Raw genomic sequence first — 225,137 nt, 5'->3', positions numbered from 1 at the left:
CCCACCACCGTGCCTTCGGCGTTCTCGGCGACCAGGATGGGGTAGCCCTGGGTGGCGCGCAGGTCGAACCAGGCCTGGCGGTTGGCCAGGTCCACCGGGGTCTCGTTCCAGATCGCCGTGGTGTTGCTGACGGCGTCGTTGTAGATGTGCAGCACGGCCGGCAGGTCGGCAGGCGTGGCGTCGCGGACGATCAGACTCATGGCGGCCTCCCTAGGCGATCGGCTGGTGGACGGTGACCAGCTTGGTGCCATCGGGGAAGGTGGCTTCCACCTGGATCTCCGGGATCATCTCCGGGACGCCTTCCATCACCTGGTCGCGGGTCAGCAGGGTGGTGCCGTAGTGCATCAGCTCTGCCACGGTGCGACCGTCACGAGCGCCTTCGAGCAGGGCGGCGGAGATCAGCGCCATGGCTTCCGGGTAGTTGAGCTTCACCCCACGCGCCAGGCGGCGTTCGGCCACCAGGCCGGCGGTGAAGATGAGCAGTTTGTCTTTCTCGCGGGGCGTCAGGTCCATGGGTGTTCCGGTTGGCAGGTTCGGTCAGGGAAGGTCGATCATCGCGGCCGTGGGCCGCGCCTACAATTCTGCGCTTCCATGTAGGAGCGGCCCATGGCCGCGATCACGAAGATATCAGGTACTCCAGATTCGCGGCGGTACGGCAGCGCGGCCGAGCAGCGCCGGACGCAGCAGGCGCCAGACCGCGATCAGCCAGGCGCGGGCCTGCAGCGATTCGGCGGCCAGGCAGCGAGCGACCACCAGGCCGGGCAACTGGGTCAGGTCGCCGCGCACCGGTAGGCCCAGTTCGCGGCAGCGTTCGAGGGTATCGGCGTCCAGGGTGCCGGTGAGCAGCAGGGTGGCGAACACCGGCTGACCGGCGAGGCCGATGGGCGAGTCCAGCAGGCGATCCGCGCCGACCAGGCGCTGGCGCTCGTGCCACAGCGGGGTGCCGTCGCGACGGATGTCCAGATGGGCCTGAAACAGGCCGTCGGTGAAGCGCTCGGCGCTGGCCGGACGACCCAGGGCGACGATGTCCCAGTAGCAGAGGCGGGCATCGCCCTCCAGCTCGATGCGGGTAGCGAGGTGGGCCCGGGCACCGGCGAAGACGATGGTCTCCTGGGGTAGCCATTCCAGGGTGGCACCGGCGGCGACGCGCAGCTCGACCTGCTGGTGGGCGGCGCTGTCGGCGCGATACCACTTGGCTGCGCCGGGGCTGGTGAGCTGGGCCCAGGCGTTTTCGCCGACGCTGACGTCGATGTCCAGCCGATCACCCCCGGCGATGCCACCCGGTGGATGCACGACGATGTGCTGGCAGACCTCGGGACCTTCGGCGTGCAGGTGTTTCTGCACCCGCAAGGGGCCGAGGTGGCGGCGGGTGGTCGGCCGGGTCCAGTCGCCCTGGCGGGCATAGGCCAGCTCCAGGCGCGCCAGCCAGGCGGGGGTGAAAAGGGCAGGGGGCAGGGCAGAGGTCATCGGGTGGTCGTTGTTCTGGTTAGGCTGTTTGGGGAGGGCCTTGCAAGAATCTGACCGAGTGGGCAGAGGTTGGCTTTCGGCTAGGTATGGTGGGGGTGTTTGGCTGATTACCGAGTGCTTTGATGGTTTTTGTTTCGCCCGCTCGGGCGCATCACCTTCACCGCTTCGGTAGGTTGGCGCTGAGTGGAGCGAAGCCCAACGTTGCGGAGGTTGGCCGTGATGCCTCGGTTTACCAGTGCTCTAGCTGCTTATCGAGGTCTGTTGATGGTTTTGTTTCGCCCACCCGGGCGAGTTACTTTTTGCAGTCGCCAAAAAAGTAACCAAAAACGCTTGCCCCACGTTTCGGCCCTCCGCTTCGCTCCAGGTCCCCTCACTCCGGTGCCGCTCCGGGGGCACGGCACGAAGGGGCCTCCTGCCCCTCGCGCCTTGCTCGGCGTCCTGCCTCGCATCCCCCTCCGCGACACCTGCACTCGGCCTCACTGACGGGGCGGGGCGCCAGCCTGATGCCTGGGTGTTCACAGGATCTGTAGCGTGGAAAACCGCATAGCGTTTTCCACTGGTGGGCACCTAAGCCATCAGTGGACAAGGCTTCGCCGTTGTCCACGCTACGGGCTACGGGCTACGGGCTACGGGCTACGAGCTTTTGTGGCTGTTCAACCAATATTTTCAGGCTGGCGAATCGCCCCGTTCAGGAGGGCGAACGCCAGTGTCGTGGAGTGGGTCGAGCCGCAGGGATGCGGCGAGAGGCCTAACGGGCCATGGACGGCCCGTGTAGGCCGACCCCGGAGCGGCGCTGGCGTGAGCGGACCTGGAGCGAAGCGAAAGGCCGGATGGTGGGGCAAGCGTTTTTGGTTACTTTTGCGGCGATTGGCAAAAGTGACTCGCCCGAGGGGGCGAAACAAGAAGTACCAGCAAAGCTAGATAAACAGCTATGGCACCCATAACACAGAGCCGCAACCCCACCTTGTTGGGCTTCGCTACGCTCAGCGCCAACCTACGTCAGCCGGCGTTCGTGGCTCTTTTCCCCACCCCATTTTAAGAAAGCTGCCGCCACTGCCGCGGACTCACCTGAAACCACCGCCGAAACGCCCGCGAAAAGGCGCTCGTCTCCGAATAGCCCAGCAGCGGCGCCAGGTCGGTGACCGGCAGGCGCTGCCGCAGGTAGTGCTGCGCCAGGTCGCGGCGGACGCCCTCGACCAGCGCCGAGAAGCTCGCGCCCTGGTCGCGCAGGCGGCGTTGCAGCTGGCTGGTGGAAAGGTCCAGGCGCTGGGCGATGGACTCCAGGCTGGGCTCGCCCAGGGGCAGCGCCAGGCGCACCGAGGCGCGGACCTCTTCGAGCAGTTCCATCTGTGGCAGCCGCTGGCCGAGCTGGCGGATGGCGTCCTGCACCACCAAGAGGAGCAGCGGATCGTGGTCGGGCATGGCGCGGCCGCGCAGGTCGGCCTTGGGCACCAGCATGGCATTGCAGGGCTGGCCGAAGCTGACTGGCGCGTCGAACAGCCGGCGGTGCTCGTGCCAACCCTCGGGGCGCGGGTGTTCGAACTGCACCGCGCGCGGCGCCCAGGTGGGCCCGAGCACATGGCGCAAGAGGTTGAGCAGCATGCCCAGGGTCAGCTCGGCGTCCTGGCGGCGGGCGACGATGGCGCCGTGGCGCACCTGGTAGTCGAAGCGCCAGCAGTCACCGGCGTCCACCAGCTGGATCAGGGTGCTGTGCTGGTGGAAGGGAAAGGCGGCGGCGAAATTCTGCAGGGCCGCTTCGGCGGTGGGCGAGCAGAGCCCCACGTAGCCCAGCAGGCCGAGCATCTGCGGTTTGAATTGGCCGCCGTAGTGCAGGCCGAAATTGTCGCAGCCGGACTGGGCGGCGGCTTCCTCCAGGACCCGGCAGTAGTTGCCCAACCCCAGGCTCAGGGTGGGGTGCTGCAGCTGTTCGGGGTCGATGCCGGCAGTGCCGAAGATGCGATCGACATCGCCACCATGGCTGGTGATGACGGCGTCCAGTCCGCTGGCGGCGGCGGAGAGCACGCCAAGGTTGCGCGACGGTGAGGTCAGGGCGGCGAAGCCGGAGGCGGCCAGGGGCATGGTGCGGGTCCAGGGAGGGGATCGGCATGAATGAAGCAAAGGCTGTGCCCCGGGGCGGAAAGCGGTCCTCCATCGGGGCGGGAACGCCGAGGGCTTCACGCTATTAGGCGTCTTGGCGTGCCTCATCGCGGGGCGGGTGGTCAGGCATCGCACCAGGCTGGTGCGGTCTCGGGTAGCACCCTGGGAAGAGGGGTAACGCCGACTTGACCCGGGGTCACAGCGACCGTGCCGAGCGGTCAAGTCGCCACGGCCCCGAGCTGTTTAAGCTCGAAAAAGCCGGGCATCGCGGGATCGCGGTGACCCATTCGGATCACGTCGCTACAAGGGGAGTGGCCTGTCATGACCAACGAGAAACTCAAGCCGACCCTCGGCACCCTGCACCTCTGGGGCATCGCCGTGGGGCTGGTGATCTCCGGGGAATACTTCGGCTGGAGCTACGGCTGGGGCGTCGCCGGGACCCTGGGCTTTCTGATCACCGCGCTGGTGGTTGCGGTGATGTATACCTGCTTCATCTTCAGCTTCACCGAGCTCACCACCGCCATTCCCCACGCCGGCGGGCCCTTCGCCTACAGCCGGCGCGCCTTCGGCCCCATGGGCGGCACCATCGCCGGCATCGCCACCCTGATCGAATTCGTCTTCGCCCCACCGGCCATCGCCATGGCCATCGGCGCCTACCTCAACGTTCAGTTTCCCACCCTCGATCCCAAGCTCTGCGCGGTGGCGGCCTACTTCATCTTCATGACCCTGAACATCCTCGGGGTAAGCATCGCCGCCACCTTCGAACTGGTGGTCACGGTGCTGGCGGTGATCGAGCTGCTGATCTTCATGGGGGTGGTGGCGCCGGGCTTCAGCCTGACCAACTTCACCAGCGGCGGCTGGGCCGGGCAGGACCAGTTCTCCCTGGCCGCGGTGGGCGGCATGTTCGCCGCCATTCCCTTCGCCATCTGGTTCTTTCTCGCCATCGAGGGCGCGGCCATGGCCGCCGAGGAAGCCAAGGACCCCAAGCGGACCATTCCCAAGGCCTACATCGCCGGTATCCTCACCCTGGTGACCCTGGCCATCGGCGTGATGATCTTTGCCGGCGGCGTGGGTGACTGGCGCGCCCTGTCCAACATCAACGATCCGCTGCCCCAGGCGATGAAGGGCGTGGTGGGCGAGGGCTCGATGTGGCTGCACCTGCTGGTGGGCATCGGCCTGTTCGGCCTGGTGGCCAGCTTCCACGGCATCATCCTCGGCTATTCCCGGCAGTTCTTCGCCCTGGCCCGCGCCGGCTTCCTGCCCCATGGCCTGGCCAAGCTGTCGCGCTTCCAGACCCCGCACCGCGCGGTGCTGGCCGGTGGCGTGGTGGGCATCGCCGCCATCTTCAGCGACGGTGTGATCAGCCTGCAGGGCCTGACCCTGACCGCCGCCATGATCACCATGAGCGTGTTCGGCGCCATCGTCATGTACATCATGAGCATGCTCAGCCTGTTCAAACTGCGGCGCAGCGAGCCCAACCTGGAGCGCACCTTCCGCGCCCCCGGCTATCCGGTGGTGCCGGCCATCGCCCTGGTGCTGGCGGTGGTCTGCCTGATCGCCATGGTCTGGTACAACCCCGTGATCGCCAGCGTCTTCGTGGTGCTGATGGTGATAGGCGCGTTGGTCTGCGGTCTCAGCCGTAGACAGAGCGACATCGCCCCTGACGCTGCCTTTGGCGAGGCCTGAGCAGCGCAACCCGAGGAGGTAGCATGAGCGGTTTCCAGCACAGCGTGGGTGGCCAGACCTGGCGCTTCGCCGATCTCAAGGAGCTGCTGGCCAAGGCCACCCCGGCGCGATCCGGGGATGTCCTGGCCGGGGTTGCCGCCAGCAGCGACGTGGAGCGGGTGGCGGCGCAGATGGCGCTGGCCGAGGTGCCGCTCAAGCACTTTCTCAGCGAGGCGGTGATCCCCTACGAAGCCGACGAGGTCACCCGGCTGATCCTGGATAGCCACGATGCCCAGGCCTTCGCGCCGGTCGCCCACCTCACCGTGGGCGGCTTCCGCGACTGGCTGCTGGGTCCGGCGGCCGACGAGACGAGTCTTGCCGCCCTGGCCCCGGGGCTGACCCCGGAGATGGTCGCCGCGGTGTCCAAGATCATGCGCATCCAGGACCTGATCCTGGTGGCGCAGAAGGTCCGGGTGGTGACCCGCTTTCGCAACACCATCGGCCTGCGTGGACGGCTGTCGACCCGGCTGCAGCCCAATCACCCCACCGACGATCCGGCCGGCATCGCCGCCAGCGTCCTCGACGGCCTGCTCTATGGCAACGGCGATGCGGTGATCGGCATCAATCCGGCCACCGACAGCACCAGCGGCATCTGCGAACTGCTGAAGATGCTCGACGCCGTGATCCAGCGCTACGAGATACCCACCCAGTCCTGCGTGCTGACCCACGTCACCACCAGCATCGCCGCCATCGAGCGGGGTGCGCCGGTGGACCTGGTGTTCCAGTCCATCGCCGGCACCCAGGGCGCCAACGAAAGCTTCGGCATCAGCCTGGCGCTGTTGCAGGAAGGCTTTGATGCCGGACTGTCGCAACGCCGCGGTACCCTGGGCGACAACCTCATGTATTTCGAGACGGGGCAGGGCAGCGCCCTCTCCGCCGGCGCCCACCACGGCGTCGACCAGCAGACCTGCGAGGTGCGTGCCTACGCCGTGGCGCGGAAATTCAAGCCGCTGCTGGTCAACACCGTGGTCGGCTTCATCGGCCCCGAGTACCTCTACAACGGCAAGCAGATCATCCGCGCCGGGCTCGAAGATCACTTCTGCGGCAAGCTGCTCGGCGTGCCCATGGGCTGCGACATCTGCTACACCAATCATGCCGAGGCCGACCAGGACGACATGGACATGCTGCTGACCCTGCTGGGCGCGGCGGGCATCAACTTCATCATGGGCATCCCCGGGTCGGACGACGTGATGCTCAACTACCAGACCACCTCCTTCCACGACGCCCTCTACGCCCGCCAGGTGCTGGGCCTGCAGCCGGCCCCGGAATTCGCCGCCTGGCTCGACCGCCTGGGCATCCTGCGGCTGGAGGACGGCCGCTTCCGTCTCGGAGAAGGCTTGCCGGCGCCATTCCAACGGGCGCTGGCGCAGTTGTAGGGAGGATCGCGGCCATGGGCCGCTCCTACAAACTCCCTCTGTACCCGTAGGAGCGGCCCATGGCCGCGATAGCTTAGATACCGAATCGTTCAGGAGTCGCTCATGAACCCCAACGGCACCGCCCGCCCCGACCCCTGGGCCGAATTGCGTCGCCTCACCCCGGCGCGCATCGCCCTGGGCCGCGCCGGCACCAGCCTGCCGACGTCGGCCCAGCTGGACTTCCAGGCCGCCCATGCCCAGGCCCGCGATGCGGTGCACCTGGCTTTCGATCATCAGGCCTTGCGCGAAGGCCTGACCGCCCAGGGTCGCGAGACCCTGGTGCTCAAGAGCGCCGCGCCGGATCGCCTCACCTATCTGCAACGTCCCGACCTGGGCCGCAGGCTGTCCGCGGAGTCCGCCCACGAACTCCAGGCCTATGCCGCCGAGCATCCCGAGGGCTTCGACGTCGCCGTGGTCATCGCCGATGGCCTCTCTGCCCTGGCGGTGCATCGCCATGCGCTGCCGTTCCTGGAGCGCCTGGCCGACCAGGCCGGGGCCGAGGGCTGGCGCTGGGCGCCGGTGACCCTGGTGGAGCAGGGGCGGGTAGCGGTGGGCGACGAGATCGGCGGGCTGCTCAAGGCGCGTCTGCTGGTGATGCTGATCGGCGAGCGCCCCGGTCTGAGTTCGCCCGACAGCCTCGGCCTCTACTTCACCTACGGCCCGCGCCCGGGCCTCAACGACGCCTATCGCAACTGCATCTCCAACGTGCGCCTGGAAGGCCTGGCCTATGGCCTGGCGGCGCACAAGCTGCTCTACCTGATGCGCGAAGCGGATCGCCGCAAGCTCTCCGGCGTGCAACTCAAGGACGAAGCCGAGGTGCCGCTGCTGGAAGGTGGGCAGGACAACGCCCGGATCGGCAACTTCCTCACCGCGGGCTGATTGCCCGCCGTTCATCGGCGGTATCCCGCGCGGGGGTATCGCTTCGCTCAATTGACCGCCGTCCCGGCCGTAATACTGGCCATTCCCCCTGGCAACCTTCTGGAGCCGCCGTATGACTCTGATACCCACCCGCATCGCCGGGCGCATGACCCTGGGCGTGCTTTGCCTGCTGGGGCTCACCGCCATCGGCGTCTACGCCGTGATGGCCTTTGGTGGTAAACCGCAACTGGTGGCCGCCGGGACGGCCGCGGCCGAACAGTCGGCCACCGCCATCGCACGGCAACTCGCCCTGCAGCTGGCGCGTATCGAAGGGACCAGCGTGGCCCTGGCGGATCTGGGCGAGACGCTGCCCCATGACGAAGGGCTGGTGAAGGCCGTCCTGCCAAGGCTCATCGACAGCCACGGCGACCAGGCTATCGCCGGCGGCGGCCTCTGGCCGGAACCCGCCGCCTTCACCCCGGGGGTCGACCGCCGCAGCTTCTTCTGGGCTCGCAACGGCGCCGGCGGTCTGGAGTACTCGGACGACTACAATGCGCCCCAGACCTCGGCCTATCGCGACGAATCCTGGTATCGCGATGCCAAGGCGGCCACCGCGGGACGGTGCGTCTGGTCCGACGCCTACCAGGACCCGGTCAGCCAGGTCGCCATGACCACCTGCAGCGTGCCCTATCGCCAACAGAACGCCTTCGCCGGCGTGGCGACGCTGGACCTCAAGCTCGATGGTCTTGCCGCCTTCCTCGAACGCCAGGGTGGCGTGACCGGTGGCTATGCCTTCGCCGTCGATCGCAGTGGCAATCTGCTCTATTTCCCTGGGATCAAGGGTGCCAAGGGCCTGCCGACGCTGAACGACGTGATCGCGGGTGAGGCCTCGTTCAAGGCGGTGGCGGATGCCCTCGGCCAAACGGGCAACCGCACCCTGTACCTCCCTCACGACCGCCAGCTCGATGGCGCCGCTTACGTCACCCTGGTGCCGATGGATGCGACCGGCTGGCAGGTCGGTCTGGTCACGCCCGAAGCTCAGGTCACCGGCCTGGCCACGCGCCTGACCAGCCAGATGCTGCTCTTGCTGTTGCCGCTCCTGGCACTGCTGCTGGGCATAGCCTGGCTCGCCGGCCGGCGCCTGCTGGCCCAGCTGGAAGAGACCACCCTGCAGATCGAGCGCCTGGGCCAGGACGGTGCCAACGCGAGCGAACTGGACATCCGGCGTGCCGACGAAATCGGCCGCTTGCGCGGCGCGGTCAATCGCTACGCTGGCTCGCTGCGCGAGATGCTCCGCCGGATCGCCGCTGACGCCTCGCTGCTGCAGGGCCAGGCGACCGAGCTGGCGCAACTCTCCCATGGCCTGGCCGATCGGGCGGAAAAGCAGCGCGAAGACAACACCCTGCTGGCGACGGCCATCACCGAGATGTCGGCCAGCGCCGGCGAGGTGGCGCGCAACACCACCGACTGCTCGGACGTGGCCCGCGCTTCGCTCGGCACGGTGCACACCGGCCAGAGCCAGATGGCGCGCAACACCGACTCCATGCAGGGGCTGGCCCAGGAGATCGGTGGCGCTGCCACCGCCATCACCCGTCTGGGCGAGGACATCGAGCGGGTCGGCGGCGTGCTGGACGTGATCAAGTCGATCTCCGAACAGACCAACCTGCTGGCCCTCAACGCGGCCATCGAGGCGGCCCGGGCAGGTGAACAGGGACGCGGCTTCGCCGTGGTCGCCGACGAGGTGCGCACGCTGGCCGGGCGGACCCAGGCGTCCGCCAACGAAATCCAGGGGATGATCGCCAGCCTGCGCCAGGCGTCGAGCGCCGCCGTGGCCACCATGCAGGCCGGGGTGCAGCGTACCGAAGTCGCCGTCCGAGAGGCGACCGTCGTGGCCGGCACCCTGAGCGGGACCGTCGACAGCTTCGATGGCATCGTCGAGCGCGCTCAGCAGATCGCCGTGGCCGCCCAGGAGCAGAGCCACGTGACCCAGGAAATCAATGAACTGGCGGTGCGTATCCATGCGGCGAGCGAGGAGGGCGCCCGCGACGCCGGTGCGCTGCGTCAGCTCGGCCAGGAGATGCAGGGACTCTCGACCCGCCTCAGCGTCCTCAGTCAGGGCCAGCGCTAGTGCCGACGGCGGGCGTCGGGCACAGCGCCTTGCGCAGGAAATACCGCGCAAAGCCCGGCGGATAGTCCGCCAGCTCGCCGAATACTTCGTAGCCCAGGCGTTCGTAGAAGCCGCGAGCCTGGAATTCGTGGGTGTCGAGCCAGGCGCCGTGGCAACCGCGGGCCAGGGCTTCGGCCTCGGCGCGCCGCAGCAATTCGCGGCCGGCGCCCTGGCCGCGGGCGGCTTCCTCCACCGCCAGCAACTGCACATAGAGCCAGCCATAGCTGGTGTAGCCCCAGAGGCCGCCGAGGGCTTCGCCGCCGCGGGTCAGGCTGATGACCAGGGCCCGGTAACCGCTCGGGCCCGCCTGGCTGTCGTTGTAGCGCCTCAGTGGCGCCGCGATCGCCTGGCGCAGGTCTTCGCGTGCCTCGTCGGTCAGGTGGTAAACCAGGGGCGCTGCGGACATGGCGAAGGTCTCTGGAAGAGGTCTGTCCGAGCATAGCGCAGCAGCGCCGCGTGACCGCCCGGTTCTGCCGCTTTTGCGGGTACGACCTTGGGGTAGCATGGCCCTTTAGCCATTTCGCGAGGGAGCCATGGACATACGTGAAGGTCGCGCCCGGGTCGGCGCCCTCGAGCTGGCCTATGAGGACTGGGGCGATCCCGCCGATCCGGCGCTGCTGCTGATCATGGGCTTTGGCGCCCAGTTGCTGCTCTGGCCGGAAGGCTTCTGCGAGGCCCTGGTGCGCCGGGGCCTGCGGGTGATTCGTTTCGACAATCGCGACGTCGGCCAGTCCTCGCGGCTGAGCTGGCCGGGTGGACGGCCGCCTTCACTGTGGCCGGTGCTGGGGCGGGCGCAACTGGGCAAGCCCAGCGCGGTGCCCTATCGCCTGGAAGCCATGGCCGCCGATGCGGTCGGGCTGCTCGATCACCTGGGGCTGGAACGCGCCTTCGTACTGGGCGGCTCCATGGGCGGCATGATCGCCCAGATCCTCGCCGCTCAATGGCCTCAGCGGGTCGCGCGGCTGGGCATCCTGTTCTCGTCGACCAATCAGCCGCTGTTGCCGCCACCCTCGTTCAAGCTGCTGGGCAGCCTGCTGCTGCGGCCGCCGGCCGATCTGCCGGCGGAGGCGGCGCTCGCCCGGCAGAAGGCCCTGCTGCGCGGTATCGAGAGTCCGAGGTATCGCCAGAGCGAGGCCGATCTGGAACGACTGGTGCAGCGTATCCTGGCGCGCGGGGTGGATGTGGAGGGGGTGCAGCGGCAGTTGTTCGCCCTGCTCGGCAGCGGCGATCTGCGGCCCTTCGCCCGCCGCATCCAGGCGCCGACCCTGGTGGTGCACGGCGCGCGGGATCCCTTGCTGCGTCCGGCCTGTGGTCGCGCCGTGGCGCGGGCCATTCCCGGCGCCCGCTTCGAGCTGATACCGGACATGGCCCATGACCTGCCGGCACCGCTCTGGCCGAGGCTGAGCGAGTTGTTCGCCGAGTTCTTCCTGGCGGCCTAGGCCGGGCCGCCGGCGCGGGGCCTGAGCCCGTCGATGATCAGCGTCTCCAGGCCCTGCAGGACCTCGTCGAAGAACAGCGGATCCTTCAGCGAGCGGCCGCACAGGGTCTGCACCTGCACCCGGAAGTCTGCATAGTGCTGGGTGATGGCCCAGATGCTGAAGATCAGGTGGTGCGGATCCACCGGGGCCAGCTTGCCGGCGGCGATCCAGGTGCGGATCACCCGGGTCTTCTCGTCCATCAGGTCGTGCAGGCTGCCCTGCAATTCGGGCAGCAGCAGCGGTGCGCCCTGGACCATCTCCAGGCAGAACAGCCGGGACTCGGCGGGATAGTCGCGGGACATCTCCAGCTTCTGGCGCAAATAGCCGCGCAGGGCGTCGAGGGGTTCTTGCTCTTCGCTGAAGGTGCGCAGGGGATTCAGCCAGGTCGCCAGCAGCTGACGCAGCACGGCGACATAGAGCTCTTCCTTGTTGCTGAAATAGTAGAGCAGGTTGGTCTTGGAGACGTCCGCCTGCAGCGCCACCTGATCCAGACTGGCGCCGTGCAGACCGAAGCGGGAAAAGATATCGAGCGCCGCGCTGAGGATCTGGGCGCGCTTGGCTTCTATCTGGCGCTGCCGGCGTTGCTGGGCGGCAGGGCTGGGTTGGCGGGACTTGCGTGGCGGAAGATCACTGGCCTGACTCACGAACTGCTCCTTGGGCCTTCTTGGACATCTGACGCGGGCCGGCTGCAGGCGCGGTCGTTGAGCTTCGCACCGTCCTGGTGACGAATCATCGGCGGACCCCGAAGGGTAGCGCGCCGGTCTCCGAACTCTAGCATGACGCGCCAGCCTGCATGCCCCGGATTCGGGCGTCTTGCACAAACTAGGTGCTCTAATCTGGACCAAATGGTCAAGTTTTATTCTCGAATAGATCCCAAGTGTTTGATTGGCTTGAACTTTCAAGACTTGGCAAGCTTTCTGCTCCGATCCTGCAGCAACGGCGCATCTGGATGCGCTTCGATTCCTGACTGCGGGAGAGTGCGAGCGATGAACATCGGTGTCTTCATTCCCATCGGCAACAACGGCTGGCTGCTGTCGGAAAACGCGCCCCAGTACCGGCCCACCTTCGAGCTGAATCGCGAGATCGTGCAGCGTGCCGAGCACTACGGCTTCGACTTCGCCCTGTCGATGATCAAGTTGCGCGGCTTCGGCGGTAAGACCGAATTCTGGGACCACAACCTGGAGTCCTTCACCCTCATGGCCGGGCTGGCGGCGGTGACCTCGCGCATCAAGCTGTTCGCCACCGCCGCGACCCTGACCCTGCCGCCGGCCATCGTCGCGCGCATGGCCGCCACCATCGACTGCATTTCCGGTGGCCGCTTCGGCGTCAACCTGGTCACCGGCTGGCAGAAGCCCGAATACAGCCAGATGGGGCTCTGGCCGGGCGATGAATTCTTTGCCAGTCGCTATCAATACCTCGGTGAATACGCCCAGGTGCTGCGCGATCTCTGGGGCACCGGCCAGTCGGACTTCCAGGGCGCGCACTTCCGCATGGAAGACTGCCGGGTCAGTCCGCAACCCCAGGCACCCATGGAGATCGTCTGCGCCGGGGCGAGCGATGCCGGCCTGGCCTTCGCCGCCGAACACGCCGACTACAGCTTCGTCTTCGGCAAGGGCGTCAACACGCCCAAGGCCTTCGCCCCGGCGGTGGAGCGGCTGCAGGCCGCCACCGCCAAGACCGGGCGCGAGGTCTCCTCCATCGCCCTGTTCATGATCATCGCCGCCGAGACCGACGAGGCCGCTCGCGCCAAGTGGGAGCACTACAAGGCCGGGGCCGACGAGGAGGCCATCGCCTGGCTGGGCGCCCAGGCGGCCGCCGACACCAAGTCCGGCAGCGACACCAACGTGCGGCAGATGGCTGATCCGACCTCGGCGGTGAACATCAACATGGGCACCCTGGTGGGCTCCTTCGCCAGCGTGGCGCGGATGCTCGACGAGATCGCCGAGGTACCCGGGGCCAGCGGGGTGCTGCTGACCTTCGATGACTTCGTCCAGGGCGTGACCGACTTCGGCGAGCGCATCCAGCCGCTGATGCAGAGCCGCCGTCACGTCGATCTGCTCAAGGAGAGTGCCTGATGAACGCTGTGGAAACCCTGGCGGGCTATGCCCTGCCTGCCGACGACGCCGAAGCCGTGACGCTGCCGGCGCGTCCCGAACCGCTGCGGCTCAAGGCCAGCGAGACCGCCCTGATCGTGGTGGACATGCAGAACGCCTATGCCAGCCAGGGCGGCTATCTGGATCTGGCTGGCTTCGACGTCTCGGCCACCGGCCCGGTGATCGAGAACGTCGCCGCCGTGGTGGAGACCGCTCGCGGCGCGGGCATTCAGGTGGTCTGGTTCCAGAATGGCTGGGATCCGGAGTATCGCGAGGCGGGCGGGCCGGGTTCGCCCAACTGGCACAAGTCCAATGCCCTCAAGACCATGCGCAAGCGACCCGAATTGCAGGGGCAGCTGCTGGCCAAGGGTGGCTGGGACTATGCCCTGGTGGATCGGCTGCAGCCGGCGGCCGCCGACCTGGTGGTGCCCAAGACCCGCTACAGCGGCTTCTACAACACCCACCTGGACAGCCTGCTGCGCGCCCGTGGCATCCGCAACCTGGTGTTCGTCGGCGTCGCCACCAACGTCTGCGTGGAGTCGACCCTGAGGGATGGCTTCTTCCTCGAATACTTCGGCGTCTGCCTGCACGACGCCTGCCACCAGGCCGGGCCCCGTTCGGCCCACGAGGCCGCGCTGTTCAACATCGAGACCTTCTTCGGCTGGGTCGCCAGCTGCGCCGATTTCCACACCACCTTCGCCAAGGACTGAGCCACCATGCCCAAGCAAGCCGTGATCCCCGCCGGTACCGGTACCCCCATCGCCCCCTTCGTGCCTGGCAGCCTGGCCGATGGGGTGCTCTATGTCTCCGGCACTCTGCCGTTCGATGCCCAGAACAACGTGGTCCACGTCGGCGACGCCGCGGCCCAGGCACGCCATGTGCTCACCACCATCCAGGGCGTGGTGGAGGCGGCCGGCGGCACCATGGCCGACGTCACCTTCAACATGATCATGCTCACCGACTGGGCGAACTACGCCGCCATCAATGCGGTGTACGCCGAATTCTTTCCCGGCGAGAAGCCGGCGCGCTACTGCATCCAGTGCGGCCTGGTGAAGCCCGACGCCCTGATCGAGATCGCCAGCATCGCCCATGTCGGCTAGGCCGCGCTCCGTCTAGCCCCTCTCCCCTGGGAGAGGGCTGGGGTGAGGGAAGCCTCAACCACCTAACCTTCAAGGACCGCCCATGCACTTCGAACTCCATGGCCGCCAGGATCCGGCGGCCGAGACCCTGCTGCTCAGCTCCGGGCTGGGTGGCGCCGGGGCCTTCTGGGCGCCGCAACTGGCGGCCCTCGGCGAAAGATTCCGGGTGGTGGTCTATGACCAGACCGGCACCGGCAGGAGCCCGGCCGAATTGCCGGCGGACTACCGCATCCAGCATATGGCGGAGGACCTGCTGGCGCTGGCCGATCGCCTGGAACTCGACCGCTGCCTGTTCATGGGCCATGCCCTGGGCGGCCTGGTGGGACTGCAGGCCAGTCTGCTGCGGCCGGGCCTGATCCGTCGCCAGGTGCTGGTCAATGCCTGGAGTCGGCCCAATCCGCACACCGGGCGCTGCTTCGCCCTGCGTCAACGGCTGCTGCGCGACAGCGGCGCCGCGGCCTATGTCCAGGCCCAGGCGATCTTTCTCTATCCGGCCACCTGGATCGCCGAACACGGCGAGCGCCTGGCCGCCGACGAAGCCCATGCCCTGGCGCACTTCCCCGGTGAGGCCAATGTCCTGCGGCGCATCGGCGCCCTGCTGGCCTTCGACGTGGACGCCGAGCTGGGGCGGATCCAGGTACCGACCCTGGTACTGGCCAATCGCGACGATGTGCTGGTGCCCTGGACCTCGTCCCAGCGCCTGGCCTCGGGTCTGCCCCAGGCCAGCTTCGAATTGCTGGAGTGGGGCGGCCATGCCTCCAGCGTCACCGACCCCGCCACCTTCGACCGGGTGGTGCTCGACTATCTCAGCCAACCTTCCGAGGAATAGCGCCATGTCCGTTGCCCATGCCTTGCCGCCTGCCACGACGCCCGCCGCCCCGGTCGAACGCGACCTCTTCCGTGGGGCCATGGCGCGCCTGGGCGCCGCGGTCAATCTGGTCACCACCGATGGTCCGGCCGGCCCGGCTGGCTTTACCGCGACCGCCGTATGCAGCGTCAGCGACAGCCCGGCGACCCTGCTGGTCTGCCTCAACCGCGGCGCCTCGGTGCATCCGGCCTTCAGCGCCAACGGCGTGCTCTGCGTCAACGTCCTGGCCGCCAGCCAGCAGGCGCTGGCCAATCTCTTCGGCGGCAAGACCGCCATGGCCGAACGCTTCGCCGCGGCGCGCTGGACCCGCCTGGCCACCGGTGCGCCGGTGCTGGACGGCGCCCTGGTGGCCTGCGATTGCCGCATCGCCGGGGTGCAGTCGGTGGGCAGCCACGACCTGTTGCTCTGCGAGGTGCTGGGGGTGGCCGAGCCGGGTGGCGAAGGCGGACTGCTGTACTTCGACCGGCGTTATCACGAGCTGGCCTAGCGGGGGCTGTCGGGCTTCGACGAGGGAGCCGTCTCAACCCAACCCATGACCGCCGTAGGTTGGGTTGAGCGCAGCGAAGCCCAACACCGCCACGCCGATCCGACACCCCAAAGCCTTCCCTGTCAGCCCTGACCGCACCCCCAGGCGCCACCCCGGTGCACGCTGACCGTTCGAGGTGCAGCGCACCAGCAGCGGATCCTGACTTTCTCCGTTAAACCGCTGTTTTTATTGGCTTTTATAGTTTTTACCAAATGGTCCAAAGATGGCACAACGGTTGCACTTTCCCTGCTGCCGTCCTGCCCGGTGAACGTGCGTCGCGCTGTCTCCTTCCGTCCCACTCGTGAGGTCCGTCATGTCGCTGTCCAGTGTTCCCATCATCGATCTGGCTCCCTACTTCGAAGGTTCTGCCGCCGGCAAGCAGGCGGTGGCCAAGGCCGTCGACCAGGCCTGCCGCGACATCGGCTTTCTGGTCATCACCCACCACCAGGTGTCCGACGAATTGGTCGAGCGCGTCTCGCGCCTGTCGCGGGCCTTCTTTGACCTGCCGCTGGCCGAGAAACGCAAGGCCGATCGACCGCGCCCGGATCAGGTGCGCGGCTACAGCGCGGTGGCCGAGGAAAGCCTGTCCTACAGCCTGGAGGAGGCGGCGCCGGGGGATCTCAAGGAGTCCTTTTCGATCGGACCGCTGGATGTCCCGGAGACGGCCTACTACCGCGGTCCCGAAGCCGGACCGCACTTCGCGCCCAATGTCTGGCCCGCGGCCATTCCCGGCTTTCGCCAGGCCTATGCCGAGTATTTCGCCGCCATGAGCGATCTGGCGCGCACCCTGATGCGGCTCTTCGCCCTGGGGCTGGACTTGCCGGAGACCTACTTCGACAGCCGCATCGATCGCCACATCAGCATGTTCCGCACCCTCTGCTATCCCCACCAGAAGGAGGCGGCGCTGCCTGGCCAGCTGCGCGCCGGGGCCCATACCGACTACGGCAGCCTGACCATCGTCCGTCCCGACGACGCCCCCGGCGGCCTGCAGGTGCGCAATGCCGACGGCGAGTGGGTGGACGTGCCCAAGGTGCCGGGCAGCTTCGTGGTCAACATCGGCGACCTGATGATGCAGTGGACCAACGACCGCTGGGTCTCGACCCTGCACCGGGTGGTGAATCCACCGGCGGATGCCGGTTGCGACACCCGCCGCCAGTCCCTGGTGTTCTTCCATCAGCCCAACTACGACACCCTCATCGAATGCCTGCCCGGTTGCGCCACGCCCGGCACGCCGCCGCGCCATGCGCCCATCACCTCGGGCGACCACCTGAGATCCAAGTTCGTCAAGCAGACGACCTTTGGCGGTACCCAGACCGGCGTGCGGGTGGCCTGATGCCGAGTCTTTCCTACGTCAACGTCTTCGCCCAGGACGTGGTGGCCCTGAGCGGCTTCTACCAGCGGGTGTTCGGCTTCCCGGAGATCGAGGCGATCCGCTCGCCGATCTTTCGCGGCCTGGACACCGGCAAGACCGCCATCGGCTTCAATGCGCCGGAAGCCTATGAACTGCTGGGGCTGGGCGAATTCGCCGGCAGTGAAGGCTGCCGCTTCCTGCTCAACCTGGAGGTGGACAGCCGCGCCGAGGTGGACCGGCTGGTGCCGGTGGCCGAGGCCGCTGGCGCCCGGCTGCTGAAGGCGCCCTACGAAACCTACTACCACTGGTACCAGGCGGTGCTGCTGGACCCGGAAGGCAACGTGTTCCGTATCAACCACATGTTGTAGACCAGACTAAGGACGAGACGATGCTGAGCAGATGGCTGGGAAGAGTGGCGTGCGCGCTGGCGCTGGTAGGGCTGGGCAGCGTGGCACGGGCGGACGACGAGGGCTTCACCCTCAAGGGCGAGCCGAAGATCGCCATGCTGTATTTCACCGCCAAGAACGACGGCGGCTGGACCCAGGCCATGGACGAGGCGCGGGTCAAGATCGAGAAGGAACTGGGCCTGAAGATCCAGTTCGTGGAAAACGTGCCGGAGACCGCCTCGGCCATCCGCCCGGCGGCCGAGCGCTTCATCAAGCGCGGCGCCAACATCGTCATCGGCACCGCCTTCGGCTATTCCGACACCTTCAAGCAACTGGCCGAGCAGTATCCCGAGGTGGCCTTCCTCAACGCCTCGGGCACCACCAACGGGCGCAACCTGGAATCCTTCTACGGTCGTACCTACGAGAGTCAGTACCTCTGCGGCATGGCCGCGGGCGCGGCCTCCAAGACCGGCAAGCTGGGCTTCGTCGCGGCCAATCCCTTCGGCGTGGTGAACTGGACCATCAACGCCTACGAGCTGGGCGCCCGGCAGATGAATCCCAACGCCACCCTCACGGTGATCTATACCGGCAGCTGGAACGATCCGGTCAAGGAGCGCGCCGCGGCCGCTGCCCTGATCGACCAGGGCGCCGACGTCATCGGCCAGCACGTGGACACCCCCACGCCGCAGATCGTCGCCCAGGAGCGCGGCGTGTATGGCACCGGCCACCACCGCGACATGCGCCAGTTCGCGCCCAAGGCCACCCTCTGTTCCTCGGTGTGGGTCTGGGATCGCTTCCTGGTGCCCGAGCTCAAGAAGGTCATCGCCGGCCACTGGAAACCCGCGCCCAACGGTGCCCTGGTGTCCATGGCCGACGGCGGCACCGACATCGCCGGCTTCGGCGATGCCGTGCCCAAGGCGGCCCAGGAGAAGATCCTGGCCGAGCGCGAGGCCCTGCTCAAGGGCAAGCAGATCTACGCCGGTCCCCTGAATGATCGCGACGGCAAGGAGCGCGTCCCCGCCGGCCAGGTGTTGTCCGACCCGGCGCTGTGGCAGATGGACTGGTTCGTCCAGGGCGTGACGACGCAGAAGTAGCGGTTCACCCCTGGGTGCCGGGCCTCTCGAGGTCCGGCACCGGAGCTGACGCCTGAGTAGGGTGGAAAACCGCGCAGCGTTTTCCACGGAGGCGATCCCTGGATAAAGGCCGACCAGCATGAAAAGACACAACGCCCTGCAACTGCGCGGCGTCGGCAAGACCTTCGATGGCTTCCAGGCGCTGCAGCAGGCGGATTTCCTGGTGCGCTGGGGCGAGGTGCATGCGCTGCTCGGCGAGAACGGCGCGGGCAAGTCGACGCTGATGAACATCGCCGCCGGCCTCTATGCGCCGGAGACCGGTGAGCTCCTGGTGGACGACAACCTGGTGCGGCTACGCGGTCCGGCGGACGCCGCCCGCTTGCACATCGGCATGGTCCACCAGCACTTCAAGCTGGTGCGACCCTTCAGTGTGGCGGAGAACGTCCTGCTCGGCCTGCCGGCGGGGGAGGGTAGCCATCGCCGGCGCCTGGCCGAGATCAGCGAGCGTATTCGCCAGCAGGCCGCCGCCCTGGGCTTCGCCATCCGCCCGGAGCAGCGGGTGGCGGAGCTGTCCATCGCCGAGCAGCAGCGGGTGGAAATCCTCAAGGTGCTACTGGCCGGGGCGCGCATCCTCATCCTCGACGAACCCACCGCGGTGCTTACCGATGGCGAAGGCGAGCGGCTGTTGCAGACCCTGCGCGCCCTGGCGGCGGAGGGCGCGGCGGTGGTGCTGGTGACCCATCGCATGCAGGACGCCCTGACCTACGCCGACCGCCTCACGGTGATGCGCGGCGGTCGCACCCTGCGCAGCCTGGACCCCGCCGAGGTGTCGGTGGACGAACTGGTACGCCTTGCCGTGGGGGACGCCCAGCCGCTGGCCGATACCCCGCGCCGTGCTGCCGGGGCACCGCTGCTCAGGGTGCGCGGCCTGCGCACCCCGGAGCAGGGTGGCCGGCGCGCCCTGGATGGCATCGATCTGGAACTGCGCGCTGGCGAGATCTATGGCATCGCCGGCGTCGGCGGCAACGGCCAGGGTGAACTGGCCGATGTGCTGATGGGCCTGCCGCAGCCCTACGAAGGCGAGGTGCGGCTGGAGGGCTTCGGCGAGCTGGGCACGACAGCCAGCGCCCGGCGCCGCGACCTGCGCATCGCCGCCATTCCCGCCGACCGCTATGGCAGTGCCCTGGCCGGCTCCCTGTCGGTGGCCGACAACTTCGCCATCGGCGCGGTGCACAGCGGTCGCTTCGGTGGTTTCGCCCGCCTGGATAGACGCGCCCAGGAAGCGGCGACCCAGGCGGCAGTGGCGCAATTCGATGTCCAGGGCGTGCGCTCGGTGCGGCAGAAGGCGGCGCTGCTCTCCGGTGGCAACGCCCAGAAGCTGGTGATCGCCCGGGAGTTCGGCCGCGAACCGCGGCTGGTGCTGGCCCACAGCCCCAGCCGTGGCCTCGACGTGCGTGCCGGTGCCGAGGTGCAGGCACGGCTGCTGGCTGCCCGCGAGGCCGGCGCCGCGGTGTTGCTGATCAGCGAAGACCTGGACGAGGTGCTGGCCCTCGCCGATCGCATCGGGGTGATGAGCGCCGGACGCCTCGTCGCCGAATTCCAGCGACCCGCCGATCGCCAGGCGATCGGCCATGCCATGGTGAATCATGCTTGAACCCCTGAGTGCTCCGCTTTCCCCGGTCGATGGCCCGCGACCACGGCAACCGCTGTTCAGCCGGCGCTACACCCTGGAGATCCGCCAGCAGCTGGCCTGGCCCTGGCAGGCGCTGATCCTCGGCCTGGCGCTGCTCTTGGGCCTGGGCCTGTCGGCTGCGATCCTGGTCCTGGCCGGGGTGCCGGCCGGCGAGTTGCTCAACGAATTCGTGGTCGCCACCCTGTTCGATGCCCAGAGTCTGCAGGCCACCCTGTTCCAGGCCGCGCCGGTGATCCTGGTCGGCCTGGCCGGCTGCCTGGCCTTTCGCGCGCGCTTCTGGAACCTGGGCCTGGAAGGCCAGATGATCTGGGGGGCCATCGGCGCCACGGCGGTGTCGCTGTTCGAGATCGGTCCGGAGGCCCTGCGCCTGCCGCTGATGCTGGTGGCGGCGCTGCTCGGCGGTCTGCTCTGGGCACTGGCGCCCTTGCTGCTCAAGCTGCGCCTGGGGGTGAACGAGATCATCGCCTCGCTGATGCTCAACTACATCGCCGCCAACTTCCTGCTGCACCTGGTGTTCGGTCCCTGGAAGGACCCGCGCGACGCCTTTCCCTATTCGCCGCTGTTCCGCCCCTTCGAGCGGCTGCCGGAGTTGCTGCCCGGGCTGAGCCTGGCGGTGCCCCTGGCGCTCTTGGTGGCGGTGCTGGCCTGGTGGTTCGTCGCCCTGAGCCGGGCCGGGCTCTACCTGAGATTCGTCGACGCCAATCCGCGGGTGGCCGGCGCCGTGGGGGTGCCGGTGCGCACCACCATCCTCGCCACGGTGCTGGCCTCCGGCGCCCTGGCCGGGTTGGCCGGCTTCGTGGTGGCGGCCGGGCAGGAGGGGCGGCTGACCCAGTCCTTCTACCAGGGCTATGGCTTCTCCGGGATCCTCATCGCCTTCCTGGCGCGCAACAACCCCCTGGCCGCCGCCGTGGTGGCCTTCCTGGTGGCGACCCTGTTCGTCGCCGGGCGCAATCTGCAGGTGTTCTACCAGATCCCCTTCGCCATGGTGCAGCTGATCCAGGCGCTGATCGTCATCTGTGTGGCGTCCTCGGATTTCTTCATCCGCCATCGGCTCAGACGCAGCCAGGGAGGTGCCGCTTGAACCTGCTCGCCAGCTGGCTGGGTAACGTCCCCGACTTCGCCATACCCTACGCCCTGGCGGCGCTGGGGCTGATCCTCACGGAAAGATCCGGGGTGCTGGCCCTGCATGCCGAGGGCCTGATGCTGGTCGGCGCCCTGTTCGGCATCGGCGCGCAACTGGCCCTGGGCAATGCCGGCCTGGCGCTGCTGGCGGCCATGGGCGCGGCGGCGCTGGTCTCGCTGCTGTTCGCGGTCATGGTGATCTGGCTGCGCATCAACCAGGTGATCGCCGGCCTGACCCTGGTGTTCTTCTGCCAGGGCCTCACCGGCCTGCTCGGTACCCTCTGGGGCTGGACCAACCAGCCGGTGGCCGGCCTGCCGGCGCTGGCGCTCTGGCCGCTGTCCGAGCTGCCGCTGGTGGGGCGTCTATTCCAGCAGAACCTGCTGGTCTACCTGACTCCGTTGATCTTTCTCGCCGTCATCGCCTGGCTCGAACGCACCACCCCCGGCCTGCGCCTGCGGGCGGTGGGCGAGAATCCCCAGGCGGCCGATGCCGCCGGTCTCTCGGTGGCCGGCTATCGACTGCTGGCGATCCTCGCCGGCGCGGCGCTGGTGGGTCTCGCCGGCGGCTACATCGCCGTGCTCAGCACCAAGCTGTGGATCGCCGAGATGACCGGCGGCCGTGGCTGGATCGCCGTGGCCCTGGTGATCTTCGCCCGCTGGTCGCCCTGGCGCGCCCTGGCCGGGGCATTGCTGTTCGGCTGCATCGAGGCGCTGATTCCGCAATTGGCCGCCGCCGGGGTGCGGCTGTCGCAATACTTCATCCTGATGGCGCCCTATGCCGTCACCCTGGGCGTGATGATCTGGGTCGCCCTGGCTGGGCGTGACCGCCTGAGCCAACCCGGCGCCCTGGGCGAAGCCTATGTCCGTGAGGAGCGTCGATGAACCTGCGTGTTTTCGTCTATGAGGAACCCCGGCTGCTGGCGCGGACGGACTTCGCCGATTACCTGGACCCGAGCACCACGGCGGTGCTGTCCATCGACCTGCATCGCGGCCACCTGGACGCCTCGCCGGACTGCCCCTGCCCGGCGCCCCGCGCCCGCGATCTGGTGGCGCCGGTGGATGCCTTCCATCGCCAGGCCCGCGCCCTGGGCGTGCGCATCGTCCATGTGAAGTCGGTACTGCGCGCCAATGGCGCCGATGACCTGGGCGGCATTCCCGCGGCCTGGCGACGGACCTTTCCGCTGCACGTCGGGCCGATTCCCAATGCCGACGCCCATGCCCTGGAAGGCTCGCCTTGGACCGAGTTGCTCACCGAGGTGCTGCCCGAGGATCTGCGGGTGGAAAACAAGCGGCGGCTGTCGGCCTTCTATCCCACCGACCTGGACTTCCTGCTGCGCAACCAGCGCATCACCACCGTGGTGCTGGATGGCGGCTTCACCGACTGCTGCGTGCTCAACACCGCCTTCGATGCCAGCAACCGCACCTATCGCGTCATCGTCCTGCGCGACCTGGTACGAGGGACCAATGAAAGCCTGGAGCGAGCGGCGCTGAGCATGGTCTCCCTGCATCTGGGGCTGGTGATGGAATCCCAGGATCTGCTCGCGGCCTGGGGCGATGGCAGCGACTCCTGATCGCGGTCCGTTGGGCTTCGACGATGGAGCCGTCTCGACCCAACCTGCGTGGGGAGCCGCCGTAGGTTGGCTTGAGCATCCAACACCTCAGGGCACCCTCGGCGACACCATGAAGGCGCGGAAGCGCTCCTTGAGATTGCCGGGGCGGGCGCCCTGCCAGAGCAGCTGCCAGCCCGGCGGTACCGCCACGGCTTCGTGCCATTCGTCCTGCACCACCAGCACCTGGCAGGGCACCTGTCGCAGCGCGGTCAGCTCCAATGGGGGGTAGCCGCCGTAGACATGCAGCATGGAGCGTTCCGACTCGCCCAGGCCATAGCTGGCCACGCAATCCGTCCGTGGCAGCACCCGCTGCAACTCGGTGAACGGCCGGGCATAGCTGTTGCCCAGGTCGACCCAGGGCAGCCAGAGGCTGTTGGCCAGACTCCAGCTCACGGTGAGGCCGACGAACCAGAGACTGCCGGGGGCCAGGCGTCTGTGCAGCCCTAGCGCCAGGCCCCAGCCGAGTAGCGCCAGCGCGGCGAGGGTCCAGGCCAGCAGGCCTACCGGCAGTCGTTCAGCGAGCGGCAGGTGGTCCCGGACCAGCGCTGGCCAGGGCAGCGGCCAGCCCAGCGCCAGGCCGAAACCGCCTAGCGCCAGCAAGGCGATGATCGGCGTCCAGAAGGCCAGGCCGAGGGTGCGCCCGAGGGCGGCGAGCGCGGGCGGTGGCTGCAGTCGCGCCGCCAGCAGCGCCAGGGCCGGAAACAGCGGCAGCAGATAGAGGCTGCGGAACACCGCCGACTTGAGCAGGACCGCCAGGCAGACGATGGCATAGAGCACTACCGTGGCCAGTCCCGGATGCCGACCCAGACGCTTCAGCGGGCTACCGCCGCGGCGATACAGCTGCCAGAGCGTGGCGCCCAGCAGGATCAGCCCGGTGGGAAAGGACAGCGCCAGCAGATCCGCCAGGCTGGAAGCGAGGCCATCGGTATCGCTGTTGCGCGCCTCCAGGCCAAAGAAGCGGCCGATGTTGTTGGTCCACAGCCAGGTATGGAACAGCTCCGGCGCCCGGTGCCAGAGCAGCGCCGGCCAGACCAGCAGCCAGGGCAGGGCGGCCAGGCTGGCGGCGAGCAGCCAGTGCCGTCCTTCCGGCTCGACCAGCCGCCGCGGCCAGCAGAACGCACAAAGCAGTCCGGTGAGGCCCAGCACCCCGGGGACCAGCAGGCCCTTGCTCATGAAGGCGATGCCCAGGCCGCTGCCAAACAGTAGGCCACGGCGCCAGGGATGGCGGTTGTCGTGCAACTGCGCGGCCAGCCCGGCAAGGCCCAGGGTGGCGCCGGCCAGCTGGGGCACGTCGGCGATCAGCAGATGACTGTGCTGCACCACCCCGAGCATGCCCAGCAGGGCGAGCACGGCCTCGCGCCGGCGGCCGGGCAGCAGCCGCTCGGTCAGCCAGGCGAGGGCGGCCAGGGTCACCAGCATCCAGCCCAGCACCGCCAGCCGCGCGCCGTCGGGCGCACTCAGCCAGGGCGCGGCCAGTCGCGCGGTCAAGGCGCCGGTCCAGTACATCAGCGGCGGCTTTTCCATGAAGGGCGCGGTGCCGACTCGGGGCACCAGCCAGTCCGGGGTGGTGAGGAAATTCCACACCATGCCGAAGGAATAGGGTTCGTCGGCCTTCCACAGACCACGACCGAACAGGCTGGCGAGCAGGTAGGCGGCCAGGCAGCCGAGCAGCAGGGCCCGCTCCAGCTGTGCGGCTCTGGGGGAGGCGGTGGAAGAGGAGGGGAGCACGGCAGGGACTCTTGGCGGAATCCTGCCGGTATACGGGAGTTGGCTTAGAGGGGGCTTAAGAGGTTAGCGGGGGATGATTGCCATGGGGCCAATCGCGGCCGCTCCTGCAGGCTCGGATTGGGTCTGTAGGAGCGGCCCATGGCCGCGATGGCTTTTGGTGTCTTGGCTGGTTATTGAGGTCTGTTGATAGCTCTTGTTTCGCTTGGCCGGCGACTCACTTTTCTTTGCTTGCGGATCGTCGCCCGGTGCAAAGAAAAGTAAGCAAAAGAAAGCACACCTCGATAGTTCGGCCCTCCGCTGCGCTCCGGGTCCCCTCGCTCCGGCGCCGCTCCGGGGGGCACGGCACGAAGGGGCTTCCTGCCCCTTGCGCCTCGCTCGGCGTCCTGCCTCGCAACCCCTGCACTCGGCCTCACTGGCGGGGACGGGGCGCAAGCGTGAATCTTGGGTGTTCACAGGATCTGTAACGTGTAAAGCCGCAGAGCGTTTTCCCCTGGCAGCCCTTAACTGCCGAAGCAACTGTCTTTATCGCGGCCATGGGCCGCTCCTACAGTAGCCGTATATCTCGTAGGAGCGGTCGCTACGGCGCACCGGCATGGCCGCGATTCCAGTAGAGTCAAGGCGTAGCGTGTAAAACCGCGTAGCATTTTCCAATGGCGAGTACTGACACCATCAGTGGACAAGGCTCCGCCGTTGTCCACGCTACGAAAGCGCTTGGGCTCCTCAACCAAAACTTTCAGGCTGGCGAATCGCCCCGTTCAGGAGGGCGAGCGCCAGTGTTGTGGAGTGGGTCGAGCCGCATGGATGCGGCGAGAGGTCCAGTGGGCCATGGACGGCCCATCTGGACCGACCCCGGAACGGCGCTGGCGTGAGCGAAACGTAGCGTAGCGGAGTAACAGCCGTAGGCTGGCCCGAAGGGCGAGCAACGCGAGTCACCCGCAGCGCAGCGAGGGCCGGATGTCCGGGGCAAGCGTTTTTGGTTACTTTTGTCCGGGGCGCGCAGCCGCGATTGGCAAAAGTGACTCGCCCGGGTGGGCGAAACAAGAGCCATCAGAGCACTCAATAAGCAGCCGGGCACCTATAAAGCCAAGATTGCAGCTCCGTAATGTTGGGCTTCGCTCCGCTCAACCCAACCTACGAAGCCGTCTGCCAAGCCTCAGGCCAGGTGCTGCAACCGCTCCACCAACAGCGCATGCAACTTCGGATCACCGCAGGCGAGGATGGCGCCGCCCTGCTGGGCATCGCCGCCGTCCCAGGCGGTCATGCGGCCGCCGGCGCCTTCGATGATGGGGATCAGTGCCTGGACGTCGTAGGGCTGCAGGCCCGCCTCGATGATGATGTCGACGAAGCCCGAGGCCAGCATGCAGTAGGCGTAGCAGTCGCCGCCGAAGCGCGCCAGCTGTACCTCGGCCGCCACGGCGTCGAAGGCGGCCAGGCGCTCGGGGGTGTCGAAGATATCGCGGCTGGTGCACATCAGCCGGGCCTGGGCCAGGCTGGCGCAGGGACGGGTGCGCAGGGCCGCGCCGTTGCGCCAGGCGCCGGCCGGGGTGCCCAGGTAGCGTTCGCCGGTGAAGGGCTGGTTCATCACCCCGATCACCGGACGGCTGCCGTCGTTGAGCGCCACCAGGGTGCCCCACAGCGGCAGGCCGGTGATGAAGGCGCGGGTGCCGTCGATGGGGTCGAGCACCCAGCTCAGGGGGCTGCTGCCGGCGACGTTTTCCTCTTCCTCGCCCAGGATACCGTGATCCGGGTGCTCGGCCTGGATGAGTTCACGCATGGCCCGTTCGGCGGCCTTGTCGGCGATGGTCACCGGGTCGTAGCGACGCCCGGCGACGGCCGCGTCGCCCTTGTCGTCCACCGCCAGCTGGGCGCGGAAGTAGGGCTGGATGGCCACGGCGGCGGCATCGGCCAGGCGCTCGGCGAAGCGTTCGTAGTAGGAAATCTCGGCAGCGGTCAGGCTCATGCTCATTTCACCAGGCGGGCGTCGAGGCTGTTCTGCGCCAGGCGCCGGGCCTGTTCCTGGGTCATGCCCAGGCCTTCGTGCAGGGCCATGAAGTTCTCGGTGACGTAGCCGCCGAAGTAGGCCGGGTCATCCGAGTTGACGGTGACCTTGAGGCCGCGGTCGAGCATCTTGAGGATGGTGTGCTGGCTCATGTCGTCGAACACGCAGAGCTTGGTGTTGGACAGCGGGCAGACGGTGAGCGGGATCTGCTGGTCGGCCAGGCGAGCCATCAGGCGCTCGTCCTCGAAGGCGCGCACGCCGTGGTCGATCCGCACCACGCCGAGCTGGTCGAGTGCTTCCCAGATGTACTCCGGCGGACCTTCCTCGCCGGCATGGGCGACGGCCGGAAAGCCTTCGGCACGGGCTCGGGCGAAGACGCGCTTGAACTTGCTCGGCGGATGACCCTTTTCCGAACTGTCCAGGCCGACGGCGACGAAGTGGTCGCGGAACGGCAGCGCCTGATCCAGGGTGGCCTGGGCGGCGTCCTCGGACAGGTGCCGCAGAAAGCTCAGGATCAGCCCGCTGGTCACGCCCAGCTGCTTTTCCCCATCGGCCAGCGCCTGGGTGATACCGCGCACCACCACCTCGAAGGGAATGCCGCGATCGGTGTGGGTCTGGGGATCGAAGAAGGGTTCGGTGTGGATGACGTTCTGTTCCTTGCACTTGAGCAGATAGGCCCAGGTCAGGTCGTAGAAGTCCTGCTCGGTGCGCAGCACGTCGGCACCGGCGTAATAGAGGTCGAGGAATTCCTGCAGATTGCCGAAGTTGTAGGCGGCGCGCAGGGCTTCGACATCACCCCAGGGCAGGGCGACGCCATGGCGCTCGGCCAGCTTGAACAGCAACTCGGGCTCCAGGGTGCCTTCCAGGTGCAGGTGCAGTTCGGCCTTGGGCAGGGCGTTGAGCCAGTCGTACATGGGATCCTCGGGATAGCTTGAATCAGGAAAAGATGGACGATTGTCGCACGCTTTGCCCGGTTTTCCGCAGCCGTCCGGGTTCCCGCTGACCGATGTACGGTGGCTTCGTCGGTCAGAAATTCCCAGCATTCCACGCTTTGGGCCAGCAAAAGGCCATAACGCCTGCATCGGGTCTGGATCTGACTACAATCGGGACGCATGGCTCCAAACACCACGCGTGAGGTATCCGTGCAGACCGTTCAGGATCATGTTGGCGGCAAGAACAACAATCTCAATCTGATTCGCATGATCGCGGCGCTCGCCGTGGTCTTCAGCCACAGCTTCGCCATCTCCAGTGGCACCCCCACGGCGGAGCCCGGACGCGAGAGCCTTGGCATGACCCTGGGCGACATCGCGGTCGACATCTTCTTCATCACCAGCGGTTTCCTGGTCACCAAGAGCCTGCTCAGCCGGGCCGACATCATCGATTTCGTCTGGGGTCGCGCGCTGCGCGTGGTACCGGGGCTACTGGTGATGCTGGTGCTGACGGTGCTCGGCCTCGGCGCCTGGCTGACCCGGGCGCCCCTGCAGGATTATCTGAGCGATCCCCAGACCTGGTTCTATCTGTTCAAGAACACCGGCCTGATCGCCGGCGCCGAGTTCGACCTGCCCGGGCTGTTCGAAGGCAATCCACTGCAGGCCATCGTCAATGGCTCGCTGTGGACGCTGCCCTTCGAGGTAGGCATGTACGGCGCCCTGGCGCTGCTCTGGCTGGCCGTGCTCTGGCTGCGCCTGGACAGTCGCCACTTCCAGCGCGCCATCCTGCTGTTCGCCGTGGGCGCCGCCCTGTTCAAGCTGTTCGCCCACTACTTCTTCGCCAGCGAATCCCATCTGCTGCGGCTGTTCCAGATGTTCTTTCTCGGTGGCGCCTTCTATGTGCTGCGCGCCTACATCCCGCTGTCGCGCGCGCTCTTCGTCGCCGCCGTGGCGCTGCTGGCGGTGGCCACGCCCGACCGTGACAGCTTCTTTCTGGTCTATAACCTGGTGCTGGGCTACGTACTGCTCTATCTCGCCTTCGTGCCGGCCGGGCGCATCCGCGCCTTCAACGAGGTGGGCGACTATTCCTATGGCCTCTACATCTACTCCTTTCCGGTGCAGCAGACCCTGGCGGCGGTGATCCCCGGCATCGAGGCCTGGACCATGGTGATCCTTTCCATCGGCATCACCCTCCCACTGGCGGTGGTGTCCTGGTACCTGGTCGAGCGTCACGCCCTGGGCTATCGCCAGGTCTGCGCCACCGGCACTAGGGCGGTGTGGAAGCGTCTGGCGCCGCGCGCTCGGGTTGGCTGAGGGGCCGCCGCGCGGGCGATCAGGGCAGGGCGTATCGCGGTGCGAGCGTTTTGCCGTCTATGGCGGTCGTAACAAGGCATTGCTCAACCAAGGACGCCTTTTCCATGCTCGCCGCCCTCAAAGACGAAACCCTGCTGCTGGTCGCCATCGGTGCCACGGTGCTGGCCTATGTGTTCGAACACGCGCTGCTCGGCGGTGGCCAGACCCTGGCGCTGGTCGCCGCCGGCGGCCTGATCGCCGCCATCATCTGCGCGGCCATGCGCGTCGCCCACCACGCCGAATTGCTGGCGGAAAAGGTCGGCGATCCCTACGGCACCATGATCCTGACCCTTTCCGCCGTGCTGGTGGAGGTGATCATCCTGGCGATCATGATGAGCCACGACCACTCGCCGACCCTGGCCCGCGACACCATCTACGCCGCGGTGATGCTGGACATGAACGGCATCATCGGTCTCGCGGCGCTGCTCGGCGGCCTCAAGCACGGCGAGCAGCCCTACAACGACGATTCCAGCCGCAGCTACGGCGTGATGATCATGACTGCGGTGAGCATCTCCATGCTGGTGCCGGAATTCATCCCCACGGCTCAGTGGCACGTCTATTCCTTCTTCACCATCGGCGCCATGGCGCTGCTCTATGCGCTGTTCCTGCGCATGCAGACCGGTCCACACAGCTACTTCTTCAGCTACAGCTACCCAGAGAAGAAGCGCAAGCGCCCGGCCGTGGAAGGGCAGGGCGAGGCAGGCGGCCATGGCGAGAGCAGCTCGGCGCTGTCCATCGGCCTCTTGATCGTCGGCATCGTCGCCACCGGGGCCCTGGCCGAGGTGATGTCCAAGTCGCTGGATACCGGTCTGGAAGGCCTGGCCGTGCCGGCCCTGGTGCCTGCCCTGGTGGTGGCGGTGATCTCCGCCAGTCCGGAGATCCTCACGGCCCTGCGCGCGGCCATGGCCAATCGCATGCAGTCGGTGATCAACATCGCCCTGGGCGCCAGCCTGTCCACCGTCATCCTCACCGTACCGGTGGTGGAAGCCATCGCCCTGTTCAATGGCCAGCCCATCCAGATGGCCATGACCCCGGTGCAGACGGTGATGATGGCCGTGACCTTGATCGTCGCCGCCATCAACCTCAACGACGGCGAGACCAACGCCATCGAGGGCATGACCCACTTCGTGCTGTTCGGCACCTTCATCATGCTGACCATCCTCGGTCTCTAGGGACGCGCCATGATCGACAGCGAGGTCATCAGCAACTACGGCTACGGCGCCGCCGTGCTGGGCGCCCTGATCGAGGGCGATGGCGTGGCCATCCTGGCCGGCATCGCCGCCCGCCACGGCTATCTGCTGTTTCCGCTCACGGCCGTCTGCGTGGCCCTGGGCGGCTTCATCGGTGACCAGACGCTGTTCTTTCTGGGGCGTCGCTACGGCGACAGCATCCTTGGTCGTTTCAAGCGCCAGCAGGCACGCATCGACTGGCTGCGCAGCCGTATCCATCGCCACGAGGCGCTGTGGATCATCGGCATCCGTTTCGCCTACGGCTTCCGCCTGATCGGCCCGCTGCTGATCGGCGCCAGCGGCGTACGCCCACGGCGCTTCCTGTTCTACAACATCATCGGCGCGCTGCTCTGGGGCTTCGTCATGACCGGCATCGGCTATGCGGTGGGCGAGATCCTGCGCGACTTCTTCGCCGAGCATCATGTGTCGAAGCGCTGGCTGATCGCCGCGGCGATCTGCGTGGCGGTGCTGTTCATCGGCGCCCGCGCCATCCTGCGGCGGCGGGAGGGGGTGTAGGGGAGGGTGGTTGTGTAGGTTGTGTTGAGCGCAGGCGAAGCCCAAGGCTTTGGGTTTGAGCTGTTGTACTGGCTTATTATCGTGGTTTGCTGATGGTTGCTGTTTCGCCCACCCGGGCGAGTCACTTTTTTCAAACGCCAAAAAGTAACCAAAAACGCTTGTCCCCACGTTTCGGCCCTTCGCTGCGCTCCGGGTCCCCGCGCTCCGGCGCCGCTCCGGGGGCACGGCACGAAGGGGCCTCCTGCCCCTCGCGCCTTGCTCGGCGTCCTGCCTCGCATCCCCCTGCGCAACGCCTGCACTCGGCCTCACTGACGGGGACGGGACGCAAGCCTGATACTTGGGTGTTCACAGGTTGTAGCGTGGAAAACCGCGCAGCGTTTTCCACTGAGGGAGTAACGCTTAACGCGTGGACAAGGCTGCGCCGTTGTCCACCCTACCGGTTTGCACCCAAAGCATCAGGCACGTGGATCGCCCCGTTCAGGAGGGCGAACGCCAGTGTCGTGGAGTGGGTCGAGCCGCATGGATGCGGCGAGAGGCCTAACGGGCCATGGACGGCCCGTGTAGGCCGACCCCGGAGCGGCGCTGGCGTGAGCGGACCCGGAGCGCAGCGGAGGGCCGGATGTCCGGGGCAAGCGTTTTTGGTTACTTTTGCCGCGATTGGCAAAAGTGACTCGCCCGGGTGGGCGAAATCAAAACCGTCAACGCACTCGATAAGCAGCCAAGGCACCGACAAAGCCAAGCCTGTAGCACCGTAGCGTTGGGCTTCGCTTGCGCTCAACCCAACCTACCGCCAACCCCTTGTCCAATGAAAAAGGCGCCCTGAGGCGCCTTCTTCAAACCAAACCAACCGCGAGTCAGACCTTGACGATCCAACCCTCCGGCGCCGGCTTGTCGCCGGTCTGGATGCCGGTCAGTTCTTCGTACAGCTTGCGCGTCACCGGGCCGACTTCGGTCAGGCTGTGGAAGACGTGCAGCTTCTCGCCGTACTGGATGCCGCCGATGGGGGTGATGACCGCCGCGGTGCCGCAGGCGCCGGCTTCGACGAACTGGTCGAGCTGGTCGATATGGACGTCGCCCTCGACCACCTCCAGGTTCAGCCGCTCGCGCGCCAGGTCCATCAGCGACATGCGGGTCACGCCCGGCAGCACCGACTCGGAGCGCGGGGTGACGAACTTGCCGTCGCCGGTGATGGCGAAGAAGTTGGCCGAGCCGACTTCCTCGATCTTGCGATGGGTCAGGGGGTCCAGGTAGATGCAGTCGGCGAAGCCTTCGGCCTTGGCCTGGGCGCCGGGCATCAGGCTGGCGGCGTAGTTGCCACCGACCTTGGCGGCGCCGGTGCCCTGGGGCGCGGCGCGGTCGTAGCTGGAGATGACGAAGTTGTGCGGGGTCATGCCGCCCTTGAAGTAGGCGCCGACCGGGATGCCGAACACCACGAAGTGGAATTCGGGGGCGGTGCGTACGCCGATGTTGTCACCCACGCCGATGACGAAGGGGCGCAGGTAGAAGGCGCCACCGGTGCCGTAGGGCGGGATCCAGGCCTCGTTGGCCTTGACCACCTGCTGGCAGGCGTCGATGAACATCTCGGTGGGGACCGGCGGCATCAGCAGGCGGGCGCAGCTCTTGTGCATGCGCGCGGCGTTGCGGTCGGGGCGGAACAGGTTGATGGAGCCGTCCTGGCAGCGATAGGCCTTGAGGCCTTCGAAGCACTGCTGGCCGTAGTGGATGGCCGTGGAGCCTTCGCTGATGTGCAGCTGGTTGTCGCGAGTCAGCTCGCCGGGTCCCCAGCTGCCGTTGCGATAGGTGGCGATATAGCGGAAGTCGGTCTTGATGTAGTCGAAACCGAGGGTCTTCCAATCGATGTCCGCAGCGCTCATAGATCCTCGCAGTGCTCTCCGGCGGCTTGGCCGGTCGTTTCGTTGTCGGGCCGTACGCCTCGCCGGCGACGGTTCAAGGGGGTGGACGAGGCGGGCTCGTCGCTAGACTGTGAAAGATACCGCTTATCCGGACCGGCGGGGGCACCTTTCAGCCAATCGGGTCTCCAAAGTCTGAAGCTGGCCCTTTGCCGCCTCGGCCTGCTGCCTCAGGCTAGACGCCGGGGTCATCACCAGGAGCTCGTTTTGAAAACAATGATGGCGTTGCTGGGTGCCTTGACCCTGCCAACGCTCACGGCGCAGGCCGCCGGTATCTTCACCGATGGATTCGACACGGCGCTCAATCGCCGGGTCATCGAATGGCGGGGCGCGCCCTCGCCGGAAGGTATCGTCTTCAGCGTCATCGCCAGCCAGTTCAAGACCAGTGCCGGCAATGCCACCACCGATTTTCGCACCCAGCTGTCCACCTTTGGCGACAAGGTGCGCTTCCATGGCTGCAGCGCCAGTCGCTGGGAGATGAACAACCAGATCTATCTGCCGCTCAAGGGCCAGTACCGCATGGCCGGGCTGGACGAGCGCTATGGCGAATACTTCGTCGCTCAGCCCACCCGCCAGGACCTGGAGTGGGTGGCCATGAACACTCGCGTTCACTATCGCCTCTGCCGCCTGCGCGAGACCCTGTCCGCCGAGGACCTGCAGGGCCTGCGCTGGGTGTTGCAGGCGGCGGAGGCCGACTAGCCCGGCTAGTCGAAGCGGGTGATGACGGTCACCCCGGTGCCTTCGAACCTGTCCATGTGCATCAGCGCCGCGCCGGATTCGGCCAGGCTGATCTCGCGGCCGATCAGTTTCTCCGGCGCCAGGGTGCCCTGGCGCAGCATGGCCATCAGCACGTCGTAGCGATGGGCCTGCATGCCGTGGCTGCCGAGGATCTCCAGTTCCCGGGCGATCACCAGGTTCATCGGCAGCGCCGGGGTCGCCTGGTCACCCAGCAGCAGTCCGACCTGGACGTGCCTGCCGCGCTTGCGCAGGCAGGCGATGGAATTGCAGCAGGTGGTGGGATGGCCGAGGGCGTCGAGGGAGAGGTGCGCACCGCCGCCGGTCAGTTCTTGCACCGCCTCGGGCACGCTGGCCACCTGGGTGGCATCGATCGTCGCCACCGCGCCGAGGCGACGCGCCAGGGCCAGCTTGTCGGCGGTGATGTCGATGGCCACCACCTGGGCGCCCAGGGCGCGGGCGATCATGATCGCCGAGAGGCCGACGCCACCGCAGCCGTGCACCGCGACCCACTGGCCGGCGCTGACCCGGCCCTGATCGACCACCGCGCGAAAGGCCGTCACGAAACGGCAGCCCAGGCTGGCCGCGGTGGCGAAGTCCAGTTGCTCGGGCAGGGCGACCAGATTGAGATCGGCCTGGTGGATGCCGACGTACTGGGCAAAGGATCCCCAGTGAGTGAAGCCGGGCTGGAACTGGTGATCGCAGACCTGCTGGTGGCCGGCATGGCACTGCGGACAGGCGCCGCAGCCACCGACGAAGGGCACCGTCACCCGGTCGCCGACGCGCCAGAGGGTCACGTCCCTGCCCACCGCCTCGACCACCCCGGCCAGTTCGTGGCCCGGCACATGGGGCAATTCGATGTCGCTGTCATGGCCGACCCAGCCGTGCCAGTCGCTGCGGCAGACGCCAGTGGCCATGACCCTGAGCACCACACCGTGGGCTTCGGGGGTGGGGTCCGGCACCGTGCACAGGCGGGGTGGCGCGGAAAAGGCTTCGTAGACGACGGCTTTCATGGCGGGGCCTCGGGCGGGATGACGACTCCAGTATGGCAAGTCGCGCAGCGTTAGCCTGTCTGCCAGCCGGTACCTTGCCGCTCGGCTAGCCCGCCAGCGCCTGCAGACCCTGCCAGGTGGCCGGTGCCTCCCCGGCCAGCGCCTGCACCAGGGCGGCCTTGAGTCGGCAATCGGGCAGGGCGCGATGGGTTTCCTGCACCACGACGCCCTGCTGACGGGCGGCCATGGCCAGGGACTTGCGGCGCCAGCCGTCCTGGCTGCGGCTGTCCAGACTGGGCTCCTGCCAGAAGTGCGCATAGAGCTGCATCAGGCAGTGCAGGCGGGTGCCATCCACCAGTTGCACCGGCGGCGTCTCGCGCTCCAGTTCCGGCGGCAGGGCCTGGCCGTGGAGGCGGGCATTGTGCGCCAGCAGGCGATAGTCGAAGGCCATGCCATAGGCCAGCACGGTGCGGCCCCGCAGCAGCGGCCAGAGGGTGGCGAACACCTCGGGAAAGCGCGGCGCCTGGGCCAGGTGGGCGTCGGTCAGACCATGGATCAGGGTCGCCTCGCGCGGTACGGCGATGCCTGGGCGGACCAGGGTATCAAGCAGCACCCGGCCACTGAGGGTCATGACCGCCACCTCGATCAGCTGGGCATCCTCGCCCAGGCCGGTCGCCTCGGTATCCAGCACCAGGACGTCCTGTTCCAGCCAGCGACGCGCCTGCTCGCGCACGCGCGCTTGCTGGGCGTTGTAGCGGGGTGCGGCAGCGGTGGGAAACGACGACGACAACGGATTCATGACACGGCCTGACAACTGAAAGCTAGGGTGCGCCCAGGCGCCGAATAGTCGGCTCTACGACGGGTGTGGGCATTCGATGCAAGATCATCGCCACAGGACACAGGCCATTCGGCGGGGGCGACGAGCGGACCACCGGGCGCGCCGAGGTCGCCTGTATCGGCTGGCCTTGCGAGAATGGGTCTTTCATCCATGTCGAGGAGCGCCACCGCTTTGGCCGCCGTCCAGGGTTTCTTGCTGACACGCCTCTGGCGCGAGACTTCCACCGGGATGGAGCTGGTGTTCTGGTTCGCCACCGACAGCGGTCCGCACCAGCTGCGGGTGCCGGGGCAACAGGCGGTGGCCTTTGCCCCGGCCGCACGACGGGCGGATATCGAGCGCCTGCTGCCGGCCGGGGTGGAGATCCGCGAGCTGGCGCTGCAGGACTTCCAGCGGCGCCCCGTCCTGGGGCTCTATGCGCCGCGCTATCGCACCCTGCGCGAACTGGAACAGCGCCTCCCCGCCGCCGGCATCGACGTCTACGAGACGGACATCGCCCCGGCGGATCGCTTTCTCATGGAGCGCTTCATCACCGCGCCGGTGACGCTGCCCACCGCCGACGGCGCGCCCTTGCGGCCGGATCCCGACTACCGCCCCACGCTGCGCACCCTGTCGCTGGATATCGAGACCAGCGAGCGCGGCGAGCTCTACAGCATCGGCCTGCACGGCTGCGGCCAGCGCCAGGTGTACATGCTCGGCCCGCCTACCGGGGAAGATGCCGCGGTGGACTTCGACCTGGAATATGTCGCCGACCGCGCTACCCTGCTCGAACGCCTCAATGCCTGGATGGCGCGCCACGATCCCGACGTCATCATCGGCTGGAGCGTGCTGCAATTCGACATCCGCGTGCTCCACGAGCACGCGCGCAAACTGGGCGTGACCCTGCACCTGGGCCGCGGCGCCGTCGAGGACGATCGCTACGAACCCGGCGGCCAGGGCCGGCCCTTCCACGCCCTGCTGGCCGGGCGGCCGATCATCGACGGGGTGGAGGCGCTCAAGTCGGCGACCTGGGTGTTTCCCTCCTACAGCCTGGAGAACGTCAGCCGCACCCTGCTGGGCGAGGGCAAGGCCATCGACAATCCCCACGACCGCATGGCCTCGATCAATCGCATGTTCGCCGGCGAGAAGAGCGCCCTGGCGCGCTACAACCTGGTGGACTGCGAGCTGGTTACCCGCATCTTCGAGAAGACCGGCCTGCTGCGCTTCCTGCTGGAGCGGGCCAGCGTCACCGGCTTGCCGCTGGAGCGTCATGGCGCCTCCATCGCCGCCTTCTACCACCTCTATCTGCCGCTGATGCACCGCCAGGGTTTTGTCGCGCCCAATCTCGGCGCCCAGCCGCCCGAGGCCAGCCCCGGCGGCTTCGTCATGGATTCGCGGCCCGGGCTCTACGACTCGGTGCTGGTGCTGGATTACAAGAGTCTCTATCCCTCGCTGATCCGCACCTTTCTCATCGATCCGGTGGGCCTGGTGGAGGGCCTGGCGCTGCCCGAGGCGGAGACGGTACCGGGCTTTCGCGGCGCGCGCTTCCATCGCACCCGGCACTGCCTGCCGGAGATGGTGGCGCGGGTCTGGGAGGGGCGCGATGCGGCCAAGCGCGCCGGCAATGCGCCCCTGGCCCAGGCGCTGAAGATCATCATGAACAGCTTCTATGGCGTGCTGGGCACCCCGCACTGCCGCTTCTTCGATCACCGCCTGGCCTCGTCCATCACCCTGCGCGGCCATGCGGTGATGCACCAGACCCGCGAGCTGATCGAGGCGCGTGGCCATCGGGTGATCTATGGCGACACCGATTCCACCTTCGTCTGGCTCGGCCGCGCTCACGAAGAGGCCGAGGCCGAGCGCATCGGTCGCGACCTGGTGGCGGCGGTCAACGCCCATTGGCGCGCGCAGCTGCAGACCGAGCTGGGACTGGAAAGCCACCTGGAGCTGCAATACGAGACCCACTTCAGCCGCTTTCTCATGCCCACCATCCGCGGCGCGGAGGAAGGCAGCAAGAAGAGATACGCCGGGTTGCGCCCCGCTGCCGATGGCCAGCCGGAGCTGGTGTTCAAGGGGCTGGAGACGGTGCGCAGCGACTGGTCGCCGCTGGCCCAGCGCTTCCAGCGCGAGCTCTACCTGCGCATCTTCACCGGCGAGCCCCATGAGGACTATGTGCGCGACTTCGTCGCCCGTACCCGCGCCGGCGACTTCGACGACCTGCTGGTCTATCGCAAGCGCCTGCGCCGGCCGCTGGAGGAATACCAGAGCAACCTCTCGCCCCAGGTCCGCGCGGCGCGCCTGCTGGAGGCGGAAGGCGCCCGCCTGGGCCGCCGCAGCCGCTTTCGCCGCGGCGGCTGGATCAGCTACCTGATCACCACCGCCGGCGCCGAACCGGTCGAGTTGCCCCATGCGCCGCCGGACTACGACCACTATGTGCAGCGCCAGCTGGCCCCGGTGGCCGACGCCATCCTGCCCTTCGTCGGGGACCGCTTCGACCGGCTGTTGGATCAGCAGATGGGGTTGTTCTAGGGGGCTGGAGTGATGTTGCCGCGTAGGGCGGATAACGGCGCAACTCATCCACGCGTAGTTTCCGGTGTGGCCACTCGCGTAGCCTGGAACACCCTCCCTCACCCCAGCCCTCTTTCGCAGGCGGGAGAGGGGGCGGATCGGCGTGGGTGGTGGGTCCTGCGTAGGGTGGATGACGGCGCAGCCTCATCCACGCGTAGTTTCCGGCGGGGCCAATCGCGTAGCTTGGAGCACTCTCACCCCAGCCCTCTCCCGCAGGCGGGAGAGGGGGCGAATCAGCGTGGATGGTGAGTTCGGCGTAGGGTGGATAACGGCGCAGCCTTATCCACGCGGGCATCCAGGCGGGACCACTCGCGCTGCCTGGAGCACCCTCACCCCAGCCTTCTCCCGCAGGCGGGAGAAGGGGCGGATCGGCATGGGTGGTGGGTCCTGCGTAGGGTGGATGACGGCGCAGCCTCATCCACGCGTAGTTTCCGGTGTGGCCACTCACGTAGCCAGGAACACCCTCACCCCAGCCCTCTCCCGCAGGCGGGAGAGGGGGCGGATCGGCGTGGGGGGTGAGTTCGGCGTAGGGCGGATAACGGCGCAGCCTCATCCACGCGTGCTTCCTGACGTGGCCACTCGCGCCGCCTGAAGCACCCTCACCCCCGCCCTCTCCCGCAGGCGGGAGAGGGGGCGAATCGGCGTGGGGGGTGGGTCCTGCGTAGGGTGGATGACGGCGCAGCCTCATCCACGCGTAGTTTCCGGTGTAGCCAATGGCCGAGCGTGGGACACCCTCACCCCGCCCCTTTCCCGCGTTTCGCTCGCACTTGCCCGACGCTCGTCAGTCCCATTCAGGCGGTACACCCCGATCTACGCCTTCTTGCGGCAGGATGAGGGCCGCCCCTTTGGCGTGCGCTCGTTATACTCAGGCCGGCGGCAGGCCTTTTCCGGGTGAAAGGGAGGAAGGCCTGGCTGGATCGGTGCAGGTGCGGCGATCACGATTTCTTGCGGATTTTCTGACGGCGGATAGATGAGCAAACAGGCAGATGTGGCCAAACCCAACAGTCCCAAGCACCTGACTCCCAGTGATCTGCCGTTTCCGGTGGTGGGGATCGGGGCTTCCGCCGGGGGGATCCAGGCCCTGCTGCGCTTCTTCGAAGCCCTGCCGGCCGACTGCGGCATGGCCTTCGTGGTGGTGATGCACCTGTCGCGGGAACACCAGAGCAACCTTGACCAGATCCTGCAGCGCGCTACCCGCCTGCCGGTGCATCAGGTCACCCAGCCGGTGCCCATCCAGGCCGAGCATGTCTATGTGATTCCGCCAGGCCATGACCTGACCATGAACGATGGCTATCTGCGCCTGAGTCCAGCGGAACGCCCCCAGGGCGATCATGTGGCGGTGGATCTGTTCTTTCGCACCCTGGCCGATGTGCACCGGACCCATGCCGTGGCCATCGTCCTCTCGGGCAACGGCGCCGATGGTGCCGTGGGCCTGGGGCGGATCAAGGAGCAGGGCGGGGTGACCCTGGCCCAGGCGCCGGAAGATGCCGAATTCGACTCCATGCCCAGCAGCGCCATCGCCGCGGGCGCCGTGGATTTCATCCTGCCCGTGGTGGAGATGCCGCAGAAGCTGCTGGAACTGGCCACCACCATCAGCAGCCTGAGCCAGAGCGAATTGCGCCAGCTGGACTATGAGTCCCGGGTGCCCGGTCCGTCCAGCAAGGCCATGCAGCTGGCGCTACGCGACATCCTCACCCTGCTGCGCACCCGCACCGGACACAATTTCAAGCAGTACAAGACCGCCACGGTGCTGCGCCGGGTGGAGCGGCGCATGCAGGTCAACGCCATCGCCGACATGCCGGCCTATGCCGGCTTTCTCCATGAGCATCCGGAAGAGACGCCGGCGCTGCTCAAGGACATGCTCATCGGCGTGACCAACTTCTTTCGCGATCGCGAGGCCTTCGAGGCCCTGGAACGCGATGTCATTCCGGAGTTGTTCGAGCACCTGCCGGTCAACGAAGACGACCAGGAATTGCGCGTCTGGAGCGCCGCCTGTTCCAGTGGCGAGGAAGCCTATTCGCTGGCCATGCTGCTGACCGAACAGGCCGAGTTGCGCCAGTCCGGCGCCCGGCTGCAGGTGTTCGCCACCGATCTCGACGAGCATGCCCTGGCGGTGGCCCGGCATGGCGTCTATCCGGGCTCCATCGTCACCGACGTCGCCCCCGCGCGCCTGCGCCAGCACCTGCTCAAGGAGCAGAATCAGTACCGGGTGAAAAAGGAGCTGCGCGAGAAGGTGCTGTTCGCCCAGCACAACCTGCTCAGCGATCCGCCGTTTTCCCGCCTGGATCTCATCAGCTGCCGCAACCTGCTGATTTATCTGGATCGCGAGGTGCAGGCCGAGATCCTGCACACCTTCCATTTCGCCCTCAAGCCGGGTGGCTATCTGTTCCTCGGCAGCTCCGAGTCGGCCGACGTGCAGAGCAGCCTGTTCGCCACGGTGGACAAGAAGAACCGCATCTACCGCGCCAAGCACACCACCAGCGTGGTGCGGCCCACGCCGCTGCTCAATCTCAATCCGGGCATGCACAGCGTGCGCCTGCCGCCGCACCAGGTCGGCCGGCGCAAGAAGGTCTCCTTCGCCGAGGTGCATCAGCGGGTGCTGGAGCAGTACGCGCCGCCGAGCATCATCGTCGACCGCGAATCCAATATCGTGCACATGTCCGAGCGGGCCGGGCGCTTTCTGCGCTACGTCGGCGGCGAGCCCAGCTACAGCCTGCCAGCGCTGGTGCTGGAGGAACTGCGCCTGGAGCTGCGTACGGCACTGTTCCAGGCGTTGCAGAGCAACAAGAGCGTCGAGGCGCGTCGCGTGCATATCCAGCGCGACGACCGCAGCTACTACATCAACATGGTGGTGCGCCCCTTCCGCGACAGCGACACCAGTACCGACTACATGCTGGTGCTCTTCGACGAAGTCGAAGACGTCATGAGCACCGACGCCGGCGGCGATCACACCGAGGCCAAGGACAGCGTGCTCACCCAGCTGGAGGCCGAGCTGCAGCGAACCAAGGAACAGCTGCAGCTGACCATCGAGCAGTCCGAGACCTCTACCGAGGAGCTCAAGGCGTCCAACGAGGAGCTGCAGGCGATCAACGAGGAGTTGCGGTCGGCCACCGAGGAACTGGAGACCAGCAAGGAAGAACTGCAATCGATCAACGAGGAACTGATCACCGTCAACTACGAGCTCAAGTCCAAGATCGAGGAAACCGGCAAGATCAACGACGATCTGCAGAACCTCATCACCTCCACCGACATCGCCACGGTGTTCGTCGATCGTGGCATGCGCATCAAGAGATTCACCCCGCGCGCGGTGAGCATCTTCAACATGATTGTCAGCGATACAGGGCGTTCGCTGCTCGACATCACCCATCGGCTGGACTATCCCGAGCTGGCCGCCGACGCCAACCAGGTATTCGAATCGCTCCGGCTGATCGAGCGCGAGGTGCGCAGCCAGGACGAGCGCTGGTACCTGGCGCGACTGCTGCCCTATCGCACCGCCGAGGATCGCATCGAGGGTGCGGTGCTGACCTTCATCGACATCACCGACCGGCGCCTGGCCCAGGATCGCGCCCGCGCCGGCGAGGAAAACATGCGCCTGGTGGCGCAGAACATCCAGGACTACGCCATCGTCACCCTGGATGCCGCCGGCATCATCAACAGCTGGAACGGCGGGGCCACCCGGCTGTTCGGCTACAGCGAGCGCGAGGCCCTGGGCCAGCCAATGGGCCTGATCTTCACCCCGGAAGACGTCGCCGCCCAGGTACCGGACGCCGAGATGCGCCAGGCCCGGGAAGCGGGCGTCGCCCACGACGAACGCTGGCTGAGACGCAAGGACGGCAGCCGGCTGTACTGCACCGGGGTGCTCAGCCGTATGAGCAACGCCTCTGGCGGTGAGGGCTACGCCAAGATCGCCCGGGATGCCACCGCCGATCACGTACGCGCCAGTGAAACGGCCAACCACCTGGCCCAGAGTCAGGCGCTGGGCAAGCTCAAGGACGAGTTCTTCGCGGTGATGTCCCATGAACTCAAGCACCCGCTCAATCTCATCCAGCTCAACAGCGAGCTGCTGATCCGTTCGCCGGTGCTGCGCGAGGTACCCCTGGCGCGCCGTGCTACCGAGGCCATTCAGCGCGCGGTGCGCAGCCAGGCGCAGATCATCGACGACCTGCTCGACCTGTCGCGCATCCGTACTGGCAAGCTCAAGCTGGAGCGCCGGAGTCTGGACCTGGCCCAGCAGCTGCGCGAGATCGCCGACGTGATTCGTCCGCTCGCAGGCGAGGTGCAGGTGAGTTGCACCCGGCTGCCGGAGACGCCGTTGCATGTCCAGGCGGATGCCACCCGCATTGGCCAGATCGTCTGGAATCTGCTCAACAACGCCATCACGTTCACCCCGGCCGGCGGCCAGGTGGAGATCAGCCTGGGGGTGGACGGCGACGAGGCGCGGCTGGACGTCACCGACACCGGGCACGGCATAGCAGCGGATTTCCTGCCGCGGGTGTTCGACATGTTCGGCCAGGCGGAAATGAAATACACCGCTCGCGCCCAGCATGGCCTGGGCATCGGCCTGGCGCTGGTCAAGCAGCTGGTGGAGGCCCATGGCGGGCGCATCGAAGCCCATTCCGAGGGCCTTGGCCTGGGCGCGCGCTTCAGCGTCTGGCTGCCGCTGTGCCAGGACGACGAACGCCAGCTGGACGAGGCGCAGGCGGAAGGCCAGTCCGTTGTCGGGCTGCGGGTGCTGCTGGTGGACGATTCCCCCGATATCGTCGAGACCCTGCAACTGCTGCTCGAAGAGGAGGGCATCCTGGTCACCGCCGCGACCGACTCCCAGAGCGGCCTGGCGCTGGCCCAGGCGCAGGATTTCGACGTCATCCTCTCCGACATCGGCATGCCGGAGATGGACGGCCACGAATTCCTGCGCCAGATACGGGCGGGCGATCGCAATGTCGGCACGCCGGCGGTGGCGCTGTCCGGCTACGGCACCCGGCTGGACATCGACAAGGCGCGGGCGGCGGGTTTCGCCCGGCATCTGAACAAGCCGGTCAGTTTCGAGGCGCTGATCGCCATCCTGCAGGAGCTGCAGGCGTCCGGTTGAGGGCGCGCGGACGGTAGCTTAGTCAGACGATTCGCGGCACACTCGGGAGCCATCGGGGCGCCCGCCCAACCGGGCCGGCGGCCCCGTTTCCCGCCAGAGGAGCGCCGCGATGACCCGTCTCACCGCCAAGGATTTCTCGCCCGAACTGCTCGAGCTCTACGACTTCTATGTGCACGGTCGCATCAGCCGCCGCGACTTCCTCGACCGCGCCGGCGCCTGCGCCGCGGTGCTGGGGCTGTCGGCCACCGGGGTGCTGGCGGCCCTGACGCCCAACTATGCCCTGGCCACCCAGGTCGAGTTCACCGATCCGGACATCGTCGCCGAATACGTCTACTACCCCTCGCCCAAGGGCCATGGCCGCGTCCGTGGCTATCTGGTGCGCCCGGCCAAGGCCAGCGGCAAGGTGCCGGCGGTGGTGGTGGTCCACGAGAATCGCGGCCTCAATCCCTATATCGAAGACGTCGCCCGGCGCCTGGCCAAGGCCGGCTACCTGGCCCTGGCGCCGGATGGCCTGACCGCCATGGGCGGCTATCCCGGGAACGACGACAAGGGTCGCGAACTGCAGCAGCAGGTCGATCCGGAAAAGCTGATGAACGACTTCTTCGCCGCCGTGGAAACCCTGATGGGCCACGAATTCAGCACCGGCAAGGTCGGCATCACCGGCTTCTGCTATGGCGGGGGGGTGGCCAACGCGGCCGCCGTGGCCTACCCGGAACTGGCTGCGGCGGTGCCTTTCTATGGACGTCAGCCACGCGCCGAGGAGGTGGCCGCGATCAAGGCGCCGCTGCTGATCCACTACGCCGAGAACGATCCGCGCATCAACGAGGGCGCCGCCGCCTACGAAGCGGCGCTCCAGGCGGCCGGCAAGACCTACGAGGTGCATCGCTATGCCGGCACCAACCATGGCTTCCACAACGATTCCACCCCGCGCTACGACGAAGCCGCCGCGCGCCTGGCCTGGGACCGCACCCTGGGCTGGTTCGGCCGCTATCTCGCCTAGGCACCTGACGGAGACCTCTGATGCCGCAACTGCGTATCCCCGCCGTCTACATGCGTGGCGGTTCCAGCAAGGGCGTGTTCTTTCATGCCCGCGACCTGCCGCCGGCCGGTCCGGCGCGCGATGCGCTGCTGCTGCGGGTGATCGGCAGCCCCGATCCCTACGGCAAGCAGATCGACGGCCTGGGCGGAGCCACCTCCAGCACCAGCAAGGTGGTGGTGATCGCGCCCTCCTGCCGCCCGGACTGTGACGTCGATTATCTGTTCGGCGCCCCGGCCATCGAGGTCCCGGTGATCGACTGGTCGGGCAACTGCGGCAATCTCAGCGCCGCCGTAGGCCCCTTCGCCATCAGCGAGGGCCTGGTCCAGGCGCCGCGCGACGGTCTGGCCAGGGTGCGCATCTGGCAGGCCAATCTGGGCAAGCGCATCCTCGCCCACGTTCCCATGGCCAATGGCGAGGTGCAGGAGGAGGGCGATTTTCGCTTCGACGGCGTGGCCTTTCCGGCCGCCGAGGTGGTGCTCGACTTTCTCGATCCCGCAGGCAGCGACGGCAGTGTGCTGCCCACCGGGCGGGCGGTCGACGAACTGGACGTCCCGGGACTGGGCCGGCTGCCGGTGACCCTGCTCAATGCCGGTAATCCTACCGTCTTCGTGCGCGCCGAGACCCTGGGCCTGAGCGGCACCGAAACCCAGGCGCAGGTCAACGGCGATGGGCCGCTACTGGCGCGCCTGGAGGCCCTGCGCGCGGCGGGCGCAGTGGCCATGGGGCTGGCCGCGACCGCCGCCCAGGCCACGGCGGAGCGGCCACATACGCCCAAGCTGTGCCTGATCGCCCCACCTCAGACCTACCGGGTGGCGGGTGGCAAGCAGGTCCGGGCCGAGGAACTCGACGTCATCGCGCGGATGATCTCCATGGGCAAGCTGCACCACGCCATCCCCGGCACCGGCGCGGTCGCCGTGGCGGTGGCCGCGGCACTGCCGGGGACCCTGGTCCACACCCTGACCGGCGACCTGGACGGTCGCCAGGTCCGCATAGGCCATACCGCCGGCACTGTGGCGGTCGGCGCCCGGGCGCGCGAGGTCGGCGGCGTCTGGCAGGTGGAAAAGGCCAGCATGAGCCGCAGCGCCCGGCGCCTGATGGAAGGCTGGGTACGGGTACCGGCAGAGTAGGTTGGGTTGAGCGCAGCGAAGGCCAACGGAGGGATACCTCCGCGCTGGAGCGCCCTCACCCCAGCCCTCTCCCAGGGGGAGAGGGGGCGGTCAAGCCTGGCGCGACCGCTTCCCGTAGGAGCGGCCCATGGCCGCGATCCAGCCGATGTCCTGGCGTAGCGTGGAAAACCGCGCAGCGTTTTCCACTGGGTAAGCCCCGCCTCCATTCGTGGATAAGGCTGCGCCGTTATCCACCCTACGGCCGAGATCGACCGCGTAGGTTGGGTTGGGCGCAGCGAAGCCCAAGAGCGGGGATACCTCCGCGCTGGAGCGCCCTCACCCCAGCCCTCTCCCAGGGGAGAGGGGGCGGTCGAGTCCGGCGCGACCGCTTCCCGTAGGAGCGCCCCATGGCCGCGATCCAGCCGATGTCCTGGCGTAGCGTGGAAAACCGCGCAGCGTTTTCCACTGGGCAAGCCCCGCCTCCATTCGTGGATAAGGCTGCGCCGTTATCCACCCTACGGCCGAGATCGACCGCGTAGGTTGGGTTGAGCGCAGCGAAGCCCAACGGAGGGATATCTCTGCCCTGGAGCGCCTTCACCCCAGCCTTCTCCCAGGGGAGAGGGTCGGTCGAGCCTGGCGCGACCGCTTCCCGTAGGAGCGGCCCATGGCCGCGATCCAGCCGATGTCCTGGCGTAGCGTGGAAAACCGCGCAGCGTTTTCCACTGGGCAAGCCCCGGCTCCATTCGTGGATAAGGCTGCGCCGTTATCCACACTACGCCTCCCAACCGCCCCCTCTCCCTCCGGGAGAGGGCTGGGGTGAGGGATGATCCACTCCGACGCTGACCTCAGGTCCCTTCGATCAGATCGCGGATGCGCATCGCCAGGGCGTCCATGGCGAAGGGCTTGGTCATCACATGCATGCCGGGCTCCAGGTGGCCGTTGCCGACCACGGCGTTCTCGGCGTAGCCGGTGATGAACAGCACCTTGAGGCCTGGGCGGCGCTGGCGGGCGGCGTCGGCCATCTGGCGGCCGTTCATGCCGCCGGGCAGGCCGACGTCGCTGATCAGCAGATCGATGCGCACGTCGGATTCCAGCAGGCGCAAGCCGGAGCTGGCATCCGCCGCTTCCAGGGCGGCGTAGCCCAGTTCCTCCAGCACCTCCACCACCAGCATCCGTACCGTGGGTTCGTCATCCACCACCAGCACCGTCTCGCCGTGGCCCTGGCGCGGTAGGGTCGGCTGGCTGGCGGCGAGGTCGACGCCGGTGGCCGCTTCGCGATGACGCGGCAGGAAGAGGGTGACGCTGGTGCCCTGATCGACCTGGGAATGGATGCGCGCCTGGCCGCCGGACTGGCGCACGAAACCGTAGATCATCGACAGGCCCAGCCCTGTGCCCACCCCGATCGGCTTGGTGGTGAAGAAGGGATCGAAGGCCTTGGCGATCACCTCGGGCGGCATGCCGCAGCCGTTGTCGGTCACCGAGAGGGCGATGTATTCGCCCGCTTCCAGGTCGCGGACCCGGGCCATGCGCGCATCCAGCGCCCGGTTGGCGGTCTCGATGAAGATGCGACCGCCCTCGGGCATGGCGTCGCGGGCATTGATGCAGAGGTTGAGCAGGGCGTTTTCCAGTTGCGGCGGATCGACCAGGGTCGACCACAGCTCGCTGCTGGCCACCACCTCGATCTGGATGGCCGGACCCACCGTGCGACGGATCAGGTCTTCCATGCCGGCCACCAGGCGATTGACGTCGGTGGGCTTGGGATCCAGCGTCTGGCGGCGGGAAAAGGCCAGCAGCCGGTGGGTCAGGGCGGCGGCGCGGATGGCGGCGCCCTGGGCGGCGGTGGTGTAGCGCTCGAGATTGTTCAGCCGGCCCTGGCCGATGCGCACCGTGAGCAGATCCAGACTGCCGACGATGCCGGCGAGCAGGTTGTTGAAATCGTGGGCCAGGCCGCCGGTGAGCTGGCCGACCGCTTCCATCTTCTGCGACTGGCGCAACTGCTCTTCCAGCAGCGCCTGGGTCTCCGCGGCGTCCCGTTCCCGGGTGATGTCGCGCCCGGCGCCGGTGAGGCGATCCTGTTCGGTGTCCATCGACAGCGTCCAGGACAGCCAGCGCCAGCTGCCGTCCGCCGCCAGGACGCGATTTTCCACCCGCGCCGGCAGGCCGCTGCGGCGCAGTTCGTCCAGCGCCACCAGCACCCCCGGCAGATCGTCGGGATGGATGAGTTCCCGGTAGGGGCGGCTGAGCAACTCGGCTTCGGAATAGCCCAGGCCGCGCGACCAGGACGGACTCACCCGCAGGAGCTGCCCGTTGAAATCGGCGGTCAGCAGCAGGTCTTCGCTGAGCGCCCAGAGCCGGTCGCGCTCGGCGGTGCGCGCCTGGACCTCCTGGCTGAGGCTGAGATTCTGCGCCTGGATCAGCGTCTGGGCGTCGCGCTGGGCGGTGACATCCTGGGCGAAGACATAGAAGCCATCCACCGCCCCGCGCGCATCGCGCCGCGGACGATAGTGGATGTCGGCGATGCGTCGGCGGCCGTCCGGCCAGGCCCAGGGCAGGTCCAGCCGCGCCGGGGTGCCGTCCAGGGCGGCCTGGATGGCCGGACGCCGGGCCGCGAACAGCTCCGGGGCGAAGACCTCGGCCATGCTGCGACCCAGGATGCTTTCCGGAGCGTCCTTGAACCACTTGGGCGCCTCGATGTTGGCGAAGCGATAGACAAGCTCGCGATCAACGAAGGCGATCAGGCAGGGCAGGGTGTCGGCCACCAGCCGCAGATTGAGTTCGCTATCGCGCAGGGCGCGCTCAGCGGTCAGCCGCGCCGTCGCCGAGCGGGTTCGATTGGCGACCTCGCGGATGAATTGCACTTCGGCCGGCGTCCAGCACCGCGCTTGGCTGGCGCTGACATAGAGCAGGGCGACGAAATGGCCGTGCTCGAACAGCGGGGTGCTGACGAAGGCGCGGGTGTCCAGCCGTTGCATGGCGGCCAGGTTGTGGCAGGTGCGGGCATCCTCGCGCACATCTTCGATGGCCACGGTCTCGCCGCGCTTGAAGTCCTCGATACAGCTGCCATAGTCGCGGAAATTCAGGGTGCCCATCAGGCTGCACCCGCCCGAGATCGTCCAGTCGTGCTCCACGCTGATGGTCTCGACGTCGGCGTCCACCAGGCCGTAGCCCACCCGCTGGGCGTCCAGCAGGGTGCCCAGCACTGTGCAGGCCAGCTCGGTGACCGCCTCGATGTCGTTGAGGTGGCTGAAGCCTTCGCCCAGCTCTGCCAGGGCGCGGCGATAGCGCTCTTCGTCGCGGGTCGCCTGGGCGGCCTGCTCGCGTTCGGTGACATCCAGGAACAGCACCAGGAAGCTCTCCGCGCCGGCCTTGTGCGCATGACCTTCGTACCAGCGCCCGTTGGCCTGGAATTGCCGCACGTAGCTGAACGACTGGCCGGTATCCACCACCCGGGTGAAATCCTCCACCCAGAGGTCTTCGAGTTCGGGAAACAGGGTCCGGGCGGTCTGGCCGATCGCCTGCTCCGCGCTCAGGCCGAAGTGCGTGCACCAGGCTCGGTTGACCTGGTCATAGCGCCAGTCGCAGCCGCGACCTTGCTCATCGCGCAGAATGGTGCCGAGGATGAAGCCCTCGTCCAGTTGCTCGAACAGACCGCGCCAATAGCGCTCGCTTTCCGCCAGTTTCTGCTGCACCTCGCCCACGTGGCGCTGGCTGTCACGCAGGGCCTGGCCGGCCAGATGCTGGGGCGTACGGTCGCGCAGGATCTTGACGAAGCCGGTATGGCGGCCGGCGTCGTCGTGCAGCGGATGCATCTCGCCGCTGGCCCAGAAGCGGGTGCCGTCGCGTCGCAGGTGCCAGCGTTCGTCTTCGGCGCGACCGTCCTGCAGCGCCAGCCGCATTTCCAGCGCGGCCCGGCTGATCTGGTTGTCCTCGGGGGTGAAGAAGCGCTCGACCGGCGCGCCGCGAATCTCTGCGGCGGTCCAGCCCAGCAGGCGTTCGGCGCCGCTGTTCCAGTCGGTGATCACCCCGGCCGGATCGAGCACGATCATGGCGAAATCGATGGCACCATCAAAGATCGCCAGACGCCGCTGGGCGTCCTGGGGCGGCAGCGCGGTGCACTGGTCGAGCGCGGCGCGGAGGCGACGGACTTCGGCCTGGAGTTCAGCGTGGGAGAGAGCGGATTCAGCCATGGGGTCGTTCGAACGCGTGAGCAGCGGAAGCGGACGGCGGTGACGTCCGGCGAGAGCCTTAGAGTAAGAGAGTCGGGCGATGGCTAGCGATCTGCCAGCACCTTTTTCCGACAGACAGGGAATTAAGTAGCCGTTACGGCATCAGACAAGTGCCGGCACCCGGCTGCCAGCCGCCCATCCGAGCCTTGTGATCCAATTCGAGAAATTTCGGTCTATTTAGTCGTACTAATGAAGTAGCGTTGCCATGACCGATGTAGTTTCTTCCGCTGCTGTTACCACCGTGCTGGTCGTCGAAGACGATCCGGTGCTGAGATCGCTGGCGACGGAGGTATTCGAGATGGAAGGTTATGCCGTCCAGTCCTTCGATACCGCCGACGCCGCCTGGGGTTGGCTCGAGTCCGATCCCTTACCGCCCGATCTCCTGTTCACCGACGTGCGCATGCCGGGTCGGCTGGACGGACTCGCCCTGGCCAAGCAGGTGCGTCAGCGCTTTCCACAATTGCCGATCCTGGTGTCCTCCGGCTATACCGGCCAGCAGTACGCCGAGCGCGAGGAGCGGGCGCTGTTCCTGCCCAAGCCCTGGACCATCGACCAGTTGCTCAAGGCCTGCGGCCAGCTGGGTGTCTAGCCCGCCGCCTGGCGCGCCCGTGCCAGGCGTACCGCCGAATCCACCTCGTCCAGCGTCCAGGGCTTCTGCAGGAAGATCACCTGCTCGGGCAGCGCCGTGGTGATCTCGTAGCCGTAGCCCGAGGTGATCACCATGGGCAGCGCGGGCCAGCGCTGCAACAGCATCTCCGCCAGTTCGCCGCCACGCAGCTGGCCGGGCATCAGGTGGTCGGTGATCACCAGCCCGGGGCTTTGCTGCTGCTGGAGCAGATGCACCAGGGCGTCGTCGGCGTTGTCGAAGCGAACACAGGTCCAGCCCAGTCGCTCTTCGAGGTGATTGCTCAGCAGTTCGGCTAGCAGCCCGTTGTCTTCGATGACGACGAGATAGGGGAGGGGATCAGGCGAGGTCATCGGGACTTCCGGAACGCGATGAGACGATCCCGGAAGTCTAGCAGAGGCCTGCTGGGCTCAGTCTGGCTTTCGTCTGACCATTATCAGAACTCCAGGACGATCTTGCCGAAATGGCTGCCGTCCTTCTGGAAGGCGAAGGCCGCGGCGATCTCGTTCAGCGAGTAGCTGCGATCGATGACCGGCTTAATCCCGGTGCTTTCCAAGGCGCGGATCATCTCCTGCTGATGGCGACGACTGCCGACGATCAAACCCTGCAGTCGCTGGTGGCGGCGCATCAGGTTGGCGGTGGGGACCTGGCCCTCGACGCCGGTGAGCACCCCGATCAGCGCCAGGTGCCCATGGATGCGCGCGGCCTGGATGGACTGCGCCAAGGTCGCCGGACCGCCCACCTCCACCACGATGTCGACGCCACGCCCGCCGGTGATGGCCTGCACCTTGGCGCCCCATTCCGGCTCTTCACGGTAATTGATCAGGTGATCGGCGCCCAGGGCATAGGCGCGCTGCAGCTTTTCGTCCGAGGACGAGGTGGCGATCACCGTGGCGCCCATGGCCTTGGCCATCTGCAGGGCGAAGATGGAGACGCCGCCGGTCCCCATGACCAGCACGCTGTCACCGGCCTTGAGGCCACCGTCCACCACCAGGGCGCGCCAGGCGGTCAGCCCGGCGGTGGTCAGGGTCGCCGCCTCGGCATGGCTGTAGCCCTTGGGCGCGCGGGTGAAGGCGGTGGCTGGACGTACCACCACCTCGCAGGCGAAGCCGTCGACGCCATCGCCGGGCGTGGTGGAAAAGTCATCGATGGGCGGCTCGCCGTCCAGCCAGTGGGGAAAGAAGGTCGAGACCACGTGATCGCCCACGGCGAATTCGCTGACCCCGGCGCCCACCGCCTCGACCACCCCGGCGCCATCGGACATGGGAATGCGCCCATCGGCGGTCGGCATCTTGCCCAGCACCACGCCCAGGTCATGGAAATTCAGCGAACTGGCCTTGATCCGCACCCGGATCTCGCCAGCCCCCGGCTGCCCGGGATCGGGTAGTTCGCAGGGCTCCAGCTGGTCCAGACCACCGGGTTTGCGTAGGCGTATGGCGTGCATGAGAAATCCTCCGGACTGTGGCGAGCAGGACGCTCGCGGGTCAGTAGAGGACCACGGCAGGGGGCGCAGGATTCCCGCCAGGGGACCTGCGCCCTGGACCTTACTTGATCGCCTTCTGCAGTTGCTGCAGCTGCTGGGTGCGGGTGTTGAGGCGGGCTTCGCCGCGTTCGGCGTCGACCTTCTTCAGCTCGGCTTCGGCCATGCGCAGCTTGATGGTCTGCATGGCGGTCTGGATGCGTTGCTGGGTCAGGTAGGCCAGCTGGTCGACGGTGCGCTCGTTCTCACCGTCCTTGTAGGCCTTGTCGGCCTTGGCCAGCCAGGTGCCGGCGTCCTTGGTTTCCAGCGCTGCCAGCTGGGTGGCCTGGGGCTGGGATTCGAGAGCGGCGTAGTCGTTGCGCGCCTTTTCCAGATTGGGGTTGGGCGGGGTGGCGCAGGCGGCCAGAGTGAGGGTCAGCGCCGACATCAGCGGGAGCAGAAAACGTTTACGCATGGTTTCGTCCTTCAAGAGAGCGGGCAGCCTTACTGCTGCACCTTTTTCTGTAGATTCTGTTGCAGCTGGAGGTTGATCTGACCTTCCTCACGGATCTGCTGGATGCTGTTCTGGGCATCCTGCAGCGCCGCCTGGGCCTTGGCGGCCTGGGTCTTGCGGGTCGCCAGACGGGCATCCCACTCGGCCTGCTCGGCCAGGCGCTTGGCCTCGTCGTATTTCTCGTTGGACAGGGCGGCCTGGGCCTGGGTCCACTTGTCCTGGGCCGACTTGGTCTCGATGGGGGCGAACTGGTTGCCGCCGCCGCTCACGGCTTCGTTGACGGCGGACTGGGTCACGGCCATCTGCGCGGTCGGCGGGTTGCCGGCGCAGCCCGCGAGCAGCAGACCGCCGCCCAGGACCAGGCTGGCGAGCAGCGCACGAGGCGCGGAGAACGAAGAGGCACGAGCGGGACCGGTTTTCATCCGAACATTCCTGGCAGGTCGCCCGGAATGGGCGACAGTGCCTTTGAGACGACGAAAACGCGGCGAGGTTCGCTGCAGAACCCCAGCCGAGGGCGGCTCGCTGCGGTCAGGCCCGTACCGCCTGGTACAGCGCGCGGATCAGATCCGACTGGGTGATGATGCCGACCAGACGGCGCGAGCCGTCGATGATGGGGATGTGGCGGTGGCCGTTCTCGGAAAACACCGGCACCAGATCGATCAGCAGGCGGTCGGCGCTGGCCACCCGCACGGTGCGGGTCATGATGTGGCCGACGCTGTTTTCCTCCTGGCGCGTGCGCGGGCGGACCAGCGATCTCAGGCGCCAGCCGAGGCCTTCATGGACGTCCAGATCGATCTGCCGCATGAAGTCGGCGACGGTGACGATACCCAGCAGATGGCCCTGGCGATCCACCACCGGCAGCGCCTTGATGCGCCGGGCGCGCATCAGCGCCCAGGCTTGCTGCAGCGGCATCTCGGCGCGGGCCGTCACCGGTTCGTGGCTCATGACGTCGGCGCAGCGCAACTCGCCCATCTTGCGCTGGTAGGCGCGCGCCTCCACCTGTTCGAGCAATTCGGCGAGGTCGTCGCGGCTGATGTCCAGCACCTGGTTGTAGCGTGCCAGCACGGCGTCCAGGTCGGCGCGCTGCAGGCGCGTCTCGCCACTCGGCTCGGCCGGGCGTGGCACATGGGGCCAGGGGCGGCGGGTCAGGTTGTTGTAGAGCAGGCCGGCGCTCACCAGCAGCAGCGAATCCAGCGCCACCGGACTCCAGGCATAGCTGAAGTCCTGGGCGCCGATCAGCACCATCAGCAGCGCCGAGGCGCCCCCCGGCGGGTGCAGGCAGCGCAGGGTGAACATGGCGGCGATGGCCAGGGCGACCGCCACGGCGGCGGCCAGGTTGGCCTCGGGAATCCACAGGGCGCAGGCGATGCCGATCAGCGCCGACAGGGTGTTGCCGCCCACCACCGACCAGGGCTGCGCCAGCGGACTGGAGGGCAGGGCGAACACCAGTACGGCGCTGGCGCCCAGCGGCGCCACCAGCGCCAGTGCCAGGGCGCCATGCTGATGCACCGGCTGGCCTTCCAGCCACCAGGCGGCGAGCAGGGCCGCGAGCAGGATGCCGAGGCCGGCACCGAGGCTGGCGCGCAGCCGCTCGCGTCCGTCGATGGGCAGCGGCGCCGGCCAGAAGGCGCGCAGGCCCTGGACCAGGCGGGCGAAGAGAGACGGCGAAGGCGAGGGCGTAAGGGGTTCCTGGGACATGGGAGAGGCAGCTGCTGGGCAGAACGAGGGCGCTGATGGTCCCTCCTGGACGCAGCCCTGGCAAGACCGGCGCGGCGCGCTCGGCGCCCGGGTCTACGGCCAGGCGGCGACCCAGAGCGGCTGCCGTCTCCAGGCGATTTTCTGCTGCGACCGCCGCGGCCGTCGTAGTAGGATCATCGGCTGGGTGTCGCCGCAGCCACGCGGTAGGACAGGTTGAATCGAGCGCAGGTCGGGCCGCCGCGCGGAGTACGGCTGCCCATGAACTCTCCCTTTTCTCCGGCCAAGGCCCTGGCCTATCTCAATCGCTTCGTCGCGGCCGAAGCGGCCGGTGGTGTCGTGCTGATGGTGGCCGCCGCCATCGCCCTGATCGTCGCCAACTCGCCGCTGGCCGAGGGCTATTTCGCCAGTCTGCACTGGTATGTGGGTGGTCTGTCCCTCGGTCACTGGATCAACGACGGCCTGATGGCCATCTTCTTCCTGCTGGTGGGGCTGGAGATCAAGCGCGAGATGGCGGTCGGCCAACTCGCCAGCTGGGGCGATCGCGCCCTGCCGGGGCTCGCCGCCCTGGGCGGCATGCTGGTGCCGGCACTGCTCTATGCCCTGGTCAATCGCCACGATCCCCAGACCCTCTCGGGTTGGGCGATTCCCGCCGCCACCGACATCGCCTTCGCCCTGGGCGTGCTGTCGCTGCTGGGTTCGCGGGTGCCGGTGTCGCTCAAGGTGTTTCTCTCCGCCCTGGCGATCCTCGATGACCTCGGCGCCGTGCTGATCATCGCGCTGTTCTACACCAGCGACCTCTCCAGCAGCATGCTGCTGGCCGCGGCCGGTCTGGTGGCGGTGCTGTTCGTGCTCAATCGCCTCAAGGTCACCGCCCTGTTGCCCTATCTGCTGGTGGGGGCGCTGCTATGGTTCTGCATGCTGCGTTCGGGCATCCATGCGACCCTGGCCGGGGTGATCCTGGCGCTGTTCATTCCCCTGGGCGACACCGAGGCCGACGACGCCTCGCCGCTGCTCAAGCTGGAGTCCGCGCTGCATCCCTGGGTGGCCTTCCTGATCGTGCCGCTGTTCGGCTTCGCCAATGCCGGGGTCTCCCTGGCCGGGATGTCACCGGCCAATCTGCTGGATCCGGTGCCCCTGGGCGTGACCCTGGGGCTGTTCCTTGGCAAGCAGATCGGGATTTCCCTGATGGCGGTGCTGGCCATCCGCAGCGGTCTGGCGCGGCTGCCCGAGGGTGCCAGCTGGCTGCAGCTCTACGGCGTGGCGCTGCTCTGCGGCATCGGCTTTACCATGAGCCTGTTCATCGGCGCCCTGGCCTTTCCGGGGGCGCCCTTCCTGGTCGACGAGGTCAAGATCGGCGTGCTGCTGGGGTCGCTGCTGTCGGCCCTGGCGGGCGTTGCCGTCCTGCTCCTCGCCGCCCCTCGCCGTTGAGAGGAGTCTGAGATGCCCTATGCGCTGTTCGCGGTGATGTTTGGCGGTGCCCTCGGCAGCGCCTGTCGCTGGTGGGTCGGTCTGCGGCTGAATGCGCTGTTTCCGCTGCTGCCCCTGGGCACGCTGCTGGTCAATCTGGTCGGTGGCTTCGTGATCGGCCTGGCGCTGGGGCTGTTCTCCCGTTATCCGGGGCTGGAAGCCCAGTGGCGCCTGCTGCTGGTGACCGGCTTCTGTGGCGGCTTCACCACCTTCTCGACCTTTTCCGCCGAGGTGGTGGGATTGCTGCAGAGCGGCCGCCTGGGCTGGGCGGCGCTCACCGTGACCATCCATGTGCTGGGGTCGCTGCTGCTGACCCTGGCCGGTTTTGCCCTGGCCGGTCGTCTCGGCTGAGACGCCCGGCCAGCTGGCCTCAGGCCGGCGCCGCCGGGGCCTGGCGCCGCGGCTTGAATCTCAGCGCCGGCGCCTCGATCAGGTGCCAGGAGAGCACCGCGAACCCCAGGGTCAGGACATAGCTCACCAGCAGGAAACCAGGCAGCGAGAAGCTGTCGGGAAACCAGTGCATGAGCAGTTGCTGGACCGGGAAGTTGAACAGGTAGAGGCCGTAGGAATAGTCGCCGAAGCGGCCGAAGCCATGCAGCACCGGTACCTGCACCTGGGCCAGGTAGATGATCACATAGGCCAGCGACACCAGGTGGATCACCGGCAGGACATGCCAGACGATGGCCGCCAGCGACAGCAGGCAGAGCGCCAGGGCGATCTCCAGGCGCCAGGGGATGCGCGGTCCCGCGAGTTGCAGCAGGGCGCCGGCGAAAAAGAACATGCCCAGGCTGAACACCTTGTGCAGCACGAAGCTGGCGATGCCCATCTGCGGCAGCAGCAGGAAGTTGCCCAGCACCAGCACCACCAGGGTGGCCATGACCACCGAGCGGGTCAGCAGCCCCAGCACCCCGATGATCAGCAGCGACAGGTACATGAACACCTCGTAGGGCAGGGTCCAGTAGCTGCCGTTCACCGTGTCCGGAAAGGGATTGCCGGTGAAGACGCCGGGCAGTTCGAAGCGCGTCATCAAGAGGATGTTCTTGAAGAAGCCCAGGGTCTGACGATCGCTGAAGTAGGCGCTCGTTTCCCGGCTGGTGGCCAGCCAGCCCACCACCAGCACCGAGAACAGCACCGAGACGATCAGCGCCGGAAAGATCCGCAGGGCGCGCTTGAGCAGAAAGTCCAGGGGATTGCGACTGCGCTGGAAGGACGCCGTGATCAGGAAGCCGCTGATCACGAAGAACACATAGACGGCGATGTTGGCCGCGTCGGTGAAGCCGGTGAAGTTGAGGATCGGCTCGGCGCCGATATGCCCCGAGAGCCAGAAGCCGTGGCCGATCACCACGGTGGAGGCCGCGGCGAATCTCAGGAAATCGAAGTTGTTGCGTCCCTGGGGGACGTGGGCGGTAGTCATGTCTGCTCCTCGCAGCCGTGGCCCATGCCGCGGCCACCCTCCGGGAGCGGACTCCGGCTGGACGGCGACGCGAACGGCATCGGCAGAGACGCCCGTCATAAGACGCGCGCAGGCAAAGGCCGCTGCCGGCTGGGCCGGCAACGAAAGGACGACAGCCGACACGATCAGCGAGATCGGCCGGCCGGCGAGGGCAGGGGTGCTATGGGGGGCTGAGCGGCGCGAAAGCGGGCGTCATGCGCCAGGACTCCGGAAAAGCGGTACCGCACGCGGGAACGGGGGCGGCGAGACGCGCGCAGGCGAACGGGGTCTGGGGCCTCCCGGCCGCCCCGGTCATTGCGTGCGCCTCGCTCATCAGGCGCTGGCCTGCAGCGGCTGGTCGTGCACGTCTTGCGACTGTTCCAGGGCGAAGGGTTCCTGGGCGAAGTAGAGGGCGGCGCTCTGGCGGGCGTGATCGCCGAATTCATGGGGATGGCGCATGACGATCCGCTCGAAGGCGCCCGGCTCCAGGCCGTCTTCATAGAAGCCGTTGTGGCACTGCAGGATGCCCGAGGCGCAGACGCTGCGCTCGACCGCGGCGATCAGGCCGCCGGCCCTGAGGCTCTTGACGATGTTGTGCGGCAGCCGCTGGCGGCGACGTAGGCTGGCGGCGGTGTCGCTGAGGGTATCGAGGATCTCGCTCTCGGCGGGCGTCAGCTTGCGTACGTCCAGCTTGGACTTCTGCACCAGGTAGCGACGGGAGAGCAGGCGGGCCTGGTCATTGAGGGCCTTGAGCACCGCGCCGCTGAGTTCACCCCGGGTGAACAGGCCGGTTTCCAGGGCGATCAGATAGGACCAATCGTTGATGAGCGGAATCTTGCTGATGTCACGTTCCATGTGAGTGCCTGCGTCCATTTAAGTTGGCTAATTGAGGATAGGACACCCTCAATGGTTCCAGATGGCCAGTATAAGGTGACGAGTGGCATGGAATTTGACGCTCCTGACAAGAATTGTCGGTTTTTTGTCGAAGTGGGTCACGCCTTGGGGATGCAACCTCAACGTTGCGCTTGGGGTCCCTTGCTGGAGACCTGGCGCGAGTCGGGTAACCCTTCACAACGTCAGGTGATGAGATGAGTGACCCTGCAGCCGCTACGACCCCCGCCGATCTCGAATGTGATGTCGCCGTGATCGGGGCCGGAACCGCCGGCCTCGCCGCCGAACGCGCCGCCCGCCGCCAGGGCGCGCGCACCCTGCTGATCGACGACCGCTGGGCCGGCACCACCTGTGCCTCCGTGGGCTGCATGCCCTCCAAGCTGCTGATCGTCGCCGGGGAGGCTCATCATGCCGTCCGCCGCGCCGGCACCTTCGGCATCGAGGTGGGCAGCGTCAGCGTCGATGGCGCGGCGGTCATGGCGCGGGTGCGGCGCGAGCGCGATCATTTCGTCGCCGCCACCAAGGAGGGTTTCGCCAAGTTGCCCGAGGGCGTGGCCCAGCGCGCGACGGCGCGCTTCGTGGCGCCGGATCGCCTGCAGCTCAGCGATGGTAAGACGATAAGCGCCCGCAGCGTGATCATCGCCACCGGCTCCTACCCTCTGGTGCCGGAACCCTTCGACGCCCTCGGCGAGCGGGCGCTGACCAACGAGACGATCTTCGAACTCCCCGATCTGCCGCGTTCGCTGGCGGTGATCGGCACCGGTCCGGTGGGCCTGGAACTGGCCCAGGCCATGGCCCGCCTCGGTGTGGCCGTCACCCTGTTCGGTCAGGACGATGGCCTGGGCGCGCTGGAGGACCTGGAGGTCAAGGCCGAGTTGCGCAAGATCCTGGAACAGGACCTGACCCTGTACCTCAATGTCGAGGTGGATGCTCGGCGCGAAGGCGAGGGCGTGCGGCTGTCCTGGTCCGGTGCGGCGAGCGGCGAGGGCGACTTTGACTACGTGCTGGTGGCCGCCGGGCGACCGCCGCGGCTGAAGGGCCTGGGGCTGGAGACCACCGGCATCGAGCTGGACGACCATGGCACCCCGGTCTACGACCCCGAGACGATGCAGTGTGGCTCCTCGTCGATCTTTATCGCCGGCGATGCCGACCATGACCGGCCGATCCTCCACGAGGCCTCCGACGAGGGGGCCATCGCCGGGCACAATGCCGCCTGCTATCCCGAGGTCCGACCGACTCCTAGATCGCCGCTGTTTTCGCTGATCTTCACCGATCCTCCGGTGGCCGTGCTGGGCAGTCTGCCCGACCAGGGCAGTCTGATCGGCACCTCGTCCTACCACGACCAGGGCCGCGCCCGGGTCGAGGCGCGCAACCAGGGCATCGCCCGCTTCTATGCCGAACCGGGTACCGGCAAGTTGACCGGCGCGGCCATGGTCGGACCGGGCATGGACCATATCGGTCATCTGCTGGTGCTGGCGCTGATCCACGGCGAGACCGCCAGCTCGCTGCTGGACATGCCCTTCTACCACCCCACTCTCGAAGAGGGCCTCAAGAGCGGCCTGCGCGAGATCTGCAAGGCCGCCCACAGCAACCTGCGTGGCGATCGCGACCAGGGTCTGCCGTCCGGGGCTTGAGGGGGGCTGTTGGGCTCGATCCGCCAGTGGAAAAGGCTGCGCCGTTTTCCACGCTACGGCTTGGCTCAAGGCATCCTCACCCCAACCCTCTCCCAGGGGGAGAGGGGGCTGTCCTGCGCAGCGGGGAGGTTCAACGTCCGTAGGGTGGATAAAGGCGCAACCTTATCCACGCGTTCCCGAACGCCCGGTCTACAAAGAGTCCCGCTGGAGTAACCCGAGGGGCGACTGCTACCACCAGTCCCGTAGGTTGGGTTGAGCGCAGCGAAGCCCAACGAGATGCCCGACCAGCCAGTGGAAAAGGCTGCGCCGTTTTCCACGCTACGGTTTGGCTGAAGGCCCCCTCTCCCAGGGGAGAGGGGGCTGTCCGGCGTAGCAGGGAGGTTCAACGTCCGTAGGGTGGATAACGGCGCAGCCTTATCCACGCGTCCCGGAATCTCGGCCAACAAAAAGCCCCGGGGGATCACCCGCGGGGCTTCTGCTACCGTCAAACAGTCATCACGCCTTGAAGCGCCGCACCAGGCCGTCCAGTTCGCCCGACAGTTGCGACAGGCGCGAGGAGTCGCGGGTGGTGGACTGGGCCAGGCCTTCCACCTGCTGAGCGTCGTCGTGGATCTGGGCGATGTGGCGGTTGATGTCCTCGGCCACCTGGTGCTGTTCCTCGGCCGCCGCTGCGATCTGCAGGGCCTGGTCGCGGATCTCGTCCACCGACTGGCGGATGCCTTCGAAACTGCCACGCGCCTCGCTGATGGAGGCCACGCTGGTCTGCGACAGCTCCAGGCTGGTCTCGATCTGGCGGGTGACCTCCTGGGTGCGCCGCGCCAGGCTGCCGAGCAGGCCGTCGATCTCGCCGGTGGAGTCGGCGGTGCGCTTGGCCAGGGCCCGCACCTCGTCGGCCACCACGGCGAAGCCACGCCCCTGCTCGCCGGCCCGCGCCGCTTCGATGGCGGCGTTGAGCGCCAGCAGGTTGGTCTGTTCGGCGATGCCGCGGATGGTGTCGAGGATGGTGTTGATGTTGTGGCTGTCCTGTTCCAGCACCGCCATGGCCTGGGCCGACTGGGCCAGGCTGCCGCTGAGCTGGTTGACGTTGCCGGTGGCCTTCTCGATCTGGCCGTAGCCTTCCTGCACCTTGTGATGACCGGCGTCGGCGGAGGCCGCGGCCTGGCTGCAGGAACGCGCGACCTCGTTGGAGGTGGCGACCATCTCGTTGAAGGCGGTGGAGACCAGCTCCACGGCTTCGCGCTGGCGCCCGGCGACCTCGTTCATGCTGATCGCCGCCTGGGTGGTGGTCTGCGAGGCCTGTTGCAGGTCGTTGGAGGCCTGGCCGATGCGCTGCACCAGCTGGCGGATGCTGGCGAGGAACTGGTTGAACCAGCCGGCCAGGGTGGCGGTTTCGTCCTTGCCCTGGACGCTGAGACTCTTGGTCAGATCGCCTTCGCCCTGGGCGATGGATTCGAGGCCGGCGGAGACGCCACGGATCGGCCGCACGATCATGCCGGCGAAGGCGGCGCCAAGCACGGCGAACAGCAGCGCCAGCACCGCGGTGATGCCGGCGATCTGCCAGGTCAGGGCGGTGGCCTTGCCCATGACTTCGCTGCGCTCGATCAGGCCGATGAATTTCCAGCCGAGGTCCTTGGCCGGGTAGACGTTGACCATGTAGTCGGTGCCGTTGAGATTGACCTCACCCAGCCCGCTCTGGATGCCGCTGAGGGTCTGGTAGGCGTCGCCCAGCTCCTTGAGCTGCTTGAAGTTGTGCTTGGGGTCGCGCGGGTCGACCAGCACGTTGCCGCTGTCTTCCGCCAGCAGCAGGTAGCCGCTCTGACCCAGGGTGATGCTCTTGACCAGATCGGTGAGCTGCTTGAGCGAGATGTCCAGGCCCACCACGCCGCGGACCTTGCCGCTGGCGTCTTCCATGGTCCGCACCACGCCCATCAGCGAGACGTCGTCGGTGGCCCAGTAGTAGGCCGGGGTGCGCACCACCTTGCCGGGATTGTTCATGGCCGCCTGGTACCAGGGGCGCACGCGCGGATCGTAGTTGGCCAGCTTGGCGTCGTCCGGCCAGCTGACATAGCCGCCATCGGCCAGGCCGACCGACAGGTAGGCGGTGGTGGGGTGGGTCTTGGCGAAGCGGGTGAAATAGGCCAGCGCCTGCTGGCCGGCTTCCGGCTGCGGCAACTGGGCGGCGTCGGCGCCGCTGTAGTTCTTCAGGCCTTGCAGCGCGACGATGTTCGGCTCCTTGGCGAGGAAGTCGACGTTCTGCTGGATGCCGGAGAAGAACTGCTGGATGTTGCGGTCGATCTGGCGGATTTCGCGCCCGCTGCCGTCGAGGAAGTCGCCGGTGGCCTGGCTGCGCACGTTCATGATGACCACGCCCGCCACCAGGATCACCGGGAGGCAGGCGGTTACCGCGAAAAGCGAGGTGAGTTTTTGCTTGATGTTCATCGAAAGCCCCGGTCGCGCCCTGGCGCGAAGAATGACGGCGACATGCCTTCACTCTGCATCGGCCCGGAAAAGTCCGACTTGATACGGGATGAGAAATTATTCCATCTGGTCCGTAGCAAGCCGGAAAATCGCCGATCGGTCGGCTAACGACCCGCTATAACTCTTTCTTCAGATGACGTTCGATTTCTTCCAGGGACTTGCCGCGGGTCTCCGGCAGGCAGAAATAGACGAACAACAACGAGCCCAGGTTGATGGCGGCGAACACATAGAAGGTGTAGTTGCCGATGGCTTCCAGGGCCACCGGAAAGCTGAAGGCCACGGTGGCGTTGCACAGCCACTGCACGGCCACCGCCACCCCGGTCAGCAGGCCACGGACCTGGTTGGGAAACAGCTCGGACATCAGTAGCCAGTAGACCGGCGCGATGCACATCTGCATGAACAGCAGGAACACCAGGATGCAGGCCAGCGCCAGGTAGCTCTGGGTGAGGTCCTGTGGCAGCCACAGCAGCACGCTGCCCAGCGCCAGTTGCGCGACGACCACGATCACCAGGCCGATCAGCAGCAGGGTACGGCGTCCGGCGCGGCCGATGGCCCAGATGCCGAGCAGGGTGGCGATCACCGAGACCACGCCGTTGCCGATGGTGGCGGTCAGGGCCGCGCTGGTGCCCATGCCGGTGCTCTTGAGGATGATCGGCGTGTAGTACATGAAGGCGTTGACCCCGGTGAACTGGGCGACGAAGCCCAGGCCGATGCCCAGCAGGAGCAACTTGACCACCCAGCCCTGGCTCAGCAATTCGCGCAATGGCGGGCGATGCCTGGCCTGTTCCTCGCTCTCGCGCATCTCCTCGACCTCGCGCTGCACCTCCTCGGGGGTGTCGCGCAGGCGTTCCAGCACGGCTTCGGCTTCTTCGATCCGACCCTTGGCCGCCAGCCAGCGCGGCGAGGTGGGCAAGAGAAAGGTACCGGCGAACAGCAGGATGCCCGGCACCATGGCGATGGCCAGCATGTAGCGCCAGATGCCGTTGTCGTGCACCAGCCAGGCGAGCAGGGCGCTGAGCACATAGGCCAGCAGCTGGCCGCTGACGATCATCAGTTCGTTGCGACTCACCAGGCGACCGCGGCGCTTGGGGCCGGCGATCTCGGCGATGAACACCGGCACCGTGGCCGACCCGCCGCCCACCGCCAGGCCGAGCACGAAGCGTGCGACCACCATCAGTTCCACCGAGGGCGCCACCGCGGTGCCCAGGGCGCCGACGACGAAGAGGATCGACAGCAGGCGCAGGGTGGTGCGGCGGCCATAGCGATCGGCGAGATAACCCGCCGCCAGCGAACCGAAGGCCGCGCCGACGATCAGGGCGGCGGTAACCAGCCCCTCGGTATAGGCATTGAGGCCCAGGCCGCCCTGGTCGGGTGGCAGGGTCATGAAGGGCAGGGTGCCGGCGATGATGCCGGTGTCGTAGCCGAAGGCCAGGGCGCCCATGGTGGCGACCAGCACGGTAATGAAGATCAGCCGGCGGGCCGAAGCCTTCTGGTCGGGGTCGACGGCGGGGGAAGCGGAAGCGGACATGGCAGAGCGGGATCCTGGCAAGACACGAAGGGGGCCGGCAGCGGGCGCCCCCAGGCCAGCGAAGCGAACGAATGCAACGTTTCGAGTCAGCGAAGGGGCGCCACGAGTGCAGGCGTGGGGGATTAGGGCGGGGATGCCGGCTGGAGTTCCCCAGGGCGCGTGGCAGTCCCGTTCCGACCAACGGGCCGCGCCGCAGGCGCGGCGCGAGGGGTTTTCGCGAAGGGCCCGCCTTGAGCCCCGCAAGCCCACCGGCGCTTGGCGTGCAGCCCGGCACGGGTGCGGCAGGCAGCCGTTTTGCGGCGCCGCTTCGACTGGAACTCGGGCGGCCGGCGCTGGCTCAGCTACCTCGAAGCCCACCTGAGAAACGACCATGGATGCACCCTGCGCCGTCACCTACCAGCTCTTTCCGGAAATCGAGCAGCCCAACCGCAGCGGTCGGCTGCGAGTGAGCGCGTTGCACGAACTCTACTGGGAGGAATGCGGCAATCCCCAGGGCGTGCCGGTGGTCTACCTGCACGGCGGACCGGGCGAAGGGGCCGAGCCCAGCAAGAGGCGCTTCTGGGATCCGGATCACTACCGCATCGTGCTGTTCGATCAGCGCGGCGCCCTGAGATCCACCCCCCTGGCCGAAACCCGCGACAACACCACCCAGCACCTCATCGATGACCTTGAACGGTTGCGCGAGCACCTGGGCATCGAGCGCTGGCTGCTCACCGCCGGCTCCTGGGGCACCACCCTGGCGCTGGCCTATGGCGAAGCCCATCCCGAGCGCTGCCTGGGTTTCCTGCTGCGCGGCATCTTTCTCGGCACCTCCGACGAGGTGCACTGGTACCTGCACGGCATGCGGCGCTTCTTCCCCCGTGCCTACGAGGATTTCGTCAGCTGGATTCCGGAAGACCGGCGCGATGCCGCTCTGGACGCCTACCTCGAACGTCTGCTCGGCGCAGACCCGCAGGCGCGCCTGGAGGCCGCCCGGGCCTGGGTACGTTATTCAGCCAGCTGTTCCCTGCTGCGTCACGATCCGGAAGGCGTGGAGGCCCAGGCCGCCGACGAGCAGACCACCCTGGGCATGGCCGTGCTCGACGCCTGGTACTTCAAGCATCAGCTCTTTCTCGAAGAAGACCAGTTGATCCAGGGCCTGGCGCGCATCCGCCAGCTGCCCTGCTACCTGGTCCAGGGCGGTCACGACATGATCGCCACACCCAATTCTGCCTACCGGCTGCACAAGGCCTGGCCCGGCTCGGTGCTCAAGATCGTCAACGACGCCGGCCATGCGCCCACGGAGCCCGGCACCACCAGTGCCCTGATCGAAGCCACGGAGCGTTTCAAGCGGGACGGGCGCTTCGCCTGAGGGCGTCAGCTGCCCAGCCGCTCCACCAGGAAATCCACGAACACCCGTACCCGCGCCGGCATGGTCGAGCCGCCGACGAAGACCGCGTGGATGGGCTCCAGATCGCCCGGATTCCAGGCCTCCAGCAAAGGCACCAGGGCGCCGCTGCGCAGGTCGTCGGCCACGCTGAATTCCCCGATGCGGGCGATGCCGGCGCCTTCGCGGGCCAGCAGCGCCAGGGCCTCGCCGCTGTTGCACTCGATGTTGCCGCTGATCTTCAGGGCGAAGGCCTGGCCATCACGCACGAAGGGCCAGTCGGGCAGGGCGCGGCGAAAGTTGAATCTCAGGCAGTTGTGGTTGAGCAGGTCTTCCGGCACCTGGGGTGTGCCGTGGCGGGCGAGATAGGCCGGCGAGGCCACCACCACCTGCCCGGTGACGCCGATGGGGCGGGCGCTCAGGGGGCTGTCGGCCAGCTGGCCGAAGCGGATCGCCACGTCGGCCTGGCCAGCGAGGATGTCCACCACCTCGTCGCCCAGCGCAAGGTCCACGACGATGTCCGGATAGCGGGCGCTGAAGGCCGCCACCAGCGGCACCATGGTCATGCGGCCATGGCCGAGGGCGGCGCTGACGCGCAGGCGCCCACGCGGTACGCCCTGGTCGGCGATGGCGTCTTCCACCTCGGCCAGGTCCGCCAGGATCCGTCGCGCCGCGCGCAGATAGGCCTCGCCCTCGACCGTGAGGGTGATGGCCCGGGTGGTGCGCAACAGCAGTCGCGTGCCGAGGCGCTGCTCGGTACGGGCGATGGAGCGACTCACCGCCGAAGGCGTCAGGCGCAGGGCTCTGGCGGCGGCGGACAGGCTGCCGGCCTCCACCACCTGGGCGAATACCGCCATCTCTCCCGAGCGACCATTCAGATCCACTTGTGACTCCAGGGCAAAGGTGCATGCCAAAACCGCCGTCTACCGGCGCTTGAGCGGGGAGCTTAGCATTCGCAGCATAGATAAGGAGCCTTTCCCATGCGTATCAATCCACCCCTGCTGGCCCTGGCCACCGGTGCCTTCGGCATCGGCGTCACCGAATTCGCGCCCATGGGCATGCTGCCGGGCATCGCCGCCGATCTTGGCGTGTCCATTCCGGCGGCGGGTCTCTTGATCAGCGCCTATGCCCTGGGCGTACTGATCGGCGCGCCCCTGATGACCCTGACCACCGGCCGCATTCCGCGCCGTCATCTGCTGATCGGCCTGATGGCCATCTTCACCCTCGGTAACCTGATGTCGGCGCTGGCGACCGACTACACCAGCCTGCTGATCGCCCGGGTGGTGACCTCGCTCAACCATGGCGCCTTCTTTGGCGTCGGCGCCCTGGTGGCGGCCAGCGTGGTCGCCCCGGACAAGCGCGCCGGGGCGGTCGCCGCCATGTTCATGGGCCTGACCCTGGCGACCATCGGCGGGGTGCCCCTGGCCACCTGGTTCGGCGAATTGCTCGGCTGGCGCCAGGCCTTCTGGGGCATCGCCGGACTCGGCCTGCTGACCATGGCCGCGCTCTGGTTCGCCCTGCCCAACGTGGCCCTGCCGCCGAGCGACGGGGTACTGGCCGAGATCCGCGTGCTGGGTCGCCCGCCGGTGCTGGCCGCCCTGGGTCTGACCGTGGTCGGCTCCGGTGCCATGTTCACCGTCTTCACCTATATCGCGCCGATCCTCGCCCGCGAGACCCATGGCTCCACGGCCTTCATTACCGCCATGCTGGTGCTGTTCGGCGTTGGCCTGACCCTGGGCAACCTCTGGGGCGGCAAGGCGGCGGACAAATCCATCGACCGCACCCTGATCGCCTCCCTGGGCGTGCTCATCGTGGTGCTGCTGGCCTTCAGCGTGCTGATGCGCTGGCCGTTGGCGGCTGCCGTGGCCATCCTCGTCTGGGGCATCGCCAGCTTCGCCCTGGTGCCGCCGCTGCAGATGCGCGTGATGGAAGCCGCCAAGGACGCCCCCAACCTGGCTTCGGCGGTCAACATCGGCGCCTTCAACCTGGGCAATGCCCTCGGTGCGGCCCTGGGCGGCGCGGTGATCGACGCCGGTCTCGGCTATCCGGCGATCTCCCTGGCCGGCGCCGGCATGGCCGCCCTGGGCCTGCTGATGACCCTGGCGCTGGCCTGGCGCGGTCGGGCCGCCGGGGCCGCGGTAGCCGGGTAGCCACGACACCTGCGGCGATCCGCTTTCCGCGAGCGTCGCAATCAGACTGGCACCACCCCTGTCGCTCTGGTCACAATCGGGTCTGACCTTTTCCAGGGAGTCTTGGCGATGGACCGGACCTGCACCACCTTCTACCTCGAAATGACGGCTTCGACCGAGTTGCGCGAGAAGCCGCCACGGCCCGACCTGCAGATCGTCGAGTGCGAGGTGCCGCAACCCGAATTCAATCGCTTTCTCTATGCCCTGGTCGGCCAGGCCTGGGACTGGAGCGATCTGAACGGCTGGAGCGACGCCCAGTGGCGCGCGCTGGTGGAGCAGGACGGGCACCGCACCTGGGTCGCCTATCACCGCGGCGCTATCGCCGGTTACTACGAGCTGTACCGCCCGGACGGCCGCAACGTCGAGATCCGCTACTTCGGCCTGGCCGGCGCCTTCATGGGCCTGGGCTTCGGCGGTCCGTTGCTGAGCCATGCACTCCGTTCCGCCTGGGAGTGGCCCGGCACCGAGCGCGTCTGGGTGCATACCTGCACCCTGGATCATCCCGCCGCGCTGGCCAACTACCAGGCGCGTGGAATGCGGATCTATCGCGAGGAAGACGCGCCCCTCTGAGGCGCTGCGCCAGCCGTTCGGTGCGTCACCCTCGACGCACTGAACGCCCGATCGTTGTTTCCAGTCCGACTATTCAGAAACGACCTTCTGTGGATAGACGGCATGCAAGCACTGAAAAGCCAGTTGGCGGCGCTGGACCCGCCCATCAAGCACGAGATCCAGTCCCAGGGTGACAACCTCCTGATCACCCTCATCGATCCCGCCCGGCCGGCGCGGGTGTCGCGCGTGCTCAACCAGACCCTGGTGCGCAACACCGCGCTGCTCTACGAGGTGATCCGCGACGCCATCAACGAATTACGCGCCATCGGCAGCCTGCCGGCCATCACCGCGGACGAGATATATCCGGACGACTAGCGACGGCGGATGGCCCGGGTCAGCGCTCGCTGACGCCGTTATCCCGGTGCCTTGCTCATGCTAGAAGGAAAGCCTTCGATGAACGATGAACAGCGGGTCCAGGCCCTTACCCAGCGGCAAAAGCTGCTGGCGGACTTTGGCGACTTCGCGCTGCGCTGCGAGGACCTGGACGAGATCCTCATGCGCGCCTGCCACTTGGTGGGCGATGCCCTCGGCACCGAGCTGTCCAAGGTGCTGGAGATCGAGCGCGGCGAGCACCAGGCGCTGGTCCGCGCCGGGGTCGGCTGGAAACCCGGGGTGGTGGGCCAGGCCAAGGTGTCCCTCGGCGAGCGCTCCTCCGAAGCCTATTCGATCAAGGTCAGCCGCCCGGTCATCACCCCGAACATCCACCAGGAAGAGCGCTTCGACCTGGCCGACTTCCTGCGCGAGCACGGCGTCCAGGCGCTGGTGAACGTGCCGATCTTCCTGCCCGGCGGCCGGCCCTATGGCCTGTTGCAGGTCGATGCGCGCGAGCCGCGGGACTTCGGCGAAGAAGACGTGGAATTCCTGCGCACCTACGCCACCATCCTCGGCCCGGTCATCGACCGCCTGCTCAAGAGCAGCGACCTCAACGACGCCCTGCAGGCCAACACCCGGCTGATGCAGGAGATGCAGCACCGCATCAAGAACCACATCGCCATCATCGCCGGCTTGGTCTGGCTGAGATCCCGCGCGGCTCAGTCCGACGAGGCCTGCCAGGAGCTGCAGGGCATCGGCGCGCGCATCGACGCCCTGCGCCTGGTCCACGAGCAGCTCTATGCGGCCAACACCGCCCAGCAACTGCGGCTGCGGCCCTTCGTCATGCAGCTGCTGGAGAATCTCTGCCACCTGCACCAGGAGCACTCCGGCCAGGTGCGGCTGCAGATCAACATCGCCGACGTCGACCTGGACCCGGACACCGCCGTGCCCCTGGGCATGATCCTCACCGAATTCGCCTCCAACAGCCTCAAGTATGCCTTCGAGGGCGAGGGCGGCCTGCTGGCGGTGGACATCGACCTCGCCGAGGACGACACCTGGCGCGTGCGCATCCAGGACGACGGCAAGGGCCTGCCGTTGCAGACCTCCGCCCGCAAGCCCGGCTCGGGCACCGGCATGAAGCTGATCGAGGGCCTCGCCGGCCAGATCGGCGCCCACGCCCAATGGTCCCGCGCCGGCGAGCGCGGCACCGAGTTGCGGCTGAGCTTCAGGGTGAAGGGGTAGAGGCTTCAGCTGCTGCCTTCTTTGCTGCCGTAGTGCGAGCAGGTGCGCCTAGCCAGCATCAGGCCTTGGCGCTCACTCCGCCAGTGCTTTCGCCGGCTTTCTTCAGGGCTTCGGTATAGGCGGCGTAGGCCGTCGTCAGGGCTTGGCTGGCGGCGGCGACATTGGCCTGGGCGGCTTCGCGCGCAGCCTGGCTGGCTTCCTGCTCGGCCTTGCTGCCGCCCTTGCTCTGGGCTTCCACCGCGCGCAATTGCTTCTGCGCCAGCTCCAGTTGCCGCTTGGCCATGTCGATGGCCTTCTGCAGGGTATCCAGGGTCTTGTTGCCGGTGCTGCCCTTCTCGCTGGCAGGGGCAGCGTCGGCTTCGGCCTGGTCCTTGATCTGGTTCAGCGGATTGGGCTTGCCGATCCCCTTGGGCTTCTTGGATCGCTCGACCTTGGCCGCCTCTTCCTCGGCGGTGGGCTTGGCCGTCGCGCCACCCAGCCTGAGCGTGGGCGCGCGCAAGATGCCGTGGCCGATGCCATTCACCGACAGCGTGCTGGACATCGCGGACTCCTTGAAAGGTACATCTCAAGGATAACGGCCGCGTGGGGCAAAGATTGAGCGAGAGTGGCGGCGGGGCCCTCGGCGGCCGCCGGAGGGGCCCCGCTGATGCCTGGCTACTGGCTGATGACGGCGTGGTTGGAGAAGCCGCTCTGGGTCAGGTTGATGGCATTGCCCGCGGTGCTCTGGGTGAGGTCGGCGGTGTGCTGGCTGCCGCTCTGGGCGACGGTGATGCTGGAAGCATTACCGGTCACGTAGGCCGTCACCCCAAGATTGTCGCCCTGCTGATCGACCTTCAGCTGGCCGTCGTTGCCCAGGTAATAGGCAGTGATGCCATTGGCGTCGCCGTTGGACGCCAGATCCAGCTGATTACCCTCGCCGGAGACGGTGGCAGAGGCGCCATTGCCGTTACCTGTCTGCGCCAGGGTCAGCTTGCTGCCCACGCCATAGACATTCACGTCCGCGCGGTTGAGATCGCCGCGCTGGGCGATGTCGACGGTACTGGGCCGCGAGTAGCTGCTGGAGTGCCGAACGCGGGCATCGTTGCCGTTGCCCTCCTGCACCACCTTGGAATCCACCCGCTCGCCGCCTTGCTTGAGGCCGACATAGTTGTCATTGCCGCGCTGCTCGACGATCGTGGTCGAGTCCTCGCCGTTCTGACTCACCCAGGCCTCGTTGCGCAGGCCGAAGCTGGTCACCTGCAGGTCCTGGCGGTCACCGTTCTGAGCCAGGTCCAGCTTGCCGTTGAGTCCATCCTGGCGGACCGTCAGGGTGTTCTGGCCCGCGGCGTAGCTGCTCTGCTCGATGTCGATCCGGTGATAGCCGCCATCCTGGTGGACATAGGTGTCCTGCCGCAAGCCGCTCTGCCGCACCACCGTCTCGTTGCCGCTGCCCGGTCCCTGATCGATCTGCACCCGGTCATAGCCGCCATCGCGCTGCTCGATATCCACCAGGCGCTGCGACCCCCAGACCTGATTGACCTCGACCACGCTCCTGGCATTGGTCTGCACCACCCGCACGCGGTCGTCGGCATCGTTCTGCTGGGTGACCTGGGCATTGAGAAAACTGCCGTTCTGCTGGATATCTGCCTGGTTACGCGCCGACAGCTCGCTGCCCTGGTTCAGGTTCACCACATTGAAGCCGCCGTTCTGCTGGACGTTGGCCGTATTGGATGCGGCCCAGGCGGCACCGGTGTTGGCCAGCAGCAACGCGACCATGAGGGAGCGGGAGGTTTGCATGGGGACGGTCCTTGTGAGGCTTTTGTTTGCAGTAGAGGCTAAAAATTAAGGAGAAGGGCGGGGTCTACTACAGAAGGATGGTCTGATTTATGACGTCACATGCACAATAGATCGAAAGAGTGATAATTTTTGAATTATCACTCCGAGCCGGTTTTTGACTTTTATTGTAGAGCTGTTACTGATGGCTGAGTCCGGAAATATAGCTTTCTAGATATGTTTTATCTTGAGTTTTACATGCATTTGATTGTGGGGTCCGTCTGTCTCGATCTCACTAGTTATTAAAAGCACTAGTGAGATCTTTTGAAAGATTAAAAAGCTGCTTGAATTTGCTATTTAGGAGCGCGCTAGTTATGGATTCCAACGCTTTTTAAAAGGGATTGGTATTGGTGCGGGTCATTTTTTTTGATGCATTCTATAATTAGTTTGGCAGAAATTTGCATCTCGGGTATTTCAACTGGCGTTGAACCTCGCTCAAAAACTCCTGCTAGGTGCGAGTACTCATTGTTTATACGGTTGGTCAGTATTGCTGGTATATCGTCCCCAAAGAATTTTTCAATCGTTTCATCAGTCATTCCACGATCTGGGTATTTGTAATAAAGGTATATCTCGAAAAATTTTCTTGCATTATTGCCAAAGTTGTAGAATGCGGTATAGTTTCCGTCGTCAATATGTTCTAGCTGCGAGCATTTGTATATCTCGCTAAACAGATAGTTGAATTCAGTCACGTAGTTTTTAAGGTAATCGGGCATTATCTTTATTTGACTGCTGCTGTTTACTCTGTTTGTCGTAAAATATTCAGAGGTTTTGTTACTACCTGCGCCTGGTAGTCTCTTTAAGTACTTCAAGAATTCCAGGTTGTGCGTCGATATAAAAAGTTGACTATGCTTGGGTATCTTTTTTTCTTCGCCGTCTTCAATGCGGGTTTCTGGCGACATTATCTCCGCATGTATTAGGCTGTATACGAAAAAAATGTGATTAGAGTCGAGGCTGCAGATAGGGTCATCAATCCAGATTATAGGTTGCTTTCCTTTTGTCTCATGGTCGTTTAGTTTTGCCATAAAATAGCAAAACGCAATTAGACTGCATTCCCCCTCGCTAAGGTGGAAAGCTTTAGCTCCTTTGCGACTTACTTCGAATCGAATAGATTTGTAGTTCTCTGTGCTAGGCTCTTCGATTGAAGTTAATTGTAGTCCTTGGTGTTCAAAAAAATTGTCTAAGTATTCGTTGACCTTTTCAGCGCCTTTGCTTTCATCCTTCAGTTGTGCTCGTAGGCTAGAGATATGATTTTTTAAATTATTGACTTGATCGAGTAGTAGGTTTTTTCTAGTCAAATCGGCTTGCTGTTCTTTTGCTAGCTTTTGGATTTCATCTAGAGCAGAGTTATAGTCAATATCTATCAAAAAAATGAATACTTCATGCAGCCTTAGTGCTTGGCGCGACTCTTGCTGTTTTGCATCGAGGATAGAAGAGAACTCGTTCGATCTTTTTATTATTGCTTCAAGGTCGTCTTGCGCTTCAAGAATTGACGATTTAGAATTTTTTACCTCCATGAAGGTAAGTGGCTTGAATATATTCAGGCTTCTGTTGTATAGCTGCGCTGCAACACTTTCTAGTGTGTCTATTTGCTCAAGCTTGGCGGTATGAAATATTGATTCAATAGTTTCTAGGTCTTTTGAAAATACTGAATAGAGTTCTGACGGCTTAATTGTAGTGTGTTTTTCTATATTTGTTTTTTCGGTATTTATTTTGGAAATGTGTTGTTGGATTTCGATGCGTAAAAACTCCGATTCTTGGTTGAAATGGTCGTCTAGTTTTTTCCAAAGGCTCTTGCTTATAGGGTTTCCACAAAATCCGCAATGATCTTTTTTGTCTTCGTGTATTAGTTTTCCTTGGCGAACCCAGTTTTCCAACGTGGTATCGTTTAAAAGCTCTTGCAGTCTGTCAGATAGAGGAATCTTTTTCTCTACGAGTAGTTTTGCCTTGTCGAGTAGAGATTCCAATGGTGTCTCAATTCTTTTGGGTGTGGCTATTTCCGGCTTAAGTTCTTCCTTTAAAAGTGAGTGGTGCGCGCTGATAACTTCCAAGTCGATATCGATATAGCTTTCCAGGCTAACTGTTTTTATATCTGAATTTAGTTTGTTTATATTGTAATTGGCGTCTCCAAAGTATTTGTTATGTTTTATTCCTGTGCTCGGCTTGTTCGCCTTGTCTTTCAGTCTAGAATCTAAGTGGTCTTCTTTTCTTTTGAGTTCGGTGGTGGTTGAAAGGTATTTTTGATTTGCAACTTCCAGGCTGCCTAAGACTCCTGAGTTTTGGCTTCCAAGCTCTAGCTCAAGAGCTAAGATTTTTTCCTCGATTTGAGAGTTATTCTCTCCTAATACTGCGAATGGACTTATAGATTTCGAGTCATCTGAAATGAATTTCAAATTTTCTTTGACAAAATCTTCATTGAATACTCGAATGTTTAGGTTGTGGCTGTTTCTGTTTATATGGCTTGCAATCTCCTTTTTATTAAAAATCACTTCAAATTCTGGGCTGCTGTAGTTTTCAGATATGTTTCCGGTTTCTAGTGATCTTATTATTCTTGATAAGGTGGTTTTTCCGGAATAATTTCTCCCGTATATTATGTTTAGCGCTTTAAACTCGGCTACATTATTTCCTTTGTCTCTAACGGATTTAGCCCAATCGAAGTCGTCAAAAACAGCGATATTTCTGATTTTCGAGATCTTATTTATAATTCCGTTCATCTCTGTTCCTTGTCTATGAGCGCTAATCGGGTTTTGGTGTATTCGTTTGTATGGCTAAAAGTTTATCTTGCTTTTTTATGCTGTTATTTCTAATATTTTGGCTGGGCAAATTTTGCTGACCTGAATATATTTGCCTAGAATAAGTGGATGGCTTTAAATAGCGTTAAAAGCTATAGGTCTGACTTGAATGCCAATGTACGGTTAATCGGGTCTGATTGGTGATTTCGAATTTTTGAATTTTAATGGTCGAATATTTAGCTTGTACCTTTATGGGATGCAGGCTATGAAATTTACACACACAAACTTTGTGAGGATGCAGCCTATCGACAGGCACCAGTAGCCAGACGAATAGCAGGGTAGAACGCTGAGCCTTGCGGCGGCGGTGGTAGTCGGGAACGGCGTCGAGTTCGGCGATGAGCGCGGCGCGGTAGTCTTGCGCGGTCTTGCCGTGACGGTCTTTGGGTGGCATGGCGGCGTCCTGGCCGGGGCCGAGACGAGGGATCGTGACGGCTGCTTCCTTGTGATGGAGTTCACGGTAGGTGGCGGGTAGCAGAGCGTCAAGGCTGGCGAAGTGCCGGAATCGCATCCGTTCGCGCAATCAAGTCGGACGATTTTGCGTGCGATAGGGTTGAAACCCGCGAGTAGCCAGGGGCCGGCTTTTAGCAAAGCCGTGGCAGCAACCTAAGACGCGGCTATCGGAGCCGACGAGCTGTCACCACGACCCTTCAGACGGTCACAGCAGTCAGGGCTTAATCCACTGACTTTAAGCGGTGCGGGCTGGCGATGTCGGCCCGTCCAGTCCTGGCCAAGAGCGCTAAGCCGTGCGCCCAGCCACTACTCAACCGGGGTTGGGCATCCGCGGCAGGGCGGCGAACCAGTCCAGGGCGCGATCCCACAGCGGCTGGGCGCTGGCGCGGAAATAGCCCATGTGGCCGATGGCGCCGCCGTGCTGGCGGGGGTCGAGGTCTTCGCGCTGGAGGTCGACGTTGCGATAGGCCTGCATGAAGGCATCGCGCGATTGCGGGGTGGCCCAGAGATCGTCCAGGGCGTTGACCGCGACGATGGGGGTGCGCACCGCGGCGTAGCCGGCTTCGATGCCCTGCATGGCCGGGTCGTCGAAGAAGTAGTGGGGATAGCTGCACCAGTGGCGCCACTGGCGATAGACGTCGCGCGGCAGGTCTTCGCCCAGGCCCAGGGCGCTCCAGGGGCAGTAGCCCTTCCACCAGGTCAGCACCGGCAGGACCAGTTTCCACATGGTCAGCACCTTGAGTCTTTCCAGCGGCGGCATATAGCCGTACCAGCCGGCGCTGGTGCCGAAGACATAGAAGCCGGCCACCTTGGCGTGGTTGGGCAGCAGGCCGAAGGCATGGCCGCCATAGGAGTGGCCGACCAGGTAGAGGGGGACGTCGCCCTGGGCCATGCTGTCCACGGCGGCGGCGAGGTCCTGGCGCGCCCAGTCCAGCAGGTCCATGCGAAAGCCCTTGAGCGAGGCCGGCGCCGAACGGCCGATGCCGCGGTAATCGAAGGTCAGGGTCTCGAAACCGCGGGCCCCGGCGTGCTGGGCGAAACGTCGATAGAAGCCTTGGGGCACGGCGGTGGCGCCGGCGACGATCAGCCGTCCCTGCAGCGGCCCCTGGGCGGGATAGCGACTGGTGCTGAGGCGATAACCGTCCGCGGTGATCAGCTCCTCGACGAGGGCGTCGCTGGGCATGGGGTGGTCCCTATGACAGTTGTTATAATGCCTGGACGGTAGATTATGACGACTGTCATAGCAAGGAGAATGGATGACCGAGCAGTCGACGGTACGGGAACGGGTGGTGGTGGCGGCTTCGGCCATGCTGGCGCAGCACGGCCTCAATGCCACCAGCATCCGCGAGACCATCAAGCGCGCCGAGGCGCCGCTGGGGTCCACCTATCATCACTTCCCCGGTGGCAAGCACCAGCTGGTGGTGGAGGCGGTGGAGCTGGCCGGCGCCCAGGTCAGTCGCGACCTGGAACGCCAGCTGCAGGCTGGGGCCCTGGCGGGAATCCAGGGCTTCTTGCGACTCTGGCGCGACATCCTGCTGGACTCGGACTTTCGCGTCGGCTGCCCGGTGATGGCGGTGGCGGTGGAAGAACCGGTGGACGAGATCGCCCAGCGCGAGCTGGACGCGGCGGCGGGCATCTATCGCCGCTGGGAGGCTCGGCTGCAGGTGGCGCTGGTCGAGCATGGTCATGCGCCGGAGGCGGCAGCGGGATTGGCCACGCTGCTGGTGGCGGCGGTGCAGGGGGTGATCCCGCTGTGCCGCGCCCAGCGCAGCATCGAACCCTTCGACCGGGTGGCCGAACGTCTGGTGGCGCTGGTCTAGGGGGAACGCCGCCGGGGCCGGCGGACTCCACCAAGGGTGCCTCTACGAGCGGAGTACCCCATGAATCCCGAACCCGCGGATGATAAGCAGACCCCCCACGACTACGACGAATACGGCGACGTGCCGGATTCGGCCAACACCACCACCACCGAAGAGCGCGAGGATCTGGACGACAGCCCGTTGAGCCCGAAGCGCTAGCGGTGCCTGCCGCGTGGACAAGGCTGCGCCGTTGTCCACCCTAGGGGAGCTCGCTCTCGCCAACCTACGGCGGATGGGTAGGGTGGAAACCACGTATGGATGATCCAACCGCTAACTCCGATACCGCCCCCTCTCCCCCGGGGAAAGGGCTGGGGTGAGGGTGGCCACAGCGGCAGGCCTGCACTCCAACGGCGGTTTTGGTGCCCGGCGCGTGGACAAGGCTGCGCCGTTGTCCACCCTACGGGAGCTCGCTCTCGCCAACCTACGGCGGATGGGTAGGGTGGAAAACCGCGCAGCGTTTTCCACGTATCGATGATCTCGGCTAACGCCAAACCCTGCCGCCATCACAATACCACCCCCTCTCCGTCNGGGAGAGGGCTGGGGTGAGGGCGCCTTCCTGCTCCTCCGCCTCATTCCCTCACGTCAACGCCCGATCCAGATGCAGATAGCCGCCATCCACGCTCAGCCATTGGCCGGTGGTATGGCTGGAGCGTGGCGAGAGCAGGAAGGCCACGGTGTCGGCGATCTCCTCCGGGGTGGTCATGCGGCGGCCGAGGGGGATGCGCGCGGTGATGGCGGCGAGTTTGGCGGCGGGGTCGGGAAAGCCCTGCAGCCAGCGTTCGTAGAGCGGGGTCATGACCTCGGCGGGGATCACCGCGTTGACGCGGATGCCGTCGTCCAGCAGCGAGGCGGCCCACTCGCGGGTCAGGGCCAGCACGCCGCCCTTGGCCGCGGTGTAGCCGCTGGTGTCGCCCTGGCCGGAGAGGGCGGTCTTGGAAGCGATGTTGACGATGGCGCCGGTGCTGGCGCGCAATGCCGGCAGGCAGAGATGCGCCAGGTGGTAGTAGTGCACCAGGTTGCGTTCCAGGGAGGCGACGAAGGCGGCGCGACCGGCGCTGAGACTGACGCCATCGTTGACTCCGGCGTTGTTGACCAGTCCATCGATGCGCCCATAGGCATCCTGCACGGCGGCCACGGTCCGCTCGCAGGCGGCTTCGTCGCACAGCTCCACGGTGAAGGCCCGAGCCCTGGGCTGCCGTTCGGCCAGTTGCGCGGCGAAGTCGGCTGCCAGCGGCTCGCGGGCGAGGATCACCGGGATGGCGGCCTCGGTCGCCAGGGCCAGGGAGATGGCGGCGCCGATGCCGGAGCCGCCGCCGCTGACCAGGAACACCTTGTCGGTCAGGTGCAGATTCATGCCACTGCCTCCCGTGGCTGGGTGCCCAGACCATAGAGCCGGGCCGCGTTGCCGCCAAAGACCGCGGCGCGCTCACCCGTCGTGAGCTCCAGCAATGCCTGCTCGGCCAGGTCGACCACCTCGGCGTAGCTGGCGGCCAGGGTGCAAACCGGCCAGTCGGAGCCGAACAGCAGGCGCTCCGGCCCGAAGGCCTCCAGGGCGATACGGGCATAGGGCAGCAACTGCTCCGCCTGCCAGCCCTGCCAGTCGGCCTCGGTGACCAGTCCGGACAGCTTGCAATGCACATGGGGCAGCCGCGCCAGGGGCGCCAGCAGCCGAGCGTAGTCGGCGGGCGCGACCCGGCCCGGTGGCTTGCCCAGGTGGTCCAGCACCAGCACGCCGTGGTCATGGCGGGCGGCGAAGGCGGTGGCGGCGGGCAGGGTCTCGGCGTGGATCAGCAGTTCATAGAGATAGCCATGCCGCTGCAGGGTGGCGACGCCCCGGTTGGCGGCGGCATCGGCCAGCCAGGCGCCTGGATCGGCCTCGTCCTGCACCGGATGGCGAAAGCCGCGCAGGTGACGACTGCCCTGGCGCCGTTCCAGGCGCGCCACCAGGTCGGCGGCGCGCAGATCGGTCCAGCCGACCACCGCCTGCACCCAGGGCGTCTGGGCGGCGAGGTCGAGCAGAAAGTCCGTCTCCTCTTCCAGGGTGCGCGCCTGGACGGCGATGCAACCGTCGAAGCCGGCCCGCTGCAGGTGCGGCTCCAGGTCGGCGGGCAGATGGTCCCGCTGCAGCCCGGGCATGCGCCCGTCGATCCAGGCGAATTCGGCCGGCCGATAGCGCCAGAAGTGCTGGTGGGCATCCAGGCGCGGGCTCATGACGGCTGCCCTCCGGCATGGCGATAGCGCGCCCGGGAGGCGGCCTTGATGGCGATGGAGAACCCTGGCGCCTGGGGCGCGAGATAGGCGGCGCCGCGCACCCGGCAGGGGTCCTCGAAGTGTTCGTGGAGGTGGTCGACGTATTCCACCACCCGGCCCTCATGGGTGCCGGCGACGCAGAGGTAGTCGATCATCGCCAGGTGCTGCACGTATTCGCAGAGGCCCACGCCGCCGGCATGGGGGCAGACCGGCAGGTCGTACTTGGCGGCCATCAGCTGCACCGCCAGCACCTCGTTGAGGCCGCCCAGGCGGCAAGCGTCGAGCTGCACCACGTCCAGGCCGCCGCGCATGATGAATTGCTTGAAGAGGATGCGGTTCTGGCACATCTCGCCGGTGGCCACCTTGACCGGTGCCACCGCCGCGCGGATGGCGCGATGGCCCTCCACGTCGTCGGGGCTGGTGGGTTCCTCGATGAACCAGGGCTGGGCGAAGGCCAGCTCGCGTACCCAGTCGATGGCCTCGCCGACTTCCCACACCTGGTTGGCGTCGATCATCAAATGGCGCTCGGGGCCGATCACCTCGCGGGCGATGCGCACCCGGCGGATGTCGTCGGCGAGATCGCGACCGACCTTGAGCTTGATGTGGGAGAAGCCGGCGTCGATGGCCTCCTGGCAGAGGCGGCGCAGCTTGTCGTCGGGATAGCCGAGCCAGCCGGCCGAGGTGGTGTAGCAGGGATAGCCCTCGGCTTCGAGGCGCTGCAGGCGCTCGGCCTTGCCCTCGGCGCGCTGGCGCAGCAGGGCCAGGGCTTCCTCGGGGGTGATGCAGTCGGTGAGATAGCGGAAGTCGATGCAGCGCACCAGTTCCTCGGGGCTCATCTCCGCCACCAGGCGCCACACCGGCTTGCCCACGGCGCGCGCCCAGAGGTCCCAGGCGGCGTTGACCACCGCGCCGGTGGCCAGGTGGATGGCACCCTTGTCCGGGCCGATCCAGCGCAGCTGGCTGTCGCCGGTGATGTGGCGCCAGAAACGGCCCGGGTCTTCCTGAATCCACTCCAGGGTCAGGCCTTGCACCCGCGGCTCCAGGGCGCGCAGGGCGGCGCAGCAGATCTCGTTGCCGCGGCCGATGGTGAAGGTGAGGCCGTGACCCTCCAGCCCCGGCTGGTCGGTCTGCAGGATGACGTAGGCGGCGGAGTAGTCCGGATCCGGATTCATGGCATCGGAGCCATCCAGCGCCTGGCTGGTGGGAAAGCGGATGTCTTCGATCTGCAGGCCGGTGATTGTTGTTGGCATGGCGCTGTCCTCGAGGGGTTTTCGCGGGCTGAGCGAACCCGGCCCCGTGCCCGCTCGATGAAAAGCGGGCGCGGGGGTTTGCTAGGTTTGGGTGGGGGTGGCTTGCCCTAGTCGGCGGCGATGGTGCGTTGGTGCTGCTCGCCCAGGCCCTGGATGCCCAGGCGCATTTCCTGGCCGGGCTTGAGGTACACCGATTGCGGCTTGACGCCCATGCCCACGCCCGGCGGGGTACCGGTGGAGATGACGTCGCCCGGTTGCAGGCTCATGCAGCGGCTGAGGTAGGCGATGATCTGGGCTACCGTGAAGATCATGGTGCGGGTGTTGCCGTTCTGGTAGCGGTGGCCGTCGACCTCCAGCCAGAGGTCGAGGTTCTGCGGATCGGTCACCTCGTCGGCGGTCACCAGCCAGGGGCCGAGCGGGCCGAAGGTGTCGAAGCCCTTGCCCTTGTCCCAGGTGCCGCCGCGTTCGAGTTGCCACTCGCGCTCGGAGACGTCGTTGACCACGCAATAGCCGGCCACGTGATCCAGGGCGTTGGCTTCGTCGATGTAGCGCCCGGCCTTGCCGATCACCACGCCCAGCTCCACTTCCCAGTCGGTCTTGGTCGAGTCGCGGGGGATCTGCACGGCGTCGTTGGGCCCGCAGATGGCGCTGGTCCACTTGTTGAACACCACCGGCTCCTTGGGTACGTCCAGGCCGGATTCGGCGGCGTGGTCGGCGTAGTTGAGGCCGATGCAGATGAACTTGCCGACCCGGCCCACGCAGGGGCCCAGGCGCGGGGTGCCGTCCACCAGTGGCAGGCTGTCCGGGTCCAGCTGACGCAGCCGGGCCAGGGATTCGGCGCCGAGCGCCTCGCCGGCGAGATCGGCCACCTGGCCGGAGAGATCGCGAAGCCGGCCCTGGGCATCCAGCAGACCGGGTTTTTCCTGGCCCTGGGGGCCGTAGCGCAAGAGTTTCATCGGAGCTCCTATGAGGGGAAAAGGGTGCGGACGAAAAACGGCGTCAGACGCTCCAGCCACCATCGATCACCTGGGCGGTCCCGGTGACGAAGGCGGCGGCGTCGGAGGCAAGATACAGGGCGAGGGCGGCGATCTCCTCCGGCCGACCCACGCGACCCATCGGCTGGCGGGCGGCGAAGGCGGCCTGCACCTCGGCTTCGCTGCGGCCTTCGCGGGCGGCCTGGTCGGCGATGCGCTGGTGCAGCGAGGGGGAATCCACGGTGCCGGGGCAGATGGCGTTGCAGCGGATGCCCTGGCCGACATAGTCGGCGGCCACCGACTTGGTCAGGCCGATCACCGCCGCCTTGCTGGCGCCATAGGCGCAGCGATTGGCCACGCCCTTGAGGCTGGAGGCGATCGAGGCCATGTTGATGATGCAGCCGCCGCCTTGGGCCAGCATGCCGGGCAGTACGGCGCGGATCATGCGGTACATGGCGGTGGCGTTGAGTTCGAAGGAGAAGCGCCAGGCGTCTTCGTCGCAGTCGAGGATGCTGCCGGCGTGGACGTAGCCGGCGCAGTTGAACAGGACGTCCAGGCTGCCCAGGTCGGCGACCAGGGCGGTAACCGCCGCCGCATCGGTGACGTCCAGCACCCGGGTGTGCAGCCCTTCGAGGCTGTCCAGGGCGGCGGCATTGATGTCGGTGGCGATGACCTCGGCACCGGCGCGATGGAAGGCGAGGGCGGTGGCCCGGCCGATCCCCTGGCCGGCGGCGGTGACCAGGACGCGTTTGCCTGCATGACTCATGCGGGAGACCTCTTGGCTGATTATTGTTGTGAGTCGCCTGACCGCCAGCGGTCAATGGTCAGGCCATTGGTCCTATTGTTTAGACCCTGCTAGGCTCTCAGGCAAGGATTTTTTCGCGGCAGAATGCGCGACCTGCATGAGACGAGACCGCCATGCCCCTTCAGGTGATTGAAAAACCACGGCTTTACCGGCAGATCGCCGACCAGCTGCGCGCCCTCATCGACGGCGGCGAATATCCGCAGGGCAGTTGCCTGCCCGCCGAGCGCGAATTGGCCAAGCAGCTGGGGGTGAGTCGTGCCTCGGTACGCGAGGCGTTGATCGCCCTGGAGGTGATCGGCCTGGTGGACGTGCGCGTCGGCGACGGCGTGCGGGTCTGCGCGCCCAGCGCCCCGCCGCCGCCGGACACCCCGGTGCTGGAGCTGGCCGGGCGCGGCCAGTGGGCGGAGATGGATCCGGAGCTGAGCCTGGCGCTGGACCTGGACGCCGAGATCCCGCCCTTCGCCCTGCTGCAGGCGCGCCGCCTGGTGGAGCCGGAGGCCGCCGCCCTGGCCGCAAGGCATGCCAGCGCGAGCGAACTGGCCGGCATCCGCGCGGCCTATGGGCGCAACGTCGAGGACAATCGCCTGGGCTCGACCACCCATCCCGGCGACCGGCTGTTCCATATCCGCATCGCCCAGGCCAGCGGCAATCCGGCCTATGCGCTGCTGCTACGCCATCTGCTCGGCCATCGCTACGGCAGCATGTTCCAGCTGCTGCAGCGCCGCTACACCCCCGAAGACATGCCCGACCGCTCCCAGCAGGAGCACCTGGCCATCCTCGAAGCCCTGGAAGCCCACGATCCCGAAGCCGCCCGCCAGGCCATGGCCACGCATCTGGACGCGGTGACCCGCATCTTCGCGCGGCCGGCGGTGGAGTGAGGAGGCGGAGGTGCCTCGGCTTTTCCCCCTCTCCCTCTGGGAGAGGGTTGGGGTGAGGGTGGCTAGTGCCCATTGGGCTTCGCTGCGCTCAGTGCCAACCTACGGGTGAGCGATGATTCGTGGACAAGGCTGTGCCGTTGTCCACGCTACGGCACGGCGCTACCCCTCCGCGCGGAACCGCCCCCTCTCCCTTGGGGAGAGGGCTGGGGTGAGGGGGGACGTTGGGCTTCGCTGCGCTCAGTGCCAACCTACGGGTGAGCGATGATTCGTGGACAAGGCTGCGCCGTTGTCCACGCTACGCAGGGCGCTGACCCCACGCGGNTGGGGTGAGGGTGGCTAGTGCCCATTGGCCTTCGCTGCGCTCAGTGCCAACCTACGGGTGAGCGATGATTCGTGGACAAGGCTGCGCCGTTGTCCGCGCTACGCAGGGCGCTGACCCCGCGCGGAACCGTCCCCTCTCCCTTGGGGAGAGGGTTGGGGTGAGGGCAAACCCCGCGACGATGCCGTAGGGTGGAAAACCGCGCAGCGTTTTCCACGCGAATCCCGCGCGCAACGCCCGTCTGTACGGCCATTTAGCGACCCGGCTGTGGCTGGCCCCACCGGCGCCCGACCGCGGACAATCGGCGCTTTGCCCAAGGAGTCCGCCGCCATGTCCCTCGTCTTTCATCAGGTCGATGTCTTCGCCCAGCGCCCCCTGGAGGGCAATGCCCTGGCGGTGGTCTGCGGCGCCGATGCGCTGTCCACCGAGCAGATGGCCGCCCTGGCGCGCTGGACCAATCTGTCGGAAACCACCTTCCTGCTGCAGCCCACCGATCCGGCGGCGGACTACCGGGTGCGCATCTTCACCCCGCAGCGCGAGTTGCCCTTCGCCGGCCATCCGACCCTGGGCAGCTGCCATGTCTGGTTGCGTGAAGGCGGGCGGCCCAAGGACGGCGAAGTGATCCAGGAATGCGGCGCCGGCCTGGTGCCGATCCGCGCCGCCGGAGAGGAGCTGGCCTTTGCCGCGCCGCCGCTGGTGCGAGGCGGTGCGGTGGAGCCCGAGATACTGGCGCGCATCGCCCGGGGCACCGGCCTGGCGCCTGAGCGCATCCAGGCCAGCCAGTGGGCGGACAACGGCCCCGGCTGGGTGGCGGTGCTGCTGGAGAGTCGTGAGGAATTGCTGGAGCTCCGCCCGGACTATGCCGCCCTGGAAGGCCTCAACGTCGGCCTGATCGCCCCCTGGACGGGCAGCGCCGCCGAGGCGCAATTCGAGGTGCGCGCCCTGATGGGCGAGGAATACGCCGAAGACCCCGTCACCGGCAGCCTCAACGCCAGCCTGGCGCAGTGGCTGATCCCGGCGGGCCTGGCGCCGGAGCGCTATCTGGCCAGCCAGGGCACGGTTCTCGGCCGGCGCGGCCGGGTGCGGGTAGCCCGCATCGCCGGCCAGATCTGGGTGGGTGGCGCGGTGCAGGACTGCATCCGCGGCACCCTCAGCCTCTAGGCGCGGATCACAGCCCGACCGAGCGACCCTTGAAGCCGGCGGCATCGAAGTAGCGGGTGTCGCCGACGTTCTGGGTCTTGAGTTCGGTGACCAGCCCGCCCGCCGCCGGTGCCGAGCGCTGCACCCGGTGGCTGGCCTTGACCGGCTTGCCGCCTTCCAGGCTCTCGCCGATCACCCGGCCGACCAGTTGACCCTTGGCCGGGATCTCCAGGTGCAGCAGGTGCGCCAGGGTCTGGCCGACGTCGGCGTTGCTGACCGGACTCAGGTCGACGAAGCCCTTGCGGAAGTCCGGGCCGATGGCCGCCATGAAGTTGTGGGTGTCGCCGCGGCTGAAGCTGCCGTGCATGCCCTGGCCCTGCTGCAGCCCGGTGTCGGCCACCTCGACGGCGCAGACGTCGGGTTTGCCGCAACCGCTGTCATAGGAGCGGAAGTTGACCACGATGGCCGGGTAGGGGGTGAGCGCCGAGCCCTTGAGGTTGATCGCCGAGAGCGGCAGGGTGCCGGGGATCTTGCCCAGGTCGTCGTCGACGAACAGGCCGCTGACGTAATCCTGCTTGAGCAGCGCCGCGACCACCTTGGGCGCCAGCGTCTTGGCATCGCCCTGCGGCAGATAGACCAGGTCCGAGCCGCCGTTGGCCGCCACCACCACTTCCGGCTTGGCCGCGTCCGGGCCGATCAGGCCATTGGCCTTGCTCGGGTGCTGACCCTGGTCCATCGCCACCGCGGCGCCCTTGGCGTCCGGATCGAGCAGCGGCAATTTCAGCGCGGCGGCGAGATCCAGGGCGAGGAAGCCGGGCGGCAGCTGCCCCTTGGGCACGTCGGGGTAGCTGGCCTTGGCCGCCGGACTGGTCTTGCTCTCCTTGGAGATGGTGGAGAAGCCATGGTCGGCGCTGACGAAGATGTCGGTGTTGCCGTCCAGGCCCAGCTCCTTGAGCCGGGCGCGCAGGGCGCCGAGGTTGGCGTCGACGTTGCGGATGGCGGCCAGGCTGGTGGGGCCGTTGATGCCCGGGGTGACCTTGCCCAGGCTGTCGCCCTGGTTGTGCTGGGTGCCGTCGGGGTCGCGCGACCAGAACACCAGCACGAAGGGCTTGCCGCTCGCCTTGAAGCGCGGCAGCAGCACCTGGTTGGTGACGTCGAGGAAGTAGCGCTGCTGCTCGACGTTGGCGCTCAGGGTGCCGGGCGTGGTGGCGTTGCCGGCCTTGCCGTTGGCGCCCCGGCTCGGGGCTTCCAGCGGCAGACCGGCCTGTTTCAGGGCGTCCTGCATGGCCGCGCTCAGGGGAATGCCGGTGGGGTGACCGGTGGAGTCGTCGACGATCACCGTCTTTTCGCCGTCGCGGGCGGTCACGTCCTGGATGGCCACCGGGCCGAGCTTGCCGACGGCGGCGGTGGACAGGCCCGCCTGGCGCGCGGCGGCCAGCAGGGTTTCCTCGTCCAGGTAGTTGCCGGCGAAATGCTCGTCGACGTCGCCCAGCACCTCGTCGTTTTCCAGGAAGGGCGTGACGCTGTTGTTGGCGCCCGGCACCGGGAAGCCGGTGTAGATGGTGTTACCGAAATCCCCGGTATCGCCCAGGTAGTGCCCGGTGGCCATGGCCGAGGCATTGGGCGTGGTGAAGGTCGGGAACAGCGAGTGGCTGTTCTGGAAATTCACGCCCTCGCGGCGCAACTGGGCCAGATTCGGCGCGGTCTGGGCGTCGACGATGTTGGCGCGCAGGCCATCGGGGATGAAAAGGATGACGTTGCGCGCCGGCTCCGCAGCCATGACGGCCGAACTGGCGAGAAGGGCGAGGCTGCAGGTACGGGCGAGACGAGTGGGAAGGAAGGCCATGGAAAACTCTCTGCATGGAGGAAAGATGGCAGAGATGTAACAAGAGATTGCTGCAATTTTATGATGACAGCGCCATGACAGGGGGCGGCATCCTTTGTGCAGCACTCCGGCCTCTTTCCAAGGAGCACCCCTATGGCCCACGCCTTCGCGAGTACCACCGCCGCTGCCCGTCACCTCGATCTGGACACCCCGGCCATCCGCCAGGCCCGCATCGATCTCGCCGCCTGCTTCCGCATGGCTGCCCGCCTGGGCCTGGGCGAGGGGATCTGCAATCACTTCTCCTTCGTGGTGCCCGGCCACGACGAGCTGTTCCTGGTCAATCCCTATGGCCTGGCCTTCGCCGAGGTCACCGCATCCTCGCTGCTGATCTGCGACTTCGCCGGTGGCGTGGTCATGGGCGAGGGCGCCCCCGAGGCCACCGCCTTCCATATCCACGCCCAGCTGCACCGCCTCAATCCGGGGGCACGGGCCGCCTTCCATACCCACATGCCCAATGCCACGGCGCTCTGTCTGCTGGAGGGCGAGCCCTTCGTCTGGGCCGGGCAGACCGCGCTGAAATTCTATGACCGCCTGCGCGTGGACGAGGACTACAACGGCCTGGCGCTGGACGCCACGGAAGGCGAACGCATCGCCCGGGCGGCGGGGGACGCGGCGGTGGTCATGCTGAAGAATCACGGACCCCTGGTGCTGGGGCCAAGCATCGCCGAGGCCTGGGACGACCTCTACTACCTGGAGCGCGCCGCCGAGGTGCAACTCAAGGCCATGGCCAGCGGTCGGCCGCTGAAGCCGGTGGCACCGGCCATCGCGCACGCCGCCTGCCAGCAGATGCTGCAGGGCAACGCCGACAGCGCGCGGCTGCACCTGGACAGCGTGAAGCGCCAGCTGCTGCGGCTGGAGCCGGATTACCGGGACTGAGCGGGGCGGTCAGCCGCCGTGGCTGCGGCGCTGGGACACGGCCTGCACCTGCGGAGCGGACAGCTCCAGTGCGGCGGCCGCGACCACGGGCAGCTGGGCATCCAGCTGCTCGACCAGGCGCTCGCGCAACTGGCGCTTGAGCGCGCGACTCATGTCGAGCTGGCCATGATGATCCAGGGCCAGAAAGCCCTGCTGGAGGATCTCGATGGACAGGGACGGGACCTCGGCGCCCAGCGGGCAGACATCGAAGGCAAGCGACTGAGCGTGGGCTGACGGCATCCTGGTGATCATGGCTGTCCCTCCTGGACCAGAGCCCCATCATGCCAGGCCCGGCGGAGAGCGCTGGAGTGGCAAAACGCGGACCCGTGGACTGTTGCGCATTTTGTCGGCGCGAAAAAAAGCCCGGGATCCTCCCGGGCTAAAAGCGCAGATGTCAGCTTCTACGATGCCTTTCGGCATGGAAGAGAGCTTGCCACCGCCCGGCTTATGGCTGGCTTAACGTCGCTAGCGGATCAGCGAGGCCAGCAGGGCCATGCAGGCGATGGCGGTAAAGATCAGCAGGAGGTGCAGCAGGGAGAGCTTGTCCATGAGCGAGGGCACGGGTAGCGACGCGGAGGGCCGATGATAGCAAAGAGACATCACGGCACGCCTGACCTGCTCGCGACTCAGGCCCTTTGTAGCATCGCCTGGATCCGCCGCTCCAGCGTATCCAGGGTGAAGGGCTTGGTCAGCACCCGCATGCCGGTTTCGAGATGGGCGTCGTCGATGACCTGGCTTTCCGCATAACCGGTGATGAACAGCACTGGCAGCTCCGGTCGCAGTCCGCGCAGGGCGTCGGCCAGCTGGCGGCCGTTGAGGGCGCCGGGCAGGCCGACATCGGTGATCAGCAGGTCCAGCGGGGTATCGGGCGAGAGCAGGGCCAGAGCGGTGGCGGCATCGGCCGCCTCCAGTACCCGGTAGCCCTGGGCGAGCATGACTTCCACCAGCAGCGTACGGATGGTGGGTTCGTCGTCGACCACCAGGATGGTCTCGCCGTGGCCTGGGGCGTGAGGCTCCGGTTCGGCCGGCAAGGCGCTGTCGGCCAGCGGCGCCAGGTGATGACGCGGCAGATAGAGGTGTACCCAGGTACCGGCGCCGGGCGCGGAGTCGATGCGGATCTCGCCACCCGACTGCAGTACGAAGCCATGCACCATGGACAGTCCCAGGCCGGTGCCCTGGCCAATGGGCTTGGTGGTGAAGAAGGGATCGAATACCCGGGCGAGGACCTCGTCGCTCATGCCGCTCCCGGTATCGCCCACGCTCAGGCGCACGAAGTCGCCCACGGGCAGGGCCTGGCGCTCGGCCTGGGTCGCGTCCAGGCGCTCGTTGCTCAGGACGATACGGATGCGCCCGCCGTCGGGCATGGCGTCGCGGGCGTTTAGGCAGAGGTTGAGCAGGGCGTTTTCCAGCTGCAGGCCGTCGATGTGGGTCAGCCAGAGCCGGGGATCGGCTTCGCGCTCCAGGGCGATCTGCGGACCTATGCTGCGCTGGATCAGGTCTTCCAGGCCGATGACCAGTTGCTCCAGCGCCACCGGTTGCGGATCCAGGGTCTGGCGCCGGGAAAAGGCCAGCAGCCGGTGGGTCAGGGCGGCGGCGCGCTGGGCGGCGCTGCGGGCGGTGCCGGTGTAGCGCTCGAGGTCCTGCAGCCGGCCCTGGCGCAGGCGCAGGTCGAGCATCTCCAGCGAGCCGAGGATGCCGGTCAGCAGGTTGTTGAAGTCATGGGCGATGCCGCCGGTGAGCTGGCCGACGGCCTCCATCTTCTGCGACTGGCGCAGGGCTTCTTCCATCAGCCGGATGCGCTCCTGCTCGTTGAGGCGCTCGGTGACGTCGTAGGCGAACTGATAGGCGCCGATGCGCTGGCCGTCGGCATCGAGCAGCGGGCTGAATTGCAGTTCGTAGTGGCGCTGCAGCGGTGCCTCACCGACCGAGACGATCTCGTTGAAGGCTTCGCCGGTAAAGGCGCGCTGCCACTGCGCGGACAGCCGTTCGCTGATCTCCGGGCGACTGTCCAGGGCCGAGCGGTAGGATGCCCCCAACTGCGGGCGGACGCCAAAGACCTGTTCGAAGAGATCGGCGCCGGAGCCATTGACCGCCAGCCAGCGGAAATCGAAGTCCAGTACATGGATCATTGCACTGGCGGCGTCCACCACCTTGGCCAGGATGCGGTTGGCGGCCAGCGCCGCCTGCACCCGTTCTTCGAGGGTTTCGTTGAGTTGCCGCAGGGCGATTTCGGCGCGCTTGCGCGCGGTGATGTCCTGGAACAGCACCGCGACCTGGCGGCGGCTGGCCGGCTCGATGCGAAAGGCGGCCAGCTCCAGGTAGCGCCCGGTGGCCACCAGTTCCTGCTCGAAGCGGATGGCTTCGCCGGTGCGCAGCACGTGCCCATAGCGGTCGAGCCAGGCCTGAGCCTCGTCGCCGACCATGTCGCGCAGCTTCTGGCCCACCACATTGGGTATACCGGCATGGGCCGCATAGGCCGGATTGGCCTCGATGTGGATGTAGTCGCTCAAGGGGCCGTGGGGCCCGTCGAGGAATTCGATGATGCAGAAGCCCTCGTCCATGGCGTTGAACAGGAACTGGTAGCGTTCGCTGGTCAGGGTCGCGCTGTTTTCCGCAGGCACGGCGCGGGCATCGAGCTGCTGGCGCAGCTGCTGATTGCGTTGCTCCAGCTCGGCAAGGCGCGCCAGCAGGGAAGGGATGTCGGCGACAGGCACGGCAGGCTCGGCGAGAAGAGATGAGACGACGGCTTCGCCTCAAAGACCGGCATTAGACGGCTTGGGGCGAAAAAGTGCCGGGCGCGTCACAGATTCTTTAAGGTAGGGTTCAGGGGCCGGTCAGAGAGGCTGAGGTGAGCGCGAAGACTGACTTGGGTGGCCAGGGACTAGCTACTTGAGAGATGTCTGACCACTCTGCTTTAGGTGGATTGACACCTGTCAAAGTCACTCATACGATGTCGTATGAATATCTGGTAACAGCTTTCCAACGACCCCGGTTCACACCGGTCAATAACAACAAGTCAGGAAGCCTATTCGATGACTATCCAGGTCACTCCCGAGACGGAGTCCGCCCTGCGGCCGCAGGACACGCCCGTCGCCGCTACCCCGCAAGTCTCCCGCTTCACCCGCTACCGCTGGCTGATCTGCGCCCTGCTGTTCATCGCCATCGGCATCAACTACATCGACCGCCAGATGATCGGCATCCTCAAGCCCACGCTGCAGGCGGACCTGGGCTGGACGGAGACCGACTACGCCAAGATCGTGTTCTGGTTCCAGTGCGCCTACGCCATCGGCTTCCTGACCTTTGGCCGCATCATCGACAAGGTCGGGGTGCGCATCGGCTACGCCCTGGCCTTCACCATCTGGACCATCGCCAGCATCGGTCACGGCATCGCCCATACCGTCACTCACTTCGTGCTGGTGCGCTTCACCCTCGGCTTCGGCGAGTCCGGCAGCTTTCCGGCCAGCCTCAAGGCGGTCTCGGAATGGTTTCCGCAAAAGGAACGCGCCCAGGCCACCGGGCTGTTCAACGCCGGCACCGCCATGGGCCCTATCATCACACCTTTGCTGGTGCCGGCCATCACCCTGGCCTGGGGCTGGCGCGCGGCCTTCATCTCCATCGGTCTGGTCACCGCCCTGTGGCTGATCGCCTGGCTGCTGATCTATCGCCGCCCCCACGAACACCCCAAGGTGAGTCGCGAAGAGCTGGCCTACATCCAGGCCGACGATGGCTCCCCGGTATCGGCCAAGCCGGCCGTCGCGGCCAAGATCTCCTGGTTCAAGCTGCTGACCTTCCGCGAGACCTGGGCCTATGCCGCCGGCAAGTTCCTCACCGATCCGATCTGGTGGCTGTACCTGTTCTGGCTGCCGGACTTCCTTGGCAAGACCTACGGCCTGAATCTGAAATCCTTCGGTCCGCCGCTGATCGCCATCTATATCCTGGCCGACATCGGCTCGGTGATGGGCGGCTGGGGCTCCTCCAAGCAGATGAAGCTCGGCCGCAGCGCCAACCTGGCGCGCAAGACCACCATGCTGCTCTGCGCCCTGGCGGTCGTGCCCATCGTCACCGCCCAGTTCGTCTCCAGCCTGTGGCTGGTGGTGGGCATCATCGGTCTCGCCGCCGCGGCCCACCAGGCCTGGTCGGCCAACCTGATGACCCTGCCGTCGGACCTCTTCCCCAAGGAAGCCGTGGCCTCGGTGATCGGCATCGGCGGTACCGCCGGCGCCATCGGCGGCATGCTGATGACCACCTACAACGGCTACATCCTGGAGATCTTCAAGTCCTACCAGCCGATCTTCATCGTCGCCGGCAGTGCCTACCTGGTGGCCATCGTGGTCATCCATGTGCTCACGCCGCGGCTCAAGCCGGTACCGCTGGAGCGCATCTCGGTGGGCTGACCGCGGGTCGCTGACAAGCAAGCCGCCGGGTCATCCCCGGCGGCTTTTTGCATGCCGCGGGCTGTCCGGATCGCGCAGGGGGCTGTCCTGCTCGCGAGCGCAGCGGACCGGCGGGGCGCTCAGACTCGGGGACCCAGTCCTGGAGTCCCCCATGCTCAAGCAACCCCAGACCAAGTACCGCGCCTTTGCCGCGCCCCCGTTGCCCGACCGCCAATGGCCGGGCCGCCAGCTGACCCAGGCACCGCGCTGGTGCTCCACCGACCTGCGCGATGGCAACCAGGCCCTGATCGAGCCCATGGGGCTGGAGCGCAAGCGGCGCTTCTTCGCCCTGTTGCTGGCGATCGGCTACCGGGAAATCGAGGTGGCCTTTCCGGCGGCGTCCCAGACCGATTTCGATTTCGTGCGTGAACTGGTCACCGCGGACGGACTGCCGGACGATCTCTGGCTGCAGGTGATGACGCCGGCGCGCAGCGAGCTGATCGAGCGCACCTTCGCGGCCCTGGTTGGGGCGCCCCGCGCCATCGTGCACCTCTACAACGCCACCGCGCCGCTGTTTCGCCGGGTGGTGTTCGACCAGGATCGCGCCGCTACCCTGGCCATGGCGGTGGCCGGTACCCAGCGCGTGCGCGCCCTGTGCGACGCCCAGCCGGAGACGGCCTGGACCTATCAGTATTCGCCCGAGACCTTCTGCTTCACCGAAGCCGACTTCGCCCTGGAGATCTGCCAGGCGGTGCGCGAGGCCTGGCAGCCCTCGGCGGAGCGCCCGTTGATCCTCAATCTGCCGGCGACGGTGGAAGTGGCCACGCCCAATGTCTATGCCGACCAGATCGAGGGCTTCATCCGCGGCCTGGGTCCGGCGCCCCATGTGACCATCAGCGTCCATCCGCACAACGACCGTGGCACTGGCGTCGCCTGCGCCGAACTGGCCCAGCTGGCCGGGGCCACGCGGGTGGAGGGCTGTCTGTTCGGCAACGGCGAACGCACCGGCAACGTCGATCTGGTGACCCTGGCGCTGAATCTCTACAGCCAGGGCATCACGCCGGGCATCGACTTCCCCCGCCTGGAAGAGGTGGCCAGCGTGGTGGAGGCCTGCAACCAGCTGACCATCCATCCGCGCCATCCCTATGGCGGTCGCCTGGCCCTGGCCGCCTACCCAGCGCAGGCCGCGCCGCTGGGGATCATAGATCCGGCCGATCTGGGCCGGGTGGCGGGCTAGGGACGGGGGGCAACTCCGTCTGGCCGCGATAGGCGGAAGGGGACACCCCCAGCACCTGGCGGAAGCGGGTGGCGAAGGCACTGGGGCTGGCATAGCCGTGGTCCAGGGCGACGTCGACGATGGCGTGGCCGGCGGCCAGGGAGGTCAGGCTGGAATCCAGCCGCGCCCGCTGCAGCCACTGGCCGAAGGTCAGGCCGGTTTCCTTGAGGAACAGCCGGCTCAGGGTGCGCTCGCTGACCGCCAGCCGCGCGGCGGCGCGGGTCAGCGTCCAGCGCTCGCCCGGGTGCTGGCGCAGGTGGCGGCAGAGTGCGGCGAGGGTGGCATCCACCGGCCAGGGCAGGTGCAGGCCGGCGGTGGGCGAGCCCTGCAACTCGTCGAGCATAAGCTGCAGGATATAGCGGGCACGCCCCTCGGCCGGTCGATCGGCAGGCAGGGGCAGGGCGGCCAGGATGAGTTCGCGCAGGAGCGGCGAGACGGCGATCAGCTGGCAGCGCGTCGGCAACTCGGCGCGCGCCTGGGGATCGACGAACAGGGTGCGCACCTCGACCCGGCCCAGCAGGTGCAGATCGTGCTCTTCGTCAGCGGGCACCCAGACGCCGCGCCCGGGCGGCACCACCCAGCGCCCCTGGGCGGTGTTGACGATGACGATGCCGCAGAGGGCATGGATCAGCTGTGCCTGGCGATGGCGATGGGGCGGCACCTGCTCGCCATGGGCATAGTCCTGGGCCACGGCGTGGAGGCCATTGCACGAGCTGAAGTCGAGGTACATGGCCGTCAGGACGGCGCGCGGCCGGCCAGCCACTTGCCCAGCAGGGCATCCAGCTGCCGCTGCTCGGCCTCGCTGAGGGTGGCCAGGGCGCGGCGTTCGTTGTCGACGTGGGCGGCCATCAGGCCGTCGATCAGGGCGAAGCCGTCCGTGGTGAGGGCCACCAGGGTGCTGCGGCGATCCTCGGGATTCTTGCGCCGCTCGATCAGCCCGGCGCGCTCCAGGCGGTCGAGGCGATTGGTCATGCCGCCCGAGGAGATCATGGCCGATTCATAGAGGACGGTCGGACTCAGGGCATAGGGCTCGCCGGCGCGCCTCAGGGTGGCCAGGACGTCGAATTCGCCATAGTGCAGCCGGTGTTCGTCGAAGAAGGGCTGCAGGACATCGCGAGTGAGCACCTGGGCCATCTCGCCCAGGCGACCGACCAGGCGCATGGGCAGGGCATCCAGGTCGGGGCGCTCGCGGTGCCACTGGTCCACGGCGAATTCGGCGCGATCGGCCATTGGCTTACCTCAGGAATATATCTTGATGTTAAGATACTTCTCATCAAGAGAAATATCGCGTCACTCCGGAGATTGTCCATGCTTTCCGCGTCACCTTCATCCCCGAACACGCCGGCACCGCGCCAGGATGCCTTCCTGGCCGTCTTGCTGGTGCTGCTGGTCGGCGTGAACCTCAGACCCATCCTGGCGGCCATCGGTCCGCTGCTGGATGGCATCCAGGCGGCCACCGGTCTGGAGGGCAGCGGCGCCGGGGCGCTGACCACCCTGCCCATCGCTGCCATGGGCCTCTGCGCCCTGGGCGGCGCCCGTCTGCAGGCCTGGCTCGGCGAACGCCGTGGCATCGCCCTCGGCCTGCTGCTGCTGGCCCTGGCCAATGCCCGGCGCTGGGAAGAGCCGAGCGGCCTGGGGCTGATCCTCACCGCCGGGCTGGGCGGCGTCGGCATCGCCCTGGTCCAGGCGCTGATCCCCGCCTATATCCGCCGCTGCCATCCGCAGCGCACCAGTACCCTCATGGGCCTCTACACCACCGGCATCATGGGCGGCGCGGCCGTGGCGGCGGCCACCGCCGCGCCCCTGGCCGAGCAGTGGGGCTGGGCCCAGGGCCTGGCGCTCTGGACCCTGCCGGTGCTGCTGGCGCTCGGCACCTGGCTGGCCCTGGCCCGCCCGGATGCGCCGGCGCAGGACGCGGCACCCCGCGCGCAACCCTGGCGGCAGCGCCAGGCCTGGCTGCTGCTGGCCTTTTTCGGCATCGGGACCGCGGCCTACACCCTGGTGCTGGCCTGGCTGCCGCCGTACTACACCGGCCTCGGCTGGCAACCGGCTGACAGCGGCCTGCTGCTGGGCGGGGTGAGTCTCGCCGAGGTCAGCGCCGGTCTCCTGCTGTCGGCGACCATCGCCCGCCTGCGCAATCGCCGGCCACTGGTGCTGGGGGTGCTCGGCGTGGTTCTGGTGGGGCTGCTGTGCCTGGCGCTGGCGCCGCTGCCCCTGGCGGTGCCCACCGCCATCCTGCTCGGCCTGGGCATCGGCGCGCTGTTTCCGCTGTCGCTGATCCTGGCGATGGACAAGGTGCGCGATCCCACCGACGCCGGCGCGCTGCTCGGTTTCGTCCAGGGCGGTGGCTACCTGATCGCCAGCCTGGCGCCGCTGGCCGCCGGCATCCTGCGCGACCATCTGGACAGCCTGGCCAACGCCTGGCTGCTGATGGCGGTCGGCGTGGTGCTGCTGATGGGCCTCGGCCTGCGCCTGACCCGCCCGGAGCGCCCGGTGGTGGCGCGCGGCTACCAGCGGGCCTAGCTGTTTGAACCTAGCCGGCGCGCGGCAGGCGCAACTCCACGCAGAAGCCGCCCCGGGCGCGATTGCTGAAGGTCAGGGCACCGCCCAGGCGGCGGGTGATGGTCTCGACGATGGCCAGCCCCAGCCCGGCGCCCTGGGGATTGCCGGCGCTGTAGAAGCGATCGCACAACCGCGCCAGCTCGGCCTCGTCCACCCCGGGGCCGCGATCTTTCACCCGCAGCAGGACGCCCTGGTCCTGGCTGGCCTCGATGCCGACTTCCACCGCGCTGCCGGCGGGGGCGAAGGCCAGGGCATTGGTCACCAGATTCTGCAGGGCGATGGCGATGGCGTCCGGATCGCCGAGCACCGGCGGTCCGGCCTGGGCCGCCAGCACCAGCTCCACCTGCTGCCTGAGCGCCAGCGGCGTCAATTCCGCCAGCTCTTCGCGCACCAGGGGCTCCAGGGCCAGCGGCTGGACCTGGGTGGCACCGGGTTCCAGTCGCGCCAGGGTCAGCAACTGGCTGGCCAGGCGGGTGGCCCGGCTGACGCCCTGGCGCAGATAGCCCAGGGCTTCGTCCCGCTCCGCGGCCGTCTCGGCGCGCTGGGCGTTCTGCGCATGCAGGTCGAGGATCGCCAGGGGCGTGCGCAATTCGTGGGCGGCGTCGGCGATGAAGCGCCGCTCGCGATCGAGCAGGGCGCGCAACTGGGCGAGCTGGTGATCCAGGGCGCCGCGCATGGGTTGCAGCTCCGGCGGCAGCGGGCCGGCCGGCAGCGGCGCCAGGCTGTGGGGATCGCGCTCGCGCAGTCCGCGGGCGAAATCCTGTAGCGGTCGCAGGCCCCAACCCAGCAGCAGCCAGAGCACCCCGACCAGCAGCGGCAGGCCCACCAGGGTCGGCCAGAGGGTATGGCTGACGATGCGCTGGATCAGGTCCTGGCGCAGGTCCTCGCGCTCGCCGACCCAGATGCGCAGGCCGCCATCGGCGGTACGCACCAGCATCCCGCACCATTCGCGCCCGTTCTCGAACACCTCGTGCAGGCCCTCCGGCGGCACCTCGGTCAGCCGCGGCGCATTGCCGGAGCGGGCCAGCAGCCGGCCATCGGCGGTCCAGACCTGGAAGGTCAGCTGATTCTCGTAGGGGTGCGCCGGTACGCTACCGGGAGCGGGTTGCATGGCCCGATCGAACACCCGGATCAGCTCCGGCCAACGATCCGCCGCCGGCGTGCCGGCCTGCAGCAGGCCTTCCAGCAGGCGCGCGCCCTGGACCAACTGGGCGTCGTAGATGCCCTCGATCTCGCGATGGCTGTCGCGCAGCGCCAGCAGGGCCAGGGCCAGGCTGCCAGCCAACACCAGGGCCAGGGTGGGGGCGAGGATGCGGGTGCGGATGGCGATCATGGCTGACGCTCCAGCAGATAGCCCACCCCGCGCACGGTGCGGATCAGGCCGCTGTCGAGCTTCTTGCGCAGGTTGTGGATGAGCACTTCCAGGGTGTTGCCCGAGGCGGCTTCCTGCCAGCCATAGAGGGTATTGCTCAGGCGCTCGCGGGTGATGACGGCGCCCGGCCGCAACAGCAGCTGGTGCAGCAGCTGGTATTCCATGGGCGTCACCACCACCTCGGCGCCGCGGAAGCGCACTGCCTGGCTGGCCGGGTCGAGGCTGATGCCGGCGTGCTCCAGCAGTGGTTGCGCGCGGCCACAGCTGCGGCGGATCAGGGCGCGCAGGCGCGCCTTGAGTTCGTCCAGGTCGCAGGGCTTGACCAGGTAGTCGTCGGCGCCGGCATCCAGGCCCTGGATGCGATCGGCCTTGGCGTCGCGGGAGGTGAGCACCAGCACCGGCACCTGGCCGTCGGGCTGGCTGCGCAGGCGGCGCAGCAGGTCGAGGCCGTCGAGGCGCGGCAGGCCCAGGTCCAGCAGCACCAGATCGAAGCGCTCGGCGGCCAGGGCGTGTTCGGCGGCCAGGCCGTCGGCCACCCAGTCCAGGGTATAGCCCTCGCCGCGCAGGGCCATGCGGATGCCCTGGGCCAGGGCCACATCGTCTTCCACCAGCAGTACCCGCACGACCGCCTTCCTCTCGTTTTGATGGCTCTAGCCCGCCATCATCGCTGGCGTCCTGGCGCAGCGGCAGGGGCAACTGTTACCGGGCGTTGCATCCTAAGACTGCATTAAGCTTCGCCGTCGAGTCTGGCCACTCCCACCACGAGGAGTGTCGCCATGCGCCGCCTGTTGCTGCCGTTGCTGTTCGCAAGTCCCCTGGCCCTCGCCGCCGAACCCCAGTGCACCCAGGCGGACAAGTCCACCTGGCAGGACGCCGAGAAATTCCAGGCGCAGCTGCGTGACCAGGGCTACGAGATCAAGAAATTCAAGATCACCAAGGGCAACTGCTACGAGATCTACGGCTTCGACAAGGACAGGCGCAAGGTCGAGATCTATCACGATCCGGTGAGCGGCAAGGCGGTCAAGAGCGAGATCGACAGCTGATGAAGACGGCGACCGTGCGGCTCTGGGATCCCCTGGTGCGGCTGTTCCACCTGTCGGTCGCCGCCGCCTTTTTCGCCAACTATTTCTTCAACGAGAAGGGCGCCTTCTGGCATCGCTGGATCGGCTACTACGCCTGTGCCTGGCTGCTGGTGCGCCTGGTCTGGGGCTTCGTCGGCCCGCGCAGCGCGCGCTGGAGCGACTGCTGGCCGACCCGCGCGCGGCTGGGCGCCCATCTGCGCGATCTCTGGCAGGGGCGGCCCCATCATCGTCTCGGCCATTCGCCGCTGGGCGCCCTGGTGATGCTGCTGATGATGGCCGCCATCGGCGGCCTGGGCGTCACCGGCTTCCTCATGCGCGAGGTGGATGCCCTCTGGGGCGCCGACTGGCCCGAGGACCTGCACGCCTGCTTCGCCAACGGCCTGCTGGCGCTGGTCTGCCTGCATGCCGTGGCCGCCGTGGTGGAAAGTCTGAGGGTGGGCGACAACCTGCCGTTGTCGATGCTAACCGGTCGCCGTCGCCCGCTGGAGGAGTCGTCCCCGCGCGACTAGGCGCAGTGCCCGTCGAGGGTACCCGGCGGATCCACCTGCACCGTCACGTGCTGCAGGCCATGGCGGCTGCGCAGCAGCTCGCCCACCAGGGTCGGCAGGCGCAGGGGATCGCTGCCCGGCGCCGGGGTGATGTGCAGGGTGGCGATGCGGGTTTCGTCGGTCAGCGTCCAGACGTGCAGGTGGCCCACCTCGGCCACCTCCGGCAGGGCGCGGACTGCCGCCGTGGCACCGGCCGTGTCGAATTCCCGCGGCGCCGCCTGCAGGAGCACCGCGCCGGCATCGCGCACCAGGGTCCAGGCCGATTTGACGATCAGCAGGGCGACCAGGATCGACAGCGCCGGATCCAGCCAGGTCCAGCCGGTCCAGAGGATGCCCAGGGCGGCGACGATGGCGCCCACCGAACCCAGCAGGTCGCCGGCCACATGGAGCAGGGCGCCGCGCAGGTTGCTATCGTCCTTGTGCCCGCCGTTGAGCACCACGAAGCCGACGATATTGACCACCAGGCCGATCACCGCCACCGCCAGCATGGGGCCGGACAGCACCTCGGTGGGCTCGCGCAGCCGCATGATGGCTTCCCAGCCGATCCACAGGACCAAGAGCAGCAGAGCGACGCCATTGGTCAGGGCGGCGAGGATGCGCACCCGGTGGAAGCCATAGGTGAAGCGCGCATTGGCCGCCTTGGCCGCCACCCGGTAGGCCACCAGCGCCAGCAGCAGGGCCGCAGCATCCGAGACCATGTGACCGGAATCGGCGATCAGCGCCAGGGAGCCGGACCACCAGCCGCCCACGGCCTGGACGATGGCGTAGCCAAAGGTGAGGGCGAAGACCAGCTTGAGCTTGCGCTCGTTGTCGGCGGTCACCCGCGGGGCGTGGGAATGACCATGGCCATGGCCATGGCCATGCTGATGATCGTGGTCGTGGTCGTGGTCGTGGTCGTGGTCGTGGTCATGATCGTGGTGAGAGGTGCAGCCACTCATCTACAGGTCTCCGGAGCATTGAGGAGGCAGTGGGCACGGGCCCTTCGCTGACGATCCTGAAGCCTGAAGTGACTTCAGGGTCAAGCGGATCGGGCAGTCAGCTGACCCCTTGGTCATCTGTTACCGGGCATGAGTTGCTAAGACTTCATTAAGGTTCGCCCCTCAGGGTAGCGGCTCCCTGTCGCCGGAGCCCGCTCATGATCGCCTTCCCCAGTCTCCCTTCGCGCGGGCGCCGGGCGCCCTGATGCTGCTCGCTGCCTTCTCCCGCCCCCGCGCTTCGGGCTGGCGACCCTGGCGCAATCTGCTGCTACTGAGCAGTCTGAGTTGCCTGCTGTTGCTGGCCGACGACTTCCTGCAGCAAAGCTTCACGCCAAACAACCGCGCCGAGTTGGAAGCGGGCTATGTGGCCGCGCTCTGGGTGTTCAGCCTGGCGCTCTGGCTGAGCAATCTGCCGCGCCTGGCGGCGTTCATCCTGCTGGGGTTCGCCCTGATGCAGCTGCTGCAGCTGGGCAACCTGAGTTTCTTCGGCGAGCCGCTCAGCGCCATCGACATCCAGGCCCTGCTGGGCGACACCGCGGAGGTGCGCCAGACGCTGTGGCTCAGCCTGCCCGAACACTGGCCGGTGCTGCTGTGCGTGGGGCTGCCCTATGGACTGCTGATCGCCCTGCATCTTCAGCTGCCCGGCCGGGTGCCGCTGCCGGCCAGTCGCTGGGCGCTGATCCTGATCGCCGCGGTGCTGCTGTCCAAACCCTATCGCGCCACCTATCGCAATCTCGATGCCTTCGTGCCCAGCCCCGCGCGCAGCGGCTTGCACAACAGCCTCAACGCCTTTTCCGCCTGGGCGGTGCGCCTGGCCGGGCGTGACGACGTTGTCCTGCCGCCCACCGCCTATGCGCCCTATGGACTGGCCCCGGTGCCCAGCAGCGCGCGGCACGTCTGGCTGGTGGTGGCCGATTCCCTGCGCAGCGATCGCCTGGGCGCCTTTGGCTATGCGCGCGATACCACGCCAAAGCTGTCGGCCTATCTGGCGGCCAATCCCCAAACGCTGATCCGCCCCGGCGTGGCGGCAGGGGTGGCCACCGACGTGAGCCTGCCCTACCTGCTCAATCCGATCCGCGAACCGGGCCAGGACGGACGCCTGCGCAGCGGCGAGATCAACCTGTTTCGCTTCGCCCAGGCCGCCGGCTTTCGCACCCACTGGCTGTCGTCCCAGGAATCCAAGTTGCTGGCGCACCTGGGCAGTCGCTACCTGGACGTCGCCATCACCCGCGAGGACCATCCGCTGCGCTTCCTGCAACGCCAGGACCGTGCCCTGCTGGAGATCCTCGACGAACAGCGGTGGGCGCCGCGCAACTTCGTGGTGCTCAACCTGCGCACCGCGCACCTGCCCTATGCGCAGAACTATCGCCACGAGCGCACCCCGGCGCCCTGGCCGGATAGCGGGGCCGAGGGCCAGGCCAATGCCTATGACAATTCCCTGCACTATCTCGACGGCCTGCTCGCCGAGATCCTCGCCGACTTCGACCGCCTGGACGGCGAGCGCTATCTGATCATCACCGGCGACCATGGCCAGCGGCTGGGGGAGGGCGGTCACTGGGGGCACAACGACCTGGTGCCCGAGGTCAGCGACGTGCCGGTGATCGTGGTGGCGCGGGACGCACCGCCCCAACCCCTGGCCGAGTTGCAGGGCGAGCGCTGGATCAGCCACTACGAGGCCGGCAGCTGGCTGGCGGAGCGGCTGGGGACCCGTATCGACAATCCCAATCGCCGCCCCGACGAGCACTTCGTCCATGGCAAGCTGCTGTTCAGCGACAATTTCGTGCAGCGCGTCTGCGAATCGCCCACCGGCCTCGTGCACCAGCCGCCGCAGCAGCTGAGCACCCTGCTGCTGGATACCACGGCGGCGCCCTGCGGTTAGGGCCGCGGCCGTCTTACCCTTGGCTCCGAGGCGCCGCTACACTGCCGGCGCCTCTTCATCTCAGTCGCAGGATCCCGTCATGTCTTCCGCTTCCTCTGTCTCCCGCTATGCGCGCAGCGCCCGGCTGCTGCACTGGCTCATGGCCCTGCTGGTATTGCTGGCCTATGTGCTGATCCTCAACCGCGGGCAGTTCGAGCGGGGCTCCCTGGAGCGCCAGTGGGTGACGCTCAGCCATTTCTGGGTGGGCCTGCTGGTCCTGGCGCTGGTCTTGCCGCGGCTGCTGGTGCGCCACCGCCATCCGGTACCGCCGATCACGCCGCCGCTGACGCGAAGCCTGGAGACCGTCGGCCGACTGACCCACTACGCGCTCTATGCCTTTCTGCTGGCCCAGCCGCTGCTCGGGCTGTTCACTGTCTGGCTGACCATCGGCGCGGTCAAGATCCCGTCCAGCACCTGGGCGCTGCCTTCGCCCTTCCCGGTGGACCCGGAACTGGCGAAGACGCTAAAGAGCGTGCACCTCTGGCTCGGCAAGGCCTTCTACTGGGTGATCGGCCTGCACCTGCTGGCCGCGCTCTGGCATCACCTGGTGCGCAAGGACGACACCCTGAAGCGCATGCTTTAACGCGGTTCGAGGGCGATGATGCGGTCGCGACCGCCTTCGGCCAGCAGATAGCCGTCGCCCCGCGGCAGCAAGGCCTGGGGCGCGCGCAGGAAGGTCAGGATGGCGCGCGGGGCCGACTGGCGATCCCAGAGCAGCAGACGGGCGCGGTGGGTCGAGTCTTCGCTGATCCACAGGCCGCGGCGGTCGCAGAGCAGAAAGCTCGGCTCGCGCAGATCGCGCAGCGCCGGCGGATCCCGGCCATCGTCGCTCAGCTGGCGCACCAGGCCGCGGGATTTCTCGGTATAGAAGGCACTGCCGTCCGGGCAGCGGGTAAAGGACTCCGCCTCGTCCAGGTGGTCGCGCAGCACCGTCAGGCTGCCATCGGCGGCGTCGTAGCGCAGCAGGCGTCCGGCCCCCTTGCGGTCTTCCACGGCATAGAGCCGCTTGCCTTCGGCCCAGAGGCCCTGGGCGTTGATACCGGTGAAGAGATCGCGACTGCCGGCGGCGTCGAACCAGCGGATGGGATGGGTGCCGCCTTCCTGGCTGTAGGCGAAGCCGTCCTGGTAGGGCACCAGGCCGTCGGGCTTGTACAGCCCCTCGCTGAGCACGCTGCGCCGGCCCTGGGCATCGATGCGCAGCAGGCGGCCCTTGCCATCCTTGAGTTCTTCCGCGGTGAGCAGGGCATCGCCCTGCCAGGCCAGAGCGCTGGCCTTAGCGATGTCGGCATGGGCCACTTCGTAGCGCCAGCCGGGAGCGGCCTGGGCCGGCCAGAAGCGCTGCCAGGCGAGAAAGCCCAAGGCGGCCAGCAGCAGGGCGGCCAGGACGAGGAGGGCGCTACGCCAGAGGCGAGCCATCAGCTGGCAACGGCGGCCAGGTGTTCATGCAGGATGGCCGCGCCGATCACGATCAGCACCACCCCACCGAGCATCTCCGCGCGCTTGCCGACCAGATTGCCCATCACCCGGCCCAGCATCACCCCGGTGGTGACCATGATCATGGTGGCGAGGCCGATGGCCAGGGCGGCGGTGATGATGTTGACGTCGATGAAGGCCAGGCCCACGCCCACGGCGAGGGCATCGATGCTGGTGGCCACGGCGGTCAGGGCCAGCAGCATGAAGGAATGCTGGCGGGGCTTTTCTTCCTCGGCCTCGGGCGCGCCGAAGCCGGCCCAGATCATGCGCAGGCCGAGCACGGTGAGCAGGGTGAAGGCGATCCAGTGATCCCAGGGCTGGACGTACTGGGCGGCGGTAAGGCCGACGGCCCAGCCGATTACCGGGGTGATGGCTTCGATGACGCCAAAGATGGCGCCGGTGCGCAGGGCTTCGCGCAGGCAGGGCTTGTGCAGGCTGGCACCCTTGCCGACCGCGGCGGCGAAGGCATCGGTGGACATGGCGAAGGCCAGAAACATCAGGGAAGCGGGGTTCATCGTGACAGCGCCGGCCGGGCTCGATCCACAAGACATCCCCGCACGCCCGGCGTGGCGCGGTGATGCCTCTGGTCTCGCCAACCCTGACTGGCTGTCCTGACCACGGCGGTTGCCGAGTATGTTGATCAGGACGCTTTCCACCGCGGTGGAAGCAGGCTACTCCCCAAAGAGGCCGCCACCTTACCCATCCGGATAGAGAAAGTCTATCTTGTAGATAGTTCTAATATATATAGCCTTGGCTAAATCTCCTGCCGTCGAGCGTCCCGAACGCGGTGGCGGATCCTCTGCAGACCGCGCTGGCACTGGATTGGAGGCTCGGCACAGGATGCTGTGAGAGACGGCTAGCGGCTACCGGTACCCTGCGCGGACGTCGCCCAGGGATGCCCGGAGGTCGCTTGCTCCCGCCGAGCAGGGCGGGAAGCGTGCCTTTGCTGGTCGCGAGGCCGAGCGCCAGCCCGTCGCCCATGATGGCGCTCTGCCGTCCCCGTTTCGTCATGCCGCTGACACTTAATTGTCACATTTCGGCAATAGCCTAGCGCCAGCCCTCACTAGGTAATGGAGCCACCATGAAACGCACGTTCAGCCTCTCTCTGTTGTTGTCGGCCTTTTGCCTGAGCACCGCCGCTCACGCCGTGGATGTCACGGGCGCCGGCTCGAGCTTCGTCTTCCCCGTTCTGTCGAAGTGGTCGCAAGGCTTCAGCGAGAAGACTGGCAACCGTATCAACTACCAGTCCATCGGCTCCGGCGGCGGCATCGCCCAGATCAAGGCCGGCACCGTGGACTTCGGCGCCACCGACGCCCCCATGAGCACCGACGACCTGCAGAAGGGCGGTCTGGGCCAGTTCCCGACCATCATCGGCGGCATCGTGCCGGTGATCAACGTGGATGGCATCGAGCCCGGCAAGCTGAAGCTCGACGGCCCGACCATGGCCAAGATCTTCATGGGCGAGATCAAGACCTGGAACGACCCGGCCATCGCCGCGCTGAACCCCGGCATGAAGCTGCCCGAGGGCGCCATCACCGTGGTGCGTCGTTCCGACGGCTCCGGCACCTCCTACAACTTCACCAACTACCTGGCCAAGGTCAGCCCGGAGTGGAAGGAGAAGTACAACTTCGGCACCACCGTCAACTGGCCGGTCGGTGTGGGTGGCAAGGGTAACGAGGGTATCGCCGCCTACGTGAAGCAGATCAAGGGCTCCATCGGCTACGTCGAGTACGCCTATGCGCTGACCAACAAGATGACCCATGTGCAGCTGAAGAACGCCGCCGGCAACTTCGTGCAGCCCGAAGCCAAGAGCTTCCAGGCCGCCGCCGCCACCGCCGACTGGAAGAGCGCCAAGGACTTCAACCTGCTGATGACCAACGCCCCGGGCGCCGACGCCTGGCCGATCACCGCCACCACCTGGATCGTGATGTACAAGGAACCCAAGAACGAAGAGCGCAGCAAGGTCGCCTTCGACTTCTTCAAGTGGTCCCTGGAGCATGGCCAGAAGGATGCCGCGGCCCTGGATTACGTCCCGGTCCCGGACACCCTGGTCAAGCAGATCGAAGGCTACTGGGCGTCCGACTTCAAGAAGTAAGCACGCCTGTCCCGCCGCCTGGATCCCCTGGGGTCCAGGCGGTTTCGCGCGTCCTTCCAGGTAGACGGAAAGCTCCATGACCGACCAGACCCTGCCCCTCTCCGCCGCTCAGGAACAGCGCATCCGCCGGGATACCCGCGCCGATGTCTGGTTCCGCCGGCTGCTGTTTTCCGCCGCGCTCCTGGTACTGCTGGTACTGGTCGGCGCCGCCGCGTCCACCCTCTGGGGCGGTCGCCACGCCTTCATGACCTTTGGCCTGGACTTCATCACCTCGGCCGAATGGGATGTCGGGGCCGAGAAGTTCGGCGCCCTGGTGCCCATCTACGGCACCCTGATGACCTCCTTCATCGCCCTGCTGCTGGCCGTGCCCACCGCCTTCGGCATCGCCCTGTTCCTCTCCGAGATCGCCCCGACCTGGCTGCGCGGTCCGGTGGCCACGGCGGTGGAACTGCTGGCCGGTATCCCCTCGATCATCTACGGCATGTGGGGCCTGTTCGTCTTCGGTCCCTTCATGGCCGCGCACATCTCGCCCTTCATCAACGACTACCTCGGCGCCATCCCGGTGATCGGCGTGCTGTTCCAGGGGCCGCCGCTGGGCATCGGCATGCTGACCGCCGGCATCATCCTGGCGATCATGATCCTGCCCTTCATCACCTCGGTGATGTACGAGGTGTTTCGCAGTGTGCCGGCGCAGCTCAAGGAATCGGCCTATGCGCTGGGCTCCACCACCTGGGAAGTCTGCTGGGACATCGTGCTGCCCTACACTCGCTCGGCGGTGGTCGGCGGCGCCTTCCTCGGCCTGGGCCGCGCCCTGGGCGAGACCATGGCGGTGACCTTCGTGCTGGGCAACGCCCACCAGTTCTCCCTCTCGCTGATGATGCCGAGCAGCTCCATCGCCTCGGTGATCGCCAACGAATTCAACGAGGCCTACACCGATTTGCACCGCTCTTCGCTGATCGCCCTGGGCTTTTTGCTGTTCGTGGTGACCTTCTTCGTGCTGCTGGCGGCACGGCTGATGCTGACGCAACTGTCGCGCAAGGCAGGTAACTGATGCACATCGACGCCTATCTCTATCGCAAGCGGCGGATCAAGAACGGCATCGCGCTGATCTTTGGCAGCGCCGCCGCCGTGCTCGGCCTGGGTTTCCTGGCCTGGATCCTCGGCACCACCCTGATCAAGGGCGTCAGCGCCCTGAGCCCGGCCATCTTCGTCGAGATGACGCCGCCGCCCGGCGCCGCCGACGGCGGTCTGGCCAACGCCCTGTTCGGCAGCGTGCTGATCACCCTGCTGGCCACCGCCATCGGCGCGCCCATCGGCATCCTCGCCGGACTCTGGTTGGCCGAATACGCCCGCCACTCCAAGCTGGGCCTGGTGGTGCGCTTCGTCAACGACATCCTCCTGTCGGCGCCGTCCATCGTCATCGGCCTGTTCATCTACACCGCCGTGGTGGTGACCCTGAACCAGTACTCCGGCGGCAGCCTGGGCTTCTCCGGATTCGCCGGCTCCCTGGCGCTGGCCATGCTGGTGGTGCCGGTGGTGACCCGTACCACCGACGAGATGATGCAGCTGCAGCCGCCGGCCATGCGCGAAGCAGCCCTGGCCCTGGGCATCCCCCAGTGGAAGGTGACCCTGCAGATCCTCTTGCGCGCCTCCCGCGCCGGCGTGGTGACCGGGGTGCTGCTGTCCATCGCCCGCATTACCGGCGAGACCGCACCGCTGCTCTTCACCGCCTTCGGCAACCAGTACTGGAACGCCGACGTGCTCAAGCCCATGGCCACCGTGCCGGTGACCATCTTCCAGTTCGCCATGAGTCCGTTCGAGAACTGGCAGCACCTGGCCTGGGCCGGCGCCCTGCTGCTGACGCTGTTCGTGCTGCTCCTGAACCTCTCCTCTCGCTTCTTCTTTCGTAACCGGGATTCCAAGTGACTACCATGCAGACGCAGATACCGGAACTGCAGGCGCGCGACGTCGGCTTCCGTTACAAGGGCCACCAGGCGCTCAAGTCGATCAACCTGGACATCGCGGCCAAGCAGATCACCGCCATCATCGGCCCGTCCGGATGCGGCAAGTCCACGCTGCTGCGCATCTTCAACCGCATCTACTCGGAATACCCGGGGCTGGAAGCGACCGGCGAGATCCTCATGGACGGGGAGAACATCCTCGATCCCAAGTACTCGCTGAGCCGCCTGCGCAGCACCATCGGCATGGTGTTCCAGAAGCCGGTGCCCTTCCCGATGTCGATCGCCGACAACGTCGCCTACGGCATCCGCCACCACGAGCGGCTGTCCCGGGTGGAGTTGCAGGATCGCGTCGAGCAGGCCCTGCGCGGCGCGGCGCTGTGGGACGAGGTCAAGGACAAGCTCAACCAGAGCGCCCTGGGTCTCTCCGGCGGTCAGCAGCAGCGCCTGTGCATCGCCCGCACCATCGCCCTGCGTCCGCGGGTGCTGCTGCTGGACGAGCCGACCTCGGCCCTGGACCCCATCTCCACCGCGCGCATCGAACAGCTGCTGGCCGAACTCAAGCAGGAGTTCACCGTGGTCATCGTCACCCACAACATGCAGCAGGCGGCGCGCTGCTCCGACGTCACCGCCTTCATGTACCTGGGCGAGCTGATCGAAGTGGACAAGACCGACAAGATCTTCACCAAGCCGGACAAGAAGCAGACCGAGGACTACATCACCGGTCGCTTCGGCTGAGGATTTCGCCGGCTCTCGGCAAGGCCACTCCCCGGAGTGGCCTTTTTCATGGGCGAGCGGAAAGGGGCGGGGCAGGGCGGTCGCCTGGTTTCTCGGCGGAGAAAATTGTCTTCACGTCCGAGAAAGACTTTTCCCAAGCTGGCAACGCATGGCGTTACCGTGAAATTTTCATTTAATTTCAAAGGCTTGTATTAAAAGTTTTACTTTATTGAAGGCAAAACGACATCTCTTCTGCCGAGACTGAGCCAGCTTCGTGACGGGCTGCACTGCCAGCCACCACCCCCTGGATTGTCTTGAAAGGAGATCTGCCGATGTCTGTTAACCCTTATCGATTCACGGCGCTGTTCTCGGGCGTGTTCCTGGCCACCTGCGCGGCCACCGCGAGTGCCGCTGTCGATGAGAAGCTGCTCGACATGCTCAAGGCCAACGGCTCCATCACCCCCGCCCAGTACGCCGAATTGCGCGGCGACCTGCAGCAGGAGCAGCAGGCGCGCGCCGCCCAGGTCGCCCAGCAGCAGAAGACCTCCGACTTCGAGAAGAAACTGGCCTGGGCCGCCAAGACCCAGATCAAGGGCGATGTGCGGGTGCGCCACGAGAGCATCGACATCAGCGGCGAGCCGGACAACGGTCGCGACCGCGACCGCCAGCGCATCCGGGCGCGACTGGGCGCCTACAGCGAGATCAATCCGCAGGTGGACACCGGCATCCGCATCGCCACCGGCGGCGGCGACGATGCCCGCTCCACCAACCAGGACCTCAACGGCTACTTCAACAAGAAGCAACTCTGGCTGGACCAGGCCTATATCGACTACCACCCCACGGCGCTGCCGAATCTGCACCTGGTGGGCGGCAAGATGGGCCAGCAGTGGGTCAGCACCGGCGACGTCATCTGGGACGCCGACATCAACCCCGAAGGCCTGGCCGGCACCTACAGGTACGACCTCGGCGGCGGCGCCGAGCTGTTCGGCAGCACCGGCTACTATGTGCTCAAGGACAACGTCGACGGCGAGGGCTATGAGTTCAAGCACGATCTGCGCCTCTACGCCGGCCAGCTGGGCAGTCGCTTCAATCTGGGCGACGCCGCCAAGCTGATGGTCGGCGGCAGCGTCTACGCCTACGACAAGGACCAGGACAGCACCTGCCCGACCACCGGTTCGGTCACCTCGCCCTGCGCCCTGGCGGTGAATGGCAACACCACCGACCGCTTCCAGCTCTACGAGGGCTTCGCCCAGCTGGACCTGACCAAGCTGTGGGTGCCGCTGTCCTTCTATGGCCAGTACGTGGTCAACGACAAGGCCGACGACGGCGAGGACACCGCCTGGCTGGTGGGCGCCAAGACCAAGCTGATGCAGCGGGTCGGCCTGGAATACAACTACCGCGATGTCCAGCGCAACGCCGTGGTGGGCGCCTTCACCGACTCCGACTTCGGCAACGGCTCGACCGGCGCCCGCGGCCACAAGCTCAAGCTCGGCTACGACATCGACAAGAACTTCGGCGTCGGCCTGACCTATTTCCTCGCCGAGTCCGACACCGCCAGCCGCTTCCGCACCGATGCCGATGTGAAGACCCTGCAGCTGGACCTGGAAGCCAAGTTCTAACCACGGCCCTCAGGTCGTGCTCCGCTTGAACCGCCCTCGGGCGGTTCTTTTTTGCCTGCGCGATGGAGAGACTCGCCTGGCACCTGTTGGGCTTCGCTGCGCTCAATCCAACCTACGCCGGAGCCGCTGCTTTTCCCCCTCTCCCTCTGGGAGAGGGCTGGGGTGAGGGAGGCTCCCGCCCACTAACGCTCCACCCTGATCTCCACCAGCTTGCCGTCGATGAACTTGAGGTGACGCGAGGCGCCGTTCTCCGGGGCATAGGTCCAGAACTGGGTCTCGGCGGCATTGAATTTGGGCACGTTGTTGTTGCGCAGTGCCGGCGGATTGATCTTGCGCTCGGCAGGAGCGCCACAGGCGGCGAGGACCTGTTCGACGCTGTCGCCTTCCTCGACGAGACTCTGGCCACAGCGCAGGCTGGCCTGGGCGAGGAGGGGACACAGCAGGACGATCGGCAGCAGCTGACGGGGCTTCATGAGGACTCCAGGGCAGGACGTTCGCCAAGCTTAGCCAACCGCCGAACGACGTGCCCGGCGCAAAGTCTCGGTCAACTCCGCCGCCGGGGCATAAAGCCTGCGTAACGGCGCGGGACAGCCGCCGGCGGAAGGCGTATTGCTGGACACCCCTTCCGCCAGAGCCCGGTCCGCATCATGGTCGCGATTCAAGCCCGCCTGCCCGTCGCCACCCCCGTTCCCCGTCCCGAACCCGTGCTGCACCTGCCGGCCAGCAGCACCCTGCTGATCATCGTCGAGCGCAAGGAAGACTGGTCGGACTACCTGCCCAGCGAAAGCATCGTCACGGCCCAGGAGTATCTGGAAGACCGCCGTCTCACCGCGGGCGGTGGCCGCATCCAGGTGCTCAACCTCTGTCGCAACTACCGCTACCTGGGCCACGGCTACTATTGCTCGCTGCTGGCGGAGGCGCGCGGTCATCGCGTCATCCCCTCGGTGCGGACCCTGAGCGAACTCAATCGCAAGGCGCTCTACGGCCTGCTGCTGGAAGACCTCGACGCCCTGGTGGACCAGGCGCTGGCCGAGCACCCACTGGGCGCCACCGAGGGCTTCACCCTCAATCTCTATTTTGGCCGCACCGAGTTCGCGCCGCTGCAGGCGCTGGCCAGGCAGCTGTTCGACGCCTTCCCGTGCCCGATCCTGCAGGTGGAGTTGCGCCACAGTCGCCACTGGCACATCGCCGGGATCAAGAGCGGCGCCCTGCACCGCCTGCAGGACGCTCAGCAATACGCCTTCGCCGATGCCCTGGACGCCTTCAACCGGCGCATCTGGCGGCAACCGGCCTCGCGGCGCCAGGCGCGCTACGACCTGGCCATCCTGCATGACCCGGAGGAGTCCTTGCCACCCTCCAATGCCGCGGCCCTGGCCGGCTTCGTCGCCGCCGGGCGTGATCTGGGGGTAACCGTGGAGCTGATCGAGCGCAAGGACTACGGCCGGCTGGCGGAATACGACGCCCTGTTCATCCGCGCCACCACCCGGGTCGACGACCACACCTATCGCTTCGCCCGCAAGGCCGAGAGCGAAGGCCTGGTGGTGCTGGACGATCCCGCCTCCATCCTGCGCTGCACCAACAAGGTGTTTCTCAGCGACCTGCTGGCCCAGCACGGCCTGGGCATGCCGCGTACCGAGATCCTCTATCGCGAACGACCCCAGGAGCTGGAAGAGGTGGGGCGGCGCCTGGGCTATCCGCTGGTGCTGAAGATTCCCGACGGCTGCTTTTCCCGCGGCGTGCTCAAGGTGGCCGACGCCGCCGGATTGCGCCAGGCCGCGGCGGAGCTGTTCGAGCGTTCGGTGTTGCTGCTGGCCCAGGAATACCTCTACACCGAATTCGACTGGCGCATCGGCGTGCTCGCCGGTGAGCCGCTCTATGCCTGTCGCTACTTCATGTCCGCCGGTCACTGGCAGATCTACAACCACAAGGCGGAATCCGGCAGTACCGGAGGGCGCTGCGAGGCGGTGGCCATCGCCGCGGTGCCTCCCGCGGTGGTGGAGCTGGCGGTGCAGGCCGCCGCCCTGATCGGCGATGGCCTCTATGGCGTCGATCTCAAGCAGGATCGGGATCGGCTGGTGGTCATCGAGGTCAACGACAACCCCAATCTGGACGCCGGTATCGAAGACGGCCTGCTGGGCGAGAGCCTCTATCGACGGGTGCTGGAGGATTTCGTCCGGCGCCTGGAGCAGCGGCGCCAGGGCTGGTAGGAGCACGCCATGATCGAAGCCTTCACCCTGCGGGAGGGTGGCCTGCTGCCGGCGGGCGACCGCTCGGCGCCGGTGCTGCTGTGCAGCGATCCGGATGCCCGGGAGCGCGCCTGGCTGCAACAGGCCTTTCCCCTGGACAGCCACCGCCTGGCCTCGGCGCTCGACCCGGACGAGGTCTCGCGCCTGGAAGTGCAGGGCGACGAACTCTTCCTGATCTGGAAGCGTCCGGAACGCTATGCCGGCGGGGCGCGCTTCGCCTTCGAGGTGTCTTCCTTCGGCTTGCTCTGGCATCCCGAGCGGCTGGTGGTCATCTCCGCCGGCCCGTCGCTGCTGGCCGGCGAGGGGCCGGTGCAGCCGCTGCACGATCCGCTGGATGTGCTGGTGGAGTTGCTGTTTCGCAGCGTCCATCACTACCAGGGGCATCTCAAGGTCATCAGGCTGGTCGGCCGCGAATTGCAGCAGCGCTTCGACAGCTCCCTGGGCAACGAGCATCTGCTGCAGATGTTCAATCTCAGCGAGAGCCTGATCCATTACATCAACGCCCTGCAGGGCAACGGCGCGGTGCTCGACCGACTGCGGCAGGTCGCCGAAAGGCGCGAACTGGGCGAGGCGCTGCGGGCGCGCCTGGAAGACCTCATCATCGAGAACGACCAGTGCCGCCGCCAGGCCGACCTTTACGCCACGGTGTTCGCCCGCCTCATGGATGCCCGCGGCAACCTGGCCAACAACAGCATGAACCTGACCCTGCGCAACCTCACGCTGATCAACGTGGTGTTCCTGCCGCTCAACCTCATCGCCGGCATCGGCGGCATGTCCGAATTCAGCATGATGACCGCCGGCCATCCCTGGTGGCTGTCCTATTCGCTGCTGCTGGCGGCCATGGCGGCCTTGAGTCTCGCCCTGACCTGGATCCTGCGCCGCTCGTTGCGGCGTCGGGCCGAATCCGCCGCGCGCGCGGCCTAGCCCGCTTCATCGACAGCATCAGAGGACAATATGGAAAAGCAGCTACTCGGCCTGGGCATCGTCCTGGCGATTCTGGCCTTCGGCCTCCTGACCCTGATCGTCGATCTGCGTCGCGGCCGGCGCCAGCACCGCGCGGCGGTGCTCAGCCAGGAAAGCCACGACTCAGATAGCGCGAACCGGCCAGACCGAAGCGCCAGGGCACCTCGCGTGCGCGACTGATGCCGATACGCGGGCCCGCTAGCACCGCCACCTCGGCAGCCGCCGGCTCCAGCAGGAACGGCGGCTCGGTCAGCGGCAGGCCATCGTGACTGCCGTCGATGGCGAGGGCCTGGCACAGCCGGCCGGGACCGGCACAGAGCAGGCGATCGGCCAGCCCGCCCCGGCGTTCGCGCATCACCTCCAGCCCCCACAGGGGCTCCAGCGCGCGGATCAGCACGCCGGCGCCATGCCCGGCTTCGCGGCAGACCAGGTTGAAGCACCAGTGGATGCCGTAGGAGCGATAGACATAGGCATGGCCGGGCGGGCCGAACATGGCGCGGTTGCGCGGAGTCGGGCCGGAAAAGCTGTGGGAGGCCGGGTCTTCGCCGTCATAGGCCTCGGTCTCGACGATGAGGCCGCCGACGCCCGCGACCCTGAGCGTGGCGCCGACCAGTTGCCGGGCGACCTCGTCCACCGGACGGCTGAAATCCAGATCGCTCACGCCTCAGGCTCCGGTTCTTCCAGAATCAGCGCCGCATGCACCATGGCCAGGTGACTCAAGCCCTGGGGAAAGTTGCCCAGGGCTGCGCCGTCATGGGGATCGCGCATCTCGGTCATCAGGCCGACGCCATTGAGACTGGCGGCCAGCACCTCGCGCATCAGTTCGCGCGCCTGATCCACCTCGCCCAGCACGGCATGCGCCTCGACCATCCAGTAGGAGCAGGCAAGAAAGGCCCCTTCCTCCCGTTCGGCGCCGCTGTAGCGATAAACCAGCGGACCGCGGGCCAACTCGCGGCGAATGGCCGCCAGGGTACTCACCGACCGCTTACCCCCGTCGAAGCCGAAGCGGATACCGAGCAGCAGCCCGGCGTCCAGGCGTTCGGTGCCGGCATAGAAGGTATAGGCCTGCTTGCGCTCGCTCCAGCAGTGTTCGTTGACCCAGTCGCGGATGCGATCGCGCTCGCGCTCCCAGCGGCCACACATGGCGTCGGGGATGTGCCCTTCGCGGGCCAGGGTCACGGCGCGATCCAGGGCGAACCAGCAGCCCAGCTTCGACAGGGTGTAGTGGCGCTCTTCGGGCAGCTCCCACATGCCGGCATCCGGCTGGCGCCAGCCATCGGCGCAGAGATTGGCCAGGTCGGTGAGCAGGCTGGAAGTGGCGAAATCCAGCACATGGCCCTTGCTGGCATAGAGGCGAAAGGTCTCCAGCAAGTCGCCATAGAGACTCAGCTGGCACTGGGCGCTGGCCCGGTTGCCGACGCGGACCGGCTGGGAGTCGCGATAGCCCGGCACGGGAATGGTGCGCTCTGCCGGTGCCAGCTCACCCTGCAGGGTAAAGCAGGTGTGCAGGCGATTGCCGTGGCGGCGGATGACGTTCTGGATCCAGGCCAGGGCCGCCTGGGCCTCGCCGAGGGCACCCAGGCGCAGGAAGGCCTTGATGGTAAAGACCGCATCGCGCACCCAGGCATAGCGGTATTCGTAGTTCTTGTCGCCGCCGATGCGTTCCGGCAGCGAGGTGGTGGCCGCGGCGACGATGGCGCCGGTGGGGGAGTAGAGCAAGAGCTTGAGGGCCAGCGCCGAGCGCTTCACCTCGCTGAGGAATTCGCCGCGATAGGCAAAACCCTGGGCCCACTCGCGCCAGGCCTGGTCGCTGCGGTCGATGCGCTGGTCCACCTCGTCCAGCGAGGGCACCACCAGCGGTTCGTTCTCGGTCGCGGTCAGCGCCAGGACGCTGCGTTGCCCGGCTTCCAGCACCAGGCGTGCCACCAGGCGGCGGTCGTCGCACTGGAGGATCTCCAGCCGCTCGCAATACCTCAGGGTGGCCATGACCCCGTCCACGTGCATGACCTCGCCATTGGGCGTGCTGCGCATCCAGGGCGAGACGGTCTGGCCCTGGGTGCCGGGCACCAGTTCGATGCGCAGCTCGACCCGTCCGGACAGGCCTTCCACCCGGCGCCCCAGTTCGCACCAGGGCAGGCGACCGGCCGAGCCGCTGTTGAGCGATTCGGTCAGGCGCACGCTGCCATCGGCGGTGTGGAAACAGGTTTCCAGCACATTGCTGTCTTCCCGGTAGGCCCGCTCGACGCGGTAGTCGGCCACCGGGGCGATCGAAAAGAAACCGCCGGCCGGGGCGTCCAGCAGGCGGTCGAACAGCGGGGCGGAATCCATGTTGGGTACGCACCACCAATCCAGCGAGCCGTCCGGCGCCACCAGGGCGACCGAACGGCCGTCGGAGAGGGCGGCATAGCCCGCCAGGGGCGCGTAGCCGTCCTGGCGGGCGGGGTCGAAGGCCGCCACGGCCGTCAGCCCATGCCTCCGGTGGCGCCATAGACCTCACCGGTCACATAGCTCGATTCCTGGGAAGCCAGCAGCACATAGATGGGTGCCAGTTCCGCCGGTTGGCCGGGACGCTTGAACACCGTCTCGCCACCAAAGGTGGGGATCTTTTCCTGGGGCTGGCCGCCGCTGGGCTGCAGCGGGGTCCAGAAGGGACCGGGGGCCACGGCGTTGACGCGGATGCCCTTGCTGGCGACCTGCTTGGCGAGGGCCTTGGTGAAGTTGGTGATGGCCGCCTTGGTCGAGGCGTAGTCGAGCAGGAATTCGGAAGGCTGGGTGGCCTGGATCGAGGTGGTGTTGATGATGGCGGCGCCGGCCGGCAGATGCGGCAGGGCGGCCTTGCACAGCCAGAACAGGGCGTAGACGTTGGTCTTGTAGGTGGCGTCGAACTGCTCGGTGGTCAGCTCGGCGATGTCCTGCACCGCGGTCTGCTTGCCGGCCACGTTGACCAGGATGTCCAGACCGCCCAGGGCCTCCTTGGCCTTGCTGACCAGTTGGGTGCAGAAGGCTTCGTCCTTCAGGTCACCGGGAACGCAAACGGCCTTGCGACCTTCGGCTTCCACCAGCTTGACCACTTCCTGGGCGTCGGCCTCTTCCTCGGGCAGATAGTTCAGCACCAGATCGGCACCCTCCCGGGCATAGGCGATGGCCGTGGCTCGACCGATCCCCGAATCCGCGCCGGTGATCAGCGCCTTGCGCCCGGCCAGACGACCGAAGCCCTTGTAGCTGGTCTCGCCATGATCGGGGAGCGGCTCCATGACCTGGGCCAGACCCGGAGCCTCCTGGGGCTGCTTGGGAAATTCCGGCTGGGGATACTGGGTGAGGGGGTTCTGCATGGCGTATTGGTTGTCGCTGGACATGACATCTCCTGAAGGGGGCCAAAAGGCGCCCGTTTGGCATCTTTTCGATGACGTTCAAGGAAATGGAGCCGCAACGCGCAGGAGAGGTTCCCGCCGATTCATAGGGGTTGTATCGAGCTGGACAGCTTTCTTACCCCGTTTTTACCCACGACTACGCCTTTTCCGGCCCGCCCGGGCGTCCAATGACGACGAGAAGGGAAGGGCCCTTCTGGAGTGGAGGTAAAGGTGGTGATGAAAGGCGTCAAGGTGGCCGTGCTGGCGGCCCTGTTGTCCCTGTCCGGTTGCTGGCTGTTCATGCCACCGCCTGGAGGGGGTGGTCATGGTGGCCACGGTGGGCCCGGTGGTGGCCCAGAACAAAGGGGGCCGCGCTAGGGGTCTCGCTCAGGCGTCGAGCGGCTCCAGCCGCAGGGCGACACCGGTCCGTTGCAGGGTGAGGATATCCGCCTTGCGACAGCCGATCAGCCGGCCTTCGGCGGTGCGCAGCTGATCGTCTTCCAGCTGGGCATAGGACTCTGGCTGCCTGCCATCCCCGGCGACCATGATGTACAGCTGCCCGCACAGCAACTGGCCTGCCAGACGACCATCGTCCAGGCCGATCAGGCGATAGCTGCGACGGGCATCGTAGGTAAAACGCATGGGAGCATCCATTCAGGTGTTTCAGCTCAGAGCCGCGCGGGCGCGCAATGTTCAATTGCGAACATGGGCGCGCCGGGTCAGCCGGTCCATGGCCATGCCGAAAGCCTGCCCCTCGCAGGGGCGAGGGCACGCTGACCGCTGGTCGGAAGTTTCCTGAACGGCCGATCAATAACGAAATTGCGCCACCAGGCCCTGGAACGAGGTGGCCAGTCGCGACAGCTCCTGGCTGGAGGCGGCCGTCTGCTGGGCACCGGTGGCGGTCTGGGTGGAGAGGTCCTGGATATTGACCAGATTGCGGTCCACTTCGCGGGCAACCTGGGCCTGCTCCTCGGCGGCGCTGGCGATCACCAGGTTGCGTTCCTCGATCTGGGCGACCCCGGCGGCGATGCGGTCCAGGGCTTCACCCGCCTGGTTGGCGCGCGCCTGGGTGCTGTCGGCCAGGGACTGGCTCTTGTGCATGGCACTCACCGCTTCCTCGGCGCTGCTGCGCACGGCGCTCATCATGCGTTCGATCTCGCCGGTGGAACCCTGGGTGCGATGGGCCAGGGCGCGGACCTCATCCGCCACCACCGCGAAGCCGCGGCCCTGTTCGCCGGCCCGGGCGGCCTCGATGGCGGCATTGAGCGCCAGCAGGTTGGTCTGCTCGGCGATCCCGCGGATCACCTCCAGCAGCTTGCCGATCTCGCGCACCTGGCCTTCCAGCGTCTGCACCTTCTGGGTGGAATCGGTGATCTCGCCGGTCATCACCGCCATGGCCTGGGCCGCCTGCTGCACCTGCTCGCGACCCTGCTGGGCTTCGCGGCTGGTGTCCTGGGAGGCGGTGGAGGTGGAGGTGGCATTGCGCGCCACCTCTTCCACGGCCGCGGTCATCTGGTTGACGGCGGTGGCAGCCTGCTGCAGTTCATCGTGCTGGCGGACCTGACCCCGGGAAGTCTCCTCGGTCACGGCGTGCAGTTCCTCAGCGGCCGCGGCGAGCTGGCTGGAGGCACCGGCCATCTGTTGCACGGTGTCTTTCAGGCTGCGCTGCATGCCACCCAGCGCTTGCAGCAGTTGCCCGGCCTCGTCACGGCGCGAACTCTGGATCGCCTGGGTCAGGTCGCCCTGGGCGACGCGCTCGGCGCTGGTCACCGCCTGGCGGATCGGCGTGACGATCATTCGGGTGATGATGATGCCCAGCGCCAGGGCGCAGAGCGTGGCCAGCAGCAGGCCGCCGGCGAGCGTCCAGAAGGCCTTGTCATAGGTAGTCTTTGCCTCGACCCCGGCTTCGGTGCTCTGGCGCTTGTTGGATTCCACCATGATCTTGAAGGAGGCCATGGTCTTGCGATAGGTGGGCTGCACCTGCTCGTTCAGCAGCTTGGCCGCACCGGCCACATCCTTGGCGGCCAAGCGCGCCAGGATGCTGTCGACACCGGCGATATAGGTCTTCCAGTCACGCTCGAAGGCATCGCCAGCCTGCTTTTCATCGTCTTCCAGCGGGGTGGTCCGGTAAGCGGCGAAGGGCTTTTCGGCATCGGCCTGGTTGCTCTTCATGGAGGCGATGACGGCCTCCTGGTCGTTCTGGGGTGCCTCGCCATAGGCCATGGACAGCAGGCGGAAGAGGTCGCGGTTATGACCGATGACATTGCTCTTGGCATCGTTGAGCAGAACGATGGAGCGCAGATTGTCGCCCAGCAGGTTATTCAGCAGCGCATTGAGGCTGTTGAGTCCATTCATGCCCACTGCGCCAATGCCCAGGGTGATCGCCGTGCAAAGACCAAAGGCCACGGCGAGTTTCTTCGCCAGCGCCAGATTGTTGAACCAGACCATGGAGCCTTCCTTTCTGCGAGGTGGGTATCAGCAAGTTGCGCTGGATACCCTCGCTATCGGCACCAACAGTCCGACCTTTAGGTGGCCCCGGAGCGTTCGAATCCGCCTTCAACGCGCCCATAGAGCTCATCAAGCAGCCGATTGGCCGCCAGCGCCTCCGCCAGGCTGGCCAGTTCCGGCCGCGGCTGGCCGAGCAACTGATCGAACACCGCCTGGGCGCCCTGGGGTACGCCGGGGTCCACCCCTTCGGCCAGCACCTGGCGATGGCCCTTGGCGTCGTGCAGCACCAGCCGCCCCGCAGAGAGCTCCAGGGTTCCCTCGCTGCCGTCCAGTCGAATGGCCAGGCGCGGACCGCGCAGGGTGGCGCTGGCACGCAGATGAATCGGCAGAGCACCGGCCTGGAGCAGGGCCTCGCCGCCATGATCCAGTGGCCAGCGCGGATCGCGGTCCAGCCGACTGTGCGTGACGGTCAGGGCCTCACCGCTTAGCCAGGCGCTGAAATCCAGCAGGTGCACCGCCAGATCGCCAAAGGCGCCGTAACCCATGCGGCGCTCGTCCAGGTGCGCCGGCCAGTCGCTGAGCCAGCCCTCCAGCAGCCCGGGGTGGCCGGCGGTGAGCGACAGGTGACTTAGGTTACCGATGGCGCCGTCCCGCGCCCGCTGGCGCAACAGCTGCAGGGCCGGATCGGTGCGCAGATAGAAGCCACTGAAGCAGGACCGTCCGGCGAGCTGTTCGGCCAGGGCGGTGGCTCGGGCGGCCGAGACGGCCAGCGGTTTTTCCACGAAGAGATGACGAGCGCGCGGGAGCAGGGCGCTCACCGCCGCCTCGTGATCCTCGATCGCGGTGGTGACGAAGGCCAGGTCCACTTCGGGCAGCCGGGTGAAATCGTCCACTACCGGCAGATCATGAGGGGCGGCGAGGCGCCGGGCGCGGGCGGGATCCCGTTCGCTGGCCACCGCCACCATCCGCACCCGCGGATCGGCCAGGCTGGTGTCCAGGTAGTCCTGGGCGTGGATCTGTTCGCAACCGACGATGGCGACGCTGAGCATGACGAGGGGTCCTCTAACGGCAACTGTTCCGTTATGGGACCCCTGGTCTGCCGCTAAGCTTCCCTGATCAGGCCGGCTGGTAGGCCTTGCCGAAACGGTTGGCCAGGAAGGCCTCCATGTCCACCTGCTCCTGGGCGATGAAGCCGCGTTGCGGCAGCTTGCCTTCGCGGAACAGATCCAGGGCGGTGCAGATACCGGCGGCGGTGGTGATCTGGATGGCGCTGGTCAGGCGACCGTCGCGCTCGGCGGCGAAGATCTTGCGGCTGAACACCTCCTGCACCAGCTTGCCGCCGCGCATCCCGCTGACGGTGACGAACACCAGCACCACGTCCTGCATGGTGGTGGGCACCGCGCCGCGCAGGATGGTCTTGAGCTGCTCCTGGTCACTGGCCAGGCGCAGGTCTTCCAGCAGGAACTTCATCAGGTCGCGGTGACCGGGATAGCGCACGGTCTTGTAGTCCAGGGTTTCCACCTGGCCCTGCAGGGTCTCGCAGAGGGTGCCCAGGCCGCCCGAGGTGTTGAAGGCCTCGTATTCCACGCCGTCCAGGGAGAAGTGCTCCAGGCCTTCCAGCGGCTGCACCAGTTGCAGCTCGCCGTTGCGCACGGCTTCGCAGGGGTGGCAGTACTCGTTGACCAGGCCGTCGACACTCCAGGTCAGGTTGTACTTGAGGGCGTTGGTGGGAAATTCCGGCAGGGCGCCGACGCGCATCTTCACCTCGCGCACGCTGTCGAAGCGCTTGGCCAGGGAGTGGGCGGCGATGCCGATGAAGCCGGGTGCCAGACCGCACTGGGGCATGAAGGCATTGCTCGCGCCTTCGGCCAGCTGGCGAATGGTCTTGGTGGCCTTGACGTCTTCGGTCAGGTCGAAATAGTGGGTATTGGTGGCCTTGGCAGCCTGGGCCACGGGAATCGCCAGGTGATAGGGCAGCGCATTGAGCACCACGTCCTGGTCGTCCAGGGCCGCGGCCAGGGCGCTGGCGTCGGCGGTATCCAGGGTCCGGGTCTGCACGCCCAGGGCCGCGATGGCCGCCAGGGCGCGCTCGTCGCGATCCGCCACCGTCACCTGATAGTCGCCACTGGCGTGCAGCAATTGCGAAATGGTGTAGCCGATATGGCCGGCGCCGAGCAGGGTGACTTTCATGGCGGATCCTCCGTGGTTGAGGCTCCAGCTTAAAAAGTGGCGCTGTCAGATGTGAGCGTCAAAGCGTCGAACTGTCGTCTCTTGTTTGACGAATCGTCGGGGGTTTCGACGATTCGATGGAGGTGCTCGTTTCATCTGGCTTTTTGCTTATCGCCCTAGGCGAAAGGCTGTCTAGCACGCCACAGGAATCCGGACACAGGTCGGCATCCTCTTCCACCACCTTCTATAAGCCAGGGATCCGGCCACAGCGGGTGGCCGCTTCAAGGAGGAGAGACCATGGTCGTGGACAATGCAGCATGGGTAAACGCCTGTTACTGGGCCGTGCTGGGCCGCGCCCCGGATGCGGAAGGCTTTCGCTTCTGGGTCGCCAAGCTGGACGATGGCCTGGGCAACGCCCAACTGGTTCGCCTGTTCCTCAACGGCGCCGAGCGCCTGCAGGCGCAACCCGCCGACGAGAGCGCCAGCGCCTTCATCGACGGCTGCTATGGCGATCTGCTCGGCCGCAGCGCCGATGCCGGTGGCAAGGCCTTCTGGCTGGGCCGGCTGGAGACGCTCGGCAGCACCCACCAGGATGCCCGCGCCGCGGTCATCGTCGAGATGATCGACTACCTCGGCCGCCCGGATGGCCAGAGCGCCGATCAGCAGCTGTTCCAGACGCGCCTCGCGCAATGGGAGCCGCTCACCCTGGGCCTCGCCCTGCACGAGGACACCGGGGTGTCGGCCACCGATGGCATCACCCGCAATGGCCAGGTGGACGTGACCTTGCCGGATGAGGTGACGGCCTGGAGTTACAGCCTGGATGGCGGGCAGAGCTGGACCGCCGCGAGCGCCGGCAGCCATACCCTGCAACTGGTCGCGGGCTACTACCAGGCGGATCAGCTGCAGGTCAGCTATCGGGAAGACGGTGGCACCATGCGGACCCTTACTAATGAAACACCCTGGCAGGTCGACAATCAGGGGGCCGCGCTCTATCTGCTCAGCACTCATGGCCCTACCACCGAGAATCTGTTGCGATTCCACTTCTACATCGACAACGACGTAGAGCAATGGCGCAGTTCCAGCGATGGCGGCCAGACCTGGCAGCAGGGGGAGGGACGCTGGCCTGCACCTAAGCTGGAGCCGGGCTTCTATGCGCAGGGCTCGATCCAGGTTGAGACCACCGATACGGCCGGAAACGTCCTGGTGACGACCCTGCCGCGTGACCTCGAGGTGCTACCTGCCGACTTCACTCCACCGCTACTGACAGGTATCGATCAGCATTCCTACTACAGCCCTGGTGCTGAAAATCACATCAACCTGTTTTTCGACAGCTCCATTTATCGCGGCACCCGGGATCTTTACTCGGAAGCCTATCCGATACCGGTGAACGTGGACCCGACGGTACTGGAGAAAGCCTTTGTGCTCGATGTCACCACCGGCGCGAAGATCGGCTTCGAGTTGGTCACCACGGTGAGACACCTGACCAGCCAGCTGGACATTCGCCTGGCGAGTGATTTGGTAGAAGGACATCAATACAGCGTCTACCTGCCCGAAGCCTTCGTCTACGACGCCTACAACAACCCCAGCGACGAACTGACCCTGCTGGGTGCCAGCAACACCTTCGTCGCGGCCTGATCAGGCCATTGGGGTCTCTCGCAGTGGCCCCTCCTACCCCGGCACCACCCGCAACAGCTGACCGTCCTCACCATCGGTGAGCAGCCAGAGATTGCCGTCCGGTCCGCTGCGCACGTCGCGCAGACGCTGGTCCAGTTCCTGGAACAGGAGCTCCTGCTGGCCGGGCACGCCGTTCACCAGCGGTATTCGCCGCACCGATTTTTCCCGCAGCGCCGCCACGAACAAGCTGCCGCGCCAGGCGGGAAAGCCCTGGCCGTCGTACCAGGTCATGCCGGCCGGTGCGATGGAGGGGGTCCACTCCAGCAGCGGTGGGGTGATGCCCGGCAACTCCCGAAAGGGCGAGATGCGCGCGCCGGTGTAGTCCACGCCGCCGGTGGTCAGCGGCCAGCCATAGTTGGCACCGCTGCGGATCAGATTGAGTTCGTCGCCGCCCTTGGAGCCGTGCTCGTGCTCGTACAGCGCCTGGCGCTCGGCCACCCAGACCAGGCCCTGGGGATTGCGATGGCCCAGGCTGTAGATCTCCGGCAGGGCGCCGGGTCGCTTGATGAAGGGATTGTCCGCCGGCACCTGGCCGTCGCGGGTGATGCGCACGATCTTGCCCAGATGGGTATCCAGTCGCTGGGCGTCGGTACGTTCCACGTTGCCATCACCCAGGGCGATGGCCAGGGTGCCGTCGCCGAGCAAGGCCATCCGCGCCCCGAAGTGCTGACCGAAGGCCTTGGCCGGCTGACTGGTGAACAACGGCTGGACGTCCTGCAGGCGTTCGCCCTCCAGCCGCGCGCGTACCACCCTCAAGTGATTGGCCTGGGGCGTACCTGTCGCATAGGAGAGATAGATCAGCTGGTTACGCGCGAAGTCCGGATCCGGCAGCACCTCGAACAGTCCGGCCTGGCCTTCGGTGTAGAGGTCCGGCAGTCCGGTGATGGCTTGCGCCTGCAGCCCGAGGCGACCTGCGCCGTCCGGGACCAGCAGCCGCAAGCGCCCGGCGCCCTCGGTCAGGAGCGCCCGGCCATCGGGCAGGAAGGCCAGCGACCAGGGCCGGTCCAGTCCGGTCGCCACCGTCTCGATCCGATAGGCCGGCGCCGCCAAGGCCAGCGGAACCGCCAGCAGGGCCAGCCAGGCCAGCCAGGCCCAGCGGCCGGAAGCTTTAGGTAACGCTTGAGGTCTACTCCGGGTACCCGCTTTCGCTAGCATCTGCCTCTCTCCAAGGGATCTTCCGACATGCCTAAACCGCTCTGGCGCGCCCTGTTGCAACCGCGCACCCTGCTGGCGTTCGCCGCGGCCCTGCTGCTGGCCACCACCTGGGGCAGCCTGGTGCAGACCCAGTACAACCTGGCGGCCCTCCAGGGACTCGGCCAGCCGATCGACCTGCCCACGCGCTGGCGGACCTCGCTGGCGGATCTGCTGGGCTTCGGACCCGTCTATGCCGCGATCGTGCTCGCCGCTTGGTTACCAGCCTTTGCCGCGGCCCTCTGGCTGGGGCGTCACGGCGGTGCCTATCGCGCCTGCCTGCTGCCGCTGGCCAGCAGCCTCAGCCTGATCGCTGCCATCCGCCTGATCGACGCCTTCGCGCCCATGCCCGTGCTCATCTATGCGACGCGCACCCTGGAGGGGCTGCTGGCGATGGCCGTGGGTGGATTGCTTGGCGGGCTGCTGTTCATCTGGCTGGCGCGCTCGGTGGTCCCGCGCTAGGGGAGGGCGCTTAGGACGAGGTCAGCTTCATCAGCACTAGCCCGCTGACGATCAGCGCGGCGGCCAGGATGCGCAGCGGACTCGCCGCCTCGCCAAGCACCAGAATGCCCACCATGAAGGCGCCGACCGCGCCAATACCGGTCCAGATCGTATAGGCGGTGCCCAGCGGCAGGCTGCGCATTGAGATCGACAGCAGCGCCACGCTGGCCACCATGGCGACCCCGGTGATCAGCGTGGGCGTGAGACGGGTGAAGCCCGCGGACTGCTTCATATAGAACGCCCAGACCACCTCGAGCAGTCCCGCGCACACCAGATAGAACCAAGCCAACGACGGCCTCCTGTAAAACCGGGCCGTCCCGGAACGCTGCCCACCAATCGCCGGGGTCGTCCCCGGGGGCCAAGAGAGAAGGGCGGCAGGCTGCTCCACCGCCTGATCGGCTCTACTATCCTAGCCGTTCATGGCCGCGCCGTTCGACCCGGCCTGGCAGTCGCTACCCATCACCCGCTAGCGCGGCTGGCAGATCTGCATGGCGATCCCGTCGAATTCCCGGTCGAAGCTGGCGCGTTCGGCCGCGCTGAGAAAGCCTTGCTGCCCGACCAGGGCATCGGTCTGGCTGCGCACCGCGGCGATGCGCTCGCTGAAGGCTGTCGCCTGTTCCTGACTGATCCGCTGCGCCTTGCGCGCCGTGCTCACATCCGCCAGCAGCACATTGGCGCGCATGGATACATGCGCCTGCCGCGGATCGGTGATGGCGCCGCCCAGCTCACCCGGGAGTTCACGCTGCTGCTGCAGATTGCAGCTGGGCAAGCCAAGATCGTCGCGCGGTCGTTGTTCCTTGGTACAGGCGCCCAGGGCGAGCGGCAGCAGCAACAGGGGAATCAGGGATTTCATCCAGGTCTCCTCGGGGTGGCCATGGTGGAGACCTTGAGAGCCCGGGACGGGCGCTTCGTTCAAGAATGGCTCTGCGCCGGGCCTTGGCAAACGCCTTGAAGCCCTAGTCGTCCAGCCGCGCCTGCCGTTCCAGCGCCGCCAGCTGCAGCCGCGCGCCGTCGGCCACCGGCCCTCTGCCAACCGCGCTGCTCTGCAGCAGCGACAGGTTGAGGGCGTGCGCCGCAGCCTCTATCCCCGGACGCAGGGCATGGCCGGCCTGGGCCAGGGCGATGTCTTCGGTCAGGAGCGGAGCGGCGAGAAAGAGGGTGACCGAGCCGGTCAGGAGGTATCTCATGAGGCGTCCTTGCAGGGTGATCACCAGGGGTATCGGCATCCGGCCGGCCTGTTGGAGCGGGTCTAGAGGTCAGAGCTTAGAGCAGAATCGCGTTAGCGCCAGGGATAATGGTCAGATAATTCACGCCGGTGATCTGGCGATCGCCTTTTACAGAACGTTTTGAGCGTCTCGGAACGGCTTGAGCGACAGCCATAAACAACAAAGCCCGCGCGATGGCGGGCTTTGCTGAGGTTCACGCGACGGTGAACGGGAGATGGCGCACTCGGCGGGATTCGAACCCACGACCCCTGCCTTCGGAGGGCAGTACTCTATCCAGCTGAGCTACGAGTGCAGCGATTCGGTGACGCTGAATCGGTCGCCATCATACTCACCTTGCCCTCGACCGTCCATGCCCGGATGCACGATGTTGTTGATTTTGAACGACTGTTTCGCGGGGCTTGGCAAGGGCTGCATAAACAAGGAGGAAGTCCGCGCGAAAACCGCTCCGGCGCTCTTGCGCGGGGGTTCAATATTCTCCTAGGATGCGTTCAATATTTCGAACGCCCAGGGCGGTTCGGACGTTGCTCGAGCGGGCACTGAACGGTGGCGATGCCAGCGTTTCCAGGCCTGACCCTATCGCAGGCGCAGGGGTGTCATGCCCTTGCTTCCGGCCCTTTCAGCCAAGGAGACCGTAATGCAGCTCAAAGACGCTTCCCTGTTTCGCCAGCAAGCCTATGTCGACGGCGCCTGGATCGACGCCGACAGCGGTGCCACCGTCAGCGTGGACAACCCGGCCACCGGCGAGACCCTGGGCACCATTCCCAAGCTTGGTCGCGCCGAGACCAAGCGCGCCATCGACGCCGCCAACCGCGCCCTGCCGGCCTGGCGGGCGCTGACCGCCAAGGAGCGTTCGGCCAAGCTGCGTCGCTGGTACGAGCTGATGATCGAGAACCAGGACGACCTGGGCCGGCTGATGACCCTGGAGCAGGGCAAGCCGCTGGCCGAGGCCAAGGGCGAGATCGCTTATGCCGCCTCCTTCATCGAGTGGTTCGCCGAGGAAGCCAAGCGCATCTATGGCGACACCATCCCCGGCCACCAGGCTGACAAGCGCATCCTGGTGATCAAGCAGCCCATCGGTGTCACCGCCGCCATCACGCCGTGGAACTTCCCCACCGCGATGATCACTCGCAAGGCCGGTCCGGCCCTGGCCGCCGGTTGCACCATGGTGATCAAGCCCGCCAGCCAGACCCCCTATTCGGCCCTGGCCCTGGTCGAGCTGGCCGAGCGCGCCGGCATTCCCAAGGGCGTGCTGAGCGTGGTCACCGGCTCCGCCACCGAGATCGGCGCCGAGCTGACCGAAAGCCCCATCGTGCGCAAGATCTCCTTTACCGGCTCCACCGAGATCGGTGCCAAGCTGATGGAGCAGAGCGCGCCCACCATCAAGAAGCTGTCGCTGGAGCTGGGCGGCAACGCGCCCTTCATCGTCTTCGACGACGCCGACCTGGACAAGGCCGTGGAAGGCGCCATTGCCTCCAAGTACCGCAACGCCGGCCAGACCTGCGTCTGCGTCAACCGCCTCTATATTCAAGATGGTGTCTACGACGCCTTCGCCGAGAAGTTCAAGGCCGCCGTGGCCAAGCTCAAGGTCGGCAACGGCCTGGAAGAGGGCGTGACCATCGGCCCGCTGATCGACGCCAAGGCCGCGGCCAAGGTCAAGGAGCACATCGACGACGCCGTGAGCCAGGGCGCCAAGGTCATCGCCGGGGGCAAGGCCCACGCCAACGGTGGCAGCTACTTCGAGCCGACCATCCTCGCCGACGTGCCCAAGAGCGCCAAGGTGTCCAAGGAAGAGACCTTCGGCCCGCTGGCGCCGCTGTTCCGCTTCAAGGACGAGGCCGAGGTCATCGAACTGGCCAACGACACCGAGTTCGGCCTGGCCTCCTACTTCTATGCCCGCGACCTGTCCCGCGTGTTCCGCGTGGCCGAGGCGCTGGAGTACGGCATGGTCGGCATCAACACCGGCCTGATCTCCAACGAAGTCGCCCCCTTCGGTGGCGTCAAGGCCTCGGGCCTGGGCCGCGAAGGCTCCAAGTACGGCATCGAGGAATACCTGGAGATCAAGTACCTCTGCCTGGGCGTCTGATCGCCCTCGTTGGGCTTCGCTGCGCTCAACCCAACCTACCAGCACCCGTAGGTTGGGTTGAGACGGCTCTATCGTCGAAGCCCGACAGACCCTCAGCCTGACCCAAAGCTTTCCCCCGGCGCGGACGCCGGGCCGTTGGCAGTCGATCATCGTATGCTGCCCGGAATCCGGTCCGCGCCTTTCCCGTAGCCGGCCGCCACGATGAGCGGCCATCGAGGACTGCAATGAGCCACACCAATGATTCCCTGATGCACCGCCGCAGCGCCGCCGTCGCCCGTGGCGTCGGCCAGACCCACCCGATCTTCGTCGCCCGCGCGGAGAACGCCAAGGTCTGGGACGTCGAGGGCAACGAATTCCTGGACTTCGCCGGCGGCATCGCCGTGCTCAACACCGGCCACCTGCATCCGCGCGTAGTGGCGGCCGTGCAGGAACAGCTGACCAAGGTCTCCCACACCTGCTTCCAGGTGCTGGCCTACGAGCCCTATGTCGAGGTCTGCGAAAAGCTCAACGAACTGGTGCCGGGCAACTTCCCGAAAAAGACCGCGCTGTTCAACTCCGGCTCCGAAGCCGTGGAGAACGCGGTCAAGATCGCCCGCGCCGCCACCCAGCGTGCCGGCGTCATCGCCTTCTCCAGCGCCTACCACGGTCGCACCATGATGACCCTGTCGCTGACCGGCAAGGTCGCGCCCTATTCGGCCGGCATGGGCCTGATGCCCGGCGGCGTCTATCGCGCGCTCTACCCCTGCGAACTGCATGGCATCAGCGTCGATGACGCCATCGCCAGCGTCGAGCGCATCTTCAAGAACGATGCCGCCCCCGGCGACATCGCCGCCATCATCCTCGAGCCGGTGCAGGGCGAGGGCGGCTTCTATGCCGCGCCCAAGGCATTCATGCAGCGCCTGCGCACCCTGTGCGACACCCACGGCATCCTGCTGATCGCCGATGAAGTCCAGTCCGGTGCCGGCCGGACCGGCACCTTCTTCGCCATGGAGCAGATGGGCGTCGACGCCGACCTGGTGACCTTCGCCAAGTCCATCGCCGGCGGCTTCCCGCTGTCGGGCGTGACCGGTCGCGCCACGGTGATGGATGCCGTCACCCCCGGCGGCCTGGGTGGCACCTACGCCGGCAGCCCCATCGCCTGCGCCGCAGCCCTGGCGGTGATCGAGACCTTCAAGGAAGAGAACCTGCTGGATCGCTCCAAGGCCGTGGGCGAGCGCCTCACCGCCGGTCTGCGCGAACTGGCCGCCCAGCACGCGCAGATCTGCGACGTCCGTGGCCTGGGCGCCATGATCGCCATGGAGCTGGGCAAGGGCGGCGACATCGAGCAGCCCGATGCCGAGCTGACCAGTCAGATCGTGGTCCGGGCGCGTCAGAAGGGCCTGATCCTGCTCAGCTGCGGCAGCTACGGCAACGTGCTGCGCATCCTGGTGCCCCTGACCGCCAGCGACGAAGAGCTGGATCGCGGCTTGGCCATTATCGGCGAGTGTTTTGCCGAATTGGCCTGAGTCCTGCCTAAACCGCCCTCCTGGAGGGCGGTTTTTTTGTGACACGCTTGGCACAAACCTCGCTTTGCCGCATCATCCGCCGCTTCGCTTTCCTCAAGCAGGAGTGGGTTGGGATGCCGCCCCTGATACTCATCGTAGACGCCAATCCCTGGACCCGTGACCTGCTCAAGTCGCTGGTGCTGGCCGTGCGTGCCGATGCCCTGGTGCATGAATACGGCCATGGCTATCAGGCCCTCGCCGAACTGGATCAGCGCAAGAGATGCGCCCTGATCATCGTCGAGCGACCGGCCGATTGCGACGGCCTCGACCTGTTGCGGCGCATTCGCCAGCGCGGCGCCCAGCCGCTGCAGCCGGTGATCCTGTTGTCCGACCATTCCGATGCCGCCTATGTGCGCGCCGCCCTGCGTCTGGCACCAACGGCCTATCTGGTCAAACCCTATGCGGCGGAAGAGGTGTTGCGCCGCCTGCACAGTCTGTTGCCGCCGGCCGGAGACGCCTCTCAGGCAGCCAGTGCCCCGGCGTTGGGCTCCCTGGACGATCATTTGCAGCGCATGGCCGCCGAAATCGACGCCGTGCCGCTGTTCGCCGACCTGCCCGCCATCATCCAGCGCTGCCGCGAGAGCGAGAGCTGCAGCTTGGGCGAACTGGAAACCGAATTCGGCCAGGATCCGCTGGTCACGGCGACCCTGATCGCCGCGGCCAACAGCGCCTCCCAGCGCGTCGGCCAGTCCTGCCAGACCCTCGGCCAGGCCCTGCCGCGGCTGGGCGTCGGCTTCACCCTCAATCTGGTCCTGGGCCTGAGCCTGCGGCGGGCAACCCGCCTGGCCGAGCCGCTGTTGGCCGGACGCGCCGAAGGCTATCTGCACCTGGCTCAGCGCGCTGCTGACTGCGCCCGGCTGCTGGCGCTGCGCTATGTGCGCGAAGACGCCGAACGCTGCTATACCGCCGGCCTGCTGCATCGCCTGGGTGAGCTGGCCGTGCTGCAGGGCGTGCAGCGCTGGTGCGACGGCGGTGGTGCCCTCGACGAAGCCGCGCTGGAGCGCGCGCTGCTGAGCTACAGCCTGGAATTCTCCGCGGAACTGCAGCGACACTGGCGACTGCCGTTGGAGTTGCGCGAGCTGGTGGCCGCGGTGCACAGCCTGCAGGGCGTGTTGCCCAAGCCGTCGCTGATCCTGCACCTGGCGGCGCAGGCGGCGAATCCCGCCCCGGGCGAGTCCCTCGAAGCCCTGCTGGAGCACAAGGCCGGGCGCATGCTGGGGCTGGAGGCGGCGGTCTGGCAGCTGGCCGTCACCCAGCTCAAGCTAGGCTAGCGCGCGGTATCGGGGCGATAGCCCAGGCGCAGTCCACCCCAGTGGCGGCCATTCACCAGGATCGGCACCGAAAGGTCGTGCATCACCTCGCCGGTGTCTCTCATGTAGGTCTGCAACAGCAGGCGGCGCTGATGGCTGCCGCAGCGCTTGCCGGTGCGGTCGCTGAACAGGCGCTTGCTGCGACTGCGCGCGGTATCCACCGCCACGTCGCCGGTGGGCGCATGGGCGAAGGCGCGGTTGTGGGTGGGCACATAGCCTTCCGGGGTACAGGCGATGGCGAAGACCAGGCCGGGATGCTGGTCCAGCAGCGGCTCCTGGATCGCCGGTAGCACGCCATCGGTATAGCTGTCGAAACGGGTGCGGTACTTGGCCGGCTGACTGCCGGGCACCGGCTGGTACTGGCGGTCGAAGAGGGCATCCTGGGTGATGCGCCCGGCGGCCAGGTCTTCCTCGAAGCGCCGGCCGATGGCATCCGCGCCCTGGCGCGCCAGTTCGAAGATGCGCTGGTGATAGCTGTCCAGGCCGACCTCGGCCAGACGTTCGCTGCTGGCTTCGGCCATGTCCACCAGTTCGTCGGCGGCGCTGCTGAGCCGGCTGGTCTGGCGCTCGCTGTCGGCCAGATCGCTGTGCACCTGCTCCACCGCCTGGGCCAGGCTTTCCAGCTGGGCGAGATTGGCCGAGGTGCCCTGGGCGATGTCCGCGGCCTGGCGCTCGGCGGTCTGCGCCAGCTCGGCGATCTCCTGCAGGCCTTCGCCGGTACGTTCGACCTGGCGCACGCCGTCTTCCAGCGCCTGGGCCAGTTGCTGGATCTGCGCCACCACGGCGTCGGTCTGCTGGCTGATGTCGGCAACGATCAGCCCCACCTCGCCGGTCGCGCTGGAGGTCCGCGCCGCCAGGCCCCGGACCTCGTCGGCGACCACGGCAAAGCCGCGCCCGTGCTCGCCGGCCCGGGCGGCCTCGATGGCGGCATTGAGCGCCAGCAGGTTGGTCTGGCTGGCGATGCCCTGGATGACCTCGGTGACCTGCTGGATCTTGTCGGTGCGGGCACTCAGGCCGGCGATCAGTTCGCGGCTCTGGCGGGCGTGCTCGCTGAGGGCACGGATGGCGGCGATCGCCGTACTCAGGGCGTCCTGACCGGCCTCGCTGCGCTGGTGCACCTGCTGCGCCACCGCCAGGGCCTGGCGGGCGCTGGCGGCGCTGTCGTGCTCGGTCTGGGTGAGGGCTGAGGCACTGCTGGAAATCTGCGCGGCCGTGCTGGCCTGGGACTGGACCCGAGCCGCCAGCTGCTGGGCGGCAAAGGCCACGCCGGCGATGGCCACGGCGTTGCGCGCCGTGCTGCGCGAGAGATCGCCGGTCAGTTCATCGAAAGACTGGGTGGAAGCGGGTGGTGCCTCGGGCTTGCGCAGCAGCAACCAGGGCCAGAGGGCGGCCATCAGGACCAGCCCCATGCCAGTAACGGTGGATAGCGCCAGCCCCTGCCAGAGCAGCAAGGCCGCCACGAGGCTGGCCAGGTGAAGCGACAACACGACGGGCCAGCGCCTGGGCATGCGACCTCCTTGTTATTCTGCTCGATCGAGGACGAAGTGTGACGGCTGTCAGCTTCGTCGATCATGGAGCCGGCTTTCCGGAGGTTGCAACCGCTGTCTGGTCCCGGCGGCTACGACTTTGGTCTTAGCCGCCTGCGGCGGGTCAGGGCGTACGCGGCAGGAAATGCAGCGGCGCACCCCGTTGCAGCCCGGCCAGCACCGGGTGGTCCTTGACCAGTTCCACCTCGATCACCTCGCTCTGCTCCGGCACCCTCAGGGTGACCCGGGTGGTGGCGCCCAGCGGCCGGATGTCGCGCACTTCGGCGGCGTGGTAACCCGGTCGCGGCTCACGCTCCAGCTCCACCTCGTGCGGACGGAACAGCACTTCCTGCTCGCCCAAGGCCAAGCGGTTGGAGTCGCCGAGGAAGTGATAGACGAAGTCGCTCGCCGGCTGCTCGTAGACCTCGCCGGGCGAGCCGACCTGTTCGATCTGGCCCTTGTTCATCACCACGATGCGGTCGGCCACCTCCATGGCTTCTTCTTGGTCGTGGGTGACGAACACGGAGGTCAGGTGGATCTCCTCATGCAGCCGTGCCAGCCAGCGCCGCAGCTCCTTGCGCACCTTGGCATCCAGGGCACCGAAGGGTTCGTCGAGCAGCAGGATCTTGGGCTCCACCGCCAGGGCTCGGGCCAGGGCGATGCGCTGGCGCTGACCGCCGGAGAGTTGCTCGGGATAGCGATCGGCCAGCCAGTCGAGCTGCACCATGTTCAGCAGTTCGTGCACCTTGCTGGCGATCTGCGCCTCGCTCGGCCGCTCGCGGCGCGGCTTCATGCGCAGGCCGAAGGCCACGTTGTCGAACACCGTCATGTGGCGGAACAGCGCGTAGTGCTGGAAGACGAAGCCGACGTTGCGATCGCGCACGTCACGCCCGGAGACGTCTTCGCCATGGAAGCCGATGTTGCCGGTGTCCGGCGCTTCCAGGCCGGCGATGATGCGCAGTAGGGTGGTCTTGCCGCAGCCCGAGGGGCCGAGCAGGGCGACCAGCTCGCCACTCTCGATGTGCAGGTTGATGTCCTTGAGCGCCTGGAAGGCGCCAAACCTCTTGTTGATGCCCTGGATCTCGATACTCATGGCGCCTTATTCCTCGTCACGGTGCTGCAGTTGGCGGCTCAGGCGACTCTCGCTCCACTGCCGCAGCAGCAGGATCACCAGGGCCATCATCAGCAGCAGGATCGCCACGCTGAAGGCGGCGACGATGTTGTATTCGTTGTAGAGAATCTCGATGTGCAGCGGCAGGGTGTTGGTCAGGCCGCGGATATGGCCGGAGACCACCGACACCGCGCCGAACTCGCCCATGGCCCGGGCGGTACAGAGCACCACGCCATAGATCAGCGCCCATTTCACGTTGGGCAGGGTCACGTGCCAGAACAGTTGCCAGCCACTGGCGCCCAGCAGGCGCGCCGCCTCTTCCTCCTGGGTGCCCTGTTCCTGCATCAGCGGGATCAATTCGCGGGCCACATAGGGAAAGGTGACGAAGATGGTCGCCAGCACGATGCCCGGGACGGCAAAGACGATCTGCACATCGACGCTCTGCAGATAGGGGCCCAGCAGCCCCTGGGCGCCGAACAGCAGCACATAGATGAGACCGGCGATCACCGGCGAGACCGAGAAGGGCAGGTCGATCAGGGTGATCAGCAGACTCTTGCCGGTGAATTCGAACTTGGTGACGCACCAGGCCGCGGCCAGTCCGAAGGCCAGGTTGAGGGGCACCGAGATGGCGGTGGCGAACAGCGTCAGCTTGAGCGCCGAGATCGCATCCGGTTCGCTGATGGCGTCCCAGAAGGCCCCGATGCCGTTGGCCAGGCCCTGGCTCAGCACCATGTACAGCGGCAGCACCAGGACCAGCAGGAAGATCAGCCAGGCGCTGGCGATCAGCGCGATGGCCACCGGGGTGCGCTGCTTGTTGGCGCGCGCATCGGCCTTGGTGGAAGTCATGAGGCTCATGCGGACGTCCTTAGATGTTGGGCTGGATGCGGCGCTGCAGGATGTTGATCAGCAGCAGCATGACAAAGGACACCAGCAGCATGAACACGCCGATGCCGGTGGCGCCGGTGTAGTCGTACTGGTCCAGCTTGGAGACGATGAGCAGCGGCAGGATCTCGGTCTTGAACGGGATGTTGCCGGCGATGAACACCACCGAGCCGTACTCGCCCACGCCGCGGGCGAAGGCCAGGGCGAAGCCGGTCAGCCAGGCCGGCAGCAGGGTCGGCACCAGCACGTAGCGAAACACCTGCCAGGGGCGGGCGCCCAGGCAGGTGGCGGCTTCTTCGATCTCCTTGGGGATGTCCGCCAGCACCGGCTGCAGGGTGCGCACCACGAAGGGCAGGGTGACGAAGATCAGCGCCAGGGTGATGCCGATCGGGGTATAGGCGATCTTGAAGGGAAACAGCGAACCGATCAGGCCGTTGGGCGCATAGAGGGCCGTCAGGGCGATGCCGGCCACCGCGGTGGGCAGGGCGAAGGGCAGATCGACCATGGCATCGATCAGCTTGCGCCCGGGGAATTCGTAGCGCACCAGCACCCAGGCCAGCAGGGTGCCGAGGATGCCATTGACGAAGGCGGCGAGCAGGGCCGTGCCAAAGGACAGCTGCAAGGCGGCCAGCACCTGGCGCCCGGTGATCAGCGACCAGAACTGCCCGAGGGTCAGCTGGCTGGCATGGAGGAACATGGCGCCCAGCGGGATCAGCACGATCAGCGCGAGGTAGGTCAGGGAGAATCCCAGGGTCAACCCGAAGCCGGGTATGACCGGGGAGAGACGGCGAGACATGAGACGTCCTTCTGCAAGGCGCCCCGGCGATGCATTCGCCAGGGCGCAGAGGGGTGGAACGATACCTGTTCCGGGCCGGTCAGCGTGAGCCGTCCCGGCCAGGGCGCTATTTGTTGATGTCGGCGAAGATCTTGTCGAACACCCCGCCGTCGGCGAAGTACTTGGGCTGCGCCTCTTTCCAGCCGCCGAATTCCTGGTCGATGGTCACCAGCTTGACCGGCTTGAACTGATCCTTGAATTCCGCCGCCACCTTGGCATCGCGGGGACGATAGAAGTTCTGCGCGGCGATGCGCTGGCCCTCGGGGCTGTAGAGATACTGCAAATAGGCCTCGGCCTGCTTGCGGGTGCCCTTCTTGTCGACCACCTTGTCCACCACCGCCACCGGGGGCTCGGCCAGGATCGACAGCGACGGGGTGACGATCTCCAGCTGGTCGCCGCCTTCTTCCTTGAGCGACAGATAGGCTTCGTTCTCCCAGGCGATCAGCACGTCGCCCAGCTGACGCTGCACGAAGCTGATGGTGGCGCCGCGTGCGCCGGTATCCAGCACCGGGGCGTGGCGATAGAGCTCGGTGACGAACTTGAGCGCCTCGGCATCGCTGCCGTACTTGGCCTTGGCATAGGCCCAGGCGGCGAGGAAGTTCCAGCGGGCGCCGCCGGAGGTCTTGGGATTGGGGGTGATGACCTGGACGTCCTTCTTCACCAGGTCGTCCCAGTCCTTGATGCCCTTGGGATTACCCTTGCGCACCAGGAAAACGATGGTCGAGGTGTAGGGGGTGCTGTTGTCCGCCAGACGCTTCTGCCAGTTGGGGTCGACCAGCTGCTGGCGCAGGTTGAGGGCATCGATATCGCCGGATAGCGCCAGGGTCACCACATCCGCCTGCAGGCCATCGATCACCGAGCGCGCCTGCTTGCCGGAGCCGCCATGGGAATTCTTGATGGTCACGTCTTCGCCGGTCTCGGCCTTCCAGTGCTTGGCGAAGGCGGCGTTGTACTGCTGGTAGAGCTCGCGGGTCGGATCGTAGGACACGTTGAGCAATTCAACGGCGTGGACCTGGGTGGCGAACAGGGCACCGGCCAGCGCGGCCAGGGCGAAACGGCGAATCGACATGAAAAGGCTCCTTGACGTGAGAATGTCGGACACCGTCTGGCGGGCACCTTGCCCGCTCGTCCGCTGACCTCGAGAACTCAGTGCTTGTTGGTGTGGCCGCTCTGGGGCCGGAATTTTTCCTTGCGCTCGATCTGTACCACCTGCCCGTTGTGCACGGTGATCTCGATGGCGCCGAACCTGAGTCCGCGCAAAGCCTGCTGGATATCGCGGAGCAGTGCGGTTTCGTCCTGGTTTTCCAGGCTGCGGAACGGAACGGAGCTCATGGGATGGCGTCCTCGAGGGCAGAGATGGGCGAAGAGGTGGGCCATCTTAGGATGCCGATCTTTATTTCTTAAAATTGCTAATAATGCTTTGTTTATTCACTTTTAGAATTAGCAGTCTGTGAAGGACACGTTGTGTAGCAAAAGGGAGGGCTGGATTTATCGCCCGCCCCGGCAATAATGCGCGAACGCCTGTTCACTGAACTTTCCGTGACAGTTGCACTACACAACTCGCGCGAGGTCCTTTGCGTCCATGAGCTACAACGGCCTGCTCGACCTGTCGGTCTGGCAACTGGTGGTGGTCACCCTGCTGCTGACCCACCTGACCATTGTCAGTGTCACCGTCTACCTGCATCGCTACTCCGCCCACCGCTCGCTGGAGCTGCATCCCGCGCTCAAGCACGCCTTCCGCTTCTGGCTGTGGCTGACCACGGCAATGAACACCCGCGAGTGGACCGCCATCCACCGCAAGCACCACGCCAAGTGCGAAACCGAAGAGGACCCGCACAGTCCGGTGCACAAGGGCCTGGCCACCGTGGTCCGCCGCGGCGCCGAGCTGTACAAGGCCGAGGCCAACAATGCCGATACCCTGCGCATCTATGGCAAGAACTGTCCGGACGACTGGATCGAGCGCAAGCTCTATTCCAATCCGCGCACCCGCAATATGGGCGTGGTGCTGATGCTGCTGATCGACATCGCCCTGTTCGGCGCCCTGGGTCTCACCGTCTGGGCCGTGCAGATGGTCTGGATTCCCTTCTGGGCCGCGGGTGTGGTCAATGGCCTCGGCCATGCCGTGGGCTATCGCAACTTCGAGTGCCGCGACGCCGCCACCAACCTCATCCCCTGGGGCATCGTCATCGGTGGCGAAGAGCTGCACAACAATCACCACACCTATCCCAACTCGGCCAAGCTGTCGGTCAAGCGTTGGGAATTCGACATGGGCTGGGCCTGGATCAAGCTGTTCACCTGGCTGCGCCTGGCCAAGGTCAACCGCGTCGCCCCCATCGCCCATCGCATCGAAGGCAAGGGGCAGCTGGACATGGACACCGCCATGGCCATCCTCAACAACCGCTTCCAGATCATGGCCCAGTATCGCAAGCAGGTGATCGGCCCGCTGCTGCGGCAGGAGCGGGTCAGCGCCACGCCCTCCCAGCGTCCGCTGTTCCGCCGTGCCAGGGGGCTGCTGGCCCGCGAGACCAGCCTGCTCAAGGCCCGCCATCAGGTGCGCATCGACGAGCTGCTCGAACACAGCCAGGCGCTGAAGCTGATCTACGAAAAGCGCCTGGCGCTGCAGCAGATCTGGGCCCGGACGAGTGCCAATGGCCATGACATGCTGGCCGCGACCCGGCAGTGGATCGGCGAGGCCGAAGCCAGTGGTATCCAGTCCCTGCGCGAATTCGCCGAACAGCTGAAAACCTATTCCCTGCGGCCGGCCGGAACCGCCTGAGAAAGGCTTCACAAAAGCCCACCGAAGCCGTGGGCTGCCCTATGCGGGGATTGAACCAGGCTGGTTTCAGCTGTCTCTAACTCCCTCAGGACCCCGCGTAGGCGCATTTGTATATGGATGAACAACCCCCACTGTCTGCTCTTCCCACCCCGGAAGAGAATCTTCTGGCTCTCCTGCACTCGCGGGCCGAGGCAGATCGCCTGCGTGATCGTGAGCAGCTCTTCAGCGCCCTGCTGGAAAGCGTCAATGCCGTACTTTGGGCGCTGGACTGGCGCAACCGCCAGATCATCTATGTCAGCCCCGCCTACGAGCAGATCTTCGGTCGTTCCCAGTCGCTGGTCCTGAGCGACTACAGCACCTGGCTCAACAACATCTATCCCGACGACCTGGAATACGCTCAGCGCACCCTGGAACAGGTGATCGAGCAGGGTGCCGTGGAGTCGCGCGAGTACCGCATCATCCGCGCCGACGGCGAGATCCGCTGGCTCAGCGACAAGTGCTTTGTCAGCCAGCGCAGCGAAGCCGGCATGCCCCTGCTGGTGGTGGGCATCGCCGAAGACATCACCGACAAGAAACGCATGGAGGAAGAGCTGCAGCGGCTCGCCACCACCGATGTGCTGACGCGCAGCAGCAACCGCAGGCATTTCTTCGAAAGCGCCCAGCGCGCCTTCGAATTCGCCCAGAACGAAGGCGAGCCCCTGGCCTTCCTGCTGCTCGACATCGACGACTTCAAGAAGATCAACGACCGCTTCGGTCACCAGATGGGTGATCAAGTGTTACAGCGTGTTGCCGAATGCGGTGCCCAGACCACGCGCCGGGGCGATCTGTTCGGCCGTATCGGGGGCGAGGAATTCGCCCTGCTACTGCCGGGTTGCGACAGCGACCTGGCACTGCAGATCGGCGGACGCCTGCAACGGGCCGTGCGGCAACTGGCGGTGCCCACTGCCGAGGGGCCGCTGAAGGTCACCATCAGTCAGGGCGTCACCGTCCTGCGCGAGGGCGACGAGTCCCTCGACACCCTTTATGTCCGGGCTGACGAAGCCATGTACCGGGCCAAGCGCCAGGGCAAGGATCAGATCGTCCAGGGCTGAGGTCCCTTTGCCAGGCGGCCCGGCGATATCCCGGATGGCCTGGCCGCCGATTCAGCCGGCTGCGCGCGTCGCGTCTCCGCTGTCCTACCAGCCGGGCGGCTGCCCGGCCTCTCCAAAGTTCACGCGATCGTCTCCCTTCATTCGCCGATCTTTCGCTTCAGCGTGCCGCCATCGCCTGGCCTGCAGGCTGAAAAGCGTCACCGCGCCGATTGGAAAGACTTTTGTTGCAAAGCAGGTGGCGCCCAGTCAGCAACGAAGCGCTCGACTGCTGCGGAAATCGGCTGGCAGCTCAGTCGCAAAAAATTACAAGTCCTTGAAGAAGAACGGAAATTCATTTGAATTCAGGACTCGCGGGGCAAAAGTAGCTAGCTGGAAGGTTGCCGAATATCCCTCGAAACGCCCGCTCTAGAGCGTCACGGCGCTGGGTTGGGAAGGCTGGTTTCCCAGCAAAAGGCAAACCTTTCCCAGGGGGTGGGCAGCGCAGGTTCCCTCGAGTCATGACCGAACAGTCAGAGCGGAAGACCACAGGGCGGGTTTTCACCCAGGTATCGCTAGACGAAATGCTTTTTTGCAATTAGCTTTCGCAACGTGGAAGACGGTGGCAGGGACCCTGTGCTGGAGGTCGCAACTTAAAAGTCGACCAGGCCCGGGATAATTCTCCAAATTGAAACAAAAGCCCTCTAGCTTTCCCTTCCGCACGGCCCGTCGGGCATACCACCAGCAGGCGCTGACACCTCTGGTGGCCGCATAACAACGATTCACCCCTGGAGCACACATGGTCAAGAAGCCACTGGTGGTCGCGGTCTCCGCGGCCTGTCTGAACCTGTCCGTCATCGCCGCTGCCCACGCTGCCGGCTTCGTCGAAGACAGCAAAGCCACCCTCAGTCTGCGTAACTTCTACATCAACACAGACAACCGCAACGGTACTGCCAATCCTTCCCGCGTGATGGATTGGGGTCAGGGGTTCCTGCTTAACTATCAGTCCGGCTTCACCCAGGGCACCGTCGGTTTCGGTGTTGATGCAATCGGCATGCTGGGTCTGCGTCTGGACAGCGGTGGCAAGGCCAACGGCGCCAGCGGTGGCAGCGTGCAGAACGGCACCATGTTCCCGCGTGATACCGATAACAGCGCCGTTGACGAGTTCTCCAATGTCGGCGCTACTGCCAAGATGAAGATCTCCGAAACCGAGTTCCGCTACGGCACCCTGATGCCGAAGCTGCCGGTCGTGGTCTCCAACGACGGTCGCCTGCTGCCGCAGACCTTCCAAGGTGCTCAAGTCACGTCCAAGGACATCAAGAACGTGACCCTGACCGCCGGCCAGCTCGAGCGTGCCAAGAACCGTAACTCCACCGACGAAGACGATCTGTCCATCGCCGGTTCCAACGGTGCCGCGAATGCCGCCCTGCGTCGCAACAGCGATCATTTCCGCTTCGTCGGTGCCGACTACAAGGTCACCAAAGACCTGACCCTGCAGTACTACTTCGGTCAGCTGGAAGACTTCTACAACCAGCACTTCCTGGGTCTGGTGCACAGCGTCAAGCTGGGCGACGGTACCTTCAAGACCGACTTGCGCTATTTCGATAGCAACAGCCAGGGCGAAAACCGCAAGGCCGACAGCACCGGCCTCTACGTGTCCAGCGGCTACTACGGTGGTACCCGTACCACTGGCGAGATCGACAACCGCCTCTACAGCGGCCTGTTCACCTACTCGATCTACGGCCACACCTTTGGTCTGGGTTATCAGGGCAGCAACGGCAACAGCGCCTTCCCCTACCTGAACGAGAACGGTGGCGCTTCGACCTATGCCATCACCGATATTCAGATCAACAACTTCACCCGTTCCGGCGAAGACACCTGGCAGGCTCGCTACTCTTATGACTTCGCTCAGCTGGGCGTCAAGGGTCTGACCGCTGGCGTCATCTATCAGCGCGGTGACAACATCCGTACCCGTACTGGCGACGCCATGGAATGGGAACGCGACCTGACCGTCAGCTACGTCATCCCAGAAGGCCAGCTGAAAGGTCTGGGCTTCACCTGGCGTAACGCCATGCTGCGTTCCGACCTGCCGGCCGTTTCTCAAGCCGGTGTACCGGGCCAGCGTGACGTTGACGAAAACCGTCTGATCGTCAGCTACACCCTGCCGCTGCTCTAAGCCGCGCTCAGGTCAAGAAAAAGCCCGTCGCGAGACGGGCTTTTTCGTTTCCGCCGGAAATCAGCGACCGGTCGGCTGCTGCTGGGTGATGCAGTGGATGTTGCCACCGCCGAGCAGGATCTCGCGGCCGGGAACCTGCACCACCTCGTGCTCCGGGAAGCAGGCCTGCAGGGTGCGAAGGGCCTCGGCATCCTCGGGGACGCCAAAGGTCGGGGCGATGATGCCTCCGTTGACGATCAGGAAGTTGACGTAGGACGCGGCCAGCCGCTCGCCGGCCCGGCGTGGCTGAGTGCCAAGGCAGGCATCCACGTCACGGCATTCCTCATCGCTGGCGAACAGCGGGCCCGGAGTAACGATCCGATGCACCTTGAAGGTGCGGCCGCGGGCATCAGTTTCGCGTTCCAGCACGGCCAGGGCCTCGCGGCAGCGGCTGTAGTTGGGATCGGCCTGGTCGTCGCACCAGCTCAGCAGCACCTCGCCCGGGCGCACGTAGCAGCAGAAGTTGTCCACGTGGCCGTTGGTCTCGTCGTTGTAGAGACCGTGGGGCAGCCAGATGACCTTGTCCACCGCCAGGTAGTCGCTCAGGTAGCGCTCGATCGTCTCGCGATCCAGGTGCGGATTGCGATTGGCGTTGAGCAGACATTCCTCGGTGGTGATCAGGGTGCCTTCGCCATCGACATGGATGGAGCCGCCTTCGAGGACGAAGTCCGGGGTGCGGTAGCCCGGCAGATTCTCGATCGCCAGGATTTTGCCCGCCACCTGGTCATCGCGCTGCCAGGGGAAATAGAGGCCGCCATCCAGGCCACCCCAGGCGTTGAAGCTCCAGTCCACCCCGCGCACGCCGCCCTGGCCATCGCTGACGAAGGTCGGGCCGGTGTCACGACACCAGGCGTCGTCATTGCTGATTTCCACCACGCGGATATGCGGATGCTGCAGGCGGGCACGGGCATTCTCGTATTGCTGCGCCGAGGCGCCGACGGTTACCGGCTCGAAACGGGCGATGGCTTGGGCGACGGCAGTGAAGGCGGCCTGGGCGGGTTTGCCGCCCAGGCGCCAGTTGTCCGGGCGCTCGGGCCAGACCATCCAGATCTGGCGCTGGTCGGCCCATTCGGCCGGCATGTGGAAGCCGTCGGCACGCGGCGTGGTGAGGGTGGTCATGGCGAGGCTCTCCGTCCAGAGTCGTCGTGGGCTGATAAGGGAAAGATCGAAAGGGCGCCGCCGGCGTGAACACGCGCAGGGCGCCAGAGGTACTGCAGAACAGCTGCCGACCGGTGCGGGACCGGTCGGCAGGCTGGCGCTTATACGGTGTGCAGGTACCAGTTGTACTCGAGGTCGGAGATGGAGTGCTCGAACTCCTCCAGCTCGTGTTCCTTGCACGCGACGAAGATGTCGATGTACTTCGGATCGATGTACTCCGCCATCACCGAGCTGTCGTCCAGGTAGCGCAGGGCATCGCGCAGGTTGTTCGGCAGGCTCTGCTCGTGCTGCTCGTAGGAGTTGCCCTCGGTGACCGGACCAGGCTCGATCTGCCGGGTCAGGCCATGGTGCACACCGGCCAGGACGCCGGCCAGCAGCAGGTAGGGGTTGGCGTCGGCGCCGGCCACCCGATGCTCGATGCGGTGCGCCTCGGGCGTGCCGGTGGGGACGCGCAGGGCGGTGGTGCGGTTGTCCAGGCCCCAGCTCGGCGCATTGGGCACGAAGAACTGCGAGCCGAAGCGGCGATAGCTGTTCACGTTGGGGCAGAGAAAGGCCATGCAGGCGGGTAGGGTCTCGAGCACACCGCCGATGGCATGACGCAATGCGGCGTTCTGCTCGGGATCCTCGCCGGCAAAGATGTTGCGGCCTTCCTTGTCCAGCAGGGAAATATGCACGTGCAGGCCATTGCCCGCCTGGCCCGGATAGGGCTTGGCCATGAAGGTGGTGTCCATCTCATGGTCATAGGCGACGTTCTTGATCAGGCGCTTGAGCAGCACGGCGTAGTCGCAGGCCTTGATCGGATCGGCGACGTGGTTGAGGTTGACCTCGAATTGCGCCGGAGCTGATTCGGCGACGATGGCGTCGGCCGGAATGCCCTGCGCGCGGGCGCCGTCGATGATGTCCTGCAGGCAGTCCGCGTATTCGTCCAGATCGTCCATGGAGTAGACCTGGACCGACTGGGGGCGCTTGCCGGAAATGGGCGAACGCGGCGGTTGCGGGCGGCCGTTGATGTTCTCCTGATCGATCAGATAGAACTCCAGCTCGAAGGCGGCGCAGACCGTGAGGCCGAGCTCATCGAAACGCTGGACGACCTGGCGCAGCACTTCGCGGGGGTCGGCGAAGAAGGGCTCGCCTTCCATCTCGTGCATGGTCATCAGCAGCTGCGCGGTGGGGCGCTTCTGCCAGGGCTCCATGGAGAGGGTGTCGGTGATGGGGAAGCAGACGCGGTCGGCGTCGCCGATGTCGAGGCCGAGACCGGTGCTTTCGACGGTGGAGCCGGTGATGTCGAGGGCGAAGAGCGAAGCGGGGAGGTTGATTCCTTTCTCGAAGACTTTGGGCAGATTGTTGCGCTCGATGCGTTTGCCACGCACCACGCCATTCATATCCGCAATCAGAAGATCGACGAACTGGACCTCAGGGTGTTCCCTGAGGAAGTCGGTCGCTTCATCCAAACGAACGGCACGCGGGGGTACCGACATGATGAAACACCTTTGCTTTTGGCTGCGCTCGACAAAACGGTTAGCGCCTGATGCGCCTGTTTGCCCAGTGGGCCAACCGCAGTGAGGGCACGAGTGCCCGCTGTCGATCCGACAGCGACCTGAGAGTACGGTCTCGCCTGCGCTCCGACGCTTTGTCAGCGCCCCTGTTAAAAATATCAATCAGCGGAGTTACCACCCTGGAGTCAATCCGAAAGGCGGACCAAAGTCAACTGGAGGCAGCCCTGCTCGGAGGTGGTGCGCAGGCGCCTGTTTTTGGCGCATTTGGCGGGGCTGAAACACCTCTGTTTCGCCGCTTCTGTGCAGAATCTCGAAACTTTTTGCCGGTGGTTGTGAAAAATAACGAACAAGACTAGGCTCGGATGATTCCTGTTCAACCCGGTGCCCCATGTCCGCGCTGCCCCTCATAGGTGTCACAGCCTGTACCAGGCAACTAGGCCTGCATCCCTTTCACATCGCTGGCGACAAGTATCTGCGCGCGGTGGTGGAGGGGGCCGAGGGCATGCCGCTGGTGATTCCGGCCCTGGCCGACCTCATCGCCACCGAGGCCCTGCTCGAGCGCCTGGACGGTCTGCTGTTCACCGGTTCGCCCTCCAATGTCGAGCCCCATCACTACCAGGGCGCGCCCAGCGAGCCCGGCACCCTGCATGACGCGGCCCGCGATGCCGTGACCCTGCCGCTGTTGCGCGCCGCCGTGGCGGCAGGCGTGCCGGTGCTGGGCATCTGCCGTGGCTTCCAGGAAATGAACGTGGCCTTTGGCGGCAGCCTGCACCAGAAGGTGCACGAGGTCGGTTCCCTCATGGACCACCGCGAACGCGGCGAGACCCTGGAGGAGCACTATGGCCTGCACCATCCGGTCGAGGTCCGGCCGGGTGGCCTGTTCGAGGCCCTCGGCCTGCCGGCGCGCTTCGAGGTGAATTCCATCCATGGCCAGGGCATCGACCGCCTGGCGCCAGGATTGCGCGCCGAGGCGCTGGCCCCCGACGGCCTGATCGAAGCCGTCTCGGTCCGCGATGCCCGCGCCTTCGCCTGCGGCGTGCAGTGGCACCCGGAATGGAAGGTGCGCAGTCACCCGGTCTATCTCGCCTTATTCGAGGCGTTCGGCAAGGCCTGCAAGGCGCGCGCTGCCGAGCGCTGATGCTGTTCACCCCGCTCGAACCTTCGAGGTCTTTATGAGCACCCCGCTTGACCGGCTCACCGCCTGGTTGAAAGAACGCAAGATCACCGAAGTGGAATGCCTGGTCGCCGACCTGACCGGCATCGCCCGCGGCAAGATTTCCCCCACTGCCAAGTTTCTCAACGAAAAAGGCATGCGCCTGCCGGAGAGCGTGCTCCTGCAGAGCGTGACCGGGGACTATGTCGACGACGACATCTACTACGAACTGCTCGACCCGGCCGACATCGACATGCACTGTCGCCCGGACGATCGCGCGGTGTTCCTGGTGCCCTGGGCACTGGAGCCCACCGCCCTGGTGATCCACGACACCTACGACAAGCGCGGCATCCCCATCGAGCTGTCGCCGCGCAACCTGCTCAAGAAGGTGCTCAAGCTCTATGCCGAGCATGGCTGGCAACCCATCGTCGCACCGGAAATGGAGTTCTACCTGACCAAGCGCAGCGACGACCCCGACTATCCGCTGCAGCCGCCGGTAGGCCGCTCCGGGCGCCAGGAAACCGGGCGCCAGTCCTTTTCCATCGATGCCGCCAACGAATTCGATCCGCTGTTCGAAGACATGTACGACTGGTGCGAGGCCCAGGAACTGGATCTGGATACCCTGATCCACGAGGAAGGCACCGCACAGATGGAGATCAACTTCCGCCACGGCGATCCGCTGCACCTGGCCGACCAGATCTTCGTCTTCAAGCGCACCCTGCGCGAGGCGGCGCTCAAGCACAACGTCACCGCCACCTTCATGGCCAAGCCCATGACCGGCGAGCCCGGCAGTGCCATGCACCTGCACCAGAGCGTGGTGGATCTCAAGACCGGCAAGACGGTGTTTTCCAACCCCGATGGCAGCATGAGCGAACTCTTCCTGCACCACATCGGTGGTCTGCAGAAGTACATTCCCGAGGCGCTGCCGCTGTTCGCCCCAAACGTGAATTCCTTCCGCCGCTTCCTGCCCGACACCTCGGCGCCGGTCAACGTGGAGTGGGGCGAGGAGAACCGTACCGTGGGCCTGCGGGTGCCGGATTCCGATCCGCAGAATCGCCGGGTGGAGAATCGCCTGGCGGGCGCCGATGCCAACCCCTACCTGGCCCTGGCGGCCAGCCTGCTGTGCGGCTATCTGGGCATGATCGAGAACGTCTCGCCCAGCGCGCCGGTGCAGGGGCGTGGCTACGAACGTCGCAACCTGCGCCTGCCGCTGACCCTGGAAGCCGCCCTGGAGCGCATGGAGCAGTCGGCCACCCTGGAACGCTATCTGGGGAGTCGCTTCACCCGCGGCTATGTCGCGGTGAAGCGCGCCGAACACGAGAACTACAAGCGCGTGATCAGTTCCTGGGAGCGGGAATTCCTGCTGCTCAGCGTCTGACCGCGATCCGAGGAGAGGCTTCGTGAACACCTTTACCACCGCCCATTGGCAGGACCTGAGTCGCCGGCATCTGCTGGCGCCCTTCACCGACTATCGCCAGCTCAACGAAAAGGGCGCGCGCATCATCACTCGCGCCGAGGGCGTGCACCTCTGGGACAGCGAGGGTCAGCGCATCCTCGACGGCATGGCCGGACTCTGGTGCGTCAACGTCGGCTACGGCCGGGAAGAGCTGGTCGAGGCGGCTAGCCGCCAGATGCGCGAACTGCCCTACTACAACCTGTTCTTCCAGACCGCCCACCCGCCGGCGCTGGAGCTGGCCAAGGCCATTGCCGAGCTGGCGCCGGAGGGCATGAACCACGTGTTCTTCACCGGTTCCGGCTCGGAGGCCAACGACACCGTGCTGCGCCTGGTGCGCCATTACTGGGCGACCAAGGGGCAGCCGGAGAAGCGCGTGGTCATCGGTCGCTGGAACGGTTACCACGGCTCGACCCTGGCCGGGGCCAGCCTGGGTGGCATGGCGGCGATGCACGAGCAGGGCGGTCTGCTGCCCGACATCGTGCACATCCCGCAGCCCTACTGGTTCGGCGAAGGCGGCGAGATGAGTCCCGAGGAGTTCGGCATCTGGGCGGCCGATCAGCTGGAGCGGAAGATCCTCGAGGTCGGGGAAGAGCGCGTCGCCGCCTTTATCGCCGAGCCCATCCAGGGCGCCGGCGGGGTGATCGTGCCGCCGGAAAGCTACTGGCCGCGGGTGCGCCAGATCCTCGCCAAGTACGACATCCTCTTCATCGCCGACGAGGTCATCTGCGGCTTCGGCCGTACCGGCGAATGGTTCGGCAGCCAGTACTACGGCAACGCTCCGGACCTCATGCCCATCGCCAAGGGGCTCACCTCCGGCTACGTGCCCATGGGCGGCGTGGTGGTGCGCGACGAGGTGGTCAGGGTGCTCGACGAGGGCGGCGAGTTCTATCACGGCTTCACCTATTCCGGGCATCCGGTAGCGGCCGCCGTGGCCCTGGAAAACATCCGCATCCTGCGCGACGAAGGCATCGTCGACCGGGTTCGCAGCACCACGGCACCCTATTTGCAGAAACGCTGGGCGGAGCTGGCCGACCACCCGCTGGTGGGCGAGACCCGTGGCGTCGGCATGGTGGCGGCGCTGGAGCTGGTGCGCGACAAGAAGACGCGGTCGCGGTACGAGGGTGGGGCGGGCATGCTCTGTCGCGAGCACTGCTTCCGCAATGGCCTGGTGATGCGCGCGGTGGGCGATACCATGATCATCGCGCCGCCGCTGGTGATCACGCCCGAGTCCATCGACGAGCTGGTTACCCTGGCGCGCCTGAGCCTCGATCAGACCCATGAGCTGCTGCGCCAGCGTGGCTAATGGCCGGCAAGGCTTGAGCGCGGCGGCGGACCTTGCCAGACTGCGCGCGGGCGCTGGCCGCGCACCGAATCAAAAGACCAACGATGACTTGAGGAGCACCACCGCATGAATGTTTTTGGCAAGACTCTTCTAGCGCTGAGCCTGGCCGGCCTCTTTGCCGGTAACGCCTCGGCAGACCCCAAGGTCCTGCACGTCTACAACTGGAACGACTACATTGCCGAAGACACCATCGCCAACTTCGAGAAGGAGTCGGGGATCAAGGTGGTCTATGACGTCTACGACAGCAACGAGACCCTCGAGGCCAAGCTGCTGGCCGGCCGTTCCGGCTACGACGTGGTGGTGCCGTCCAACTCCTTCCTGGCCAAGCAGATCAAGGCCGGCGTCTACCAGCCGCTGGACAAGTCCAAGTTGCCCAACTACAGCAACCTGGACCCGCAGCTGATGAAGACCCTGGAAGTCAGCGATCCGGGCAACCAGTACGCCATCCCCTACCTGTGGGGCACCATCGGCATCGGCTACAACCCGGCCAAGGTCAAGGCCGCCCTGGGCGACAATGCCCCGGTGGATTCCTGGGACTTGATCTTCAAGCCCGAGAACCTCTCCAAGCTCAAGGGCTGTGGCGTGGCGGTGCTGGATTCGCCCACCGAGATCATTCCCGCCGGTCTGCACTACCTCGGCTACAAGCCGGATAGCCAGGATCCCAAGGAGATCAAGGCGGCCGAGGACCTGTTCCTCAAGGTGCGTCCCTACATCACCTATTTCCACAGCTCCAAGTACATCTCGGACCTGGCCAACGGCAACGTCTGCGTGGCGGTCGGCTATTCCGGCGACATCGCCCAGGCCAAGGCCCGCGCGGCCGACGCCAAGAACGGCGTGACCGTGGCCTACAACATTCCCAAGGAAGGCGCTGGCACCTTCTTCGACACCATGGCCATTCCCAAGGATGCCGAGAACCCCGAGGGGGCGCTCAAGTTCATCAACTACATCATGGAGCCCAAGGTGATCGCAGCGGTCAGCGACTACGTGCAGTATCCCAACGGCAACAAGGCGGCGACCCCGCTGGTGGCCGAAGAGATCCGCACCAACCCGGGGATCTATCCGACCCAGGAAACCATGGCCAAGCTGTACGCCTTCCCGGATCTTCCGGCCAAGACCCAGCGTCTGATGACTCGTACCTGGACCACCATCAAGTCCGGCAAGTGAGTTCTGCCGCCGCGTGCGGCTGACAGGACGGCACGCCGGAGTCACTCCGGCGTGCCGTACGTCTGTATGGACCGCTGAAAGGGTGTCGTCGCCGATGCCCACCATGAAAGGAGCCGCCCGTGCTTTCGTTGCGTAAAACCCTGCTGGCCATGACCACCCTGACCGTCATGGGAACCGCCGTCGCCGAGCCGACGGTACGCGTCTACAACTGGAGCGATTACGTCGGCGAGACCACGCTCGAGGATTTCCAGAAGGCCACCGGCATCACCCCGGTCTATGACGTCTTCGATTCCAACGAAACCCTCGAAGGCAAGCTCCTGGCCGGCCATACCGGCTATGACGTGGTGGTGCCCTCGAGCAACTTCCTGGCCAAGCAGATCAAGGCGGGCGCCTTCCAGAAACTGGACAAGAGCCAGCTGCCAAACTGGCAGAATCTCGATCCGGCATTGCTCAAGCAGCTGGAAAAGAGCGATCCGGGTAACCAATACGGCGTTCCCTACCTGTGGGGCACCAACGGCATCGGTTACAATGTCGACAAGGTCAAGGCCGCGCTGGGCACCGACAAGCTCGATTCCTGGGCCATCCTGTTCGAACCCGAGAACCTCAAGAAGCTGAGCAAGTGCGGCGTCTCTTTCATGGATTCGCCCGATGAGGTCTATCCGGCAGTACTGCAATACCTGGGACTCGATCCCAACAGCACCAACCCCGACGACTACAAGAAGGCCGAGGCGCAGCTGCTCAAGGTGCGGCCGTACATCACCTATTTCCATTCCTCCAAGTACATCTCGGATCTGGCCAACGGCAACATCTGCGTGGCCTTCGGCTATTCCGGCGATGTCTTTCAGGCGCGTTCGCGTGCCGAGGAAGCGAAGAAGGGCGTCAACATCGGCTACGCGATTCCCAAGGAGGGCGCGAACCTCTGGTTCGACCTCCTGGCCATCCCCAAGGATGCCAAGAACGTGAAGGAGGCCCATGCCTTCATCAACTATCTGCTGCAGCCCGAGGTCATCGCCAAGGTCAGTGACTATGTCGGCTACGCCAACCCCAATCCCAAGGCGGGCGAGCTGATGAATGCCGAGCTGCGGCAGGACGAGACCGTCTATCCGCCACAGGCGGTGATGGACAAGCTGTACGTCATGAAGGAGCTGCCCCCGCAACTCCTGCGCTTGGAAACCCGCAGCTGGACGCGGGTCAAGTCCGGCAAATAACCAACGCTAAGCGGACCGGCCCGGCCGGTCCCCGATTTTCCTGGGGAGATGTACATGGCGACCGCCACCAGTGCCTTCAAGAAAGCCGCCACCGGCGACAAGAAAGCCAAGGAAGTCCTGGTCAAGATCGACCGGGTCACCAAGAAGTTCGACGAAACCGTCGCTGTCGACGACGTCTCCCTGACCATCAACAAGGGCGAAATCTTCGCCCTGCTCGGCGGCTCGGGTTCGGGCAAGTCGACCCTGCTGCGCATGCTGGCCGGTTTCGAACGGCCGAGCGAAGGGCGCATCTTCCTCGATGGCGTGGACATCACCGACATGCCGCCCTACGAGCGGCCGATCAACATGATGTTCCAGTCCTATGCGCTGTTCCCGCACATGAGCGTGGAGCAGAACATCGCCTTCGGGCTCAAGCAGGACAAGCTGCCCAGGGCCGAGATCGAGGCCCGCGTGGCCGAGATGCTCAAGCTGGTGCACATGACCCAGTACGCCAAGCGCAAGCCGCACCAGCTCTCCGGTGGCCAGCGCCAGCGGGTGGCCCTGGCGCGCTCCCTGGCCAAGCGACCCAAGCTGCTGCTGCTCGACGAGCCCATGGGCGCGCTGGACAAGAAGCTGCGCTCGCAGATGCAGCTGGAGCTGGTGGAGATCATCGAGCGCGTGGGCGTGACCTGCGTGATGGTGACCCACGACCAGGAAGAGGCCATGACCATGGCCGAGCGCATCGCCATCATGCACCTGGGCTGGATCGCCCAGGTGGGCAGCCCCATGGACATCTACGAGACCCCGGCGAGCCGGCTGGTCTGCGAGTTCATCGGCAGCGTCAACGTCTTCGACGGCGAGCTGACCGACGACGGTGCCGACCACGCCATCATCCAGAGTCCGCAACTGGAACGGCCGATCTACATCGGCCACGGCATCAGTACCCGGGCTCAGGAAAAGCAGGTCACCTTCGCCCTGCGTCCCGAAAAGCTGCTGATGGGCACCAGCCTGCCGGCGGATCACGAGCATCCCGACTACAACTGGTGCAGCGGCACCGTGCAGGACATCGCCTACCTGGGCGGTCACTCGGTGTACTACGTGCGCCTGGCCTCCGGCCATCTGGTCCAGTGCTTCATCGCCAACGCCGAGCGCCTCGGCAAGCGACCCACCTGGGATGACGCCGTGGTGGTGTACTGGGAAGACGACAGCGGCGTGGTACTGCAAGCATGACCAGACCTCCCTTGCTCAAGCGCCTGCTCGATGGCCGCCGCCTGACCATTGGCGTGCCCTTCGTCTGGCTGTTCCTGTTCTTCCTGCTGCCGTTCCTGATCGTGCTCAAGATCAGCTTCTCGCTGGCGGACGTGGCCATCCCGCCCTACACCGAGCTGTTCAGCTACGCCGATCAGCAACTGGATATCGCGCTCAACTTCGGCAACTACCTGATGTTCGCCGACGATCCGCTGTATCTGGATGCCTATCTCGGTTCGCTGAAGATGGCCGGCATCAGCACCCTGATCTGCCTGCTGATCGGCTATCCCATGGCCTATGCCATCGCCCGGGCCAGTCGCGAGAAGCAGACGGTCCTGCTGCTGCTGATCATGATGCCGACCTGGACCGCCATTCTCATCCGTGTCTATGCCTGGATGGGGCTGCTGTCCACCAACGGCCTGATCAACAGCTTCCTGATGAATCTGGGGATCATCAGCAGTCCGCTGCAGATGCTCAACACCAACTTCGCGGTGTACCTGGGGATCGTCTATTCCTATCTGCCGTTCATGATCCTGCCGCTGTTCGCCAACCTGGTGAAGCATGACCTGACCCTGCTGGAAGCCGCTGGCGACCTGGGCGCCAGCCGCTTCACCAGCTTCTGGAAGATCACCGTGCCGCTGTCCAAGAACGGCATCATCGCCGGCTGCATGCTGGTGTTCATTCCGGCGGTGGGCGAGTTCGTCATTCCCGAGCTGCTGGGTGGCCCGGAGACCCTGATGATCGGCCGCGTGCTCTGGCAGGAATTCTTCAACAACCGTGACTGGCCGGTGGCGTCCGCCCTGGCGGTGGTGATGCTGCTGATCCTCATCGTGCCCATCGTGCTGTTCAACAGAAACCAAGCCAAGGAACTGGAGGGCAAGCTGTGAGCCAGAAAGCCGCTCTGTGCCCATCGTGCTGTTCAACCGGCTCTCCAATCTGGAGCCGAGCCAAGGAACTGGAGGGCAAGCTATGAGAGGCCTCAAGTTCACCAACCTGATGCTGGTGCTCGGACTGCTGTTCATCTACCTGCCGATGGTCATCCTGGTCATCTACTCCTTCAACGAGTCGCGCCTGGTGACCGTCTGGGGTGGCTGGTCGGTGAAGTGGTACGTCGGGCTGCTGGACAACAGCCAGCTTATGAGCGCGGTGTTCCGCTCCCTGGAGATCGCCTTCTACACGGCCATCTCCTCGGTAATCCTCGGAACGCTGGCGGCCTTCGTGCTGACCCGCATCCCGCGCTTCCGCGGCCGCACCGTCTTCGGCGGCATGGTCACGGCGCCGCTGGTGATGCCCGAGGTGATCACCGGTCTGTCATTGCTGCTGCTGTTCGTCTCCATGGCCCAGCTGATCGGCTGGCCGCAGGATCGCGGCGTGACCACCATCTGGATCGCCCACACCAGCTTCTGCTCGTCCTATGTGGCGGTAGTGGTGTCGGCGCGGCTGCGCGAACTGGACCTGTCCATCGAAGAGGCGGCCATGGACCTGGGCGCCCGGCCGTGGAAGGTGTTCCTGCTGATCACCATTCCCATGATCGCGCCGTCGCTGGCGGCGGGCGGCATGATGTCCTTCGCCCTGTCGCTGGACGACCTGGTGCTGGCGAGTTTCGTGTCGGGCCCCGGCTCGACCACCCTGCCGATGGAGGTGTTCTCGGCGGTGCGCCTGGGTGTGAAGCCGGAGATCAACGCCATCGCCAGCCTGATCCTGCTGGCGGTCTCGCTGTTCACCTTCTTCGCCTGGTACTTCACCCGCCGCGCCGAGAAGAAGCGCCTGCAGGGGCTGCAGGAAGCCATGGATGCCACGGCCTCGGAGATCACCCAGCGCGAGCGCGAAACGGCGACCCTCACGGCGCCGCCAGCCAGCAGCTAGGTGTCCTGGAAAAGGCGGCCTCAGGGCCGCTTTTTTATGTCCGATGAGCAAGCCTGCGACAAGCGCGACCGCTGCAACAGGGCACGATTTGGTACCATTTGCCTTTTGCCAGGTAGCGCTCCCGCCATGAAACAGTACCTCGACCTGATGCGCCACGTGCGCGAACACGGCACCTTCAAGAGCGACCGCACCGGCACCGGGACCTACAGCGTCTTCGGCTACCAGATGAGATTCGACCTGGCCGCGGGCTTTCCCCTGGTCACCACCAAGAAGTGCCATCTGAGATCCATCATCCATGAACTGCTGTGGTTCCTGCAGGGCGAGACCAATATCCGCTACCTGAAGGACAATGGCGTGTCCATCTGGGACGAATGGGCCGACGAGAACGGTGAGCTGGGACCGGTCTACGGCTACCAGTGGCGCAGCTGGCCGGCACCCGATGGTCGCCATATCGACCAGATCGCCGGGGTGGTGGACATGATCCGCGCCAAGCCCGACTCGCGGCGCCTGATCGTCTCGGCCTGGAATCCGGCCCTGGTGGACGAGATGGCGCTGCCGCCGTGCCATGCGCTGTTCCAGTTCTATGTCGCCGATGGTCGCCTGAGCTGCCAGCTGTATCAGCGCTCCGCCGACATCTTCCTCGGCGTGCCCTTCAACATTGCCAGCTATGCGCTGTTGACCCTGATGGTGGCCCAGGTCACCGGGCTGCAGCCGGGCGAATTCATCTGGACCGGCGGTGATTGCCATCTCTATGCCAATCACCTGGAGCAGACCGATCTGCAGCTAACCCGCGAGCCACTGCCGCTGCCGACCATGAAGCTCAATCCGGCGGTCACCGACCTGTTCGCCTTCCGCTTCGAGGATTTCGAGCTGGAAGGCTATCAGGCCCACCCGCACATCAAGGCGCCCGTCGCGGTCTGAAGCGCTGGCCGCAGCGCTCAGGCGCCGTGGCCAGACGCCAGCACCTCATCCACCAGCTGTTCCGGCGACTTGCGCACGTCCAGCACCTGGGCTTCCAGGTGATCGGGCGCCTCCAGGGTATCGAGCTGGCTCTGCAGGAGCTTGGGATCGAAGAAGTGTCCGCGGCGACTGCCGATGCGCTCGGCCAGGAGCTCCGGCGAGCCCTTGAGAAACAGCAGGCGGACCCCTTCGAGGCCGCTTAGCAGGCGGTCGCGATAGATCTTTTTCAGCGCCGAGCAGGCGAACACCCGGGTGGTGCCCTCGGCCTGCGCCTGCTGCATGGCATTGTGGATGGCGTCCAGCCAGGGCCAGCGATCCTCGTCGGTGAGGGCGATACCCTTGGCCATCTTGTCCTTGTTGGCCTGGCTGTGAAAGGTGTCGGCATCGTCGAAACGACAGCCAAGCCGGCTGGCCAGGAGTTCGCCCAGGGTGGTCTTGCCACTGCCCGAGACGCCCATTATCAGATAAATCATCGTCGGTACTCCGCGTGAGGATTCGCCTCGCTATAGAGTGCCTAGAGCGGCGTTTGCTCCGGGGTCAGGCGGCTGCTCCAGGTGGCGCCGATGGACGCGACGATGATGCAGGCGAGGGCGAACCACTGGGCGATGCCCAGGATTTCGCCGAGGAACACCCAGCCGGAGAGGGCGCCCAGCGCGGGCTCCAGACTCATCAGGGTGCCGAAGGTGGACGCCGGCAGGCGGGTCAGCACCACCATCTCCAGGGCGTAGGGAATGGTCGTGGACATCAGCGCCAGGGCCAGTGCCAGCGGCCAGATTTCCGGTTGCAAGAGATTGCTGCCGCTGTGGGCGATGCCGATGGGCAGGATCACCAGGGCGCCGATGGTCGCGCCAAAGGCTACCGTGCCGGTGCCGTGCACCGCCCCCGCGCGCTTGCCCAGCACGATGTACAGCGCCCAGCAGGCACCGGCGCCCAGGGCCAGGGCGGTGCCCAGTGGATCCAGCGCCGAGGCGTTGTGGCCGAAGGGTAGGAGTACTGCCAGGCCGGCCACTACGAGCACGATCCACAGCAGGTCCAGCCAGCGGCGCAGGGCGCACAGTGCCACCACCAGGGGGCCGACGAATTCCAGGCCGACGGCGATGCCGATCGGCAGCCGCTGCATGGCCAGGTAGATGGTCAGGTTCATCACGCCCATGGCGATGCCATAGCCCAGCAGACTGCCCAGCGCCTCGCGGCGAAAGTTGCGCCAGGGGCGCAGCACCAGCAGCAGGACCAGCGCGGCGAAGATCAACCGCAGGGTGGTGACGCCCACCGGGTCGAGACGCAGGAACAGGGTCTTGGCCAGGCTGGCGCTGGTCTGGATCGAGGTCATGGCGACCAGCAGCAGGGCAACGGCGAACAGCGGCGAACGGGCAGACATCGGCAGGGCTCGACAAGCGGGCCCGCCAGCATAGGTCATCCTATCCGCGCCGCAAGGTTGGCTACGACCTCAACGTGTTTTGGAGCGCAGGTGCAGTTGTTCGGCGCCTTCGCGATTTTCCCGGACCTGGTCCAGGAACCGCTGCTGCTCCTCGCGCTGGGCCACCTGCACGCATTGCGCATAGCCCGCGTCCCAGCCCTGCTGATAGGGCTTTTCCGCGGCGAAGCGACGGGCGTCCTTGTGCTCGTAACCTATCCCGTTGACCGCCTGCTTGCCGGTCTGGCAGCCGTCGCTGAAGCCGTCGGCATAGGCCGGCGGATAGCCCTTGGCGATCAACTGGTCGTGATAGCTGGTGCAGGCCGCGAGCGCGGACAGCAGGAACAACAGCGGAATGAAACGACGAGAGCCAGCCATGGGGCCTCCTCACGGGATCCTACGCCTGATCCCCATGTAGAGAGCTTAGTAGGCGTCTGGTGAGAATTTCGTCAAAAAACGCGGGCGCCGGAAAATACCGACAGACGTTGCGCTAACCCCGCGCACCGCTGCGCTTAAATGCGCAGGGGTGCGCCGCTTGCCTTGCTTCGGCTGTCATCCCGGTCGCAGAATGCGGACACTGCTTGCATGCCTGACAAGGACTTACGATGCACGATCCCGTCGCGGCCGGTCTCCGGCTCGCTCCCGATGAGCTGACCCGCCCCTTCGCTCCCGAACAATTCTCCTTTGCCGATACCGATCAGCTCGAACCCTTCCGCGGCATCCTCGGTCAGGAACGCGCGGTGGAAGCCCTGCAGTTCGGGGTGGCCATGCCGCGGCCCGGCTACAACGTCTTTGTCATGGGCGAGCCGGGCACCGGTCGCTTCTCCTTCGTCCAGCGCTATCTCAAGGCCGAGGCCAAGCGCCAACCGACGCCCAACGACTGGGTCTACCTGAATCACTTCGAAGAGCCCCGCGCCCCGGGCGCCCTGGAGTTGCCGCCTGGTGAAGGCGAGGCTTTCGTGGCCGACATGGCGCATTTCATCGACAACCTGCTGGCGACCTTTCCGGCGGTGTTCGAGCACCCGGCCTTCCAGCAGAAGAAGAGCGCCATCGAGCGCGCCTTCAACCAGCGCTACGACCAGGCGCTGGACGTAGTGGAAAAGCTCGCCTTGGAAAAGGAGATCGCCCTCTATCGCGATGCCAACAATGTCGCCTTCACCCCGATGAAGGAGGGCAAGGCGCTGGATGAGGCCGACTTCGCCCAGCTGCCCGAGGCCGAGCGCGAGCGTTTCCACGCCGACATCTCCAGCCTGGAAGAGCGCCTCAACGAAGAGCTGGCCAGCCTGCCGCAGTGGCGGCGCGAATCGAGCAACCAGCTGCGTGCCCTGAATGAAGACACCATCATCCAGGCCCTGCAGCCGCTGCTGGCGCCGCTGTCGGAGAAGTACAACGACAATCCCGGGGTTTGCGCCTACCTGCAGGCCATGCAGGTGGATCTGCTCAAGACGGTGGTCGAGCAGCTGGCCGACGACGCCAAGCCCGACATGCAGCGGCGCAAGGAATTGCGCGAGCAGTACGAACCCAATCTGATCATCGGTCACCACGTCACCGGTGGTGCGCCGGTGGTGTTCGAGTCCCACCCGACCTACGACAACCTCTTCGGGCGCATCGAGTACCAGTCCGATCAGGGCGCGCTCTACACCAACTATCGCCAGCTGCGCCCGGGGGCGCTGCACCGCGCCAATGGCGGCTTCCTCATCGTCGAGGCGGACAAGCTGCTGACCGAGCCCTTCGTCTGGGACGCGCTCAAGCGCGCCCTGCATTCGCGTCAGCTGAAGATGGAATCGCCACTGGCCGAGCTGGGGCGGCTCACCGCCATGAGCCTGGCGCCGCAGCAGATCCCGCTGCAGCTCAAGGTCATCATCATCGGCTCGCGCAACATCTACTACACCCTGCAGGAGCTGGATTCGGACTTCCAGGAGATGTTCCGGGTGCTGGTGGACTTCGACGAAGAACTGCCGCTGCGCGACGAGAGCCTGGAGCAGTTCGCCCAGCTGCTCAAGACGCGTACCTCGGAGGAGGGCATGGCGCCCCTGACCTCGGCGGCCGTGGCCCGCCTGGCCACCTACAGCGCCCGCCTGGCCGAACACCAGGGGCGGCTGTCGGCGCGTATCGGCGATCTGTTCCAGCTGGTCAGCGAAGCCGACTTCATTCGCCACCTGGCGGGCGACGAGCGGACCGACAAGGGCCATGTCGAGCGCGCGCTCAAGGCCAAGGAGACCCGCACTGGTCGCGTCTGCGCCCGGGTGCTGGACGACATGCTCACCGGGCTGATCCTCATCGACACCCAGGGCGCGGCGGTGGGCAAGTGCAACGGCCTCACCGTGCTGGAGGTGGCCGATTCCGCCTTTGGCATGCCGGCGCGAATATCCGCCACCGTCTACCCGGGCGCCAGCGGCATCCTCGATATCGAGCGCGAAGTCAGCCTGGGTCAGCCGATCCACTCCAAGGGGGTGATGATCCTGACCGGCTACCTGGGCAGTCGCTATGCCCAGGAATTCCCGCTGTCGATCTCGGCCAGCATCGCCCTGGAGCAGTCCTATGGCTATGTCGATGGCGACAGCGCCTCCCTCGGCGAGGCCTGCACCCTGATCTCTGCGCTGTCGCGCACCCCGCTCAAGCAGTGCTTCGCCATCACCGGCTCCATCAACCAGTTCGGCGAGGTGCAGCCGGTCGGGGGCGTGAACGAGAAGATCGAAGGCTTCTTCCGCCTCTGCCAGGCCCGTGGCCTGACCGGCGAGCAGGGCGTGATCATTCCGCGCGCCAACGTCACCAACCTGATGCTCGACGAAACCGTGCTGGAAGCGGTCCGCGCGGGGCTGTTCCATGTCTATGCCGTACGTCAGGCGGACGAGGCCCTGTCGCTGCTGGTGGGCGAGCCCGCCGGGGCGCCGGATGCCAAGGGTCGCTTCCCCGACGGCAGCGTCAATGCGCGCGTGGTACAGCGTCTCAAGGAAATCGCCGAGCTCGAGCTGGAAGATGAACTGGCCGACAAACTCAGTGATAACTCCAAGGCAAAAGGGAAAAACAACCAAGCGGCGGAGAACTGAGGTCCAGGGGGCAGGTCGGATTTTGTACAAGGTGCCGCAGCCCAAGTAGCACGGCGCCCAGACCCGCTTGCCCCCTGTTGACCAACAGGGTTGTCCACAGCCTTTGTGGATACCTCTGGCCTAGGACCGGCGAGCATTGAGCGCTTCGAGAGGATGACGCCATGTCCCGCACCATTACCCTGATCCGTCCCTGCCTGGGCCTCGTCACCCGTATCGAATGCGAAATCAAGCCGCTCGGTCAGGAGCAGGGCCTGTGGACCCTGTTGTGCGCCGCCGGCCTGAACGGTCAGCAGCCCACCGCCATCAAGGCCCAGGGGCCTTTCCACGGTCCCAAGGCGGCCGAAGGCGTCATGACCGCCATCGCCGAGAACCTGGTCGAGCAGGGCTATATCCAGGTCGAAGAGACCCAGATCTGGCGCCTGCACATGCAGAGCGAACTGCGCAAGATGAATGGCGAGCGTGCCCATCAGCAGGTGCGTTTCCAGGTCGGCCCCGACGCCTGAGTCAGGTACAACCTGCCGCATTGGTCCGCCTGCACCGCCCCGGTATACTCGCCCGGCCCTGGTAATCCGAGCGAGTCTGCATGGAACGTCTGATCGAAAAAGCCCTTTACGCCTCCCGCTGGCTGCTGGCACCCATCTATCTAGGTCTGTCCCTGGCCCTGGTCCTGCTGGCGCTCAAGTTCTTTCAGGAAGTCTTCCACGTCCTGCCGCACATCTTCGAATCCACCGAGGCTGAGCTGATCCTCCTGGTGCTGTCGCTGATCGACATGGCGCTGGTGGGTGGCCTGCTAGTGATGGTGATGATTTCCGGCTACGAGAATTTCGTCTCCCAGCTGGACATCGACGAGGGCTCGGAAAAGCTCAGCTGGCTGGGCAAGATGGATTCGGGCTCGCTGAAGAACAAGGTGGCCGCGTCCATCGTCGCCATCTCCTCGATCCATCTCTTGCGCATCTTCATGGATGCCCAGAACACCAATCCCGAGTACCTCAAGTGGTACGTGATCATCCATCTGGTGTTCGTGGTCTCGGCCTTTGCCATGGGCTATCTGGATCGCCTGACCAAGCATTGATGGGCCGGGCGGCCATTCGTCCGCCGCCAGCAGCTTTCGTTTACGCTTTGTGGATTGCGCCGCTGCGCTTGCCTGTCCTAGGTTGTCGAAGGCTCACAGCTGCCAATCGACGCCATCCCCGGCGTCGATCTCGACCCGGAGGTTTCCATGCAATTGCCGGAATTGACCCAGCGCGCCCAGGCCGGTGAGGTTCGTGAACTCAATCTGCTCTCCATCGAGGGTGGTTTCTATGTGCTCGAGGTGCTCACCCAGAGCGGTCGCACGCGCCTGACCGGACGGGATGGGCATTTCTACCGGCTGGGCTCGGCCGCCCAGGCCCGCCGCCTGCTGGCTGATCTGCCGGCACTCCCGTGCTTTCTCATCCAGCACAGTGCCTACGACGAGATGGTCGGCATGGCGCCACGCTCGGCCGAACCCCTGAAGATCCCGCTGAACTACCGGAACGCCTCTTGAGCGAGGGCGCCGTTCGGCGCCTGCTGCCGGTCTTCGGCGATCAGCTTTCGCCTCGCCTGGCCTCCCTGCGCGACGCCGATCCCGCGCAGGACGTGCTGCTGCTCGCCGAAGTGATGAGTGAAGCCAGCTATGTCCCTCATCATCCGCGCAAGATCGCCCTGATCTTCAGCGCCATGCGCCACTTCGCCAGCGAGATGCGCGCGCGCGGCTTCCGGGTTCTCTATCGCACCCTGGACGACCCCGACAACCAGGGCTCGCTGCCGGCCGAGATCACGTTCTGGGCAAAGACGACGGGCGCGCGTGAGATTCGGCTGACCGAGACCGGCGAGTGGCGACTGGAGCAGGCGCTGCGGGCGCTGGACCTGGCGATACCGGTACGCTGGCATGGCGATGACAGATTCCTCTGCAGTCGCGCCGCCTTTGCCCGCTGGGCCGGGTCGCGCACCGAGCTGCGCATGGAGGCCTTCTACCGCGGCATGCGCAGGCGACACGGCTGGCTGATGGAGGGGCCAGACGAGCCGTGCGGTGGCGTCTGGAACCTGGACAAGGACAATCGCAAGGCGCTGCCTAAAGACCAGCCTGTTCCCGAGCCCTTCAGCTGTCCGCCCGATGCCTGTACCCGGGACGTGCTCGAGCTGGTCGGGCAGCGCTTCGCCCATCACTATGGCCGGCTGGAGGGCTTCGACTATCCGGTGACCCGGGCGGATGCCGAGCGCCTCTGGCAGCACTTCCTGGGCACGGGCTTGCGCGACTTCGGCAGCTATCAGGACGCCATGGCCCGTGGCGAGCCCTATCTGCATCACGCCCGGATCAGTGCGGCGCTCAATATCGGGCTGCTGGACCTGCGTCAGCTCTGCGCCGACGTGGATGCCGCCTATCGCGAGGGCAGGGTGCCGCTCAACAGTGCCGAGGGCTTCCTGCGTCAGCTGATCGGCTGGCGAGAGTACGTCCATGGCGTCTATTGGCTGCGCATGCCCGAATACCGTGAGCTCAATGCGCTGGGCAATACCCGGGCGCTACCGGAGTTCTACTGGACCGGGTCGACCCGCATGGCTTGTATGCGCGAGGCCATCGGCCAGACCCTGGCGCTGGGCTATGCGCACCATATCCAGCGGCTGATGGTCACCGGCAACTTCGCCCTGCTGGCCGGCATAGCGCCCCAGGCCATCGGCGAGTGGTATCTGGCGGTCTACCTGGATGCCTTCGAGTGGGTCGAGCTGCCCAATACCCAGGCCATGGTGATGCATGCCGACGGCGGCTATCTGGCGAGCAAGCCCTATTGCGCCAGCGGCCAGTACATCCGTCGCCAGTCCAACTACTGCAAGGGCTGCCACTATCAGGTCACGGAAGCGCTGGGCGACAGGGCCTGTCCCTTCAATGCCCTCTACTGGCACTTCCTGATCCGCCATCGCGAGCGTTTCGCCCACTATCCGCGCATGCTCAATCTCTATCGCAATCTTGATCGCCAGGCCCCCGAGCGCCAGCAGGCCCTCTGGCAGCGTGGCGAAGCCCTGCTGGCGCGTCTCGACGCGGGAGAATCCCTATGAAGAAGGGCGATCTGCCCACCAAGGTCTGTCCGGTCTGCCAGCGGCCCTTCGCCTGGCGCAAGAAATGGGAGCGCAACTGGGACGAGGTGCGCTACTGCTCCGAGCGCTGTCGCCGGCAGCGCGGCAGCCTCGGCGGCGAGCCGGGACCCTGATGTGCTAGGCTCGGCTCCTTTTTTCACGATGGAAAGGCTGCTATGAACGACATCCTGCTCGACACCGACGAAGCCCGCGTCAGCTACGGCATCGGCCGCCAGCTGGGCGACCAGCTGCGCCAGAATCCGGTCCCCGGCATGCAGCTGACGGCCGTGCTCGCCGGCCTGACCGAGGCCTTCGACGGCCAGGATTCTCGGGTGGACGTCGAGTCGCTGAACGCCAGCTTCCGCGTCATCCGCGAGCGCATGCAGGCGGAAGCCCAGGCCAAGGCTGCTGCGGCGGCCCAGGAAGGCGTCGACTACCTCAAGGCCAATGCCGAGCGCCCTGGCGTCGTGGTGCTGCCGTCCGGTCTGCAATACGAGGTGCTCACCCAGGGGGAGGGCGCCACGCCGACCCGTGAAGACCAGGTGCGCACCCACTACCACGGCACCCTCATCGACGGCAGCGTGTTCGACAGCTCCTACCAGCGCGGCCAGCCGGCCGAGTTTCCGGTGGGCGGCGTGATCGCCGGCTGGACCGAAGCCCTGCAACTGATGCCTGCCGGCAGCAAGTGGCGCTTGCATGTGCCCAGCGAACTGGCCTATGGCGCCCAGGGCGTCGGCGGCATCCCGCCGCACAGCGTGCTGGTGTTCGACGTCGAGCTGCTCGACGTCCTCTGAGGCTAGCAGTCCAGGCGCAGCGCCTCGTTGTCCGGGCGAAGCGCCAGGGCGTAGCTGAACAGGAAGACCTGGCGGATCTGCTCCTTCACCACCCGCGGCTCGCTGGAGGTGAGGCTGTGCAGATCCAGCTCGCCCAGGTCCTTGAGTTCTTCCAGGGCCGTCTCGTCCAGCTCCGCGCAGACCTTGCCGGTTTCCCGGTTGAGGATGCGCAGATAGGGGTGCGGCCGGTCCAGCCAGGCGTCGATCAGATAAGTCATGGCAAGGGCTCCTGCTGTGCTATTTATGAGAATAATTCTTATTCAATAAATAGCAAGGGATTACCTGACTTTTTTGGTCGGACATGAAAAAGCCCGCGGTCTGGCGACGGCGGGCTTGATCGAACGGTGCAGGCGTCAGTGGGTACGGGCCACCGAGAAGCGACCCAGGTCGGCCAGGGCATCGCGATATTCGCTGGCGGGCAGGGCGTCCAGGCAGGCGATCGCCCGCTCGGCGAATTCCTGGGCCTTGCGTGCGGTGTAGTCGAGGGCGCCAGCGGCTTCGACGGCGGCGCGCACGCCTTCCAGGTCCTGGCTGCCGCCCTGGCGGATCGCCTGGCGTACCAGGGCGGCCTGTTCGGCAGTGCCTTCGCGCATGGTCACGATCAGCGGCAGGGTCGGCTTGCCCTCGGCCAGATCGTCACCGACGTTCTTGCCCAGGGCGACGGCGTCGCCCTGGTAGTCCAGCAGGTCGTCGACCAGCTGGAAGGCCACGCCCAGATGATCGCCATAGCGGCGCAGGGCGTCGGCCTGTTCGGCGCTGGCGCCGGCCAGGATCGCCGCGCTGTGGGTGGAGGCTTCGAAGAGCATGGCGGTCTTGCCGCGGATGACTTCCATGTAGATCTCTTCGGTGGTGCTGGCGTCGCGGATCTTCGACAGCTGCAGCACCTCGCCCTCGGCGATGACGCGGGTGGCCTGGGAGATGATGCGCATCACTTCCATGGAGCCGAGCGCCACCATCATCTCGAAGGAGCGGGCATAGAGGAAATCGCCCACCAGGACGCTGGGGGCGTTGCCCCAGAGGGCGTTGGCGGTGGAGCGGCCACGGCGCATTCCCGAGGCATCGACGACATCGTCGTGCAGCAGGGTGGAGGTGTGCAGGAATTCGATGGTCGCCGCCAGCAGCTGCAGATCGTGATCGGCGCGCCCGAGCGCCTTGCCGGCCAGCAGGACCAGCAGCGGACGCAGGCGCTTGCCACCCGCGGAGACGATGTAGTCGCCAATCTTCTCGACCAGCGGCACGCGCGAGGTCAGCTGCTGGCGGATGATGCCGTCTACGGCGGCGAAATCGTCCGTCACCACGCGATAGAAGGACTGGGATTGCTGCGTCATTGAGAGGTGTCCACTGGAGGTCCGGGCAATATTCAAGCGGCCGGATGGCGCATGACCGCCAGACTATGCCCTAGGGACCGGCACAAGTGCCATGCCCAGGGATTGCCATCGCGCTCCCGCGGCTCGCCGCTCATGCCGATTCGGCTGGGCACCGGCCCGGCATGGCCGCTGAACGAGGTTGCGCGGCATGCTAGGGGTGGGGTGGGGGGCTGTCAAGGCGCGGGCGGGCGGCTCTTGCCTCCCGGCCCCGGCTTGCGTAGAATCGCGGGCCCTGAACATTCCTAGGGTTAACCCCCTGTCTTACGCAATTGCGCGGTGGTCCTTCCGGTCCCGTGCAGCCATGCCGGTCGACGATACCTCCTATAAAGCACCGGGTGAGCAGGTTTAACGGAGATTTACCATGTCCTACGCAGTTATCGTTACCGGTGGCAAGCAATACAAGGTCGCCGAAGGCGAATACCTGAAGGTCGAGAAGCTCGACATCGCCACCGGTGAAACCGTCACCTTCGACCAGGTTCTGCTGGTTGGCAACGGTGACGACGTCAAGATCGGTCTGCCGGTCGTTGATGGTGCCAAAGTGACCGCCGAAGTGACCGCCCAGGGCCGTCACGACAAGGTCACCATCATCAAATTCCGTCGTCGTAAGCATCACATGAAGCGTCAGGGCCACCGTCAGTGGTTCACCGAAATCAAGATCACTGGCATCCAGGCCTGATCTCGCCTCTAACGGAGAATTGACTCATGGCACACAAAAAAGCGGGTGGTTCTACTCGTAACGGTCGCGATTCCGAAAGCAAACGCCTTGGCGTGAAGCTGTACGGCGGCCAGGTCGTCAAGGCCGGCAACATCATCGTGCGTCAGCGCGGCACCCAGTACCATGCCGGTTACGGCGTGGGCCTCGGCAAGGATCACACCCTGTTCGCGAAAGTGGACGGCGTGATCAAGTTCGACGTGAAGGGCGCCTTCGGCCGTCGTTACGTGAGCATCGTCGCCGCCGCCTAAGGCCCGTGACGAAAGAAAAGCCCTGTCTACCCGACGGGGCTTTTTCGTTTGTAGTTAAGCTATTTCCTTGTTTGCAGCGGCCCGCGAGCGCGGGAGGTCCAGATGAAATTCGTCGATGAAGTATCCATACACGTAAAAGCGGGTGACGGCGGCAACGGCATGATGAGTTTCCGCCGGGAGAAATTCATCGAGAAGGGTGGCCCCAATGGCGGTGACGGCGGCGATGGCGGGTCGATCTGGCTCGAAGCCGACATCAACCTGAACACCCTGGTCGATTACCGTTACACCCGACGTTTCACCGCGCAGAACGGTGAGAAGGGCGGGAGCACCGAGTGCACCGGCGCCAAGGGTGAAGACCTGGTGCTGCCGGTCCCCGTGGGCACCACAGTGATCGATGCGGCGACCCAGGAGATCATCGGTGACCTGACCCAGCCCGGTCAGCGCATCCGCGTCGTCCAGGGTGGCTGGCACGGCCTGGGCAACACCCGGTTCAAGTCCAGCACCAACCGCGCACCGCGGCAGACCACCCCGGGCAAACCCGGCGAAGAGCGCGATCTCAAGCTGGAGCTCAAGGTGCTGGCGGACATCGGTCTGCTCGGCCTGCCCAATGCCGGCAAGAGCACCTTCATCCGCGCGGTCTCGGCCGCCAAGCCCAAGGTCGCGGACTATCCCTTCACCACCCTGGTGCCCAACCTGGGCGTGGTCAGCGTGGGGCGCTTCAAGAGCTTCGTGGTCGCCGACATCCCGGGGCTGATCGAAGGAGCGTCCGAAGGCGCCGGCCTGGGAATCCGCTTCCTCAAGCACCTGGCGCGGACCCGCCTGCTGCTGCACCTCGTCGACATGGCGCCCCTGGATGAAAGCGATCCGGCCGAGGCTGCCGAGACCATCATCAACGAGCTGACCAAGTTCAGCCCGGCGCTGGGCGAGCGTGACCGCTGGCTGGTGCTGAACAAGGCCGACCAGTTGCTCGATGACGAGCGCGAAGAGCGCCTCAAGGCGGTGGTCGAGCGTCTGGGCTGGCAGGGTCCGGTCTTCGTCATCTCCGCCCTGGAGCGGGAAGGCACCGAGCAGCTCTGTCAGGCCATCATGCAGTATCTCGACGAGCGGACCCTGCGTCTCGCCGAGGACCCGGCCTATGCCGAGGCGCTGGAAGAACTCGATCAGCGCATCGAGGACGAGGCGCGGGCGCGTCTGCAGGCGCTGGACGACCAGCGGGCCCTGCGCCGTTCGGGCGTCAAGGCGGTGGACGAAGACGACGACTTCGATGATGACGAAGACGACGGCGACGGTCCGGAAATCTTCTACGTACGGTAAGAAAGGAGCTTGCCCATGCGTGATCAGGTGTCTGGCGCCCAGCGCTGGGTAGTGAAGATCGGCAGTGCCCTGCTGACCGACGACGGGCGTTGTCTGGATGGCGGGGCCATGGCTGGCTGGGTCGAGCAGATGGTGGCCCTGCACCAGGCGGGCATCGAGCTGGTGCTGGTGTCCTCGGGTGCGGTGGCGGCCGGTATGAGTCGGCTCGGCTGGGCGCAGCGTCCGACCGCCATCAACGAGTTGCAGGCGGCCGCGGCGGTAGGGCAGATGGGGCTGGTGCAGGCCTGGGAATCCAGTTTTGCCGAGCATCAGGTGCAGACCGCGCAGATCCTGCTCACCCATGACGACCTGTCCGATCGCAAGCGCTACCTCAATGCCCGCAGCACCCTGCGCACCCTGGTGAGCCTGGGTGTGGTGCCGGTGATCAACGAGAACGATACCGTCGTCACCGACGAGATCCGCTTCGGCGACAACGACACCCTGGCTGCCCTGGTGGCCAACCTGGTCGAAGCCGATCTGCTGGTCATCCTCACCGATCGCGATGGCATGTTCGATGCCGATCCGCGCAACAATCCCGACGCCAGTCTCATCAGCGAGGCGCGCGCCGACGATCCGGCCCTGGATCTGGTCGCCGGCGGTACCGGCGGTGCCCTGGGGCGTGGCGGCATGCAGACCAAGCTGCGTGCTGCGCGTCTGGCGGCGCGCTCCGGTGCCTATACCGTCATCGTCGGCGGGCGGATCCAGCAGGTGCTCAGTCGCCTGCAGCAGGGCGAACAGCTGGGTACCCTGCTGTCACCCGAGCGTGGCCTGGTGGCGGCGCGCAAGCAGTGGCTGGCGGGGCATCTGCAGGTGCGTGGCACCCTGCGCCTGGATGCCGGTGCGGTGGAGGCCCTGGTGGGCGGTCATCGCAGTCTGCTGCCGGTGGGCGTGCGAGCGCTGGAAGGCAGCTTCCGGCGCGGCGAGATGGTTGCCTGCGTCGGTCCGGACGGGCGTGAGGTGGCGCGTGGCCTCGTAAACTACAGTGCGACCGAGGCGCAGCGCATCCTGGGGCGGCCTTCGGATGCCATCGTGGTTGAGCTGGGCTATGTCTACGAGCCCGAGCTGATTCACCGGGACAACCTCGTCCTGGTCTGACGATCATCGATCCTGGCGCCTCTCCGGAGGCGTTGGATTCCCGAATCCCAGGCAATAAAAAACCGGCCGAAGCCGGTTTTTTACTTGAACGCTTATCAGGCAGCGGCGGGGGTAGCCAGGGCCTTGATGTGAGCGTTCAGGCGGCTCTTGTGGCGAGCGGCCTTGTTCTTGTCGATGATGCCCTTGTCGGCCATGCGGTCGATGACCGGAACGGCAGCAACATAAGCGGACTTGGCTTTTTCCAGGTCCTTGGCTTCGATCGCCTTGACGACGTTCTTGATGTAGGTACGCACCATGGAGCGCAGGCTCGCATTGTGGCTGCGACGCTTCTCAGCCTGTTTGGCGCGTTTTTTGGCGGAGGGGGAGTTAGCCACCGTGGAGCTCCTTCGAAAAAGACTGTATTGGGTACAGAGCGAACTCTGTAGCAAGTACAGAGCTAAATTAAGGTCGCGAATCTTGACGTCCCTGGCGGCGCCTGTCAAGGCTGTCTGGATGGATATCCGGCTGGTCGCCGATGAAGGGCCTCGTTACACTCGATCGCTTGTGCCCATCGCGCGACTGCGCTCACGCGCATCCTCTGTCACGTCCCGCTGCGTTCACCGAGTCCTCTCCCTGCCATGAATCTGCTCAAGTCCCTGGCCGCCGTCAGCTCCATGACCATGCTGTCCCGCGTGCTGGGTTTCGTGCGCGACACCATCGTCGCCCGCACCTTTGGCGCCGGCATGGCCACCGACGCCTTTTTCGTCGCCTTCAAGCTGCCCAACCTGCTGCGCCGCATCTTCGCCGAAGGGGCCTTTTCCCAGGCGTTCGTCCCCATCCTCGCCGAATACAAGGCCCAGCAAGGCGAGGAGGCCACCCGCACTTTCCTGGCCTACGTCAGTGGCCTGCTGACCCTGGTGCTGGCGGTGGTCACGCTGCTGGGCATGCTGGCTGCGCCCCTGGTGATCTGGATCACCGCGCCGGGTTTCGCCGATACCCCGGAGAAATTCGCCCTCACCTCCAGCCTGCTGCGGGTGACCTTTCCCTACATCCTGCTGATCTCCCTGGCGTCCCTGGCCGGGGCCGTGCTCAACACCTGGAACAGGTTCAGCGTGCCGGCCTTCGTGCCGACCCTGCTCAACGTCAGCATGATCGTCTTCGCGCTGTTCCTGACCCCCTATTTCGATCCGCCGATCATGGCCATGGCCTGGGCGACCCTGGTGGGTGGCCTGGCGCAGTTCCTCTATCAGCTGCCGCATCTCAAGCGCATCGGCATGCTGGTGCTGCCGCGACTGAATCTGCGTGACAGCGGCGTCTGGCGGGTCATGAAGCAGATGGGGCCGGCGATCCTCGGAGTCTCGGTCAGCCAGATTTCGCTGATCATCAACACCATCTTCGCCTCCTTCCTGGCGGCCGGCTCGGTGTCCTGGATGTACTACGCCGATCGCCTGATGGAGCTGCCCTCGGGGGTGCTCGGCGTGGCGCTGGGGACCATCCTGCTGCCGGCGCTGTCGCGCACCTACGCCAAGGCCGATCGCCAGGAATACTCCCGGCTGCTCGACTGGGGCCTGCGACTGTGCTTCCTGCTGGTGCTGCCCTGCTCGGCGGCCCTGGCGCTGCTGTCCGAGCCTCTGACCGTCTCGCTGTTCCAGTACGGCCGTTTCGATGCCCATGACGCCCTGATGACCCAGCGGGCACTGGTCGCCTATGCCGTGGGGCTGCTCGGCATCATCCTGGTCAAGGTGCTGGCGCCGGGCTTCTATGCCCAGCAGAACATCAAGACCCCGGTGAAGATCGCGCTCTTCACCCTGGCGGTGACCCAGGTGCTCAACCTGATCCTGATCGGTCCGCTGCAGCATGTCGGCCTGGCCCTGGCCATAGGCCTGGCGGCCTGTCTCAACGCCGGCCTTTTATTCTGGCAACTGCGCCGCCATAACCTGTTCATCCCCCAGGCAGGCTGGACAGGCTTCCTGCTGCGACTGCTGATCGCGGTGGCGGTGATGACCGCCGTCCTGGTCGGCCTGATGCAGCTGTTGCCCAGCTGGAGCGAAGGACTGATGTGGCAGCGCCTGCTGCGTCTGGGCGGGCTGGTCGCGGCGGGGGTGCTGGCCTATTTCGCCAGTCTCTTCCTGCTCGGCTTCCGCGTGCGCGACTTCAATCGGCGCGCGGTGCTGTGATTGCACAAGACCGGGTGTGCGCCTGTCCTCGCGGCGGGCATCCGGATATAATCGATTAATTTCTGAGCAATACCTACCCATGCAGCTGTTTCGTGGTCTCCATCATCTCGACGCCTTTCCCAAGGGCTGCGTTGCCACCATTGGCAACTTCGACGGGGTTCACCTGGGGCACCAGGCCATCCTCGCGCGGCTGCGTGAGCGGGCGGCGGAGCTCGGGGTGCCCAGTTGCGTGGTGATCTTCGAACCTCAGCCGCGGGAATTCTTCCTGCCCGATATCGCGCCGGTGCGTCTGACCCGCCTGCGCGAGAAGCTGGAATGCTTCGCGCGCCTGGGCGTCGACAACGTGCTCTGCCTGAACTTCAATCGGCGGCTGCGCGAGTTGTCTGCCGAGGCCTTCGTCCAGCAGGTGCTGGTGGAAGGCCTGGGGGTGAAACACCTGGAGATCGGTGACGATTTCCGCTTCGGCTGCGACCGCGCCGGCGACTTCACCTACCTGAATCTGGCTGCCCGCGACCACGGCTTCACCCTGGAAGCCGCCACCACCGTCGAGCTGGACGGCCTGCGGGTGAGCAGTACCCTGATCCGCCAGGCCCTGGCCGACGGCGATCTGGCCCTGGCCGCGCGCATGCTGGGCCGGCCCTACAGCCTCTCGGGACGGGTCTTGCACGGCCAGAAGCTGGCGCGTCAGCTGGGCTGGCCCACGGCCAACGTCCAGCTCAAGCGGCGTCGACCGCCGTTGCGCGGCGTCTATCTGGTCAGCAGCCTGATCGATGGGCGGGTGGTGCCGGGCGTGGCCAATATCGGCCAGCGGCCGACGGTGCAGGGCGATGGTCGTCCGCACCTGGAGATCCATCTGCTGGACTTTGCCGGCGACCTCTATGGCCGCCACCTCAGCGTGACCTTCGTGCAGAAGGTCCGCGACGAACAGAAATTCGCCTCTCTGGAGGCCCTCAAGGCGGCGATCGAAGCGGACGTCGCCACGGCCCGCGCCTACTGGCAGGGGCAACCGTCAACGAGCCTGGACTGACATGACCGATTACAAAGCGACGCTCAACCTGCCGGAAACGGCATTCCCGATGAAAGCCGGCCTGCCGCAGCGCGAGCCGGAAGCGCTCAAGCGCTGGCAGGACATCGACCTGTACGGGAAGCTGCGCGCCATCGGCAAGGGCCGTCCGACCTTCATCCTGCATGACGGTCCGCCCTATGCCAACGGCAGCATCCACATCGGTCATGCGCTGAACAAGATCCTCAAGGACATCATCACCCGGTCCAAGACCCTGGCCGGCTTCGATGCCCCCTATGTGCCGGGCTGGGACTGCCATGGCCTGCCCATCGAGCACAAGGTGGAGACCACCTTCGGCAAGAATCAGCCGGCGGATCTGACCCGCGAGCGCTGCCGCGCCTATGCCAGCGAGCAGATCGAAGAGCAGAAGGCCGGCTTCGTCCGCCTGGGCGTACTGGGTGACTGGAGCAATCCCTACCTGACCATGAACTTCGCCAACGAGGCCGGCGAGATCCGCGCCCTGGGCGAACTGGTCAAGAAGGGCTTCGTCTTCAAGGGCCTCAAGCCGGTCAACTTCTGCTTCGACTGCGGCTCGGCCCTGGCCGAGGCCGAGGTGGAGTACCAGGACAAGCGTTCCGACGCCATCGACGTGGCCTTCCCGGTCGCCGATGCCGACAAGCTGGCAGCCGCCTTCGGCCTCGAAGCGCTGGCCAAGCCCGCCGCCATCGTCATCTGGACCACCACCCCCTGGACCATCCCGGCCAACCAGGCGCTCAACGTGCATCCCGAATTCACCTATGCGCTGGTGGACGTCGGTGATCGCCTGCTGCTGCTGGCCGAAGAGCTGGTGGAAAACTGCCTGGCGCGCTACGGCCTGCAGGGCGAGGTGATCGCCACTGCCCCGGGAACCGCCCTGGAGCTGATCAACTTCCGTCATCCATTGTACGAGCGCCTGTCGCCCATCTACCTGGCCGAATACGTCGAGCTGGGCGCCGGTACGGGTATCGTGCACTGCTCGCCTGCCTACGGTGAGGACGACTTCCGCATCTGCAAGCAGTACGGCTTGAGCAACGACGACATCCTCAATCCGGTGCAGAGCAACGGTGTCTACGCAGAGTCGCTGCCGCTGTTTGGCGGCCAGTTCATCTGGAAGGCCAACCCGGTCATCGTCGGCGCCCTGGAAGAGGCGGGCGCCCTGCTCAAGCACGAGGCGATCAACCACAGCTACATGCACTGCTGGCGCCACAAGACCCCGCTGATCTATCGCGCCACCGCCCAGTGGTTCGTCGGCATGGACAAGCAGCCCAACGAGGGCGCCACCCTGCGCGAGCGTTCCCTGGCGGCCATCGAGCAGACCCAGTTCGTCCCGGCCTGGGGCCAGGCGCGGCTGCACGGCATGATTGCCGGCCGGCCCGACTGGTGCATCTCGCGCCAGCGCAACTGGGGCGTACCGATTCCCTTCTTCACCCACAAGGAAAGCGGCGAGCTGCATCCGCGTACCGTCGAGCTGATGGAAGCCGTCGCCCAGCGCGTCGAGCGCGAGGGCATCGAAGCCTGGTTCAAGCTCGATCCCGCTGAACTGCTCGGCGAAGAAGCCGGTCAGTACGACAAGAGTCGCGACACCCTCGACGTCTGGTTCGATTCCGGCACCACCCACTGGCACGTGCTGCGCGGCTCCCATGCCGAGCTGGCCCATGACCAGGGCCCGGCGGCCGATCTCTACCTGGAAGGCTCCGACCAGCACCGTGGCTGGTTCCACTCCTCGCTGCTGACCGGTTGCGCCATCGACGGCCATGCGCCCTACAAGGAACTGCTGACCCACGGCTTCACCGTGGACGAGCAGGGCCGCAAGCAATCCAAGTCGCTGGGCAACGTGGTCGCCCCACAAAAGGTCATCGACAGCCTGGGCGCCGACATCCTGCGCCTCTGGGTCGCCTCCACCGACTACACCGGCGAGATGGCGGTTTCCGACCAGATCCTGCAGCGCAGCGCCGACTCCTATCGGCGCATCCGCAATACCGCGCGCTTCCTGCTCTCCAACCTCTCCGGCTTCGATCCGGCGGTCAACCGGGTCGCTTCCGAGGACATGATCGACCTGGATCGCTGGGCGGTGGATCGTGCGCTGCTGCTGCAACAGGAAATCGAGCAGGCCTACGCCGAGTACCGCTTCCTCAACGTCTACCAGAAGGTGCACAACTTCTGCGTGCAGGAGCTGGGCGGCTTCTACCTCGACATCATCAAGGACCGCCAGTACACCACTGGCGCCGACAGCCTGCCACGGCGTTCCTGCCAGACCGCGCTGTATCTGATCGCCGAGGCTCTGGTGCGCTGGATCGCGCCTATCCTCTCCTTTACCGCCGACGAGATCTGGCAGTACCTGCCGGGCGAGCGGGAAGAGTCGGTGATGCTGACCACCTGGTACGACGGCCTTTTCGCCCTGCCCGAGGGCGCGACCCTGGATCGTGCCTACTGGGATCAGGTGATGGCGGTCAAGGCCGCGGTCAACAAGGAGCTGGAGAACCAGCGCGCCGCCAAGACCCTGGGCGGCAGCCTGCAGGCGGAGATCACCCTCTACGCCGACAGCGCCCTGCAGACCGTGCTGGAAGCCCTGGGCAACGAACTCAGATTCGTGCTGATCTCGTCCCAGGCAGCTGTCCAGCCCCTGGAAAAGGCTCCGGAAGGCGCCGTGGCCAGCGAACTGAGCGGCCTCAAGCTGGTGGTCCGCAAGTCCGAGGCACCCAAGTGCGCCCGCTGCTGGCACCACAGCCACAGCGTCGGCCAGGATGCCGCGCATCCGGAGATCTGCGAGCGCTGCGTGACCAACGTCTACGGTGCCGGCGAGGTGCGCGAGCATGCGTGACGCCTCGCGTTTCGGTGCCTTGCCCTGGTTGGCCCTGAGTGTGCTGGTGATCCTGCTGGATCAGCTGACCAAGCTCTACTTCCAGGCCAACCTGTCGCTCTACCAGAAGGTGCCGGTGATTCCGGACATCCTCAGCTGGACCCTGGCCTACAACCCGGGCGCCGCCTTCAGCTTCCTGGCCGATCACTCCGGTTGGCAGCGTTGGTTCTTCGCCGGCATCGCCGCCGTAGTGAGCGTGGTCCTGGTGGTCTGGCTTAAGCGCCTGCGCAACGACACCTGGACCGCCATCGCCCTGGCCCTGATCCTTGGTGGTGCGCTGGGCAATCTCTATGACCGCCTGGTCCTGGGCCACGTCATCGACTTCATCCTGGTGCACTGGCGCCAGGAGTGGTACTACCCGGCCTTCAACCTGGCCGACAGCGCCATCACCGTCGGTGCCGTGATGCTGGCCCTGGACATGTTCCGCAAGAAGAAGCCCGAGGAAGCCCATGGCTGAGATCACCATCGGCCCGGATACCCGGGTCACCCTGCACTTCGCCATCAAGCTGCAGAATGGCGACGTGGTGGACAGTACCTTCGACAAGGCGGCGGCCACCTTCACCGTCGGCGACGGCAATCTCCTGCCCGGTTTCGAGCAGGCGCTGTTCGGCCTGGAGGCCGGTACCAAGACCAGCCTGACCATTCCGCCGGAGCGCGGCTTCGGCCAGCCCAACGATGGCAACCTGCAGACCATGGCGCGGGACGACTTCAGTGACATGGAGCTGTCGCCCGGCCTGCTGATCATCTTCAGCGACGCCGCCGGTGGCGAGATGCCTGGCGTGGTCAAGAGCTACGACGACGAGCAGGTGATCATCGACTTCAACCACCCGCTGGCCGGCCGTGTGCTGACCTTCGACGTGGAAATCCTGGCCATCGAGCCTGCCGTCTCCCATTGATCCAACGCCGCCCGTGAAGCGGGCAGAGGAGCCTATGCAGATCAAGCTCGCCAATCCCCGCGGCTTCTGCGCCGGCGTGGACCGCGCCATCGACATCGTCGACCGGGCGCTGGACGTTTTCGGTCCGCCAATCTATGTGCGTCACGAAGTGGTGCACAACAAGTTCGTGGTCGACAACCTGCGCGCCCGTGGCGCCGTCTTCGTCGAAGACGTGGCCGACGTACCGGACGACGTCATCCTCATCTTCAGCGCCCATGGCGTCTCCCAGGCGGTGCGCCGCGAGGCCGCCGAGCGTGGTCTGAAGGTGTTCGACGCCACCTGTCCGCTGGTGACCAAGGTGCACATGGAGGTCGCGCGCTACAGCCGCGATGGCCAGGAGTGCATCCTCATCGGCCACGCCGGGCATCCGGAGGTGGAGGGCACCATGGGCCAGTACGATGATCGTGCCGGCGGTGCCATCTACCTGGTGGAAGACGAGGAAGACGTGGAAAAGCTCGAGGTGCGCAACCCCGAAGCCCTGTTCTATGTCTCCCAGACCACCCTGTCGATGGATGACACCCGCAAGGTGATCGATGCCCTGCGCGCCAAGTTTCCCCGCATCAATGGCCCGCGCAAGAACGACATCTGCTACGCCACCACCAACCGCCAGGACGCCGTGAAGACCCTGGCGCTGGAAAGCGACGTGGTGCTGGTGGTGGGCAGCCCCAGCAGTTCCAACTCCAACCGCTTGCGCGAACTCGCCGAACGCCTGGGCACCCCGGCCTATCTCATCGACGGCGCCGAAGACCTGCAGCAGAGCTGGTTCGAAGGCGTGCAGCGCATCGGCGTCACCGCCGGCGCCTCGGCCCCCGAGGTCCTGGTACGCGGCGTCATCGACCAGCTGCAGAGCTGGGGCGCCACCGATGAAGTCGAGCTGGAAGGCGAGCCGGAACACATCACCTTCACCCTGCCGCGAGAGCTCAGGGTAAAGGCGGTATAGGGCGTCGCTGGCGCCCTAGCGGCGCCAGCAGTCGGCGGTGGTGACGTTTTGGCCGGTTTGGCCCTTCAAGCCGGTGTTGGTGAGTGTCAGATTCCCGCACCTGTCGCCGGCCATGGGGCCGCCTGCACGAGGAGTCGCCTGAAGGGTGTAGTCAGTAGCCGTCACCGCACTCAGGCTCAAATCATAGACGGGCCGCCCTCCATCCTTAGGAGCGGTAGTGAACGGCAGGGCGGGTGCCGTACCAGCCGCATCCGTGGTGTAGCGTCCCAGACGTGTGTAGCTTCGCTCCATGAACTGTGCCAACTCCATGAGCGAAGCCTGGGCATCGGCTCTGTTAGCCCTGCGTATGTGCTCCTGATACGACGGATACGCGATGGCGGCCAGGATGCCCACGATCGCCACCACGGTCATCAGTTCAATGAGCGTGAAGCCAGTCTGTCTGGGTCGATGTGGCCACTTGTTGGATGAAGGCATGATCAATTCCTAATTTCTCGCCAGGAGACTCGCCCTGATGTCCTCGTTCCCTTGGGAATGACAAGGCGATTGCCCTGGCTGTCATAAAGCACGTCCGTAGGCGAAGGACTACCATCGGCCAGGGTATCCCTATTCAATATGGTAGGTGTTTTGAGAATACCGCCATTGATATCTATCATGCCGGAGTCCGGTATGTTTCCGTCGAGCAAGGTGTCGTTGTCGCTATCGTTCAGTTGATTGTCTTGATTCAGGTCGAAATAGGTGTATTTCAGCGAACCACCATTCAACGGATTGATCGCCATGGTCCAGCTGGTACCGCCGCCGGTGCAGGGGTCGCTCGAAGGCGTCAGGGTCGTGAATACCAGTGCACCACCGTTCAGCCTGCTTGACGAAACCACTCTTTCTCCCGTCAGGGTGCCCGGACCGCCATTTGCGCTCTTCCAGACCAGGTCTAGGAACCAGCCGGCTTGGGTTGAGGTAAGGTCGATGGTGCTAACACGACGTCCTTTTCTTGTGCCAACCGTCCGCTCATTGAGGATTTTCTGCTCGAGCAGCTGGCTTCTAGTAACCGTCTGACCGCGATCAATGATTCCGTAGAAGGTTTCCATGCGGGGCGTGCCCGTCAGGTTGTTGTCGCCTACTTGAAAGTAGCTACCTGTTCCAAACAGGATGATGGCTTTGCCATCGGTATTCAGGGCGGCGCTGAGTGGCGCGGTGATGGGTTGTCTAACAGCGTTGCTGGCGTTGCCGGCAGTCGCGATGAACATGGGCGCGGTAGGCGTTTGCCAGGCCGAGCTATCAGAGCCGGAAACATCGAAACGCCATAGGTTCCCCGCCGTGTCTCCCACATAAAAATAATCGGTGACGCGATCATTGTTCAGATCTATCGCCAGGGGCTCGCCTAGGCCGCCCGTGGTGGTCAGGGTAAAGGTCTTGAGTACCTCGCCATTGCTGGCATCAAGAATCCAGACCTTGCCTGAAGTCACAGCGTTATCGCTAAAGCCGCTGGTGACGATGACGCCGAATTTGCCATTGGGTAGAGCGACGATGGCGGGCTTCTGGATGGGATAGCGCATGTCTGGAGAGGAAAACTCCCAGAGTGCTGCCTGATTCGTCATGGCTCCGGGATTCGTGACATCCAGGGCGAAGACTCCATTGCCACCGGCCCCCGTGGTGCCTACGACCAGGGTATGCCAGCTATCGCCGAAGTAGACGTCAGACGTCGCCGGAGAGCCATCCACGAAGTATCTATGACTGTAGTTGCTTTGGGTTAGCCGGTAGAGATTGCCCATCACGGCCTGAGGCACATAGGCAAAGAGTTCGGTTCCGCCCGTGGCGGTAAGGCTGGCATCAAAACCATGCAGCATGCCATCGTTGGCGCCGACGACGATCAAGGGTGTGCGGCTCTTGTAGGCCGTGCTCTGGCGGAAAGCGAGATACTGGTCGCCGCCCAGGGCGCTAGGCAGCAGGTTATAGCCGTAGTCTGGCTGACCCACAAACAGTGGGTCGGAATTGACGATATCACCCAGGCGGCTGGCACGCTTACGCAAGGGACTGGAGGCGGCGGTTTCCTCACTGCGGTTGCCCTGCAGATAGGCCAATCGCCGTCTACCCTCGTCCTCACTGGCTTGACTGCCATCGGTATTACGACGCAGCGCAGCCTGCCCTTGCGCTTTGATGCCGTCCCAGTCGAAGTTCTGGCGGTCCGTCGACACCAGGTTGGTACCCGTGAAAGGCCCCATGGTGAATATCTTGCGCGTGGACCAGGATTGGGCATCCAGCTTGGCCGCAGCGCTCCAGAAACTGGTGGCGGATAGGGTGCCGTCGGTATTGAAGGTCTTTGCAATCAGATCCCCGCTCCAGTAACGAGCACTGAAGTTCGCTTGGTAGAACGCGGTGCCGGTTTCCAAAGAGCCACTGTTGGCGCCCAGAGAGGTAGTGGTGCTACTGGTTTCGCTGACGATCTTGGCGAAGGCGTTCTTCAGACTGGTGGTCATGGCTTGAGCGTCGCTGGCCACGAAAAAGTTGTCCGGACGTTTGTCTCCCGTAGACAAGGTTTCGCCGTTGGTGGTCCAAAGGTTTTCGGTGATGCTGGCCTGGGTGGTCGTGGTTGCATAGGGATCGAAGTTGCTGGGTACTACGAAGCCACCATATTTGGCTGCAAGCCAGTATTGGTTCTGGCGTTTCCCCGCGAGCGTTTGGTTTTCCCGAACGTCCATCCAATAGGTGGATATCGTTTGGTTCCCGCCAAGATCCGGCCGTTGATCTCGGGTATGGGCATCGTAGGCAAGGCCGGCGATATAGGCCGAGTTCCCACGCCCGGTAAAGGGGGTGTTGATGGTGATATTTTCCAGCGAGGCAACTTTCTGAGTAGCGGTTTGTACATTCACCGTGGTGTCCGCTGTCACCTCGGCGGGCTTCGCGGGTTCGCCACCTGAGGAGGTGTCGCCTCCTGGGAGATTCTTGTCTTGCCAGGTATTGGTATCTCCGATACCCAGAATCACGTTCTTCTGGCAGGAATAGGTGATGGGGTCTCGCCAACTGGTAACGACTGGAAAGCCATCGGCTTGGGCATAACGGTTGGTCGCGTCCCCGGTGAGATTGCTATAGGAGGCCACGTTGCCCTGATTCTTGAAGTAGCGGATGGCTGTGTAATAGAGCTCGCTGACCGGATCTATACTCTTCAAATTTCGATAGTTTTTCTGGGCGTCATAGGGCATTGAGCCGAACTTGTTCAGGTAATTGATGACGCCACTGTTGGTGATGCCACTGGTGCCCAGTGTATCGCTGGCTTCTGTAGGTGAAGGATTGATACTTTGAACACCAGTGGTCGCGTCCCACTCCGCCCTGGAGTTGCTGCTCTGGTCGGGATTTACCGGGCCGATGAATGCCTGGTTGGCCCTAAGTACGCCGCCATCGCGAAGCTGATCGGAATCGTTGAGATAGCTGAATACCGAGTAGCGCAGTCGATCCGAATACTGTTGAAGCAAGCCTTCGGGCTTGTAGTTGGTATTTGAATAACGCTTGCAGTTGGCTTCAATGCCCACCGCCGGATTGCAAACCCGTACCTGAACGCGTACGCGATAGACGCTGTTGGTATAGGCAGCTCTGCCTCCAGGATCGTAGTCTCTGCGAAGATTGTTGCCATCCCATTGACGCGTATTGCTGGGATCCAGATCGACCCAGACCTCAGGCCAGTTGTTGCCAAAGCCATAGTTCGCGGAGCCGCCGCCACCAATGCGGTCGTTCCAATTGGAAAACAGCAGGTCGAAACCCTGACCTTCCAGCCGGACATAGAGATTGTCCCAGGTGGCTGCGAAAGGCGTTGCGCCGGCGATTTCGGCGGAGGGAATGATCCCCTGGTTGGTGTTCAGGCGATTGCCTGCACTATTCTGCCCATCGTGCCGGGCTTTTTGAAGCACCGTAAGGGTTGCGGTATCCCTAACGCGAGCGCCTCCCGTCAGGGCACTGCGAAACGGATCGATGGTAGGTGTCGCGGCCCAATTGAGAAAGTTACCGCTCCACTGCCTGGCCCCAGTGCACTTATGGCCGTTGGCCGCGCTTTGGGGCTCAAACCAGCTGTTATCCAAGTTGGTGCCGCCTTGACTGGACGCATTGGCGTAACTGTAGACATAGCACTTGTCAGAGTCGAAATAGCCACTGTAGGTACTGGCAGAGCTATAGCTGCCAAGGTTGGCTACTGAAAGGACCGTAGGCCACTCTACCGAAGGGACCAGTGCCAGGCTGCCGGGTATGTCACCACCGGTTACCAGAGGCGATTGCGAGACGATCGCCTGGGCCAGTGGCGCTATGGCAAGACAGGCCAACAGGCCGGAAATGCGAAGGCGGCTGAAAGATGCAGTAGATCGGCGCATGGAAATCTCCGGGCCTAACGCCTGATGTAAAGAGTGCTGATTTCTACGCTGGAACTGGCTGCAGTGCTGGCGGACTGACCGTTGCCAGAGGAGGACAAGTCTTGAGCTGCACCCTGACCCTTGCTGAGGATACGGACGACGCTGGTAGTAATGGGCTTGCTGCTACCTACATCTCCTCCCGCGCTTCGCAGCGTGATCCCGGGCAGCGGCACGATGCTGTAGGTGGTCGACTGCAGCTCTGGCGGAGTGATGGTTACGGATCGAGGCGCCGTCATGTTCTGCAGTGCCGCGATACTTGTGTTCGTTACCCACGCCTCGGCGACTCGTTGGCCCATCTCCGCGGCCTGGAAGGCTTGGCTTTCGTCACGCAGATTGCCGGCCATGCGCTCCTCCAGAGTAGTGCCGCGCATGCTGCCAAGGGCTAGCAGGGTCAAGAGCAGTAACATCACCAGGGTGACGATCAATATCGCGCCGCGCTGTGCTGAAGGAAACTGGTTCATGGCAGATGATTTCGGATGCTGACGGTAAGGGTGAAGACCTGGCCAATGCGGCCATCGGCGATGGTTAGCGGATCGACACCCTGGACCGGAGGATCATTGAAGACCAGTTGCTGATTAGGCGAGACGGCATTGCGCTCGCGACTCACCGCCAATAGACGGATGCGGGCCGAGACGACGCTTTGCCAATCGGTGATATCGCTGGCGTCTTTATAGATACCGGTACCCGAGGTGCTAAGGCTGCCACTAGTGGTCGCCGTGGCATAACGGATCTGGAGCCGCTGGATACCACTGATCAATTCTTCAGCTGGTTGATTGCGGCCGTCGTAGACCCTGCGCCACAGTGAGGGAACACCTGTATCGGCATTGTCCTGCAGGTAATACACCACACTTTGATAGAGCAACAGCTGCGCCATATCCCCGCTGGTACTGGGGTTGGTGCTGCTGCTGGTGTTCTTGGCTATGGTGGTGCCGTAATCGTGTGGGGCAAAGGTCTTGCCATTGGGCAGGGATACGCGACTGTCGTTGGCGGTGCTCTGATTGGCGAACAGATGGCAGCTCAATGGATCGCTGATGACCAACAGACGATTCTGGGGCAGGCCGGCGGAGGTCGAGATCCGATCTGCCGTGGCGCCAGTCAGCAAGACCCCGGCAGGGGTCACCGCATGGGCAAGAAAGACCACATCCGAGTCAGGCGTGCGCGCATCGAAGGTCGGCTTGAACCAAGGGGGCGTCTTGTTCGGGGCCTGGTTATTGGTATCACTCGTGGTGCTCCAGCCCTGAATACCTGTAGTCAGGACATAGCGGATATCGTCTGTGCCGTCTGCTTGTTGGGTGAGGGTGTTCGGCAGCAGACTGGTGAGAGCTGTCAGGCATCCCCCACGATAACCGGCGTTACGCAGATCGAAGGAGAGAAACTCCAGAGCGAACCGTCCCGACTCCTGCACCTGTGACAATGCCGAATTGGTCTGGTAGGTACGTTTGGAGGATAGGAACAACTGCAGTACGCCGCCCATCAAGAGTAACCCGAGTAGCAGGGCTATCATCAGTTCGATGATGGAAAGGCCGCCTTGCCGCTTGGCTAAGATGGGCCTCATAGCTGCGTCCTGTAGGTAAAGAGCTCGAAACTGCTGTTGCTGCTGGCGGGGCTGCTGCAACTGTCGCTTGTCGGTGCCACCGCTTGAGCTGATTTGATCGCGGCCCGGCGATCATTCCAGCAGATGGTGACGACGACTGCGTTGCTGTTGTCCAGGCTCAGACTGCCTGTGCCTTGGGGGAGACTCAAAGCCAGGGCGTTCAGCCAGCCATTGACGTCTTGCTGGGCGGCTGAGCCTGAAAGTGCGTTATCGCTTTTTGAGGTCGGAAAGCTCACTGAATAGCTACTCCGATTGGCCAGCGCTGCAACTCGGTTCGCGCGCATGCGATCAACGATGTCATTGGCCAGAATAGTGGCCTGGGAGCGGTAATAGGCGCCTTGGTTGCTCTGTACGCTCACTGTCTGCAAGCCGGCCAGACCCAGTAAGCCGATCGCCAGGATGAGCATGGCGACCAGTACCTCGATCAGGGTGGCGCCCTTTTGCCGTTCGCGCCCGCTCATGGGCAGCCATCCGCGTTGACCGTGGCATTACCGGTTGCGCTGACCTGGATGGTACGGCTGCATGTGGATGCCGTGGTGATCGTGAACGTTGCTTGAGTACCGCTGAGACCATTGCTTTGATAGGTCATGCCCGTACTCGGGCCCGTGAGAGTGCCACCACTGATAGGTTCCCAGGTTCGTAACACGATGGTGCCTTGCATCAGGCGCCAGCCAGATGACCAGTCCGCGCCGTCCACGCAAACGCTGCTACCTGCGGTGCTGCGACAGAGCACTACATTGGTCCGCCGCTTGAGCGCTTCGGACCGAGCGAGTTGCAGGGTGCCCAGCAACTCATTACTCAAAACAGCTGCACGATTACTTTGCAGCATGCGGGTAAAGGACGGCGCAGCAATGCTGATCACGATCGCCAGAATGGCGATCGCTACCAGGGTTTCGATCAGGGTAAAGCCGTACTGGGTCCGCATCGTCGGTTTCGCCGGGCTGGAAGGCCAAGCATGGGGGATCATGCCTGGCTGGACCAGCGTACGGCGGATATCCGGTCGAAACGGGAAGGTGTTTGGTCAGGGCGTTCAGGCGCAGCGATCGCTGGTGCGAAGATTCGCTACCTCGATCCGCCCTGCCTTGTTCAGGACCAGTCGTGCGCGCGGCTCGGCGCCTTGGCAGAGGATGAAGCTGCCGTTCAGGGCGTCGGTCACGCCGCTGTTTAAAAATGTCAGATGAGGTAGCGTACGGAAATTGTTCCACCGCCAGTGCAGTCCCTCGGGGAGCTGACTGATCAGCAGGGTGGGCTCTTCGACTGATTGAAGGCCATCGCGATCCCAGTCGCGGAAGACGCGGGTGGTAGCCGACCAGAGGTTCGAGCTGTCGCACTCGCCGGTCGGTGCATGACAGATGGACACAGTGCCGTGGCCACTGATCGCAGCCGCCCGTGCGAAGTTGACTGTCTCCCTGAGTTGCTGAATGGCCAGCTGCTGGCGATTGCGCTGCAGCATTCCCCCAAAGGCGGGGACGGCCAGGGAGGCCACGATACTCAGTATGCTGAGGCAGATCAGGGATTCGAAAAGGCTGAAGCCTCGCGCGATGCGATAGGTCATGTTGACGTCCTTGTGGGTAGGCGGCCTTCCTGGCCGAACTAGCCGTTTTGCGCCAGGACGGCGGAACAGTCAATTCCAGGATGTAGAGGTGTGACGTGATCTTTGATGTAGCGGTGGTCGGGGCGGGTGCGATAGGGCTGATGTCGGCCTATTGTCTGTCCTTGAGCGGTCGGCGGGTGGTGGTGGTCGAGCGCGGCGAGCCGGGGCGGGAGGCGTCCTGGGCCGGCGGCGGGATCGTATCGCCGCTGTATCCGTGGCGCTATCAGCCTGCGGTGACGGCGCTGGCGCACTGGTCGCAGGATTTCTATCCGGTGCTGGGGGAGCGGTTGCGGCAGGAGACGGGGGTGGACCCCGAGGTCGAGGTGACCGGGCTGTACTGGCTTGATCTGGAGGACGAAGCCGAGGCGCTGGACTGGGCGCGGCGCAATGTGCGGCCGCTGGCGTCGGTGTCGGTCGCGGTGGTGCGGCAGCGGGTGCCGGTGCTGGGGCCGGGCTATGAGCGGGCAGTCTTCATGGCGGGGGTGGCCAATGTGCGCAATCCCCGGCTGGTGCGCTCCCTGCGCGAAGCCCTGCTAGGCATGCCGAATGTGACGCTGGTGAGCGAGTCGCCGGTGACCGGTTTCCTGCGCCAGGGCGAGCGGGTGGTGGGGGTGCAGACCGCGCGCGAGGCCATCCATGCCGAGTCCGTGGTGGTCTGTGCCGGGGCCTGGAGTGGTGATTTGCTGCAGAGCCTGGGGCTGGCCGTGCCGGTGCGGCCGGTGAAGGGGCAGATGCTGCTGTATCGCCAGCCAGCGGGTTATCTGACCAGCATGGTGCTGGCCAAGGGGCGCTACGCCATTCCGCGCCGCGATGGACATATCCTCATCGGCAGCACCCTGGAGCACGCCGAATTCGACAAGACGCCGACCGCCGAGGCGCTGGCCAGCTTGCAGGCCTCGGCCGCCGAGTTGCTGCCGGCGCTGGCCGGCCAGGCGCCGGTGGCGCACTGGGCGGGACTGCGGCCGGGCTCGCCGGATGGCGTGCCCTTCATCGGGCCGGTACCGGAGCTGCCCGGGCTGTGGCTCAACTGCGGGCACTATCGCAACGGCCTGGTGCTGGCGCCGGCGTCCTGCCAGTTGCTGACCGATCTGCTCACCGAACGCACGCCGATCATCGATCCGGCGCCCTATGCGCCAGGCGCGCGGTTGGCAGCGGACTGATCAGTCGATTCCGAGCTTCTTCAGTCGGTAGCGCATCGAGCGGAAGGAGAGACCCAGGCGTTCCGCGGCGGCGGTGCGATTCCAGCGGGTCTCTTCGAGCGCCTGCATGATCAGCTGGCGTTCGATGGACTCCAGGTGGTCTTCCAGATTGGCGATGTTGGCCAGGCTGGCTTCGCCGGTGGCGGTGGCTGCCGGGGCATCGGCCAGGCGCAGATCGGCCGGGCGGATGACGTCGCCCTCGCAGAGGGTGTAGGCCCGCTCCAGCATGTTTTCCAGTTCCCGCACGTTGCCGGGGAAACGGTAGCTTTTGAGCTTGGCCAGGGCATCCTCGCCCAGCGTGGCCGCGGCCAGGCCGGCGTCGCGTGCCAGGCGTTCGAGCATATGGTTGGCCAGGATGCCGATGTCTTCGCGGCGCTCGCGCAGGGCCGGCACCTGCAATTCGATGACATTGAGGCGGTAGTAGAGGTCCTGGCGGAAGGTCCCAGCGGCGACTTCGGCGGCCAGATCCCGGTGGGTGGCGCTGAGGATGCGTACGTCCAGGCTGATCTCCTGCTGGCTGCCTACCGGGCGCACGGCCTTTTCCTGGATGGCGCGCAACAGCTTGACCTGCATCGGCAGCGGCAGATCGGCCACCTCGTCGAGAAACAGGGTGCCGCCCTGGGCGGCCTGGAACAGGCCCTGCTTGTCCTCGATGGCGCCGGTGAAGCTGCCCTTGCGGTGGCCGAAGAATTCGCTTTCCACCAACTCCGAGGGGATGGCGCCGCAGTTGACCGGCACGAAGGGCCGACCGGCCCGCGGACCCTGCTCATGGATCAGTCGTGCCACCCGCTCCTTGCCGCTGCCCGATTCGCCGCTGATGTAGACCGGCGCCTGGCTGCGCGCCAGTTTGGCGATCTGGTTGCGCAGGGCGCGCATGGGCGGCGATTCGCCGAGAAGTTGGGTTTCGCTGGCGCCGGCCGCTGCCGGGGCAGGCCCGGACAGCCGCAGGGCCGTGCCTACCAGTTCACGCAGGCGCGGCAGGTCCACCGGCTTGGTGAGGTAGTCGAACGCACCGGCCTTGAGTGCCTGGACCGCGGTTTCCAGACTGCCGAAGGCGGTGATCATGGCCACCGGCAATTGCGGAAAGCGTTGCTGGATGAACTGGATCAGGTCCAGTCCCGAGCCGTCGGGCAGACGCATGTCGGTCAGGCAGAGGTCGAAGCTTTCCCGTTCGAGGATGGCCCGGGCATCGGCGATGTTCTTGGCGCTGGCGGTGTCGAGCTTCATCCGCCCCAGGGTGATCTCCAGGAGTTCGCGGATATCGGGTTCATCGTCGACGATCAGGACTTTCTGTCGGGCCATGCTCAGCTCATTGTGCGGGGATGGGCGAAGGTGATGCGAAAACAGCTGCCGTTCGCCAAGGGATGATAGCCAAGTCTGGCCTGGTTGCTCTCGCAAAGCTCACGGGAGATGTACAGGCCCAGCCCGGTCCCCTTGTTCTCGGTGGTGAAGAAGGGCTCGAACAGGTGGTCGAGTTGCTCGGCGGCGACGCCCGGTCCGTCATCGACCACTTCGAGGATGGGCAGGTCGCTTTCCGGATCGCGGTAGGTGCTGAGCCAGACCTGGCCGATGCCGTGCTTCTGGCAGCTGTAGCGCAGGCCGTTCTGCACCAGGTTGGTCAGGATCTGGCCCAGCTGGTGGGGATCCATGTGCGTCTGCAGGGTGCCCGGCTCGGTCTTGACGTGCAGCGTCTGGCCGGCAGGCAGGGTAGGGCGCAACTCCCCGGCGAAGCGGTGCGCCCAGTAGCGCAGGTCGATCAGCTGAGGGGCGGCTTGCTGGCGGCGAGACAGTTGCAGGACGTTTTCCACCACCCGGTTCATTCGCCGCGACTGGTCCTGGATGATCTGCGCCAGGCGCCGGTCCGGCGTGGTCAGCTCTTCGGATTCCTGCAGCAGCTGGGCAGCGTGACTGATGGCGCCCAGCGGATTACGGATCTCGTGGGCGATGCCGGCGGTGAGACGGCCGAGGGAAGCGAGCTTGAGTTGCTGGGCCTGCTGGGCGATGCGCGAGACGTCTTCGAGAAAGGTCAGCACCCGCTCGCCTTCGCCCTGTTGCAGGCGGGCGAAGCTGGGTTGCAGCAGCGGGCCGTTGGCATAGGCGCGCCAGGGAGCGGGGCGGATACTCGGATTGCGCTCCCATTCCTCGAGGCGTTGGGCGAGACCCAGGGCCAGGGGGGCGATGGTGTCCTCGTCGTCCACACCGAGCAGACGGCGGGCTGCCGGATTCACCAGCAGCACCTGGTATTCGGCATCGAACACCAGGATGCCGGTCCGCATGCGTTCGAGGATCAGGGCGTTGAGGGCCTCCAGTTCGGCCACGGCCGTGGCGCGGGTTTCGGCCAGGGCCTGGCTGTCCAGCAGGCGCCGGACCAGGCCCTGCACCAGCAGCGCCGTGGCGAAGCAGAGGGTGCCCAGGCCCGCTGCCTGCACATAGCCACTGCCACTGTCGCCGCGGCGCAGGTCGAGATAGCCCGTCGCCAGCAGCAGGGCGATGGCCGCCAGGGCGGCGATCAGCAGGCCACGGCGGCCACGGATCAGGACGTTGGACACCCCGACGGTCACCACCAGCAGACTGCCCATGCCGCTGGCGATGCCGCCGGCCAGGAAGAACAGGCCGCCCAGGGCGAGGATGTCGATCAGCGCTAGGGTGAAGGCGCGGCCGCGCAGCAGCCGCTGGCCGACCGCCAGCACGGCGTTGATGGCGAGATAGGCCCAGCTGGCCTGGCGGAACAGCTGGCCGTCGACGGTGCGCAGCCAGTGCTGGTCCAGGTCGCTGGAAATCAGCACCACCAGCGCCAGGCCGATGACGATGCGATAGAGGTGATAGAGCCGCAGGACCGCGTCGGCTCTCAGGGTGCCTGGATCAGTCGCGGTGCTCATGCTGCAACCGGCGATGTTCGGCGCTGCAGTACCAGCGCTGGCCTTCGCCATCGGCCAGGGCTCTCTCCTGGGGCACGTGCACGCCGCAATGGGCGCAGCGCACCATGGGGTTGGGCGGTAGCGGACGGGCCTTGCCGGACGGCGTCTGCGTCTTGCCGCGCCACCAGCGTCTGATCATCCAGAACAGCGCGCCCAGGAGGACGAGCCACAACAACAGGCGAAGCAGACCCATGGCGATCTCGCAGCGTGAAGGAGGGTGGAGTTTAGCAGGGCCGCTGCAGGCGGTGAGCCCTGCATGGCATCGATTGTCCCGCTTCGCTGCTTGCGGGAAAATGCGCCGATCAATCGGGCAAGGAAGAGTGCATGAGTCAGTTGCTGAACGTCGTGATGGCGCAGGTGAACCTCAAGGTCGGCGACATCCACGGCAATGTGGAACGCATCATCACTGCCGCCCGGCAGGCCCGGGATGAGCTGCAGGGCGATCTCATCGTCTTTCCGGAGCTGTCGCTGTGCGGCTATCCCCCGGAGGACCTGCTGCTGCGCTCGAGCATGCAGCGCCGGATCGAGCAGGGGCTGCAGCAGATCCGCCAGGAGATCGCCGGCATCCATGTGCTGGTGGGCTTTCCTTGGCTGGAGGAGGGGCGACGCTACAACGCCTGCGCGGTCTATCGCGATGGCGCCGAGCTGGCCTTCTATCGCAAGCAGCAATTGCCCAACTACCGGGTGTTCGACGAGAAGCGCTATTTCGAGCCGGGCGACAGCGCGGCCGTGTTCGACTACCAGGGCGTGCCCATCGGCGTCACCATCTGCGAGGACATCTGGTTCGCCGAGCCCATGGCCAGGGCGCGAGCGGCCGGGGCACGACTGATGCTCAACCTCAATGCCTCGCCCTTCCACGGCGGCAAGCAGCCGGAGCGCGAGGCCGTGGTGGGCGAGCGTGCCCACGAGGGCGGCATGCCGGTGGTCTACGTCAACCAGGTGGGTGGCCAGGACGAGCTGGTGTTCGACGGTCATTCCTTCGTGGTCGATGCCCGGGGGCAGGTCAGTCAGCGCGCGCCGGCCTTCGTCGAAGGCCTCTATCCGGTGATCATCGATGAGGCCCTGCAACCGCAGCCGGCCGAACTCGCCCCCGTCGCCTCGCTGGAGGCCAGCGTCTATGACGCCCTGGTGCTCGGGGTGCGCGACTATGTGCGCAAGAACGGCTTCAAGGGCGTGGTGCTGGGCCTGTCCGGTGGCATCGATTCGGCCCTCGTGCTGGCGGTCGCCGTGGATGCGCTGGGCGCGGAGCAGGTGGAGGCGGTGATGATGCCCTATCACTACACCGCCCAGATCAGCCTGGACGACGCCGAAGCCGAGGCGCGGACGCTGGGAGTGCGCTACAGCGTCTTGCCCATCGCACCCATGGTCGAGGCCTTCCAGGCGACCCTGGCCGGCGAATTCGCCGGACTCGGGCGGGATACCACCGAGGAGAATCTGCAGGCGCGCTGCCGCGGGACCCTGCTGATGGCCATCTCCAACAAGAAGGGCTACCTGGTGCTCACCACCGGCAACAAGAGCGAGATGGCCGTCGGTTACGCCACCCTCTATGGCGACATGGCCGGTGGCTTCGACGTGCTCAAGGATGTGCCCAAGACCCTGGTCTTCCGCCTCTGCGAATACCGCAATCGCGCGGGCGAGGTGATTCCCCAGCGCGTGATCGATCGCCCGCCATCGGCCGAGCTGTCGCCGGACCAGAAGGACGAGGACTCGCTGCCGCCCTATCCGGTGCTCGACGAGATCCTGCGACTGTATGTCGAGCAGGATCTCTCGGCCGTGGACATCGTCGCCGCCGGCTTCGATGAGGAAACGGTACGCAAGGTGCTGCGCCTTGTGGATCTCAACGAATACAAGCGGCGCCAGGCGGCAGTGGGCGCCCGGGTCACCCAGCGCGGTTTCGGGCGTGACCGGCGCTATCCGATCACCTCGGGCTGGCGCATCGGCGACTAGCTCGTCTGGCGCCGGACCCCTGCGATCCGGCGCCAGAGGGTAGCGCTGCCATTGCGGGTAATAAAAAAGGGGAAGCCACTGGCTTCCCCTTTTCATGTCTGCTGCCGGATCAGTCGAACAGACCAAAGGTCAGGCGGCTGAACCAGGAGCGCTTGGCCGGCGCCGGCGTCGCGCCGCCGGCCTTCTCGGCTTCGGCCGGGTCGACGATGCGTAGCTCGGGCGCCAGGTTGTCGCGCTCTTCCTGGTACTTGCGCTGGATATCCTGGCTGGCGCGGGTCTCGCCGGGCGGCAGCGGATCGCTCGGGCGATCGATCAGGCCCAGGGTCGCACGGGTCAGCCAGGAGCGCTGCTGATCCTTGTCGTCCGGCTCGCGCAGCTGGAATTCGCCATCCTTGAGGCTGACGTTGTCCGGGTAGTTGAGCTTGAGGGTTTCCAGGCTGGTGGCCGCCAGGTCGTTGAGACCCAGGTGCTTGTAGGCTTCGGTCATGATCGCCAGGCCATCGCCCACCGACGGGGTGCCCTGGAAGTTCTCGACCACGTAGCGACCGCGGTTGGCGGCGGCCACATAGGCCTTGCGGGTCAGGTAGTAGTGGCCGACGTGCACGTCGTAGGCCGCCAGCAGGTTGCGCAGGTAGACCATGCGCGCCTTGGCGTCCGGGGCGTAGCGGCTGTTGGGGAAGCGGCTGGTGAACTGGGCGAAGTCGTTGAAGGAATCGCGCGCCGCGCCCGGGTCACGCTTGGTCATGTCAAGCGGCAGGAAGCGCGCCAACAGGCCGCGGTCCTGTTCGAAGGAGGACACGCCCTTCATGTAGTAGGCGTAGTCGACATTGGGGTGTTGCGGATGCAGACGGATGAAGCGATCCGCCGCCGTGCGCGCCGCCTCGGGCTCGCCATTCTTGTAGTTGGCGTAGATCAGCTCGAGCTGGGCCTGCTCGGCATAGCGACCGAAGGGATACCGCGACTCCAGGGCCTTCAGCTTGCTGATGGCGTCCGTGTAGCTGCTGTTGGAAATATCGCGCTGAGCCTGGGTGTAGAGCTCGCCTTCCGGCAGATTTTCCGGAACCTCGGGCGCTTTCGAGGAGCAGGCGGCGGTGAGGACTAGGCTGGTGACCAGCAGCAGGTGCTTCAATTGCATGGCGGCTTGGATTCCCCGAAACGGTCGGCGGTGCAGGGATGAGCGCGGAGAGCGCTCACCTAGCCTGTGACGGGGCCGGAACCGTCCTGTTATGATGATCGACCCGGAATGCCGGGGCAAAAAAGTCGCCGTATTTAACCACAGGGTCGGGCCGATTCCAAAAGCCCTGCCATTGCCCGCGCAGATCCATGTCCGAATCCATCGTTCTTAATGCCGAAGTCCCCTACGAGCTCGGTGGCCAGCGCCTCGATCAGGTCGCTGCCCAGCTGTTTGCCGAACACTCCCGCTCGCGTCTCGCCGCCTGGATCAAGGACGGCAGCCTGACCGTCGACGGCGCCGTGCTGCGTCCGCGTGACACCGTCCATGGCGGCGCCCAGCTGGCGCTGCGCGCCGAGCGCGAGGCCCAGGGCGAGTGGGTGGCCCAGGACATCGAACTGGACATCGTCTACGAAGACGATCACCTGCTGGTGCTCGACAAGCCCGCCGGGCTGGTGGTGCATCCGGCCGCCGGTCATGCCGACGGCACCCTACTCAATGCCCTGTTGCACCACGTGCCTTCGCTGGACAGCGTGCCGCGTGCCGGCATCGTTCATCGCCTGGACAAGGACACCACCGGACTCATGGTGGTGGCCAAGACCCTGGAGGCCCATACCCACCTGGTCGCCCAGTTGCAGGCGCGCTCGGTGAGTCGCGTCTATGAAGCCATCGTCGCCGGGGTGATCGTCGCCGGCGGCACCGTCAATGCGCCCATCGGCCGTCACTCCCAGCGCCGCCAGCAGATGGCGGTGATCGCCGGGGGCAAGCCCGCGGTCAGTCACTACCGGGTGCTGGAGCGCTTCCGTGCCTATACCCATACCCGGGTCAAGCTCGAGACCGGGCGCACCCACCAGATCCGCGTGCACATGACCCATGTCGGCTTTCCGCTGGTGGGCGATCCGGTCTATGGCGGTCGCTTCAAGATTCCGCCGGCGACCAATCCGACCCTGGTCAAGACCCTGCGCGAATTCCCGCGCCAGGCACTGCATGCGCGCTTCCTCGAACTGGATCATCCGGTGACCGGCGAACGCCTGCGCTGGGAGTCGCCGCTGCCGGAAGACCTGGTCTGGCTGCTGGATCTGCTGCGCCAGGATCGGGAATCCTTCGAATGATCGGTGCCGACTGGCTGCGGCCGGACTGGCCGGCGCCGGTCGGCGTCCAGGCCTGTGTGACCACCCGTGCCGGGGGCGTCAGCCAGGCGCCTTTCGACAGCTTCAACCTGGGTAACCATGTCGGTGACGATCCGGCTGCGGTCACGGAAAATCGTCGACGCCTGGGCCAGGCCCTGGGGTGCCGGCCGGCCTGGCTCGAACAGGTCCATGGCACTGCCGTCGTCGAAGCCGATCCGACCCGGGTGCTCCAGGCCGATGCTGCCTGGACGGCCACGCCCGGCATCGCCGTGACCATGATGACCGCCGATTGCCTGCCGGCCCTGTTCTGCCGGCGGGACGGCTCCCGCGTCGCGGCGGCCCATGCCGGCTGGCGCGGTCTGGCGGGTGGCGTGCTGGAAGCGGCTGCGGCCAGTCTGGAGGTCGCTCCCGCCGAGGTGCTGGTCTGGCTGGGTCCCGCCATAGGGCCGGCCAGTTTCGAAGTGGGCGCCGAGGTGCGTGAGGCCTTTGTCGCCCAGCACGCCGAGGCCGAGCGGTGTTTCGTGGCCAGGGGCGGGGACAAATACCTGGGCGATCTCTATGCCCTGGCCCGGCTGCGCCTTGCGGCTCGGGGCATCACAGCAGTCCATGGTGGTGGCTTCGACACCTTCGCCGACAAGGAGCGCTTCTTTTCCTATCGGCGTGGCGCGCGGACCGGTCGCTTTGCCAGCCTGATCTGGATCAAAGCCTAAGTATTTTTTCGAATGTCAAGCCTCTGTGGCTTGAATCGTTAGGCATCGCCCCTATCTAAAGGTCATTCCCGCGGGTAATCGAAAGCGCCCTCTGCTGCGCCATCCCGCGTCTCAGATAGGACCTTGCCCATGCGTATAGACCGTTTCACCAGCAAATTGCAGCTCGCCCTGGCGGATGCCCAGTCCCTGGCCGTCGGCCATGACCACCCGGCCATCGAGCCGCTGCACCTGTTCTCCGCGCTGCTCGACCAGCAGGGTGGTTCCATTTCCCCGTTGCTGCGCCAGGTCGGCTTCGACCTCGCCAGCCTGCGCAAGACTCTGGCCGAAGAGCTGGACAAGCTACCCAAGATCCAGAATCCCACCGGCGACGTGAATCTGTCCCAGGATCTGGCGCGCCTGCTCAATCAGGCCGATCGCCTGGCCCAGCAAAAGGGCGATCAGTTCATCTCCAGCGAGCTGGTGCTGCTCGCCGCCATGGACGAGAACACCCGCCTCGGCAAGTTGCTGCTGGGGCAGGGCGTCTCGCGCAAGGCGCTGGAGAACGCCATCAACAACCTGCGCGGGGGCGAGGCGGTTAATGACCCCAATGCCGAAGACAGCCGCAAGGCGCTGGACAAGTTCACCGTCGATCTCACCAAGCGCGCCGAAGACGGCAAGCTCGACCCGGTGATCGGGCGGGACGACGAGATCCGCCGCACCATCCAGGTCCTGCAGCGCCGCACCAAGAACAACCCGGTCCTGATCGGTGAGCCCGGCGTCGGCAAGACCGCCATCGCCGAGGGCTTGGCCCAGCGCATCATCAATGGCGAAGTGCCCGATGGCCTCAAGGACAAGCGCCTGCTGGCCCTGGACATGGGCGCGCTGATCGCCGGCGCCAAATTCCGCGGCGAATTCGAAGAGCGCCTCAAGGGCGTGCTCAACGAACTGGCCAAGCAGGAAGGGCGCATCATCCTCTTCATCGACGAGCTGCACACCATGGTCGGCGCCGGCAAGGCCGAGGGCGCCATGGATGCCGGCAACATGCTCAAGCCGGCCCTGGCCCGTGGCGAGCTGCACTGCGTGGGTGCCACCACCCTCGACGAGTACCGCCAGTACATCGAGAAGGACGCGGCCCTGGAGCGGCGCTTCCAGAAGGTGCTGGTGGACGAGCCGAACGAGGAAGACACCATCGCCATCCTGCGTGGCCTCAAGGAGCGCTATGAGGTGCACCACAAGGTGGCCATCACCGATGGCGCCATCATCGCCGCGGCCAAGCTGTCTCATCGCTACATCACCGATCGTCAGCTGCCGGACAAGGCCATCGACCTGATCGACGAGGCCGCCAGCCGCATCCGCATGGAGATCGACTCCAAGCCGGAGGCCCTGGATCGTCTGGATCGCCGGCTGATCCAGCTTAAGGTGGAACGTCAGGCGCTGAAGAAGGAAGAGGACGAGGCCGCGCGCAAGCGACTGGAAAAACTCGACGAGGACATCGCCCGCCTCGAGCAGGAATACGCCGATCTGGAAGAGGTCTGGAAGGCGGAAAAAGCCGAGGTCCAGGATTCCGCCCAGTTGCAGCAGCGCATCGAGCAGGCGCGCACCGAGCTTGAGGCTGCTCGCCGCAAGGGTGACCTCAATCGCATGGCTGAGCTGCAGTACGGCACCATCCCCGATCTGGAGCGCAGCCTGCAGATGGTCGATCAGCACGAGAAGCCGGCCAACCAGCTCTTGCGCAACAAGGTCACCGAAGACGAGATCGCCGAGGTGGTCTCCAAGTGGACCGGCATTCCGGTCAGCAAGATGCTCGAAGGCGAGCGTGACAAGCTCTTGCGCATGGAAGAGGCCCTGCACAACCGGGTGATCGGCCAGGACGAGGCGGTTACCGCCGTGGCCAATGCCGTGCGCCGGTCGCGGGCGGGGCTGTCCGATCCGAATCGCCCCAGTGGTTCCTTCCTCTTCCTCGGCCCGACCGGGGTGGGCAAGACCGAACTGTGCAAGTCGCTGGCGGAGTTTCTCTTCGACACCGAAGACGCCATGGTGCGCATCGACATGTCCGAATTCATGGAGAAGCACTCCGTGGCTCGCCTGATCGGAGCACCGCCCGGCTATGTCGGCTATGAAGAGGGCGGCTATCTGACCGAGGCCGTGCGGCGCAAGCCTTACTCGGTGGTCCTGCTGGACGAGGTGGAAAAGGCTCATCCGGATGTCTTCAACATCCTTCTGCAGGTGCTCGACGACGGGCGTCTGACCGACAGCCAGGGCCGAACCGTGGATTTCCGCAATGCGGTGATCGTCATGACCTCGAACCTGGGCTCGGCGCAGATCCAGGAGCTGGTCGGCGATCCCGATGCCCAGCGCGCAGCGGTGATGGATGCGGTGGCCAGTCACTTCCGCCCCGAGTTCATCAACCGGATCGACGAGGTGGTGGTGTTCGAGCCCCTGGGCCGCGAACAGATCGCCGGCATCGCCGAGATCCAGCTGCAGCACCTGCGGCAGCGCCTGGCCGAGCGTGACCTGCAACTGGAGCTGTCGCCCGAGGCCTTGGACAAGCTGGTGGCGGTGGGTTACGACCCGGTCTACGGTGCCCGTCCGCTCAAGCGGGCAATCCAGCGCTGGATTGAAAATCCGCTGGCCCAGCGCATCCTCTCGGGCGCCTTCGCGCCGAACAGCCGCATCGAGGGCAGGGTAGAGGGCGACGAGATCGTCTTCGCCTAGGAAATGACCGGGCGATCCCAGGGGTCGCCCGGCCTTTCGCATAAATTTGTGAAAAAACAGCAGGCTAGGTGTTGACGTCTGTTTCCACTTCCGTAAAATGGCGCACCTCACTTACGGCAAAGCCCGAAAGGCACTGACGTAAGAGGGGTTGGAAGATCGAAATTCCGCGATAGCTCAGTCGGTAGAGCAAATGACTGTTAATCATTGGGTCCCTGGTTCGAGTCCAGGTCGCGGAGCCACTTCCATTCTCGGGGTATAGCGCAGCCCGGTAGCGCGCCTGCTTTGGGAGCAGGATGTCGGGAGTTCGAATCCCCCTACCCCGACCATATTTGGGTCGTTAGCTCAGTCGGTAGAGCAGTTGGCTTTTAACCAATTGGTCGTAGGTTCGAATCCTACACGACCCACCATTTTTACCAGAAACCCTCCGCAAGGAGGGTTTTTGCGTTTCTAGGGCATCGTTTTCTCTGTCCGAGATCTGGTCCCTCTGCCTGTGAGGCGCCGACCCCACCAGGGCTCAGGGCTAAGTTGCTCTCTCAAATCCCCCTGCTTAGAGCAGACTCTGGAACAGGCCGTGTTCTGGTCTGCCACTCTCGCTTCTGCCCGCCGCGCTCTATTTCGCCCATCTCCGGCGAACGCCTTGATCCAGGTGGTTACCCGCGCCTATCGAAGCGATAGCCGGTCATAGCGACTGCCTGAGCCCTTACTACTATCAGGTGAAGTCACGGGTTTTCAGGCGGTGGGGATGCAGTCGAAGCGCCTCTCGGGTTTCACGCTCATCGAGGTCCTGGTCGTCATAGCGCTGCTGGGCATCGTCACGGCGCTGGCGGCACCTGGCTTCGCGAGCCTGGTGCAAAGCAACCGTGTCCAGGCGGCAGCGGGGGAGTTGCAGCGCGCTCTCTATTACGCGCGCAGCGAAGCCATGAGTCGCGGTGTGAACGTCGTCGTCACCACGGATCCGGAGGATGCCAACGGCTGGATGGGCGCGCTGAGGATCACCACGGCCAAGACCGTGGTGCTGCCCACTGCCGAAGTGTTGCGGCAGTACAGCGGGGGACTGGGCAACGGCGTCAACGGAACCGGATCCCTGGGCGGTACCCCCCTGACCAGTCTGACCTTCCAACCCAATGGCAGCCTGAAACTCAGCGGTGAAGCCACCATTCGCGTCTGCGCTACCAATGCGCTCACCCAGGGCAAGCAATTCACCCTCAGTCAGGGCGGGGTGCTGACGGTGAGCGAGTATGTGCCTAACCGTGCCAGCGCCGTGGGGTGCAGCTAGATGAAGCGCTGGCAAGGGGGGTTCAGCATGATCGAGGTGCTGGTCAGTCTGGTGATCATTTGCATTGGCGTGCTGGGCATGGTGGCCCTGCAGACCCGCAGTGTGGCGCTGTCCCAGGATTCGGTGCAGCGCAGCAATGCCATGGTATTGGCCAACGACCTGCTGGAGTTGATGCGCAGCAACCGCGATCAGGTGGTGGTGAGCGACAAGGTCAAGATCGACGGGGCCTACATCAAGCAGCCTGGTACCAACTTTCGCACCAAGGCACTCGATGCTGGCAAGACCTGCCTGACCCGGGATCGCTCTGCAGGCGGGGAAACGGTCGCCGGGCAGGATCTGGGATGTTGGCTGAATCAGGTAAAGGCGCTGCTACCCGTGACGGATGCCCTGATCGCCAGCAGTTTCGCGGTCTGTCCGGCGTCCGGCGTACCGAAACTGCCGTCCAGCGATCCTGCAGGCAACACGACGCCGCTGGGTGCCTGCGAGACCAATGCGGTGGCACCGGTGATGGTGGTGGTTGCCTGGCAGGACGTCAGCAACGATTCGCTGAATTGTCCCAAGGGCGTCTGCTACTACGCCTTGCGCTCGGAGCTGTAGGCCATGCTCATCATGTCGCGTAGCCAGAAGGGTTTTTCACTCATCGAGATGATGATCGCCCTGACCGTGGGTACCTTTCTGGTGTTGGGCGTCTCGCAGATCTATATCAACAACAAGCGCAGTTTTCTCTTCCAGCAAGGCCAGACCGGCAATCGCAACAATGCCCAGTTGACCTTGCAGGTACTTGATCGGCAACTGGCACGGACCGGCTTCCGCGCGGAAATCCGTTATCAGGGTAGCCTCCAAGCAGCCTTTCCGGCGGTCGGTGAGGTAAAGGATACCGATGACATCAGCTGTCCAGCTTTTGCCGCTGGCGCCACCTTCGCGGCGACCACGGACAGCGCCAATGCGCCCACCGGCGTCTGCATTCGCTATCAGGGCGCATTGGACAGCAAGGACCAGGACTGTCTGGGCAACCCCATCCCGCGGGTGAACCTCAATGCCGGCGGCAACGTGCTGCTCAAGCTGCGCTACACCGCGGGCAATACCCCGGGCGGGGGCACCCTGAGCTGCACCGTCTGGAGCGAGCGTGGGGGCGCGTTGACGCGCAAGGGCAGTGCGGTGCTGGTGCAGGGGCTGCAGGATTTTCGCTGGTCCATTCCGCCCAAGGCGGATGCACCGGCCGTGCGCTACGCGGCGTTGCTCAGCACCACGGAGGCATTAACCAGCGATGTGGCCAGCAACACGGCTGCCAATTGGCAGACCCTGACCGGCCTGCAGATCGCGGACGCCAGTCGACCCATGCAGATACTGCAGAGCACCGTTACCCTGAGGAATCTGGCGCTATGAGTCCGGTCATTGGCAGGCAGCGCGGCGCGACCTTGCTGATCGCCCTGGTGATGTTGCTGCTGCTGTCGCTACTGGCCGCCTCCAGCATGCGTCAGACCTTGCTGCAGGCCCGCAGCGGCGGCGCCGCTTTGGAAAACACCCAGACCTTCAATGCGGCGGAGGCGGCGTTGCGCGAAGGTGAGCGGCGATTGGTGGCTGTGAGTCGTCAGCCTGATTTTATAGCTTTCAGTTCAGGCTTCTCCAATTGCACAGATAGTAATAACTCCCTTGCGCTGCCGCTTAAGTTGGCTTTCCCAGACGACTCTAAGCCGCAGCTCTGCATTCTCAGTAAGAATTTCGATCTATCCACCAGTAGCCTGACCCAAAGCTGGGCATTAGCAGCACTGCAGCCTGCCGGAACAGATCGTGCCATTTCCTATAAAGGGTCGGATGGTAAAGCTAAATTTAACGGATACCTGAGTTGGGCCGTAACAGTGATCGGTAGTAGTTCGGTGGATGTATCAAAGCCTACAAGCAACCTGTTTCGAGTCACGGCAGTTGCTAAAAATCCTGAAGGGCGCTTTCCGGTAATTCTGCAAAGTATCGTCGCCCTGGAGGTGCCATGAGTCGGGCTGCGTTAGGCATTGGAACTCTGGTCCTCCTATTAACCTTGGCCGCACCTGCGACGCAGGCCGCGGCCTTGAATCTCAGTCAGCAGCCATTGTTCCTGACCAATAGTGTCGGTCCCAATCTGTTCGTCACGCTGGATAACTCTACCAGCATGCAGATGGCGGTTGTGCCGGATGCGTCGAATACCGATGCCATCCGACCAACCCGTCGCGCTAAATCGGCGGCTTTCAATAGCCTCTACTACAACCCGGCGATTACTTATCCGGCGCCCTATGCGGTGAGCTACAGCACTACGGGCGGACTGACCCGTACGCGACTGGCGACCAGCTTTACCAGTGCCTACGTAAACGGCTATCGACCGAGCTTGGGTAGTGTCAATCTCGCCACCGACTACCGCGTGAGCTGGAGCTATAACCCTAATTTGGTGACTACAGATCCCAATGTGGCGCGGGGTAATGCCTACGGAAACCCGGGGCTGCAGAACAATAGCCCGAGCATGCTGGCGGAGAACCCGTCTCAGGATTTTTTCAGTAGTGGTACTTACCGTGGAACAAGCGCGACCTATGGCAGCCTCACGCTGCTCAATATCTTGTTGGGTGCCGGCTTCACCGAGAACATCAACGGTGCCCAAGTCAGTATCAGTGACGCCTCCCTGCTTGAGCGCCTGCTGACAGGAGCTGCGCTCAACGGTGGCTGTACCGCGAGCATTGCCAATACGGCGGCGGTCACCTACAGCAATGTTACCTGTACCCGAAACGTGGACTATGGACTGCTTGGGGTGGTTTCCTCGGTCAACTACACAGTCACCGCCAATACCAACATTTCTGCTGCCATCACTGGCGTACAGGCCTACTACTATCTCTACGATACGACGCTCAGCACCTGTCTTCCCGTCGCCTTGCAGACCGAGGGCTGTTACCGGCGGGTACTGGTCGGCAGCTCTTCCGGTCCCAACGGGACGGACGAAAGGCAAAACTTCGCCAACTGGTATTCCTTCTATCGCAGTCGCGCCCTGGCGGCTCAAACTTCGACCAACCTGGCCTTGGCGGATGCGTCGGAAAATCTCCGGCTTGGCTGGCAGGCACTGGGAACCAGCGACAGTTGCATCCTGGTAGCGGCCAATGCCAACTGTCGCGGTATCAGCAACTCCGGTTCAACTGCCTACGATAATCGGCTGAGACCCTTTACCGGTGCGCACCGAGCCGCTTTCTTCACCTGGCTCGGAGAAGTCTATTACAACCAGAGCACGCCGCTGCTCCAGGCGGTTGCTCGCGTTGGCGAACTGCTCAAGACCAGCGGTAGCAACAGTCCATATGCGTACGATCCGGGTAATAGCGAGTCGCCTGTCTACGGCTGTCGCGCCAGCTACAGTCTGGTGGTGACCGATGGTATCTGGAACTCTGCGCTGAATTCCGGCAACGTCGATGGTACAGCCGCAACCCTTCCGGACGGGCAGCAGTACTCACCACAGGCACCGTTCCAGGACACTACGGCCAGCACTCTCGCAGACCTGGCCTTTCTCTACTGGCGCACCGATGCCCAGCCCGGTCTCGACAACAAGGTGCCGCCCTACAATACCGTGACCAGCAATGAGGTCCGGGGGACCACTACGCTTTCGCCCTATTGGAATCCGCGTAACGACCCAGCCACCTGGCAGCACCTCACGGGGTTCTACGTGGGTATCGGCTTGAGCAGTGCGCTGATCAATCCGGATTGGGATGGCGATACCTTTGCCGGCGGCTACGCTGGCTTGGCCGCAGGTACTACGTCCTGGCCAGTGGCGGGTGCAGACAACTCGGTCAATCAGAACAATGTCTATGACCTCTGGCACGCGGCAATCAATTCGCGGGGGGAGTTCTTCAGTGCGGAAAATGCCAGCGACCTGATCACCTCTCTTGGCAAGGTCATCACGCGGATCACCCAGTCCACCAGTGTCGGCGCGAGCCAGACCGTATCGCCCACCCGGGTAGGGGACACCAACGCGCTCTTTACCTATTCCCCATCCTTTTCCAGTGCCGACTGGAGCGGTGATGTCATCAAGTACCAACGCACGGGTACCACCCAGACGCGGATCTGGAGTGCCGCTCAACAACTCGATGGCAGGTTTGCTCCGGGTAATACCGCCTTCGGCACCCGCAAGATCTACATGGCCAAGGGCGGCGCCTTGACCGATTTCGCCTGGGCGAATCTGAATACCGATCAACAACTCAGGCTCAACAAGGCCTCCGGTGGTGCCACCGACACCTATGGCAGTCGCCGGGTGGATTATCTGCGCGGCGATCGCAGTCTGGAGTCGCCCGGGGCCACGCCATCGTTTCGACCGCGTAGCCATATCCTCGGTGATATCGTGAACTCTTCTCCAGTGGTGGTGGACGGTCCCAACAGTCCCATCGCCCTGATGAATGCGACCGTCGGAGACAATTCCTACGCCACGTTCCGCACCACCAATGCGGCTCGTGAGCGACGTATCTATGTCGGTGCCAACGACGGCATGCTGCATGCCTTCAACGATCAGGGGCAGGAGGTCTTTGCTTTCGTTCCCAGCGCGGTCATCGGCAATCTCAACCGACTGACCGAGCGCAGCTATAACGGTGGGGGCCATCAGTCCTATGTTGACAACACGCCAGTGGTAGGCGACGTCTATTTCAACGGGGCCTGGCGCACGGTACTGATCGGCACGCTGCGCGGGGGAGGGCGGGGCATCTTCGCGCTGGATATCACCAATCCCAATGCCCCAGCGCTGCTCTGGGAAAAGTCGGACGCGGATGCCAGCTACAAGGACCTGGGCTTCACCTACGCGCAGCCGATCATCACCCGGCTGCATACCGGTGGTTGGGCAGTGGTGGTCAGCAACGGTTACAACAGTGCGCAGGACAACGCCGTGCTCTATGTGATGAACGTGGCCGACGGCAGCCTGATTAAGGCCTTGCCGGCCAGCGATAACATCGCCACACCCAACGGCCTGAGTTCGCCCTTCGTGGCCGATGTCGATGGCGACCTGATCGCCGACTATGCCTATGCCGGTGACCTCCACGGCAATCTCTGGCGCTTCGACCTGATCGGCACCTCCCTGACCGCAACGGCCGCAGCAGACAACTTCCGTGTTGCCTTCGGGGGGCGGCCCCTCTATACCGCCCAGGCTAGTAGCCTGGCGCCCGGTACCACCAATCTGGTCCAGCCGATCACCGCCAGTCCTTCAGTCGTGGCTCATCCCAGTGGAACGGGGCATCTGGTGCTCTTTGGTACCGGTAAATACCTCGAGGCCAGCGATGCCCTCGCCAATACCAGCAAGGCCATGACGTTCTATGGCATCTGGGATCGCCAGACCGATGGGGCGGCGGCCAGCAGTACTCCGGTACTGACGATCGCCAACCTCCAGCAGCAGACCCTGGGTACCGACCAGCGCATCAGCTACATCAGTTCTGCCGGCTCCAGCGTCAGCAGTACGGCGAACACCCTCTCCACGACGTCGGTCAGCTATGACGCCACTACGGCGACCAATGGCAAACAGGGCTGGTATCTGAACCTGCCCTTGAATGGCGAATTGGTAATCAACAAGCCCCAACTGTTCAGCGGCACCCTGCTGATGAGTTCGCTGATTCCCAGCACCGACGCCTGTACCGCTGGGGTCGCCACCTACCTCTATGCTCTGGATCCCTACACTGGCGGCAACAACAGCGGCCTGTTCAACCTGGGGACGGATACGGTCTATGGGCGTATCCAGCTCGATGGTCTGCTCGGTGGGATCGTGCCCTTCGTCTACGGTGATGGCACTTTCAGCATGGAAGGGACCCTGGCGGATGCGGCGATCTATGGCAGCGACAGCAAGTCGCCGAATGGCTTGCGGGGTGACCTGCCCGCCAGTCGCCGCCAAACCTGGCGCGTCATCACCAACCAGGACTAGCGGCAGCAGCTTTCACGCAGGCATGAAAAAGCCCGGCACTGGGCCGGGCTTTTTCATGGAACGGTGCGTCTCAGCGTGCGTAGGTCAGCAGCACGTCGCCCGGGATCTGGAAGTCCACCGACATCATGACGCTCAGGGCGGTGATGGCGATGATGGAGAACCCGAACAGCTTGCGTGCCCACTGGACATCGTTCTCGGCCTGATAACCCATGAAGGCCAGGCGTAGCCACCAGGCCCCGATCACGGCGGCCACTGCCAGATAGACGTAGCCGGCGTAGCCGAGCACGGTCAGCAGCAGGGTGGCGGCCATGAAGGCCACGGTGTACCAGACGATGTGACGCTTGGTCACCGAGATCCCCTTGGCCACCGGCAGAACCGGAATCGAGGCCGCGGTGTAGTCCTTGAGGCGGAAGATGGCAATGGCGTAGGAGTGCGGCATCTGCCAGAGGCAGAAGATCAGCAGCAGCACCGCAGCGCCACTGTCGAATTGGCCGCTGGCGGCGCAGTAGCCGATCACCGGCGGTGCGGCACCGGACAGGCTGCCGACCAGGGTGCCGTATACCGAGGTGCGCTTCAGCCAGAGGCTGTAGAGCCCTACGTACACCACGAAACCCATCACCGCGAAGGCGGTGGCGACCGCATTGGTCGCCACGTACAGCAGACCCACCCCGGCCAGGCCGAGGAGGGTGGCATAGGCCAGCGCCACCTTCGAGGAGATCGTGCCCTGGACCAGCGCACGATTGCGGGTTCTTTCCATCTTCTGATCGATGTCCATATCGATCACGTTGTTGAACACACAGCCGGAAGCAATGACCAACGACACCCCGATAGCCGTCGCCAGCAGCAACAGCGGGTCGATGCTCCCTTTGGAAGCCAGGAAGAACCCGCCGGCAACCGAGATCAAGTTGCCGAAGATGATGCCCGGCTTCGTCACGAGAAGGTACTTCTTGATCATCACGTCGGCCCGGTTCAGTGGATCATCATGTTCTGGTGCATGTGGTACATGATCCACAGGGATCCCACGACCAGGATACCGACGATGACCACGGTGAAACCAAAGGAGATCACGTTCCAACGCTGCTCTTCGGAGGTGTTCAGGTGCAGGAAGAAGTACAGGTGCACCAGCAGCTGTACCACCGCCATGATCACCACGATCGCCAGGGTCGCGCCCTTGGAGAAGGTGGGAAACATCACCAGGCCGAAGGGAATGACCGTCAGGATGACCGACAGGATGAAGCCGACCATGTAGCTCTTGAAAGTGCCATGGCTCTCGGCGGTATGCCCGTGGGCGTTATGGTCGTGCGCCATTACAGCACCCCCATCAGATAGACGATGGTGAAGACGAAGATCCAGATGATGTCCAGGAAGTGCCAGAACAGGCTCAGGCACGACAGGCGGGTCACGTTGGTGGTGGTCAGACCCTTGGAAGAGATCTGCAGCATCAACACGATCATCCAGATCAGACCCGAGCTCACGTGCAGACCGTGGGTACCGACCAGGGCGAAGAACGCGGACAGGAAGGCACTGCGATCCGGACCATAGCCCTCATGGATCAGATGGTTGAACTCATAGAGTTCCATGCCGATGAAGCCGGCACCGAACAGCCAGGTAACCGCCAGCCAACCCAGGACGCCACCCTTGCTGCCATGATGCTGGGCGATCATGGCGAAGCCGTAGGTGATACTGGAGAACAGCAGCAGGAAGGTTTCGACCAGGACGAACGACAGTTCGAAGATGTCCTTCTGGGAGGGGCCATCGGCATGGGCCCCGCTCAGGACTGCATAGGTCGCGAACAGCGTCCCGAACAGAATGCAGTCGGTCATCAGGTAGGACCAGAAGCCGAAGGTCTTCATCGATCCGGCGTCGTGGTGCCCATGCTCCTCGGCATGGGCGACTTCGTTATGCATAACTTGATTCGCCATTGGGTTAGGCCTGCTTCAATTTCGCCAGGGACTGAATGCGCGCGGTTTCGATGCGTGCCACTTCTTCCGCTGGTACGTAATAGTCGACGTCGTCGTCGTAGCTGCGGACAACCGCAGTGACGATGCAGCCCACGAAGCTGGCGATGGCCAGCCACCAGATGTGCCAGATCAGGGCGAAGCCAAGGATCAGGGCGAAGAGGCTGATCACGATACCGGCGCCAGTGTTGCGCGGCATGTGGATCTGCTTGTAGTCCGCATCCTTCTTCTCGGTGATGCCTTTCTCTTTCATGCCCCAGTAGGCGTCGATGTCGTGCACTTCCGGCACTTCAGCGAAGTTGTAGAAGGGCGGCGGCGAAGAGGTCGACCATTCCAGGGTACGGCCATCCCACGGATCGCCCGTCACGTCCACGTTCTCCGGCAGGTTGCGGTCGCGGATACTGACGTAGAACATCCACAGCTGGCTCAGGATGCCCAGGGCAATGATGCCGGCGCCGATGGCGGCGGTCACCAGGAAGGGATGCCAGTCGGGGTTGTCGTAGTGGTTCAGACGACGGGTCATGCCCATGAAGCCCAGCATGTACAGCGGCATGAAGGCGACATAGAAGCCGATCAGCCAGCACCAGAAGGCCTGCTTGTTCAGCTTCTCGTTCAGCTTGAAGCCGAAGACCTTCGGGAACCAGTAGATCATGCCGGCGAAGTAGCCGAACACGGCGCCGCCGATGATCACGTTGTGGAAGTGGGCGATCAGGAACAGGCTGTTGTGCAGCACGAAGTCGGCACCCGGTACCGCCAGCAGGACGCCGGTCATGCCGCCGATGCTGAAGGTCACGATGAAGCCCAGGGTCCAGAGCATCGGCGAGGTGAACTGGATGCGGCCCTGATACATGGTGAACAGCCAGGTGAAGATCTTCACCCCTGTCGGGATCGCAATGATCATGGTCGCGATGCCGAAGAAGGCGTTGACGTTAGCGCCCGAGCCCATGGTGAAGAAGTGGTGCAGCCAGACGATGAAGGACAGCACGGTAATGGCTACCGTTGCCCAGACCATCGAGACGTAGCCGAACAGACGCTTCTTGCTGAAGGTGGAGGTCACTTCCGAGAACACGCCGAAGGCCGGCAGGATCAGGATGTATACCTCGGGGTGGCCCCAGGCCCAGATCAGGTTGGTGTACATCATCTGGTTGCCGCCGGCTTCCGCGGTAAAGAAGTGGAAGCCCAGGTAACGGTCCAGGGTCAGCAGCGCCAGGGTCACGGTCAGGATCGGGAAGGCTGCCATGATCAGGATGGCAGTACACCAGGAGGTCCAGGTGAAGATCGGCATGCGCATCAGGGTCATGCCCTTGGTACGCATCTTCAGCACGGTCACGAAGAAGTTGACGCCGGTCAGGGTCGTCCCGATACCGGAGAGCTGAAGGGCCCAGATGTAGTAGTCCATCCCTACGCCTGGACTGTACTGGATGCCTGACAGCGGCGGATAGGCCACCCAGCCGGTCGCGGCGAATTCGCCCACGAACAGCGACATCATGATCAGCACGGCACCGGCCACGAACAGCCAGAAGCTCAGCGAGTTCAGGAAGGGGAAGGCCACGTCGCGGGCACCGATCTGCAGCGGGGTCACCACGTTCATCAGGCCGGCCACGAACGGCATCGCCACGAAGAAGATCATGATCACGCCGTGGGCGGTGAAGATCTGGTCGTAGTGATGGGGTGGCAGGTAGCCCTCGGCGCCACCGGAGGCGATGGCCTGCTGGCTACGCATCAGGATGGCGTCGGAGAAGCCACGGAGCAGCATGATCAGGGCGACGATGAAATACATCACGCCGATCTTCTTGTGGTCGACGGTGGTCAGCCACTCTTTCCAGAGGTAGCCCCACTTGCCGAAGTAGCTGATCGCTCCCACCAGTCCCAGGCCGCCCAAGGCAACCACGATGAACGTTACGAGAATGATCGGCTCGTGATACGGAATATCCGCGAGAGTTAATTTACCGAACATGACTTATTCCTCGGTACCGTGTTGACCGCCGTGCTGGCTCATGTCCATCACGTGATCGGTCTGCTTGCTGAAGTCGGACTTCATGAACTTCTTGATGACCGTTCTGAACAGATCCGGCTCGACCGTCGAGTAGTAGGCGACCGGCTGCTTCTCGCTGGGCTTGGCCAGCTCGGTGTAGCTCGCCTGGTCCAGGGTCTTGCCACCCGACTGCTTGACCTTGTTTACCCAGGCGTCGAAATCACCGGCGGTGGGTACCGCGTGCACGGCAAAGATCATGTCGGAGAAGCCGGCGCCGCTGTAGTTGGCAGAGCGACCTTCGAATTCGCCGGGATGATCGGCGATCAGGTGCAGCTGGCTCTGCATGCCGGACATGGCATAGATCATGCCGCCCAGGGCCGGGATCGACAGGGTGTTCATGACCGACTCGGAGGTGATCTTGAACTGCACCGGACGATTCACCGGGATGGCGATCTCGTTCACCGAGGCGATGCCTTGCTCGGGATAGATGAACAGCCATTTCCAGTCCATCGAGACCGCTTCGATCACCAGCGGCTGCTCGGAATGGTCGAGCGGCTTGAAGGGATCCAGCTCGTGGGAAGTCTTCCAGTTCAGGATGCTCAGGAACACCACGATGGCCAGGGGGACCAGCCAGACCACGGCTTCGATCTTGTAGGAGTGAGCCCAGTTCGGGGTGTACTTGGCTTCCTTGTTGGTAGCGCGGTACTTCCAGGCGAACAGGAAGGTCATCACGATGACCGGGATCACCACGATCAGCATGAGGCCGAACGCTGTGTAGATGAGGTTGCGTTCTTGCACGCCGATGGAGCCTTTCGGATCCAGCAGCACGGCGTCGCACCCGCTGAGCAGCAGCGCGGCGGCACCGGCCAGAAGCCAACCGGTTGGTTTTAGATACTTCGTTAGTTTCATCTCACGACCTCAGTAGAGCGGCTCATCGTGGTTATTCTCTCAACGTGCCTGTCGCCAGCCTCATGCTCCGCAACGGACAGGCATCCGTGCGGCAGGCTGATGGATTGCAGAAATTGCGGGATTTCGCAGCGCGGTATGGTGCCACAGAGGGGCTGGATATTCGACCCTTTGGTCAGCCGCCGTTCAGGTGTTGCCGCCCGTCAAGCAAGCCGAAATCAGGCGGTGTAAGGCACTGTCATGCGCTGGGTAAGAGTAGCCGAGGGACAGGGAGCCGCCAGTTTGCTCCGGCGTTTGCCGTCGGCTCGCACGCAAGGTGCAGATCGGAAAGGAGCGCAGAAAGACGCGGCCCAAGGCGGCTAAGGCCTTGAAGGCGTTGAAAAGAGCGAGGAGGGATGAAGCGGAGGGATGGTGCCGGAGATAGGAGTCGAACCTACGACCTTCGCATTACGAATGCGCCGCTCTACCAACTGAGCTACACCGGCACGAAGCTTTCAATGATAAGTCTTCGGTCATCTGCTGTGCAAGCCTGGTCGTCGTGCCTGTGCCAAGGCCTGTGGCGATGTGTCGCACTGCTGCCTGCCGCTTATTTCGCGATTCGTCAATGCTTCTCGGCCTGACGTGATTTCTGCGCGCGAAGGTCAGCGGTCAGGGCGGCATGCATTCGGGAAACCTTTACGGGAGTCGTCATACCTAAACCTTCGCGGATCCAGCCTTGCCGCAGCTTCGACCCCATGATCCTGCCAATAGATAGCTGCCCATGCGGAGAGCCTCGATGACCGATTACTCCCTTACCCGTCGTAACGTGCTCGTCGGCTCCGCCGTGGGGCTCGCCGCCGCTGCTTCAGGCGCTGCCGTCGCTCAGGATGGCAGCAGCGCAACTCGTCCTGCCAAGCCACTGCAGGACCCGCGCACCAAGTACACCCGCGAGCCTTTCAAGGAGCAGCGCCAGGAGTGGCCGGCGCTCACCAGCAAGATGGAGCCGCGTCCTGACCATGGCGAGACCAGCTATCACGGCTCGGGCCGCCTGGCCGGGCGCAAGGCCCTCATTACCGGCGGCGACAGCGGCATAGGGCGGGCGGTGGCCATTGCCTTCGCCCGGGAAGGGGCGGATGTGGCCATCAACTACCACCCTTCCGAAGAATCCGACGCTCAGGAGGTGGTCAAGCTGATCCAGGAAGCCGGCCGCAAGGCCATCACCCTGCCGGCTGACATCCGTACCCAGGAGGCTTGCGAAGACGTGGTGAGCAAGGCCATCCAGCAACTCGGCGGCCTGGATCTGCTGGTGAACAATGCGGCCTATCAGCAAAGTAAGGCCGACATCCTCGAGATCACCGACGAACAATTCGACCGCACCTTCAAAACCAACGTCTATCACGTTTTCCGCTTCAGCAAGGCAGCCATCCCGCACCTGTTGCCGGGCGCCAGCATCATCAATACCGTCTCGGTGAATTCCTACGATCCCGGCGAAGAGCTGATCGACTACGCCGCGACCAAGGCCGCCATCCTCAACCTCACCAAGGGCATGGCCAAGCAACTGGCCAAGAAGGGCATTCGCGTCAACGCCGTGGCACCGGGTCCGGTGTGGACGCCGCTGCAGGTGGCGGGTGGGCAATTGGAAGGACAGATGAAAGAGTTTGGACAGGACACGCCGTTGGGGCGGGCAGGGCAGCCGGCGGAGTTGGCGGGGCTCTATGTAGCTTTGGCTGAGGAGGATGCGAGTTTTAGCACGGGGACGGTGGTAGGGGCGTTTGGGGGGAAGGGGATGCCTTAGCTCATAACCATTACTATCTGTTTAATAGCGAGCCCGGCGAATGCTGGGCTCACTATCGCAGTAATTAAGTTCCCGCAGTGCAGTTGCTCGGACGAATGCCGTCTGGCAGGCTCGAAGTGCAATCCCAATTCCCGTTAGCTACGGTGTAGGTAAGCGAAAGAGTTTGCCCTTTGATTTTGTCGTTTACGCCATTCTGTTTGAATGTGGCCGTGAGCTTGCAGGAGGTAGTTCCATTGGGCGTTGCAGTAATACTTTGAACGTATTTGCCACTCAGGGTATAGCCATTGCTGCTGTTAAGTGCACCAGCGGGAACTGCTACTACAGGAGGGTTAGCAGTTGAGTTGGCAGCGACGGCATCTGCTGCACTACAAGCTGTAGCCAACCCTGAAGATCCCGCGATGTCAACTAAAGGCGTCTTTAGGCCTGCTAACAAGTTTGTCGCTTCTGCAGCCTGTGCACGAGCAGTGTAGTTCTGATATTGCGGAATTGCGATTGCCGCCAAAATACCAATGATCGCAACTACGATCATCAGTTCGATCAAGGTAAAGCCTTTTTGAGCGTTCATACCAAGTCTCCGAGGTTGGATCAGGCCAACGTGCCTGTTTGAGGTATAGCACAGGCCGTGCCAAAGAAAAGTGGCGACTGCAGCACGTTTTTTTCGCGATTAGCGTCAATAAAGGGGCAGCTCGTGACAAAAAATGTCAGCTGTCTGGCGCCATTTTGCGGGCGGTCTGGGGGGTGCTATAACGCCTGCTGTAGCCAAGGGTGGGAATGACGATGAACGAGACGGTGATGCTGTCGGGACTGGCGCGGCAATTGGTGGATGCGCAATTGCTCGCAGAGGCGGCGGCGCAGCAGGCGGTGGTCAAGGCCAAGCAGGCCAAGGTGCCATTGGTAACCTATCTCGTTCAGCAACGTCTGGTGCAAAGCCGGCCTCTGGCTGAATTGGCTGCTCAGGAGTTCGGTGTGCCCTTTCTTGATCTGGCGGCTATCGATAAGGAGCAGCTTCCCAAGGACATCGTCAACGAGAAGTTGATGCAGCAGCATCACTTCCTGCCTTTGAGCAAAAGGGGCAACAAGCTTTTCATCGCGCTATCTGATCCCACTAACCAACAAGCCATCAATGATGTGTCCTTTGGCAGCAAGCTCGCCGTCGAGGTGGTGCTGGTCGAGGATGACAAGCTGCACCAGGCCATCGAAAAGTATCTCGATGGCGGTACGGGTGGCCTGGATCTGGGCGATATCGACCTTGATCTGGAGACTGAGGGTGGCGAGCGGCCTCAGGAAGCCGTTGCGGGTACCGACGCCGACGATGCGCCCGTGGTGAAGTTCGTCAACAAGATGCTGCTCGATGCCATCAAGAAGGGATCGTCCGACTTGCACTTCGAGCCCTATGAAAAGATGTACCGAGTACGCTTCCGTACTGACGGTGTCCTGCACGAGGCGGCGCGGCCGCCGGTGCAGCTGGTGTCGCGGATCTCGGCGCGACTCAAGGTGATGTCCAATATGGATATCTCCGAGCGTCGTAAGCCCCAGGACGGCCGGGTCAAGCTGAAGGTCTCCAAGACCAAGTCCATCGACTTCCGGGTCAACACCCTGCCCACCCTCTGGGGCGAGAAGATCGTGATGCGTATTCTGGACTCTTCCAGCGCCCAGATGGGGATCGATGCCCTGGGCTACGAGGATGTGCAGAAGGAGCTCTATCTGCAGGCACTCAAGCAGCCGCAGGGCATGATTCTGGTGACCGGGCCGACCGGTTCAGGCAAGACGGTATCCCTCTATACCGGCCTCAACATCCTCAATACCGAGGATATCAATATTTCCACGGCGGAGGATCCGGTGGAAATCAACCTGGAAGGCATCAACCAGGTCAACGTCAATCCGCGTCAGGGGCTCGACTTCTCTCAGGCGTTGCGGGCTTTTCTGCGTCAGGATCCTGACGTGATCATGGTGGGTGAGATCCGGGACCTGGAAACGGCGGAGATTGCTATCAAGGCAGCCCAGACCGGTCACATGGTGATGTCGACCCTGCACACCAACAGCGCGGCGGAAACCCTGACGCGTCTACGCAACATGGGGGTGCCTGCCTTCAACCTGGCGACCTCGGTCAACCTCATCATCGCCCAGCGGCTGGCGCGCAAGCTGTGCAACAAGTGCAAGCGAGTCCATGAGGTGCCCCGTGAGGCGCTACTGGCCGAAGGCTTTCGCGAGGAAGAGATCGGCAGTTTCACCCTTTATCAGCCTATCGGCTGCGAGGACTGCAATGCGGGCTATCGCGGGCGTGTGGGGATCTACGAGGTGGTGAAGATCACCCCGGCACTGCAACAGATGATCATGGAGGAGGGCAACTCCATCGAGATCGCGGCGCGGATGCGCAAAGAGGGCTTCAATGATCTGCGGCGGTCGGGGCTGGTGAAGGCGATGCAGGGGATTACCAGTCTGGAAGAGATCAATCGGGTCACTAAGGATTAACGACTTCCCTCACCCTAGCCCTCTCCCGGAGGGAGAGGGGACTGGAACGGTGCATCGGATGATTGCTGTCCACGCGTCTTGATTGCCGCAGAACGCTAAAGCCGTCGATGTTTGGCGCGATGCTTGCCTTTAAAGCGGCAACCGGCTCTGAACAGAGCATTCTTTTGACGGGCTCGCCACCGCGGGCCGAGCCTTTGACGAGTCGAGGCAATGGCCGATAAAGCTATCAAGATGGGCAGCTTCACCTGGGAGGGGACCGATCGCAAAGGGACCAAGGTGAAGGGCGAGATGACGGGACTGAATCCTGCGCTGATCAAGGCGCAGTTGCGCAAGCAGGGGATCAATCCAACCCGGGTGCGCAAGAAGTCGGTGTCGCTGTTCGGCAAGGGCAAGAAGATCAAGCCCATGGATATCGCCCTGTTCACCCGACAGCTGGCGACCATGATGAGCGCAGGTGTGCCCCTGCTCCAGGCCTTCGACATCATCGGCGAGGGCTTCGACAATCCCAACATGCGCAAGATGGTCGACGACATCAAGCAGGATGTTGCCGCGGGTAATAGCCTGGCCAACTCCTTGCGCAAGCAGCCGCAGTATTTCGACGATCTCTATTGCAACTTGGTGGATGCCGGTGAGCAATCGGGTGCCCTGGAGACCTTGCTGGATCGGGTAGCCACCTACAAGGAAAAGACCGAGGCGTTGAAGAAGAAGATCAAGAAGGCCATGACCTATCCTGCGGCGGTAATCGTCGTCGCGGTGATCGTGTCGGCCATTCTGTTGATCAAGGTGGTGCCTCAATTCCAATCGGTGTTTGAGGGCTTCGGTGCTCAGTTGCCGGCCTTTACCCTTATGGTCATCGCGATTTCCGAGGTTTTACAGGAGTGGTGGTTGCTGGTACTGGGCGGGCTCTTTGTGCTGGCTTTCGTCCTTCGGCACTTCTACAAGAAATCGGAAAAATTTCGCGATGCGGTTGACCGTGGATTGCTCAAGATCCCGTTGATCGGTTCCATTCTCTACAAGTCGGCCATTGCCCGTTATGCCCGGACTCTGGCCACCACCTTCGCGGCGGGTGTCCCCCTGGTGGATGCTCTCGATTCGGTGGCCGGCGCGACCGGCAACGTGGTATTCCGCAACGCCGTGGAGAAGATCAAGGGCGATGTGTCCACCGGTATGCAGCTCAACTTCTCCATGCGTACCACCGGGGTGTTCTCTTCGATGGCCATCCAGATGACGGCCATTGGTGAGGAGTCGGGCTCCCTGGACGAGATGCTGTCCAAGGTCGCGACCTTCTATGAGGACGAGGTCGACAACATGGTCGACAACCTCACCACCCTGATGGAGCCGATGATCATGGCGGTCCTGGGGGTTCTGGTGGGTGGTCTGATCATTGCCATGTATCTGCCCATCTTCCAGCTCGGCTCGGTGGTCTGATGGCGCTGCTGGAGTTTTTGGCTGGCGCGCCGCTGGCCGCGGCGTTGTGCGCGCTGGTCCTGGGCCTGCTGGTGGGCAGCTTTCTCAATGTGGTGGTCTATCGCCTGCCGGTGATGCTGAGGCGGGCTTGGCAGGCGGAGGCGCGTGAAGTACTGGAGCTGCCGGCCGAGCCGGCAGGCGCCCCCTTCAACCTGGCGCGACCTGCTTCCCGCTGTCCTCACTGCCAGCGCGCCGTGCGGCCCTGGGAAAATGTGCCGGTGCTGAGTTATCTGCTCCTGCGCGGTCGCTGCAATGGGTGTCAGGCCTCCATCAGCCTGCGTTATCCGCTGGTGGAGCTGGCCTGTGGGCTGCTGTCGGCCTGGGTCATCTGGCACCTGGGCGTGACCTGGCAAGGTGTGGCCTTTCTGTTGCTGACCTGGGGATTGCTGGCGGCCAGTCTGATCGATGCCGATCACCAGCTGCTGCCGGATGTGATCGTGCTGCCGCTGTTGTGGCTGGGGCTGGTCGCCAATCAATTCGGGCTGTTCACCAACCTTAGCGATGCCGTCTGGGGCGCGGTGGCGGGGTATCTGAGTCTGTGGCTGGTATTTCAGCTATTCCGTCTGGTGACCGGTAAGGAAGGCATGGGCTATGGCGACTTCAAGCTGCTGGCGCTGCTCGGCGCCTGGGGCGGTTGGCAGATCCTGCCCCTGACCATCCTGCTGTCGTCGCTGGTGGGCGCCATTCTGGGCGTCATCACTCTGCGCCTGCGGCGGGCGGAAAGCAGCACGCCCTTGCCCTTCGGTCCCTATCTCGCCGTGGCGGGGTGGATTGCCTTGCTCTGGGGTGATCAAATAACCGGCCTGTACCTGAACTTCGCCGGATTCCGATGACTTCTGCCTGGACCCTCGGCCTGACTGGGGGCATCGGCAGTGGCAAGAGTGCCGCTGCCGAGCATTTCGCGCAACTGGGCATCACCTGTGTCGACGCCGACCAGGCCGCCCGCTGGGTGGTAGAGCCGGGACGACCGGCGTTGGCCGAGATCGCCGGGCATTTTTCGCCCGCTGTCTTGCAGTTGGATGGCAGCCTGGATCGAGCGGCGCTGCGAGCCGCGATCTTTGCCGATCCGGCCGAGCGGCGCTGGCTGGAAGCCCTGCTGCATCCCCTGATTCGCCAGGAAATCCTGGCGGCCTTGGCCCGCGCAGCGTCGCCCTATGCCATCCTGGTGTCGCCGCTGCTGTTCGAATCCGGGCAGCGGGCGCTGGTCCGGCGGGGGCTGGTGATAGACGCGCCGGAAGCGCTGCAGCTCGAACGGGCCATGCGTCGCGACGGGGTGGACGAGACTCAGGTGCGGGCCATCCTGGCGGCGCAGTTGCCGCGCGCCGAGCGGCTGGCCAAGGCGGATGACGTCATCTGCAACGACGGCGATCTCGCCGCGCTCCACGCCAAAGTGGAGCGCCTGCATTCCTTTTATCTGACCCTTGACGGAGGCCAAGCATGAGCACCCTTACCGTGGACTGCCCCACCTGCGGCGCACCCGTGGAATGGAGCGAGAAGAGCGCCAATCGGCCCTTCTGTTCCGACCGCTGCAAACTGATCGACCTGGGTGCCTGGGCAGCGGAAGAGCACGCCATCCCGGGTAATGAGCTGGAAGACGATCTCTACTCCGAAGACCTCAATCGGCGCGGCCACTAGGGCGCGCCTTCCCCTATAGCCGCTGTGCCCAGGCCTGGGCGGTCGCCTGGGCCGCCTGACGCAACTTGGCCGCCAACTCGGGTTTCTCGTATTCCAGCGGGCTGGACGCCGTCACCGTGTGGATGCGGTCGCGCTTGATGAAGAAGACCTGGGTGCCCAGCAAGGGCTTGCTGCAGGCGCTGGCGCCTTCGCCGAGGCCGTCGATGGCCTTGCACTCCAGTTGCTCGCTCAGCGACTGCACCTGCCGCCGCAGCTTGGGCAGCGCCCGACCGCCATTCTCGTAGCCCGCCGACAGCCCCAGCAGGTAGTTGGCCGGCTGGCCGGTGTCGCGATCGGTGAAGGCGCAGCCGCCGGCGATCTGCCGGGCATAGGCCAGGGGCAGGCCGGAGGTCTGCTGGAGCAGGGGCAAGGGCAACTGAGCCTGCAGGCTGGCGCAGTCGACGGGCTCGCCGTTGTCGGCATGGGCGAGGGCGGCGCCCAGGAGCAGGGGAAGGGCAACGAGGAAACGCATGAAAACATCCTGTCGAAGGCCGGCGGCCGATAGGCCATGAGTCTACCGGCTGGAGCCCCGTGATAGGCGGGTGGACGGAGCGGCTGTGCACTGGGTCATGCGTCGGTCATCACATTGCGGGCTGGTGTCTGGCGCGGGTGATCCTTACCCTGGCCGCAGATAGCGAACAGCGAGGCGTAGGATGTCCGAGGCGCTCACTCCCGGATTCATGGTGGTACACGGCAATCGGCTCGAAGAGCTGCGTGGCCTGGCGGTCGGCTGGATGCGGCGGTATCCCCTGGCGCCGCTGGAAAACGAACACGTGCTGGTGCAGAGCAATGGCATCGCCCAGTGGCTCAAGCTGGCGCTGGCCGAGGATCCGCGCGGTGATGACGAGGGTGGCTGCGGGGTCGCTGCGGCTCTCGAGGTGCAGTTGCCGGCGGCCTTCCTCTGGCGGACCTATCGCCAGGTATTGGGGCGTGACCAGGTCCCACCATCCTCGCCGCTGGACCGCGCGCCCCTGACCTGGCGCCTGATGCGGCTCCTGCCGACCCTGCTCCTGCAACCGGACTTCGCCGCCCTGCGGCGCTTTCTCGACGATGACGGCGATCTGCGCAAGCGCTATCAGCTGGCCGAGCGCCTGGCCGATCTCTATGACGGCTACCAGGTCTATCGCGCCGACTGGCTCAACGACTGGGCGGCGGGGCGCGATCTGCTGGCCAGCCTGCGCGACGGTCGGCGTCCCTTGCCGGAAAGTTGCCGCTGGCAGGCGCAGCTGTGGCGGGCGCTGCTGGACGATGTGGGCGACGGTGGTCTGGCCCGCAGTCGCGCCGGGGTGCACCGGCGCTTCCTGGAGGTCATGCAGGCGGCGACCGAGCCGCCAGCCGGGCTGCCGCGGCGGGTGGTGATCTTTGGCTTGTCGGCGATTCCGGCGCAGACCCTCGAAGCCCTGGCCGCGCTGGCGCGCTTCAGCCAGGTGCTGCTCTGCGTGCACAATCCCTGTCGCCATCACTGGTCCGACATCGTCGCCGACCAGGATCTGCTGCGGCAGAACTATCGCCGCCAGCAGCGCAAGCCGGGCATGCCACAGACCCTGGATGCCGAGGCGCTGCACCAGCACGGCCAGCCGCTGCTGGCGAGCTGGGGCAAGCAGGGCCGCGACTACATCCACCTGCTGGACGAATTCGACGAACCCGATGGCTATCGCCGCCTGTTCGAGGACCTCAATGGCGGGCGCATCGACCTCTTCGCCGAGGCCGAACCCCAGCACCTGCTCGGCCAGTTGCAGGACGACATTCTCGAATTGCGTCCGCTGAGCGAGACCCGCGAGCGCTGGCCGGCGGTCGATCCGGCGCGGGACAGGTCCATGCGCTTCCATGTGGCCCACAGTCCCCAGCGCGAGGTGGAGATCCTTCACGACCAGCTGCTGGCGCGCTTCAACAGCGATAGCAGCCTCCGGCCGCGCGACGTCATCGTCATGGTGCCGGACATCGATGCCTATGCGCCGCATATCCGCGCGGTATTCGGCCAGCTCGAGCGTGGCGATCCGCGCTTCATCCCCTTCAGCCTGGCCGACCAGCACCAGCGCGGTTTCCAACCCTTGCTGATCGCCCTGGAGCACTTGCTGCAGCTGCCCGACAGCCGCTTCGCCCTGAGCGAGATCCTCGATCTGCTGGACGTGCCGGCGCTGCGCGCCCGCTTCGGCCTGCGCGAGGGCGATCTGCCAACCCTGCACCTGTGGCTGGAAGGCGCTGGCGTGCGCTGGGGGCTGGATGCCGAGCAGCGCAGTCGCCTTGATCTGCCGGAAGGGCTGACGCAGAACACCTGGCGGTTCGGCCTGAGGCGCATGCTGCTGGGCTACGCCGTCGGCAGCGGCGCGGCCCTGGGCGATATCGAGCCCTTCGACGAGGTGGGCGGCCTGGATGCGGCTCTGGTCGGGCCGCTGGTGGACCTGCTCGATTCTCTGGACGCGGCCCAGGCGGCGCTGGCTCAGCCGGCGCGACCGGCGGAGTGGGGCGCCCGCCTGCAGGCGCTGCTGGCGCTGTTCTTCAGCCCTCAGGACGAGCACGACGAATACCTGCTGGAGCAGCTGGAGAATCTGCGCGAGCGCTGGCTGGAACTGTGCGAAGACGTGGCGCTGGACGAGGAGCTGCCGCTCACCGTGGTGCGCGAGGCCTGGCTGGCGGGGCTGGACAGCGGTGGCCTGGCCCAGCGCTTTCTCGCTGGCGCGGTCAATTTCTGCACCCTGATGCCCATGCGCGCCATTCCCTTCCGGGTGGTCTGCCTGCTGGGCATGCATGACGGTGCCTATCCGCGCATCCAGTCGCCGCTGGATTTCGATCTCATGGCCCAGGACTACCGTCCCGGTGATCGCTCGCGACGGGAGGACGACCGCTATCTGCTGCTGGAAGCGCTGCTCTCGGCGCGCGATCAGTTCTATGTCAGCTGGGTGGGGCGCAGCATCCGCGACAACAGCGAGCGCCCGCCGTCGGTGCTGGTCGCCCAGTTGCGCGACCATCTCCAGGCCGGTTGGCGGCTGGCCGACCATGAAGAGGAGCCGGAGCGCCTGCTCACGGCCCTGACCCAGGAGCATCCCCTGCAACCCTTCAGTGCCCGCTACTTCCGCGGCGAGCGCGGCTATTTCAGCTTCGCGGCCGAGTGGCTGGGCGTGCATGACCGCACCACGCGCGACGAGGATGAGCTGTTGCCGCCGCTGGTGCTCGAAGAACCCCTGGGCCTCGATGATCTCGCGCGTTTTCTGCGCGGACCGGTGGACCTGTTCTTCGCCAATCGCCTCAAGGTGCATTTCGCGCCGCCCGATGCGCCGGCGGAAGACGAAGAGCCTTTCGGCCTGGACGCCCTGACCCGCTACCAGTTGGGCGAAGACCTGCTGGCGGCGGCTCTGGCCGCGCCGGCCGAGGCGGATCAGGCGCTTATGGCCGCCGCGGAGCGCCTGCGCGGCAGTGGTCGGCTGCCGCTGGCGGGTTTTGGCGAGCGGGCCGGGCGGGCCTTGCGCGAGCCGCTGCCCGCCGTGGTGGCCCAGGTCGAGGCCCTGACGCTGCGCTGGCCCGAACCCCTGGAAGAGGCCCTGACCCTGGATATCGAACATCGCGAGCTGCAACTGGTGGCGAACCTCGAACGGCTGCGCCGTGGCCCCGAGGGCCTGCTGGCCCTGACCGCCCAGGCCAATGGCCTGGGCAATACGCGCACCCGCAAGTGGCACCGGCTGCTGCGACCCTGGGTACAGCATCTGGTCGCCGCGGCCGGTGGGCTGCAGCTGACCACCGCGGTGGTGGCGACCGATCTGACCCTGTTGCTGGCGCCACTGGACGCCGAGCTGGCCCGCCGGCAGCTGAACGAATTGCTGGACGCCTGGGCCCTGGGGCAGCGGCGTCCGCTTCCCGTCGCGCCCCGCACCGCCTTCGCCTGGCTGGCCAATGACCCGGACAAGGCCCTGGCCGCGGCCGAGCAGGCCTATCAGGGCGAGGCGGCGACCCATCCGGCGCTGCGTCGGCAGTATCCGGACTTCGCCGCCTTGCTGGCCGACGAGGAATTCGACGGCTGGTGCCAGACCCTCTATGCACCGGTGCACACCGCCGGCTGGCAGGTGGTGGGCGGGGAGGGGCAGGCATGAGTCAGCGTCCGCTCGCCCTGCGCTTTCCCTTGCAGGGTAATCAGCTGATCGAGGCCAGCGCCGGGACGGGCAAGACCTTCACCATCTCCGCACTCTATGTGCGTCTGGTGCTCGGCCACGGTACGCCCGAGACGGCCTTCGGCCGCGAACTGCTGCCGCCCCAGATCCTGGTGGTGACCTTTACCGAGGCCGCCACCCAGGAATTGCGCGATCGCATTCGCCATCGCCTGGCCGAAGCCGCGCGTTTCTTCCGCGACGAGATCGCCGCGCCCGATCCGCTGCTCGCCGAGTTGCGCGAGGACTTTCCGGTCGAGGCCTGGGCCGTTTGCGCCCGGCGCCTGGACATCGCCGCCCAGTGGATGGACGAGGCGGCCGTCTCCACCATCCACAGCTGGTGCCAGCGCATGCTGCGCGAGCACGCCTTCGACAGCGGCAGTCTCTTCGTGCAGAACCTGGAGCAGGACCAGAGCGAGCTGCTCGCCCAGGTGGTGCGCGACTACTGGCGACGCTTTTGCTATCCGCTGGAGGGCGAGGCACTGGACTGGGTCATCGAGCACTGGGGCGAGCCCCGCGCCCTGGCCGCGCGCCTGCGACCCTTGCTGAGCGAGGCCCTGGGCGCGCCCCAGGGTGAACCGGCCGCCTTGCTGGCCACCGCCCTGACGGAGCGTCGCGAGCGGTTGGCACACCTCAAGGCGCCTTGGGCCCGGTGGGCGGAAGAGGTGCGCGACCTCTGCCAGGCCGGCTGCGACGCCAAGGTGGTCGACGGTCGCAAGCTGCAGAAGCGATTCTTCGGGCCCTGGTGCGACAAGCTGGTCGCCTGGGCGGACAACCCCGCCAGCGAGGACCTGGATATCGGCACCGGCTTTATCCGGCTGACCGAGGAGGGCTTCGCCGAGGTCTGGACCAAGGCCAGTCCGCCGGATCATCCGGCCCTGGCGGCCATGGCGCGCTTGCCCGGGCAACTGGCCGAGTTGCCCAGCCCGGAGGTGCCGCTGCTGGAGCACGCGGCGGCCTGGGTCCAGCAGAAATTCGAGCGTGAGAAGCTGCGCCGCGCCGAGCTGGGGTTCGACGACATCCTCACCCGTCTGGATCGGGCGCTGCAGGCCGATGGCGCCGGCGCGCGGCTGGCGGCGCTGATCCGCGAGCAATTCCCGGTGGCGCTAATCGACGAATTCCAGGACACCGACCCGGTACAGTACCGCATCTTCAGCAGCGTCTATGGCGCGGGGGAGGGCACCGGGCTGTTCCTGATCGGCGATCCCAAGCAGGCCATCTATGCCTTCCGTGGCGCCGATATCCATACCTACCTGCAGGCGCGTCGCGCCAATGCCGGCCACCTGCACTCGCTGGATACCAACTTCCGTTCCACCGCTGCCATGGTCGCGGCGGTCAACCAGGTGTTCGCCCATGGCGAGGCCACGGCCCCGCGGGCGGCCTTCCTCTTCCGCCAGGGCGAGGACAATCCGGTGCCCTTCGAGCCGGTCCGCGCCCAGGGGCGGCGTGAGGTGCTGGAGATCGACGGCACGCCGGGTGCGGCCCTGACCTTCTGGCAGCTGGCCGGCGACGAGCCGCTGGCCGGCACTGCCTATCGCGCCGCCCTGGCCGAGAGCACCGCCAGCGAGATCGTCCGGCTGCTGAGCCTGGCCGCCGAGGGACGCGCCGGCTTTCGCCAGGAGGACGGCGAACTCAAGCCGCTGCGGCCCGCCGACATCGCCATCCTGGTACGCGCCGGCAGCGAAGCCCAGGCGGTACGCCAGGCGCTGGTGCGGCGCGGGGTGCGCAGCGTCTATCTGTCGGACAAGGATTCGGTGTTCACCGCCCAGGAGGCCCGCTGCCTGCTGGACTGGCTCAAGGCCTGCGCCGAGCCCGATGTGGATCGCCGGCTGCGTGCGGCCCTGGGCAGCCTGACCCTCGACCTGCCCTTGGCCGAACTGGATGCCCTCAACCACGACGAGCAGGCCTGGGAGGCGCGGGTGTTGCAATTCCGCGGCTATCGCCAGCTATGGCGCGGCCAGGGCGTGCTGCCCATGCTGCGCCGCCTGCTGCAGGACTTCCGCCTGCCGCAGCGGCTGATGGCCCGCGCCGATGGCGAGCGGGTGCTGACCAATCTGCTGCACCTCGCCGAACTGCTGCAGCGTGCCGCCGGCGAGCTTGACGGCGAGCAGGCGCTGATCCGCCACCTGGCCGAGCAACTGGCCGCCCAGGGCGCCGCCGACGAGCAGATCCTGCGCCTGGAAAGCGACGCCGAGCTGGTCAAGGTGGTGACGGTGCACAAGTCCAAGGGCCTGGAATATCCCCTGGTGTTCCTGCCCTTCGCCTGCGCCTATCGCGCCGAAGAAGGCACGACCCTGCCGCTGCGCTATCACGACGATCAGGGCCAGCTGCGCCGCACCTTCAAGCCCTCCGCCGAGGAACTGGCCCGCGCCGACGACGAGCGCCTGGCCGAAGACCTGCGCCTGCTCTATGTCGCCCTGACCCGGGCCCGCCATGCCTGCTGGGTCGGGGTGGCCGATCTCAAGCGCGGGCGCAGCAAGGAATCCGGCTTCGCCCGCAGTGCCCTCGGCTACCTGGCCACCGGCGGCGAGCCCCTGGCGAGTTCGGCGGCCCTGGGCACTGCCCTGACCACCCTGATCGGCGCCCAGCCCGACACCCTTATCCTGCCGCTCCCCGAGGCCAGTCCGGCACGCCTGCCCGAAGCCCGCGAAGCGCCGGTGACCCTCAAGGCGCTGACGGCGCGTCGGGCGGCTCGCGAGGACTGGTGGATCGCCTCCTACAGCGCCCTGCGGATCGGTACGCGCCTGGGCGAGGCGCGGGAAGAGGGCCCGTTCAACCTGGAGCTGGACCTGGATACCCCGGCGGCCCAGAAGCTGTTCGACGACGACCGCCTCGCTCCCGACGAGGCCCGCCAGCCCGCAGCCGGTGAAGACCTGCATCGCTTTCCCCGCGGCCCCGGCCCGGGCACCTTCCTGCACAGCCTGCTGGAGTGGGTCGGCGAGGAAGGCTTCACCGCCATCCAGGCGGCGCCCGAGCGGCTGGACGACCTGATCGCCCGGCGTTGCCAGCGGCGCGGCTGGAATCACTGGATTCCCATCCTGCAGGGCTGGCTGCGCCAGTTGCTGGCGCTGCCGCTGCCCCTGCCGGGGGGCAGCCAGCGCCTGGGCGAACTGGCGCGCTACCAGGTGGAGATGGAATTCTGGTTCGCCACCCATGGCGTCGATCTGGAGCGGCTGGATGACCTGGTGAGTCGTGGTACCCACCGCGGCCAGGTGCGGCCGATGCTGGAGCCGGGGCAGCTCAACGGCCTGTTCAAGGGCTTCATCGATCTGGTCTTCGAACACGAGGGGCGCTATTTCGTGGTGGACTACAAGTCCAACTGGCTGGGCGCCGAAGCCGGCGCCTATACCCGCGCGGCCATGGAGGAGGCCGTCCTGGCCAAGCGCTATGACCTGCAGTACGTGCTCTACAGCCTGGCCGTGCACCGGCTGCTCAAGGCGCGGCTGCCCGACTACAGCTACGAGCGCCACTTCGGCGGCGCCGTCTACCTCTTCCTGCGCGGCTGCGATCCGGCCGGCCACGGCGTCTTCGTCGAGCGGCCCGCCCAGGCGCTGATCGAGACCCTGGATCTGTTGTTCAGCGGTGCGGAGAATGCCCATGTCTGATTTCAGCCCCGCCACCGAACGGCTGCTGCGCCTGGCGTCCCTGGCCCAGGAGCGCCCGCTTGCCCCGCTCGAACAGCGGGACGATCTCTTTCGCCTGCTGGAGCTCTGGGTGCAGCGCGGCTGGTTGCGCCAGGTGGACCGGGCCTTCACCGGCTTTCTCGGCGAACTCGAACCCCAGGGCGACTCGGCGGTGCTCTTGGCCGCGGCCCTGGCCAGCCATCAGCTCGGCCATGGCCATGTCTGCCTGGATCTCGCCGCCACCCTGCGCAATCCCGATGCCGCCCTGTCGCTGCCGCCCGAGGGCGACGAGGCGCGCGCTTCGCTCTTGCCGTCGCAACTGCTGCATGGCCAGACCCTCGAGGCCTGGCAGCGGGCGCTGCTGGCCAGCGACCTGGTCGATGGCGACGGCAGCTGTCCAGAACGACCGCTGGTGCTGGGTGGCGAGCGCCTCTACCTGCGTCGCTACTGGAATTACGAACGCGCGGTGGCGGCCAGCCTGCGCCAGCGCCTGGCCACCCCCGAGCCGCTGCCGGCGGATCTCGCCGAGCGTCTCGACCGGCTGTTTCCGCCGGACCCCGACGCGGGCGGCGAACCCGACTGGCAGAAACTGGCCTGCGCCCTGGCGGTGCGCGGTGCCTTCAGCATCGTCACCGGCGGACCCGGTACCGGCAAGACCACCACCGTGGTGCGCCTGCTGGCGCTGCTCCAGGCGCCCGCGGTGGCGGCCGGTCGTCCCTTGCGCATCCGCCTGGCCGCACCGACCGGCAAGGCGGCCGCGCGCCTCACCGAATCCATCGGCGGCCAGGTCAGTCGCCTGCCGGTGGACGAGGAGCTGCGCCGGCACATCCCCACCGGGGTGACCACGGTGCACCGGCTGCTGGGCAGTCGGCCCAATACCCGCCATTTCCGCCATCACCGCGGGCATCCCCTGCCGCTGGACGTGCTGGTGGTGGACGAAGCCTCGATGATCGACCTGGAAATGATGGCCAGTCTGCTGGCGGCCTTGCCGCCGCGGGCGCGCCTGGTGCTGCTGGGTGACAAGGATCAGCTGGCTTCGGTGGAGGCCGGCGCGGTGCTGGGCGATCTCTGCCGGGATGCCGAAGCCGGACGCTACAGTCCGGCCACCCGCGCCTGGCTGGAAGCCGTGAGCGGCCAGTCGCTGGCCCAGACCGCCCTGGCGGTCGGCGACGATCAGGCTGACGCCCTGGCGCAGCAGGTGGTGATGCTCAGGCGCTCACGGCGTTTCGGCGCCGGCAGCGGGATCGGCCAGCTGGCCCGCCGGGTCAATGCCCAGGATGGCCAGGGTGCTCAGCAGGTGCTGGTCGACGGCGGCTATGCCGATCTCCATCGGGTGCTGCTCAAGGGGCCGGAGGATCGCGCCCTGGAACGCCTGGTGCTGGAGGGACGCGGGCGCGCTCGGGGCTATCGTCATTATCTCGAGGTCCTGCAGGGGACGCGGCCCCAACTGGATACCGTCCTGGAGGATCCCGCCTGGACGCTCTGGGCCGGCCAGGTATTGTCCGCCTTCGACGACTTCCAGCTGCTCTGCGCCGTGCGCAAGGGCCCCTGGGGCGTGGAAGGCCTCAACCTGCGCATCGCCAGCGCCCTGCTGGCGGCGGGCCTGCTCGCGGGCGAGCACGGCTGGTACGAGGGCCGTCCGGTGCTGGTGACGCGCAACGACTATAGCCTGGGGCTGATGAACGGCGACATCGGCATCACCCTCTGCCTGCCCGACGCCAACCAGCCGGGACGCAAGGTCCTGCGGGTCGCCTTTCCCCGCGGCGATGGCAGCGGCGGTCTGAGATTCGTCCTGCCCAGCCGGTTGGCGGCGGTGGAGACGGTGTTCGCCATGACCGTGCACAAGTCCCAGGGCTCGGAATTTGCCCACACCGCGCTGCTGCTGCCTGAGCAGCTCAGTCCGGTGCTGACCAAGGAACTGGTCTATACCGGCATCACCCGGGCGCGCGATGATTTCACCCTGATCGAGGCCCGGGGCGGCGTCTTCGCCGAGGCGGTGGCCCGTCGGGTCCGCCGTGTCAGCGGCCTGGACCTGGATTTGCGAAACACTGTGTAAATGTACAGATAAACGCTGGACGCTCCCCTCGCGCCTGCCTAAGGTGAGGGGAGCCGTCCGCGATGAGAGCGCCATGACTTCCCTGCCTTTCGTTTCCCTTGTGCTTCCCCTGTTGCTGCTGGCCGGCTGGGCGGGTTCGGCCGTCTGGCTGACCGGGCGCCAGCGCTATCTGCAACAGCAACTCGACAGCGCCGCCGAGCGCTACGACATGCTGCGCGACGACCTGCAACGCGCCGAGCTGGCCAATGGTCGCCAGGTGGTGGAGCTGGGCGCCGAGCGCGAACGCACCGCCGCCCTGCAGCGGCAGCTGGAGGCCAATCGCGAGCTGGAGGCGGAGTTGCGCCAGCAGACCCGCCAGGCCCAGTTGCAGGCTGCCGAACAGCACGCCCTGGCCGAGGCCACCCGCGCCCAGCTGCAGGGCATCCAGGAGCAGCTCGCCGAGGTGCGCGAGCGCCAGCACCGCGAGCAACAGCTGCATGCCGAGGTGCAGGAACGCCATGCGCGCCTGACCGAAGAACACGCGACGCTCCGGACCACCCTGGAGCAGAAGGAAGAGCACTTCCTGGCGCAGCAACAGCTGCTGCGCGAGAGTCGCGAGCAACTCAAGCTGGAATTCGAGCAACTGGCCGGACGCATCTTCGACGCCAAGGGTCAGGCCTTCGCCCAGCACAGCCAGCAATCCCTGGATGCGCTGCTACGGCCCTTCCGCGAGCAGATCGAGGGCTTTCGCGCCAAGGTCGAGGACATCCACCACAAGGATGTGCAGCAGCAGGCGGCCCTCGGCCAGCAACTGCTCGACCTCAAGGAGCTCAACCGCCAGATCACCCAGGAGGCCCATGACCTGGCCACCGCCCTGCGCGGCCAGAAGAAGGCCCAGGGCAACTGGGGCGAACTCATCCTGGAAAACGTGCTGGAACGCTCCGGCCTGCGCGAGGGGCGCGACTTCGTCCGCGAACGCAGCTTCACCACCGAGACGGGTCGCCGGCGACCGGACGTGCTGGTCCATCTGCCGCAGAAGAAGCACCTGGTGGTGGACGCCAAGGTGTCGCTCAACGCCTATACCCGCTACGTCAACAGCGAAGACGAGGGCGAGCGGCGCCTGGCTCTGGGCGAGCACGTGCGCGCCGTGGGCGAGCGTATCCGCGAACTGGCCGATCGCGAATACTTCAGCCTGCCGGGGCTGAATTCGCCGGAGATGGTCTTCCTGTTCATCCCCATCGAATCGGCCTTCGTCGAGGCGCTCAAGGCCGACGAGAGCCTGTTCCAGCGCGCCATCGAGCAGAATGTCCTGGTGGCGACGCCGACCACCCTCCTGACCAGCCTCAACATCGTCCGCCAGCTCTGGCGCTTCGAGGACCAGAATCGCCACACCGCCGAACTGGCCGAGCGCGCGGGCAAGGTCTACGACAAGCTGCGCACCTTTCTCGGCAGCATGGACGGCATCGGCAAGAGTCTGGACAAGGCCGGCGAAGCCTATCGCAAGGCCTGCGGCCAGCTGGTGGGCGGGCCGGGCAACCTGGTCAAGCAGGTAGCCGACTTCAAGGAGCTGGGCGTGGCGGTACGCACCGAACTGGACGGCCAGTGGACCGAGCGGGCGGAACTGGAGCTGACGATGGTCGAGCTGGAAGCCGCGGCCGAGTCTTCCGACCGGGACTGATTCGCGCAGACCTGACAGGAGAGCCGGAGCTCCGCCTGGACTATTCGGGAGGAGGGCGGTACGCCTGACCGGCGCCAGGCGCACCGGTCAGGACAGTAGGGCTTAGTGGTGCTCGCGGGTGGCGCGGAACTTGATCTCCGGCCAGCGCTCTTCCATCAGCGCCAGGTTGACCCGGGTCGGCGCCAGGTAGGTGAGGTGACCGCCGCCGTCCACCGCCAGGTTCTCGAAGGCCTTGTTCTTGAAGTCTTCGAGCTTCTTCTTGTCGTCGCACTCGATCCAGCGCGCCGACCAGACGTTGATGGCCTCGTAGGCGCACTCTACCTTGTATTCCTCCTTCAGGCGGCTGGCGACCACGTCGAACTGCAGCACACCCACCGCGCCGAGCACGATGTCGTTGTTGCGCTCGGGGAAGAACACCTGGGTGGCGCCTTCCTCGGCCAGTTCCTGCAGACCCTGGCGCAGCTGCTTGGATTTCAGGGGATCCTTCAAGCGCACGCGGCGGAACAGTTCCGGGGCGAAGTGCGGGATACCGGTGAAGCCCAGGGCTTCGCCTTCGGTGAAGGTGTCGCCGATCTGGATGGTGCCATGGTTGTGCAGGCCGATGATGTCGCCGGCAAAGGCCTCGTCCAGGTGCTCGCGCTCGCTGGAGAAGAAGGTCAGGGCGTCGGCGATCTTCAGATCCTTCTTGATGCGCACATGGCGCAGTTTCATGCCCTTCTCGTACTTGCCCGAGCAGATGCGCATGAAGGCGATGCGGTCGCGGTGCTTGGGATCCATGTTCGCCTGGATCTTGAACACGAAGCCGGAGAACTTCTCTTCCACCGGCTCCACCACCCGCTCGTGAGCAGCGCGCGACAGCGGGCGCGGAGCCCAGTCGACCACGGCGTCGAGCACCTGGTCGACGCCGAAGTTGCCCAGCGCGGTACCAAAGAATACCGGGGTCATCTCGCCGCGCAGGAAGGCCTCGCCATCGAATTCGTGGCAGGCGCCCTGGACCAGCTCCAGCTCCTCGACGAAGCGCTCGTAGAGATCGCCCAGGTGCGCGCGGGCCTCGTCGGAGTCCAGCTTGTCGATGGTCTTGGTGGCGATGCGCTCGTGGCCATGGCCGGGGGTATAGACGTAGATGCGGTCGTCCGAGAGGTGATAGACGCCCTTGAAGTCGCGATAGCTGCCGATCGGCCAGGTGATGGGCGCGGCCTTGATCTTGAGCACCGCCTCGATCTCGTCGAGCAGTTCGATGGGATCGCGGATGTCGCGGTCGAGCTTGTTGATGAAGCTGACGATGGGGGTGTCGCGCAGGCGGCAGACGTCCATCAGGGCGATGGTGCGGGGTTCGACGCCCTTGCCACCGTCGAGCACCATCAGCGCCGAGTCCACCGCGGTCAGGGTGCGGTAGGTGTCTTCGGAGAAGTCCTCGTGGCCGGGGGTGTCGAGCAGGTTGATCATGTGCTCGCGATAGGGGAACTGCATCACCGAGGTGGTGATGGAGATGCCGCGCTGCTTTTCCATCTCCATCCAGTCGGAGGTCGCGTGCCGGTCGGATTTGCGCGACTTCACCGTACCCGCGACGGCGATGGCCTGGCCCATCAGCAGCAGCTTTTCGGTGATGGTGGTCTTGCCCGCGTCGGGG

At 65.6% G+C, this 225,137-nt stretch carries 195 protein-coding genes, 5 tRNA genes, 3 pseudogenes and 1 riboswitch (2 of these 204 running past the window's edge); of the genes and pseudogenes, 111 read left to right on the top strand and 92 right to left on the bottom strand.

The window, feature by feature from the left end; genetic code table 11:
* The 4 genes from PSEK12I1_RS0105830 to PSEK12I1_RS0105815 form a co-directional block, all read right to left on the bottom strand.
* Positions 1-200, bottom strand: partial view of a GNAT family N-acetyltransferase gene (locus PSEK12I1_RS0105830; protein ID WP_007162997.1) — the beginning only. The gene continues 310 nt to the left of window position 1, outside the view; only the first 200 of its 510 coding nucleotides appear in the window; it begins with the start codon at positions 198-200; the stop codon falls past the left edge of the window.
* A 10-nt stretch (positions 201-210) separates the two neighbouring features.
* Positions 211-513 carry an urease subunit gamma gene (gene ureA / locus PSEK12I1_RS0105825; protein WP_007162996.1) on the bottom strand — a complete coding sequence of 101 codons (303 nt, stop codon included), beginning with the start codon at positions 511-513 and terminating at the stop codon, positions 211-213.
* 114 nt (positions 514-627) lie between these two features.
* Complete coding sequence (locus PSEK12I1_RS0105820) at positions 628-1,467, bottom strand: urease accessory protein UreD (protein ID WP_027600951.1); 840 nt, start codon at positions 1,465-1,467, stop codon at positions 628-630.
* Positions 1,468-2,502: 1,035 nt separating this feature from the next.
* Positions 2,503-3,546, bottom strand: coding sequence for an AraC family transcriptional regulator (locus tag PSEK12I1_RS0105815; protein ID WP_027600042.1), 1,044 nt, complete (start codon positions 3,544-3,546; stop codon positions 2,503-2,505).
* 339 nt (positions 3,547-3,885) lie between these two features.
* Between PSEK12I1_RS0105815 and eat the strand changes: the two genes are divergently transcribed.
* The 5 genes and pseudogenes from eat (at position 3,886) to PSEK12I1_RS25220 (ending at position 9,690) form a co-directional block, all read left to right on the top strand.
* Positions 3,886-5,250, top strand: a complete 1,365-nt coding sequence (gene eat, locus PSEK12I1_RS0105810) for an ethanolamine permease (RefSeq protein WP_027600043.1) — start codon at positions 3,886-3,888, stop codon at positions 5,248-5,250.
* Positions 5,251-5,273: 23 nt separating this feature from the next.
* A complete protein-coding gene (locus PSEK12I1_RS0105805; RefSeq protein WP_027600950.1) occupies positions 5,274-6,665 on the top strand; it encodes an ethanolamine ammonia-lyase subunit EutB in 1,392 nt (463 codons plus the stop codon).
* A gap of 102 nt (positions 6,666-6,767) precedes the next feature.
* Positions 6,768-7,583, top strand: coding sequence for an ethanolamine ammonia-lyase subunit EutC (eutC, locus tag PSEK12I1_RS0105800; protein ID WP_027600949.1), 816 nt, complete (start codon positions 6,768-6,770; stop codon positions 7,581-7,583).
* A gap of 112 nt (positions 7,584-7,695) precedes the next feature.
* A pseudogene (locus tag PSEK12I1_RS25225) lies at positions 7,696-8,571 on the top strand (cache domain-containing protein); the annotation flags it as partial.
* A complete protein-coding gene (locus tag PSEK12I1_RS25220) occupies positions 8,557-9,690 on the top strand; it encodes a methyl-accepting chemotaxis protein (protein WP_371099678.1) in 1,134 nt (377 codons plus the stop codon). The pseudogene PSEK12I1_RS25225 and the gene PSEK12I1_RS25220, both read left to right, overlap by 15 nt.
* Here the strand turns inward: PSEK12I1_RS25220 and PSEK12I1_RS0105790 are convergent.
* A complete protein-coding gene (locus PSEK12I1_RS0105790; protein ID WP_027600947.1) occupies positions 9,671-10,135 on the bottom strand; it encodes an N-acetyltransferase in 465 nt (154 codons plus the stop codon). The genes PSEK12I1_RS25220 and PSEK12I1_RS0105790 overlap by 20 nt on opposite strands.
* A gap of 127 nt (positions 10,136-10,262) precedes the next feature.
* On the opposite strand from PSEK12I1_RS0105790, the gene PSEK12I1_RS0105785 reads away from it, so the two are divergent.
* Positions 10,263-11,168 (top strand): alpha/beta fold hydrolase, encoded by a 906-nt coding sequence (locus PSEK12I1_RS0105785; RefSeq protein WP_027600946.1) that lies wholly within the window; start codon positions 10,263-10,265, stop codon positions 11,166-11,168.
* Here the strand turns inward: PSEK12I1_RS0105785 and rutR are convergent.
* Positions 11,165-11,851, bottom strand: a complete 687-nt coding sequence (gene rutR / locus PSEK12I1_RS0105780) for an HTH-type transcriptional regulator RutR (protein ID WP_027600049.1) — start codon at positions 11,849-11,851, stop codon at positions 11,165-11,167. The two genes, PSEK12I1_RS0105785 and rutR, sit on opposite strands and share 4 nt — an antisense overlap.
* Positions 11,852-12,193: 342 nt before the next feature.
* Here rutR and rutA point away from each other — a divergent pair, with 342 nt between their 5' ends.
* The 12 genes from rutA (at position 12,194) to PSEK12I1_RS0105720 (ending at position 23,029) form a co-directional block, all read left to right on the top strand.
* On the top strand, positions 12,194-13,282 hold the full coding sequence (gene rutA / locus PSEK12I1_RS0105775; RefSeq protein ID WP_027600944.1) for a pyrimidine utilization protein A: 1,089 nt from the start codon (positions 12,194-12,196) through the stop codon (positions 13,280-13,282).
* Complete coding sequence (gene rutB / locus PSEK12I1_RS0105770; protein WP_027600051.1) at positions 13,282-14,010, top strand: pyrimidine utilization protein B; 729 nt, start codon at positions 13,282-13,284, stop codon at positions 14,008-14,010. The genes rutA and rutB overlap by 1 nt, the downstream gene beginning before the upstream one ends.
* Before the next feature lie 6 nt (positions 14,011-14,016).
* Positions 14,017-14,400 carry a pyrimidine utilization protein C gene (gene rutC, locus PSEK12I1_RS0105765; RefSeq protein WP_027600052.1) on the top strand — a complete coding sequence of 128 codons (384 nt, stop codon included), beginning with the start codon at positions 14,017-14,019 and terminating at the stop codon, positions 14,398-14,400.
* An 82-nt stretch (positions 14,401-14,482) separates the two neighbouring features.
* Complete coding sequence (gene rutD, locus PSEK12I1_RS0105760; RefSeq protein ID WP_027600943.1) at positions 14,483-15,268, top strand: pyrimidine utilization protein D; 786 nt, start codon at positions 14,483-14,485, stop codon at positions 15,266-15,268.
* Positions 15,269-15,272: 4 nt separating this feature from the next.
* Complete coding sequence (locus PSEK12I1_RS0105755) at positions 15,273-15,794, top strand: flavin reductase (RefSeq protein WP_027600942.1); 522 nt, start codon at positions 15,273-15,275, stop codon at positions 15,792-15,794.
* Between the two features lie 352 nt (positions 15,795-16,146).
* Positions 16,147-17,166 (top strand): isopenicillin N synthase family oxygenase, encoded by a 1,020-nt coding sequence (locus PSEK12I1_RS0105750; protein WP_027600941.1) that lies wholly within the window; start codon positions 16,147-16,149, stop codon positions 17,164-17,166.
* Complete coding sequence (locus PSEK12I1_RS0105745; RefSeq protein ID WP_027600056.1) at positions 17,166-17,552, top strand: VOC family protein; 387 nt, start codon at positions 17,166-17,168, stop codon at positions 17,550-17,552. The genes PSEK12I1_RS0105750 and PSEK12I1_RS0105745 overlap by 1 nt, the downstream gene beginning before the upstream one ends.
* Before the next feature lie 20 nt (positions 17,553-17,572).
* Positions 17,573-18,664 (top strand): BMP family ABC transporter substrate-binding protein, encoded by a 1,092-nt coding sequence (locus tag PSEK12I1_RS0105740; RefSeq protein ID WP_037006752.1) that lies wholly within the window; start codon positions 17,573-17,575, stop codon positions 18,662-18,664.
* Between the two features lie 118 nt (positions 18,665-18,782).
* Positions 18,783-20,297: an ABC transporter ATP-binding protein gene (locus PSEK12I1_RS0105735; RefSeq protein WP_027600939.1), complete on the top strand. Its 1,515-nt coding sequence runs from the start codon at positions 18,783-18,785 to the stop codon at positions 20,295-20,297.
* On the top strand, positions 20,290-21,417 hold the full coding sequence (locus PSEK12I1_RS0105730; protein ID WP_027600938.1) for an ABC transporter permease: 1,128 nt from the start codon (positions 20,290-20,292) through the stop codon (positions 21,415-21,417). Before PSEK12I1_RS0105735 ends, PSEK12I1_RS0105730 begins: the two co-directional genes overlap by 8 nt.
* Positions 21,414-22,340: an ABC transporter permease gene (locus PSEK12I1_RS0105725; protein ID WP_027600937.1), complete on the top strand. Its 927-nt coding sequence runs from the start codon at positions 21,414-21,416 to the stop codon at positions 22,338-22,340. Before PSEK12I1_RS0105730 ends, PSEK12I1_RS0105725 begins: the two co-directional genes overlap by 4 nt.
* Complete coding sequence (locus PSEK12I1_RS0105720) at positions 22,337-23,029, top strand: cysteine hydrolase family protein (RefSeq protein ID WP_177323734.1); 693 nt, start codon at positions 22,337-22,339, stop codon at positions 23,027-23,029. The genes PSEK12I1_RS0105725 and PSEK12I1_RS0105720 overlap by 4 nt, the downstream gene beginning before the upstream one ends.
* An 87-nt stretch (positions 23,030-23,116) precedes the next feature.
* Here PSEK12I1_RS0105720 and PSEK12I1_RS0105715 read toward each other — a convergent pair whose 3' ends face one another.
* The 3 genes from PSEK12I1_RS0105715 to PSEK12I1_RS0105705 form a co-directional block, all read right to left on the bottom strand.
* A complete protein-coding gene (locus tag PSEK12I1_RS0105715; protein WP_177323733.1) occupies positions 23,117-24,796 on the bottom strand; it encodes a glycosyltransferase family 39 protein in 1,680 nt (559 codons plus the stop codon).
* A gap of 1,153 nt (positions 24,797-25,949) precedes the next feature.
* Positions 25,950-26,756, bottom strand: coding sequence for a histidinol-phosphatase (gene hisN, locus PSEK12I1_RS0105710; RefSeq protein WP_027600934.1), 807 nt, complete (start codon positions 26,754-26,756; stop codon positions 25,950-25,952).
* 2 nt (positions 26,757-26,758) lie between these two features.
* On the bottom strand, positions 26,759-27,709 hold the full coding sequence (locus tag PSEK12I1_RS0105705) for an adenosine deaminase (RefSeq protein WP_027600933.1): 951 nt from the start codon (positions 27,707-27,709) through the stop codon (positions 26,759-26,761).
* A 228-nt stretch (positions 27,710-27,937) separates the two neighbouring features.
* Between PSEK12I1_RS0105705 and PSEK12I1_RS0105700 the strand changes: the two genes are divergently transcribed.
* From PSEK12I1_RS0105700 to PSEK12I1_RS0105690, 3 genes are all read left to right on the top strand, one after another.
* On the top strand, positions 27,938-29,038 hold the full coding sequence (locus PSEK12I1_RS0105700; RefSeq protein ID WP_231501046.1) for an acyltransferase: 1,101 nt from the start codon (positions 27,938-27,940) through the stop codon (positions 29,036-29,038).
* 104 nt (positions 29,039-29,142) lie between these two features.
* Entirely contained in the window at positions 29,143-30,249 is a 1,107-nt protein-coding gene (locus PSEK12I1_RS0105695; protein ID WP_027600066.1) for a calcium:proton antiporter, read from the top strand.
* A 9-nt stretch (positions 30,250-30,258) separates the two neighbouring features.
* Positions 30,259-30,822 (top strand): DedA family protein, encoded by a 564-nt coding sequence (locus tag PSEK12I1_RS0105690; RefSeq protein ID WP_027600931.1) that lies wholly within the window; start codon positions 30,259-30,261, stop codon positions 30,820-30,822.
* A gap of 854 nt (positions 30,823-31,676) precedes the next feature.
* On the opposite strand, the gene PSEK12I1_RS0105685 is transcribed toward PSEK12I1_RS0105690, so the two are convergent.
* Positions 31,677-32,696 (bottom strand): branched-chain amino acid aminotransferase, encoded by a 1,020-nt coding sequence (locus tag PSEK12I1_RS0105685; RefSeq protein ID WP_027600068.1) that lies wholly within the window; start codon positions 32,694-32,696, stop codon positions 31,677-31,679.
* A 243-nt stretch (positions 32,697-32,939) separates the two neighbouring features.
* Between PSEK12I1_RS0105685 and PSEK12I1_RS0105680 the strand changes: the two genes are divergently transcribed.
* Positions 32,940-33,431 (top strand): hypothetical protein, encoded by a 492-nt coding sequence (locus PSEK12I1_RS0105680; RefSeq protein ID WP_169742435.1) that lies wholly within the window; start codon positions 32,940-32,942, stop codon positions 33,429-33,431.
* Positions 33,432-33,436: 5 nt separating this feature from the next.
* Here the strand turns inward: PSEK12I1_RS0105680 and PSEK12I1_RS0105675 are convergent, their stop codons facing one another.
* Entirely contained in the window at positions 33,437-34,480 is a 1,044-nt protein-coding gene (locus tag PSEK12I1_RS0105675; RefSeq protein WP_027600930.1) for a zinc-dependent alcohol dehydrogenase family protein, read from the bottom strand.
* 85 nt (positions 34,481-34,565) lie between these two features.
* Positions 34,566-35,258 carry a 3'-5' exonuclease gene (locus PSEK12I1_RS0105670; RefSeq protein ID WP_027600071.1) on the bottom strand — a complete coding sequence of 231 codons (693 nt, stop codon included), beginning with the start codon at positions 35,256-35,258 and terminating at the stop codon, positions 34,566-34,568.
* Between the two features lie 210 nt (positions 35,259-35,468).
* On the opposite strand from PSEK12I1_RS0105670, the gene PSEK12I1_RS0105665 reads away from it, so the two are divergent.
* The 4 genes from PSEK12I1_RS0105665 (at position 35,469) to prpF (ending at position 45,096) form a co-directional block, all read left to right on the top strand.
* Positions 35,469-37,802, top strand: coding sequence for a DNA polymerase II (locus PSEK12I1_RS0105665; RefSeq protein ID WP_027600929.1), 2,334 nt, complete (start codon positions 35,469-35,471; stop codon positions 37,800-37,802).
* A 1,009-nt stretch (positions 37,803-38,811) separates the two neighbouring features.
* Entirely contained in the window at positions 38,812-42,930 is a 4,119-nt protein-coding gene (locus PSEK12I1_RS0105660) for a CheR family methyltransferase (protein WP_027600928.1), read from the top strand.
* A 109-nt stretch (positions 42,931-43,039) separates the two neighbouring features.
* The gene (gene yghX, locus PSEK12I1_RS0105655; protein WP_007163110.1) at positions 43,040-43,930 is read left to right on the top strand and encodes a YghX family hydrolase; all 891 of its coding nucleotides are present in this window, start codon (positions 43,040-43,042) and stop codon (positions 43,928-43,930) included.
* Between the two features lie 20 nt (positions 43,931-43,950).
* Positions 43,951-45,096, top strand: a complete 1,146-nt coding sequence (gene prpF, locus PSEK12I1_RS0105650; RefSeq protein WP_027600927.1) for a 2-methylaconitate cis-trans isomerase PrpF — start codon at positions 43,951-43,953, stop codon at positions 45,094-45,096.
* 824 nt (positions 45,097-45,920) lie between these two features.
* On the opposite strand, the gene PSEK12I1_RS24905 is transcribed toward prpF, so the two are convergent.
* On the bottom strand, positions 45,921-49,262 hold the full coding sequence (locus tag PSEK12I1_RS24905; RefSeq protein ID WP_027600926.1) for a PAS domain S-box protein: 3,342 nt from the start codon (positions 49,260-49,262) through the stop codon (positions 45,921-45,923).
* Positions 49,263-49,506: 244 nt separating this feature from the next.
* Between PSEK12I1_RS24905 and PSEK12I1_RS0105640 the strand changes: the two genes are divergently transcribed.
* Positions 49,507-49,890, top strand: coding sequence for a response regulator (locus PSEK12I1_RS0105640; protein WP_007160682.1), 384 nt, complete (start codon positions 49,507-49,509; stop codon positions 49,888-49,890).
* Here the strand turns inward: PSEK12I1_RS0105640 and PSEK12I1_RS0105635 are convergent.
* The 5 genes and pseudogenes from PSEK12I1_RS0105635 to PSEK12I1_RS0105615 all read right to left on the bottom strand — a co-directional run bounded on the left by PSEK12I1_RS0105635 (position 49,887) and on the right by PSEK12I1_RS0105615 (position 53,597).
* On the bottom strand, positions 49,887-50,279 hold the full coding sequence (locus PSEK12I1_RS0105635) for a response regulator (RefSeq protein WP_007160683.1): 393 nt from the start codon (positions 50,277-50,279) through the stop codon (positions 49,887-49,889). The two genes, PSEK12I1_RS0105640 and PSEK12I1_RS0105635, sit on opposite strands and share 4 nt — an antisense overlap.
* 83 nt (positions 50,280-50,362) lie before the next feature.
* The gene (locus tag PSEK12I1_RS0105630; RefSeq protein WP_027600925.1) at positions 50,363-51,370 is read right to left on the bottom strand and encodes an NAD(P)-dependent alcohol dehydrogenase; all 1,008 of its coding nucleotides are present in this window, start codon (positions 51,368-51,370) and stop codon (positions 50,363-50,365) included.
* Between the two features lie 106 nt (positions 51,371-51,476).
* Positions 51,477-51,860, bottom strand: a pseudogene (locus PSEK12I1_RS0105625) (DUF4398 domain-containing protein); the annotation flags it as partial.
* Between the two features lie 29 nt (positions 51,861-51,889).
* Positions 51,890-52,321 carry a DUF4398 domain-containing protein gene (locus PSEK12I1_RS0105620; protein WP_027600079.1) on the bottom strand — a complete coding sequence of 144 codons (432 nt, stop codon included), beginning with the start codon at positions 52,319-52,321 and terminating at the stop codon, positions 51,890-51,892.
* Between the two features lie 106 nt (positions 52,322-52,427).
* Positions 52,428-53,597: an HPP family protein gene (locus PSEK12I1_RS0105615; RefSeq protein ID WP_037006749.1), complete on the bottom strand. Its 1,170-nt coding sequence runs from the start codon at positions 53,595-53,597 to the stop codon at positions 52,428-52,430.
* A gap of 258 nt (positions 53,598-53,855) precedes the next feature.
* Here PSEK12I1_RS0105615 and nhaA point away from each other — a divergent pair, with 258 nt between their 5' ends.
* Entirely contained in the window at positions 53,856-55,025 is a 1,170-nt protein-coding gene (nhaA, locus tag PSEK12I1_RS0105610) for a Na+/H+ antiporter NhaA (protein WP_027600923.1), read from the top strand.
* A gap of 12 nt (positions 55,026-55,037) precedes the next feature.
* The gene (crcB, locus tag PSEK12I1_RS0105605) at positions 55,038-55,415 is read left to right on the top strand and encodes a fluoride efflux transporter CrcB (RefSeq protein ID WP_027600082.1); all 378 of its coding nucleotides are present in this window, start codon (positions 55,038-55,040) and stop codon (positions 55,413-55,415) included.
* A gap of 19 nt (positions 55,416-55,434) precedes the next feature.
* On the opposite strand, the gene PSEK12I1_RS0105600 is transcribed toward crcB, so the two are convergent.
* Positions 55,435-56,478 carry an acyltransferase gene (locus tag PSEK12I1_RS0105600; protein WP_027600922.1) on the bottom strand — a complete coding sequence of 348 codons (1,044 nt, stop codon included), beginning with the start codon at positions 56,476-56,478 and terminating at the stop codon, positions 55,435-55,437.
* A 351-nt stretch (positions 56,479-56,829) separates the two neighbouring features.
* Positions 56,830-57,351 (bottom strand): hypothetical protein, encoded by a 522-nt coding sequence (locus PSEK12I1_RS0105595; RefSeq protein ID WP_027600084.1) that lies wholly within the window; start codon positions 57,349-57,351, stop codon positions 56,830-56,832.
* Between the two features lie 233 nt (positions 57,352-57,584).
* Between PSEK12I1_RS0105595 and PSEK12I1_RS0105590 the strand changes: the two genes are divergently transcribed.
* On the top strand, positions 57,585-59,021 hold the full coding sequence (locus PSEK12I1_RS0105590) for a dihydrolipoyl dehydrogenase (RefSeq protein ID WP_027600921.1): 1,437 nt from the start codon (positions 57,585-57,587) through the stop codon (positions 59,019-59,021).
* Positions 59,022-59,516: 495 nt separating this feature from the next.
* On the opposite strand, the gene PSEK12I1_RS25215 is transcribed toward PSEK12I1_RS0105590, so the two are convergent.
* The 3 genes and pseudogenes from PSEK12I1_RS25215 to PSEK12I1_RS0105580 form a co-directional block, all read right to left on the bottom strand.
* Positions 59,517-60,284 (bottom strand): methyl-accepting chemotaxis protein, encoded by a 768-nt coding sequence (locus PSEK12I1_RS25215; protein WP_371099676.1) that lies wholly within the window; start codon positions 60,282-60,284, stop codon positions 59,517-59,519.
* 87 nt (positions 60,285-60,371) lie between these two features.
* Positions 60,372-61,379 (bottom strand): annotated as a pseudogene (locus PSEK12I1_RS25210) (cache domain-containing protein); the annotation flags it as partial.
* Positions 61,380-61,614: 235 nt separating this feature from the next.
* The gene (locus tag PSEK12I1_RS0105580; RefSeq protein ID WP_027600919.1) at positions 61,615-63,027 is read right to left on the bottom strand and encodes a sugar porter family MFS transporter; all 1,413 of its coding nucleotides are present in this window, start codon (positions 63,025-63,027) and stop codon (positions 61,615-61,617) included.
* Between the two features lie 370 nt (positions 63,028-63,397).
* Here PSEK12I1_RS0105580 and pip point away from each other — a divergent pair, with 370 nt between their 5' ends.
* Positions 63,398-64,378, top strand: coding sequence for a prolyl aminopeptidase (pip, locus tag PSEK12I1_RS0105570; protein ID WP_027600918.1), 981 nt, complete (start codon positions 63,398-63,400; stop codon positions 64,376-64,378).
* A 5-nt stretch (positions 64,379-64,383) separates the two neighbouring features.
* On the opposite strand, the gene PSEK12I1_RS0105565 is transcribed toward pip, so the two are convergent.
* Positions 64,384-65,277: a LysR family transcriptional regulator gene (locus PSEK12I1_RS0105565; protein ID WP_027600917.1), complete on the bottom strand. Its 894-nt coding sequence runs from the start codon at positions 65,275-65,277 to the stop codon at positions 64,384-64,386.
* A gap of 96 nt (positions 65,278-65,373) precedes the next feature.
* Here PSEK12I1_RS0105565 and PSEK12I1_RS0105560 point away from each other — a divergent pair, with 96 nt between their 5' ends.
* The 4 genes from PSEK12I1_RS0105560 to PSEK12I1_RS0105545 all read left to right on the top strand — a co-directional run bounded on the left by PSEK12I1_RS0105560 (position 65,374) and on the right by PSEK12I1_RS0105545 (position 68,745).
* Complete coding sequence (locus tag PSEK12I1_RS0105560) at positions 65,374-66,543, top strand: MFS transporter (protein ID WP_027600916.1); 1,170 nt, start codon at positions 65,374-65,376, stop codon at positions 66,541-66,543.
* A 108-nt stretch (positions 66,544-66,651) separates the two neighbouring features.
* The gene (locus tag PSEK12I1_RS0105555; protein WP_027600915.1) at positions 66,652-67,152 is read left to right on the top strand and encodes a GNAT family N-acetyltransferase; all 501 of its coding nucleotides are present in this window, start codon (positions 66,652-66,654) and stop codon (positions 67,150-67,152) included.
* Positions 67,153-67,254: 102 nt separating this feature from the next.
* Positions 67,255-67,506 carry a hypothetical protein gene (locus tag PSEK12I1_RS23575; RefSeq protein WP_042136971.1) on the top strand — a complete coding sequence of 84 codons (252 nt, stop codon included), beginning with the start codon at positions 67,255-67,257 and terminating at the stop codon, positions 67,504-67,506.
* A 78-nt stretch (positions 67,507-67,584) separates the two neighbouring features.
* Positions 67,585-68,745 (top strand): sensor histidine kinase, encoded by a 1,161-nt coding sequence (locus PSEK12I1_RS0105545; protein ID WP_027600914.1) that lies wholly within the window; start codon positions 67,585-67,587, stop codon positions 68,743-68,745.
* A 58-nt stretch (positions 68,746-68,803) separates the two neighbouring features.
* Here PSEK12I1_RS0105545 and PSEK12I1_RS0105540 read toward each other — a convergent pair whose 3' ends face one another.
* From PSEK12I1_RS0105540 to PSEK12I1_RS0105525, 5 genes are all read right to left on the bottom strand, one after another.
* Positions 68,804-69,286, bottom strand: coding sequence for a hypothetical protein (locus tag PSEK12I1_RS0105540; RefSeq protein ID WP_027600913.1), 483 nt, complete (start codon positions 69,284-69,286; stop codon positions 68,804-68,806).
* Positions 69,287-69,399: 113 nt separating this feature from the next.
* Complete coding sequence (locus PSEK12I1_RS0105535) at positions 69,400-70,521, bottom strand: PPE repeat-containing protein (RefSeq protein ID WP_027600912.1); 1,122 nt, start codon at positions 70,519-70,521, stop codon at positions 69,400-69,402.
* 344 nt (positions 70,522-70,865) lie between these two features.
* Positions 70,866-73,268 carry an AAA family ATPase gene (locus PSEK12I1_RS24255; protein ID WP_081737462.1) on the bottom strand — a complete coding sequence of 801 codons (2,403 nt, stop codon included), beginning with the start codon at positions 73,266-73,268 and terminating at the stop codon, positions 70,866-70,868.
* Positions 73,269-73,431: 163 nt separating this feature from the next.
* Positions 73,432-73,737 carry a hypothetical protein gene (locus PSEK12I1_RS24550; RefSeq protein ID WP_155951355.1) on the bottom strand — a complete coding sequence of 102 codons (306 nt, stop codon included), beginning with the start codon at positions 73,735-73,737 and terminating at the stop codon, positions 73,432-73,434.
* A 369-nt stretch (positions 73,738-74,106) separates the two neighbouring features.
* Positions 74,107-74,979 carry an alpha/beta fold hydrolase gene (locus tag PSEK12I1_RS0105525; RefSeq protein WP_027600911.1) on the bottom strand — a complete coding sequence of 291 codons (873 nt, stop codon included), beginning with the start codon at positions 74,977-74,979 and terminating at the stop codon, positions 74,107-74,109.
* 73 nt (positions 74,980-75,052) lie between these two features.
* Between PSEK12I1_RS0105525 and PSEK12I1_RS0105520 the strand changes: the two genes are divergently transcribed.
* Together PSEK12I1_RS0105520 and PSEK12I1_RS24740 are read left to right on the top strand one after the other, a co-directional pair.
* Complete coding sequence (locus PSEK12I1_RS0105520; protein ID WP_027600910.1) at positions 75,053-75,616, top strand: TetR/AcrR family transcriptional regulator; 564 nt, start codon at positions 75,053-75,055, stop codon at positions 75,614-75,616.
* 60 nt (positions 75,617-75,676) lie between these two features.
* Positions 75,677-75,814, top strand: a complete 138-nt coding sequence (locus tag PSEK12I1_RS24740; RefSeq protein WP_169742428.1) for a hypothetical protein — start codon at positions 75,677-75,679, stop codon at positions 75,812-75,814.
* Positions 75,815-76,232: 418 nt separating this feature from the next.
* Here the strand turns inward: PSEK12I1_RS24740 and PSEK12I1_RS0105510 are convergent, their stop codons facing one another.
* The 5 genes from PSEK12I1_RS0105510 to PSEK12I1_RS0105490 all read right to left on the bottom strand — a co-directional run bounded on the left by PSEK12I1_RS0105510 (position 76,233) and on the right by PSEK12I1_RS0105490 (position 80,895).
* On the bottom strand, positions 76,233-77,009 hold the full coding sequence (locus tag PSEK12I1_RS0105510) for an SDR family oxidoreductase (protein WP_027600909.1): 777 nt from the start codon (positions 77,007-77,009) through the stop codon (positions 76,233-76,235).
* Complete coding sequence (locus PSEK12I1_RS0105505; protein ID WP_027600908.1) at positions 77,006-77,866, bottom strand: amidohydrolase; 861 nt, start codon at positions 77,864-77,866, stop codon at positions 77,006-77,008. The genes PSEK12I1_RS0105510 and PSEK12I1_RS0105505 overlap by 4 nt, the downstream gene beginning before the upstream one ends.
* On the bottom strand, positions 77,863-79,155 hold the full coding sequence (locus tag PSEK12I1_RS0105500) for an L-fuconate dehydratase (protein WP_027600109.1): 1,293 nt from the start codon (positions 79,153-79,155) through the stop codon (positions 77,863-77,865). Before PSEK12I1_RS0105500 ends, PSEK12I1_RS0105505 begins: the two co-directional genes overlap by 4 nt.
* Before the next feature lie 107 nt (positions 79,156-79,262).
* Complete coding sequence (locus PSEK12I1_RS0105495) at positions 79,263-80,111, bottom strand: ureidoglycolate lyase (RefSeq protein ID WP_027600907.1); 849 nt, start codon at positions 80,109-80,111, stop codon at positions 79,263-79,265.
* 43 nt (positions 80,112-80,154) lie between these two features.
* Positions 80,155-80,895, bottom strand: a complete 741-nt coding sequence (locus tag PSEK12I1_RS0105490; protein ID WP_027600111.1) for an SDR family oxidoreductase — start codon at positions 80,893-80,895, stop codon at positions 80,155-80,157.
* 152 nt (positions 80,896-81,047) lie between these two features.
* On the opposite strand from PSEK12I1_RS0105490, the gene PSEK12I1_RS0105485 reads away from it, so the two are divergent.
* Both PSEK12I1_RS0105485 and PSEK12I1_RS0105480 read left to right on the top strand, forming a co-directional pair.
* Entirely contained in the window at positions 81,048-81,812 is a 765-nt protein-coding gene (locus PSEK12I1_RS0105485) for a FadR/GntR family transcriptional regulator (protein WP_027600906.1), read from the top strand.
* A gap of 649 nt (positions 81,813-82,461) precedes the next feature.
* Positions 82,462-83,292 carry a PhzF family phenazine biosynthesis protein gene (locus PSEK12I1_RS0105480; protein ID WP_027600905.1) on the top strand — a complete coding sequence of 277 codons (831 nt, stop codon included), beginning with the start codon at positions 82,462-82,464 and terminating at the stop codon, positions 83,290-83,292.
* A gap of 7 nt (positions 83,293-83,299) precedes the next feature.
* On the opposite strand, the gene PSEK12I1_RS0105475 is transcribed toward PSEK12I1_RS0105480, so the two are convergent.
* Positions 83,300-85,117, bottom strand: coding sequence for an alkaline phosphatase family protein (locus tag PSEK12I1_RS0105475; protein ID WP_027600904.1), 1,818 nt, complete (start codon positions 85,115-85,117; stop codon positions 83,300-83,302).
* Between the two features lie 132 nt (positions 85,118-85,249).
* Between PSEK12I1_RS0105475 and PSEK12I1_RS0105470 the strand changes: the two genes are divergently transcribed.
* The gene (locus PSEK12I1_RS0105470; RefSeq protein ID WP_027600903.1) at positions 85,250-86,032 is read left to right on the top strand and encodes an aldolase; all 783 of its coding nucleotides are present in this window, start codon (positions 85,250-85,252) and stop codon (positions 86,030-86,032) included.
* 9 nt (positions 86,033-86,041) lie between these two features.
* On the opposite strand, the gene PSEK12I1_RS0105465 is transcribed toward PSEK12I1_RS0105470, so the two are convergent.
* The 3 genes from PSEK12I1_RS0105465 to PSEK12I1_RS0105455 all read right to left on the bottom strand — a co-directional run bounded on the left by PSEK12I1_RS0105465 (position 86,042) and on the right by PSEK12I1_RS0105455 (position 88,785).
* Positions 86,042-86,323, bottom strand: coding sequence for a hypothetical protein (locus PSEK12I1_RS0105465; protein WP_027600902.1), 282 nt, complete (start codon positions 86,321-86,323; stop codon positions 86,042-86,044).
* A gap of 213 nt (positions 86,324-86,536) precedes the next feature.
* A complete protein-coding gene (locus PSEK12I1_RS24900) occupies positions 86,537-86,671 on the bottom strand; it encodes a hypothetical protein (protein WP_256204021.1) in 135 nt (44 codons plus the stop codon).
* A 26-nt stretch (positions 86,672-86,697) separates the two neighbouring features.
* The gene (locus tag PSEK12I1_RS0105455) at positions 86,698-88,785 is read right to left on the bottom strand and encodes a PAS domain-containing protein (protein WP_037006741.1); all 2,088 of its coding nucleotides are present in this window, start codon (positions 88,783-88,785) and stop codon (positions 86,698-86,700) included.
* 318 nt (positions 88,786-89,103) lie between these two features.
* On the opposite strand from PSEK12I1_RS0105455, the gene PSEK12I1_RS0105450 reads away from it, so the two are divergent.
* Entirely contained in the window at positions 89,104-90,465 is a 1,362-nt protein-coding gene (locus tag PSEK12I1_RS0105450) for an MFS transporter (RefSeq protein ID WP_027600118.1), read from the top strand.
* A gap of 151 nt (positions 90,466-90,616) precedes the next feature.
* A complete protein-coding gene (locus PSEK12I1_RS23570; RefSeq protein ID WP_037006739.1) occupies positions 90,617-91,681 on the top strand; it encodes a 2-isopropylmalate synthase in 1,065 nt (354 codons plus the stop codon).
* On the opposite strand, the gene PSEK12I1_RS23565 is transcribed toward PSEK12I1_RS23570, so the two are convergent.
* Together PSEK12I1_RS23565 and PSEK12I1_RS0105435 are read right to left on the bottom strand one after the other, a co-directional pair.
* Positions 91,644-92,450 (bottom strand): helix-turn-helix transcriptional regulator, encoded by an 807-nt coding sequence (locus tag PSEK12I1_RS23565; RefSeq protein WP_051399085.1) that lies wholly within the window; start codon positions 92,448-92,450, stop codon positions 91,644-91,646. The two genes, PSEK12I1_RS23570 and PSEK12I1_RS23565, sit on opposite strands and share 38 nt — an antisense overlap.
* Before the next feature lie 5 nt (positions 92,451-92,455).
* Positions 92,456-92,950: a MarR family winged helix-turn-helix transcriptional regulator gene (locus PSEK12I1_RS0105435; protein ID WP_027600119.1), complete on the bottom strand. Its 495-nt coding sequence runs from the start codon at positions 92,948-92,950 to the stop codon at positions 92,456-92,458.
* 78 nt (positions 92,951-93,028) lie between these two features.
* Between PSEK12I1_RS0105435 and PSEK12I1_RS0105430 the strand changes: the two genes are divergently transcribed.
* Complete coding sequence (locus PSEK12I1_RS0105430; RefSeq protein WP_027600900.1) at positions 93,029-94,243, top strand: MFS transporter; 1,215 nt, start codon at positions 93,029-93,031, stop codon at positions 94,241-94,243.
* A 10-nt stretch (positions 94,244-94,253) separates the two neighbouring features.
* On the opposite strand, the gene PSEK12I1_RS0105425 is transcribed toward PSEK12I1_RS0105430, so the two are convergent.
* Both PSEK12I1_RS0105425 and PSEK12I1_RS0105420 read right to left on the bottom strand, forming a co-directional pair.
* On the bottom strand, positions 94,254-95,615 hold the full coding sequence (locus tag PSEK12I1_RS0105425; protein WP_027600899.1) for an ATP-binding protein: 1,362 nt from the start codon (positions 95,613-95,615) through the stop codon (positions 94,254-94,256).
* Complete coding sequence (locus PSEK12I1_RS0105420; protein ID WP_027600898.1) at positions 95,612-96,277, bottom strand: response regulator; 666 nt, start codon at positions 96,275-96,277, stop codon at positions 95,612-95,614. The genes PSEK12I1_RS0105425 and PSEK12I1_RS0105420 overlap by 4 nt, the downstream gene beginning before the upstream one ends.
* Positions 96,278-96,430: 153 nt before the next feature.
* Between PSEK12I1_RS0105420 and PSEK12I1_RS0105415 the strand changes: the two genes are divergently transcribed.
* Both PSEK12I1_RS0105415 and PSEK12I1_RS0105410 read left to right on the top strand, forming a co-directional pair.
* Complete coding sequence (locus tag PSEK12I1_RS0105415; RefSeq protein WP_007160728.1) at positions 96,431-96,697, top strand: PepSY domain-containing protein; 267 nt, start codon at positions 96,431-96,433, stop codon at positions 96,695-96,697.
* Entirely contained in the window at positions 96,697-97,245 is a 549-nt protein-coding gene (locus PSEK12I1_RS0105410) for a cytochrome b/b6 domain-containing protein (protein ID WP_027600897.1), read from the top strand. Before PSEK12I1_RS0105415 ends, PSEK12I1_RS0105410 begins: the two co-directional genes overlap by 1 nt.
* On the opposite strand, the gene PSEK12I1_RS0105405 is transcribed toward PSEK12I1_RS0105410, so the two are convergent.
* Positions 97,242-98,222 (bottom strand): cation diffusion facilitator family transporter, encoded by a 981-nt coding sequence (locus PSEK12I1_RS0105405; RefSeq protein WP_027600896.1) that lies wholly within the window; start codon positions 98,220-98,222, stop codon positions 97,242-97,244. The genes PSEK12I1_RS0105410 and PSEK12I1_RS0105405 overlap by 4 nt on opposite strands.
* A gap of 244 nt (positions 98,223-98,466) precedes the next feature.
* On the opposite strand from PSEK12I1_RS0105405, the gene PSEK12I1_RS0105400 reads away from it, so the two are divergent.
* Positions 98,467-100,140 (top strand): phosphoethanolamine transferase, encoded by a 1,674-nt coding sequence (locus PSEK12I1_RS0105400; protein ID WP_027600895.1) that lies wholly within the window; start codon positions 98,467-98,469, stop codon positions 100,138-100,140.
* A gap of 79 nt (positions 100,141-100,219) precedes the next feature.
* Positions 100,220-100,762: a cytochrome b gene (locus PSEK12I1_RS0105395; RefSeq protein WP_027600894.1), complete on the top strand. Its 543-nt coding sequence runs from the start codon at positions 100,220-100,222 to the stop codon at positions 100,760-100,762.
* Here PSEK12I1_RS0105395 and PSEK12I1_RS0105390 read toward each other — a convergent pair.
* A complete protein-coding gene (locus tag PSEK12I1_RS0105390; RefSeq protein ID WP_027600893.1) occupies positions 100,759-101,595 on the bottom strand; it encodes a hypothetical protein in 837 nt (278 codons plus the stop codon). The genes PSEK12I1_RS0105395 and PSEK12I1_RS0105390 overlap by 4 nt on opposite strands.
* Complete coding sequence (mntP, locus tag PSEK12I1_RS0105385) at positions 101,595-102,167, bottom strand: manganese efflux pump MntP (RefSeq protein WP_007160734.1); 573 nt, start codon at positions 102,165-102,167, stop codon at positions 101,595-101,597. The genes PSEK12I1_RS0105390 and mntP overlap by 1 nt, the downstream gene beginning before the upstream one ends.
* Before the next feature lie 5 nt (positions 102,168-102,172).
* A riboswitch (yybP-ykoY riboswitch) is annotated at positions 102,173-102,339 on the bottom strand.
* Positions 102,340-102,733: 394 nt separating this feature from the next.
* Between mntP and pstS the strand changes: the two genes are divergently transcribed.
* The 5 genes from pstS (at position 102,734) to PSEK12I1_RS0105360 (ending at position 108,041) form a co-directional block, all read left to right on the top strand.
* Positions 102,734-103,747, top strand: a complete 1,014-nt coding sequence (gene pstS / locus PSEK12I1_RS0105380; protein ID WP_027600129.1) for a phosphate ABC transporter substrate-binding protein PstS — start codon at positions 102,734-102,736, stop codon at positions 103,745-103,747.
* Positions 103,748-103,823: 76 nt separating this feature from the next.
* Positions 103,824-104,798, top strand: a complete 975-nt coding sequence (gene pstC, locus PSEK12I1_RS0105375) for a phosphate ABC transporter permease subunit PstC (protein ID WP_007160736.1) — start codon at positions 103,824-103,826, stop codon at positions 104,796-104,798.
* Positions 104,798-105,673: a phosphate ABC transporter permease PstA gene (gene pstA, locus PSEK12I1_RS0105370; RefSeq protein WP_007160737.1), complete on the top strand. Its 876-nt coding sequence runs from the start codon at positions 104,798-104,800 to the stop codon at positions 105,671-105,673. Before pstC ends, pstA begins: the two co-directional genes overlap by 1 nt.
* 5 nt (positions 105,674-105,678) lie before the next feature.
* Complete coding sequence (gene pstB / locus PSEK12I1_RS0105365) at positions 105,679-106,443, top strand: phosphate ABC transporter ATP-binding protein PstB (RefSeq protein ID WP_017638707.1); 765 nt, start codon at positions 105,679-105,681, stop codon at positions 106,441-106,443.
* Positions 106,444-106,754: 311 nt separating this feature from the next.
* The gene (locus PSEK12I1_RS0105360) at positions 106,755-108,041 is read left to right on the top strand and encodes a putative porin (RefSeq protein ID WP_027600892.1); all 1,287 of its coding nucleotides are present in this window, start codon (positions 106,755-106,757) and stop codon (positions 108,039-108,041) included.
* 182 nt (positions 108,042-108,223) lie between these two features.
* Here the strand turns inward: PSEK12I1_RS0105360 and PSEK12I1_RS0105355 are convergent, their stop codons facing one another.
* Complete coding sequence (locus tag PSEK12I1_RS0105355) at positions 108,224-108,514, bottom strand: DUF2845 domain-containing protein (RefSeq protein ID WP_042137026.1); 291 nt, start codon at positions 108,512-108,514, stop codon at positions 108,224-108,226.
* A 174-nt stretch (positions 108,515-108,688) separates the two neighbouring features.
* On the opposite strand from PSEK12I1_RS0105355, the gene PSEK12I1_RS0105350 reads away from it, so the two are divergent.
* Together PSEK12I1_RS0105350 and PSEK12I1_RS0105345 are read left to right on the top strand one after the other, a co-directional pair.
* Positions 108,689-110,248: a RimK family protein gene (locus PSEK12I1_RS0105350; RefSeq protein ID WP_027600890.1), complete on the top strand. Its 1,560-nt coding sequence runs from the start codon at positions 108,689-108,691 to the stop codon at positions 110,246-110,248.
* Between the two features lie 9 nt (positions 110,249-110,257).
* On the top strand, positions 110,258-111,211 hold the full coding sequence (locus PSEK12I1_RS0105345) for a magnesium transporter CorA family protein (RefSeq protein WP_027600889.1): 954 nt from the start codon (positions 110,258-110,260) through the stop codon (positions 111,209-111,211).
* Between the two features lie 142 nt (positions 111,212-111,353).
* Here PSEK12I1_RS0105345 and PSEK12I1_RS0105335 read toward each other — a convergent pair whose 3' ends face one another.
* The 7 genes from PSEK12I1_RS0105335 to PSEK12I1_RS0105305 all read right to left on the bottom strand — a co-directional run bounded on the left by PSEK12I1_RS0105335 (position 111,354) and on the right by PSEK12I1_RS0105305 (position 119,238).
* Positions 111,354-111,911 carry a DNA-3-methyladenine glycosylase gene (locus tag PSEK12I1_RS0105335; protein ID WP_027600888.1) on the bottom strand — a complete coding sequence of 186 codons (558 nt, stop codon included), beginning with the start codon at positions 111,909-111,911 and terminating at the stop codon, positions 111,354-111,356.
* A complete protein-coding gene (locus PSEK12I1_RS0105330; RefSeq protein ID WP_027600887.1) occupies positions 111,908-113,707 on the bottom strand; it encodes a glycoside hydrolase family 15 protein in 1,800 nt (599 codons plus the stop codon). The genes PSEK12I1_RS0105335 and PSEK12I1_RS0105330 overlap by 4 nt, the downstream gene beginning before the upstream one ends.
* A 5-nt stretch (positions 113,708-113,712) precedes the next feature.
* Positions 113,713-114,606, bottom strand: coding sequence for an SDR family oxidoreductase (locus tag PSEK12I1_RS0105325; RefSeq protein WP_027600886.1), 894 nt, complete (start codon positions 114,604-114,606; stop codon positions 113,713-113,715).
* A gap of 381 nt (positions 114,607-114,987) precedes the next feature.
* Positions 114,988-115,242 carry a hypothetical protein gene (locus PSEK12I1_RS0105320; protein ID WP_027600885.1) on the bottom strand — a complete coding sequence of 85 codons (255 nt, stop codon included), beginning with the start codon at positions 115,240-115,242 and terminating at the stop codon, positions 114,988-114,990.
* A gap of 165 nt (positions 115,243-115,407) precedes the next feature.
* Positions 115,408-117,048: a methyl-accepting chemotaxis protein gene (locus PSEK12I1_RS0105315; RefSeq protein ID WP_027600884.1), complete on the bottom strand. Its 1,641-nt coding sequence runs from the start codon at positions 117,046-117,048 to the stop codon at positions 115,408-115,410.
* 77 nt (positions 117,049-117,125) lie between these two features.
* The gene (locus PSEK12I1_RS23560) at positions 117,126-118,097 is read right to left on the bottom strand and encodes a Gfo/Idh/MocA family protein (RefSeq protein ID WP_051399080.1); all 972 of its coding nucleotides are present in this window, start codon (positions 118,095-118,097) and stop codon (positions 117,126-117,128) included.
* A 67-nt stretch (positions 118,098-118,164) separates the two neighbouring features.
* Complete coding sequence (locus PSEK12I1_RS0105305) at positions 118,165-119,238, bottom strand: saccharopine dehydrogenase family protein (protein WP_027600883.1); 1,074 nt, start codon at positions 119,236-119,238, stop codon at positions 118,165-118,167.
* Between the two features lie 276 nt (positions 119,239-119,514).
* On the opposite strand from PSEK12I1_RS0105305, the gene PSEK12I1_RS0105300 reads away from it, so the two are divergent.
* A complete protein-coding gene (locus PSEK12I1_RS0105300) occupies positions 119,515-120,852 on the top strand; it encodes a DUF4214 domain-containing protein (RefSeq protein WP_027600882.1) in 1,338 nt (445 codons plus the stop codon).
* 33 nt (positions 120,853-120,885) lie between these two features.
* On the opposite strand, the gene PSEK12I1_RS0105295 is transcribed toward PSEK12I1_RS0105300, so the two are convergent.
* Positions 120,886-122,046: a PQQ-dependent sugar dehydrogenase gene (locus tag PSEK12I1_RS0105295; protein WP_231500978.1), complete on the bottom strand. Its 1,161-nt coding sequence runs from the start codon at positions 122,044-122,046 to the stop codon at positions 120,886-120,888.
* Between the two features lie 27 nt (positions 122,047-122,073).
* On the opposite strand from PSEK12I1_RS0105295, the gene PSEK12I1_RS0105290 reads away from it, so the two are divergent.
* The gene (locus tag PSEK12I1_RS0105290; RefSeq protein WP_037006736.1) at positions 122,074-122,544 is read left to right on the top strand and encodes a hypothetical protein; all 471 of its coding nucleotides are present in this window, start codon (positions 122,074-122,076) and stop codon (positions 122,542-122,544) included.
* Between the two features lie 10 nt (positions 122,545-122,554).
* Here PSEK12I1_RS0105290 and sugE read toward each other — a convergent pair whose 3' ends face one another.
* The 4 genes from sugE to PSEK12I1_RS0105270 form a co-directional block, all read right to left on the bottom strand.
* Positions 122,555-122,872 carry a quaternary ammonium compound efflux SMR transporter SugE gene (sugE, locus tag PSEK12I1_RS0105285; RefSeq protein ID WP_007160753.1) on the bottom strand — a complete coding sequence of 106 codons (318 nt, stop codon included), beginning with the start codon at positions 122,870-122,872 and terminating at the stop codon, positions 122,555-122,557.
* Between the two features lie 177 nt (positions 122,873-123,049).
* A complete protein-coding gene (locus PSEK12I1_RS0105280; protein ID WP_007160754.1) occupies positions 123,050-123,436 on the bottom strand; it encodes a hypothetical protein in 387 nt (128 codons plus the stop codon).
* Between the two features lie 103 nt (positions 123,437-123,539).
* Positions 123,540-123,809 carry a hypothetical protein gene (locus PSEK12I1_RS0105275; protein ID WP_231500979.1) on the bottom strand — a complete coding sequence of 90 codons (270 nt, stop codon included), beginning with the start codon at positions 123,807-123,809 and terminating at the stop codon, positions 123,540-123,542.
* A 215-nt stretch (positions 123,810-124,024) separates the two neighbouring features.
* A tRNA-Arg gene (locus PSEK12I1_RS0105270) sits at positions 124,025-124,101 on the bottom strand.
* Between the two features lie 342 nt (positions 124,102-124,443).
* On the opposite strand from PSEK12I1_RS0105270, the gene gabD reads away from it, so the two are divergent.
* The 3 genes from gabD (at position 124,444) to PSEK12I1_RS0105255 (ending at position 128,707) form a co-directional block, all read left to right on the top strand.
* Positions 124,444-125,892: an NADP-dependent succinate-semialdehyde dehydrogenase gene (gene gabD, locus PSEK12I1_RS0105265; RefSeq protein ID WP_027600878.1), complete on the top strand. Its 1,449-nt coding sequence runs from the start codon at positions 124,444-124,446 to the stop codon at positions 125,890-125,892.
* 224 nt (positions 125,893-126,116) lie between these two features.
* Entirely contained in the window at positions 126,117-127,397 is a 1,281-nt protein-coding gene (gabT, locus tag PSEK12I1_RS0105260) for a 4-aminobutyrate--2-oxoglutarate transaminase (RefSeq protein ID WP_027600877.1), read from the top strand.
* Between the two features lie 113 nt (positions 127,398-127,510).
* Entirely contained in the window at positions 127,511-128,707 is a 1,197-nt protein-coding gene (locus tag PSEK12I1_RS0105255; RefSeq protein ID WP_027600876.1) for an HDOD domain-containing protein, read from the top strand.
* On the opposite strand, the gene PSEK12I1_RS0105250 is transcribed toward PSEK12I1_RS0105255, so the two are convergent.
* The 6 genes from PSEK12I1_RS0105250 to oscA all read right to left on the bottom strand — a co-directional run bounded on the left by PSEK12I1_RS0105250 (position 128,704) and on the right by oscA (position 134,432).
* Positions 128,704-130,140 (bottom strand): methyl-accepting chemotaxis protein, encoded by a 1,437-nt coding sequence (locus PSEK12I1_RS0105250; protein WP_231500983.1) that lies wholly within the window; start codon positions 130,138-130,140, stop codon positions 128,704-128,706. The genes PSEK12I1_RS0105255 and PSEK12I1_RS0105250 overlap by 4 nt on opposite strands.
* Before the next feature lie 256 nt (positions 130,141-130,396).
* Positions 130,397-131,365: a sulfate/molybdate ABC transporter ATP-binding protein gene (locus PSEK12I1_RS0105245; protein WP_027600150.1), complete on the bottom strand. Its 969-nt coding sequence runs from the start codon at positions 131,363-131,365 to the stop codon at positions 130,397-130,399.
* A gap of 6 nt (positions 131,366-131,371) precedes the next feature.
* Positions 131,372-132,238, bottom strand: a complete 867-nt coding sequence (gene cysW / locus PSEK12I1_RS0105240) for a sulfate ABC transporter permease subunit CysW (protein ID WP_027600151.1) — start codon at positions 132,236-132,238, stop codon at positions 131,372-131,374.
* A 10-nt stretch (positions 132,239-132,248) separates the two neighbouring features.
* Positions 132,249-133,061, bottom strand: a complete 813-nt coding sequence (gene cysT / locus PSEK12I1_RS0105235) for a sulfate ABC transporter permease subunit CysT (protein ID WP_027600152.1) — start codon at positions 133,059-133,061, stop codon at positions 132,249-132,251.
* A 106-nt stretch (positions 133,062-133,167) separates the two neighbouring features.
* Positions 133,168-134,169, bottom strand: coding sequence for a sulfate ABC transporter substrate-binding protein (locus PSEK12I1_RS0105230; RefSeq protein ID WP_027600874.1), 1,002 nt, complete (start codon positions 134,167-134,169; stop codon positions 133,168-133,170).
* 77 nt (positions 134,170-134,246) lie between these two features.
* On the bottom strand, positions 134,247-134,432 hold the full coding sequence (oscA, locus tag PSEK12I1_RS0105225; RefSeq protein ID WP_027600154.1) for a sulfur starvation response protein OscA: 186 nt from the start codon (positions 134,430-134,432) through the stop codon (positions 134,247-134,249).
* A gap of 250 nt (positions 134,433-134,682) precedes the next feature.
* On the opposite strand from oscA, the gene desA reads away from it, so the two are divergent.
* The 3 genes from desA (at position 134,683) to PSEK12I1_RS0105210 (ending at position 139,119) form a co-directional block, all read left to right on the top strand.
* Positions 134,683-135,876: a delta-9 fatty acid desaturase DesA gene (desA, locus tag PSEK12I1_RS0105220; RefSeq protein ID WP_027600155.1), complete on the top strand. Its 1,194-nt coding sequence runs from the start codon at positions 134,683-134,685 to the stop codon at positions 135,874-135,876.
* Positions 135,877-135,989: 113 nt separating this feature from the next.
* Positions 135,990-136,967 (top strand): sensor domain-containing diguanylate cyclase, encoded by a 978-nt coding sequence (locus PSEK12I1_RS0105215; RefSeq protein ID WP_027600873.1) that lies wholly within the window; start codon positions 135,990-135,992, stop codon positions 136,965-136,967.
* Between the two features lie 775 nt (positions 136,968-137,742).
* A complete protein-coding gene (locus PSEK12I1_RS0105210) occupies positions 137,743-139,119 on the top strand; it encodes an OprD family porin (protein WP_027600872.1) in 1,377 nt (458 codons plus the stop codon).
* 60 nt (positions 139,120-139,179) lie between these two features.
* On the opposite strand, the gene aguA is transcribed toward PSEK12I1_RS0105210, so the two are convergent.
* Together aguA and PSEK12I1_RS0105200 are read right to left on the bottom strand one after the other, a co-directional pair.
* Positions 139,180-140,277, bottom strand: a complete 1,098-nt coding sequence (gene aguA / locus PSEK12I1_RS0105205) for an agmatine deiminase (protein ID WP_027600871.1) — start codon at positions 140,275-140,277, stop codon at positions 139,180-139,182.
* A gap of 140 nt (positions 140,278-140,417) precedes the next feature.
* Positions 140,418-141,794, bottom strand: a complete 1,377-nt coding sequence (locus tag PSEK12I1_RS0105200) for a glutamine synthetase family protein (RefSeq protein ID WP_007160769.1) — start codon at positions 141,792-141,794, stop codon at positions 140,418-140,420.
* Positions 141,795-142,200: 406 nt separating this feature from the next.
* On the opposite strand from PSEK12I1_RS0105200, the gene PSEK12I1_RS0105195 reads away from it, so the two are divergent.
* The 9 genes from PSEK12I1_RS0105195 (at position 142,201) to PSEK12I1_RS0105155 (ending at position 152,149) form a co-directional block, all read left to right on the top strand.
* Positions 142,201-142,950: a gamma-glutamyl-gamma-aminobutyrate hydrolase family protein gene (locus tag PSEK12I1_RS0105195; RefSeq protein ID WP_027600870.1), complete on the top strand. Its 750-nt coding sequence runs from the start codon at positions 142,201-142,203 to the stop codon at positions 142,948-142,950.
* A gap of 34 nt (positions 142,951-142,984) precedes the next feature.
* Positions 142,985-144,343: a glutamine synthetase family protein gene (locus PSEK12I1_RS0105190; RefSeq protein ID WP_027600160.1), complete on the top strand. Its 1,359-nt coding sequence runs from the start codon at positions 142,985-142,987 to the stop codon at positions 144,341-144,343.
* Positions 144,344-144,365: 22 nt separating this feature from the next.
* On the top strand, positions 144,366-145,724 hold the full coding sequence (locus tag PSEK12I1_RS0105185; RefSeq protein ID WP_027600869.1) for an aspartate aminotransferase family protein: 1,359 nt from the start codon (positions 144,366-144,368) through the stop codon (positions 145,722-145,724).
* Positions 145,725-145,829: 105 nt separating this feature from the next.
* Complete coding sequence (locus tag PSEK12I1_RS0105180; protein WP_007160773.1) at positions 145,830-146,927, top strand: polyamine ABC transporter substrate-binding protein; 1,098 nt, start codon at positions 145,830-145,832, stop codon at positions 146,925-146,927.
* A 149-nt stretch (positions 146,928-147,076) separates the two neighbouring features.
* Positions 147,077-148,135, top strand: a complete 1,059-nt coding sequence (locus PSEK12I1_RS0105175; RefSeq protein WP_169853377.1) for a polyamine ABC transporter substrate-binding protein — start codon at positions 147,077-147,079, stop codon at positions 148,133-148,135.
* A gap of 54 nt (positions 148,136-148,189) precedes the next feature.
* Positions 148,190-149,344 carry a polyamine ABC transporter ATP-binding protein gene (gene potA / locus PSEK12I1_RS0105170; RefSeq protein ID WP_027600163.1) on the top strand — a complete coding sequence of 385 codons (1,155 nt, stop codon included), beginning with the start codon at positions 148,190-148,192 and terminating at the stop codon, positions 149,342-149,344.
* Complete coding sequence (locus PSEK12I1_RS0105165) at positions 149,341-150,249, top strand: ABC transporter permease subunit (RefSeq protein ID WP_037006730.1); 909 nt, start codon at positions 149,341-149,343, stop codon at positions 150,247-150,249. The genes potA and PSEK12I1_RS0105165 overlap by 4 nt, the downstream gene beginning before the upstream one ends.
* A gap of 82 nt (positions 150,250-150,331) precedes the next feature.
* The gene (locus PSEK12I1_RS0105160; RefSeq protein WP_027600164.1) at positions 150,332-151,228 is read left to right on the top strand and encodes an ABC transporter permease subunit; all 897 of its coding nucleotides are present in this window, start codon (positions 150,332-150,334) and stop codon (positions 151,226-151,228) included.
* Positions 151,229-151,354: 126 nt separating this feature from the next.
* Positions 151,355-152,149 carry a thymidylate synthase gene (locus PSEK12I1_RS0105155; protein ID WP_027600868.1) on the top strand — a complete coding sequence of 265 codons (795 nt, stop codon included), beginning with the start codon at positions 151,355-151,357 and terminating at the stop codon, positions 152,147-152,149.
* 17 nt (positions 152,150-152,166) lie between these two features.
* Here the strand turns inward: PSEK12I1_RS0105155 and PSEK12I1_RS0105150 are convergent, their stop codons facing one another.
* The 3 genes from PSEK12I1_RS0105150 to PSEK12I1_RS0105140 all read right to left on the bottom strand — a co-directional run bounded on the left by PSEK12I1_RS0105150 (position 152,167) and on the right by PSEK12I1_RS0105140 (position 153,980).
* Positions 152,167-152,661: a gluconokinase gene (locus PSEK12I1_RS0105150; protein ID WP_027600867.1), complete on the bottom strand. Its 495-nt coding sequence runs from the start codon at positions 152,659-152,661 to the stop codon at positions 152,167-152,169.
* A 41-nt stretch (positions 152,662-152,702) separates the two neighbouring features.
* Positions 152,703-153,566, bottom strand: a complete 864-nt coding sequence (locus PSEK12I1_RS0105145; RefSeq protein WP_027600866.1) for an EamA family transporter — start codon at positions 153,564-153,566, stop codon at positions 152,703-152,705.
* Between the two features lie 69 nt (positions 153,567-153,635).
* Positions 153,636-153,980 carry a hypothetical protein gene (locus tag PSEK12I1_RS0105140; protein WP_027600865.1) on the bottom strand — a complete coding sequence of 115 codons (345 nt, stop codon included), beginning with the start codon at positions 153,978-153,980 and terminating at the stop codon, positions 153,636-153,638.
* Positions 153,981-154,207: 227 nt separating this feature from the next.
* Between PSEK12I1_RS0105140 and PSEK12I1_RS0105135 the strand changes: the two genes are divergently transcribed.
* The 7 genes from PSEK12I1_RS0105135 to PSEK12I1_RS0105105 all read left to right on the top strand — a co-directional run bounded on the left by PSEK12I1_RS0105135 (position 154,208) and on the right by PSEK12I1_RS0105105 (position 160,536).
* Positions 154,208-156,652: a Lon protease family protein gene (locus PSEK12I1_RS0105135; RefSeq protein ID WP_027600169.1), complete on the top strand. Its 2,445-nt coding sequence runs from the start codon at positions 154,208-154,210 to the stop codon at positions 156,650-156,652.
* Positions 156,653-156,813: 161 nt separating this feature from the next.
* A complete protein-coding gene (locus PSEK12I1_RS0105130) occupies positions 156,814-157,155 on the top strand; it encodes a hypothetical protein (RefSeq protein ID WP_007160783.1) in 342 nt (113 codons plus the stop codon).
* 80 nt (positions 157,156-157,235) lie between these two features.
* Positions 157,236-157,724 (top strand): TIGR00645 family protein, encoded by a 489-nt coding sequence (locus PSEK12I1_RS0105125; RefSeq protein ID WP_017640865.1) that lies wholly within the window; start codon positions 157,236-157,238, stop codon positions 157,722-157,724.
* Between the two features lie 147 nt (positions 157,725-157,871).
* Positions 157,872-158,177: a DUF6482 family protein gene (locus PSEK12I1_RS0105120; protein ID WP_027600864.1), complete on the top strand. Its 306-nt coding sequence runs from the start codon at positions 157,872-157,874 to the stop codon at positions 158,175-158,177.
* The gene (locus tag PSEK12I1_RS0105115) at positions 158,174-159,724 is read left to right on the top strand and encodes a cryptochrome/photolyase family protein (protein WP_027600863.1); all 1,551 of its coding nucleotides are present in this window, start codon (positions 158,174-158,176) and stop codon (positions 159,722-159,724) included. Before PSEK12I1_RS0105120 ends, PSEK12I1_RS0105115 begins: the two co-directional genes overlap by 4 nt.
* Positions 159,721-159,876: a DUF2256 domain-containing protein gene (locus PSEK12I1_RS24250; protein ID WP_081737463.1), complete on the top strand. Its 156-nt coding sequence runs from the start codon at positions 159,721-159,723 to the stop codon at positions 159,874-159,876. Before PSEK12I1_RS0105115 ends, PSEK12I1_RS24250 begins: the two co-directional genes overlap by 4 nt.
* Before the next feature lie 42 nt (positions 159,877-159,918).
* Complete coding sequence (locus PSEK12I1_RS0105105; protein ID WP_027600862.1) at positions 159,919-160,536, top strand: FKBP-type peptidyl-prolyl cis-trans isomerase; 618 nt, start codon at positions 159,919-159,921, stop codon at positions 160,534-160,536.
* Between the two features lie 2 nt (positions 160,537-160,538).
* Here the strand turns inward: PSEK12I1_RS0105105 and PSEK12I1_RS0105100 are convergent, their stop codons facing one another.
* Positions 160,539-160,793: a hypothetical protein gene (locus tag PSEK12I1_RS0105100; protein WP_007160789.1), complete on the bottom strand. Its 255-nt coding sequence runs from the start codon at positions 160,791-160,793 to the stop codon at positions 160,539-160,541.
* A 135-nt stretch (positions 160,794-160,928) separates the two neighbouring features.
* Positions 160,929-161,903, bottom strand: coding sequence for a polyprenyl synthetase family protein (locus tag PSEK12I1_RS0105095; RefSeq protein WP_027600172.1), 975 nt, complete (start codon positions 161,901-161,903; stop codon positions 160,929-160,931).
* 400 nt (positions 161,904-162,303) lie between these two features.
* On the opposite strand from PSEK12I1_RS0105095, the gene rplU reads away from it, so the two are divergent.
* From rplU to proB, 4 genes are all read left to right on the top strand, one after another.
* Positions 162,304-162,618 (top strand): 50S ribosomal protein L21, encoded by a 315-nt coding sequence (rplU, locus tag PSEK12I1_RS0105090; protein WP_007160791.1) that lies wholly within the window; start codon positions 162,304-162,306, stop codon positions 162,616-162,618.
* A 26-nt stretch (positions 162,619-162,644) separates the two neighbouring features.
* Positions 162,645-162,905: a 50S ribosomal protein L27 gene (gene rpmA, locus PSEK12I1_RS0105085; RefSeq protein ID WP_007160792.1), complete on the top strand. Its 261-nt coding sequence runs from the start codon at positions 162,645-162,647 to the stop codon at positions 162,903-162,905.
* Positions 162,906-163,007: 102 nt separating this feature from the next.
* Entirely contained in the window at positions 163,008-164,219 is a 1,212-nt protein-coding gene (cgtA, locus tag PSEK12I1_RS0105080) for an Obg family GTPase CgtA (protein ID WP_027600861.1), read from the top strand.
* A 15-nt stretch (positions 164,220-164,234) separates the two neighbouring features.
* Positions 164,235-165,353: a glutamate 5-kinase gene (proB, locus tag PSEK12I1_RS0105075; RefSeq protein WP_007160794.1), complete on the top strand. Its 1,119-nt coding sequence runs from the start codon at positions 164,235-164,237 to the stop codon at positions 165,351-165,353.
* A gap of 95 nt (positions 165,354-165,448) precedes the next feature.
* Here proB and rpsT read toward each other — a convergent pair whose 3' ends face one another.
* Positions 165,449-165,727: a 30S ribosomal protein S20 gene (gene rpsT / locus PSEK12I1_RS0105070; RefSeq protein WP_007160795.1), complete on the bottom strand. Its 279-nt coding sequence runs from the start codon at positions 165,725-165,727 to the stop codon at positions 165,449-165,451.
* 243 nt (positions 165,728-165,970) lie between these two features.
* Here rpsT and murJ point away from each other — a divergent pair, with 243 nt between their 5' ends.
* From murJ to ispH, 6 genes are all read left to right on the top strand, one after another.
* Positions 165,971-167,509 (top strand): murein biosynthesis integral membrane protein MurJ, encoded by a 1,539-nt coding sequence (murJ, locus tag PSEK12I1_RS0105065; RefSeq protein WP_027600860.1) that lies wholly within the window; start codon positions 165,971-165,973, stop codon positions 167,507-167,509.
* A gap of 79 nt (positions 167,510-167,588) precedes the next feature.
* Positions 167,589-168,536, top strand: coding sequence for a bifunctional riboflavin kinase/FAD synthetase (ribF, locus tag PSEK12I1_RS0105060; RefSeq protein WP_007160797.1), 948 nt, complete (start codon positions 167,589-167,591; stop codon positions 168,534-168,536).
* A 1-nt stretch (position 168,537) separates the two neighbouring features.
* The gene (gene ileS, locus PSEK12I1_RS0105055; RefSeq protein WP_027600859.1) at positions 168,538-171,372 is read left to right on the top strand and encodes an isoleucine--tRNA ligase; all 2,835 of its coding nucleotides are present in this window, start codon (positions 168,538-168,540) and stop codon (positions 171,370-171,372) included.
* On the top strand, positions 171,365-171,868 hold the full coding sequence (lspA, locus tag PSEK12I1_RS0105050) for a signal peptidase II (protein ID WP_027600177.1): 504 nt from the start codon (positions 171,365-171,367) through the stop codon (positions 171,866-171,868). Before ileS ends, lspA begins: the two co-directional genes overlap by 8 nt.
* On the top strand, positions 171,861-172,307 hold the full coding sequence (locus PSEK12I1_RS0105045; RefSeq protein ID WP_027600858.1) for a peptidylprolyl isomerase: 447 nt from the start codon (positions 171,861-171,863) through the stop codon (positions 172,305-172,307). The genes lspA and PSEK12I1_RS0105045 overlap by 8 nt, the downstream gene beginning before the upstream one ends.
* A 34-nt stretch (positions 172,308-172,341) precedes the next feature.
* The gene (gene ispH, locus PSEK12I1_RS0105040) at positions 172,342-173,286 is read left to right on the top strand and encodes a 4-hydroxy-3-methylbut-2-enyl diphosphate reductase (RefSeq protein WP_007160801.1); all 945 of its coding nucleotides are present in this window, start codon (positions 172,342-172,344) and stop codon (positions 173,284-173,286) included.
* 15 nt (positions 173,287-173,301) lie between these two features.
* Here the strand turns inward: ispH and PSEK12I1_RS0105035 are convergent, their stop codons facing one another.
* The 7 genes from PSEK12I1_RS0105035 to PSEK12I1_RS0105010 form a co-directional block, all read right to left on the bottom strand.
* Entirely contained in the window at positions 173,302-173,760 is a 459-nt protein-coding gene (locus PSEK12I1_RS0105035; RefSeq protein WP_027600857.1) for a type IV pilin protein, read from the bottom strand.
* Positions 173,761-173,762: 2 nt separating this feature from the next.
* Positions 173,763-177,635, bottom strand: a complete 3,873-nt coding sequence (locus PSEK12I1_RS23555; protein WP_051399081.1) for a pilus assembly protein — start codon at positions 177,633-177,635, stop codon at positions 173,763-173,765.
* Positions 177,636-177,649: 14 nt separating this feature from the next.
* On the bottom strand, positions 177,650-178,135 hold the full coding sequence (locus PSEK12I1_RS23550) for a PilX N-terminal domain-containing pilus assembly protein (protein ID WP_028700279.1): 486 nt from the start codon (positions 178,133-178,135) through the stop codon (positions 177,650-177,652).
* On the bottom strand, positions 178,132-179,229 hold the full coding sequence (locus PSEK12I1_RS0105020) for a PilW family protein (protein WP_027600856.1): 1,098 nt from the start codon (positions 179,227-179,229) through the stop codon (positions 178,132-178,134). Before PSEK12I1_RS0105020 ends, PSEK12I1_RS23550 begins: the two co-directional genes overlap by 4 nt.
* The gene (pilV, locus tag PSEK12I1_RS23545; RefSeq protein WP_028700280.1) at positions 179,226-179,729 is read right to left on the bottom strand and encodes a type IV pilus modification protein PilV; all 504 of its coding nucleotides are present in this window, start codon (positions 179,727-179,729) and stop codon (positions 179,226-179,228) included. The genes PSEK12I1_RS0105020 and pilV (PSEK12I1_RS23545) overlap by 4 nt, the downstream gene beginning before the upstream one ends.
* Positions 179,726-180,235, bottom strand: a complete 510-nt coding sequence (locus tag PSEK12I1_RS24245; RefSeq protein WP_231500980.1) for a GspH/FimT family pseudopilin — start codon at positions 180,233-180,235, stop codon at positions 179,726-179,728. The genes pilV (PSEK12I1_RS23545) and PSEK12I1_RS24245 overlap by 4 nt, the downstream gene beginning before the upstream one ends.
* A gap of 63 nt (positions 180,236-180,298) precedes the next feature.
* Positions 180,299-180,823 (bottom strand): GspH/FimT family pseudopilin, encoded by a 525-nt coding sequence (locus PSEK12I1_RS0105010; protein ID WP_027600855.1) that lies wholly within the window; start codon positions 180,821-180,823, stop codon positions 180,299-180,301.
* A 95-nt stretch (positions 180,824-180,918) separates the two neighbouring features.
* Here PSEK12I1_RS0105010 and thiO point away from each other — a divergent pair, with 95 nt between their 5' ends.
* Complete coding sequence (gene thiO, locus PSEK12I1_RS0105005) at positions 180,919-182,022, top strand: glycine oxidase ThiO (protein ID WP_037006728.1); 1,104 nt, start codon at positions 180,919-180,921, stop codon at positions 182,020-182,022.
* Here thiO and PSEK12I1_RS0105000 read toward each other — a convergent pair whose 3' ends face one another.
* From PSEK12I1_RS0105000 to PSEK12I1_RS0104990, 3 genes are read right to left on the bottom strand one after another with little or no spacing between them, the layout of a single operon-like run.
* A complete protein-coding gene (locus PSEK12I1_RS0105000) occupies positions 182,023-183,363 on the bottom strand; it encodes a sigma-54 dependent transcriptional regulator (protein WP_027600185.1) in 1,341 nt (446 codons plus the stop codon).
* Between the two features lie 2 nt (positions 183,364-183,365).
* The gene (locus PSEK12I1_RS0104995; protein ID WP_027600853.1) at positions 183,366-184,940 is read right to left on the bottom strand and encodes a PAS domain-containing sensor histidine kinase; all 1,575 of its coding nucleotides are present in this window, start codon (positions 184,938-184,940) and stop codon (positions 183,366-183,368) included.
* Positions 184,924-185,172, bottom strand: coding sequence for a PP0621 family protein (locus PSEK12I1_RS0104990; protein WP_027600187.1), 249 nt, complete (start codon positions 185,170-185,172; stop codon positions 184,924-184,926). Before PSEK12I1_RS0104990 ends, PSEK12I1_RS0104995 begins: the two co-directional genes overlap by 17 nt.
* Before the next feature lie 131 nt (positions 185,173-185,303).
* On the opposite strand from PSEK12I1_RS0104990, the gene PSEK12I1_RS0104985 reads away from it, so the two are divergent.
* On the top strand, positions 185,304-186,926 hold the full coding sequence (locus PSEK12I1_RS0104985; RefSeq protein ID WP_027600852.1) for an NAD+ synthase: 1,623 nt from the start codon (positions 185,304-185,306) through the stop codon (positions 186,924-186,926).
* 109 nt (positions 186,927-187,035) lie between these two features.
* On the opposite strand, the gene PSEK12I1_RS0104980 is transcribed toward PSEK12I1_RS0104985, so the two are convergent.
* The gene (locus PSEK12I1_RS0104980) at positions 187,036-188,061 is read right to left on the bottom strand and encodes an outer membrane protein assembly factor BamD (protein WP_007160812.1); all 1,026 of its coding nucleotides are present in this window, start codon (positions 188,059-188,061) and stop codon (positions 187,036-187,038) included.
* 188 nt (positions 188,062-188,249) lie between these two features.
* Here PSEK12I1_RS0104980 and rluD point away from each other — a divergent pair, with 188 nt between their 5' ends.
* From rluD to PSEK12I1_RS24735, 11 genes are all read left to right on the top strand, one after another.
* A complete protein-coding gene (rluD, locus tag PSEK12I1_RS0104975; protein WP_027600851.1) occupies positions 188,250-189,209 on the top strand; it encodes a 23S rRNA pseudouridine(1911/1915/1917) synthase RluD in 960 nt (319 codons plus the stop codon).
* On the top strand, positions 189,206-189,937 hold the full coding sequence (pgeF, locus tag PSEK12I1_RS0104970; RefSeq protein ID WP_081737464.1) for a peptidoglycan editing factor PgeF: 732 nt from the start codon (positions 189,206-189,208) through the stop codon (positions 189,935-189,937). The genes rluD and pgeF overlap by 4 nt, the downstream gene beginning before the upstream one ends.
* A 129-nt stretch (positions 189,938-190,066) precedes the next feature.
* Positions 190,067-192,631, top strand: a complete 2,565-nt coding sequence (clpB, locus tag PSEK12I1_RS0104965) for an ATP-dependent chaperone ClpB (protein WP_027600849.1) — start codon at positions 190,067-190,069, stop codon at positions 192,629-192,631.
* Between the two features lie 163 nt (positions 192,632-192,794).
* Positions 192,795-192,870, top strand: a tRNA-Asn gene (locus PSEK12I1_RS0104960).
* Positions 192,871-192,880: 10 nt separating this feature from the next.
* Positions 192,881-192,957: transfer RNA gene (locus PSEK12I1_RS0104955), tRNA-Pro, on the top strand.
* 5 nt (positions 192,958-192,962) lie between these two features.
* Positions 192,963-193,038, top strand: a tRNA-Lys gene (locus PSEK12I1_RS0104950).
* A 335-nt stretch (positions 193,039-193,373) separates the two neighbouring features.
* Entirely contained in the window at positions 193,374-193,907 is a 534-nt protein-coding gene (locus PSEK12I1_RS0104945; RefSeq protein WP_027600848.1) for a GspH/FimT family pseudopilin, read from the top strand.
* On the top strand, positions 193,908-194,504 hold the full coding sequence (gene pilV, locus PSEK12I1_RS0104940) for a type IV pilus modification protein PilV (protein WP_027600847.1): 597 nt from the start codon (positions 193,908-193,910) through the stop codon (positions 194,502-194,504).
* A 3-nt stretch (positions 194,505-194,507) separates the two neighbouring features.
* Positions 194,508-195,293 carry a PilW family protein gene (locus tag PSEK12I1_RS0104935; protein ID WP_027600846.1) on the top strand — a complete coding sequence of 262 codons (786 nt, stop codon included), beginning with the start codon at positions 194,508-194,510 and terminating at the stop codon, positions 195,291-195,293.
* Positions 195,290-195,898 carry a PilX N-terminal domain-containing pilus assembly protein gene (locus PSEK12I1_RS0104930; RefSeq protein ID WP_027600845.1) on the top strand — a complete coding sequence of 203 codons (609 nt, stop codon included), beginning with the start codon at positions 195,290-195,292 and terminating at the stop codon, positions 195,896-195,898. Before PSEK12I1_RS0104935 ends, PSEK12I1_RS0104930 begins: the two co-directional genes overlap by 4 nt.
* Positions 195,895-199,806, top strand: coding sequence for a pilus assembly protein (locus tag PSEK12I1_RS24735; protein ID WP_231500981.1), 3,912 nt, complete (start codon positions 195,895-195,897; stop codon positions 199,804-199,806). Before PSEK12I1_RS0104930 ends, PSEK12I1_RS24735 begins: the two co-directional genes overlap by 4 nt.
* Positions 199,807-199,876: 70 nt before the next feature.
* Here PSEK12I1_RS24735 and cyoE read toward each other — a convergent pair whose 3' ends face one another.
* From cyoE to PSEK12I1_RS0104895, 6 genes are all read right to left on the bottom strand, one after another.
* Complete coding sequence (gene cyoE, locus PSEK12I1_RS0104920; protein ID WP_223855368.1) at positions 199,877-200,764, bottom strand: heme o synthase; 888 nt, start codon at positions 200,762-200,764, stop codon at positions 199,877-199,879.
* Positions 200,765-200,775: 11 nt separating this feature from the next.
* Entirely contained in the window at positions 200,776-201,114 is a 339-nt protein-coding gene (cyoD, locus tag PSEK12I1_RS0104915) for a cytochrome o ubiquinol oxidase subunit IV (protein WP_007160921.1), read from the bottom strand.
* Positions 201,114-201,728, bottom strand: coding sequence for a cytochrome o ubiquinol oxidase subunit III (locus PSEK12I1_RS0104910; RefSeq protein ID WP_027600197.1), 615 nt, complete (start codon positions 201,726-201,728; stop codon positions 201,114-201,116). The genes cyoD and PSEK12I1_RS0104910 overlap by 1 nt, the downstream gene beginning before the upstream one ends.
* A gap of 4 nt (positions 201,729-201,732) precedes the next feature.
* On the bottom strand, positions 201,733-203,721 hold the full coding sequence (gene cyoB, locus PSEK12I1_RS0104905; RefSeq protein ID WP_007160923.1) for a cytochrome o ubiquinol oxidase subunit I: 1,989 nt from the start codon (positions 203,719-203,721) through the stop codon (positions 201,733-201,735).
* Positions 203,722-203,724: 3 nt separating this feature from the next.
* Complete coding sequence (gene cyoA / locus PSEK12I1_RS0104900) at positions 203,725-204,648, bottom strand: ubiquinol oxidase subunit II (protein ID WP_007160924.1); 924 nt, start codon at positions 204,646-204,648, stop codon at positions 203,725-203,727.
* Between the two features lie 406 nt (positions 204,649-205,054).
* Positions 205,055-205,130 (bottom strand) — tRNA-Thr (locus tag PSEK12I1_RS0104895).
* Between the two features lie 290 nt (positions 205,131-205,420).
* Here PSEK12I1_RS0104895 and PSEK12I1_RS0104890 point away from each other — a divergent pair.
* Complete coding sequence (locus PSEK12I1_RS0104890) at positions 205,421-206,419, top strand: SDR family oxidoreductase (RefSeq protein WP_027600842.1); 999 nt, start codon at positions 205,421-205,423, stop codon at positions 206,417-206,419.
* Between the two features lie 64 nt (positions 206,420-206,483).
* On the opposite strand, the gene PSEK12I1_RS24240 is transcribed toward PSEK12I1_RS0104890, so the two are convergent.
* The gene (locus tag PSEK12I1_RS24240; RefSeq protein WP_027600841.1) at positions 206,484-206,984 is read right to left on the bottom strand and encodes a pilin; all 501 of its coding nucleotides are present in this window, start codon (positions 206,982-206,984) and stop codon (positions 206,484-206,486) included.
* Between the two features lie 212 nt (positions 206,985-207,196).
* Between PSEK12I1_RS24240 and pilB the strand changes: the two genes are divergently transcribed.
* The 5 genes from pilB (at position 207,197) to yacG (ending at position 211,993) form a co-directional block, all read left to right on the top strand.
* Complete coding sequence (pilB, locus tag PSEK12I1_RS0104880) at positions 207,197-208,891, top strand: type IV-A pilus assembly ATPase PilB (protein WP_027600840.1); 1,695 nt, start codon at positions 207,197-207,199, stop codon at positions 208,889-208,891.
* A gap of 210 nt (positions 208,892-209,101) precedes the next feature.
* Positions 209,102-210,319 carry a type II secretion system F family protein gene (locus PSEK12I1_RS0104875; RefSeq protein ID WP_027600839.1) on the top strand — a complete coding sequence of 406 codons (1,218 nt, stop codon included), beginning with the start codon at positions 209,102-209,104 and terminating at the stop codon, positions 210,317-210,319.
* A complete protein-coding gene (locus PSEK12I1_RS0104870; RefSeq protein ID WP_027600838.1) occupies positions 210,319-211,191 on the top strand; it encodes an A24 family peptidase in 873 nt (290 codons plus the stop codon). The genes PSEK12I1_RS0104875 and PSEK12I1_RS0104870 overlap by 1 nt, the downstream gene beginning before the upstream one ends.
* A complete protein-coding gene (gene coaE, locus PSEK12I1_RS0104865; RefSeq protein ID WP_027600837.1) occupies positions 211,188-211,799 on the top strand; it encodes a dephospho-CoA kinase in 612 nt (203 codons plus the stop codon). The genes PSEK12I1_RS0104870 and coaE overlap by 4 nt, the downstream gene beginning before the upstream one ends.
* Positions 211,796-211,993 (top strand): DNA gyrase inhibitor YacG, encoded by a 198-nt coding sequence (gene yacG / locus PSEK12I1_RS0104860; protein ID WP_007160931.1) that lies wholly within the window; start codon positions 211,796-211,798, stop codon positions 211,991-211,993. The genes coaE and yacG overlap by 4 nt, the downstream gene beginning before the upstream one ends.
* A 13-nt stretch (positions 211,994-212,006) precedes the next feature.
* Here yacG and PSEK12I1_RS0104855 read toward each other — a convergent pair whose 3' ends face one another.
* Positions 212,007-212,504: a hypothetical protein gene (locus PSEK12I1_RS0104855; protein ID WP_027600836.1), complete on the bottom strand. Its 498-nt coding sequence runs from the start codon at positions 212,502-212,504 to the stop codon at positions 212,007-212,009.
* Between the two features lie 181 nt (positions 212,505-212,685).
* Here PSEK12I1_RS0104855 and recC point away from each other — a divergent pair, with 181 nt between their 5' ends.
* The 4 genes from recC (at position 212,686) to rmuC (ending at position 223,507) form a co-directional block, all read left to right on the top strand.
* The gene (gene recC / locus PSEK12I1_RS0104850) at positions 212,686-216,117 is read left to right on the top strand and encodes an exodeoxyribonuclease V subunit gamma (protein ID WP_027600835.1); all 3,432 of its coding nucleotides are present in this window, start codon (positions 212,686-212,688) and stop codon (positions 216,115-216,117) included.
* On the top strand, positions 216,114-219,776 hold the full coding sequence (recB, locus tag PSEK12I1_RS0104845) for an exodeoxyribonuclease V subunit beta (protein WP_027600834.1): 3,663 nt from the start codon (positions 216,114-216,116) through the stop codon (positions 219,774-219,776). Before recC ends, recB begins: the two co-directional genes overlap by 4 nt.
* Positions 219,769-221,850, top strand: coding sequence for an exodeoxyribonuclease V subunit alpha (gene recD, locus PSEK12I1_RS0104840; protein WP_037006725.1), 2,082 nt, complete (start codon positions 219,769-219,771; stop codon positions 221,848-221,850). Before recB ends, recD begins: the two co-directional genes overlap by 8 nt.
* A gap of 73 nt (positions 221,851-221,923) precedes the next feature.
* Positions 221,924-223,507 (top strand): DNA recombination protein RmuC, encoded by a 1,584-nt coding sequence (rmuC, locus tag PSEK12I1_RS0104835; RefSeq protein WP_027600832.1) that lies wholly within the window; start codon positions 221,924-221,926, stop codon positions 223,505-223,507.
* A gap of 102 nt (positions 223,508-223,609) precedes the next feature.
* On the opposite strand, the gene PSEK12I1_RS0104830 is transcribed toward rmuC, so the two are convergent.
* Positions 223,610-225,137, bottom strand: the 3' portion of a protein-coding gene (locus tag PSEK12I1_RS0104830; protein ID WP_007160937.1) for a peptide chain release factor 3. The gene runs 56 nt beyond the window's last position; the window shows 1,528 of its 1,584 coding nt (coding positions 57-1,584); its start codon lies beyond the right edge, outside the window; the stop codon is at positions 223,610-223,612.

The organism is Pseudomonas sp. MOIL14HWK12:I1 (genome assembly GCF_000510705.1).
Taxonomy (GTDB): Bacteria; Pseudomonadota; Gammaproteobacteria; order Pseudomonadales; family Pseudomonadaceae; genus Chryseomonas; species Chryseomonas oryzihabitans.
This window is presented reverse-complemented; position numbering and strand designations above follow the sequence as displayed.

Bases quoted from the DNA above. Each gene is read 5' to 3' on its own strand.
- ureA (WP_007162996.1), bottom strand. From the start codon at position 513: ATGGACCTGACGCCCCGCGAGAAAGACAAACTGCTCATCTTCACCGCC.
- PSEK12I1_RS0105820 (WP_027600951.1), bottom strand. From the start codon at position 1,467: ATGACCTCTGCCCTGCCCCCTGCCCTTTTCACCCCCGCCTGGCTGGCG.
- PSEK12I1_RS0105815 (WP_027600042.1), bottom strand. From the start codon at position 3,546: ATGCCCCTGGCCGCCTCCGGCTTCGCCGCCCTGACCTCACCGTCGCGC.
- eat (WP_027600043.1), top strand. From the start codon at position 3,886: ATGACCAACGAGAAACTCAAGCCGACCCTCGGCACCCTGCACCTCTGG.
- PSEK12I1_RS0105805 (WP_027600950.1), top strand. From the start codon at position 5,274: ATGAGCGGTTTCCAGCACAGCGTGGGTGGCCAGACCTGGCGCTTCGCC.
- eutC (WP_027600949.1), top strand. From the start codon at position 6,768: ATGAACCCCAACGGCACCGCCCGCCCCGACCCCTGGGCCGAATTGCGT.
- PSEK12I1_RS25220 (WP_371099678.1), top strand. From the start codon at position 8,557: ATGGATGCGACCGGCTGGCAGGTCGGTCTGGTCACGCCCGAAGCTCAG.
- PSEK12I1_RS0105790 (WP_027600947.1), bottom strand. From the start codon at position 10,135: ATGTCCGCAGCGCCCCTGGTTTACCACCTGACCGACGAGGCACGCGAA.
- PSEK12I1_RS0105785 (WP_027600946.1), top strand. From the start codon at position 10,263: ATGGACATACGTGAAGGTCGCGCCCGGGTCGGCGCCCTCGAGCTGGCC.
- rutA (WP_027600944.1), top strand. From the start codon at position 12,194: ATGAACATCGGTGTCTTCATTCCCATCGGCAACAACGGCTGGCTGCTG.
- rutB (WP_027600051.1), top strand. From the start codon at position 13,282: ATGAACGCTGTGGAAACCCTGGCGGGCTATGCCCTGCCTGCCGACGAC.
- rutC (WP_027600052.1), top strand. From the start codon at position 14,017: ATGCCCAAGCAAGCCGTGATCCCCGCCGGTACCGGTACCCCCATCGCC.
- rutD (WP_027600943.1), top strand. From the start codon at position 14,483: ATGCACTTCGAACTCCATGGCCGCCAGGATCCGGCGGCCGAGACCCTG.
- PSEK12I1_RS0105755 (WP_027600942.1), top strand. From the start codon at position 15,273: ATGTCCGTTGCCCATGCCTTGCCGCCTGCCACGACGCCCGCCGCCCCG.
- PSEK12I1_RS0105750 (WP_027600941.1), top strand. From the start codon at position 16,147: ATGTCGCTGTCCAGTGTTCCCATCATCGATCTGGCTCCCTACTTCGAA.
- PSEK12I1_RS0105745 (WP_027600056.1), top strand. From the start codon at position 17,166: ATGCCGAGTCTTTCCTACGTCAACGTCTTCGCCCAGGACGTGGTGGCC.
- PSEK12I1_RS0105740 (WP_037006752.1), top strand. From the start codon at position 17,573: ATGCTGAGCAGATGGCTGGGAAGAGTGGCGTGCGCGCTGGCGCTGGTA.
- PSEK12I1_RS0105735 (WP_027600939.1), top strand. From the start codon at position 18,783: ATGAAAAGACACAACGCCCTGCAACTGCGCGGCGTCGGCAAGACCTTC.
- PSEK12I1_RS0105730 (WP_027600938.1), top strand. From the start codon at position 20,290: ATGCTTGAACCCCTGAGTGCTCCGCTTTCCCCGGTCGATGGCCCGCGA.
- PSEK12I1_RS0105720 (WP_177323734.1), top strand. From the start codon at position 22,337: ATGAACCTGCGTGTTTTCGTCTATGAGGAACCCCGGCTGCTGGCGCGG.
- hisN (WP_027600934.1), bottom strand. From the start codon at position 26,756: ATGAGCCTGACCGCTGCCGAGATTTCCTACTACGAACGCTTCGCCGAG.
- PSEK12I1_RS0105705 (WP_027600933.1), bottom strand. From the start codon at position 27,709: ATGTACGACTGGCTCAACGCCCTGCCCAAGGCCGAACTGCACCTGCAC.
- PSEK12I1_RS0105695 (WP_027600066.1), top strand. From the start codon at position 29,143: ATGCTCGCCGCCCTCAAAGACGAAACCCTGCTGCTGGTCGCCATCGGT.
- PSEK12I1_RS0105690 (WP_027600931.1), top strand. From the start codon at position 30,259: ATGATCGACAGCGAGGTCATCAGCAACTACGGCTACGGCGCCGCCGTG.
- PSEK12I1_RS0105685 (WP_027600068.1), bottom strand. From the start codon at position 32,696: ATGAGCGCTGCGGACATCGATTGGAAGACCCTCGGTTTCGACTACATC.
- PSEK12I1_RS0105675 (WP_027600930.1), bottom strand. From the start codon at position 34,480: ATGAAAGCCGTCGTCTACGAAGCCTTTTCCGCGCCACCCCGCCTGTGC.
- PSEK12I1_RS0105670 (WP_027600071.1), bottom strand. From the start codon at position 35,258: ATGAATCCGTTGTCGTCGTCGTTTCCCACCGCTGCCGCACCCCGCTAC.
- PSEK12I1_RS0105660 (WP_027600928.1), top strand. From the start codon at position 38,812: ATGAGCAAACAGGCAGATGTGGCCAAACCCAACAGTCCCAAGCACCTG.
- yghX (WP_007163110.1), top strand. From the start codon at position 43,040: ATGACCCGTCTCACCGCCAAGGATTTCTCGCCCGAACTGCTCGAGCTC.
- prpF (WP_027600927.1), top strand. From the start codon at position 43,951: ATGCCGCAACTGCGTATCCCCGCCGTCTACATGCGTGGCGGTTCCAGC.
- PSEK12I1_RS24905 (WP_027600926.1), bottom strand. From the start codon at position 49,262: ATGGCTGAATCCGCTCTCTCCCACGCTGAACTCCAGGCCGAAGTCCGT.
- PSEK12I1_RS0105640 (WP_007160682.1), top strand. From the start codon at position 49,507: ATGACCGATGTAGTTTCTTCCGCTGCTGTTACCACCGTGCTGGTCGTC.
- PSEK12I1_RS0105635 (WP_007160683.1), bottom strand. From the start codon at position 50,279: ATGACCTCGCCTGATCCCCTCCCCTATCTCGTCGTCATCGAAGACAAC.
- PSEK12I1_RS0105630 (WP_027600925.1), bottom strand. From the start codon at position 51,370: ATGCACGCCATACGCCTACGCAAACCCGGTGGTCTGGACCAGCTGGAG.
- PSEK12I1_RS0105620 (WP_027600079.1), bottom strand. From the start codon at position 52,321: ATGAAAACCGGTCCCGCTCGTGCCTCTTCGTTCTCCGCGCCTCGTGCG.
- PSEK12I1_RS0105615 (WP_037006749.1), bottom strand. From the start codon at position 53,597: ATGTCCCAGGAACCCCTTACGCCCTCGCCTTCGCCGTCTCTCTTCGCC.
- nhaA (WP_027600923.1), top strand. From the start codon at position 53,856: ATGAACTCTCCCTTTTCTCCGGCCAAGGCCCTGGCCTATCTCAATCGC.
- crcB (WP_027600082.1), top strand. From the start codon at position 55,038: ATGCCCTATGCGCTGTTCGCGGTGATGTTTGGCGGTGCCCTCGGCAGC.
- PSEK12I1_RS0105600 (WP_027600922.1), bottom strand. From the start codon at position 56,478: ATGACTACCGCCCACGTCCCCCAGGGACGCAACAACTTCGATTTCCTG.
- PSEK12I1_RS0105595 (WP_027600084.1), bottom strand. From the start codon at position 57,351: ATGGAACGTGACATCAGCAAGATTCCGCTCATCAACGATTGGTCCTAT.
- PSEK12I1_RS0105590 (WP_027600921.1), top strand. From the start codon at position 57,585: ATGAGTGACCCTGCAGCCGCTACGACCCCCGCCGATCTCGAATGTGAT.
- PSEK12I1_RS25215 (WP_371099676.1), bottom strand. From the start codon at position 60,284: ATGAACGAGGTCGCCGGGCGCCAGCGCGAAGCCGTGGAGCTGGTCTCC.
- PSEK12I1_RS0105580 (WP_027600919.1), bottom strand. From the start codon at position 63,027: ATGTCCGCTTCCGCTTCCCCCGCCGTCGACCCCGACCAGAAGGCTTCG.
- pip (WP_027600918.1), top strand. From the start codon at position 63,398: ATGGATGCACCCTGCGCCGTCACCTACCAGCTCTTTCCGGAAATCGAG.
- PSEK12I1_RS0105560 (WP_027600916.1), top strand. From the start codon at position 65,374: ATGCGTATCAATCCACCCCTGCTGGCCCTGGCCACCGGTGCCTTCGGC.
- PSEK12I1_RS0105555 (WP_027600915.1), top strand. From the start codon at position 66,652: ATGGACCGGACCTGCACCACCTTCTACCTCGAAATGACGGCTTCGACC.
- PSEK12I1_RS23575 (WP_042136971.1), top strand. From the start codon at position 67,255: ATGCAAGCACTGAAAAGCCAGTTGGCGGCGCTGGACCCGCCCATCAAG.
- PSEK12I1_RS0105545 (WP_027600914.1), top strand. From the start codon at position 67,585: ATGAACGATGAACAGCGGGTCCAGGCCCTTACCCAGCGGCAAAAGCTG.
- PSEK12I1_RS0105540 (WP_027600913.1), bottom strand. From the start codon at position 69,286: ATGTCCAGCACGCTGTCGGTGAATGGCATCGGCCACGGCATCTTGCGC.
- PSEK12I1_RS0105535 (WP_027600912.1), bottom strand. From the start codon at position 70,521: ATGCAAACCTCCCGCTCCCTCATGGTCGCGTTGCTGCTGGCCAACACC.
- PSEK12I1_RS24255 (WP_081737462.1), bottom strand. From the start codon at position 73,268: ATGAACGGAATTATAAATAAGATCTCGAAAATCAGAAATATCGCTGTT.
- PSEK12I1_RS24550 (WP_155951355.1), bottom strand. From the start codon at position 73,737: ATGCCACCCAAAGACCGTCACGGCAAGACCGCGCAAGACTACCGCGCC.
- PSEK12I1_RS0105525 (WP_027600911.1), bottom strand. From the start codon at position 74,979: ATGCCCAGCGACGCCCTCGTCGAGGAGCTGATCACCGCGGACGGTTAT.
- PSEK12I1_RS0105520 (WP_027600910.1), top strand. From the start codon at position 75,053: ATGACCGAGCAGTCGACGGTACGGGAACGGGTGGTGGTGGCGGCTTCG.
- PSEK12I1_RS24740 (WP_169742428.1), top strand. From the start codon at position 75,677: ATGAATCCCGAACCCGCGGATGATAAGCAGACCCCCCACGACTACGAC.
- PSEK12I1_RS0105510 (WP_027600909.1), bottom strand. From the start codon at position 77,009: ATGAATCTGCACCTGACCGACAAGGTGTTCCTGGTCAGCGGCGGCGGC.
- PSEK12I1_RS0105505 (WP_027600908.1), bottom strand. From the start codon at position 77,866: ATGAGCCCGCGCCTGGATGCCCACCAGCACTTCTGGCGCTATCGGCCG.
- PSEK12I1_RS0105500 (WP_027600109.1), bottom strand. From the start codon at position 79,155: ATGCCAACAACAATCACCGGCCTGCAGATCGAAGACATCCGCTTTCCC.
- PSEK12I1_RS0105495 (WP_027600907.1), bottom strand. From the start codon at position 80,111: ATGAAACTCTTGCGCTACGGCCCCCAGGGCCAGGAAAAACCCGGTCTG.
- PSEK12I1_RS0105490 (WP_027600111.1), bottom strand. From the start codon at position 80,895: ATGAGTCATGCAGGCAAACGCGTCCTGGTCACCGCCGCCGGCCAGGGG.
- PSEK12I1_RS0105485 (WP_027600906.1), top strand. From the start codon at position 81,048: ATGCCCCTTCAGGTGATTGAAAAACCACGGCTTTACCGGCAGATCGCC.
- PSEK12I1_RS0105480 (WP_027600905.1), top strand. From the start codon at position 82,462: ATGTCCCTCGTCTTTCATCAGGTCGATGTCTTCGCCCAGCGCCCCCTG.
- PSEK12I1_RS0105475 (WP_027600904.1), bottom strand. From the start codon at position 85,117: ATGGCCTTCCTTCCCACTCGTCTCGCCCGTACCTGCAGCCTCGCCCTT.
- PSEK12I1_RS0105470 (WP_027600903.1), top strand. From the start codon at position 85,250: ATGGCCCACGCCTTCGCGAGTACCACCGCCGCTGCCCGTCACCTCGAT.
- PSEK12I1_RS0105465 (WP_027600902.1), bottom strand. From the start codon at position 86,323: ATGATCACCAGGATGCCGTCAGCCCACGCTCAGTCGCTTGCCTTCGAT.
- PSEK12I1_RS24900 (WP_256204021.1), bottom strand. From the start codon at position 86,671: ATGTCTCTTTGCTATCATCGGCCCTCCGCGTCGCTACCCGTGCCCTCG.
- PSEK12I1_RS0105450 (WP_027600118.1), top strand. From the start codon at position 89,104: ATGACTATCCAGGTCACTCCCGAGACGGAGTCCGCCCTGCGGCCGCAG.
- PSEK12I1_RS23570 (WP_037006739.1), top strand. From the start codon at position 90,617: ATGCTCAAGCAACCCCAGACCAAGTACCGCGCCTTTGCCGCGCCCCCG.
- PSEK12I1_RS23565 (WP_051399085.1), bottom strand. From the start codon at position 92,450: ATGTACCTCGACTTCAGCTCGTGCAATGGCCTCCACGCCGTGGCCCAG.
- PSEK12I1_RS0105435 (WP_027600119.1), bottom strand. From the start codon at position 92,950: ATGGCCGATCGCGCCGAATTCGCCGTGGACCAGTGGCACCGCGAGCGC.
- PSEK12I1_RS0105430 (WP_027600900.1), top strand. From the start codon at position 93,029: ATGCTTTCCGCGTCACCTTCATCCCCGAACACGCCGGCACCGCGCCAG.
- PSEK12I1_RS0105425 (WP_027600899.1), bottom strand. From the start codon at position 95,615: ATGATCGCCATCCGCACCCGCATCCTCGCCCCCACCCTGGCCCTGGTG.
- PSEK12I1_RS0105415 (WP_007160728.1), top strand. From the start codon at position 96,431: ATGCGCCGCCTGTTGCTGCCGTTGCTGTTCGCAAGTCCCCTGGCCCTC.
- PSEK12I1_RS0105410 (WP_027600897.1), top strand. From the start codon at position 96,697: ATGAAGACGGCGACCGTGCGGCTCTGGGATCCCCTGGTGCGGCTGTTC.
- PSEK12I1_RS0105405 (WP_027600896.1), bottom strand. From the start codon at position 98,222: ATGAGTGGCTGCACCTCTCACCACGATCATGACCACGACCACGACCAC.
- PSEK12I1_RS0105400 (WP_027600895.1), top strand. From the start codon at position 98,467: ATGCTGCTCGCTGCCTTCTCCCGCCCCCGCGCTTCGGGCTGGCGACCC.
- PSEK12I1_RS0105395 (WP_027600894.1), top strand. From the start codon at position 100,220: ATGTCTTCCGCTTCCTCTGTCTCCCGCTATGCGCGCAGCGCCCGGCTG.
- PSEK12I1_RS0105390 (WP_027600893.1), bottom strand. From the start codon at position 101,595: ATGGCTCGCCTCTGGCGTAGCGCCCTCCTCGTCCTGGCCGCCCTGCTG.
- mntP (WP_007160734.1), bottom strand. From the start codon at position 102,167: ATGAACCCCGCTTCCCTGATGTTTCTGGCCTTCGCCATGTCCACCGAT.
- pstS (WP_027600129.1), top strand. From the start codon at position 102,734: ATGAAACGCACGTTCAGCCTCTCTCTGTTGTTGTCGGCCTTTTGCCTG.
- pstC (WP_007160736.1), top strand. From the start codon at position 103,824: ATGACCGACCAGACCCTGCCCCTCTCCGCCGCTCAGGAACAGCGCATC.
- pstA (WP_007160737.1), top strand. From the start codon at position 104,798: ATGCACATCGACGCCTATCTCTATCGCAAGCGGCGGATCAAGAACGGC.
- pstB (WP_017638707.1), top strand. From the start codon at position 105,679: ATGCAGACGCAGATACCGGAACTGCAGGCGCGCGACGTCGGCTTCCGT.
- PSEK12I1_RS0105360 (WP_027600892.1), top strand. From the start codon at position 106,755: ATGTCTGTTAACCCTTATCGATTCACGGCGCTGTTCTCGGGCGTGTTC.
- PSEK12I1_RS0105355 (WP_042137026.1), bottom strand. From the start codon at position 108,514: ATGAAGCCCCGTCAGCTGCTGCCGATCGTCCTGCTGTGTCCCCTCCTC.
- PSEK12I1_RS0105350 (WP_027600890.1), top strand. From the start codon at position 108,689: ATGGTCGCGATTCAAGCCCGCCTGCCCGTCGCCACCCCCGTTCCCCGT.
- PSEK12I1_RS0105345 (WP_027600889.1), top strand. From the start codon at position 110,258: ATGATCGAAGCCTTCACCCTGCGGGAGGGTGGCCTGCTGCCGGCGGGC.
- PSEK12I1_RS0105325 (WP_027600886.1), bottom strand. From the start codon at position 114,606: ATGTCCAGCGACAACCAATACGCCATGCAGAACCCCCTCACCCAGTAT.
- PSEK12I1_RS0105320 (WP_027600885.1), bottom strand. From the start codon at position 115,242: ATGCGTTTTACCTACGATGCCCGTCGCAGCTATCGCCTGATCGGCCTG.
- PSEK12I1_RS0105315 (WP_027600884.1), bottom strand. From the start codon at position 117,048: ATGGTCTGGTTCAACAATCTGGCGCTGGCGAAGAAACTCGCCGTGGCC.
- PSEK12I1_RS23560 (WP_051399080.1), bottom strand. From the start codon at position 118,097: ATGCTCAGCGTCGCCATCGTCGGTTGCGAACAGATCCACGCCCAGGAC.
- PSEK12I1_RS0105305 (WP_027600883.1), bottom strand. From the start codon at position 119,238: ATGAAAGTCACCCTGCTCGGCGCCGGCCATATCGGCTACACCATTTCG.
- PSEK12I1_RS0105300 (WP_027600882.1), top strand. From the start codon at position 119,515: ATGGTCGTGGACAATGCAGCATGGGTAAACGCCTGTTACTGGGCCGTG.
- PSEK12I1_RS0105295 (WP_231500978.1), bottom strand. From the start codon at position 122,046: ATGCTAGCGAAAGCGGGTACCCGGAGTAGACCTCAAGCGTTACCTAAA.
- PSEK12I1_RS0105290 (WP_037006736.1), top strand. From the start codon at position 122,074: ATGCCTAAACCGCTCTGGCGCGCCCTGTTGCAACCGCGCACCCTGCTG.
- PSEK12I1_RS0105280 (WP_007160754.1), bottom strand. From the start codon at position 123,436: ATGAAATCCCTGATTCCCCTGTTGCTGCTGCCGCTCGCCCTGGGCGCC.
- PSEK12I1_RS0105275 (WP_231500979.1), bottom strand. From the start codon at position 123,809: ATGCCGATACCCCTGGTGATCACCCTGCAAGGACGCCTCATGAGATAC.
- gabD (WP_027600878.1), top strand. From the start codon at position 124,444: ATGCAGCTCAAAGACGCTTCCCTGTTTCGCCAGCAAGCCTATGTCGAC.
- gabT (WP_027600877.1), top strand. From the start codon at position 126,117: ATGAGCCACACCAATGATTCCCTGATGCACCGCCGCAGCGCCGCCGTC.
- PSEK12I1_RS0105255 (WP_027600876.1), top strand. From the start codon at position 127,511: ATGCCGCCCCTGATACTCATCGTAGACGCCAATCCCTGGACCCGTGAC.
- PSEK12I1_RS0105250 (WP_231500983.1), bottom strand. From the start codon at position 130,140: ATGGCCGCCCTCTGGCCCTGGTTGCTGCTGCGCAAGCCCGAGGCACCA.
- PSEK12I1_RS0105245 (WP_027600150.1), bottom strand. From the start codon at position 131,365: ATGAGTATCGAGATCCAGGGCATCAACAAGAGGTTTGGCGCCTTCCAG.
- cysW (WP_027600151.1), bottom strand. From the start codon at position 132,238: ATGAGCCTCATGACTTCCACCAAGGCCGATGCGCGCGCCAACAAGCAG.
- cysT (WP_027600152.1), bottom strand. From the start codon at position 133,061: ATGTCTCGCCGTCTCTCCCCGGTCATACCCGGCTTCGGGTTGACCCTG.
- PSEK12I1_RS0105230 (WP_027600874.1), bottom strand. From the start codon at position 134,169: ATGTCGATTCGCCGTTTCGCCCTGGCCGCGCTGGCCGGTGCCCTGTTC.
- oscA (WP_027600154.1), bottom strand. From the start codon at position 134,432: ATGAGCTCCGTTCCGTTCCGCAGCCTGGAAAACCAGGACGAAACCGCA.
- desA (WP_027600155.1), top strand. From the start codon at position 134,683: ATGAGCTACAACGGCCTGCTCGACCTGTCGGTCTGGCAACTGGTGGTG.
- PSEK12I1_RS0105215 (WP_027600873.1), top strand. From the start codon at position 135,990: ATGGATGAACAACCCCCACTGTCTGCTCTTCCCACCCCGGAAGAGAAT.
- PSEK12I1_RS0105210 (WP_027600872.1), top strand. From the start codon at position 137,743: ATGGTCAAGAAGCCACTGGTGGTCGCGGTCTCCGCGGCCTGTCTGAAC.
- aguA (WP_027600871.1), bottom strand. From the start codon at position 140,277: ATGACCACCCTCACCACGCCGCGTGCCGACGGCTTCCACATGCCGGCC.
- PSEK12I1_RS0105200 (WP_007160769.1), bottom strand. From the start codon at position 141,794: ATGTCGGTACCCCCGCGTGCCGTTCGTTTGGATGAAGCGACCGACTTC.
- PSEK12I1_RS0105195 (WP_027600870.1), top strand. From the start codon at position 142,201: ATGTCCGCGCTGCCCCTCATAGGTGTCACAGCCTGTACCAGGCAACTA.
- PSEK12I1_RS0105190 (WP_027600160.1), top strand. From the start codon at position 142,985: ATGAGCACCCCGCTTGACCGGCTCACCGCCTGGTTGAAAGAACGCAAG.
- PSEK12I1_RS0105180 (WP_007160773.1), top strand. From the start codon at position 145,830: ATGAATGTTTTTGGCAAGACTCTTCTAGCGCTGAGCCTGGCCGGCCTC.
- PSEK12I1_RS0105175 (WP_169853377.1), top strand. From the start codon at position 147,077: ATGACCACCCTGACCGTCATGGGAACCGCCGTCGCCGAGCCGACGGTA.
- potA (WP_027600163.1), top strand. From the start codon at position 148,190: ATGGCGACCGCCACCAGTGCCTTCAAGAAAGCCGCCACCGGCGACAAG.
- PSEK12I1_RS0105165 (WP_037006730.1), top strand. From the start codon at position 149,341: ATGACCAGACCTCCCTTGCTCAAGCGCCTGCTCGATGGCCGCCGCCTG.
- PSEK12I1_RS0105160 (WP_027600164.1), top strand. From the start codon at position 150,332: ATGAGAGGCCTCAAGTTCACCAACCTGATGCTGGTGCTCGGACTGCTG.
- PSEK12I1_RS0105155 (WP_027600868.1), top strand. From the start codon at position 151,355: ATGAAACAGTACCTCGACCTGATGCGCCACGTGCGCGAACACGGCACC.
- PSEK12I1_RS0105150 (WP_027600867.1), bottom strand. From the start codon at position 152,661: ATGATTTATCTGATAATGGGCGTCTCGGGCAGTGGCAAGACCACCCTG.
- PSEK12I1_RS0105145 (WP_027600866.1), bottom strand. From the start codon at position 153,566: ATGTCTGCCCGTTCGCCGCTGTTCGCCGTTGCCCTGCTGCTGGTCGCC.
- PSEK12I1_RS0105140 (WP_027600865.1), bottom strand. From the start codon at position 153,980: ATGGCTGGCTCTCGTCGTTTCATTCCGCTGTTGTTCCTGCTGTCCGCG.
- PSEK12I1_RS0105135 (WP_027600169.1), top strand. From the start codon at position 154,208: ATGCACGATCCCGTCGCGGCCGGTCTCCGGCTCGCTCCCGATGAGCTG.
- PSEK12I1_RS0105130 (WP_007160783.1), top strand. From the start codon at position 156,814: ATGTCCCGCACCATTACCCTGATCCGTCCCTGCCTGGGCCTCGTCACC.
- PSEK12I1_RS0105125 (WP_017640865.1), top strand. From the start codon at position 157,236: ATGGAACGTCTGATCGAAAAAGCCCTTTACGCCTCCCGCTGGCTGCTG.
- PSEK12I1_RS0105120 (WP_027600864.1), top strand. From the start codon at position 157,872: ATGCAATTGCCGGAATTGACCCAGCGCGCCCAGGCCGGTGAGGTTCGT.
- PSEK12I1_RS24250 (WP_081737463.1), top strand. From the start codon at position 159,721: ATGAAGAAGGGCGATCTGCCCACCAAGGTCTGTCCGGTCTGCCAGCGG.
- PSEK12I1_RS0105105 (WP_027600862.1), top strand. From the start codon at position 159,919: ATGAACGACATCCTGCTCGACACCGACGAAGCCCGCGTCAGCTACGGC.
- PSEK12I1_RS0105100 (WP_007160789.1), bottom strand. From the start codon at position 160,793: ATGACTTATCTGATCGACGCCTGGCTGGACCGGCCGCACCCCTATCTG.
- PSEK12I1_RS0105095 (WP_027600172.1), bottom strand. From the start codon at position 161,903: ATGACGCAGCAATCCCAGTCCTTCTATCGCGTGGTGACGGACGATTTC.
- rplU (WP_007160791.1), top strand. From the start codon at position 162,304: ATGTCCTACGCAGTTATCGTTACCGGTGGCAAGCAATACAAGGTCGCC.
- rpmA (WP_007160792.1), top strand. From the start codon at position 162,645: ATGGCACACAAAAAAGCGGGTGGTTCTACTCGTAACGGTCGCGATTCC.
- cgtA (WP_027600861.1), top strand. From the start codon at position 163,008: ATGAAATTCGTCGATGAAGTATCCATACACGTAAAAGCGGGTGACGGC.
- proB (WP_007160794.1), top strand. From the start codon at position 164,235: ATGCGTGATCAGGTGTCTGGCGCCCAGCGCTGGGTAGTGAAGATCGGC.
- murJ (WP_027600860.1), top strand. From the start codon at position 165,971: ATGAATCTGCTCAAGTCCCTGGCCGCCGTCAGCTCCATGACCATGCTG.
- ribF (WP_007160797.1), top strand. From the start codon at position 167,589: ATGCAGCTGTTTCGTGGTCTCCATCATCTCGACGCCTTTCCCAAGGGC.
- ileS (WP_027600859.1), top strand. From the start codon at position 168,538: ATGACCGATTACAAAGCGACGCTCAACCTGCCGGAAACGGCATTCCCG.
- lspA (WP_027600177.1), top strand. From the start codon at position 171,365: ATGCGTGACGCCTCGCGTTTCGGTGCCTTGCCCTGGTTGGCCCTGAGT.
- PSEK12I1_RS0105045 (WP_027600858.1), top strand. From the start codon at position 171,861: ATGGCTGAGATCACCATCGGCCCGGATACCCGGGTCACCCTGCACTTC.
- ispH (WP_007160801.1), top strand. From the start codon at position 172,342: ATGCAGATCAAGCTCGCCAATCCCCGCGGCTTCTGCGCCGGCGTGGAC.
- PSEK12I1_RS0105035 (WP_027600857.1), bottom strand. From the start codon at position 173,760: ATGCCTTCATCCAACAAGTGGCCACATCGACCCAGACAGACTGGCTTC.
- PSEK12I1_RS23555 (WP_051399081.1), bottom strand. From the start codon at position 177,635: ATGCGCCGATCTACTGCATCTTTCAGCCGCCTTCGCATTTCCGGCCTG.
- PSEK12I1_RS23550 (WP_028700279.1), bottom strand. From the start codon at position 178,135: ATGAACCAGTTTCCTTCAGCACAGCGCGGCGCGATATTGATCGTCACC.
- PSEK12I1_RS0105020 (WP_027600856.1), bottom strand. From the start codon at position 179,229: ATGAGGCCCATCTTAGCCAAGCGGCAAGGCGGCCTTTCCATCATCGAA.
- pilV (WP_028700280.1), bottom strand. From the start codon at position 179,729: ATGAGCGGGCGCGAACGGCAAAAGGGCGCCACCCTGATCGAGGTACTG.
- PSEK12I1_RS24245 (WP_231500980.1), bottom strand. From the start codon at position 180,235: ATGATCCCCCATGCTTGGCCTTCCAGCCCGGCGAAACCGACGATGCGG.
- PSEK12I1_RS0105010 (WP_027600855.1), bottom strand. From the start codon at position 180,823: ATGACCTATCGCATCGCGCGAGGCTTCAGCCTTTTCGAATCCCTGATC.
- PSEK12I1_RS0105000 (WP_027600185.1), bottom strand. From the start codon at position 183,363: ATGGCCCGACAGAAAGTCCTGATCGTCGACGATGAACCCGATATCCGC.
- PSEK12I1_RS0104995 (WP_027600853.1), bottom strand. From the start codon at position 184,940: ATGAGCACCGCGACTGATCCAGGCACCCTGAGAGCCGACGCGGTCCTG.
- PSEK12I1_RS0104990 (WP_027600187.1), bottom strand. From the start codon at position 185,172: ATGGGTCTGCTTCGCCTGTTGTTGTGGCTCGTCCTCCTGGGCGCGCTG.
- PSEK12I1_RS0104985 (WP_027600852.1), top strand. From the start codon at position 185,304: ATGAGTCAGTTGCTGAACGTCGTGATGGCGCAGGTGAACCTCAAGGTC.
- PSEK12I1_RS0104980 (WP_007160812.1), bottom strand. From the start codon at position 188,061: ATGCAATTGAAGCACCTGCTGCTGGTCACCAGCCTAGTCCTCACCGCC.
- rluD (WP_027600851.1), top strand. From the start codon at position 188,250: ATGTCCGAATCCATCGTTCTTAATGCCGAAGTCCCCTACGAGCTCGGT.
- pgeF (WP_081737464.1), top strand. From the start codon at position 189,206: ATGATCGGTGCCGACTGGCTGCGGCCGGACTGGCCGGCGCCGGTCGGC.
- clpB (WP_027600849.1), top strand. From the start codon at position 190,067: ATGCGTATAGACCGTTTCACCAGCAAATTGCAGCTCGCCCTGGCGGAT.
- PSEK12I1_RS0104945 (WP_027600848.1), top strand. From the start codon at position 193,374: ATGCAGTCGAAGCGCCTCTCGGGTTTCACGCTCATCGAGGTCCTGGTC.
- pilV (WP_027600847.1), top strand. From the start codon at position 193,908: ATGAAGCGCTGGCAAGGGGGGTTCAGCATGATCGAGGTGCTGGTCAGT.
- PSEK12I1_RS0104935 (WP_027600846.1), top strand. From the start codon at position 194,508: ATGCTCATCATGTCGCGTAGCCAGAAGGGTTTTTCACTCATCGAGATG.
- PSEK12I1_RS0104930 (WP_027600845.1), top strand. From the start codon at position 195,290: ATGAGTCCGGTCATTGGCAGGCAGCGCGGCGCGACCTTGCTGATCGCC.
- PSEK12I1_RS24735 (WP_231500981.1), top strand. From the start codon at position 195,895: ATGAGTCGGGCTGCGTTAGGCATTGGAACTCTGGTCCTCCTATTAACC.
- cyoD (WP_007160921.1), bottom strand. From the start codon at position 201,114: ATGGCGCACGACCATAACGCCCACGGGCATACCGCCGAGAGCCATGGC.
- PSEK12I1_RS0104910 (WP_027600197.1), bottom strand. From the start codon at position 201,728: ATGGCGAATCAAGTTATGCATAACGAAGTCGCCCATGCCGAGGAGCAT.
- cyoB (WP_007160923.1), bottom strand. From the start codon at position 203,721: ATGTTCGGTAAATTAACTCTCGCGGATATTCCGTATCACGAGCCGATC.
- cyoA (WP_007160924.1), bottom strand. From the start codon at position 204,648: ATGAAACTAACGAAGTATCTAAAACCAACCGGTTGGCTTCTGGCCGGT.
- PSEK12I1_RS0104890 (WP_027600842.1), top strand. From the start codon at position 205,421: ATGACCGATTACTCCCTTACCCGTCGTAACGTGCTCGTCGGCTCCGCC.
- PSEK12I1_RS24240 (WP_027600841.1), bottom strand. From the start codon at position 206,984: ATGAACGCTCAAAAAGGCTTTACCTTGATCGAACTGATGATCGTAGTT.
- pilB (WP_027600840.1), top strand. From the start codon at position 207,197: ATGAACGAGACGGTGATGCTGTCGGGACTGGCGCGGCAATTGGTGGAT.
- PSEK12I1_RS0104875 (WP_027600839.1), top strand. From the start codon at position 209,102: ATGGCCGATAAAGCTATCAAGATGGGCAGCTTCACCTGGGAGGGGACC.
- PSEK12I1_RS0104870 (WP_027600838.1), top strand. From the start codon at position 210,319: ATGGCGCTGCTGGAGTTTTTGGCTGGCGCGCCGCTGGCCGCGGCGTTG.
- coaE (WP_027600837.1), top strand. From the start codon at position 211,188: ATGACTTCTGCCTGGACCCTCGGCCTGACTGGGGGCATCGGCAGTGGC.
- yacG (WP_007160931.1), top strand. From the start codon at position 211,796: ATGAGCACCCTTACCGTGGACTGCCCCACCTGCGGCGCACCCGTGGAA.
- PSEK12I1_RS0104855 (WP_027600836.1), bottom strand. From the start codon at position 212,504: ATGCGTTTCCTCGTTGCCCTTCCCCTGCTCCTGGGCGCCGCCCTCGCC.
- recC (WP_027600835.1), top strand. From the start codon at position 212,686: ATGTCCGAGGCGCTCACTCCCGGATTCATGGTGGTACACGGCAATCGG.
- recB (WP_027600834.1), top strand. From the start codon at position 216,114: ATGAGTCAGCGTCCGCTCGCCCTGCGCTTTCCCTTGCAGGGTAATCAG.
- recD (WP_037006725.1), top strand. From the start codon at position 219,769: ATGTCTGATTTCAGCCCCGCCACCGAACGGCTGCTGCGCCTGGCGTCC.
- rmuC (WP_027600832.1), top strand. From the start codon at position 221,924: ATGACTTCCCTGCCTTTCGTTTCCCTTGTGCTTCCCCTGTTGCTGCTG.